The following is a 228153-nucleotide window of genomic DNA, read 5'->3' on the forward strand; positions in this document are numbered from 1 at the left end:
GCGCGAGCGCACGAGGTTCGCGGTGGCGAGAAAGCACAGGCCGAAGGCCGCGATCCCGCCGAACAGCGTGCCGAGATACGCCATCAGCAGCGTCTCGCCGAGGAGCATGGTCCATTTCGGCAGCCCCCAGTACCAGGCGGCGAGGTCGCCCGGCAGGGTGCCGGGCGACAGGGGCGGCATGATCCGGCCGAGATAGGCCGTGAAGTTCCGGATGTTCTCGAGGAAGGTGAGCGGCCGCACCTCCGCCATCGCGCCCGCCAGGACGATCAGGACGAGGAGGACGGCGAGCACGGCGAGGTTGCGCCGCCGCGCACCGGCGATCGCGGCCGCGTAGGCCGCCGCGAGGGTGCGGGCCCTCTCCGGCGGCAGGTTTGCGATCCGTTGGGTCAACGCGGCCGCCTCGCCCGATGCGTCCTCGGAATGACTACGAGCGCTTCCGCTGCTCGTCGTTGTAGCGGAGCATCTCGATGATCGGCTCGAAGTCCTTCAGCGTCACCGCCGTGAAGTCGAGGTCCTTGCCGTCCGACAGCTTGTCGAAGGCGACCTTGTCCTTCTTCGGCATCGCCACGAAGGCGGCGCGGATGCGCGTCTTCAGGTCGTCCGGCAGGCTCGCCAGCACCGCGAAGGGGCCCTCGGGCAGGAAGTCGGATTTGAAGACGATGCGGAAATCGGCCGGCGTCAGCGGCTTGCCGTCCGCGCTCTTGAGCATGTGCTTGGTCTGCATGCGGGTCAGCGTGCCGTCCGTCTCCGAGTTCCACAGCGTGGCGGAGGCGTCCGAGGTGCCCTGGATCAGGGCCAGCACCGAGTTCTCGTGGCTGCCGGCGAAGAACGTCTTGCCGAAGAACTTGTCGACGTCGTAGCCCGCCTTCTGCATGAAGAAGCGCGGCGCCTGGTTGCCCGAGGTCGAGTTGGGGTCGACCAGCGCGAGGTTCTTGCCCTTCAGGTCGGCGAGCGTCTTGTAGGGGCTGTCCGCCTTGACGTAGATGACCGAGTAGTAGCCGGAGGCGCCGCTATCGTGCTTCTGGTTGACGATCGGCTCGACCTTCACGCCGGTGATGACCGCGCGGGCGAAGGCGGCCGGGCCGTAGAAGCCGATCTGGATGTTGCCGGCGCGCTGGCCCTCGATCACCGCCGCGTAGTCGTTGGCGACGCGCAGCTTCACCGGCACGCCGAGTTCCTTCGAGAGGTAATCGGCGAGCGGCGTGTAGCGGTCGGCGGTGCCCGACGCGTTCTCGATCGGAATCACGCCGAGCGTCAGTTCCGGATACTTGGCCTTCCAGTCCTGCGCGGCGGCCGGGAGGGTGAAGCAGGCAAGCGCCGTCAGGGCGCCGACGAGGGTGCGTCGGGTCAGCATCGTGTCCGTCCTTCCATCATTCTCCACGGGCCGGCGGCCCGCATCGGGTCGCGTCAGGCGCCGACCGGTGCCGGCGGCGCCAGGGCGGGGCCCGGCTCCGGGAGGGGTGTCGCGGGCGGCCGGTCCATCACCTCGCCGGCCTCCAGGCCGTAGAGGTCCTGCGCCACGGCCTCGGTCAGGTCCAAGGCGCGCCCGTCGAAGACGAGGCGCCCCGCCGAGAGGCCGACCAGGCGGTCGCAATAGGCGCGCGCCAGGTCGAGGGAGTGCAGGTTGCACAGGACCGTGATCCCGTACCGCGTATTGGCCTCGGCCAGCGCGTCCATGACCAGGCGCGTGTTGCGCGGGTCGAGGGAGGCGACCGGCTCGTCGGCCAGGATGATCTCGGGCTCCTGGACCAGGGCGCGGGCGATCGCCACGCGCTGCTGCTGCCCGCCCGAGAGGGCGTCGGCGCGGTTCGCCGCGTAGGCGCCCATGTCGAAATTCTCCAGCGCCGCGAGGGCGAGCGCCTTGTCCTCCTCGGGCCACAGCCGCAGGAGGGCGCGGGCGGACGACACGTGGTTGAGCCGGCCCATCAGCACGTTCGTCAGCACGTCGAGCCGGCCGACGAGGTTGAACTGCTGGAAGATCATGGCGCAGCGCCCGCGCCACTGGCGCAGGGCCCGCCCCTTCAGGGCCGTCACGTCGCGCCCGTCGAACAGGATGCGGCCCTCGCTCGGATCGACGAGGCGGTTCAGCATCCGCAGCAGGGTCGACTTGCCCGCGCCGGAGCGACCGATCACGCCCACGAAGCTGCCGCGCTCGATGCGCAGGGAGATCGCATCCACCGCGCGGCGGTCACCGTATTGGCGCGTGAGGTTCTCGACGACGAGCATCAATCCGTCCGCTGTTGCCGTACGCGGGACGTAAACGCCGGTTTGGCGACAGTTGAATGACAGCCGCTGCCGCCGGGGGGCTCTCGCGGATTCTTGCGGCCGCGTCCCGGCGGCGAGGCCCGCCGCGGCGGTTTGATACCCGATCCGATCGGTCGCTTCGGGATCGCGGATGCCGGCCTCGCTCCCGCGCCGCGCGGGCGCGTGATCCGGGATCCGCTTGGATCGGCCGGATCCCGGATCAGCCCCCGTGGCGGGCCAGGAAGTCCTCGACCGGCAGGGCACGGAAATCCGGCAGGGCGGCGCGCAGCCGCTCGTGGTCCCAGTCCCACCACGCCAGGGCCCGCAGGCGCTCGGCGACCGCCTCGGGGAAGCGCCGGCGCAGGAGGCGGGCCGGGTTGCCGACCGCGATCGCGTAGGCGGGCACGTCGCGGGTCACGACCGCGCCCGCCCCCACCACCGCCCCGGTGCCGATCCGGCGGCCCGGCAGGACGATGGCGCCGTGGCCGATCCAGACGTCGTGGCCGATCTCCACCGGCAGCGCCCGGCGCCGGTCGAAGAAGGCGGCCTCGTCCGCCTCCTCCGGCCAGTACTGGCTCGCCCGATAGGTGAAATGCGCCTGGGAGGCGCGCTCCATCGGGTGATTGCCCGGGTTGATCCGCACCATCGCGGCGATCGAGCAGAACTTGCCGATCCGCGTCGCGATCACCTCGCCGTCGTTCACGATGTAGGAATAGTCCCCCATCTCGGTCTCGGTCAGGCGGGTGCGGGCCCCGACCTCGGTGTAGCGGCCGAGGCGGCTCGCCACGATCGCGGCGGTGGGATCGACGAGGGGCTCCGGCCCGAGGCGCTTGGTCATGCGGGGTCTCCGAGGGGAATGCGCCGCAGCACCCGGAACGGGGCATCCCCGTCCTGCCGCAGCACCGTGACGGCGTCGAGGGTCAGCGGCTCGCCCGGCCCGTAGGCCGCCGCGAGCCGCGCGTGCCAGGGCGCGCGGTCCTCCTCCGGCAGGGCGTCCGTCAGCGTCATGTGGAAGCGGAAGCGCTCGAAGACGTGGGGGTAGCCCCAGCGGTCGAGGAGCGCCCGCTCGCGCGCGTCCAGGCGCTCCGGGCGGCGGCGCGCCCGCTCCGCCTCGCTGAGCGGCGCGCGCAGGGGGTCGAGGGCGGCGACGCACTCGGCCGCGAACAGGCCGAGCGCCGGCGGCGCCTCGTCCGGCACCAGGGCCGTGAAGGCGCCGAGCGTCGCGACGACGAGCCGCCCGACGGGAACCGGCGGGTGCCACGCCGCCAGCGCCGCCGCGGCCGCGACCAGATCCGCCTCGGCGACGCCCGGGGCGAGGCGCATCGGCGCCTTCAAGGTCGCGTGGAAGCCGTAGCGGCTCGGCGCGCGGGTCACGTCCTGCGCGTCCGCGAACCCGTCGTGCCGCGGAACCGGCGCGCCGGTCGCGGTGTCATAGCCGAGGACGCCGCAGCCGAACCGGGCCAGCCCGGAGCCGGGCGGGGCCGTGTAGTAGAGCGCGTAGCGGCACGACTCGGTCACGACCATCCCTCCGGCGAGCGTTCCGGACGGGTTCATCACGGTCGGATGACGGTTCCGTGACGAGGTTCCGTGGCGAGGTTGCGGGATGGGGGCGCGGGGGACGCGGGGGCGTGGAGCATGGGCAGGCCCGGGGAGCGGGGGCAGCGCGCGGCGGCCGAGCCGGCCGGGCGGGCGCTGGTCGTCGGGGTGATCGGCCACGTCGATCACGGCAAGACGGCGCTGGTGCGCGCCCTCACCGGCACCGACACGGACCGGCTCAAGGAGGAGCGCGAGCGCGGGGTCTCGATCGTCCCCGGCTTCGCCCTGCTGCGGGTGCCGGGGGGCGAGATCGACCTCGTCGACCTGCCCGGCCACGAGCGGTTCGTGCGGGCGATGATCGCCGGGGCGACCGGCCTGCGCGCGATCCTGCTCGCGGTCGATGCCCGCGAGGGCATCAAGCCGCAGACCCTCGAACACCTCGCCATCGCCCGCCTGATCGGCGTGGGCCGGGGCGTCGTCGCGTTGACGAAGTGCGACCTCGTCACGGACTCGGAGGCGGCGGCCCGGGCCGCGGAGGTGGGCGCGCTCGCCGCCGCGTCCGGCCTCGCGGTGCGCATCGTGCGGACGTCGGTGCTGCGCGAGGAGGGCCTCGCCGACCTCGCGGGGCACCTCGCCGACCTGCTGGGCGAGGTGCCCCCGAGCCCGGATGACGGCTGCCCCGTCCTGCCGATCGACCGCGTCTTCCCCCGTGCGGGCTTCGGCGCGGTCGTCACCGGCACGCTGCGGCGCGGGCGCCTCGCGCTCGGCGACGCGGTCGCGGTCGCGCCGGAGGGCATCGAGGGCGCGGTGCGCGCCCTCCAGAGCCACGGGCGGCCGGTCCAGGCGGCCGAGCCGGGGCGCCGGGTCGCCGTGGCCCTGCGCGGCATCGACCTCGCGCAGCTGCGCCGCGGGCAGGTCCTCGCCCCCCCCGGCTACCTCGTCCCGAGCCGCTGGCTCGACGTGTCGCTCACCTTGCTGCGGGAGGCCCCGGTGCCCCTGGCGGGCGGGGCGCGGCTGCGGCTCCTCGCCGGCACGGCCGACGTCCCGGTGCGCCTGCGCCTCCTCGACCGCGACGCGCTCGATCCCGGGGAGACGGCGCCGGCGCAGCTCCACGCCGAGGAAGCGGTCGCCCTGCCGGCGCGCGAGCCGTTCCTGCTGCGCTCGGACGCCCCTCCCCTCACCCTCGGCGGCGGCGTGGTGCTCGACCCGGCCTCGCGCCGGCGCCGGCGGCGCGACGCGGCCGGCCTCGCGGAGCTGCGCAGGCTCGCGGAGGGGCGGCCGGCCGAGATCCTGCGCGCCCGCCTCGCCGCGGCGGGCCGGGCGGGCGCGACGCTCGCCGACCTGTCGCGCCTCGTCGGCATCGCGCCCGAGCGCGTCCGCCGCCACCTCGTCGGCCTCGGCGCCGAGGCGATCGGCGAGCGCGTCCTCGGCGCGGAGGTCCGGGACGCCCTGCGGAGCGAGGCGCTGGCGGCGCTGGACGCCCATCACCGCGCCCATCCGCTGGAGCACGGGATCAGCCACGCGCGCCTCGCGACCGCGCTGCGCACCGGCGAGGCGGTGGCGGCGGCGATCCTGCGCGACCTCGTGGCGGCGGGGCGGGCGGTGCGCGACCGCGACCTCGTCCGCGCGGCCGCGTTCGACCCGCAGCGCCAGGAGCCGGCGCTGGTGCGCGGTCTCGCCGAGAGCTTCCGGCGGGCCGGCCTGACGCCGCCCGACGAGGCCGAGGCCGCCGGGCGCGATCCCCGCCGCCGGGAGGCACTGAACCACCTCGTCCGCTCCGGCACGCTGATCCGCGCCGCCGACCGGGTCCAGCGCCGCACGATCCTGTTCCACCGGGAGGCGGTCGAGGCGGCCAAGCAGGCCCTCGCCCGGGCCTTCGCCGGTCAGGACGGCTTCCTGGCGCGCGAGGCCGGAGCGCTGCTGGGGATCTCGCGCAAGTTCTCGATCCCGCTGCTGGAGCACCTCGACGCCGTGCGGTTCACCCGCCGCCTGGGCGACCGGCGCGTGCTCCTTCAGGCCGAGGCTGGACCTCGCCCCTCCTCCTCCCCATAACCCCCCTCGGAGGCGATCGGGGTCTGGTGGCCCTCCTGGTCTTCAAAACCAGCGGCACGCGAACAGCGTGCGGTGGGTTCGATTCCCATCCGCCTCCGCCAGGACAGTGTTCATAGGCGTTCGCAGCCGACCGTTAACCCTTCAGATTTCGGTGGTTTTCAGCTTAGCGGCGTTCGCCCCGAACCGCTGGCATTCGCCCCAATTCACGCTTACGATGTGGGTAGCCACGGGAGTAGCGCGAGTTCGGCGGAGACTCGAAAGCTCACGGCGATGACCGTCGCCAAGCTGAAGTCGCCCGGCCACTATGGGGATGGCGGTGGCTTGTGGCTGCAGGTCGGCGACAAGGGAGCCAAAAGCTGGATCTTCCGCTTCACGCTCCGCGGCAAGTCACGCGCGATGGGGCTCGGCTCGGCCAACACGTTCTCGCTCGCTGAGGCCCGCGAGAAGGCGCTCGCCTGCCGCAAGCTCTGCGCTGAGGGCATCGACCCGATCGAGGCCCGCAAGACGCAGCGCCAGGACGCTGCACTGGAGGCCGCCCAGGCGATGACCTTCCGCGAGTGCGCGGTGGCCTACATCGACGCGCACCGCGCCGGGTGGCGCAACGCGAAGCACGCCGCGCAGTGGACCACGACGCTGGAGACCTACGCCTACCCTCACTTCGGCGACCGGCCCGTGGCGGCCGTCGATACCGACCTCGTGGTGCGCGCGATCGGACCGATATGGGCCAGGAAGCCCGAAACGGCGAGCCGGGTGCGCGGCCGCATCGAGTCGATCCTCGACTGGGGCACGACCCGCGGGTTCCGGCGCAGCGAGAACCCCGCGCGCTGGCGAGGGCACCTGGAGAACCTGCTGCCGAAGCGCTCCCGGGTGCAGAAGGTGAAGCACCACGCCGCCCTCCCCTTCGCGGAGGTGCCGTCCTTCCTCAAGGCGCTGGAGTTCCAGCCCGGCGTCGCCTCGCACGCGCTCGCGTTCACGATCCTCACCGCGGCCCGCACCGGCGAGACGCTGGGCGCCACGTGGTCGGAGTTCGACCTTGATGCGCGCATCTGGAACGTGCCCGCCTCCCGCATGAAGGCCGGCGTCGAACACCGGATTCCGCTCACCGAGTCAGCTCTCATGGTCCTGCGGCGCATGGCGGAGATCCGGGAAGGTGACTTCGTGTTCCCGGGCGGCCGGCGGGAACGCCCGCTCTCCAACATGAGCATGCTGGTGCTGCTGCGTCGCATGCAGCGCGGCGATCTCACCGTGCACGGCTTCCGATCTTCGTTCAGGGATTGGGCCGCGGAGCACACCGACTTCCCGCGCGAGGTCGTCGAGGCCGCGCTCGCGCACGCCATCGAGTCGAAGGTCGAGAGGGCCTACCGGCGCAGCGACCTGTTCGCGAAGCGGCGCGAGCTCATGGAGGCGTGGGCGAATTATTGTGCGGTTTTCTGTCATGAGTGATCAGCACGAAGATAATGCCCATAGTAATTCAACCGTTGAGCCCGCCACTGGCAATTTTTTATGAAGTTTATAAAGTGTATACCAACGGATCCATCGAATTTGTTATGAAAATTGCTGCCGAGGCTATAGCGTCCGGCGAATTATGACAGGTCGACCTGCATGGAGTGGAAAACGGCATCGCTCGATTGGGGGGCAATACTGCTGATTTATTTTCATTGCTTGAAAAATTTATCAACAAGAACAATCCAACATTCTTCGATGAAGCTGCTGTTGAGGCAATTTGGTCGCTGCTGGAAGGAATTTTTCTCGTTGCGTTTCACACGAGCACGTCCGACAGAGCCAGACGCTCTGTTCAGCGGCGCACTACCGAAAAAGCACGAGCAGCGCGTGCCGAAAAAAGAAAACAAAGGGACGACCTTCTAGATGAGCATCTAGAGCGTGTTATGAACTTTCTACTATGCGTCCGAGCTTTCTGAGCATGTCACAGACGAAGGCGACCATGTACATTCCAGCCAGTGTGCTCGCATAACGCTCGTAGTCCTTGACCAGCCGGCGGCAGCGCACCGCCCAGGCGAGCGAGCGCTCCACCACCCAACGCCGCGGCAGCAACACGAAGCCGCGCTTGGCCTCCGGGGCCTTGACCACCTCCAACGCGATCCCGTTCGCCTGCGCTGCGGTCGCTGCCTTCTCACCTGTGTAGCCCTGGTCGACGAATGCCTTCTCCACGCCCCCGTCCGTCTCCGCCTGGACCACGCAGGTCAGCGTGCCGACCTGACTGCGATCATCGACATCCGCCGGCGTGACGTGCAGCGCCACCCCGTGACCGGGCGTGTCGACCGCCAGATGCACCTTCGACCCGCGCATGCGCTTGGCCCCGTCGTAGCCGGCCCGCTCGCCGCTCTCGGGCGAGGAGCGCTGGGTCCGGCTGTCCAGGATCACCGCCGAGGGCTCCGGCTCACGCCCGGCCGCCTGCCGCAGCACAGCACGCAGGTCGCCGGCCACATCGGCGAAGCACTCGGCGGCCAACCAGCGCTGGGTCTGCTGGTAGACCGCTGCCCACGGCGGCAGGTCGTGGGGCATGAACCGCCACGGCGCGCCGGTCTTGACGATGTAGCGCAAGCCGTTGAACACCTCGCGCAGATCGTGGTCACGCTGGCCCGAGTCCTCGCGCAGCAGCGCCAGGTAGGGCGCCACCAGCGCCCACTCCTCATCGGACACGTCGGACGGGTAGGCGGCGCGATCGGTGCTCATGCCCTTCAACGCCTACGCTACATCGTAGGTTCATAACACGCTCTAGGCCCACGACAGGGCCGTTGCCGCCAAATCTGAACCAATCCGCGTACGAAGCACTCGGGAAGGTTCAGGCAAATAGGCCGGCAGCTTCAACTCTTGACCGCGCCGGCCGTCAGTCCCCCGACCATGTACCGTCTGAACACATAATAAACCGCCGCCGGCGGCAGGGCGTAGATCAGCCCCGTCGTCATGAGCAGTTCCCAAGGCGAGTCATCGGCTGCTAGAAAGCTTCCGAGCGCGACAGGCAGGGTCACATCTGTGTCGCGGGACAGCAGCAGGAAGGCAAACAGGTACTCGTTCCAGGCGAGCAGGAGCGCGTAGACACCGATCGCGACGAGCGACGGTGTCATCAGGGGCAGATAGACGAAACGGAAGAGCTGGGGCGGTGAGGCCCCGTCCATCACGGCTGCCTCGTCCAGCTCCAGCGGCAGCTTGTCGGAGGCCTGCTTCAGCACCCAGATGGCGTAGGGACTCGCGATTGTCACCATCGCGAGGATGAGCGCCCACTTGCTATTGAGCAGCCCATAGGCGCCCATCGTCTTGTACATCGGCACCGCGAGAAATGCCGCTGGGATGAAGTAGGTGAAGAGCGCAAGATTCATCACGGTCCGGCCGCCCCTCACCCGCAACCGGCTGATCGAGAAAGCGGCCGATGTTGCGATGAAGAGCGTCAGGACTCCGGTTGAGAAGGCGATGAACACCGAATTCCAGAGCTGTTGCCAGAAATGCGACAGAAAGTAATGCTGCTGTCCGAAGACGATCCCGAAGTTTCTGAGGGTCGGGTGTTCCGGAAAGAGCGCCCCCGAGAGCGCGTCCTGCTTCGGCGACATCGCGAATAGAACGAGGTGATAGATCGGTATCAGGGTCCAGAGCAGGACCGGGATGCCGACGAGGAGCAGCTTCGCCTCGGTTCCAGCGGCTCTCAGCCAGCTGGAATTGCGGTGGGACAGACCTGTGGGCGAGCGCCTCGTGTCGCGCGGCGGGCCTGCGATTCCGGTGCTCATTTCGAGAGCCTCCGCATCAGGACGTAGACGAGGGGCAGAACGAAGGGCATCGCGCAGACGACCGCCGCCATCGAGTGGTCGATCTGGTCAAGCCTCAGGTAACGAATACCGAGCGTCGCGAGCACATGCGTCAGGTCTGCGGGCCCGCCACCGGTGAGCAGGTAGATGCTGTTGAAATCACCGAGTGTCCAGATCATCGAGAGGATCGTGCACGTCACGTAGAGCGCCCGCATGGATGGCCACGTGACGTGCAGGAATTTCTGCCAGCTCGTCGCGCCATCGACGGAGGCCGCTTCGTAGAGGTCGGACGAAATGGCGAGGCGTCCGGCGAGGAGGATCAGCGTCCAGAACGGCAGCGATTTCCAGATATGCACCGCGATGGCGAGCGTCAGCCCGAGTCCAGGATCGTTGAGCCAGTTCGGACCGTCCTCTCCGGTGAAGCGGAAGATGGTCTGGTTCACGATCCCCCATTCGGGGTTCAGCATGAACCGGATGGATAGGATGGTCGGAATCGACGGCACCGCCCAGGGCAGGATGAAGAGCACTGAGAGCCAGCGGATCCAGAGCCGCTCGTGAGTGAAGAATCCTGACAAGAAGAGTGCTATGGCCATCTTCACGTTGATCCCGACGATCAGGAAGATCAGGGTGTTGACGACAGCGCGCGCGAAAATCGGATCGGCCGCGAGATGGGCGTAGCTCGCCGGGCTGCGCGCGAGCCAGAGCCCGTAGCCGATCGGGTAGATGACGAAGAGCAGGAACACGAGAAGGTAGGGCGCGATCAGGATCGCGCCCCAAGCCTGCCAAGCACCGAGGCGGACTGGCCTGGGCGCGGTTGCCGGCGCGGCATCATCGGCCGTTATCGCGCGCGCTCCCGACATCCTCGGTCTCCCTGTTGAGTCACTGCCGCGGGTGGGCGGCACCGGCTGAGCAGAACCGCATCGGACTACTCCGCTCAGCCCCTTGTTCCCGCATCATGTCGGCCGCCAAACCGATCACCGCCCCGGCGGACAATGCTCGGCCCCGTTACGGCGCAGCGACCTGCCTGATGCGGGCGAGCATCTCGTCGGCGGCCTTCTCGACCGGGACCTTCTCGCTCACGACCCGGTTCATCGCCTTGGCGAAGACATTCTCGTTGTTGATCAGCGTGAATTTGTAGTTTTTAACATAATCGAACGGCTCCGTACCCGACTTAAACTGATTGTAGACGGCCTTGCGATGCTTGTCGGCCTGCCAGAAGGTGCTTTCAATCGAGGCGTTCGTCACGGGGAACCAGCGGCCGAGCGCACCCTCGACGTAAGGGCGGAGGTTGTCTTCCTCCATGATGAACTTCACGAACTCCTTGGCGGCCGCCTTGTTCTTGGCACCGGCGAAGACGACGCCGTGTTTGACGTCCGCGCGGTAGGTCATCGGTTTACCGTCGGGCCTGTTCGGGAACGGCGCGGTGATGATCGTCTCCTCGTAGGCCTTCTTGGCGGCCGCGCGCTGCTCGTCAGTCGCGCTCGGATTGAGGCTGTCCTCATACCATTTCGCCGCGATGGAGATCGTGAAGTTGTGCGTCATCACCGTCGTTCGGTTGTGGAAGGCCACGTTGTTGTCGGGGTCTTTCCAGGTCGTCGCGGATGGAGGGACACATCCCTTAACATAGGGATCGGTATAGTCCTTGAGGGCTTTGATCAGACCGTCACGTGCCTTCGGATCATCGACGAGGAGCTTGCCGTCGCTGTCGACGAGCCTAACGTCATAGGCGTCCATGAAGGCGTAGAAGGACTGGAAACTGTCAGTCGACTCCACACCCATCGGCGCGCCGATCCCGTAGGTGCGGGAACCTGAAGCCTTGCGGTAAGCGGGCTGAACCTTATCACACCAGAAGGACCAGTACTCGGCCCAGCTCGTCGGAATATCGCTCTGCTTGAAACCGGCCTTCTCGATCATGTCTCCCCAGATTTCAGTATGAAGTGTCTGCCGCTTCAGAGGAAAACCGAAGTAAGCCTTCCTGTGGATCTGGTCGTTGTAGAGTAGCACGTGCTCGACCGTCTGCGGCGCGAAGCGCGGCATCATCGGCTGCAAGATGTCAGTGAGATCCTCCAGCTTACCCTCGAAGGCCCACTTGCCAGCAGCTTGATTGTTGTATGTATCGGAATAGCCGACATCCGGCGGCGAACCGGAGTCGAGCGCCGCGACCGTCTTCGGGATCATGTCCTGAATCGCGTACTGCGACAGCTCGACCTTAATTCCGGTCTTTTGCTCGAACTTCTTGATGGTCGCCCAGAGGGAATCGTCTTCAGACCGATAGAAGCCTTTGCTGAACCAGACAGTGAGCGTCTTGTCCTGCGCGACGGCTGGCATCGCGGCCAGCACCCACGCGCCCAACGACAACGCTCCCGCGATGCCTCGCCTCATCGGTTCTCTCCTCCCATCCGCCTCGTTCATCGGGCGGCTGCCCGAGATTTCAGCATGGGACGAAGTCCGAGGCAAACCGGAATAGTCGGCGGCAACAGCGTAGCGATGGCAGCGCCGCGCACTCTCACTGAATATTGTGACCTGCCATCGGGCGCGCGAGCAACGCCGCAAGAGCGAAGCGCGCTGCGCGCCTGATCCTCCCCTGATTTCGCGGACACGGGGAGTTTAGCTCGCGGTCCGTTCGGCTTGCTCGGGCGTGAGATAACCGAGTGCCGAGTGGATGCGCTGCCGATTGTAGTAGCCCTCGATGTAAGCGAACAGGTCGCGGCGCGCCTCATCCCGGGTCGCCCATCGTCGCTGATGGACGAGCTCGACCTTGAGGGTGTGGAAGAAGCTCTCCATCGGGGCATTACCGTAGCAGCAGGCCGTCCGGCTCATGGACGGCCTGGCCGCCATGCCGGCGAGCTGCCTCCGGTAGGCCTCGGCCGCGTAGTGGGTGGATTCAAGTGGTCGTCGCAACGGCTTGGCGGAGGGCGGTTGTGATGGCAGGTCGGCGGCGTTCGGATCGGGCACTTCGCGAGAAGCTGCGGTCACCGGGTCGTCCCGGGGTCGGTCTGCGCGAGACGCGGCGGGGGTTCTGGGCGTTCCTCGCGCAGGGTCTCTCCAGCGAGGTCGCAGCGATGAAGCTCGGGATCTCGCCACCGGTCGGCTCGCGGTGGTTCCGGACAGCAGGCGGAATGGCACCTTCCCACCTGTCACCATCATCCAAGTCGCCTTCTGCGCGCTACCTGTCGTTGGCTGAGCGGGAGGAGATCGCGATCCTACAAGCGCAAGGTCACGGGGTCCGGGACGTCGCTCGGCGTCTGGGACGGGCGGCGTCGACCATCTCGCGGGAATTGCGCCGCAATGCGGCGACCCGCAGTGGCGGCCTGGACTATCGCGCCACGACCGCGCAGTGGCACGCTGAACGCGCGGCACGCCGGCCCAAGCCAGCAAAACTGGCGGGGAACGCAGCGCTGCGGACGTACGTGCAGGAGCGGCTCGCCGGAACTGTCGCGACACCGGGCGGGAGCGCTCTGCCTGGCCCTAGCGTTGCCTGGAAGGGACGGCGGCACGGGCGACGCCAGAGCCGGCGATGGGGTCGATCCTGGAGTCCGCAGCAGATCGCCGAGCGCCTACGGCTCGACTTTCCGGGCGATACACGATGCGCATCAGTCACGAGGCGATCTATCAGGCGCTCTACATCCAGGGCCGGGGCGCGCTGAAGCGTGAGCTGACCGCGTGTCTTCGCACAGGACGGGCTTTGCGTGTGCCGCGGGCCCGCAGCCTGGGCCGAGGCAGGTCGTTCGTCACCCCCGAGGTGCTCATCAGCGAGCGTCCGCCCGAGGTGGAGGACCGCGCGGTGCCGGGGCACTGGGAAGGAGATCTGATCCTGGGTCTGAAGAGTTCGGCGATCGGGACCCTGGTCGAGCGCACGACGCGCTTTACGATGCTGCTGCATCTTCCGCCGATGGACGGCCATGGGGTGACACCGCGTGCGAAGAACGGCCCGGCGCTGGCGGGGCACGGGGCCCAGGCGGTGCGCGAGGCGATCGCCGGCACGATCGCGCGCTTGCCCGAGCAGCTGCGGCGCTCGTTGACCTGGGACCAGGGTACCGAGATGGCCGAGCACGCGCGCTTGCGGATCGACGCGGGTCTGCAGGTCTACTTCTGCGATCCACGCTCACCCTGGCAGCGGGGGACGAACGAGAATACGAACGGGTTACTGCGACAGTACTTCCCGAAAGGAACGGATCTGAGCGCCCACAGCGCGAACGATCTTGCTGCTGTGGCCGCAGCCCTCAACAGCAGACCGCGCAAGACGCTGAACTGGAAGACGCCGGCAGAGGCGCTCGACGCTGTGCTGGCTGCCGTGCAAGATGGTGTTGCGACGACCGCTTGAACCCAAGCTGGCTGCCGTGATCCGAGTGGCAGATAAGCCCGGCGGCCGGTCGCTGCCGCTGGGCGGCCATCATCAGCGCAGCCACGCTCAGCTCGGTGCGCATATGATCGCGCATCGACCAGCCGACGATCTTGCGCGTGGCCAGATCGAGGACGGCAGCCAAGTAGAGCCAGCCCTCGCCGGTCGGCAGGTAGGTGATGTCGGCCAGCCAAACCGTGTTCGGCCGCGCGGCCGAGAAGTCCTGCCTCAGGAGGTTCCGGGCGATGGGGAGATCGTGACGGCTGTCGGTCGTGCAGGGCCGGAACCGACGCCCCGCCAGGGCACGGATGCCGTGCCGGCGCATGAGACGCTCCACCCGCCCGCGGCTGGCTGAACGGCCCTCGGCCCGCAGGGCGGCATGCACGCGTGGGGCACCATAGCGCCGGTGGTGGGCGGCATGGATGCGCCGGACATCGTCCAGGAGCTGGCGGTTGGAGGCCGAGCGGGCGCTCTCAGGCCGTGACCGCCACCCGTAAAAGCCGCTGGGGGAGACGTCGAGCACGCGGCACATGAGACGCACCGGCCAGGTCCGCGCATGCTGCTCGATGAAGGCGTAGGTCACGTGGGCATCTCCGCGAAGATGCCGATGGCTTTTTTTAGGACGTCGCGCTCCATGCGCGTGCGGTCGAGCTCACGCCGCAGACGGGCAATCTCGGCGGCCTGATCGGACGGCGAGGCGATCGGGCTTGATGGCAAGGCCCCGGTCGATCCTGCCGGCCGCGGTCGGGGCGGTGCCCCGTTCAGCGTTGCACGCCACTGCCGCAACATCGAGGGCTGGATCCCGAGCTCGGCCGCGATCTGCATCTGCGGCCGGCCGCTGCTCTCCAGCAGGGCGACCGCTTCGCGTTTGAACTCGGGCGTGAACTCCCGTCTCGTCTTCGCCATCCGACACCTTCCCCGCTCCGCCAGAGCGTATCAGAGGTGTCCGTGAAACCGAGGGAGGATCAAACAGCCTCTCCGACCGCTTCAACGTCTCGAGCAGCCGCTCGTGGACCGGGCGGAGCAGGAAGGCTGCACGCCCGACCCAGTCGGCCAGGGTCGAGCGGTCCAGGTGAACGCCTTGGCGGGTCAGGATCCGCGCCTGCCGATAGAGCGGCAAGTGGTCGGCGTACTTGTAGACGAGGACCTGCACGATCACGTCCTCGCAGGCGCGGCAGGCGTAGCGCGGACGCCGGATCGCGATGACTCGGACCTGGGCCGGCACGACGTCGAGACGCTCGGACACGTCCTCGCCGATCCGACGCAGGCGGCCTGCGCAGCAGGGACAGGCGGTGCTCTCGATGTCGACTACGCGCTCGACGCGCGGCAGGTGGGCGGGCAGAGCGCCACAGTTGGCGCGCCGTGCACTCGGGCCTCACCGCCGGTGCGCTCTCCTCGGCGGCGGGATCAAGGCGTGCCGCCAAAGGGCCGGCCTACGGCTCGACCGCTGACGTCAGGCGGTGTGAGAGGACGCGGCAGCGGTCAAGTCCGCACCCGAGCGCTGCAGTTCGTCTACTTTCGCTGTCTTCATGTATGTACACATGTGGGTAGGCGCTCAAAGCGAAAAGCTAATCATCTGAAGGTAAAGGTGAATTTTCCTCAGAAGGGCGGAATCCGCCTCCGCCAAACACTCTCGCGCCCGCGAGGCGTTCGGCATCTCCCGGGAGGTCGCCCGCGGGCTGCGGGGGGCGGGCGATCCGGGCGATGCTCGACCCCGGCCCGCCTCTCCCGACGGCCGACGGGGGACGACGCCAGCGACGAACCGGGACCGAGCAACGGCTTTCCCGCTCCCGGGCAGGCCCGAGAGCGGGAGGGATGCACCGGCAACCCGGGCCGCCGGTGTCGGTCGACTCTCTCCGCGGTTACGCGGCGCTCGCGACCAGGGTCAGGGTCCGGCCGATGCGGGTCGGCTGGATCGCTTCCCGCGCGGAAGCGGGCGCCTGCCAGCGCGGCAGCGGCGCGCAGGCCAACTCCACCCGCAGGAACACCGTGTCGGTCAGGCCGGCCAGCAGCTCGGCCGGCAGCCGCGCCCGGCCGGAGGTCCAGCGCCAGCGCCGCGCCGCACCGGCCTCCTCCGGAGCGTGGAAGCCCTCGCCCAGGCGCGGATCGTCGAGCGCCACGATGCGCGGCTCGCCCAGGCCGTCGTCCAGCGTCAGGCCGACCACCGACAGACCGAGCACCCGCTCGTCGCCGCTCTCGCCGACGTGACGCGGCACGCTCGTGGGGCTCACCAGCCACACCTCGCGCGCGGAGGCGGGCAGCATGAACCGGGCCGTCAGGTCCCGCACGGCCGGCCGCACGATCTCACCGTCCACCTCCAGGTGAACCTCTGCCCACGCCTCCGAGGCGGCCATCTGCCAGCCGATGGCCTCGGCGTGCCGCTGCATCTGGGCGCGCACGGCCTCAACCACGGGACCGCCGTCGTGGAACGGCCGGCAGTAGCCGTCATGGCTGCGCACGGGCGCGTCGGGCAGGGCGGAGGCGGCCGCGTCGAGGAAGAAGCCGCGGTTGCCCATCTCCAGGTAGCTCTCGGAGGGCTGGCCGTTGGCGATGAGGATATCGTGGCTGTCGAGCTCGACGTGCCAGTAGGTGACCTCCTCGACCTCCTCCTGAGTGACGGTGCTGCCGTTGACGAGGGCGGAGGCGGGGATGAGCACCTCGCCGAGCAGGTCGAGGCAGATGGCGTGAGCGGGCGAGACGAGCAGGTCCTGGGCCGGCTTGCCGGGGCCGAAAGCATCCTTGCGGATGCGGATGGGGCGGGCGGCCGCCGGATTGGCGTGGCTGCGGCAATCCAGGGCGCTGTGGCCGATCCACTTGATGGGGCGGTGCTCGCCCGACGCGGTGACGACGAGGTCCCCGACGCGAAGGTTCTCGACCGCCACGTCGCCGTCGACGGTGCGAAGCAGCGTGCCGGTGCAGTAGCACGGCACTTGGTAGTCACCGAGACTCGTCTCGCCGAACGTGATGTTGTCGCCTACCGTCAGCGGGACGTTCGACGCGAGGAGCCCAAATCCAGTCCCATCCGCGTTCTGGGTGAACACGATATGATTCGGATCATCGAGATTCGTGGCATAGACAGTGATGACCGCAGTCGGATCGGCTTGATTCGTGAAAGTTACTGGATCTCCAGGATTATTCACGGTTCCATTTACAAAATAGTCGGCATCGCCAAGCTGTTGAACGTTGAAGATGGAATTGTTGACTCCGTCATTGTCACCACCAAGATAAGCGGCTAGATAAGAGCTATTATTGAACACAACTGGCGTAGGCATTGGGAACCCGCCCTCCCGATTGCTTGGTTCGGCTCGCGCCGATCGACAAAATTCATGGATATACATACACCAGTACGTTTACAAGTGCTTCTCTGCAACACTGGCGTGCAAACATCGTCGGCTCAAACGGTTCCCTGTTGATGAATGCAGCGCAGGGATTGGCGCGGCGGGCGAGGTCTCACAGGGAAGGAGATCGCGCACGACCAGATCGCGTCCTGCCGATCGCGCGGGGGCGGCGAGGCGACCGGGTGCGACGGACGTGGGCGGCGAGATCTGGAGCCTCACTGTCGCTGACGAAGCCCGCCCCCCAGGGAGGGGCGCAAGCCGCCTCCGTCGCCTTGCCCCGTGACCGAGCTTCGCGCGGGCGGATCGGTCGCCGTCGGTGCTGAAAATGGTGTGGCCGCGCGCACGTCCCGGGCTACAGTGCCGCTTCGGAGCGCGGCGAAGAACGACCGCGCCCCCCCGGGGGGATCACCATCATGGGCATGCGTCTTCGCGCGTTCGCGTTCCTGTCCGCCGCGACACTGGCCGCCACGCCCCTGCGAGCGGAACTCGCCGTGTCGGCCAATGACGGCCACACGGTGCTCACCGACGCGGGCGCCCAGGTCCCGGCGACGCCGCCGGTGCCGGACAGCGTCACGGTGCTCGACCTCTCGGCCTCCCCGCCGAGGATCGTCGGCGAGGTGCAGGCGCCGGCCAGCGTCGTGGGTCCGCCGCAATCGGTGGCCGTCGCCCCGAACGAGACCTTCGCGATCGTCACCAGCGCCACGCGCGTGGACCCGAACGACGCCGCCAGGATCGTGCCGGACGACCGCGTCACCGTGATCGATCTCACCAGCACGCCGCCCAGGGTGAGGGCCTCCCTGACCGCCGGGAAGGGGGCGGCGGGCGTCTCGATCAACCGCGAGGGCACCCTGGCGCTCGTGGCGAACCGGACGGAGGGCACCCTCTCGGTCTTCAAGATCGCGGGTGGCGAGGTCAGCCCCGCCGGGAAGGTCGATCTCGGCAACGACAAGGCCGGGCCGAGCCACGTCGTGTTCTCCCGCGACGGGCGCGAGGCCTATGTCACGCGCGACGGCGACAACAAGGTCTCGGTCCTCGCCGTGGAGGGAAGCCGCGTCACCTACGCGAAGCGGGATTTCACCGCGGGCGTGCGCCCTTACGGAATCGAGATCACCCCGTCCGGGGACGTGGCGCTCGTCGCCAATGTCGGGCAATCGTCCGGGGACCACGACACGGTGAGCGTCATCGACCTGCGGGCCAAGCCGGCGCGCGTCGTCAACACCGTGACGGTCGGGCCGACGCCGGAGGGGATCCGCCTCTCCGCGGACGGGCGCCACGCCGCCCTGGTGATCGAGAACGGCAGCAACCTCGCCAAGGCGTCGCCCTTCTTCAACGACAAGGGCGTGCTGCGGATCTACGCGGTGAGCGGCACGGAGCTCAGGAAGGTGGCCGAGGCCCCGATCGGGCGCTGGTGCCAGGGAGCGGTCTGGACCAGGGACGGCCGGACGGTGCTCGTCCAGTGCATGGTGGATCGGCGCATCGAGGTGTTCCGGTTCGACGGCGAGGCGCTGAGCGCCCAGGCGCCGGTCGCCCTCGGCGCCGGCGGCGCGGGGTTCCGGACCGCCGAGCCCTGAGCCCGGCGCGGGAGCCGCGCGGCTCCCGCGTCACAGCACCGCGAAGGCGAGGCGCAGCACGCTCCAGCCGACGAAGCCCAGCCATGCCAGGCTGAGAGGAATGCCGAGCATCAGCGTCAGCACCATGGCGGCGCGGCGGATCCGATCCGGCATCGGCGATGCGGGCTCGAATCGGGACGGCTCGGTGTCGTTCTGGACCACGGCGGCAGGCTCCTCGATCTGGTCACGCCACGGTCGCAAGAGCGGCACCACGCCGCTCACACCAAATCCGCTCGATCCCTTCGGGATGTCGGATTCGGGCTTCGCTCAAGCGCCGCGCGGGCGCGTGATCCGGGATCCGCCGCGGTCAACCGGATCCCGGATCAGGGGGTGCAGCCGAGGACGGATTCCGTGCGGCGGATCGCCGTCACCGCCTCGCGCTGATTAGCCGAGAGCGGCACCTGGCGCTCGTCGTCGTAGAGGCATCCGGCATTGCCGAAGGCGCGGATCCCGCGGGGCGTGCGGAAGCAGTAGCCCGCTTCCTTGAAGATGCGGTTGCGCTGGTACCAGAGTTCCTCGCAGCCCTGGGCGAAGGCCTGGACGGGCGACAGCGCGGCCGCGCAGGCCAGTCCGGCCAGTGCGAGGGTGGGCAGCATCGAGCGGTGAGCCATGGGGTCGGACCTCCCTGCGCCGCCGAGCGGCGCGGCGGGTCGAGGATGCCCCGCGGCGCTGGCGGCGCTATGCGCGGGCGCACCTCGCGCAGAACAGATGTCGCATCAGACTCCCGGATTCCAGTCGAAACGCAGCCGTCCACAGATATGGAGAGTTTCAACGCGGGACAGATTCGTCTATGCGGTGTTTCCGCGGCCGCGCACGGCGCGGCGGGAGGCCCCTTCACTTGGCGACTCGTCACGTCACGCAGTGCCGGTTCGCCGTGGAGCTGATCTGCGCGGCGGCGATTCTCGCCCTCGCGGGCCCGTCGGCGGCGCGCGCCCAGGCCCGGTGGGTCGATCCGCCGGCGCGCTCGCTGCTGCCCGCCCAGCCGGTCCGCTCCTCGCGGAGGATTCCCCCGCCGCCCGCGGTCGGCCCACCGGCGATCACCCGGGTCGCGGCGGGCCCGACCCGCGCGCGGCGCCCGGCGGCCCGATCCCTCCGGCCGTGGCTGGCCGCCGCGCGGCCGCCGCTGCGACGCGCCGGCCTCGTCCTGCGGACTCTCTACCCGACGGTCGGCAGCGCCGACGCGCCGCGGCGGCCCTGACGGCCGCTCCGGGGAGGCGCCCTCAGCGCAGCCGGCCCGGCCGGGCCGGCTCGAACACGATCCGGCGGTGGAAGGCGCACCAGCTCTTGCCGTCCTGCACCGGGGCCCCGCAGCAGATGGCGCGGTCGTTCGGCTCGCCGATGATGAACTTGCACACGAACGCGCCCGACTGCGCGAACGGAACCCGGAGCTCCGGAGAGGGCTCCTCGACGGTCTCGGCAGGGAAGAGATGCGACATGCGCACGAGTTGGTTCATCGGTGACTGACTCACGGGCCTCCACTCGGTCCAGGTGAGGACGGCGGGCCGGTTCGAGAAGTGAAGCGGCACGCCGCCCGTGGAACCCGTGGCGGCACGGGTCGCAGGGACAGCGCGATTCGCCCAATTTGGAGAGCATGATGCGGGAAAGCAAGTCCCGCCCCCCCTTGAGGCGCCGCGGGGCACGCCTGCGTCGCGCGCGGGGCCGGTCAAGATTTGCTCAGGAGATGCGCCAGCAGCGCGCGCAGCTGACCGGGCTTGATCGGCTTGTGGATCAGCTCGCAGCCTGCCGCACGGACATGGGCCTCGACCTCCGGCGAGTGGTCGGCGGTCGTCACGACGGCCGGGATGTCGCCGCCATGCACGGTGCGAAGCCACGTCACCGTGTCGAGGCCGCAGGCTCCGCCGTCGAGGTGGTAATCCGCGATGATCACGTCCGGGCTCCAGGTGGAGCCGGTGAGCCGGATCAGGCTGAGATGGTCGCGGGCCGCCAGCGCGTGCGCGTCCCAGTTCTGGAACAGCCGGGCGAGCGCCTCCAGCGCCGCCCGGTCGTTCTCGATCACGGCGATGCGCGCCCCCGTGAGGCTCGTCGGCAGGGCGAGGGGCTGGGCCGGCCGGGGCGCCTCGGCCTGGGCGCGCGGCAGGATCAGGGTGAAGCGGGACCCGTGGCCGACCCGGGAGACGAGGCTCAGCCGGTGGCCGAGCGCCTCGGCGGACCGGCGCACGATGGAGAGGCCGAGTCCGAGCGCGATCTCCCCGTCGACGCTCTCGCGCCCGCCCCGGTGGAACTCCTCGAAGATCAGCTCCCGGTCCGCCTCCGGGATGCCCGCGCCCGAATCGATCACGTCGACGCGCACGTCCCCGCCGCGCGGCCGGGCCGCGACCAGGACGCCACCCGTGCGGGTGTAGCGGATCCCGTTCGAGACCAGGTTCTGGATGATCCGCTGCAGCAGCACGAGATCGCTCGACACCCAGAGGTCGCCCGGGCGCACGCTGAGCCGCAGCCCCTTGCGGGCCGCGAGCGGGCCGAAGCTCGCCTCGACGCTCGCGAACACGTCCGCGAGCTTCAGGCTGCGCGGCTGCGGCTGGATCAGCCCGGCATCGAGCTTGGAGATGTCGAGGAGCGTCTTGATCAGGTCCTCGATCGTCTGGAGCCCGCGCTCGACCTGGCCGACGATCGCGAGCGCCTCCGCCCCCACCGGCATGTCGCCGAGGGCCGAGAGCGACAGCCGCGCCGCGTTGAGGGGCTGGAGCAGGTCGTGGCTCGCCGCGGTCAGGAAGCGGGTCTTCGAGCGGTTGGCCCGCTCCGCCTCCTCCTTGGCGGCGATCAGCGCCTGGTTCGAGCGTTCGAGGCTGCGCATCAGCGCCGTCAGCTCCTCGGTCCTGGCGCGCACCTGCCCCTCGAGGGTGATGGCGGTCTGGAACAGCGAGTAGGCGGTGCCCTGCTGGTCCATCGAGCGCTCGACCTGGGACATCAGGGCCGCGTTGATGCGCTCCAGCTTGGCGATGCGGCGGTGCAGCGCGGCCACCTCCTCGGCGGGTGCGGCCTCCATCGTCTCGGTCCTCATCGGGCGATCCCCATGGCGCCTCCCGCGGGGCCGGATGGCACCGCCCGCGGCGCCGGCTGCCGCCCGATCGCGATGCCCGTGAAGGTCTGGTTCAGGTGCATGGAGCGAAACTGCTCGCCGTAGGTTTCGAAACCGACGACATTGTACTGGCGGTACAGGTCCGAGATGCAATGCCGGACCTGATGCAACTCGGCATCGAGGCGGCGCAGGACGCATTCGAATCCGATCACGAGGTCGAGGCCGCCGAGCCGCGCGTCGAGGCGCGCCAGTTCCTCGCGGGTGGCGGCCACGATGTCCTTCTGCCGCGCCAGGGTGAGGACGACCCCCTCGTCGAGCGCGCACAGGAAGCTCAGCGAGCCGTCCGGGTTGAGGTGACGGATCGAGCGGCAGAAATAGTCGCCGCCGATCCGCACCACCAGGGGATTGGCCGCGAAGTCGGTCGCGGTCAGCGATTCCAGCGGCAGGCCGAGGGCCCGCGCGTACTCGGCCGCCGCGGGCTCCGCGTTGAGTTCGCGCACGGCCCGCCGCTCGCGGTCCGTCTCGGTGACCACGAACTTCGCGCCGGTCGGCTCGAAATTGTGGTTCTTGAAGATCTCGATCGGGAAGTCGGTCTCGATCAGGAGCAGGATCGCCGCCCCGCGATGCACCGCGCCGTCGTGGATCAGGGCGGTGTCCCGGAAGGTGAGGTCGTCGCCGGCCGATCCGCCCACCAGCGGCACGCCGTCGAGGCCGGTCGAGACCGCCGAGATCACCGCCTCCTCGGCGTTGGTCAGGCCGTCGATGAGCGAGAGGGCGAAGCGCTGCCCCCCGGTCCCGATCGCGTCGAGCTCCGCCCGCAGCGCGCGCAGGGCCGAGGCCGCGCGCTGCGCGTCGAGGTGGCCGATCTCCGGCAGCAGCACCGAGGCGACCCGGAACCCGGCCCGAGGGAAGGCCACCGCCACGAGCCCGCGGTCGAGGCCGCCCGTCGGGCTGATCTCCCCCGACGAGGTGCAGCCGGAGACGCGCAGGCCCGGGAAGTGTCGCGCCAGGGCGCCGGCCACCGCCCCGGCCCCGTAGGCGGGCGAGAAGAAGGTCACCAAGTGTCCGATCGGTTCGCGCTGCAGGGCGTCAGCGAACGCCGCCACCGCCGCTTCCGCCTCGGATTCATCGGTCCAGGCCGTCTGAATGCCGCAAAGGTGCGAGCAGGCGCGCGTGCCCTGCGCCACGGCGTGTCTCCCAGGCCCGCCGCCGGAACGCCGCGGCGGGGCGGGCTCGATTATGGCGATTGCTGGGAGAAGAGGCAAATGCGGCAGGGTGCGCAGGCGCAGCCGGTGCGGCGACTGCGCCTGCGCTGGGGAACGGGGCGGCGATCGCCCCCGCGATCGGCAGGCGCGCCGGAACGGCGCCCCCGCCATGATGCCCACCCCGGTTCCCGCCTGCTTCGCGGCGACGTTTCCTCCGACCGCTGAAGGTCAGAACGATACGTCCGGCCCCCGCGCGGCCACCATTGGACCAAGGTGCAGGGGTGCAGTCGTCGCCGCGTTGCACCCTAATCGTCATACCAAAGCACAGTGTCGCCAGTTCTCCCAGCGTGATACTGGTTGCGAATACGAATAAGGGTTGTAGTTCACAAGTATTCTTTGCTCACCGGCGGGACTGGCCCGGTGCCGCGCCGAACCGGTGGACGAATGCCCGTCGGCGCGCCCCGGGGCCGGGCCGGCGAGCGGCCGGTCCGGCGCGGCGAGCCGGGGCGGCGTTCTGCGGCGCGGTGATCGAGGGAAGTTGCGGTCCGATGGTGGCATTGACCAGTACGGGCAACCAAGTGTCTCCTGCCGAGGGGAGGCCTCCGGACGCGGTGCCGGCGCCCACGGAGAAGGGGTCGGACATGCACCTGATGATCGTCGATGATCACCCGCTCTTCCGCGAGGCGCTGACGAGCGCGGTGCGGCTGGCCTTCCCGGCCGCCGCCGTGGAGGAGGCGGACGGGATCGAGGCGGCCTGCGCGGCGCTCTCGCGGCTGCGCTCGGTGGACCTGACCCTGCTCGACCTGTCCATGCGCGGCGTCAACGGCTTCGACGGCCTGCTGGCGATCCGCACCCGCTTCCCCCGCATCCCGATCCTGGTCGTGTCCGGCATGGACGATCCGCGCATCGTCCGCGAGGCGCTGAGCCACGGCGCCGCCGGCTTCGTGCCCAAGGCGGCCGGCAAGGCGGTGCTCACCCGGGCGATCACGGACGTGCTGAACGGCGCGATCTTCGTGCCGGACGGCGTGGGCGCGCAGGAGGGCGAGGCGCCCCGCGGCGGCAAGCCGCCCATCGCCCAGCGCATCGCCGAACTCACGCCCCAGCAGGTGCGCGTGCTGCTGATGATCCGCCAGGGCAAGCTCAACAAGCAGATCGCCCACGAACTCGGCGTCGGCGATTCCACCGTGAAGGCCCACGTCTCCGAGATCCTGCGCAAGCTCGGCGTGATCAGCCGCACGCAGATCGTCATCGAGACCGCCAACCTCGACTACGACCACATCATGTCGGAGAGTTCGGCCGGGTGATCGGACGGGCTCCTGCCGCAAGGGAGCCGGCGATCGCCGAGCGGTGCCGTCCGCGGAGGGGCGCGCGGGTGCGCGCGCGGCTCACACCGCGCGCGCCCGGGGCCTATCCGAAAGTCTAAGAGCGGCTATGATCCCGGGTGACTAAACGGCCGGTCGAACCGACCGCCCCCTCGGGAGAAACGCCAGCATGACAGCCATCCAGAAGCACGGGCCATGGGCCCTCGTCGGCGCGCTCGGCGCCGCCGCGCTCGCCCTCGTCGCCACGCAGCGCGGCGAGACCGTCAACGCCCTCTGGATCGTCGTCGCGGCCGTCTCGGTCTACCTGATCGCCTATCGCTACTACTCGCTCTTCATCGCCGAGCGAGTGATGCGGCTCGACCCGACCCGCGAGACCCCGGCCGTGCGCCACAACGACGGTCTCGACTACGTCCCGACCGACAAGTACGTGCTGTTCGGCCATCATTTCGCGGCGATCGCCGGGGCCGGGCCGCTGGTCGGGCCGGTCCTCGCCGCCCAGATGGGCTACCTGCCGGGCCTGCTCTGGATCCTGGCCGGCGTGGTACTGGCCGGCGCCGTGCAGGACTTCATGGTCCTGTTCGTCTCGATGCGCCGCGACGGCCGCTCGCTCGGCGAACTGATCCGCTCGGAACTCGGCACGATCCCGGGCGTCGTGGCGCTGTTCGGCGCCTTCCTGATCATGGTGATCATCCTGGCGGTGCTCGCGCTCATCGTCGTCAAGGCGCTGGCCGAGAGCCCCTGGGGCACCTTCACGGTGATGGCGACGATCCCGATCGCGCTCCTGATGGGCGTTTACTCGCGCTGGATCCGGCCCGGCAAGATCGGCGAGGTCTCGCTGATCGGCTTCGTGCTGCTGATGCTCGCCATCGTGTACGGCCAGACCGTCGCGGCCGACCCGACCCTGTCGCGCCTGTTCACCTTCACCGGCACCCAGCTGTGCTGGATGCTGATCGGCTACGGCTTCGTCGCCTCGATCCTGCCGGTCTGGCTGCTGCTCGCCCCGCGCGACTACCTCTCGACCTTCCTCAAGATCGGCACGATCGCCGCGCTCGCGCTCGGCATCCTCGTCCTCGCCCCGCACCTGCAGATGCCGGCGGTTACGAAGTTCGTGGACGGCACCGGCCCGGTCTGGTCCGGCTCGCTCTTCCCCTTCCTGTTCATCACCATCGCGTGCGGGGCGGTCTCGGGCTTCCACAGCCTGATCTCGTCCGGCACGACGCCGAAGCTGATCGACAACGAGATCAACGCCCGCTTCATCGGCTACGGCGGCATGCTGATGGAGTCCTTCGTGGCCGTGATGGCGCTGGTCTCGGCGAGCGTCATCGATCCGGGCGTCTACTTCACCATGAACTCGCCCGCGGCCGTCGTCGGCACCACGCCGGAGACCGCCGCGGCGGCCGTCACCAAGATGGGCTTCGCGATCACCCCGGAGGCGATCCAGCAGACCGCCGCGGACGTGGGCGAGCACACGGTGATCTCCCGCGCCGGCGGCGCCCCGACGCTGGCGGTGGGCATGGCCCACATCATCTCCAACGTCGTCGGCGGCAAGGCCATGATGGCGTTCTGGTACCACTTCGCCATCCTGTTCGAGGCCCTGTTCATCCTCACCGCGGTCGATGCCGGCACGCGGGCGGGGCGGTTCATGCTGCAGGACCTGATCGGCGTCGCGGTGCCGGCCTTCAAGGACACCGCCTCCTGGGGGCCGAGCATCGTGGCGACCGCCCTCTGCGTCGCCTTCTGGGGCTTCTTCCTCTACCAGGGCGTCACCGACCCGCTCGGGGGCGTGAACACCCTGTGGCCGCTCTTCGGCATCTCGAACCAGATGCTGGCCGCCATCGCGCTCACCCTGTGCACGGTGGTGATCTTCAAGATGAAGCGCGAGCGCTACGCCATCGTGACGATCCTGCCGACCCTCTGGCTCGTCGCCTGCACGCTCACGGCGGGCCTGCAGAAGGTGTTCTCGGCCGATCCGCGGGTCGGCTTCCTGGCCCATGCCGACCGCTACGCCTCGGCCGCGGCGGAGGGGAAGGTCCTGGCACCCGCGAAGTCGCTCGATCAGATGAGCCAGATCGTCTTCAACGACCGCATCGACGCCGTGCTGGCGATGCTGTTCGTGGCCGTGGTGGTGGCGATCGTCGCCTTCGGGGTGAAGTCCTGCGTCGCGGCCTACCGGGCCTCGACCTGGACCGCCCTCGAGAGCGACCCGCGCGCCGTCCCGGCCCCGGCGGAGTGAGGCGGCCATGGCGCTTCCGTCGGAGCCCCTGCGCGAGCGCTGGGCGGCCCTCACCCGCTGCGTCTGCGACGGCGCGCGGCTGATGGTCGGCCAGGGCAATTACGACGCCTACCTGGCCCATATGCGCAGGACGCACCCGGACCAGGAGCCGATGAACCCGACGGAGTTCTTCCGCGACCGCCAGAACGCCCGCTTCGGCGTCGGCGGCCGCGGCGGGTTCCGCTGCTGCTGAGGACTCGGGGGGGGCGGCCCTCGGCCCTCCGCCCGGCCTCGCCCCGCCGCCGGCGCCCGGATCTCCCGCCCGAGGAGGTCCGCGGGCCGGCGGAACCGCAGGATCCGCCGTCGTCCGCCAATGCAGACGCGTCTTCGCCTGCGGGGCGGGCCGCGACCGCCGCCCATGATCAATCCGGCGCCCCCGTCACACCGGTCATCGCCGCGCCCCGCTGTGGTCACGATCGGGTAAATCCGGACTTAACCAGGGCTGAGCGGACAGCATGGCCGTGCCGCGGGATCGGCACGGCTCGATTCGGCCAAGCAATGCTAAGTTGATCGGAGTGTCGCTCCCGCCCGCTGCAGTCCCGTGGCCACGCTCGCCCCTTCCCTCCCCGCCGTTCTCCCGTCGCGCCCCACCCTGCCCCGCATCGGCGAGCAGCCGCTGCGCGGGATCGGGCTCGTCGTCCTGTCCACCATCTTCCTGTCGAGCTCCGACGCGATCGCCAAGTACCTCTCGGGATCGCTGCCGGCGCTGGAGATCGCGTGGCTGCGCTACGTGGGCTTCGTCGGGGTGATGCTGGCGGCGGCGCTGCTCACGCGGCGGCGCGGGCGCTCACCTCTCCGCAGCGCGCGGCCTGGGCTGCAGGTGCTGCGCGGCCTCGCCCTCGTCGGCTCGGCCCTGCTGTTCCTCTCGGGCCTGCGCTACCTGCCGGTGGCGGAGGCGACCGCGATCAGCTTCGTGTCCCCGATCTTCGTCACCGCCCTGTCGATCCCGCTGCTCGGGGAGACGATCGGCGTCCGGCGCTGGATCGCCGCCCTGGTCGGCCTCGTCGGGGTGCTGATCATCCTGCGGCCGGGCACCAGCGCCTTCCAGCTCGCCGCCCTGCTCCCGGTCGCCTCCTCGCTGTTCTGGGCCCTCGCCCTGGTCGCCACCCGCAAGATCAACGGCTACGACGCGCCGCAGACCACGATGACGTGGTCGGCGCTGGTCGGCTTCGCCGTCCTGACCTGCCTCGTGCCCTTCGCCTGGGTGGCGCCGAACCTCGACGAGATCGCGATCGGCGCGGCGGTCGGCCTGATCTCGACCACCGGCCACTGGATCGTGACGACCGCCTACCGGCACGCGCCGGCCTCGACGCTGGTGCCGTTCTCCTACACGCAGATCGTCTGGGCGGCCCTGATCGGCGCCCTCGCCTTCGGGTCGCGGCCCGACGCCTTCGTGGGCGCCGGCGTCCTTGTGATCGCCGCGAGCGGCCTCTACACCGCCCACCGCGAGCGGCTCAGGGGAGCCCGGGGGCCTGATCCCCTGGCGGGGACGCGACGCGGCCCCGCCGCCCCGCCCCCGCTCGCCCGGATCGTGTGAGGACATGGCGAGCATCACCCAGCGCATCGCGGCCGAGCTCGGCGCGCAGGAATGGCAGGTCAAGGCGGCGGTCGACCTCCTCGACGGCGGCGCCACCGTCCCGTTCGTCGCCCGCTACCGCAAGGAGGCGACCGGAACTCTCGACGACGCGCAGTTGCGCACCCTGGAGGAGCGGCTGCGCTACCTGCGCGAGCTGGAGGAGCGCCGCCGGGCGATCCTCGACGGGATCGAGGCCCAGGGCAAACTCGACGAGGCCCTGCGCCGCCAGATCCTGGCGGCCGAGACCAAGGCCCGGCTCGAGGACCTCTACCTTCCCTACAAGCCCAAGCGGCGCACCAGGGCGCAGATCGCCCGCGAGGCCGGGCTCGGCCCGCTGGCGGAGGCGCTCCTCGCCGATCCGCGCCGCGCGCCGCGCGAGGCCGCCGCCCCCTTCGCGGACGCGCAGAAGGGTGTCGCCAGCCCGGAGGCCGCGCTGGAGGGAGCCCGCGCCATCCTGATCGAGCGCTTCGCCGAGGATGCCGAGCTGGTCGGCGCCCTGCGCGAGACCTTCTGGAAGGAGGGGCGCCTCGTCTCCACCCTGCGCGCGGGCAAGGCCGAGGCGGGCGCGAAATTCGCCGATTACTTCGCCTTCTCGGAGCCGCTGACCCGCCTCCCCTCCCACCGGGTGCTGGCGCTGTTCCGCGGCGAGAAGGAGGAGGTGCTCGACCTGCGCCTCGACGAGACGCCCGCCGGGACCGAGCCCGGCGCGCCGAGCCGCTACGAGGGCCGCATCGCCCTGCGCCACGGCATCCGCGACGAGGGCCGCCCCGGCGACCGCTGGCTGGCCGAGACGGTGCGCGCGGCATGGCGCACGAAGCTCAGGCTCTCGATCGAGCTCGACCTGCGGGCGCGCCTGTGGGAGGCGGCCGAGAGCGAGGCCGTGCGGGTCTTCGCCGGCAACCTGCGCGACCTGCTCCTGGCGGCCCCCGCGGGCGCGCGCCCGACGCTCGGGCTCGATCCGGGCTACCGGACGGGGGTCAAGGTCGCGGTGGTGGACGGAACCAGCAAGGTCGTGGCCACGGACACGATCTACCCGCACGAGCCGCGCCGCGACTGGGACCGCGCCGTCGCGACCCTGGCGCGCCTCTGCCGCCAGCACCGGGTCGAGCTCGTGGCGATCGGCAACGGCACCGCCTCGCGCGAGACCGACCGGCTCGCCGGGGAGCTGATCCGCCTGCACCCGGACCTCGGCCTCACCAAGGTGATGGTGTCGGAGGCCGGCGCCTCGGTCTATTCGGCCTCCGCCTATGCGAGCCAGGAATTGCCGGACCTCGACGTGTCGCTGCGCGGGGCGGTCTCGATCGCCCGGCGGCTGCAGGATCCCCTGGCCGAACTGGTGAAGATCGAGCCGCGCTCGATCGGCGTCGGCCAGTACCAGCACGACCTCGCGGAGGGGAAGCTGTCGCGCTCCCTCGACGCGGTGGTGGAGGATTGCGTGAACGGCGTCGGAGTCGACGTCAACACCGCCTCGGCCCCGCTGCTGGCGCGGGTCTCGGGGCTGAGCGAGCGGGTGGCGCAGGCCATCGTCGTGCACCGCGACGCGCACGGGCCCTTCCGCAGCCGCACCGCCCTGAAGAAGGTGGCGGGTCTCGGGCCCAAGGCCTTCGAGCTCTCGGCGGGCTTCCTGCGCATCACCGGCGGCGACGACCCGCTCGACGCCTCGGGCGTGCACCCGGAGGCCTACCCGGTGGTGCGCAAGATCCTGCAGGCGACGAAGAGCGACATCCGGGCGGTGATCGGCAACGGATCGGTGCTGCGGAGCCTCGATCCGCGGGCCTTCACGGACGCGACCTTCGGGCTGCCGACGGTCACCGACATCCTGGCCGAGTTGGAGAAGCCCGGCCGCGACCCGCGCCCGAGCTTCCGCACCGCGAGCTTCCAGGAGGGCGTCGAGACGATCGGCGACCTCAAGCCCGGGATGCTGCTGGAAGGGGTGGTGACCAACGTCGCGGCCTTCGGGGCCTTCGTGGACGTGGGCGTCCACCAGGACGGGCTCGTCCACATCTCGGCCCTGTCGAACAGCTTCGTCAGGGATCCGCGGGCGGTGGTGAAGCCCGGGGACGTCGTGCGGGTGAAGGTTCTCGACGTCGACGTGCCGCGCAAGCGGATCTCGCTGACGATGCGCCTCGACGATGCCCCGCAGGCCCGGCCGGGCCGGGACGGCGCCCGGCGGGAGCCCGCGCCGAACCCTCCGCGCACCGAGACAAAGCCGCCGCGCGGGGAGACCGAGCCGGCCGGTGACGGCGCCCTCGCCGAGGCGCTGCGCCGGGCGGGGCTCGACCGGCCGCGACGGTAGAACGGAATCGGGTGCCGGGCCGCCGGCGGGCCCTCGCGGGCGACCGGGCCGGGACCTGTTCATCGGCGCAGATCGGAGCGAGGGCGTCGCGCCGGGCGGCGGTCCCGACCGGCATGCCGATGTCGCGCGTGCGCCGGGGGCCGTTCTCGTCTTCCCGGGTCGCGACGCCTTCCGCGCCGCGAGCCGGGAACGCGCACCCTCACATGCCACACCCGCCTGATCCCTTCGGGATGGCGGGTCTGCGCTTCGCTCACGGGCCGCGTGATCCGGGATCCGCTGTGATCAACCGAATCCCGGATCAGGCCGGGTCACCCGGTTCGCCGACAGGATCCGAACCGGGGCGATTCTTCAGGGGACGACGCGGCCCGGCGCCGGCGGCTGGGGCGGCGAGAAGGGCGCGATCGGCACGTCGCAGAAGCAGCGCGCGCCGAGCGGGCGGGGACCGGGCATCGGGCAGGAATAGGGCTGCGGACCGGACAGGCCGCGCTGGACCGCGTCGCAATTGTACCCGACGGCGCGTCGGGAGGGCGGCGGGGGCGCATCGTAGCCGTAGGCCGGCTGGGCCGCGGCCGGCGCGGCGAGTCCTGCGGCGAGCAGGGCCGCCGACGCGAGGAGGGCGCGAACGAACCGTCGCATCACTGCGTGTCTCCGTCAGGATAGGCGCGCCCCGCGGCACGGGACGGCAGGGCCGGCATCGGTAGCGGAACCGGGTCGTGGCGGCAACGCGCCGGGACGCGCCGGCGGGCCACGATGCTCGGCGCGAGGGCGATCTGGGGGATCCGACGTCGCGCAGGAATCGGGAGCGACCCCTTCCCCGGGAGCCACCCGCGCCCGATGCGCGCGCGGCCGCGCCCCTCCCGGGACACGGCCGCTCGGCAACGCCTGTTCACACTGGTTCGGGCATCGCTGCCCGTGCGGCGCGCCGGGACGGCGCGACCGCGCCTCCTCAGGAGGCGTTGTGCGTCACGTCGTTGGTGGCGCTCTTCGCGGCGTCGACGCCCTGCTGCATCGCCGCCTTGGCATTCTCGGCGCTCTGCTGCATGGCCGACTGGGTCATGCTGCCGAACTCCTTGGCCTGCGACTGGATCGCCGCGAACTGGCTGCGGAGGAACTCGGCTTGGTGCTGCATCGCCTCCTGCACGTCGCGGGAGCGGACGAGCTTCTGGGCGAGGTCGAAGGCGGCATTCACGTTCTGCTCCGCGAAGGCGAAGCTGCGCGTCGACATGGTCTGCGCATTCGTCCGGGCCACTTCCGCCGAACCCTGGATCGTGTCGGCCGTCTTGCGGGCCGCGCTGATGAACGAGTCGAACGCCTTCCGGGCCTGGTCGACGCTCTTCTCCGCGAAGTCGCGCATCTCGGCCGGAATCTCGTAGTTCGGGGTGGTGTTCATGTTCGTCTCCTCACTGATGCTCTCTCTGGCACAGGCGTTGTGCACTGCACAATAGCACATTCGGCGCGGAATGCCAGTTTCCCGCAGGCCGTTAAGGTTAATGATGGTGTAACGCTCGACCTGCGCATTCCGTGCCCGTGCGCGGTCGTTTCATTTCCGTTAAATCGGTGCCGGACGCATGGTGGCGGAGCGGCGAATCGTTCGATCCGGCGTGAATCGGGCGGATTGGGGAGCGGCAGTGGACGAAGGGGCGCTGTTCGAGGCGAAGATCGCGGCGCTGACGGCTCTTCCGGCCCTGGCGCGGCTGACGGCCGGGCGCCCGATCGCGTGCCTGTTCCTCGATGAATCGGCCGAGCGCGTCCTGCATCATTCCCCTGCGGCAAAGGGTCTCCGCGACGCGATCGCCGATCCGCAGGGCCGGATCGACCGCGACCTCGACGTGCCGCGCCAGCTGCGCGGGCTGCGCCACCTCGCGCCGGACGGGGAGAAGCCCCGCCTGTCGCGGCTGCGGATCGACCCGGGCGGGCTCGCCCCGCCCCTCGTCTGCGCCTGCTTGGTGGTGTCCCTGCCGGGCGACCGCCGCGCCCTCGCCCTGATCCCGACGGATCCGCTGCCGGCCCTGCGGCCGAGGCGGCGCCACGCGGTCCCCGCTCCCGCCCCGCCCTCCCCGCCGGTCTCCGGCACCGGCGCGGCGCCGATGCGCTTCCTCTGGCGCAGCGACGCGGAGGGCCGGATCGTCGAGGCGACCGAGGCGCTGACCGGCCTCGTCGGCCGCACGCCCCTCGGCCGGAGCTGGGCCGAGCTCCTGGCCGACACCGTGCAGGGGACGAGCGACGACCTCGCGGCGGCCCTCGCGGCGCGCCGGACCTTCCGCGCCCTCCCGGTCCTGTGGCGCTTCGACGGGACGGAACGAGGCGTGGCTGTCGACCTGTCCGGGGCGCCGCGCCTGGGCGAGGGCCGCGCCTTCGCGGGATTCAGCGGTTTCGGGGTGATTCGGCCCGACCGCGTCGCGCCGATGCCGCCCGCCCGCGCCGCGGCCCCGGCGAAGCCGAGCCTGCGCGAGCGCGCCGCCGCCGTGATCGCGATCGGGCGCGCAAGCGCCCCCGAGGAGCCGGGCCGGGCGGCGACGTGGGAGCCCCCGCCCGTGCCCGAACTGCCCGCCTTCGCCTCGCTGGCGGGCGCGACGCTGGCGGGCTTCGCCGGGATGATGGCCGCGACGCCGCTCAACGCCTTCGGGCTCGGCTGGCCCTTCTGCCTCGACGAGGAGGGCAGTGCGGAGCCGCCGACACGCAAGGACGCCGAGCCGGTGGCCGCAGCCGCCGCGCCGCGCGCCAGCGCCGAGCCGGTCGCCCAGGCGGCGCCCGAGCCAGTTGTCCAAGCGGCGCCCGAGCCCCCCCTCGCCCCGCCCGAGCCGGATGCGGCGCCCTCGCCCGGCCCGGAGACGAGGCCCGAACCCGCGGCGGGGGACGGCGAAGCGGGCCGGCGCCCCGAGGCGGCGGGCCACGACGAGACCCCGGCGCCCGCCGCCGAACCGGCGCCGGAGGTGCCGCGCCCCCTCGCGCCCGGCCAGCTCTCTCTCAACGAGCACGCGGCGTTCCGCGAGATCGCCCGGATCCTCGGCGCGCGCTTCGCGGGCGACGCGCCGCAGGACGGGCCGTCCCCGGCGCGCGACGCGGAGGAGGCGCCGCGGCGCGCGGGGGCGGTGACGCCCTTCCCCGCCCTGGCCCTCGCCCGCGCGCCCGAGCGCGGCCCCTCCACCGCCGGCGAGGTGGCGCGCGTGCTCGACCGGCTCCCGATCGGCATCCTGGTCCACCAGGGAGAGGAGGTGTTGCTGGCCAACCGCGCCCTCCTGTGCCTCGCGGATTACGAGAGCGCCGAGGCGCTGACGGCGGCGGGGGGCGCGGGCAGCCTGTTCCGGGGCCGCGATCCGGCGAGCCTGGCCGTGGGCGAGGGCGATCCGGCCGGCGGGGCCGATCATCCCGTCGTCCTGGCGACCCGCACCGGTGAGGCGCTGCCGGTGGCGGCCGTCCTCACGCCGGTCGAGTGGGGCGGCGCGCCCGCGAGTCTGCTGGCCCTGCGCCGGCTGCCGGAGGAGGACCCCGCCCGGCATCTCCGGGCGGCCGAGCTGGAGCGCGCCCGCCAGGAGGCGCGCCTGCGCGAGAGCGAGGCCGTCCTCGACGCGGTCACGGACGGGGTCGTCACCCTGGACGAGCGCGGCCGCGTGATCGCCCTCAACAAGGGCGCCGCCGCCCTGTTCGGGCACGAGCCGCGCGAGGTGAGCGGCGAGGACCTGACGGTGCTGTTCGCCCAGGACGGCCGGCCCGCGATCCGCGCCGCCCTCGAACGGGCGCGGGCCGGGGAGCCGGCGAGCACCGAGGTGGCGGCGGAGGGCGGCGAGCCCATCCTGGCCCTCACCCTCGCGCCCCTGGCGCAGGAGGAGCCGCGCCGCTTCTCGGTGCTCCTGCGCGACGTCTCGGCGGCGCGGCGGACGGAGGCGGAGCTCCTGCGCGCCAAGCGCGCCGCCGAGGCGGCGAGCAGCCAGAAATCGGATTTCCTGGCCACCATCAGCCACGAGATCCGCACACCCCTCAACGCGATCCTGGGCTTCACCGAGGTGATGATGGAGGAGCAGTTCGGCCCGATCGGCAACGAGCGCTACCGGGATTACCTGCGGGACATCCGCAGCTCGGGCGAGCACGTGGTCAGCCTCGTCACCGACCTGCTCGACCTCGCCAAGATCGAGGCGGGCCACCTCGACCTCCACTTCACCGGGGTGGTGCTCAACGACCTCGTCGGGGCGAGCGTGTCGCTGATGCAGCCGCAGGCGGCGCGCCAGCGGGTGGTGGTGCGCACGAGCTTCGCGAACGGGCTGAGGCCGGTCCTCGGCGACCAGCGCTCCCTGCGCCAAGCGGCCCTCAACCTGATCGCCAACGCGATCAAGTTCACGGATGCGGGCGGTCAGGTGATCGTCTCGACGGCGATGACCGACCGCGGCGGCGTGGCGCTGCGGGTGCGCGACACCGGCATCGGCATGACGCCGGACGAGGTCGAGACGGCGCTCCAGCCGTTCCGGCAGGTCGCGACCGCGCAGAACCGGCGCGGCCGGGGCACCGGGCTCGGCCTGCCCCTTACCAAGGCCCTGGTCGAGGCGAACCGGGGCACCTTGCGGGTGTCGAGCCGCAAGCACGAGGGCACGCTGGTGGAGGTGCTGTTCCCGCCCGCCCGGGTGCTCGCGATCTGAGCTCTCCGCCCGCCTCGGCCCCTTCCCGTTCGCCGGATCGGCGCTAAACTTGTGCAGTGCGGCAAAGCTCGCCCGCTGCCGCAAGGGACCTGCGTCATGCCGCTCCGCCCGCTGCGCCCCCTCCTCGCCGGCCTCCTTGTCGGCCTCCTCGCCGCCGCGCCGCTCCCGGCCGCCGCCGAGGGCGTGGCGATCGCCCTGCTCACGGAGCGCACCGGGCCCGCTGCGGCCACCGGGATCCCGCTGGCCAACGGCTTCGCCGACTACCTGACGATGCTCAACCAGCGCGACGGGGGCCTCGGCGGGCAGCGGGTGACGGTCACGGAATGCGAGACCGGCGGCAACCTGGAGCGGGGCCTCGCCTGCTACGAGGAGGCCCGGCGGGCCGGCGCCGTCGCGATCAATCCCGGCGGGGTCGACCTCGCCCTCGCCCTGCTCGGCCGGAGCGCCGCCGACCGCATCCCCCTCGTCTCGGTCCCGGCCGGCCCGGCGCTCGCGGCGGCCGGCCAGCGCTTCCCCTACGCCTTCGCGCCCCCGGCCACCGCCTGGGACGGGCTCACGGTCGCCCTCGCCTTCCTGACCAACGCCCCGGAGGGGCTGGAGGGGCGGCGCGTCGCCTACCTGCACCGGGACACGCCGGCCGGCCGCGACCCCGTGCCGGTGATGGAGGGGCTGGCCGGGGAACTGGGTTTCAGCCTGCGCAGCTACGCCCTGCCCGAGCCGCCGGAGGGCGCCGGCATCTGGCGCGGCGTCAAGGCCGCCTCCCCCGACATCCTGATCCTCGACGGCTCGGCCGGGCTCGCGGGCGATCCGGTCGGGGACGCCCGCGCGGCCGGGATCCCGCTCAATCGCGTCATCGCGCTCGGCAGCCCGAGCGCCGAGGCCCTGCGCCAGGCCGGTCCCGCCGCGCGGGGCTTCCGCGAGATCACTTGGCATGCGGCGACCGACAGCTTCCCGGCCTTCGACCAGATCGACCTCCTGGCCATCGATGCCGGCCTCTCGCGCACGGAGAAGGACGAGGCGACGGGCCTGCTCTACAACCGGGGCGTCTACGCGGCCGTGGTCACGGCGGAGGGGATCCGCAACGCGCAGCGCCGCGCCAGGGGCGAGCCCCTCGACGGCGACGCGGTCCGGCGCGGGCTCGAAGCGGTCCAGATCGACGGGGCGCGCTGGAAGGAACTCGGCCTGACCGGCTTCGCGGCGACCCTGCGGCTGTCCTGCGGCGACCATAGCGGGCACCTCGCGGGCCTCGTCCTGGAGTGGAACGGCGCCAAGTGGGTTCAGGTCAGCGACAAGATCGCCCCCCTGCGCCAGCGCCTGCGGCCGCGCCTGGAGGCCGCCGCCCGGGCCTTCGTCGAGGGCGCGGCCGCGGGCGGGCCCTGGCCGGAGCGGCCCGAACCCTGCGAGCGCTCGTGAGGCGCCCGGCGGCGGGGCCGGTCCCGACGCGCCGCCAACGAGGCGGCGGGACGCGGCCGCGCCGCTGATTCGGCCCGGGCGCCGCGCGAGGGCTGCACCGCCGCGCAAAAGCCGCTATGGCTCCGAGCGCCGCGTCCCGGGCGTCTTCCCGCGAGACCGGGCCGCGGCCCAGAATCGGAGGACTCGCCCCCGCGATGACAACCACATTCCGCGCCGCCCCCGACGCCCTCGCGTCGCAGAATCCAACCATCGCCGCCTTCGACACCAGGGCCCGCATCCGCGCCATCATCGGCTCGTCCTCGGGCAACTTGGTCGAGTGGTACGATTTCTACGCCTATGCGTTCACGGCGATCTACTTCAAGGACGCGTTCTTCCCCGGCGCCGACCCGACCGTCCAGCTCATCAACACCGCGGCGGTCTTCGCCATCGGCTTCCTGATGCGGCCGATCGGCGGCTGGCTGTTCGGGCGCATCGCCGACCGGCTGGGGCGCAAGAACTCCATGCTGATCTCCGTGCTGATGATGTGCCTCGGCTCGCTGATCATCGCGGTGCTGCCGACCTACGGGCAGATCGGGCTCCTCGCCCCGGTCCTGCTGCTCCTCGCCCGCATGGCGCAGGGGCTCTCGGTGGGGGGCGAGTACGGCACCAGCGCCACCTACATGAGCGAGGTCGCCCTGAAGGGGCGGCGCGGCTTCTACGGCTCCTTCCAGTACGTCACGCTGATCGGGGGCCAGCTCCTCGCCTCGCTGGTGGTCGTGCTGGTCACCCTCGGACTCTCCGACCGCGAGATGAGCGCCTGGGGCTGGCGCATCCCCTTCCTCATCGGCGCCCTCGCGGCGGTCGTGGCGCTCTACCTGCGGCGCTCCCTGCACGAGACCTCGACCGCCGAGACGCGCGGGGCGCAGGAGGCCGGCAGCGTCCGGGCACTCTGGCAGCACCACCGCCGCGCCTTCCTGACGGTGCTCGGCTACACCGCCGGCGGCTCGCTCATCTTCTACACCTTCACCACCTACATGCAGAAGTATCTCGTCAACACCGCCCACATGGACAAGAAGACCGCGAACTACGTCATGACCGCGGTGCTCTTCACCTACATGGTGGTGCAGCCGCTGTTCGGGATGTTCGCCGACCGGTTCGGGCGCAAGACCGCGATGCTGATCTTCGGCGCGTCCACCACGGCGCTGACGGTGCCGCTGCTGCACGCGATCGGCGGCACCACGGACCCGTTCCTCGCCTACGCGCTGATCACGGCGGCGCTGCTCTGCGTCTCCTTCTACACCTCGATCAGCGGGCTGGTGAAGGCGGAGATGTTCCCGGCCGAGGTGCGGGCGCTCGGCGTCGGCCTGTCCTACGCCATCGCCAACGCGCTGTTCGGCGGCTCGGCGGAATTCGTGGCCCTCTCCTTCAAGGATTGGGGCGTGGAGACGTGGTTCTTCTGGTACGTGACGCTCATGTGCGCGATCGCCTTCCTGACCTCGCTGCAGATGCCCGACAGCCGCCGCTCCGGATACCTTCAGGGCGACGGCACCGCCTGAACCGGGGCCGGGGCAGGGCGTTGACCCGGCGGGATCTCCGCTCACCAGCACAAAGGATCGCGCGATGCGCCTCCCCCGCCTCCTCGCCCTCGGGTTGCTCGCCGCCACCCTCGGCGCCGGGCCGCTCGCCGCTCAGAATGCCGATCCGGGCGCCGCCCCGGCGGAGCCCGGATCGACCGGCACCGTCAACCGCAACGTCATGGCGACCGGGCAGACCAAGCCGCCCGGCCGCGCCGCCGCCCCGCGCGAGGCCAACCAGCCCGACCGGGTGAAGGAGCTCAACCGCAAGGTGGATACCGGCATCTGCATCGGCTGCGACTGATCCGACATCCGACGGATTGCTTCGCCATCTCCCCTTTCGGCCATGCGGATTTCGGCGTCGCTCAAACGCCGCGCGGGCGTGCCAGACGACATCCGACGGATTGCTTCGCAATGCGGATGTCGGCTTCGCTCAAACGCCGCGCGGGCTCGTCATCCGCTGTCCGGACGATCACGTCCGGACGGCGTCTGATACAGGTCAAGGCCGCGGCCGGCGTGGCCGTGCCAGGGAGGGAAGCGACGGTGCGGGAAGGCGCGCTCCCGGGAGCGGTCGGCCCCGCGCCGCGCCAAGCGGCCGGCCCTGCAACGCGGCTCATCCGAAAGGCGTTAGACGGAAGAATCCGTTGCAGGCCGGCCGCTCGCGGGATTAACACCTAAGCACAAGCACCGGACTCCGAAACGAACGGTCCGGCTAAGGTGAAGAGAGGGAGAGCGCCATGACTCAACGGATCGTCGCGGTGCCGGCCGCCGTCAAGGAGCGGGCATATATCGATGAGGCCAAGTATCGCGCTTGGTATGAGGCTTCGATTAACGATCCCGAAGGATTCTGGCGCGAGCACGGCAAGCGGATCGACTGGTTCAAGCCCTACACCAAGGTGAAGGAGACCGATTTCGGTCCGGGCAACGTCTCGATCCGCTGGTTCGCGGACGGCGTCACCAACGTCGCGCACAATTGCATCGACCGCCACCTGGCCACGCGCGGTGATCAGGTCGCGATCATCTGGGAGGGCGACGATCCCTCCGAGTCCCGCAGCATCACCTACCGCGAACTGCACGCGGAGGTCTGCCGGATGGCGAACGTCCTGCGCAACCGCGGCGTCGGCAAGGGCGACCGGGTCACCATCTACTTGCCGATGATTCCCGAGGCGGCCTTCGCCATGCTGGCCTGCGCGCGGCTCGGCGCCATCCACTCGATCGTCTTCGGCGGCTTCTCGCCCGATTCGCTCGCCGGCCGCATCGAGGGCTGCGCCTCCAAGCTGGTGATCACCGCGGACGAGGGCCTGCGCGGCGGCCGCAAGGTGCCGCTCAAGGCCAATGTCGACGCGGCGATCCAGCGCCTGCCGCGGGACAGCGTCGACCACGTCATCGTGGTGCGCCGCACCGGCGGCAGCGTCGCCATGGAGGCGGGGCGCGACGTCTACTACGACGACGCCGCCCGCGAGGTCACCGACGAGTGCCCGGTGGAGCACGTCGAGGCCGAGCACCCGCTCTTCCTGCTCTACACGTCGGGCTCGACCGGCCAGCCGAAGGGCGTCGTCCACACCACCGGCGGCTACCTCGTCTACGCCTCGATGACGCACCAATACGTCTTCGACTATCACGAGGGCGAGGTCTACTGGTGCACGGCCGATGTCGGCTGGGTGACGGGCCATTCCTACATCGTGTACGGGCCGCTCGCGAACGGCGCCACGACCCTGATGTTCGAGGGCATCCCGACCTACCCCTCGGTCTCCCGGTTCTGGGACGTGGTCGACAAGCACAAGGTCAACATCTTCTACACCGCCCCGACCGCCATCCGCTCCCTGATGGGCGCGGGCGAGGAGCCGGTGAAGAAGGCCTCGCGGTCGACGCTGCGCGTCCTCGGCTCGGTCGGCGAGCCGATCAACCCCGAGGCCTGGGAATGGTACTACCGGGTCGTCGGCGACGAGCGCTGCCCGATCGTCGACACGTGGTGGCAGACCGAGACCGGCGGCATCCTGATCTCGCCGCTGCCCGGGGCCACCGCCCTCAAGCCCGGCTCGGCCACCCAGCCCTTCTTCGGCGTCAAGCCGGTGGTGGTGGACGGCGACAACAAGGTGCTGGAGGGCGCCTGCGAGGGCAACCTCTGCCTCGCCGATTCCTGGCCGGGCCAGATGCGCACCGTCTGGGGCGACCACGAGCGCTTCGTGCAGACCTACTTCTCGACCTTCCCGGGCCGCTACTTCTCGGGCGACGGCTGCCGCCGCGACGAGGACGGCTACTACTGGATCACGGGCCGGGTCGACGACGTCATCAACGTCTCGGGCCACCGCATGGGCACGGCCGAGGTGGAATCCTCGCTGGTGGCGCATCCGAAAGTCTCGGAAGCCGCGGTGGTGGGCTATCCCCACAGCCTCAAGGGCCAGGGCATCTACGCCTACGTCACCCTGATGAACGGCGAGGAGCCGACCGAGGCGCTGCGCAAGGAACTGGTCGCCTGGGTGCGCAAGGATATCGGGCCGATCGCCTCGCCGGACCTGATCCAGTTCGCCCCCGGCCTGCCCAAGACCCGCTCGGGCAAGATCATGCGGCGCATCCTGCGCAAGATCGCCGAGGACGACTTCTCCTCGCTGGGTGACACCTCGACCCTCGCCGATCCCGGCGTGGTCGACGACCTGATCGAGAACCGGCAGAACCGCGCCGGCTGAGGTCGCCCCGCCCGCGGCGAGCGCTCGCCGCGGGCAAGGCGCGATCGCAGATCGTCACGTCAAGCTTGGCCACGAGAATCGCTCAATCCGCTACAACCTTCGTCGGATTGAGCGATTTTTCAGACTATCCGCCCTGGTCAACAGGTCTGAATTCAGCCAAACGCGGTGGCGGGCCGCACCCGCCGCGCCGGGTGCGGCTTTCTGTTTGCACGCGACAGCGATCAGTTCATTCTACCGGCAATGACAGCGCCCGACCCGACGGATTCGTCTGGCGGGACCGGTCGCGCCATGCGCGCCGCAACACTCACGGGAGGTCGTCACCATGTCCGGACCGGACACAACGCGTATCCTCAACAATCCGAAGTTCCGCGAGCTGGTGGCCGAGCGGACGCGCTTCGGCTGGCTGCTCTCGGCCATCATGCTGGGGATCTATCTCGGCTTCGTGCTCCTCGTGGCCTTCGCCAAGGGTTTCCTGGCGATGAAGATCGGGGCGGGCGTGACTTCGCTCGGCATCCTGCTCGGCGTGGCCGTGATCGTCTCGGCCTTCGTGCTGACCGGCATCTACGTCCAGCGCGCGAACGGCCGCTTCGACGACCTCACCCGCGACCTCAACCGGGAGCTCGCCCGATGATTCGCCTGCGCCTCCCCGCCCTCGCGGCCCTCGCGCTCCTCGCCGCCGCCACCGCCGCGAGCGCGGCGGGTCCCGACCTCGGCGCGGTCCAGAAGCAGAACCTGAACTGGTCCGCCATCGGCATGTTCCTGCTGTTCGTGCTCGGCACGCTCGGCATCACCTACCGGGCCGCCGCGCAGACCCGCTCGGCCGCCGACTTCTACGCGGCGGGCGGCGGCATCTCGGCCGGCCAGAACGCGCTCGCCATCGCGGGCGACTACATGTCGGCGGCCTCGTTCCTGGGCATCTCGGGCCTGGTGTTCTCGTCGGGCTTCGACGGGCTGATCTACTCGATCGGCTTCCTGGTCGGCTGGCCGATCGTGCTGTTCCTGATCGCCGAGCGGCTGCGCAACCTCGGCAAGTTCACCTTCGCGGACGTGGCCTCGTTCCGCCTCGACCAGACCCAGATCCGGGTCCTGTCGGCCACCGGCACCCTGGTGGTGGTCGCCTTCTACCTGATCGCCCAGATGGTCGGCGCCGGCAAATTGATCCAGCTCCTGTTCGGCCTCGACTACCTCTACGCGGTGGTGCTGGTCGGCATCCTGATGATCGTCTACGTCGCCTTCGGCGGCATGAAGGCGACGACCTGGGTGCAGATCATCAAGGCCTGCCTGCTGCTGGCGGGCGCGACCTTCATGGCCCTGGCGGTGCTGTGGCGCTACGGCTTCAACCCGGAAGCCCTGTTCGCCGCGGCGGTCAAGGAGCATCCCAAGCACGACGCCATCATGGCGCCGGGCGGCCTCGTCAGCGACCCGATCTCGGCCATCTCGCTCGGCATCGGCCTGATGTTCGGCACCGCCGGCCTGCCCCACATCCTGATGCGGTTCTTCACCGTCTCGGACGCGCAGGCGGCCCGCAAGTCGGTGTTCTACGCGACCGGCCTGATCGCCTACTTCTACATCCTGACCTTCATCATCGGGTTCGGGGCGATCACCTTCCTGATGAACGATCCCTCCTACTTCAAGGCGGGGGCGGACGGCGCCTACGACCGCATCGCCGGGCTGATCGGCGGCACCAACATGGCGGCGGTCCACCTCGCCAACGCCACCGGGGGCGCGCTCTTCCTCGGCTTCATCTCGGCGGTGGCCTTCGCGACCATCCTGGCGGTGGTGGCGGGCCTGACCCTGGCGGGCGCCTCGGCGGTGAGCCACGACCTCTACGCGCAGGTCATCGCCCGCGGCCGGACCTCCGAGCAGAAGGAGGTGCGCCTGTCGAAGCTCTCCGCCGTGGTGATCGGCGTCGTGGCGATCGTGCTCGGCTACGTCTTCGAGAACCAGAACGTCGCCTTCATGGTCGGCCTCGCCTTCGCGGTGGCGGCGAGCTGCAACTTTCCGGTCCTGGCGATGTCGATCCTGTGGAAGGGCACGACCACCACCGGCGCCCTGGTCGGGGGCCTCGTCGGCCTGATCACCGCGGTGGCGATGGTGGTGCTGTCGAAGGCGGTCTGGGTCTCGACCCTGGGCTACTCCACGGCCCTGTTCCCCTACGACAACCCGGCCCTGTTCTCGATGCCGATCGCCTTCCTGGTGATCTGGGCGGTGTCGAAGGCCGACGCCAGCGCCCGGGCGCGCCGCGAGCGCGACAGCTTCGAGGCCCAGTACGTGCGCTCGGAGACCGGCATCGGGGCCGCCACCGCCCACGCCCATTGAGGGCCCGGCCCCTCCCCGCCCGGGCGGCGGCGAGGGGCCGCCCGGTGACGCGGATGGCGGGGTCGGCCCGATGAACGGGTCCGCTCCCGCCTCCGTCCCTCGCCCGGGAGCCACGCCCCCGCGCGACACGCCCTCCGCTTCAGTAGGCGTTCTCGGTCTTGAGCAGGGCGAACGGCGTCATCGCCAGGATCTGCAGGTCGAAGAACACCGACCAGTTCTCGATGTAGTAGAGGTCGTGCTCGACGCGGCGCTGGATCTTCTCGCTCGTGTCGGTCTCGCCGCGCCAGCCGTTGATCTGCGCCCAGCCGGTCAGGCCGGGCTTGACCTTGTGGCGGGCGAAGTAGCCGTCGACGACCTGGTCGTAGAGCGTGTTGGCGGCCTTGGCCTGGAGCGCGTGCGGGCGCGGGCCGACCAGCGACAGGTCGCCCTTGAGCACGTTGAACAGCTGCGGCAGCTCGTCGAGGGAGGTCTTGCGGATGAAGCGCCCGACCGGCGTCACCCTGGGATCGCCCCTGGTCACCAGCCGGGCCGCCCCGGCGTCGCTCTGGTCGACGTACATCGAGCGGAACTTGTAGACCTCGATCAGCTCGTTGTTGAAGCCGTAGCGCTTCTGCCGGAACAGCACCGGCCCCTTCGAGGTCAGCTTCACCGCGAGCGCCACCGCCAGCATGATCGGCGCGAAGGCGACCAGCATCAGGCCGCCGACGGTGCGGTCGAACATGGCCTTCACCACCACGTCCCAGTCGGCGATCGGCTTGTCGAACAGGTCGAGCACCGGCACGGAGCCGAGATAGGAGTAGCTGCGCGGGCGCAGGCGCAGCTTGCTGGCATGGGCCGAGAGGCGGATGTCGATCGGCAGCACCCAGAGCTTGGACAGCATCTGCAGGATGCGCGCCTCGGCGGAGATCGGCAGGGTGAAGATGATGAGGTCGAGCCGGGTGTTGCGCGCGTAGGCGACGAGGTCGCTCACCGTGCCGAGCTTGGGGTAGCCGGCGACGACGTCCGAGGAGCGCCCGTCCGAGCGGTCGTCGAACACGCCGACGATCTTGACGCCGGAATCCGGCTGCCACTCCAGCGCCTTGATCAGCGCCTCGGCGGGCTCCCCGCCGCCCACGATCGCGGTGCGGCGGTCGAAGCGGCCCTGCCGCATCTGGTCGCTCACCGCGATCGACAGGGCGAGCCGCCCGCCGAGCAGGAGCACCAGTCCGGCCAGGTAGTACGCGCCGAGCCACAGGCGCGAGTACTGGTCGCCGAGCTTGGCGAAGAACAGCACGGTCGCGGCGAGCAGGAAGACGAGGGACCAGCCGAGGGCCACCCGCAGGCCGAACTGGAAGAAGGCCCGGAAGGCGCGGATCCCGTAGGAGCCGGCGACCTGCTGCACCGCGAGGTTGAGCGCGGCGAGGCCGAATATCGCCGCCAGATAGCCGAGATGCAGCGGCACCAGGCCGTGCAGCACCGCGAGCTGTGCGGCGATGCCGGTCGCGGCGACGAGGCCGAACTCCGCCGCGCGCACGCAGCCCGTCAGCACCACGAGCGAGAGCGGCCCGCCCTTGCGCGGCGGCACGAGATTCTCGGCCGGCGGCATCGCCGCCCGGCTGCCGGCCTCGCCCGGCTGGGCGGCGGCCGACTTGAGAATGTCGCGGACGTCGAACGCAGTCATCTCGCGCCTCACGGATGCGCCTTCCTCGGCGGCACGATCACGGGCCGGGGGCCGATCGCGCGCCCCCGCGCGCATTCTCCGGTGGGGCCGTCACGGAAGCCTTAACGCGCTCCCGCCCGGCGCGGCGCCTCGGCGGTCCCCGGGAGGTCCCGCGCGCGGACGGCGTCCGCCGCGCAGGCGGCGTCCGCCGCGCAGGCGGCATCCGCCGCGCAGGCGGCGTCCGCCGCCCGGTCGGGCGGGGCGGATTCCCCCGCCTCCCGAGCCTCGGCCGCCGGGCCGCGCGCGTCGCGGGCCGCGCGGTAGCCGGCGAGGATCCCCTCGGCCATCCGCTGCATCGAGAAGCGGGTGCGGATGAAGGCGCTGAGGCCCGCCGCCTCGTCGCGCCGCTCCGCGGCCGGCTGGTCCAGCTTGCGCAGCAGCGCCCCGGCCAGCGCCTCGACGTCCCGCGGCGGGACCAGGGCGCCCGAGGCCGGGCCGAAGATCTCCGGGATGCCGCCGACATTGGTCGCCACGAGGGGCTGGGCGGCGGCGGCGGCCTCCAGCACCACGTAGGGCAGCGACTCGGCGAAGGACGGCACGACCATGATCGTCCCGCGGGACAGGGCGGAGCGGATCGGCTGGGGCGGCTCGAAGCGGACGACGTCCTCGAGCCCGAGCGACCGGACCCGCTGGCGCAGGGCGGCCTCGTCGGGGCCGGAGCCGACGACGAGCAGCGTCAGCCGCCGCCCGAGGGCGTGGCGGATGCGCGCGAGGGCATCGAACAGCACGGGCACGCCCTTCGCGTCGCGCAACTCGCCGATGTAGACGAAGTCGCACGGCTCGGCGGCGGGCGCGATCGGGGCGAATTCCGCCGCGTCGATGCCGTTCTGCACGACCCGCACGAGGCGGTCCGTCTCGCCCACGTAGGCGGCGTAGCGGCCCGCGATGTAGGCGCTCTCGAACAGGAAGACGTCGGTGCGGCGCGTCAGCCCCCCCTCGGCCGCCATGTAGAGGCGGTGCAGGACCGTGCCGGGCTTGTAGTTGAAGCTGCCGCCGTGGGGCGTGTAGGCCCGGACCGGGTCCGGCACGCGGCGCGGGGTCACGACGAGGCGGGCGAAGAGGCCTCCCTTCGAGCCGTGGCCGTGCAGCACCGTCGGGGCGAGGCGGCCGACGACGCCGTGCAGGCGGGCGAGGGCGGCGAGGTCGAGCGGGTGCGGGTTGCGCCGCATCGGCACCCGGGTGAGGCCCAGCGCGAGCGCGGGCGCGATCTCGCCGAGCACGGCGGCGGCCCGCTCGCCGCCCGTGCTCGCGTCGCAGAACAGCCCGACCGCGTGGCCGGCCGCGATCTGCAGGCGCGCCACGTCCATCACGTGCCGGAACAGCCCGCCGACCGGGGCGCGGAACACGTGCAGGATGCGCTCGGGCGAGGCGGGCTCGCCCCGCAGCGGGGCCGCGGCCGCGGCCGGATCGGCGGAACGGAGTTGGGGGACGGCCACGAACCTCTCCCGGACGGCGGCGCGGCCGGTCATCCGCCCGGGACGGGCGAGCGGACCCCGCGCCTGCCCGTCTTGGCCGAGTCTTCGTCGCCGGGCCGTTAAGCGCCGGCGGCGGCCCGGGCGACGCCTCGGACCGTGGTTAAGGTCGCGTGTGGAGGATGGCGCCGCGCCCGCCTCAGAACCAGCGCTCCTTGATCAGGATCGTATCCCCCGGGCGGACCGGATAGGTGAGCGGCACGATGCCGGAGACCGGCCCGTCGCGGGTCTGGCGGGTCAGCACTGCGTAGTCGCGCGCCGCCCGCGGCCCGAACCCGGCCGCGATCGCCACGGCCGTCTCGACCGTCATCCCGTTCACGTAGGGGTACTGGCCCGAGGTCGTGACCTCGCCGAGGATGAAGAACGGCCGGTAGAGGTCGATCTCCACGGTCACGTGCGGCTCGCGGACGTAGCCGTCGCGCAGCCGCGCCTCGATCGCCCGCGCCGCCTGCAGCGTGGTCCCGCCCCCGACCGCGACCGGGCCGATCAGCGGCATGATGATCCGCCCCGCCCCGTCCACCATGTAGAGGTTCGACAGGTTGTCCTGCCCGAACACGATCACCCGCAGCCGGTCGCCGGCCGCGAGCGGGTACTGCGTCCCGATCGACCCGGTGGCGGTCGCGTCGAGGTACTCGGTCCGGTACTCGGGATGCATGCAGCCGCCGAGCGCCAGCGTGGCCGCGAGACCGGTCAGAAGAACGCGTCGATTCATTGCTCTCGGCCTGATGCGTCCGATGCGGCAGGTTTATGCGGGCGTGGTTAACGAAAACTCACCTGATCCCGCCGCGCCCGTGATGAGAAATTTACCGACCCGCAACCTTAATCAGTTGTGATGCGGCCAGGGCGGCCCCGGCCGGCCTCGGCTTCTCACACCGCAGACGGCCCGTATGCTCCGCGCGTCTCCCGCCATCCCGTCACCGCCGCCGGGCGCCGTGACCGATCCCCTCCCGCGCCATGCGGAGCGCGCGGCGGGCGAGGGCGTCGCGCTCGGCGACATCGGCCGGCTGCTGCGGCGGCACTGGCTGGCGATCCTGCTCCCGACCCTGGCGGCGCTGGCGGCCGCGATCGCCTTCGTTCAGCTCGTCCCGCCCCGCTACACCGGCGAGGCCAAGCTGCTGCTGGAGAGCCGCGACAGCGCCCTGACGCGGCTGCAGCAGGAGCGCGGCGACGCCGCCCAGCCGATCGACGAGCAGGCGGTGGCGAGCCAGGTCCAGGTGGTGATGTCCCGCGACCTCGCCCGCGAGGCGATCCGGCGCCTGAACCTCGTCGGCAACCGGGAGTTCGACCCGACCGTGGAGGGAATCGGCTCCCTGCAGCGGCTGCTGATCATGCTCGGGCTGGTGCCGAGCCCCCTCGACCGGGACCCCGAGGACCGGGTGCTGGAGCGCTACTTCGACCGGCTGCTGGTCTACTCGGCGGGCAAGTCGCGCATCCTGACGATCGAGTTCCGCTCCCGCGACCCGGACCTCGCCGCCCGCGGCGCCAACACGATCGCGGACCTCTACCTCGCCTCGCTCGCCGCCGCGAAGGTCGACACCGCGCGCTTCGCCTCGACCTGGCTCGGCAGCAACGTCGAGACCCTGCGCAGCCGCGTCGCCGAGGCGGAGGCCAAGGTCGAGGCGTTCCGCGCCCGCAACGGCCTGATCGGCGGCCTCGCCGGCAGCGGCGGGGCGCAGCCGATCGGCGCGCAGCAATTGACCGAGCTCTCCAGCCAGCTCACCCAGGCCCGCGCCGCCCAGGCCGACGCTGCGGCCAAGGCCAAGCTCATCAAGGACATGATTCGCGACGGGCGCGCCTTCGAGATCCCGGACGTCGCCAATAACGAGCTGATCCGCCGCCTCGTCGAGCAGCGCATCACCCTGCGCGCGCAGCTCGCGCTGGAGGGCCGCACCCTGCTGCCGCAGCACCCGCGCATGAAGGAACTGACCGCGCAGGTCACCGACCTGGAGGGGCAGATCCGCGCGGCCGCCGACCGCACGGTGCGCACCCTCGAGAACGACGCCCGCATCGCCGGCAGCCGGGTCGAGAGCCTGCAGGCCGCGGTCGACGCGCAGCGCGAGGTCGTGGCCAAGGGCAACAGCAGCGAGGTGCAGCTGCGCGCCCTCGAGCGCGAGGCGAAGGTCCAGCGCGAGCAGCTCGAATCCTACCTCGCGCGCTACCGTGAGGCCGCCGCGCGGGATGCCGAGAGCGCCGCCCCGGCCGATGCCCGGGTGGTGTCGCGGGCGATCGTGCCCGACACGCCGTCCTTCCCCAAGAAGCTGCCGATCATCGGCTTCACCACCGCCGTCGCCTTCCTGCTCGCGGCCGGCAGCGTGCTCGCGCGCAGCCTCATCGCCGACGATCCCGACGACCTGCGCGGCCGCGGCCGGCCGCGGCCGCGTCGCGCTGCGGTGCTCACCGATGTGAGCGCGCGCCCCGACGCGCCCGCGCCCGCGCCCGCGGCGGGCGGGGCGGCCGCCGCCCTCGCCGAACCGGAGGCCGGGGCCGCCGAGGAGGAGGATCTCGGGTGGGGCGCGCCGCCCGCTTCCGCGCAGGATCCCCTCCCCGCCCCCGCGATGCGGGAGGAGCCTTACGAATTCGACGCACTGGTGGCCCGGCTCGCCTCCGTGGAGAGCGCGGGGGACGGGCGGCGCGTCCTGATCCTCGGATCGGGCGGCGCGGGCGAGCCCGAGGCGCTCGCGCTCGCGCTCGGGCGGTCGCTCGCGCGCTCGGCGCGGGCGGTGCTGCTGCCACTGGACGCGGCGGCGGGCGGCGCGCCGGGCCTGACCGACATCGTGCTCGGCGAGGCGCCGTTCGGGGAGGCGATCCAGCGCGACCCGGGCTCCCGCCTCCACCGGGTCGGCCCCGGCTCGCACGCGCCGGGCGTGCTCCTCGACGAGCGCGAGGGCCTGGGCCTGACCTTCGACGCCCTCGGGCAGGCTTACGACTGGATCCTCTGCGTGCTGCGCGACGACGGCCGCGACCCGGGGACGCGCGCCCTGGCCTCGGCGACCTGCCTCTGGATGGACGCGGTCGTCATCGCCTCGAACGCGCCGGCGGACGATGCCGACCTCGTCGCCCTCTACGCGCTCGCCGAGGGCGCCGGCGTGCCGGAGGTGATCGTGGCGCAGGACCGGCCGCCGCCCCCGGTCGCGGTGCCGGCCTACCCGCTGCGGCGCTCCGCCTGAGGCGCCGGGCCCCGCGCCCCGGCCCGCGGCGTCCCGGCACGGTCACGGAACGCTGACCGAGACGCCGCGGAGTCGCGCTCCCGGCGCCACCGGCCGTTAAGGCTCCGCGCCGTTCCTCCCCGTTCACCCCGGGGCAAGCATCTTCGCCAACCGGAACGACAGAATTCCTCGCGGATTATCGTCCCGCTTCAATGGTCACGCTCGAGGACCACAGGGATGATCAAGCAGAGTGGATGGGCCGCTACCATTGCGGTGGCGGCCACGGTGGCGTGCGGCCCGGCGACGGCGCGCGAGATCGTCGCCTTCGAGGCGGACGTGTCGCCGGGCAGCATCGTCGTGCGGACGAGCGAGCGCCGGCTCTACTTCGTCAACGGCGACGGCACGGCGATCCGCTACCCGATCGCGGTCGGCAAGTCCGGCAAGCAATGGACCGGCCTCGCCCATGTCGAGGGCAAGTACGTGCAGCCGGCCTGGTCGCCGCCCTGGGAGGTCAAGCGCGACAATCCCCGCCTGCCGAACGTGATCGCGGGCGGCTCCCCGCGCAACCCGATGGGAGCGGCCGCGCTCACCCTCGACCGCGGCGAGTACGCGATCCACGGCACGAACCGGCCGAGCTCGATCGGGACCTTCGCGTCCTACGGCTGCATCCGGATGTACAATCAGGACGTCGTGGACCTGTTCGGCCGCGTCGCCGTCGGCACGCCGGTCATCGTGACCCGCTGAGAGGGTGAGGATCGTTCCGTCCGCGCCCCCCGTCGGCGTCCCGGCCAGCGGGTCGAGCCATCCGTCCCCGGCCGCCGAGGCTATCGCGGCAACGGCCCAGGATGCGGACGCACCGGGCCGTTGACCGTCTCGAATTTCCGACACCAAGCAAGGGCTTGGCGAGAAGAATGGTTTGGCGCGAATTCGAGAACCGAACCGGCGGCCACGAGACATGGCCGCGGGTGTCATACCAAATCCGCTTGATCCCTTCGGGAGGGCGGATTTGGGCTTCGCTCAAGCGCCGCGCGGGCGTGTGATCCGGGATCCGCTTTGATCAAGCGGATCCCGGATCAGGCGTCCGGCCCGGCGCCTCGCGCGGGCGGCGCGGTCGCCTCGACCGCCGTGAAGGTCTCCAGGACGCGGTAGGTGTGCTCGGCCCCGGCGGGGACGAGCCAGGAATCGCCCGGCTCCAGCCGGATGGTCCGGCCGGATATCTCCAGCTCCGCGCGGCCCGCGACGACGTAGCCCACGGTCTCGTAGTCCCGGGCCACGACGGGCTTCTTGTCGGTCGGCGGCTCCTTGTCCCAGAGCCGCATCGCGACGCGCTGGCCCGCGGCGAGGACGCGCTCGCCCTGCGGCCCGCGCGGGGCGGTCTCTCCCGAGATCTTCGTGATCGTCGTGCCGGCCATCGGCGCCTCCTCGCTCTCCCGATCCCAACGGAAGCGCGAGGCGCCCGTTCCCTCAGCGCAGGGAGGCCGCGATGGCGCGCTGGATGCCGCGGATGTCGGCGCCGCGCCGCAGCGTGCGCGAGATCGGGTCCGGGCGCCCCGAGACCCAGACCTTCAGCTCGGAATCGAGGTCGAAGCTGCCGGCATTCTCGACCGAGAACGAGGTGATCGCCCGGTAGGGCACGGTCAGGTAGGAGATCTTGCGGCCCGTGACGCCCTGCCGGTCGACGAGGATCAGGCGCCGGTCGGTGAAGACTATCAGGTCGCGCAGGACCCGGAAGGCGACCTCGACCGTCTCGCCCGGCACGAGCATGCCGTCGAGTTCCCGCGCCACGTCCGCGGGCGCCGCGTCGCTGCCGTGACCGAGCAGGCCGTCGAGGAGGCCCATGGCGCATCTCCCTCAGAAATCCGTGGCGAGGCCCTTCACCTCCCAGTCGTCGTAGCGCACCGGCTCCAGGCCGCCGCGCCCGTCGATCTCGCGCGCCCGGCGGATCTCGGCGGCGCGGGCGTCGATGGCGGCGCGGCGGGCCTGCGCCTCCGCGAGGGCGCGCTGCGCCGCGGGGCTGAGGGTCTTGCGCGGCGCCTCGGCCAGCCTCTCGTCGTCCATCATCGTGCTCCCGCTTGCATCCGGGCCGGCGCGGTGCCACGCCCGGCGCCTCGCGCGTCGGATCCTTCCCCGCAGGTGGAGGGGAGCCGGCGCGCCGTCAAGGCGGAGCGGCGACGGGCGCATGGATGACGGGCAGGACGAACGAACGGCCGGGCTCGCCGCGCGGCGCCTCGCCTATGCGAGCGTGGCGGACCTCCTGGGAGCCCGCTCCGGCACCGCGCTCGACGACGTGCTCGACCCGGCCGCTTCGCGCGCCGCCCTCCCGGGGCCGGACCTCGCGCTGGCCCGCGCCATCGCCACGGCGACCTTCCGGCATCTCGGGCTGATCCGCCACGCCCTCGCGGCCCGGCTCGCCGAGGGGCTGCCCGAGGGCCAGCCGAAGCTCCTGGCGCTGCTGGCGACCGGCGCGGCGCAGATCCTCGTCCTCAACGTGCAGGACCACGCGGCCGTGGATCTCGCGGTGCGGCTCGCCAAGGCCGATTCCGGGCTGCGCCACCTGTCCGGGCTGGTGAACGCGGTGCTGCGGCGCATCTCCCGGGAGAAGGCGGCGATCCTCCGGGAGGGGGAGGCCGACCCGCTCGGGATCGAGACCCCCGGCTGGCTCGCCCGGCGCTGGAGCGCCGCCTACGGCGCCGAGACGGCGCGCTCCATCGCGGCGGCGCATCTGCGCGGGGCGCCGCTCGACCTCTCGGTGCGCGGCGACCCGGCGCCCTGGGCGGAGCGCCTCGGCGCGCGCCTCCTCCCGACCGGGAGCCTGCGCCTCGACGAGTCCCGCACCCCCGTGCCGCTCCTGCCGGGCTTCGCCGAGGGGGAATGGTGGGTCCAGGACGCCGCCGCCGCCCTGCCGGCCCGCCTGCTCGCGGTGCGGCCTGGCGAGCGGGTCGCGGATCTCTGCGCCGCGCCGGGGGGCAAGACCGCCCAGCTCGCCGCGGCGGGGGCGAGCGTCCTGGCGGTCGACCGCTCGGAGGCGCGGCTGCGGCGCCTGCGCGAGAACCTCGCCCGCCTCGGCCTCACCGCCGAGGCGCGGGCCGCGGACGCGCTCGCCCTGCCCGAGGACGAGCGCTTCGACGCCATCCTCCTCGACGCGCCCTGCAGCGCCACCGGCACGATCCGGCGCCACCCCGACGTCGCCTGGACGAAGCGGGAGGCGGATCTCGGGCGGCTCACCGCCCTGCAGGCGCGGCTCCTCGACAAGGCGGCGCGGCTGCTGCGGCCGGGCGGGCGGCTCGTCTACTGCACCTGCTCCCTCGAACCCGAGGAGGGCGAGGGGCAGGCCGAGGCGTTCCTCGCCCGTCACCCGGATTTCGCGCGGCGGCCGGTCGACCCGGCGGAGATCGGCGGCGAGGCGGCGCTCCTCGGCCCCGCGGGCGACCTGCGCACCCTCCCCTGCGCCTGGTTGCCGGCCGAGGGCGGACGGGGCGGGCTCGACGGATTCTTCGCCGTGCGCCTCGGCAAGGCGGCCTGAGGCGGGCGATCCTGTTCACAAGCGCGCCCGCGCCGTTTGACGCCGCGATCATCCTTCACCATTGGTTGTCATCATCCCCGCGGGCGCGGGGACCTCGGGGGGTGGCGTGCACTGGGGGCCTGACCGCTGGCGCTTCTACCGGCTCGTCGGGCGCGAGATCGGCCGCGCCGCCCGCTCCGCCATCCTCCACCTCTCCTCGGCGCCCTCGGCCTTCGCGCGGCTGCGGCCGACCGGCCTCGTCATCGCGCCCCAGGACCTGCGCACCAGCGACGCCACCCTGGCGGGCGACATCTACGCGGGCCTGTTCGTGTTCGCCGGCCGGGCCCTCGCCACGGGCGGGCGCTCGCCCTTCGACTTCACCCCGCCCTCGCCCGAATGGGGGGAGGCGCTCTACGGGTTCGGCTGGCTGCGGCACCTGAGCGCCGCCGACAGCGCGCTCGCCCGCTCCAACGCCCGCGCCTTCGTGCAGGACTACCTCGCCGGGCGCGGCGACCGCGACATCGCGGACCGGCCCGCCGTCGCGGCCCGCCGGCTGATCTCGCTGCTCAGCCAGTCGCCCCTCGTCCTCGAAGGGGCGGACCACGCCTTCTACCAAGCCTTCCTGAAGGGGATCGGGCGCTGCGTGCGCCGCCTCGACACGGCCCTGAGGCACGGCATCCCGCCGCGCCAGCGCCTCGCCGCCGCGGTCGCGCTGACCTATGCGGGCCTGTGCTGCGACGGGTTCGAGCCGGTGCTGCGCCGGGGCGTGCGCCTCCTCTCCCGGGAGCTCACCCGGCAGATCCTGGCGGATGGCGGCCATCGCAGCCGCGACCCGGCGGCCGTGCAGGAACTCCTGCTCGACCTGCTGCCCCTGCGCCAGAGCTTCCTCAGCCGCGACATCGCCCCGCCCGATCCGCTGCTCGTCGCGATCGACCGGATGCTGCCCTTCCTGCGGCTGCTGCGCCACGGGGACGCCTCCCTCGGCCACCACAACGGCATGGGGGCGACGGAGGCCGACCAGCTCGCGACCCTGCTGATCTACGACGGGGCGCTGGCCCGCCCGCTGATGCACGCGCCCCACACCGGCTACGCGCGGCTGGAGGCGGGCCGCACGCTCCTCGTCGCGGATATCGGCCCCGCGCCGCCGCTGGTCTACTCGACCGTGGCCGGGGCGGGCTGCCTGTCCTTCGAACTGTCGAGCGGCGCCCAGCGCCTCGTGGTCAATTGCGGCATGCCGGCGAGCGGCGACGAGATGCGCCAGCTCGCCCGCACCACGGCGGCGCACTCGACCGCGGTGCTCGGAACCGCCTCGTCCTGCCGCTTCCTCAACCCGCCCGGGCCCGGCTTCGCGCACCCGATCGCCGCCTGGCTGCGCCACCGGATCGGGCCGGTGATCCTGCGCGGGCCGCTCCGGGTCCCGGTCGAGCGCGGCAGCGCGCCGGACGGCACGGCGGTGCTCGCGGCGAGCCACGACGGCTACCTCGCGGGATTCGGGCTGATCCATGAGCGGCGCTGGCGCCTCGCGCCGGCGGGCGACCTCCTGGAGGGCGAGGACGCCTTCCGGCGGCCGGAGCGGGAGGGGCGCGCCCGCGGCGCCGGCCGCCCGGTCGAGGCGGCGATCCGCTTCCACCTGCATCCCTCCCTGCGGGTGAGCCGGGAGGGCCGGGCGGTGCGCCTGCAGGGCGCGGGCGGCGAGGCGTGGCTGTTCGAGACCGAGGCGACCGATCCGGTGATCGAGGAGAGCGTCTTCTTCGCGGCCTCGAACGGCGCCCGGCGGACCGAGCAGATCGTGCTGCACCTCAAGGTCGCGGACGGCACCCGGCTGGCGTGGCGCTTCCGGCGCGCGTGATCCGCTGTCCGGACGATCACGTCCGGACAGCGGATCACGGGCCCGCGCGGCGCCTGAGCGACGCCGACATCCGCATGGCCGAAATGGGAGATGGCGACGCAATCCGTCGGATGTCGTATGACACTCTGACCCGCGGGGTCCGCCCACCCGGCACCGGTTGCGCCGCGGGGCCGCGGATCCCGCGGCGCATGGGGGCCCAGCGCCGCCTCGTCTGGTCTCCCGGGGCCGTTTCTGCTACCGCGCCCGGACTTTGCAGCCGAAGGCAGGCGCCCGCGCCGGTGCGCCGCCCCGTTATCCGGACGTCGACCCATGGCGAGCGACCTCACCCCCGTCACCCGCGCGCTGCTCTCGGTCTCCGACAAGAGCGGGCTCGTGGACTTCGCGCGCGCCCTCGCCGCCCGGGGAGTCGCCCTCGTCTCGACCGGGGGCACGCACCGGACGCTCACCGAGGCGGGGCTCGCCGTCACCGAGGTGTCCGACCTCACCGGCTACCCCGAGATGATGGACGGGCGGGTCAAGACCCTGCATCCGGGCGTGCACGGCGGGCTGCTGGCCGTGCGCGACAATCCCGAGCACCAGGCCGCCATGCTGGCCCACGGCATCCCGGCGATCGACCTCCTGGTCGTCAACCTCTACCCGTTCGAGGCGACGCTCGCGGCCGGGCGCCCCCCGGCCGAGTGCATCGAGAACATCGACATCGGCGGCCCGGCGATGATCCGGGCGGCGGCCAAGAACCACGACGACGTCGCGGTGGTGGTCGACGTCGCCGATTACGCGGCGATCCTGGCGGATCTCGACGCGCATGCGGGCTCGGTCACACGGGCGACCCGCCGCCGCCTCGCCCAGAAGGCCTTCGCCCGCACCGCCTCCTACGACGCCGCCATCGCGACCTGGCTCGAGGGCGAGTACGCCGCCGATCTGCCCGGGGCGCCGGCCTTCCGGGCCCTCGGCGGCACCCTCGCGCAGGGCCTGCGCTACGGCGAGAACCCGCACCAGAAGGCCGCGTTCTACCGCACGGCCGGCGCCGCGCGCCCGGGCGTGGCGACGGCCCGCCAGCTCCAGGGCAAGGAACTCTCCTACAACAACCTCAACGACACGGACGCCGCCTTCGAGTGCGTCAGCGAGTTCGACCCCGCCCGCACGGCCGCGGTGGTCATCGTCAAGCACGCCAATCCCTGCGGCGTCGCGGAGGGCGGCACATTGCTCGCGGCCTACGAGCGGGCGCTCGCCTGCGACCCGGTCTCGGCCTTCGGGGGCATCGTCGCGCTCAACCGCACGCTCGACGCCGAGGCCGCGCGGCGCATCGTCGAGATCTTCACCGAGGTGATCATCGCCCCGGACGCGACGGGCGAGGCGGTGCGGATCGTCGCCGCCAAGAAGAACCTGCGCCTCCTCGTCACCGGGGGCGTCGGCGATCCGCGCCAGCCGGGCCAGGTCTGGCGCAGCGTGGCGGGCGGCATCCTGGTCCAGGACCGCGACGCGGCCGTCGTCGACGACATGGACCTGCGCGTGGTGACCAAGCGGGCGCCGAGCGAGCGCGAGCGCGCCGACCTGCGCTTCGCCTTCCGGGTCGCCAAGCACGTGAAGTCGAACGCGATCGTCTACGCCCGCGACGGGGCCACGGTCGGCATCGGCGCCGGGCAGATGTCGCGGGTCGATTCCTCCCGCATCGCCGCCTGGAAGGCGGCCGAGGCTGCCAAGGCCGCCGGGGCGCCGGAGGGCCTCGCGCGCGGCGCCGTGGTCGCCTCGGACGCGTTCTTCCCCTTCGCGGACGGGCTGCTCGCCGCCGCCGAGGCCGGGGCCACGGCGGTGATCCAGCCGGGCGGCTCGATGCGCGACGACGAGGTGATCCGCGCCGCCGACGAGGCCGGTCTCGCCATGGTCTTCACGGGAACCCGCCACTTCCGGCACTGACCGCGGGGGCGGCGGGCGACGCCGCGCGGACGCGGTTGCGGCCGTCGCTCTTCGCCGCGTAGAGGGCCGCGTCCGCCCGCTGGAGCGCGGGTTCGATCCCGTGCTCGTCCTCGCGCAGGATCGCGACCCCGATGCTGACCGTGACCCGGATCGGGTCCTGGCCGACCCGGAAGGGGTGGGCCTCGGTGGCGGCCCTGACCCGCTCGGCGAGAGCCTCGGCCATGGCGGGATCCGCACCGTGCAGCACGACCAGGAACTCCTCCCCGCCCCACCGGGCGGCGATGTCCCGCGCGCGCAGGCTGCCGCGCAGGCGCCGGGCGAATTCCACCAGCACGGCGTCGCCGCCCTCGTGGCCATGCCCGTCGTTGATGGCCTTGAAGTGGTCGATGTCGGCGAGGAGGATGGCGGCCGGTCGGGCCCGGCCGTGGGCGAGCTGCGACAGGCCGCGGCGGTTGGCGAGGCCGGTCAGCGGGTCGGTGCCGGCGAGATGGGCGAGGCGCAGGCTCGCCCGCTCGCCCGCCATCGCCAGGAAGCCGAGATAGACCAGCGCGCTGCAGGATTGATCGATCACCAGCGAGAGGTCGGCGCCGCGATTCGCGGCCATGGCCGCCGGCTCGACGGCGAGCAGCGCCATCGAGGCGAGGAAGATCACCAGATAGGTCCCGAAGCCGGCCGCCACGACGGCGGAGGACCACAGGCGGGCGATCGCGCCGTCGCGCAGCAATTCGGCCAGGGTGACGGCGATCTGGACCGCGAGGGCCGCGAAGGCGGCGACCATCGCGGCCCTCTGGCCGAGGCCCAGGGCCGCCCCGTAGGCGAGAGCCGGCAGCAGCGCGAGACCGACGAGCCGGCGCCGGTCGAGGGGCCGTTCGTTGAACAGCCGAAGGCCGCTCCAGCACAGGGCGTTGCTGGCTCCGAACAGGAGATAGGCGGCCAGGTCCGGCTGGGACGTCGCTCCGCCGCCCGTGCCGGCATGGTAGACGAGCCCCGCCGACGATATCCCGATGCTCAGGCACCAGTGCAGCAGGAAGGGCTCGGACCGCTGCCGCCGCCACCAGATTCCCATGACCACGATGTAGGCAAGGCGGGCGCTGATGCTCGCGAACAGCAGCGTGGTGGAATCGAGGGCCATGGCTCAGTCACGCACAGCTCGGCACCCGTCGCGCATCGTCGCCGCGGTGCCCTCGCGGGCCGGATCCCGCCGGCCGGGCCGCTCCGCCTCCGCACCAGTTCAGCGCCGAATCGTTACCGACTGACCCAACGGCATGGATCGGATTCGCCGACGGAGCGGAGCCGCCGCGGTCGCGCGAGTCCGGGGCGGACCGGGCGCCGCGCCAAGCTCCGGATCCCGCGGGGAGAATCGCGTTGACGCCCGCCCCGGCTTGCGCCAAGCGTTGCCGGGACCGCGCGACGGCGGCGCCACGGGACGCTGATGCGGCTGAACGAACATGCCCTGCGGGCGCGGGTGCTGGCGGAGGTGCATGCCCGGCCCTTCATGCCGGTGAAGACCCCGCGGCGCTTCCTGCACTACGCCTTCCTGACGGATGGCGAGGCGGCGGCGGCGGACCGGGCCGCGCTCGACGCCTATTGCGCCGGCCTCGGCCTGCCGGGGCCCCCGGCGGCGGCCAAGCAGCACCGGGTGGTCTTCTCGGGGGCGATCCTGCGCTGGGAGAGCCACAGCGAGTTCACCACCTACACCTGGGAATACGCGGACCAGCAGGGTCTCGCCTTCCAGCCGCAGCCCGACGCGCTCGCCGGGCCGATGGAGGGCCTGCCGCAGCCGGGCGACCTGCTCGTCGCCGTCGACCTCCACCTGCTCGCGGCCGGCGAGGGCGACGTGCCGCCGGAGATCACCGCGACCTTCTCGCCCTCCTCCCTGGCGGTCGCCCAGGCGGAGGGCGGCGCGGCCGTCATCGCCACCGACTTCCAGGCCGACCCGCACGGCTTCGTGCGCGTCGTCGTGGCGGATCGCGGCATGACCCGGGTGGCGGCCGGCGCCCTGGTGCAGCGCGTCCTGGAGATCGAGACCTACCGCACCCTGGCCCTGCTCGGCCTGCCCGAGGCGCAGGCGCTCGGCCCGGCGATCCGCCGGATCGAGACCGCCCTGCCGGTGCTGATGGAGGAGATGCGGGCGAGCGAGGGGTTCGAGGCCAACCACCAGCTCCTCGACCGGCTGATCGCGCTCTCGGCCGAGCTCGAGGCCGGGGCGGCCCGCTCGCTCTTCCGCTTCGGTGCCACCCGGGCCTACGACGAGCTGATCCGCCTGCGCCTCGACGCCATCCGCGAGCAGCCGATCCCCGGCCAGACGAGCTGGTCGGTCTTCCTCGCCCGGCGCTTCAACCCGGCGATCCGCACCTGCATGGCCACGGGCGAGCGGCAGGACACGCTCTCCGAGAAGCTCTCGCGCGCCGCCCAGATGCTGCGCACCCGGGTCGACGTCGAACTGGAGAAGCAGAACCACGCCCAGCTCCAGGCGATGAACGACCGGGTGAGGCTGCAGATCCGGCTGCAGCAGACCGTCGAGGGCCTCTCGGTCGCGGCGATCAGCTACTACGTGGCGAGCCTCGTCCATCACGTGCTGGAGGGCGCGCACGCGGCGGGGCTCCCCGTCGACGCCACGATCGGGACCGCGGCCGCGGTGCCGGCGATCGTGCTCGCGGTCGCCTGGACGGTCCGGCGCATCCGGCGCCGGCACGCCGAGGGCGAGGCCGGCTGACGCCCGGCTCAGCCCGCGAGCGGCGCGAAGAAGCAGAACACGTAGTCGCCCCGGTGGCACCAGTGGAAATTGCCGTCCTTGCTCGGGCGGACCTTGGCCATGGGGATGAAGATGCCGTGGGTGCGATAGCCGCCCGGCACCTCGACCGCGTCGCTGATCGGCTCGCAATCCTGATCGGAGCAGCACTCGTAGGGGTACCACGAATGGGCCGGCTGGATCAGCGACAGGGCGAGGACGAGCGCGGTCTTCATGGGAGGCCACCTTCCGGTTGGTGCCGGCCGGCAGGGCCGGCCGGGGATCTCCCGGCACGGGCCGTGCCAAACTCGCTCCCCTTGGGAGATGGGCGCGGCGCGGCGCGTGCCAAGACGGGTCCGGCGCATGGCGGCAATGAGGGGTTGCGCGCCCGGCCGATCCCCGGCCCAAGCCGCCCTGGAAATTCCGCCGCCCTGGAAATTCCGCCGCCCCGGACATCCCGCCGCCCCGGACATCCCGCCGCGCGCCGCTCGCGGCCGGCCTCAGGGGCGCGGGATCCCCATCCGCAGGTGCCGCGCCGCGGCGCGCAGGCCGACCTGATCGAGCAGGGACGCCAGTTCGGGCTCGCCCCTCTCCCGCGCGCACTCGCTCAGGCCCGCGAAGCGGTGCAGCGCCTCCTGGACCTCGTCGCGGACGGGGAGGTAGGGCGGCGGCGGGGTGACGATCAGCGAGGGCGGCAGCACCCGACGCAGGATGGTCCGGCAGGATGTCTCGACCATCGTGTGCGTCTCCCCGGATCGGCGTGGACCGAACCTGTAGCCCAGGTGGCGCCCGAAGTGGGGAGGCATACGAAATCCGACGGATTGCGTCGCCATGCGGATGCCGGCTTCGCTCAGGCGCCGCGCGGGCTTGTGATCCGGGATCCGCTTTGATCAAGCGGATCCCGTATGACACCGCCGGTTGCAATTGCCGCGCCCGGTCAGTCCGGCCGGGCGGAGGCGGGGCGGGACGCTGGTCACGGCGCTGGCCGCGGGCCTCCTGACGGCGCGCCGTCAGGCCGACTGCATCTCCCGCGCTAGGCCCGGCACCGCCGCAAGCAGCGCGCGCGTGTAGGGATGGCTCGGGGCGCGGAACAGCTCCGCGGCCGGCCGCTCCTCGACGATCTCGCCGCGCTGCATCACGGCGATCCGGTCGCAGATCGTGGCGGCGACGCGCAGGTCGTGGGTGATGAACAGCATGGCGATGCCGAGCCGGCCCTTGAGCTCCTCCAGCAGGGCGAGCACCTGGGCCTGGACCGACACGTCGAGGGCCGAGACCGCCTCGTCGGCGACCAGCACGTCGGGCTCCATGGCGAGGGCCCGGGCGATGCCGATGCGCTGGCGCTGGCCGCCCGAGAAGGCGTTCGGGTAGCGCTCGGCCGCGGCGGGCGGCAGGCCGACGAGCCCGAGCAGGTCGCGCGCCCGCGCCCGCGCCTCCCGGGCCGGGACGCCGTGGGCGATCGGCCCCGCCGTGATGATCTGCTCCACGGTGCGGCGCGGGTTCAGGGAGGCGAAGGGATCCTGGAAGATCATCTGGATCCGCCGCCGCTCGCGCCGCAGCGCCGGGGGCCCCAGGGCCGTGTAGTCGAGCGATCCCAGATGCACGCTGCCGCGATCGGGCTCGATCAGCCGGATCGCGAGCCGGGCCGTGGTCGACTTGCCCGAACCCGACTCGCCGACGAGGCCCAACGTCTCGCCGCGCCGCAGGTCGAAGGCGACCTCCCGCACCGCCGCGACGACCCGCTTGCGGCCGAACAGGCCGGTGCGGGAGGTGTAGGTCTTGCTGATCCCGGCCGCCGCCAGCACCACCGGCTCCCGGTCCCGGGGCGGGCGCGGCGGCGGGGCGAGGCGCGGGACCGCGGCCAGCAGCGCCCGCGTGTAGGGGTGGCGCGGCGTCTCCAGCACCTCGCGGGCGCTGCCGGACTCGACGAGGCGGCCGCGCTGGAGCACCGCCACGTGGTCGGCGATGTCGGCCACGACCCCGAAATCGTGGGTGATGAACAGGACGCTCATGCCGCGGCGCTGCTGCAGGTCGCGGATCAGCCGCAGGATCTGGGCCTGGGTGGTGACGTCGAGCGCCGTCGTCGGCTCGTCCGCCACCAGGATCGAGGGTTCGAGGGCGAGTGCCATGGCGATCATGGCCCGCTGGCGCTGCCCGCCCGAGAGCTGGTGCGGGTAGGCGCGCACGATGGTCTCGGGATCCGGCAGGCCGACCTCGGCGGCGAGCACCAGGACGCGGGCGCGGCGCTGCGCGCGGTCGAGCAGCCCGTGCGCCTCGAACATCTCGGCGATCTGGTCGCCGATGCGCATCACCGGGTTCAGGGCCGTCATCGGCTCCTGGAAGATCATGGCGATGCGCCGCCCGCGCAGGTCGCGCCAGTCGCGCTCGTCGAGGCCGAGCAGGTCGCGCCCCTCGAACTCGATGCGCCCGCCGGTCGGCCGCACGCCCCCGGGCAGCAGCCCGGTGAGCGCGTAGGCGCTCATCGACTTGCCCGAGCCCGACTCGCCGACGACGCAGAGGATGCGCCCCGGCATCAGGTCGAGGGAGAGGTCCTCGACCGCGTGCGCGCGGTCGGCGCCCCGCGGCAGGGCGAGGCTGAGGTTGCGGATGCGCAGGACGGGCTCGGTCACGGCGCTCCCCCCCGGACGCCGCGGCCGCTCGCGCGCCGCGCCAGCACCGCAGGGCCGGTCTCGCCGAGATCCCAGTAGAGGCCGGCCATCAGGACGAGGGCCTCGCGGGTGAGCGGGGCGAGCAGGTGCTCGTCCGGGGCGTGCTGCGAGCAGGCTGGGTAGGAATGCGGCACCCAGAGCGTCGGCAGCCCGAGGATCTCCGAGAAGGCGTCGTTCGGCAGCGAGCCGCCGAGATTGGGCAGCAGGGCCGGCCGCTTGCCCGTGCTCTCGGCGATCGAGGCGAGCGCCCAGGCGACCCAGGGGTCCTCGACCGGCAGGCGGGTCGCCCGGAACACCTCGGTGCGGGCCGGCCGCACCGCCACCATCGGGAAGCCGTGCGCGTCGAGATGCGCGCGGAGCGCCGGGATCAGATTCTCCCAGTCGGTGCCGACCACGAAGCGCAGCTGCAGGGTCGCCTTGGCGGAGGGCGGCACCGCGTTGAGCGGACCGTCCGGGTCGCCGGTCTTGAAGGCGAGGACTTCGAGCGCGTTCCAGCCGTAGACGCGCTCGGCCGGGCTGAGGCCGGGCTCGCCCCACTCCGCGTCGATCGCCGGACCGTCCGGGTCGCCGCCCACCGTGATGTCGGCGAGCGCCTCCCGCACGCCGGGCGGGATCGGCGGCGGGCGCAGGCGCGCGACGCGGATCGCCCCGCGGGAATCGACCAGGCTCGCGATGGCGTTCGCCAGCACGGTGCCGGGATTGCGCAGCAGCCCGCCCCAATTGCCCGAATGGTGGCCGCCCTCGCGCAGGTCGACGGTGAGCTCGAAGTTGAAGGCGCCGCGCGATCCGAGGAAGAGGGTCGGGCGCTCGGCGCTCACCCGCGGCCCGTCCGAGGCGAGGAGGAGGTCGGCCCGCAGCGCCTCGCGCTCCCGCCGGCAGACCTCGCGCAGGCCCGGCGAGCCGGTCTCCTCGCCCGTCTCGATCAGGAGCTTCGCGTTGAAGCCGAGCCGTCCGCCGCGGGCCTCCGCCACGGCCGCCAGGGCCGCGAGGTTGACGAGGTGCTGGCCCTTGTTGTCGGCCGTGCCGCGCCCGTACCAGCGCCCGCCCTCGACGACGATCCGCCACGGGTCGAGGCCCGCGCGCCACTGCTCGGGATAGCCCCGCACCGTGTCGCCATGGCCGTAGATCAGCACGGTCGGCAGGGCGTCGTCCTCGTGGCGCTCGGCGATCAGGAAGGGCCCGTGCACGCCGTCGGGATTGTCGAGGAGGCGGTGGCGGAAGCCGAGCCGCGCGGTCGCCGGGACCAGGAATTCGGTCAGGTAGGCGGCGAGCGCCGGGATCTGGCCGGGCGCCTGGCTCTCGGTGGGCCGCGCCACCGCCTCCCGCAGCGTGGCAAGGAAGCCGCCGTCGTCGAAGTGGCGCGCCGCGCGCGCCAGGGCGTCGTGTCGGGACATCGCAGACCTATCAGACTCTTGGCGGACCTCGAACGGAGGTTCGCGCGGTCAGGAACGCCGCTCGGGGGCGGTAATGTCGCGCAGGCCATCCCCGAGCAGGTTGACGGCGAGCACCAGGACCAGCAGGGCCACGCCCGGGATGGTGATCACCCAGGGCTGGAACAGCATGTACGGCTTGCCCTCGGCGATCATCAGGCCCCAGGAGGGCAGCGGCGGCTGCACGCCGAGGCCGAGGAAGGACAGGGCGGCCTCGAGCAGGATGGCGTGCGCCATCTCCAGCGTCGCCACCACGATGAGCGCGTTGAGGATGTTGGGCAGGATCTCCTGCAGGAGGATCCGGGCGGTCGAGAAGCCCTGCGCCTCGGCGGCGGCGACGAAATCCTGGGCCCGCACCTGCCGGGTCGCCGCCCGCGTCACCACCGCGAAGCGGTCCCAGAGCAGCAGGCCGAGGACCAGCACCACGACCTTGAGCGAGCCGCCGACCAGCGCCGCCATGGCGAGCGCCACCAGCACGACCGGCAGCGCGAGGCGCGTGGTGACGACGTAGCTCACCAGGGCGTCGATCCGGCCGCCGAAATAGCCGGCCAGCAGGCCGAGCGTCGTGCCGATCAGCCCGGAGATCAGCGCCGCCGAGAACCCGATCAGCAGCGAGATCTGGCTGCCGTAGATCAGGCGGCTGAGATAGTCCCGCCCGAGCTTGTCGGTGCCGAGCAGGTGCTCCCAGGAGCCCTTGGCCTGCCAGATGGGCGGGATCAGGCGCCGCGAGACGTCCTGCGCGTAGGGGTCGTGCGGGGCGAGCAGCGGCGCGGCGAGCGCCGTGAGCAGGACGAGCCCGAGGAGCCCGGCCCCGATCAGGAAGCCGGCGTGCGACAGGCCGCGGCGCAGCACGATAGCGGTCGGCGAGCGCACCGGCAGCGGCGCCTCGGCGGCCGGGGGGACGAGGCCGGGCTCGGCCGGCGGGGAGCTCGGGGCGATCATTGGCGCAGTCGCGGATCGAGGAGGGCGTTGAGGAGGTCGGCGGCCAGGGTGAGCGCGATGTAGATCATCGCCAGAACCAGCACGATCGCCTGCACCACCGGGAAGTCGTTGCGGGCGATCGACTCCCAGGCGAGCTGGCCGAGCCCCTGGAGCGAGAACACCGCCTCGACGACGATCGATCCGCCGAGCATGAAGCCGAACTGCACCGCGGCGAGCGCGATCACCGGGATCACCGCGTTGCGCAGGGCGTGGCGGACCAGGATCTTGCGCGGCGGCAGGCCCTTGGCCCGGGCGGTGCGGACGAAGTCGGAGGAGAGCACCTCCAGCATGCCGTTGCGGGTGAGCCGCATCACCGCCGGCATGGCGTAGTAGCCGAGCGCCACCGCGGGCAGCACGAAATGCTTCCAGGTGGCGTTGCCCGAGACCGGCAGCCAGCGCAGGTTGACCGAGAACACGATGATCAGGGCGAGGCCGAACCAGAAGGTCGGCATCGCCTGCCCCAGCACCGAGACGAACAGGGCCGCGCGGTCGATCCAGGTGTCGCGGCGCACCGCCGCCAGCACCCCGAGCGGGATCGCCACGAACAGGGCGACGGCGAGCGCCACGACGCCGAGAATGAGCGTCACCGGCAGGCGGGCGGCGATCAGGTCGGTGACCTGCTCGCGGAAGTAGAAGGACTGGCCGAAATCGAGGTGGAGCGCCTTCCAGGCCCAGGCGGCGAACTGGGCGAGGAGGGGCCGGTCGAGCCCGTACTGGGTCCGGATCGCCTCGATCTGCGCGCCCGTCGCATCGGGCCCGGCGATCGCCGTGGCGAGGTCGCCGGAGAGGTGCAGCAGCAGGAAGCTCGCCACCGAGACGGTGACGGCGACGCTGAGCGCCACGAGCACGCGGCGCAGGGCGAAGCGCAGCATCGCGGCCTCACTTCCAGGAGGCGGCGTAGAAGCGCGGCACCTCGTCGGGCTGCGCCGTGAAGTTCAGGTCCTGGGTGAAGGCGTAGTTCGACGGGTAGGAGAACATCGGCAGCGCGTAGGCCTCGCCGGCGATGCGCGAGAGCGCCTCGGCGTACTTCGCCTTGCGCTCGCCCGGGTCGCTCGCGGTGTCGCCGGCCTGGAGCGCCGCGATCACCGCCGGGTCGCGGGTCAGATCCTCGTCGCCGCCGCGGAAATACACGCCCGTGAAGGCCGAGACGTCGTTGACCGAGAACGAGCCCCAGGTCTGGAAGCCGATCGAGACCTTGCCGCCGCGCAGCGCGTCCCGGAAGGCGGCGTAGCGCAGGTAGTTGAGCCGCGCCCGGATGCCGACCGCCCGCAGGTAGCCGATCACGGCCTCGGCGTAATCGCGCTCGCGATAGGCCGCGAGGTCGATCTCGAACCCGTCCGGGTAGCCCGCCTCCTTGAGCAGCGCCTTGGCCTTGGCGGGATCGTAGGCGTAGCGCGGGGCGCCCTCCTCGACGCAGCCGAACTGCCCGGAGAAGCACAGCACGTTCATCACGCGCGCGCCGCCGCGCACGAGGTTGTCGACCATCGCCTTGCGGTCGATCGCGTAGGAGATCGCCCGGCGCACCCGCACGTCCCTGAGGGGCGACTTCTCCATCGCCCGGCCGCCGACGTCGAATTGCAGGAAGCCGACCCGCATCGTCTCGGCGCTCAGCACCGTGATCCCGGGCGCCGCGCGCAGCTGATCGGCCTGGTCGCTCGGCACGCGCCAGATCCAGTCGATGCCGCCGGTGACGAGCTCGGCCATCCGGCTGTCGGCGTCCGGGATGACCCGGAATTCGAGCTTGCCGATCTTCGGCCGCCCGATCGGGCTGCCGGACCAGTACTTCTCGAAGCGCTCGAGCTTGACGCCGCGCCCGCTCTCGACGCTGACGATCCGGTAGGGCCCCGTGCCGACCGGCGCCTTGGCGAAGCCGTCGAGCCCCACCTTCTTGAAATAGGCCGCCGGGAAGATCGGGGTCGGACCCGCGAGGTATTCGAGCGCGGCCGGGAACGGCGCCTTCAGGTGGATGCGCACCGTGTGCGGGCCCAGCACCTCGGTGGACTTCATCCAGTCGACGTTCTGCTTGGTGACCGTGCGCGCCTCGGGCGTGAGCACGTAGTTGAAGGTGAAGGCGACGTCCTCCGGCGTGAGCGGATCGCCGTTGTGGAAGACCACGCCCTCCCGGATGGTGAGGTCGAGGGTGACGGGATCGGCCCATGTCCAGGCGGTCGCCAGCATCGGCTGGTAGGTGCCGGTGGCGGGATCGCGGTAGAGCAGCGTGTCCCAGGCGTTGCGGGCCAGGATGACCCCCTCGCGGGCGCTGTTGTGATAGGGGCTGACGTTCTCGGGCTCGCTGTCCGAGGCGTAGACCAGGGTGTCGTTGGCCTTGCCGGCGAGGGCCGGGCCCGCCGCCCCGGCCAGGAAGGCCGTTCCGGCCAGGAAGGCCGTCCCGGCAAGGAGCAGGGCCGCCGCTCCGCGACCGCGCGGGGCGGTGCGGGCGAGGCGGGGGGCCGGTCGGGTCCGTCTCAGCATGTCGGATCGCCTCTCAGAGTGAGGCACCGCCCCGGATGGGTCCCGCGGAGCCCCTGCCGCTTTCGTGACCATGCCAGAGTGTTGTGCAGGATGGTTCGCAGCAAGTAGAATTTGGCGAAGCGTCCGTTGCCGATCCGGCAAGGGTCGGCGGGGGCGGGAGCGATGCAGACCAGCAGCCTGCGGTACTTCCTGGCCGTGGCGCGAACGGGATCGATCGCGGCGGCGAGCGCGCAGCTCAACGTCGCCGCCTCGGCGATCAGCCGGCAGATCGCCAACCTGGAGGCCGAGCTCGACTGCGTGCTGTTCGAACGGCGGCCGCGCGGCATGGTGCCGAGCCCGGCCGGCGAGTTGCTGGCCCAGCACGCCCACCAGGTGCTGATGCGCACCGAGCAGGTCGTGACCGAGATCCGCGACCTGCAGGGGCTGGTCCGGGGCCTGATCCGGGTGGCGAGTTCCGAGGGCTTCGCCCTCGACATCCTGCCGAACGCCATCGCGGCCTTCCACGGGAGCCATCCGGGGATCCGCTTCGAGCTGACGATCCTGCCCCCGGCCCAGGTGACGCAGGTGGTCGCCGCGGGCGACGCCGATATCGGGATGACCTTCGCCATGGATGCCGTCCCGCCGGTGCGGGTGGTCTACGACGCGCGGGTGGAGATGATCGTGGTGGCGGCGCCCGGACACCCGCTCGCGGGGGCGCCGCTCCTGCGCCTCGCCGACCTCACCGCCCACCCGGTCGCGCTGCCGACCCGGGACACCACGGCGCGGCGCACCTTCGACGCCGCCTGCGCGGCCGAGGGGGTGGCCATCGAGCCGACCCTGACCGCCAACCATCTCTGGGCGCTGCTTCCCTTCGTGCGGCGCACGCGGGGCGTCGCGGTGATGTCGGCCCTCTCGGTGGAGACGCCCCTGCGGCTCGGGGAACTCGCCGCGGTCCCGATCCGGACGCAGGGCGGGCTGATGCGGGGCATCCAGATGCAGACGATGCGGGATCGCCGGCTGCCGCGGGCCGTCGGGGCCTTCCTGCGCAGCCTGCTCGCCGCCCTGCCGCCGGCGTGAGGGCGGCTGCCGCAGCCCGGCCCGGTCGGGGAGCGCGGCCGCCCCCTCAGCCCCGGTGCTCGCGGATGTCGCCGATCACCGAACCGGTATCCGAGCCCGGCGGCCACCATTGCGCCGGCAGCACGGCCTCGACGCGGTCCTCCGGATAGGTCGCCTGCAGAAACGACAGCGCCTCCGAGCGGGAGGTCGCCCGAATCGTGATCGGCGGTCGGTAGCCGCGCCGCGTGCGGAGGCTGCCGATGAAGAGCTTGGTCATCGCGATCTCCAGCTCTGTCGGGCATGACGGGACGGGGCCTGCGGGGCGCCGCAACCCTGACCGTATTGACGCCGCAAGCGCTCTTTTGTTCCGGCCAGGACCGGATTTTCTCCCCGGTCCCCGCCCATCCGTTCCTGGACGGACCAGTGTTTCGGTGTGATCCTCGCGCGCATGACCCGTCTCTTTCACGCGGCCGACCATTACCCGCCGGTCGGCGCAATCCTGCGGCCCGGACATTACGGCCGCATGATCGGTGTCTCGCTGCATTGTCACTACGATCACGCGCGCGAGAAAATCCTCGAAGAGGTCAGGGCGGCCGGATTCCGGGACAAGCCGTCGCGCCTGCGCAGCATCTTCGCCTGCCTCACGGAGGAGGACGTGCGCGCCTATGTCGAGACGCAGTGCGCCCGGCATGCCGGGCGCGTGCGCGAGCCGCTCTACGAGGTCGAGTCGATCGATGCGGCGGCCCCGACCCATGTCGGCGACTGGACCATCGCCGAGGCGGTCCGCTGCGGCGGCGACGAGGCGGTGCTGCTCGCCGAGCTCTACTGGAAGGGCAGCGAGGGCCCCGAGCGCCCGCCGGTCGGAACCTACCGGGAGCTGGTCACCACCTCCCCGCTCAGGGTGGTCCGGCGGCTCGATGCGGCCTGACCCGCCCCCTCACGGCGCGGGCCAGCAGAACGGCGTCCCGGTCTCCGAGGGCGTGGCGAGCCAGACGACGTGACGGCGGCCGCTGCGGCCGTTCGCGTGCACGCGGACCTCCTCCACGGCGAAGCCCGTGTTGCGCAGGCGGGCCTTGAAGCGCCGGTCGGGCCCGCCGGACCAGACGCCGAGGACGCCGCTCGAGCGCAGGGCGTAGCGCGCCCGCCTCAGGCCCCAGCTGTCGTAGAGGCGGTCGTTCTCCACCCGCGTCAGCGCCTCGGGGCCGTTGTCGACGTCGAGCAGGATCGCGTCGTAATCCGCCTGCCCCTGCTGCATCACGCGCTTGACGTCGTCCTCCCGCAGCTCGACCCGCGGATCGTCGAGGCTCCCGGCGAAGACGTGGGCCAGCGGGCCGCGCGCCCAGGCCACCACGGCCGGCACCAGTTCCGCCACGACGACCCGGGCGTCCGGCCCGAGCGCGTCGAGCGCGGCCCGGAGCGTGAAGCCCATGCCGAGCCCGCCGATCAGCACCCTGGCCCGCGGGCGGTCCCGCAGGCGGGCGCAGGCGAGGGCGGCGAGGGCCGCCTCGGAGGTGCAGGCGCGGTTGCTCATCAGCTCGATCCGGCCGACGCAGATCGTGAACTCGTGGCCTCGCTGCATGAGGCGCATCGGCTCCCGCTCGCCCGGGATGGCGGCGGCATCGAGTTGAACCCATTCTGTCACCGGGAAGGCCTCTGGTTTCGGGACGCGGGCGCGGTCCGTGGAGCGCCGTAGATGGTCATGGCGCGCCTTTCGTGCGATGTCCGTGTGATGAACGACACAAGCCTGTACCCCTTCGCGATCGAAGTTTCACCGCTGGCCCGGCCCAAGGGCCATTACGGCTGGGCGATCCGCCGCCACGGCAAGCTCCTCGAACGGTCGGACCGGCCGCACGAGAGCGAGGCCAAGGCGCGCGCCCAGGCCCTCGCGGCGGTGGAGCGGGCCTTCCGCGCCGGCTCCGACTCGCGGCGGCGCTGACGCGCGGCGGCGCCGGGCCGCCCGCATCCTCGCAGGCGTCGGGCAGCGACGGCGCGCGGGGCCGGGTCTTTTCGCCCGGGCGCCTTGCCATCGGGGTGGAACCGGCCCATATTGCATCTATCGATCTTTGGCCGGACTTCCGGGCCTCTTCGCCCAGCTTTTGCCGGGCGCACGCTCTGACACTCTCTCCAAAACTATCGATCAGGCGAGACTTGGCCGCGCTGAAGCGCGCCGGGTTCACGCGTGCACTCGCGAAAAACATGGATACGATGATGAGCACCGGCACCGTCAAGTGGTTCAACGGCCAGAAGGGCTTTGGTTTCATTCAGCCGGACGACGGCGGCAAGGACGTCTTCGTTCACATCTCGGCCGTCGAGCGCTCGGGCCTGCAGACCCTCTCCGAGGGCCAGAAGGTGTCCTACGAGCTCGAGACCGATCGCCGCAGCGGCAAGCAATCCGCCGGCAGCCTCCGGGCCGCGTAGACCCTCCGGCGATCGATGCGGCCGGGTCCGGCCGCATCCCTCCCCTGTTCCGAGTGGACAGACCTGAACTCCGATAGGTTACTCTGAGTGAATTTTACGTTTATTTCGAATCATCTTCCGGGTTCCGCGGCGGCCGAGCCGCTGACGTTCCAGGTGCGGCAGATCTGGCAGAAGGTCGGCGACGAACGCGTCGACGTCAGCCACCTGCTCGACAGGACCTACGACTATCATTCGACGCGGGAGTTGCGCTGGCATCTGGCCGACAGGTTCTCGAGTCCGGTGCGCACCGTCAGCCTGAGCCGGGCCTAGCCGTGGCGCGATTTCAGGACGCCCCGCTGGGAGATCGGCTGAGATCGGCCGCCGCTTCCCGGCAGGCCATGCTGGCGCGCTTCCGCGACCGGCCGGCCGATGACGATCCGACCCTGGCCGCGCGCCGCGCCGAGCGGCAGGCCCTCGCCGAGGCCCGCGCCCTGCGCGCGGCCGAGCGGGAGGCCGAGCGCGCCGCCGAGGCCGCCCTGGCGGCGGCCGAGCAGGCGCGCCGGCGCGAGGTCGAGGCCGCGGCGCGGGCGCGGGAGGAGGCCGAGGCCTCGGCCCGGGCCCTGTCGCTGCAGGCCGACCGGAAGGCTGCCCGCGACGCCCGCTACGCGGCCCGCAAGGCCCGCCAGCGCGGGTGACGCTCCCCGCCTTCGGCGGCAGCAGCCTCGGTCCCCGCGGCGGCACCCGCGGGGCCTCACCTCCGCGACGCGTCGAGGCCGGCGCGTCGCCCCTCGTCGGGAGAGACTCGACCCATGTCGCACAAATTCAAGCTGCATCAGCAAGTCCGCATGCTCCGCAGCGGCTTCTCCGACTCCCTCGCCAGCAGCGGGGAGGTGTTCGAGGTCGTGCAGCTGATGCCGGAGGACCGGACCGGGGAAGCCACCTACCGGATCCGCTCCCGCATGGGGGAACGGGCCGTGCGCGAGAGCGAGATCGCCGCCGCCGCCCGCTGACCCCTCGGCCCTCGCCGGGGTGCCGTCTCGGGCGCCCCGACATCCCGCCGGCCCGGGCGCGGATCGTCCGCCGCGCAGCCGGGATCGGCACGCGCCCGTTTCCCCGTCACGGGTTCTCGACCGGGCAACCCGAAAGCGAATGAGCATGACCAGGAGCCCCATCACAGGCGCGGCGCGCGGCCCCTCGAACGAGGAGTTCAGGGAGCGGATCGCCCGCCTCGCCCCGGTGCCCGGCACGGAACCGTCGAGCGCTTCGCGCGCGTCCCGCGGCAAGCCGGCCCGGGGGCAGCGGCCCGCGCCGCCGCCGGACGCCCCCGCGCCCGCCGACGCGGCGGACACCGCCGAGAGCTGACGCGGCCCGCGCGGGAGCGCCGGACCAGCGCGCCGTCGGACATCGGGTCGCGCCCCGGCCCGTCGGGCGGGACTCGGCCGGATCCCGTCGCCGAGCAGACGAGCATGGGGCAATTCTGCTCGGCCTCTTGAGGCTGCATCATGTTTCGCTGACGCGGTGCTTCGGTTCGCCGCCGAACCGCTGACCCCTTCGGCACCGGCCGGTCCCGGCCGGCGAAATGCGGCACCGGCCGGTCCCGGCCGGCGGAAGGATGCTTAGAACGAAATCGGACGGACGCACGCGATCCCGGAACGACCATGGCGACGGCGACCACCTACGTGATCCAGACCTTCGAGATGAAGCGCAAGCGCCTCGTGCCGGGCGCGCGCGACGTCGCCCCGACCGAGAGCGGCGCGCTCAAGCGCGCCGAGGCCATCGCGGCCCGCAAGCCCGGCGCGGCCGCCCTGCGGATCCGGGCCGACAGCGAGACGGGCGAACTGGAAGGCGTCGCGATCCTGGGCCGGTTCGGCGAGGTGCCGGACGACTTCGCCGAGATGATCACGGGGTCCTGAGCATCGGTCGCCGAAGCGGTCGCCGGCTCGGCGTCGAGCCGGCGGCGGTGCCGATCGGCGCCGTCCGGCGGGACGGCGGCGGGCGGTCCGGCCGGCGCGCCTCTAGCGATGGGCGTACAGGTAGGCCGCGATGTCCCGGGCCTGCGCCTCGGAAATCCCGGTGACCGGCATCGCCGTCCGGGGATCGAGGGCTCTCGGATCGACGATCCAGCGAACCAGGTTCTCGGGCGTGTTCGTCACGACCCCGCCGATGTAGACGCGCTCGGCCACGCTGCCCAGCGGCGGGCCGACCCGCCCCCGAGGGCCCGCGAGGCCCGGGATCTCGTGGCAGCCGGCGCAGCCGTGGCCGATCATCAGCGCCGGGGCACGGTCGGGGTCTCCCCCAGTCAGGTTCCTGGCAAGCTCGACCCGTTGACGCCGAAGGTCGATCCGGTGAGCGACGAGGCCGCCGGTGGCGAGGGCCGCCGCCGCGGCGAGGAGCGCGATCCATCTAAGCGGCATGGGCCTGCCTCGCGGTGTCCGGTCCTGAGCGACGGATCCAGATCCCGGCCAGCGTCAGGGCGGCCGCGGCGTAGACCAGCCCGGCCGGCACCCACATCACCAGACCGGCGAGCTGCTGATCCTCCAGGGGAGTCAGCCCCCACTCGGCGGCCGCCGCGACCTGGCGCGGGTACCAGAGCCGCGGCGAGACCGTCAGCAGGACTCCGAGCAGGCCCGTGTGGAGGCTCGTCAGGAAGAGGTAGAGGAAGGATGCCCCGTAGCCGCGGCTCCGGACGGGCCCGTGCAGCAGGGCCCACCAGAACAGGAGCGCCGAGAGCAGGAAACTGAGGTGCTGGAGCCAGTGCGCGAGGGCGTTCACCAGCACGAGATCGTAGAGGCCCGGCATGTGCCAGGCCCAGAGCGCCACCCCGTGGAGCAGCGTCGCCGAGAACGGCGTTCGCATGGACCGCCACGCGGGACCGAGGACCGGCAGGCGGACGACCCCGCCGACGCGCGGGCGCCAGGACGCGGGCAGGGCCCACAGCATCGCGCTGCCCGGGCGGGCGAGCACGAGCAGGGGAGCCGCGATCACCATCAGGAGCTCGTGCTCGACCATGTGGGCGGTGAAGAGACGTTCGCCCCACCCGTGCAGCGGGGACAGCAGGGCCAGGGCCAGCACGGTCCAACCGCTCCAGAAGCAGGCGACCTGCCAGCGGCGCACCCCGCGGCCGTGACCGGCCCGCCCCCACAGGCGCACCGTGCCGACCAGGAACAGCACGGCGCTGACGGAGAGCGGAGCGAGCACCCTCGGGTCGCTCGCCCAGGCGGGGCCGCTCGGCCAGAGCGCGCCGGGATCGCCGCCATGGGCCGAGCTGCCCGTCGGCAGGACGAGTGCCGCGGTGACCATCGCGGCGCAAGCTGCCCGGGCGCGGGCCTCCTTCGCCGCGGGCCGCCTCACCGCTCGCACCCGCTGAACACCAGCCCGGCGACGCCGTGAACCCCGATCACGACGGCGAACAGGAGCGAGACCAGCACGCCGATCGCGGCGATCAGCCGGTGAGGACGGCCGCCCTCGGGCGAGTCGAGGGAGGTCGCGCGCGACCCGTCCGGGGCCGGCACCGTGGTCGCGTCGGCCTCCGGCGGCCGCTGACAGGCGCGCCACGAGGCGTAGCTCCCGCCCAGGCTCGCCGCGACCAGAGCCGCCGCGAGGAGGGGGATCACCGGAAAGCGGTGGGCGCAGCTCCAGGGCGCGAGCGCGTAGTTCGCCTGCGTGCTCACCAGCCACGCCGTCGGGCCGGCGAAGATTCCGGCGGAGGGCCATCCTCCGGTCAGCCAGTTGCGCATCGCACCCTCACCAGCGCGGCAGCCAGTACACGGCCAGGTAGATCGGCAGCCAGGACAGCACGACGAAGTACCAGTAGAAGGCGTTGTCGCTCACGTCGCTGAAGCGCTTGCCGGTCGCGTGACGCGTGAACATCAGGGCGGTGAGCACCAGCGTGTCGCCCGCATCGGTGATCAGGTGCGTCAGGTGCAGGCCGAGCAGCACCCAGGTGATCGAGCCGTAGGCGTTCTGGTCCCAGTTCACGCCGAGGCCCGTGAACTCGTAGAGCCGGACGGCGGTCGCCGCGATCGCGACGAGGGACATGATCACGAGGTCGCGCCGCACGCGCCCGAGGTCCAGCGCCTGCGCGTCGCGGTCGGCCACCCGGTTCGGCCAGAGGCTGGCGAGCAGGAGCAGCGTGTTGAGGGTTCCGGCCCAGTGGTCGGGCGGCGCCGGCGCCAGGGGCCATTGCGGGTTCTGCTGCACCAGGTAGAAGCAGGCGCCGAGCGCGAGCGCGAACCCGGTGCCCTCGACGACGAAGAAGCCGAGCGTGCCCCACCACATCGGGCTCGTCGGGCCGAAGCCGTAGGTCGGGAGGGCCGAGACGTCCCGGGTCACGCGCGGCGCGTCGGCCCGGGCGGGTCGCGCCTCGGCGCGCAGGGTGCTCATTCCTCGTCCTCCGCCGCGGTCTTGGGCCAGAACCAGCCGGTGAGCGCCGCCGCGATCGGCAGCGCCCCCCAGAGCACCGCGTAGGGTGTGAAGATCGAGCCGATGAAGGTCACCCCGACGGCGATCGCCGCCGCGAGCGGCCAGATCGACGGAGCGGGCGAGGTCTCGCGCAGCTGGGGCTCGGCCTCGGCCACGCTGCTGACGACCAGTTCGCGATGGCCGACGCTCAGGCCGGTCACGACGGGCAGGCCGCCCCGCTCCGCCCAGAGCGGCTCGCGGTGGGTGACGAGCGGGATGCGGTCGAAGTTCTGGGGAGGCGGGGGGGACGCCGTCGCCCATTCGAGCGTGCCGGAGTTCCAGGGATTCGCGCCGGCGACGTCGCCGCGACGCAGGCTGGCGATCACGTTCCAGGCGAAGACGAGGAAGCCCGCGAACAGGATCAGCGCGCCCGCCGTCGAGAGGAGCTGCAGGTGTCCCCAGCCCATCTCGGGCCCGTAGGTGTAGACGCGGCGCGGCATCCCCATCAGCCCGCTGATGTGCATCGGGAAGAACGCGACGTTGAAGCCGACGAAGGTGAGCCAGAAATTCCAGGCGCCGAGCCGCTCGCTCAGCAGGCGTCCGGTGAATTTCGGGAACCAGTAGTAGATCGCACCGATCAGCGGGAAGACGTTGCCGCCGATCAGCACGTAGTGGAAGTGCGCGACGACGAAGTAGGTGTCGTGGACCTGGGTGTCGATCGGCACCGAGGCGAGCATGATCCCGGACAACCCGCCCGCCACGAAGATGAAGAAGAAGCCGGCCACGAACAGCAGCGGCGTGCGCCAGACCGGCCGCCCGTCCCACAGCGTCGCAATCCAGCAGAAGATCTGCAGCCCGTTCGGGATCGCGATCAGCATGCTCGACGCGGTGAAGAAGGCCGCCCCGAGCTGCGGCAGCCCGGTCACGAACATGTGGTGGACCCAGAGGCCGAAGGACAGGAAGCCGGTGGCGATCAGCGACAGGACGAGGGCGAGGTAGCCGAACGTCTCGCGCCGCGCGAAGGTCGGGATGATCGCCGACACGAAGGCGGTCCCCGGCAGGAAGATGATGTAGACTTCCGGATGGCCGAAGAACCAGAACAGATGCTGGTAGAGCAGCGCGTCGCCGCCCTCGGCCGGGTTGAACAGGTGCGTGCCGACCAGCCGGTCAAGGATCAGGAAGGTCGAGGCGAGCATCACCGCGGGCAGCGCGAACACGATGATGAAGGAGTTGACGAACAGTGCCCAGACGAAGACGGGAATGCGGTCCAGCGTCATGCCGGGCGCGCGTTGCTTGAGCACCGTCACGATGATCTCGATCGCGACCGCGAGGCCCGAGAGCTCCGTGAAGGTGATCATCTGCGCCCAGGTATCGGCGCGCTTGCCCGGCGAGTACTCAGGTCCGGAGAGCGGCACGTAGGCGAACCAGCCGACATCCGGCCCGATGTTGAGCAGGAACGACACCCACAGGAACAGCCCGCCCGAGAGGTAGACCCAGTACGAGAAGGCATTGAGGCGCGGGAAGGCGATGTTGCGGGTGCCGACCATCAGCGGCACGAGGTAGACGGCCATGGCCTCCCCGATCGGCACGCCGAACAGGAACATCATGGTCGAGCCGTGCATCGTGAAGAGCTGGTTGTAGGTGTCGGGACCGACGAGGCCGCTCTCCGGCCGGGCGAGCTGCAGGCGCATCACGAGGGCGGTGAGGCCGCCGAGGAACAGGAACAGGAAGGCCGTCACGATGTAGCGCCGGCCGATGATCTTGTGGTCGACCGTGGCGAGCGCGCCGAGGAGGCCGCGCCGGGTCCCCCAGACGCGGCCGAGCCGCGCGCTGAGCGCCGGCCCGTCGAGGTTCGTGTCGCGCAGGTCGCCGGTCGCGGACGCCACGTCGCTCATTTGAGCCCCTCGAGGTAGGCCGAGACGGTGTTCAGCTGGTCGGGGTCGAGCCTCACCAGGGGCATGTTCACCCCGGGCTTGATGCCGTGCGGGTCGACGATCCAGGCCGCCAGGTTGCCCCGGCTCATCGGCAGGGTGCCGGCGGCCAGGGTGCGGCGCGAGCCCACATGGGTGAGTTCCGGACCGTTGCGGCCGGCCGCGGCGGTGCCCCGCACCTGATGGCAGAGGGAGCAGGGCGCGGCGACGAAGGCCGCCTCGCCCGCCCGGGCCTCGTCGCTCCCGGGCTCCGGACGCGGTGCGGCCTGCCCCCGGCGCCAGCGGTCGAAGCTCTCCTCGTCCTCCGCGATCACCAGGAGGCCCATCTTGGCATGCTGCATCCCGCAGAACTCGGCGCATTGGCCGCGGTAGAGGCCGGGACGCTCGGCGGTGAAGTGGATCGCGTTGGTCCGCCCCGGGATGAGGTCCTGCTTGCCCGTCAGGCTCGGGACCCAGAAGGAGTGGATCACGTCCGTGGAATCGAGCGTCAGCCGCACCGGCACCCCGACCGGCACGTGGATCTCGTTCGCGGTGGTGAAGCCGCGGCTCGGCTCGGGGTCCTCGTACTGCACCTCCCACCACCATTGGTGCCCGATCACGCGGATCGTCACCCGGGCCGCCTCGTCGCCGAACAGCCGGCGCTGCCCGGCGTAGCTCAGACCGGTCAGGACCAGCACGACGAGGCCGGTCGCGACCGTCAGTCCCGCCACGAGCGCGGTCGCGCGCCGCTCGCGCCGCGGGTCGATCGCCAGCGGGTCGGCGGTCTCCGCCCTCCTCGCCCGAAAGCTCGCGAGGAGCGCGAGCATCACGGCCAGCCAGATCGCCGCCAGCACGGCGCTGAACAGCCAGAACAGCCACAGCAGATCCCGCGCCTGCGGGCTGACCGGGTCCAGGGGGGACTGCACGAAGGTGCAGCCCGCGAGCGGGAGGGCGAGGCCGAGGGCCAGGGCGCGCCGAGCACTCCCCCGCGCGCTCATCGGGGCATCTGCCCTGACGGCGGAACAATCCCACCCGAGACCGGCGGGCTCGGGCTGGTCCGGTTCTCGGAGGGATGCGGATGCATGCTGTCGCTGCGGGAGGGCGCCGCGCTCGACGGCACGTTCCCGCTCATCGAGCGGACATAGGCGGCGAGCTCCCAGATCTGGTCGTCGGGGATGCGCCCGCGGAACGAGGGCATGCCGTTCGGCCGGCCCTCGCGGATGGTCTGGACAATGTTCTCGATCGAACCGCCGTAGATCCAGCGGTCGTCGATCAGGGCAGGTCCCATGCCGCCGCCGCCCTGGGCGTGGCAACCGCTGCAGTTGAACCACGTGAAGAGCTTCTTGCCCTGGCTGAGGTGGTAGGCGTTGCCCTCGAACTGCTTGGCCCGGCCGCTGGTGCGGGTGGTCGGCAGCGCCTCGCCCGGCGACAGATCGCTGAGGGCGACCTGCTCCCGGGACTCCGCCCCGACGGGGCTCGGGCGCGCCTCGCGATCCTCCCTCTGGCAGGCCGCGAGGGCGAGCGCGGCGAGCGCCAGCTTGGCCGAAAGCCGGTTCATGGCCCCGCCTCGACCCGGCGCGTGCCGTCCAGGCGGGGCACGTCGTAGCGGAGGAGGATCGCGTCGATCTCGGCCCGGTGGCGCTCCAGCGCCGCGCCCACCTCCAGGCGCAGATCCTCGTCCCCCCGTCGCACCCCCATGGCCACGTCGAAGACCATCGGCCCTTTCGGCCCGTCGATGGCGGGCTCGATCGGTGCCACGCGCAGGGGTGGGTCCGCCCGCGCCGCGAAGTAGCCGGCCATCGGCCCCCACGCGAGGGCGACGTCGATCTCTCCGCTGGCCACCGCGTCGATGATGCGGGCGGGCGGGTTCGGCGCCGCGTAGTCACCCGTGAGGAGGTAGCCGCGCACGTTCCCGGTCATGCCCCGGCGGGCGAGCGCCCGCGCGGGCGGGGTGCCGGCCGCGTCCTTGCCGACGAGCTGCACGCCCACGGTCATGCCGGCCAGGTTCGGGTCATCGAGCGACCGGATCGAGGGGCCCCCGGGACGCGACACGACCACGAAGGACGAGCGGTAATAGGGCCGGGTCGGCCGCAGGGCCTCGAGCCCGACCGGGATTCCGGGAACGAGATCGCACCGGCCAGCCAGGATGGTGTTGCGCAGGAAGCCGCGCCGCTGCGCCCACCACGTGTAGGTCACGGTGGCGCCGAGATCGCGGGCGACGATGTCGACGATCCGGTTCTCGAACCCCTCCCCGCCCCGGTTCGAGAACGGCAGGTTGTTCGGGTCCGCGCAGACCCGCAGCTCGCGGGCGCAGGCCCCCGAACAGGCGAGGGCAGCGGCGCAGCCGCAGGCGAGCCTGAGCAGCCCGGAGCATCGTCCGACGAAGCGGATGCCGGTCCGTCGAGGACGATGCGGCAAGGCCGACGACCCGGAGCAGCGTCCGACGGCGACGCGATCGGGCGCCCCGCTAGGGAAGGGCGAAGTCATAGAGCATCCCTCCCTTCGTCGTGACCTGCTTCAGGTCGCGCATGGCGTTGAGGAAGCCCAGCGCGCCGGTGCCGTCGCGCGGGTCGAGGTCGGCGGAGACGATGACGCCGGGCCAGCCGCCCACGCCCGACAGGATGGCGACGTGCTGGTGCCCGTCCGGGCCGCGATAGGTGGTCGGCTGGCCGATGATCCCGGAGCCGGTCTTGAACTGCCACAGGACCTCGCCCGTGCGCGCGTTCACGGCTTTGAACCAGCCGTCCATGGTGCCGTAGAAGGTGACGTCGCCCGCGGTGACGAGGGTTCCGCTCCAGACCGGGAACTCCTCCCTGATCGACCACGCGGCGCGCTCGCCCGCGACGTCCCAGGCGGTGTAGACGCCGCGGTGGCCTCCGGGACCGGCCTTCATCCGGACTTCCGACCCGAGATAGGGCGTTCCCGCGATGTAATTCGCCTCCATATGCTCCTCATCCATGCAGAGGTTCGTATGGGGCAGGTAGAGGAGACCGGTGCGCGGCGAGTAGGCCGAGGGACTCCAGTCCTTGGCGCCCGAGGCATTCGGGCAGATGTCGCGCATCACCTTGCCGACCTGGGGCTTCTTTTCCGGAATGTACTGCAGCCGCCCGGTCTTGAGGTCGACGCCGGTGGTGGTGGTGATGGCGTGGAAGGGCTTGGCCGACAGCACCTCCCCGCTGGTGCGATCGAGGATGTAGACGTAGCCGTTGCGCTCCGGCCGCACGAGCACCTTCCGGGGCTGCCCCTTCCAGGTCATGTCGAGCAGGATCTGCTCGTTGATGCCGTCCCAGTCGTAGAGGTCGTGAGGGCTCCACTGGTAGAACCAGCGCGCCTGCCCCGTGTCGGCATCCCGCGCGAAGATGCCGGAGGTCCACTTGTTGTCGCCGGGGCGCTGGTCGGCGTTCCACGGACCGGGATTGCCGGTCCCGTGGTAGACGAGGTTGAGGTCGGGATCGTAGGACAGCCAACCCCAGACCGTGCCGCCGCCCTGTTCCCAGGCGTTGGGCGGCCAGGATCTGACACCGAGATCCTGGCCCTTGTCGGACTCGTAGAACGGCTTGAAGTCGGATCCGATCAGCACGTCCTTGTCGGGGCCGGTGTTGAAGGCCTTCCAGGCGACCTTGCCGGATTGCTGGTCGAGGGCCTGGATCCAGCCCCGCACACCCATCTCGCCGCCCGCGTTGCCGACCAGGACCTTGCCGTGGGCGACGAGCGGCGCCATCGTCATGGTCTCGCCCAGGTGGATGTTGCCGACCCTGGTCTTCCAGGCCTCCACGCCGGTTGCGGCGTCCACCGAGACGACGTTGCCGTCGAGCGTGTTGAAGAAGAGGTGCCCGTCCGCGTAGGTCGGCCCGCGGTTCACGACGTCGCAGCAGGCGACCCCCTGCGCGGCGGCCTCGGGCTTGGGATTGTACTGCCACTTGAGCGGCGCGCCGGGCTTCGTCAGGTCGAGCGCGTGGAGGATGTTGGGATAGGGCGAGAGCACGTACATCGTACCGCCCACCACCAGCGGCGAGGATTCCTGCCCGCGGTTCACGCCCACCGAGAAGGTGAACGCCACGCGCAGGCTCTTGGCGTTCTCCGGCGTGATCTCCGCCAGCTCGCTGTAGCGCGTGCTGGCGAAGTTCTTGGCCGGCATCGTCCACTGGCCATCGTCGGCGGGTGCCGCGGCGACCGGAGGGCGGGGATGCTCCTGGGCCCCCGACGTCGGGTCTCGCGCCGCCGTGGAAGGGGCGGGCTCCTGCGCGGCTGCCAGGATCGGAACGGAGAAGCCGACAAGGAAGCAGGTCCTTAGTACGAGCCTCTTCACGAGGGCCTCTCTCGCTGTGCGGGACAGCTCTCCCGCGACCATATCAAAAATCTGATGCTGAAACTAAGTTCCCGGATGGGGCAGTCTCGGCGCGAGACGGCCTCCGGACTTATCTTGTGTTAATCGACGAGAGGCGATGGCCGCTCAATTCCTGAGAATTCGACTGGGCTGAGCTCCGTCGTTTGAGCGGACATTCCCGCATCATGCCCCCTCGCGGGCGCCGCGAAGGATCCGCGCGGGCGGCACGGCCCCGGTCGGGACTGCGCCGGGTGCCGCCTCATGCGACATCCGGTTGATGGCTTCGCCATCTCGCATTTCGGCAAGGCGGATGTCGGCTTCGCTCAGGCGCCGCGCTCAGGCGCGTGATCCGGGATCCGCTTCGATCAAGCCGATCCCGGATCAGGCGTCCGCGCCGGGCTTCGTCCGGGACGCTTCCCCGTCCGGCGGGCCGCCCGCCGCGTCCGAACAAGCCGCCAGGACCTCGTCGCGCAGGGGACCCGGACCGACCCCCCGCGCCACGACGACCGCCCCGACCATCGCGGCGAGACGCCGGATGGCCGCGGCGCGCGCCCGCGCCGGGCCCCGCCCATCGGGTTCCGCGGCCGCGACGCGGGCGACGATGTCCTCGACCCCCCGCGCGAGGGCCGCCGCCACCTCGGCCGAGCCGCGGCCCGCATCGATCCCGAGGGCCGCGACGGGACAGCCCACGCCCGGATGCGCGACGTGGTCCGCCGAGAGGTACTCGGCCAGGTAGGCGGCGAGGGCCGCCGCCGCGCCCTCGCGCGCGCGGCGCCGGTCGAACCGGTCCGCGTGGCCCGCGAAGGCCGCGCCGAGGGCCGCGGCGACGAGGTCATCCTTGGACCGGAAGTGCTTGTAGAAGCCGCCATGCGTCATCCCGGCCGCCTCCATCACGTCGGCGATGCTGGTCGCCTCGATCCCGCGCTCCCGGAGCAGGCGCGAGGCCGCCTCGACGATGCGGACCCGGCTCGCCGCCGCGGCCTCCTTGGAGACGCGCATCCCTTCCTCCCCCCGCTGCCTGCCGGTTGACATTTAGATGATAGGTGACATCCTCGCAATTAGATGTCGATTGACATCCCATCTGCCCGGCGAGGTCGCCCCGATGTTCCCTGCCCTCTCCCGCCCCCTCCCCGCCTGCGCGACCGCTACGGGCCCGCCGCCCTCGTGACCGGAGCCTCGGACGGGATCGGACGCGCCTTCGCGCGTCAGCTGGCCGCGGCGGGGTTCGACCTCGTCCTCACGGCGCGCCGCGAGGCGGTCCTGACCGAGCTCGCGGGCGCGCTGCGGAGCCGCCACGGCGTCGACGTGCAGGTGCTGGCCGCCGATCTCGCCGAGGCCGAGCAGGTGGGGCGGATCGCGGAGGCGACGGCCGGCCGCGACCTCGGCCTCCTCGTCGCCGCCGCAGGCTTCGGCACGTCCGGCCCGTTCATCGAGGGCGACCTCGCGGCCGAGCTCGGCATGATCGACGTCAATTGCCGCTCCCTGGCTGAGGTGACGCACGTCTTCGCGCGCCGCTTCGCCGAGCGGGGGCGCGGCGGCATCGTCCTGCTGAGTTCGCTGGTGGCGTTCCAGGGCGTGCCCCGGGCGGCCAACTACGCGGCGACCAAGGCCTACGTGCAGAGCCTGGCCGAGGGTCTGCACGCGGAGCTGCGCGCGCGCGGCGTCGACGTCCTGGCCGCGGCGCCCGGCCCGGTCGTGAGCGGCTTCGGCGGGCGTGCCGGGATGCGGATCGCGGCGGGCCAGACGCCCGACGAGGTCGCGGCGGGCAGCCTGCGCGCCCTGGGACGGCGGGCCACCGTTCGCCCCGGCTTCCTGGCGAAGGCGCTGGAGACGGCGCTCACCCCGCTGCCCCGTTTCGGCCGGGTGGCGATGATGGGCCGGGTCATGGCCGGGATGACCGCGCGATGATGCCCGCTTCCGAGGGGCCCGCTCCCCTGCGCGCCGTGGCGGGCGGCGACGGCGTCGTCCCGCGGCTTCGCGGCGACGACCTGCTGGCGCTGGCCCGGGCCTGCGGCGCCGACGATTGCGGCCTGGCCTCGATCACGGATCCGGCGCTGCGCGAGGAGGTTCCCTCCGTGACGAGGGCCTTTCCGGCCGCCCGGACCCTCCTCGCCCTGGTCGGGCGCATGCACCGCGAGCCGGTGCGCTCCCCGGCCCGCTCGGTGGCGAACCTGGAATTCCACAGCTCGGGTCACGACCTCGACGGGGTCGCGCGCCGGATCGTGCGCCGGCTGGAGGATTCGGGCATCCGCGCGCTCAATCCGGCCATGGCCTTCCCGATGGAGGTGGACGATTTCCCGGCGCGGGCCTGGGTGGTCTCGCACAAGCGGTTCGCGGAGGCCGCCGGGCTGGGCCGGATGGGCCTGCACCGGAGCCTGATCCATCCCCGCTTCGGCTCCTTCGTCCTGCTGAACACGGTGCTGATCGCGGCCGAGGTCGACGCGCCCGGGACGCCCCTGGACGTCGCCCCGTGCGTGTCGTGCAAGCTCTGCGTGGCGGCCTGCCCGGTCGGGGCCCTGAAGCCGGACGGGGCGTTCGATTTCTCGGCCTGCCTGAACCACAATTACCAGCAGTTCATGGGCGGCTTCGCCAACTTCGTCGAGGACATCGCGGAGAGCCGCTCGGCCGCCGATTACCGCGCCAAGCACGGCTACGCCGAGACGGTGACGCGCTGGCAGAGCCTGTCCTACGGCCCGACCTACAACGCGGCCTACTGCATCGCGGTCTGCCCGGCCGGCGAGGACGTGATCGGCCCCTACCTCGCCGACAAGGCCGGCCACCTCCGCGCCGTCGTGGATCCGCTGAAGGCGCGGACCGAGCCGGTCTACGTCGTGCGCGGCAGCGACGCGGCCGCGCACGCGGCGCGCCGCTTCCCGCACAAGCGCCTCCGCTTCGTGCGCCAGGGCGCCCGGGCCACCACCGTCCAGGGCTTCCTGTTCGGCATGCCGCTGACCTTCCAGCCCGGGCGGGCCGGCGCCCTCTCGGCGGTCTATCACTTCGCCTTCACGGGGCGCGAGGCGGCGAATGCCACGGTGACGATCCGCGACCGGCGCATCACGGTGGCCGAGGGGCACCTCGGCCGACCGGACCTGCGCGTCACCGTCGAGGGGGCGGCCTGGCTGCGGTTCCTGAACCGGGAGGTCAGCCTGCTGCGCCTGCTCGCCACCGGCCGCCTGCGCCTGCGCGGCTCCCCGCGGCTGCTCGCCGCCTTCGGACGCTGCTTCCCGGCCTGAGCGGAGGCGGGATCACCCGACATCCGACGGATCGCGTCGCCATGCGGATTTGGGCTTCGCTCAAGCGCCGCGCGGGCTTGTGACACGCTGTCCGGAACTGATCGTCCGGACAGCGGATCACACCCCCTCGACGATGCGGATGTCGCGCTCGGCGCTGCCCGCCAGGAGGGCCAGCGCCTCTTGGTAGGCCGGGCTGTCATGGGCCGGGCTGTCATGGGCCGGGCTGTCATGGGCCGCGCGGGCCTGCTCCACGCTGTCGGACTCGATGAGCACGGTGCGCTGCGGGAGCCCGGCCTCGCAGACCTGGGCCGGCAACCCGCGGGCCAGGATGCGGCCGCCGGCCGCCGCGATCGCCGGAGCGCTGCGCCTCGCGTAGGAGGGTGCGCGTCGGCGCCGATGCGGCTCCGCGGCCGCGGCGTCAGGACGCGCTCTTGGTCGAGGCGATGGTCCCGTCGCGTCCGGAGCGCGGGTAGCCCCCCCGCACGCGGGCCCGGGCCGCGGCAATCCCCGCCGCGATCCCGTCCTTGCGCTCAGCCACGAAGCGCAGGACCGCCTTCTTCCTCAGCATGACCTTCGATTCGAGCCCGTGCCAGGAGATCGCCGCGAAGACGGAGGTCACGCAGAGGCTGAGCACGAAGTTCAGGTACCAGACGCGGTGGCCCGGCATCAGCTGGGTGACGGCCTGCTGCACGGGAAAGCCGTACAGGTAGAGCCCGTACGAGTAATCGGCCGCCCTCGTCAGCCACTTTCCTCGGAAATCCAAGAGACCAATGTATATAGTCACGTATGAAACGAAAACGGAGGCAAGATCCTCGGCAACGCGGCTCGATTGCAGGACGCAGAAGGCGTAAAGGCCGGTGCAGATCAGGAACAGCAGCGTGGAATGGGCGATGACTTCCTTATTCAGGTAGAGCGCGACGCCGAACATGAAGCACAGGACGAGCATCCTGCCCGGAGGCTGGGCGGCCGATGCCAAGCTGCCGCCGCTGTGATCCCTCATGATCAGCAGGACGAGGAAGGCCGCGAAGGCGCCGAGGAAGAGGCGCGGGCGCTGCGTGAGCCCGATCACGGCGGCGATGCTGATCGCCACGTAGCATTCCAGCTCGTGGGGGATCGTCCATAGCTGGGCGTTGACCAGGTTGGGTACCGGCAGATCATTGAACACCCCCGGCAACGTGAAATGCACGTCGCCGAATACGTTCAGCAAGTAGACATAGAACGTCTTGTCGGTGAAGTATCCGCGCAAGGTCAGAACCGTGAAGAGCGGGCCGAGGATCAGGGCCGAAATCACGACCTCCGCCGTGAGCGCGGGAAAGATGCGGATCACCCGGAGCACGGCGAAGGACAAGAGGTCGTTTCTCACCACGGAGCCGGCCACCAGGAAGCCCGAGAGCGCAAAGAATGCCGGGACCAGGAACCACACCAGGATCTTCAGAGGGCTGTGATACAAACTTTCCTCTACAACCAAGCCATAACTCGTCGCCACCGAATGCCAAAGGATGATACAAATAGACAAAGATGTACGCAATAAATCAAATCCCCGTGGCCGGCAGCTTGCCTGCTGCCATTTCACGTCAAGCGAAGTCATCGGATCGCTCCATTGCGGATCGATGTCAGGTCGCGGCCCGCAGCGGTTATCTAGGCATTCCTTCGAGCGCCGATGTTGACGGTCATCAAATCGGCCCGCCGGCGCGTGCTGCGCGGCATTTGCGCCGATTCGATTCCGCGGGCTAACCTTCGCGGCGTTCACGGGCCGATGCGCGGGAGGATGCGATTGAGCGCCCCATGGCCGCCCGGCGACGGCGAGATGAGCCGGCGCATCCGTGGGTACGACTGGGCCTCGACGCCGCTCGGACCGGTCGAGGGATGGTCGCCGCCGCTGCGGATCATGGTCGAGCAGGTGCTCGCCTGCGCGGCCGTGTCCTCGCTGGTCTGCGGCCCCGCGCGCATCCTGATCTACAACGACGCGGCCGCCCGCCTGTACGGCGACCGACACCCGGCGGCGCTGGGCCGGCCGCTCCCGGAGGTGTTTCCGGAAGGCTGGGCGGTCGTCGCCCCCTTCTACGCGCGCGCCTTCGCCGGCGAGAGCGTCGCCGTCGCGGCGCAGCCCCTCGACACGCGCGGCGAGGGCGATCCGGGCGCGGACGTGTTCGACGCCTTCCTGACGCCGGTGCGCGACGGCCCGACCGTCGCGCAGGTCCACATGGTCGGCATCGAGGTCGGCACCCGCGCGCGGGCCGAGGCGGCTTTGCGCGAGAGCGAGGCCCGCCAGCGGGTCCTGATCGAGGGCATCCCGCAGCTCATCTGGCGCTCGCGGGACGGCGGACACTGGATCTGGTCCAGCCCGCAATGGAGCGCCTTCACCGGCCTCTCGGCCGAGGCGAGCCGCGATCTCGGCTGGCTGGAAGCCCTGCACCCGGACGACCGGCAGGCGGCGGCCGCCGCCTGGGTCGACGCGGATTCCGGCGGCCCGCTGATGATGGAGACCCGCATCTACAACGCCTCCGAGGGGCGCCACGGCTGGTTCGCGACCCGCGCCGCGCCGGTGCGCACCGAGAGCGGCGCGGTGATCGAGTGGCTCGGTACCTCGACGGACATCGATCAGCTGCTGCGGCTGCGGGAGCGCCAGAGAGTGCTGGTGGCGGAACTCCAGCACCGCACCCGCAACCTGCTCGGCGTGGTCCGGGCGATCGCCGACCGCGTGATCCCGGGCGAGGCCGCCCTCGCGGAGGTCCGCACGCGGTTCCACGACCGGCTCGCCGCGCTCGCGCGCGTGAACGGCCTGCTCTCGCGCCTCGAGGACAGCGACCGGATCGCCTTCGACGCGCTCATCCGCACCGAGCTCGCCGGCCACGGCGTCGTGGTCGATGGGCGCGGCGGCCGGGTCGCGCTCGAGGGACCGCGCGGCATCCCCCTGCGCTCGGCGACGGTGCAGACGCTCGCCCTGGGCTTGCACGAACTGGCCACCAACGCGCTCAAATACGGGGCCCTGTCGCGGCCGGAGGGCCGCCTGAGCGTGTCCTGGCAGGTGGTTCGGAGTGCGGGCGGCGCGCGGCTGCGGGTCGCGTGGCGGGAGCGCGGCGTGAGGGTGCCGCTCGGAGCGGACGGAGAGCCCCCGCGCCGCGGCTACGGCCTGGAACTGATCGAGCGGGCGCTGCCCTATCAGCTCAGCGCCGAGGTCGCCTACAGGCTCGGACCCGACGGCGTCGACTGCACGATCATGCTGCCGCTCGCGCCCGGCTGAGCCTTCCGCCGCGGCCGTGACGCGGGACGGGCTCCTGCGGGCGTCGCCCCGGGCGGGCCGGCCGCAAGGGCCCGCGCGGGCCGTCCGAACCTGCCTGCGGCTGGCGGGTTGCTCCCGGGACGACCGCTTCCGGAGCCCGCCATGCGGATCACCGTTGCATCCCTGACGCTCGGCCTCGCGGTCGCGCTGCCGGCACCGGCGCCCGCGCGGGCCGCCGGTTCGGCCGCGCCTCCCGCCGACGCGAGGGACGTGTTCTTCGCCTACATCCCGCCCAGGGCCGAAGGCTCCGCCTTCGTGCCGCGCCGGCCCGAGGCCACCGGCAGCATCCCGGCGCCCGCGGCCCACCGCCCTCCGCGGGATCGGGGGCTCCCGAACCAGGCGCTCTCCGGGATCAAGGGCCAGAAGGTCGTGCGCGACATCTGCATCGGCTGCGACCCGTGACGGGCCCCTCGCCGGACCGGCACCCGCGCGCGTCGGTCTCGCGGACGGGCGGTCCCGCCCCGCCGGGCTCCCGCGAGGGGAGGCGGCCGACCACGCCCACCACCCCGACGGCCATGCTCGGCGAAGCCGCCGCCATCGTCGCGGCGCCGCGCCGGTGCGCCGGGGCGCTCCCGGGTCGCACGCCGTCCGGTGCCCGTCGCGCACGATGCCGGCTCCCCACCGGGATCGGCGTCCGGGTCGCGGCGCGCGGACAGGGCGCCGTCGCGCGGCCCGCGGCCGAGGGCGACGGGCGCGTCGCCCGGCCAAGTCGAGCGGGGACGATCCCTCGATCGAGTCCCGCTGCCCTGGCTTGCAAGCAGACTAGCTTGCAACTCTCGATGCGTGGGACCAGTGAGGGAAGTGAGCCGCAGATCCCAAACTGCTCCTGCACTGGCGCCCCGGGCCCCGTCCATGCAACGCGATGTCTGGAACGATGACAGGTATTTTTCAGAGTCGGATCTTGCCACATTGAGAGATGTTTATCGGAACGCCGCCCCTTTTCCGCATCTCGTATTGAAAGACGTATTTTCAGAGTCACTTCTCGATTTAATTGTTCAGGAATACGGGACAGGCGGACCTGCGCTCTGGACGAGCTACAACACCGAATTGATGAGGAAAAGGATCACGGCACCGAATTCGACCCTCCCTGCCGCAGCTCAGCTCTATTTCGACGTGGTGAGCTCGCCACGCTTCATTCGTTTCCTGTCGAGTTTGACCGGGATCCAGAACCTCCTGCCGGACCCGAGCTTGTTCGGCGGAGGCATGCACGAGGTGTCCGGAAGTGGATTATTCGAGGTCCACGTGGATTTTCAGAGCCAGCCGGAGACGAAGCTCGACAACAGGCTGGCCCTGATCACTTACCTCGATCGCGACGGGACGGACCAGGACGGGGGCGCCCTGGAACTCTGGTACGCGGAGCCGGCGCGGCGCGGGGCCGTGATCGCGCCGGTGTTCGGCACCACGCTGATCATGGGGCAATCGGCGACCGCCGCCCACGGCCATCCGCGCCCGGTTCGGCCCGGCCGCGCGCGCCGGGCCCTGATCGCCTACTACTACACGAACGGTCGCCAGGACGGCGGTCGTTCGGACAGCAGGGCCACCGTCTACGTCCGGCACCCCTCGCTGCGCGCCCTTCAGAGACTGCAGATCATCCTGCGCGGGACGCTTCCCCGGCCGATCCTGGCGGCGCTGAAGGCGCTCTACGCCAGGTTCCGGACCTGACCGCCCCTCGGGCTCGGCGCGCGCCGAACCCTCGAACGGACGACGCGCCGCCGCGGGAGGCCTCGCCCCGCCGCCCCCGCCAGTACAGGCACCCGGCGACCCGAGCACGGTGTTACCTCAACACAACACTCGCTCGAAATTGCTCCGAAACTATAGTCTGTTAATTCCTGCGCGAGCGACCGGGCGCGAGTTGCCCTGTGTGGGTCTACCATGCAGAGTGATGAGGAGGAGCGTGTGGAACTCATCCTGGTGGTCGGGACGGTCGCGATGATTGGCGGCGCTCTTCCCCTTTTCCACGGTTATCGCCTCGTTGCCTCGCGCAGCCGGTACCGGCGGTCGCGCAGGAGCAGGGCGATCGCGTGGGACGCTCCGGCGAATTGATGCTTCGAGGTGGCGGGAGAGCAGGATGGTGTCGCCCGGCCCGGACACGACCATGCGGCCCCTCAGGCCCACGAGCCTGCGCGCCTACCGGGCCCGGGTGACCCGGAGCGCCCTCGTCCGGGTCGCGGTGCGAACCGTCGCGGGCCGGAGACTCGCCCTCTCCGGCGCGCTCGCCGCGGCGCTGCTGCTCACCGCGCCGGGCGTGCTGCCCGGCGAGGACGGCGTGCAGCCGGCCATCGCCCTGGCGGCCCCTCGCCCCGCCCCCGCCCCCGCCGTGCCGCGCATCGCGCGGGAGACCGGCCCGGGCGGCCCCGCCCACGCCTATGTGAGCCGCGCCCACGCGGCGACCGCGGATGCCCCGCCCTCCCCGCTCGCCGTCTCGACCATCGCCGACGCGTGGTCGGCGGCCTTCTTCGGCGACCGCGAGCGCGTGACCGCGTACATCGCGGATGCCGCGCTGGCCCACGATCTGCCGGCGGAGTTCCTGCTGCACCTGTTGAAGCAGGAGAGCGGCCTGAACCACCAGGCGGTCAGCCGGGCGGGCGCCCTCGGCATCGCCCAGTTCATGCCGGCCACGGCCGGCGAGCGCGGCCTCGTCGACCCGTTCGATCCCTTCGAGGCGATCCCGAAATCGGCGGAGCTGCTGCGGGAATTCCGGACGCAGTTCGGCAATCTCGGTCTGGCAGCGGCGGCCTACAACGCCGGACCCCGGCGGGTGCGCGATTGGCTGGCCGGTCGCTCCTCCCTTCCGGCGGAGACGCGCAACTACGTCGTGCGGATCACCGGCCGGACGATCGAGGAATGGAGAGTGCGCGGGGATCTCGTCGGCTTCGCCGACCCGATGCCGCGTCGCGGGTCCTGATCCGCGCGGCGGCGCGGGATTGCGGGCCGCCCCCTCCCGGCCGCGGGAGAGACTACGTAGGCGCGGAACGATGAATATTCCCGCAAGTTGATGATCAGTAACGCGGTCGATCTCTGGACAGATTCGAAGCACATCCAAGCAGGGCGACGTGTCGGCGGCCGCGTCGCCTGCCTGAAAAGACGCTCCCCGGGGCGGCGTCGGGCACGGGCTGGCGGGCCGCCCGGACCGCACGTGCGCGCCGCCGGGCAGGCCGCGCCGGCCGCGCGTCAGGACTCGCCCAGAAACGGCAGCATCGCGAGGATCGCCCCGGCCGCCGACCTGATCACCAATGTCCAGTTGCCGTGCCGGTCGTCCGGGTCGTCGCCCAGCAGCGTCTCGGCGATGACCCGTTCGGCCTGGTCCAGCACTTCTTCGAGCGAGGCCGCCTCGACGCCCTCCTCGTCGCGGATGACGTCCCGGCCGTCGGAGAGATCAACGTAGAAGCGCTGCATCAAGTCAGCCCCCATTGCCCCTCGCCGCGTGCGCACGAACTCCGCCTGCGCCGCGGGCACGTCGTCCGGCATGGGCGAAACACGCCGTCCGGTGAAGCTTCGGGCGCAGCGGTACGCAATTTGACGCGTTACTAGTGATGGTCGCGCGTCGCGGTACCTGCTATATGTCAATAACAAACTAAAAAACATGCGCGGGACGCTTGGAACGAAGTGAACCCATGCTCGTTTCGACCCGACGCTCATCGGGTGCGTGAGCTTGCTTGCAATGAGGCGTGGCGATGCATTCACGGCGCTCTGTTGAACCGAAGAGCACGTCGGTCTCTCAAGCGAAGAGAGTCGAGTCGATTCGCAACCACATCAGGAAAATCCTCTCAAGTCAGATCAAGGCTAGATTGCAAGGCGTCGAGCTCAAAGACTGACAGCCGCGCGGCTCGCTTCCGCGCGCATGACAGGCCCGGTCCGACGGAGCTTGATCTGACCGTCATCCCGGCCGGACGGGGCGAGCCGGTCGCCACGTCCGCCCCGCCGCGGCCGGGAACGCTGGCCTCACGGGGATGACTTGATCGGCCCGTGACTTCGTCGGCGCGTGACTTGGTCAGCGGATGGATCGGCCAGGTCCGGGCCGCGGTGCATCGGACGCCGGACGCGCAGCCGTCACGAGATCTGCCGTCCATCAACTCAGGCGACCGGAATCCCGGTCATGATCGGGCATCGGGGAAAGCCGGCACGCAATCGGGTCGCGTGGCGTGGAACAGGGGCGTTTCGAATGCGTCGCGGGATGGATTGGGACCGGTATGCCGTATGCCACTGGCAGGATCCGTGCGGGGACGGCCGAAGCTTCGGCATCGGCAGCCGCACGCAGGCCTTCGAGACACTCTCGGAGGCCATCCTGTTCGCCGTGACTCAGGATTTCGGCGAAGATCGCACCGTTCGCATCAGCTGCGGCGGCAGCACGTACTGCGCGGCCGACATCAAGCGACTCGTCGAGCGCTTCGATTTTCCCTGGGACGATTAGCGCCTCGCGGCTCGCCCGGGACGTCGGCGGGTCCGGGGCGGCGCGGCAGGCCCGGCGAGCGCGGGCGGGATCCGGGCGCGGCGGGAGCGGGTCCTGCGCGGCGCCTCTCTCCGCAGGACGGACGTCCCGGCCCCGAGCCCCCGCCCCTCGCCCGCCCTGCGGTCGGCCGCGCCCGGCGGCGGGCCCGCGCGACGCGCGGCCGCGCGGTCGACGGCGCGCTCCGAGCGGGCATCCGTGCCGGCAGGGCCTGCCGCGGCTTCGGCCCGGTTCCGCGCGGCCCGGATGCCCGGCGCAAGATCGGAACCCGGGGCTTCTCCCGTTCTCCGACACTCACTCGGACTCGTTCAGGGCTCCCCGCCGAGCACAATAGTGTCCCAAGTGCCCCGCCGCGCCGGTCACGCCGGGCTCCGCGGACGCAAAAACTCGCGACTAGTCTCAAATAGACTCGGGTCGGCCTGCGGGACTCGCACATGTAATTGCGCAGCATAGCGGCGGCATTCGTCGCCATGGGCAGGAACAAGGGAGGGTGCGCAAGGTTGGTCAAGGCCTCACAGGGAGAAACGCCCATGGCGACGCTTAACGGCACTCCGGGACCCGACCAACTCATCGGCACGAACGCGGCCGACGTGATCAACGGGCTGGCAGGCAACGACGTCCTGCTCGGCGCACTCGGCGATGATCAGATCAACGGAGGCGCGGGCTTCGACAGGATCGACGGCCAGGACGGCAACGACACGCTCGACGGCGGAGACGATCCGGACTACGTGGCGGGCGGCCCCGGCAACGACGTCATCTACGGCCGCGGCGGCAGCGATCAGCTGATCGGCGAGGCCGGGGACGACCTGATCTACGGCAACGAGGGCGACGACTACGCGGCCGGCAATCCGGGCAGCGACACCCTGTTCGGCGGCGCCGGGAACGACTTCTTCGTCGGCGAGCAGGGCAACGACTTCGTTTTCGGCGACGAGGGGGACGATTTCGTCTCCGGGGGTGAGGACAACGACATCGTCCGCGGCGGGATCGGCTACGACTACGCCGACGGCGACCTGGGCGACGACACCGTCTACGGCGACGAGGGCAACGACGTCGTGTTCGGCGACGCGGGCAACGACCGCCTGTTCGGGGATACGGGCTTGGGCGGTGGCGGAAACGACACCGTGAACGGCGGCGCCGGCGACGACGTCGTGTTCGGCGAGACCGGCGACGATCAGGTGTTCGGCGGCGACGGCAACGACTTCATCGGTGCCGGGGCGGGCAACGATTACCTCTCGGGCGGCGCCGGCACCGATTCACTGTACGGCGAAGACGGCAACGACCTCCTGTTCGGCAATGCCGGCAACGATGAACTGGTCGGCGGCGCCGGCGCGGACACCTTCGCGTTCGGGCGCGGGGACGGGCAGGATCTGGTGCGCGACTTCGTGTCGGGCACCGACGTGATCGCCTTCAACAACAACGCCTTCGCGAACTTCGCGGCGGTGCAGGCGGCGAGCCGGCAGGTCGGATCGGACGTCCTGATCAGCTACGGCGACGGCGACACCATCACCCTGCAGAACCGGCAGGTCGCCACGCTGACGGCCGCCGACTTCACCTTCGGCTGAGGCCCGCCCGGCGACCGGGCGCCGTCCGAGACGCGCCGCCCGGTCGTGTCGCGCCGAGGCGGTCGCTGAACGAGAGCGAGACGGCTCCCCCGCGCCCTCCACGGCGCCGGCGCGGGCGGCCCCCTCGCGAGGGCAGTCCCCCGCGGTGACGGGGTGAGGAGCGGGTGACCGCACCAGCCCCGAACCCGGCAGGCCCCGCCGGGGCCGAAGCTGGCGGCCCGCGCCGAGCCGACCAGCCTCCGGCAGATCCGGGGCGGTTCAGCCTCGCCGGGTGCTTGCACGGCACCGAGCGGCTCGCCGCGATGCGGAACCGGGCGCCGTGGGGGCTTCCACCATCGATCCTCGTCAGATCGCCGACCTCTCCAGCGCGGCCCTCAGGAGCGACGCCGCCGTCGCGCCCTTTGCGGCCCGACTCCAGATCTCGTTCGCGATATTCTCGTAAAGTTGAACCGGTTGTTTATCTTCCGTTACCATGGCGACGCCAGTCTTGATGTTGGGAAGGTCGCCTCCCAGGCGAAATGGGCTGAGCCCGACCAGCGTCCTGTCAGACACCCTGAAGAGTTGAAAGGCCATGTTCGGCAGGATCTCGTTGATGATGCCGATCTGGATACCCATCGGCTCACGCTCGATGATGCCGAGGAGGTGCTCGACTTCGGCCCGCGCGACCCGTCGACGCCTCACCACCTCGGAAGCGGGCAAGTCGAACCGGCCGACCACGCCGATCTTCAACCACCGCTCGATTTCCGGCAACGCCACGAAGTTGATGACGCTGAGCCGGCGGCGGTCGCGCAAGGCCTTGCGCTCATCGAGGATCGACACGATCTGCTCGATTTCGGAGCAGGCCCTGCACGATTCGGCCTCATACGAGGGCAATGCCTCGATCAAAGTCTTTCTCAGGAACGCCGAGTAGTTTTCTGACGTCAGCAGATATGACATGGGCGGAAAATGAGCAACAACTTGATCGCATTGTTCTTCTAATTGACGCATGCGCTCGAAATAGCTGATCGAGCTGGCGTAGTACTCGACGCCCGCGCCCAGCAGCGAGGCCAAAGTGGTGCTCAGGAGGGCGGCGAGGCGCTCGAGCGTCTCGACCTTGACGACCTCGCCGCCCTCGATCCGGTAGACCGCCGCCCGCGAGACGCCGAGGCGCTCCGCGACCTGCTCCGCGCTCAGGCCCTGCCCGATCCGGTACGCGCGCAGCCGGTTGCCGATCTCATCCGGGCGGATCGCCATGCCTCTGTCCCGTCGCCGCGTCTCATTCTTGAGACAGATAGGCCAGTGCGCGGATCGTGAGAAGTGCCGGTCGGGGCCTCGTCCGGAGGAGGCGCGCAATCCTCTCGATCGGCGCGGCCCGGCCGAGGCTGCCGCCGATCGATGCGTTCGCCGCGTCTCCGCCGGTGTCCCGATCGTCTACGCGTCGGCCAAGTCCGTTTGCGCGATCTCATTGAGGAGCCTGATCTGCTGCTCGGCGCTGGCGTTCCCCAGTTGCACCGCCCTGGTCATGAGGTCCTTCAGCCTGTCGAGCGCGACCGTGCCGACTTCGGGAGACAGCGGCTCTTCCGCATAAGCCCAAATGAACTTGCTGACGAGATCCGACAAGAGCCGCATCAGGGCGGCGTGATCGTGATCATGTTTCCTGATGATTTTGGCGCGTTCCCGGAATTCAATGTACGTATTCACGCCGCCTTGCTGGGCGTTCAGCCAATTCGAAAGGTCCTGCATGGTGTACACTCCTCTCACTCGCTTCGCGGGGATCCGGTATTCCGTCAGGGCGCGGCCCGCGCTCGGTCATCGTGGTGGGTCGACCACGCGACTCTGTCGGTGAGGAAGGCCGCGACCGCCCGCCGCCCATCCGCCGAGGGGGGCGCGACCTGATCGGCGCCCAGGACGTCCCCCGAGGCCAGCGCGTGGAGCCTCGGCCCCTCGGCGAACACCCGCGGCTCGGTGCGCGGGGCGGTCGCGCCGAGGAAGGCTCCGGCGCAGCCTCTCGACGGCGTGGCCCCGTCGCGCGGCGGCGCGGGCCGGTCGTCGGGCCGGCGCAGGGCGATCGCCGCCGCGGGCGGCCCCGCGCGCGACCGCGGCGCGGATCCCGGTTCATCGGGCGGCCTCCTCCAGGGCAGCCCGCATCACGGCGACGCCCGCCGCGAAGTCGTCGAGGTCCATCGCCTCGGCGGGGTTGTGCGAGCCGTGGCGGTTGCGGACGAAGATCATCGCGGTGGGGACGCCCGCATTGGCGAAGACCGCCGCATCGTGTCCGGCCCCGCTCGGGATGGTCTCGTCGGGCAGGCCGAGGCGCCGGGCCGCGGCGCGCAGGCGCCCGACCCAGGTCGGGTCCATGACCGCCGGGGCGGCTTCGAGCCGCCGGTCGAACCGGAACTCGACCCTGCGCGCCTCGGCGACGAGGCGGCACTCGGCCCGGAACAGGTCGTAGAAGGCTTCGAGGGTCTCCCGGCTCTCGCTGCGAACCTCGAAGCTGAAGTGCACGGCACCGGGAATGCGCGCGATCGCGTGCTCCCGCGGGTCGGTGCAGAACATCCCCGACGTCACCACGGCGTCGAGGCCCCGCTCCAGCAGGGTGCGCCAGTGACGATCCAGGTGCGTCACCAGTTCGGCGGCGGCGAACACCGCGTCGCGGCGCAGCCAGCGCGGCACCGCGCCGGAATGCCCGGCCTCGCCGACGCACTCGACGACGCGGTGGCGCAGGTTGCCGCGGATGCCGGTGACGATCCCGACCGGCAGGTCCCGCGCCGCCAGCACCGGGCCCTGCTCGATGTGAAGCTCGATCCAGGCCGCGACGGCGCCCGGGTCGAGCAGGCATTCGCGCCGCGCGACGCGCGCGACGTCGACGCCGACGTCGCGCATGCACTCGGCCAGGGTGCGGCCGGTCTCGGTCTCGCGCGCCGCGAGGTCGTCCGCGCAGAGGAGCCCGAACAGGGCGCTCGACCCCATATAGGCCCTGCCGAATCGCGCGCTCTCCTCGCCGCGCAGGCCGTAGAGCTTCAGGGTTCGACGCGGGCGGACGCCGTCCCGCGCGAAGCCCGCGAGGACGGCGAGCCCGGCGACGACGCCCGCCGCGCCGTCGAAATTGCCGCCCTGCGGCACCGAGTCGAGGTGCGACCCGCAGGCGAGGAAGGGCAGGTCGGGGTCGCGCCCCTCCAGCGTGACCACGAGGTTGGCGCCCGCGTCCCGCTCCGTCGTCAGCCCGAGAGCCCGCGCCCGGGCCTCGACGACGTCGAGGGCGGCGGTCTCGCCCTCCCCGTAGCTGGCGCGGGTGATGCCGATCCCGTCGCCCGTCCTGACCCGCAGGGCCCCGAACACCTCCTCGGCCAGGGCCCGGTCCCGCCGGGCGAGCGCGGCCCGTTCCGCCCCGTCGAGGGCCGTCACGGCGCCGCACTCATCCAGGCGAGGTCGGGCTCGTCGGCCTCCCCGGTCAGCACCCCGCCGATCAGGTCGGCGACGCGGGGAATCCCCCGCTGCGCGCAGAAGGCTTCGAGCCCGTCGATGATCGTGGTCATCGCGGCCGGCTGCAGGAAGGTCGCGGTTCCGACCTGAACCGCGGCGGCCCCCGCCAGCATGTACTCGGCTGCGTCCTCGGCCGTGCCGATCCCGCCGCAACCGATCACCGGGATCGTCACCGCCTTGGCGCAGAGGTAGACGTGCCGCAGCACGATCGGCTTGACGGCCGGGCCCGACAGGCCGCCCATGATGTTGCCGAGGCACGGCTTGAAGGTCCTGAGGTCGATCGCCATCGACGGGATCGTGTTGGCGACGACCACCGCGTCGGCACCCGCCTCCTGCGCCGCGCGGGCGACCTCCGGCATCTCGGCCGTGTTCGGCGTGAGCTTGACCCAGAGCGGCAGGTCGGTGGCCGCGCGCAGCTGCCGCGTGACGGCGGCCGTCGAGTCCGCCCGCATGGCGAATGCCCTGCCGTCCTCCTCGATGTTGGGGCAGGAGATGTTGGCCTCGATGCCCGCGACGCCCGGGATCGTCAGCTCGGCGGCGAGGCGCGCGAAGCCCTCGGGGGTCGGCGCCGAGATGCTGACGATCAGCGGCGCGTCGTAGGCTGCGTCGTGCGGCATCGTCTTCTCGACGAAGTGGGTCACGCCCTTCGACGGGATGCCGATCGCGTTGATCAGGCCGCCCGGCCGCTCCACCACGCGCGGCAGCGGGTTCCCGGTCCGCAACTCGCGGGTGATCGTCTTCGTGACGACAGCGCCGAGGCGGTTGACGTCGATCACCCGATCGAGCCCCTCGGCGAAGGTGCCGGACGCGGGCATGACGGGGTTGCGGAGCGTGAGGCGTCCGATGCGGACCGACAGGTCGGTGCGGGCGGGCCGGGTCACGGGAGCGCCTCCGTCAGGTCGAATACCGGACCGTCCCAGCACACCCGCCGGCTGATGATCTCGCCGTTGACCTCGAAGTCGCGAACGCAGCAATGGCAGAGGCCGACGCCGCAGGCCATCTGCTGCTCCAGCGCGACCTGACCCGGGATGCCGAACTCCTTCGCCAGGCGCTGCTGCACGCGCATCAACCGGGTCGAGCCGCAGGTGAAGAAGGCGTCGCACCGCCCCTCCCGGATCAGGCGGCGCAGGATGCGCTCGACCTGCGCCGGGCCGCTGGTCGAGTCCGAGTCCGTGACGGCGATCACGTCGGCGCCGTGCTCGCGGAAGAGGTCGACGGAGACGAGCAGTTCGGGCCTGCGGGCGCTGAACAGCGCCGTGACCTGGGTGCCGCGCCGCTCGGCCGCCTGAGCCAGGGGCGCGAGCGTCGCCAACCCCGCGCCGCGCCCGACCGCCACGATGGAGCGCCAGCCCGGGTCGAGGGTGAATCCGACGCCGAGGGGCCCCAGGATGTCGAGGCGGTCCCCGGGCCTGAGCGTGTCGAGCCCCCGCGTGCCGGCCCCGGCCACCTTGTAGAGGAACTCGACCTGGCGCCGGATCGGGTCGGCGCCGTAGAGGCTCATCGGGCGGCGCAGGAACGGCTGCTCGCCGGGCGGGTGCGGGCACAGAAGCTGGAAGAACTGGCCGGGCGCCGCGCCGGCGGCCTCGGCGCCGCACCGGACCACGAGGTGGCGGTACTCGGCGTTGACGGTCCGGTTGACGACGACCTCGGCGAGTTCGGCGACGATGCTGGCTTTCCAGGTCGCGCGGGAGGCGGGGCGGGCCGGCGCGCCGGTCGCGGGCGCCTGGGCGAGGAGGTCCGACATGAGCGTCTCCGCCCGGTTACACGAGTTCGGCGCCGCGCCGCTCGGGGATGAGCAGCCACAGGGCAACGATGTCGAGGAGGTAGAGGGCCGCCAGCAGCCCGATGGCGAATGCGAAGCTGGAGGTGGCGGCGAGACCGCCGACGACGACCGGCCCGAACCCGCCGACGGCGCGGCCGATGTTGAACAGGACGTTCTGCGCCGTGGCGCGGGCCGGGGTCGGGTAGAGCTCGCTGATCAGCGCGCCGTAGCCGCCGAGCATGCCGTTGACGAAGAGGCCCATGACCGCCCCCGCCACGAGGAGCTGGACGGGATCCGTCAGGCGCGCGTACAGGACCACCATGACGGCCGCGCCGAGCATGTAGATGAAGAAGGCGGGGCGGCGGCCGATGCGGTCGGCGAGGTGGCCGAAGCAGAGGATCCCGACCGCCATTCCGGCGATGGTCACCGCGGTCCAGGCGGCCGACTGGGTCAGCGCGAAGCCGAACCGGGTCGACAAGTAATTCGGCAGCCAGATCATCACGCCGTAATAGCCGAAGTTCTGAACCGAGCAGAGGATGACCATGCCGAGGCTGAGCTTCGCGGTCTCGACATCCTTGATCAGCAGGCGAAGCGCCGATTCCTTCGGCCTGTTCTGCGTGCCCGCCACGAAGACGTCCGGCTCGTGCAGCGAGTGGCGGATGACATAGGCGACGACCGCCGGGAGGACGCCGAGGGCGAACATCCCGCGCCAGCCGATCACCGGCAGCAGGAGGGGCGTGGCGAGAGCCGCCGCGAGCACGCCGAACTGCCACCCCAGGCCGACATAGGACGACGCCCGGGCCCGCTTGGAGGCGGGCCACGCCTCGGCGACGAGGGCCATGCCGATGCCGAACTCGCCGCCGAGCCCGATCCCCGCGACCGTGCGATAGATCAGGAGGTCCCAGTAGCCCCGCGCCAGGGCGCAGAGGCCGGTGAAGACGGCGAACAGCACGATGGTCCAGGTCAGGACGCGGACGCGGCCGAGCCGGTCCGACAGCATGCCGAAGCCGACGCCGCCGATCACGGCGCCGATCAGCGTCGCGGTCACCAGCGAGGCGCCCTGCGCCGCGCTCAGACCCAGGTCGGCGGATATCGCCTTGAGGGCGAAACCGAGGATCATGAGATCGAACCCGTCCATCGCGTAGCCGATGGCCGACCCCCACAGCGCCTTTCGGGCGGCGCTGCCGACGCCGCCCGCCGCTGCGTGGTCCGCAGGCCCATCCATGGTTGAAACGAGATCTGCCACCTTGCTCCTCCGGGGATCCGCCACCACGATCGTCCGCATGGGCGCGCCGCGCTCGACGCGGTCAGACCGCGCTGACCCATCTGCGAACGGTCCTTGCTACGCAGGAAGCACTGTTCCTCGCGCGCCCGGCCTGGGGCGCGTGCCGTGACCTTCACGTCGCGAGATGCATGCCGCACGCCACCGAGGTGCCCTTGGGGCAGCGCCAGTCCGTTGTGTCACGCGCGATCTCATTCGCAAGAAAAATCTCATTATTGAGACACGCGGAAAGGACGTCTCCCTCCGGAGCCGCGCGCAGGGCCGGAGGGTCGACCGACCGGGCGATCGTCGCGCCCGCCACCATGACCTGGAAAGCACCGCCCCGATCGGCGAAGGTCGCCTGGCCGGCCTGCCCGTCTCGGCAGCCCGACGAAACCGGTCCGGCCGGCCACCCTGGCGGAGATCCCCACGAGCCGCACCACGCCCCGGGACACGACCATGCGACAGATCTCCATCCTGCACATCGGAAGGACCGGCGGCACTGCCCTGCGGGCCGTCGTCGATGCGCACAAGGCGCGCCATCCCTCCGCCGCGATCGAGGTCTTCCCGCATCGCGTGACGCTGGCGCACCTGCGCCGCGATCACCCCGAGAGCGGGATCGTCTTCTTCGTCCGCGAGCCGGTCAGGCGCTTCGTGAGCGGGTTCAACAGCCGCCTTCGGAGAGGTCAGCCGCGCTACAACGTCCCATGGTCGCCCGACGAGGAACTGGCATTCACCCGGTTCTCCGATGCGAGTGCGCTCGGCGAAGCGCTCGGGGCCGACGATCCTGGGAGACGCGACGATGCCGCACACGCGATGCGCAGCATCGCGCATGCGCGGCGTGACCTCACCCATTATCTCGGTTCGGTCGAGGCTCTCGACGCCGCGCGCGATCGCATCCTGCTCATCGGCAGCCAGGACACCTTCGATTGCGATGTTGCCAAGTTGAAAGTTCTGCTTCGGATCGACGATGATATTCATCCGCCGCAGGACGATGTTGCGGCCCGCCGCAATCCCGCTGCTCTGCCGCGCGATCTGACGCCGGCCGCCGAGCACAATCTGAAGATTTGGCATTCCAACGACTATCAAATCTATGAATGGTGCAGGGCGTTCCGCGAAGAGCGCGACGGCAGGAATGCGGGCACCAGGGCGTCGTCCGACGACGTGGCCGCCGGTCCGTCGTAGACCGCATCGTCACCAGCACGACAGCCAGGCGCGAGGGGCGGCGGGCGCGGCCGGACGGACATCGTCAGCCGAGCGTGAGCGGCGACGGCGGCGCCCGTCACGCGGCGACGCCTTCGGGGCGGCGTCGGCTTCTCCGGTCCCGGGGTCGCGGGGCGAGTCCGGCCCGACGATGGATCGGCGGCGGACCGGTTACGGTACCATATTACCGTAGAGGTCGGCGGAATGTCTGCTATCGCTCCGAGATGACATCCTCTGACGCAGGTGCCTCGCCGTCGGTCCGGGAATTCGATCGTGATCTGCAAGCAGCGAAAACTGATATTCATTCACATTCCGAAATGCGGTGGCACGTCGATCTAAAATATCATCTGGACAAATGAGTATGAAAGGAGCGAAGACACACTCTGGAACGGCTTCATCGGACCATTTTCTAATCGGTATCAGACAGACGGCCTGCAGCACCTCACAGCGAGTCTCGTAAAGAGGCACATAGGCGACAGTTTATTCGATGAATGCTTGAAGTTCGCTGTCGTCCGTAACCCGACGGATCGCATCGTATCACAGTTCAAATACATGTCGGTACGCTCGGATCTTCGGGAGTTCATCGGCCTGAAGGATCGTTACGGATTCGAGGCTTGTTTGGAAGCCATTCAAAAAAGGAAACATGTCCAATGAATGCCGCAGGTAGATTTCATTCGTTCCGCGTCCGGAGATACTATCGTGGACAAGATCTACCGGCTGGAGGATCTGTCATCCGATCCCTCGCCTCTCGCCGCCGATATCGGAATTCCCATCGAGACCCTGCCCCGTGAGAACCACACTGACGGCGTGAGAAAACCCGCCTTGAAACCATCCGACTTCAGCATGATCGTTGATATGTTTCGGCAAGATTACGAATTCCTGGGTTACAGCATCCCGACGCTGGATTCGGCTCGATCGCACGATCCGGAGCATGCCGGCAGCGGCCCTGCCATCGCCCCTTGGGCCGAGGGGGAACGGCAGGACCGTCGTGGCGAACGCGACGCAGGCCGCGCCTCCGACATGCGGCGCTGAGAGCCTGTTGCGCGATCCGAGCGGTGAGCCTGCCGGCGCATGAGGGTTGCGCCGCTCGCGGCGCGGATCAGCGCCTGCGCGCCGGACGAGGCGAGGACGTCGGCGGATGTGATCGGGAGCCGCCCGCCGGAATCGACCGCGATTCGACGCTGAGGGGCCCGGCCCTTCCCGACAAGGGCCGCTTCGCCGCGCGGTCCTGGCGGGCAGCGCCCGTCGCGGATCGGCACTGTGACGTACTCATAAGCCTCTGATGCCGGGAAGCCGGTGTCTCCCTTTGCGGCATCGGCGGCGACGCGTGGCGCACGGCGGCGGGAACCACGGCAAAAGGGACAAACCGCGGCGCTAATCCGTTCTCAATACCGGACAAATTAGCGAAATTGGCGGAGAGGGAGGGATTCGAACCCCCGATGGACTTGCGCCCATGCCGCATTTCGAGTGCGGTGCATTCAACCGCTCTGCCACCTCTCCGGCGCCGCGCCTGGCCGCTCGGGCCGGGTTTCGCGTCGCGCCAGCGTCGCTTTCGCGTCGCAGGCGGGCGCCTTTAACACGGCATCGCGACCGGTCACAAGCGCCGATCGCGCGATGCCGCGAGAAAACGCGAGTCAGCCCGCGGAGCCCCGCCCCGAACCGGCGAGGCTCACCCGCCGGGCCGCCGGGAGGCGCGGCTCGGCGGCGCGCAGGCTGCGGCTGCGCGACTGCGCGTGCAGCACCGAGCCGGCGAGCCCCGCCGCCTGGATCAGGTCCGCCTCCTCGCAGGTCGCCGCGATGCGCAGCCCGATCTCGTGGGTGTGGCTCTTCCCGTACAGGTACGCGGCCAGCCGGGCCCGGGTGCGGGGCGGGATGTCCGCCACGATCGCGTCCACCGTCTCGCTGTCGCCCCGGTAGATCTGGCCGAGAACCGGCAGAGGCACGGGACATTCCGCCTCGTCGGTCGACTGGGGTCGGGCGTTCGGCAGCGGCATGGCGCACCTGTGAGCGGGGATGCGGCAAGCCTGTGAGCGTACGATTAACAATCACTTAAACCGGCACCGAGCGAGCGCCGGAACCGCCACGAAGGCAAGTTGATCGGCAGAAAGGACGCAGGCCCGCCGCCCGCGACCCTGCGTCGGTCACGGGTGCCGATGGATCGGATCGACCCAGTAGACCGTCTCGGGCGGCTCCGCCGGCGCCACGTCGGGCAGATTGACCACCACCGCCTCGTTGTCCGAGCGCACCAGCACGCATTCGAGCGGCTCGTCCGGCGAGGCGTTGATCTCCTGATGGGGCACGTAGGGCGGCACGTAGATGAAGTCACCCGGCCCCGCCTCGGCGGTGTATTCCAGGCGGTCGCCCCAGCGCATGCGAGCGCGCCCGCGCACGACGTAGATCACGCTCTCCAGCGCGCCGTGATGGTGCACCCCGGTCTTGGCGTCCGGCTGGATCGCCACGGTGCCGGCCCAGATCTTCTGCGCGCCGACCCGCGCGTGGTTGATCGCGGCCTGCCGGAACATCCCCGGCGTCTGGGCGGTGTTCGGGTCGAGCCGGTCGCCGGTGATCACCCGGACGCCGTCGTGCTTCCAGCGCGGCGACGCCTCGCCGTGATCGGGGTCGTGGGGCTCGTCCGCCATGTCGTCGGCTCCTCTCCGGTCGCCCCGTCATCCTGCGCCAAGCCGCGCCGCGGCGCCAGCGCAAAGCCGCCGTCCATCGTTCGCTTTACCGAACGTCTAGGCCGCCAGGTCCCGGCGAATACCGGTGCGCGACCGCTCAGAAGCAGGGATCTTCTCGCGGAACCGCCTCGGCGCGGAGGCTTCTGCTCCCTCGACTTGTTCTATAGAAAGAACATTCCGGTTGACAGGGCGGAGCCCGCCTGGGATCTTCGCGGAGGACGGAGGGGGCGCCCCGCCGTGCCAGCGCGCCGGGGCCGCCCCGGCCTTCCCGGAGACCTGCGGCGATGCGGCCGATCCCGATGCGACGCGACCGCCTCCGCCACGCCGTGCGGGGCCCGGCCCGCACCCTCCTCGACGGCTGTCGCGGCTGAGCCTCGCCCGCGTCACCCCCGTCACCGCGCGCCGCAGCGCCCGCCCCGCCGGCGCGCGCCGGCGAGAGGAGTCGTGTCACCATGTCGTCAGCCCGCATCGTGGAGGTCGGCGAGACCTCCGCCGGCATCGTCGTGCCCGAGGCCGAGGGATTCCGCTTCTTCGCCGCCCATCCGGATTTCGTCCGCCTCGAGGGCCGGATCTTCCGCAGCCCGCGCCACGCCACGCGCGCCGCGAGCGAGCTGAGGGCGCGTCGGGGCAAGCCCTCCCGCCACTGACCGCGCGCGGGCGGCCCCTCGTCCCGACGCCCGGGATGCCGACGCATCGGGCCGTCTCGACGCGTCGACACCGAGCCGAGGGCTCGGCGACGCGTCGAGAACGGAACCGGCGGTCACGTCCGTGACCGCCGGGATCAGCGGTTGCGCGCGAGGAGCAGGATCCAGCCGATGCCGATCGTCAGGACCAGGATGCCGATCGTCGCGAAGGCCGGGGTGCCGTGCTCCATGAGCTTCGGGGCGAGCTGCGTGGCGAAGGCCGCCACCACCAGCCCCACCGCCACCCGGGCCGCCGCCCGCTCGATCCCCCGGGTGAGCTTGTCCATGCCCTTGAGCTCGATCTCCACCGTGACGCGGCCCTGCTTCAGGCGCACCAGCATCAGGTGGACGAGGGTCGGCAGCTCGGAGGCGGCCCCGTAGAGGCCGGCGGCGAGCCCCTCGAACTTGCTCTTGACCTCCTTGAGCGAGAAGCGCGTGCGCATCGTGCGCTTCACGGTCGGGCCGGCCGCCGCGAAGAGGTCGAATTGCGGGTCGAGCTGGCGCATCACCCCGTCGGCCGTGACGAGGCCCTTGAACAGGATCGCCAGGTCGGTCGGCATGGCGAGGTCGTTCTCGCGCGCCATGGTCATGAAATCCGTGAGCACCACCCCGAGATTCAGGGTCGCCCCGTTGTGGCGCATCACGAAGGCCTGCGAGGCGGCCTCCAGGCGGGTCAGGTCGGGCGCGCTGCCGCCGGTCCAGTCGAGCAGCACCGCCATCAGCCCGTCCGCGTCCTCCTTCAGCATCGCCCCGATCAGGATCAGGAGCTGGGCCCGGCGGCGCTGCGACAGCCGCCCGATGATGCCGAAATCCACGAAGGCGATGCGGTTGCCGGTCAGGCAGAGCAGGTTGCCGGGATGCGGGTCGGCGTGGAAGACGCCCTCGATCAGCGACATCTGCAGGAAGGCGTCGGTGCCGCGCTGCGCCAGCACCACCCGGTCGTAGCCCTCCTCGTCCAGCCGCTTGATGTCGGTCGGGGGAATGCCGTGGATGAACTCCTGCACGAGCACCCGCTCGGAGGTCCATTCCCAGTAGATTTTCGGGAAGACAATGTCGTCCCGGTCCGCGAACAGCCCGGCGAGCAATTCGCAGTTGCGGGCCTCGTTCAGCAGGTCGAGTTCCTCGCGCAGGCCCTGCGCGATGTGGCGCATCTGCTCGTGCGGCCGGTAGCGCGTCATCTCCGGCCACTCGCTCTCGACGATGCGCGAGGCGTGCGAGAGCAGCCGCAGGTCGGCCTCGATGATCTTCTGCACGCCGGGGCGGCGCACCTTGACGATCACCTCCTCGCCGCTCTCCAGCCGCGCCCGGTAGACCTGGGCGATGGAGGCGGAGGCGAGCGGATTGGTGTCGAACTCGGAGAAGATCTCGCTCGGGGGAGCGCCGAGGTCGGCCTCGAGTTGCGGGCGGATCACCTCCCAGGGCACCGGCGCCACCCGGTCGTGGAGCTTGCCGAGTTCCTCCGTCCATTGCGGGGCGAGGAGGTCGGCCCGGCTCGCCAGCACTTGGCCGAGCTTGATGAAGGTCGGGCCCAGCGCCTCGATGGCGCGGCGCATCCGCTCGGGCTGCGACAGGCGCGTGAGGTCGACCGCCGGCGTGCTGCGCCAGGCGAGGCGCGGGATCGCCCGCAGGCCGAGGCGGTCCACGACCTGGTTCACGCCGAACCCGATCAGGATCCCGGCGATCTCCTGAAGGCGCTGCCGGTCGCGCGCCGCAACGAAAGCGGTTTTCAGCATGGATGCATCAGCTCAGCCCGGCTGCCATGGGAGGTAAAGCACAGTGTGGGGCTGCCGCGCTGCGCTCCTTGACGAAACAGGCGCGCCGCCCGGCGCCGGATCGAGTCATGCCCGGGTCGTTCGGGTAGGCCCTCAACTTGGCGGGACTTTGGCGGGCGGCGGACGGGCCGGGCTCCGCGGCAGGGCCGCGGGTACGGGAGCGGCACGGGACAGGCCACGGCGACATTCATTCCGTCCGGCGCGACGACGACGCTCGCGGTAGCGCATGCGCCGGGCCGGCACAACGTGGCGGATCCGCCACGGCCGCCGGCGGGCCGCCGGGCCGGCGGCGGAGACGGCAAAGAAAAGCCCCGCGGTCACCCGACCGCGGGGCCGAGAAGGGGCGGAAGGCCTCCCGCCCCTCGCTCTCGCGAGGCCCCGGACCAACGGTCACGGACGTGACCGTCGGTCCGGTTGCCGAAGTGACGTGAGAAGTGACGTCACATGCGGCCCGCGCCCGAGGCGCCGGCGCCGCCCGCCTTCCCGGCGCCGCCCGAGGCGCCCGCCGCGCCGCCCTGGCCACCGCCCTGGCCGCCGCGCATCGTGCTGCCGGTGGTCTCGGGCGCGCCGCCGCGGCCCTGGCCGCCGGAGCGGTCGCGCAGGCCCTGGGCCTGGTCCTGGCCGCCGCGGCCCATCCGGTCCTGACCGGAGCGGTCCTGGCTCATGCGGTCGCCGCCGCCCTGCCCGCGCTCCTGACCGGCGCGCTGCTCGCTGCGCCCGCGCTCGCTCGTGCCGCGCTCCTCGCGGCGCTCGCCGGTGCGGATCTCGTCGCGCCCGCCGCGCACCGAACTCCGCTCGCTCGAGCGCACGTCGACCCGGTCGTGCCGCTCGCCGCGGATCCCGACGCTGCCGGTCGTGCTCGACCGCTCGGTGACCACGAGCCGGCGATATTCCGGCGAGCCGTAGACCACCCGCCGGCCGTGCACCACGACGTAGCGCGGCCCGCTATGCTCGCGGACGACGAGGCGGCGGTACTCGGGCGAGCCGACCCGCACGCGGCGGCCCTGGATCACCACGAATTCCGACCCGGCATGGCGCACGCCGCGCTTCTGGCGCTGCTCGATCACCACCAGGCGGCGGTACTCGGGCGAGCCGTAGACGACGCGCTGGCCCGCCACCGTCACCGTGCGACGCCCGCCGCCGTGCTCCTCGCGGCTGCTGGTGCGCACGCTGCCGTGCTCCTCGCGGGTCCGCTCGGCATGCACGCCGCGCTCGTGCCGGACGCTGTCGCGGCCGCCCCGCATCTCCTCGCGGGCCTGGCGGCCGTCGCGGTCGCGCCCGTCCATCCCGGCCTCGTGCCGGCCGCGGCCCTCGCCCTTGTCGTCGCGGGCACCCATCTCCTGCCGGGCGCCGCGCTGGCCCGTGTTGCCTTGGCCCGTGTTGCCTTGGCTCATCTTGCCTTGGCCCGTGCCGGCCTGGCCCATGTTGCCCTGGCCCATGTTGCCCTGGCCCATGTTGCCCTGGCTGCCGTTCTCGCTGCGGGCGCCCTGCCCGCCGGCGCGCGTCGCCCCGCCGGACGAGGCATCGCCGGAGGACCGGCCGCCGGAGCCGCTGCCCGACATCGCGGCGCCCTGCCCGCCCGCGGACCCGCCCGGCGACCCGGCGCCGGTCTGGGCGAAGACCGAGGTGCTGATCAGCAGGGCGGCGAGGCCGACGGTCACGCGGCCCATGGACGATTTCGTCATGATGCTCCTCCGAGAGTGCAGAAAAATCTGCCTCAAAACGTCGTCTCATGACTATCGTTCCATTCCGCCGGCATACCTCGCCGCTATTGCCAAGGTGATCGTCATTCCTGTTCTGGTGAGTGGCAGGACAAGACAGATCGGAAGCGCCGCGCCGGGGCTCCGCCGGGGGCCGAACCGTGCGGCGCGCGGGCGCGCCGGCGGGAACCTTGCCGGGTGATTGGCGTTTTCGGGGACCGTGGCCGTGAGCCCGGCCACCCTGAGCCCGGCCACCCGCCGCGAGGGACGCATCGACGACATGCTGGCGGAGACCTCGACAGCGCCCGAGCGTGATTGGCTGGATCTCGGGTCCTCCCCGGCTCCCGCCCCTCCCCCGCCGCAGGCGCCGCCTCCCGGATGGTCCGCCCGGATCGCCGGAGAGGCCGTCCGCGTCGGACAGGCGGTCGCCGCGCGCTGGCAGCCGGCCCTCGCCGCCAGGGTCGCGCCCCTGCGCCTCGCGGCGGGCCGCGCCGGCGCCCGCCTCGCCGCCCATCCCCTGGCGCGGCGCGCCCGCTCCGGCGCCGGAGCCGCGGCCGAGCGCCTCGCCGCCCTGCGCTGGAGCCGGCTCGCCCTCACCCTCGGCCTGCTCCTCCTCGTGGGCTGCGCCGCGCTCCTCGCCGTGAGCGCCGCGACCCTGCCGCGCCTCGACGGGCCGGGCCCGGCCAGCGCGCCGGTCACCGTCAGGGCCGAGGACGGCGAAGTGCTCGCCACGCGGGGCAGCCTGCGGGGCAGGCCCCTGCCCGCCTCGGCCATCGCGCCGGCGATGCGGCGCGCGATCATCGCCGCCCAGGATCCGTGGTTCATGGACCCCCACCGGCTCGACGCCGCCGGCGTCGCGGCGGTGATCCGCGGCGCCTTCCGGGACACGATCAGCCCCGGCCCGCGCGAGGGCAGCGCGCGGCTCACCCAGCGCCTCGTGCGCACCCAGCTCCTCGGCGGCGAGCGCGGCCTCGTGCGCAAGCTGCAGGAAGCGATGCTGGTGCTCTGGCTGCAGGCGCGGGCCAGCCCCGACGAGATCGTGGCGCGCTTCCTGAGCGGTGCCGCCTTCGGCCCCGACCTGATCGGGCTCGACGCCGCGAGCGAGCGGCTGCTCGGCAAGGCCCCGCGCGACCTCACCACCGCGGAGGCCGCCCTCCTGGCCGGGCTCACCCTGCCCCCCGCCGACCTCCGGCCGGACCGCGACGTGGAGGCCTCCCGTGCCAGGGCCCGGGGCGTCCTCGACGCCATGGTGATGACGGGCGCCATCACGCGCCTGGAGGCGGAGGAGGCGGGCCGCGCGCTCGCGGCGATCAAGTCGCCCACCGCGACGGCGGTCACCCGCAGCGGGGTCGTCGACCTCGCCGTGCTGGCGGCCCGCGACCGCCTCGGCGACGAGGTGCGGAACGCCTCGCTGCGCATCTCCCTCGACCGGTCGCTCCAATCCGCCGCCGAGGCAGCCGTGAACAAGCGCCTCGACGTGGCGGCCAGGAACCGGGGCGACCGGGCCGGGCTGGTGGTCCTCGGCCCCGACGGGGCAATCCTCGCGGCGGTGAGCGGCGGCAGCCCGCTCGCGGCCGATCCGGCCGGGCGCGCCGCCGCGGAGGCGAGCCTGCGCCGGGTGACCCGCGACGGGCGCCCGGTCTACGACCGGCCCCAGGCGGCCACGCTCGACCCCGCGACCGTGCGGGCGCGGGCCTTCGCGCTGCTGTCCGGCCTCGCCCGCTTGCCCGAGGGCGTCGCGGCGGCACCCGCCGCCCGGGACGGCCTCGCGGTCGGGCCGGCCGGCGACGTCACCCTGGGCGTCTGGGTGGCGTCGGAGGACGAGGGCGCCGCGAGCGCGGGCCCGTCCGAGATCTTCCAGGACCTCGCCGCGAAGCTCCGGGACCGGAGCGAGCCGCCGCCGCGGGGGGCCGCCGCCCGCCGCACCTGGCAGCCCCCCGAGGAGCCGCGCAATCCCCCGCCGCTGCGCGGCACCGCGCGGGTGGTCGATACCGGCCGCCTCAAGGTCGAGGGCCAGCCGGTGCGGCTGTTCGGGGTCGAGGGCCAGGGCGGCCGCGCGGCCCGCGAGTTCCGCCAGTACCTGCGCCAGCGCGACGTCTCGTGCGAGCCGGCGGGCGAGGCGGAGGTCTATCGCTGCCGGGCGGGATCGCAGGACCTGTCCGAGGTCGTGCTGTTCAACGGGGCGGGGCGGGCCGCGCCCGGGGCCACGCCGGAGCTGCTCGCCGCGGAGGCGAACGCCAGGGCGCGCAAGGCCGGCATCTGGCAGGAGTGATCCGGGATCGGCCTGATCGAAGCGGCTCCCGGATCACGAGCCCGCGCGGCGCCTGAGCGCGGCGCCTGAGCGCGGCGCCTGAGCGAAGCCGACATCCGCATGGCGAAGCAATCCGTCGGATGTCGTATGAACCGGGCGAGGACGCGCCCGGCGCGCCTTCCCGTGCGAAACGCCGTTCCGCAACATTGACAAGTCGCGCGCGGGGCCGAAGCATGCGCCCGGGCTCGCCAGAAGGCCCGGACAGGGATCACCCGCGTGAGGAAAACGCTCCTAGCCGCCGCGTGCGTGGCCGCGTGGCACGGCGCGGCCTGCGCCCAGCAGGCCGCCCCGCCGGGCATCTCGGACGGGGTCGTCCGGATCGGGTTCCTGCTCGACATGTCGAGCGTCTACGCGGACGTCACCGGGCCGGGCAGCGCCGCGGCGGCGCGCATGGCGGTGGAGGATTTCGGCGGCAAGGTGCTGGGCGCGCCGATCGAGGTCCTGGTGGCGGACCACCAGAACAAGGCCGACATCGCCGCCGCGACCGCCCGGGCGTGGTTCGACACCGAGAAGGTCGACGCGATCCTCGACGTCGCCGCCTCCGCGACGGCGCTCGCGGCGGCGGACATCGCCAAGGCCAAGCACAGGATCATCGCCTTCAGCGGGCCGGGGGCCGTGCGGCTCACCAACGAGGCCTGCTCGCCCGTCTCGATCCACTGGGCCTACGACACCTACGCGCTCGCCAACGTGACGGCCCAGGCCACCGTGAAGGCGGGGGGCGATTCCTGGTTCTTCATCACGGCCGACTACGCCTTCGGGCACGACCTGGAGCGGGACGCGGGGGCGGTCGTCCGGGCCCAGGGCGGCACCGTGGCGGGGAGCGTGCGGGCCCCCCTCAACACCCCGGATTTCTCCTCGTTCCTGCTCCAGGCGCAGGCCTCCGGCGCCAAGGTGGTCGGGCTCGCCAATGCGGGCCGCGACACCACCAACGCCATCAAGCAGGCCGCCGAGTTCGGCCTGACCCAGGGCGGCCAGAAGCTCGCCGGGCTCCTCGTCTACATCAACGACGTGCACAGCCTCGGCCTCGCCCCGACCCAGGGCATGCTGCTGACCGAGGGCTTCTACTGGGACCTCGACGAGGGCACGCGCGCCTTCTCGAAACGCTACTTCGCCCGGACCGGCCGGATGCCGAACATGTCCCAGGCGGGGGTCTACTCGACGGTGACGCACTACCTGAAGGCCGTCGCCAAGGCCGGCACCGACGAGACCGACGCGGTGATGCGGGCGATGCGCGAGACGCCGGTGGACGATTTCTACGCCCATGGCGGGCGCATCCGCGAGGACGGGCGCATGGTGCACGACATGTACCTGTTCGAGGTGAAGCGGCCCGGGGAATCGACCGGCGAGTGGGACCTCTACCGGCGCGTGGCGACCATCCCGGGCGATCAGGCCTTCCAGCCGCTCTCGGCCTCCCGCTGCCCGCTGGTGAAGAAGTGACCCCGCGCTGGCGCCGCCGCCCGGAGGGCTCGACCTGGGGCGAGTTCGGGCCCGACGACGAACTCGGCCGCCTCAACCTGCTGACGCCCGAGAAGGTGCGCCAGGGGGTGGCCGAGGTGCGCGAGGGCCTGACCTTCTGCCTGAGCCTGCCCCTCGACTACCCGGGCGGCAACGTGCTGAACCCGCGCCGCCACCCGCCGAAGATCACCCCGACCGTGCGGGCGAGCGGCCGCCCGAACTTCAACTTCCCGGTCTGCGAGGAGGTGCCCGACGCCACCGACGTGATCAGCGACGACCTCGCGGTGCTGCACCTGCAATACTCGACGCAGTGGGACGGCCTCTGCCACGTCGGCTCGCTCTTCGACGCGGACGGCGACGGCGTGCCGGAGCCCGTCTACTACAACGGCTTCCGGGCGGACCGGGACATCGCCGGGCCGAGCCGGGCCGAGGAAGCGGGGGCCCCCTCGCGCGCCCGGGCGCTCGGCATCGAGCGGCTCGCCGAGCGGGGCATGCAGGGCCGCGGCGTGATGATCGACCTGCGCGCCCATCTGGGCGACGCCCGCCAGGCGGTGGGCTACGCCACCCTGCGGCGGATCCTGGAGGCGGACCGCGTCGCGGTCGAGCCCGGCGACATGGTCTGCCTGCACACGGGCTTCGCCGAGCGGCTGCTGGGGATGAACCGGGCGCCCGATCCGGCGGAGGTGCACCGGCTCGGGGCCGGGCTCGACGGGCGCGATCCCGACCTCCTCGCCTGGATCACCGAGTCGGGCCTCTGCGCGCTGATCGCCGACAATTACGCGGTCGAGATCTATCCGGCCGGCCCGATGCGGGGCTGCTGCGCCACGCTGCCCCTCCACGAGCACTGCCTGTTCCGGCTCGGCGTCAATCTCGGCGAATTGTGGCACCTCACCCCGCTGGCGACCTGGCTGCGGGCCAACGGGCGCTCGCGCTTCCTGCTCACCGCGCCGCCCCTGCGGATGCCCGGGGCCGTCGGCTCGCCGACCACGCCGATCGCCACCGTGTAGGAGCGGGAGTGTCGACCCGGCCCGGCGCGGGCTTGAGCGAAGCCGACATCCGCATGGCGACCCCATCCGGCGGATGTCGCATCAGAAGTAGGAGCGCACCAGCCCGCTCACCAGCAGGTTCCAGCCGTCGATCAGGACGAAGAACAGCACCTTGAAGGGCAGCGAGATCACGGTCGGCGGCAGCATCATCATGCCCATCGACATCACCACCGTGGCCACGATCATGTCGATGACGAGGAAGGGCAGCGCGATCAGGAAGCCGATCTCGAAGCCGCGGCGCAGCTCCGAGATCATGAAGGCCGGGATCAGGATGCGCAGGTCGACCTTCTCGCCGGCCTCGGCCTTGGGGAAGTTGCGGCTGGCGAGGTCCGCGAAGGTCTGGAGGTCCTTCTCGCGCACGTGGGACTGCATGAACTCGCGGAACGGGTCGACGACCTTGCCGAAGGCGTCCTCCTCGCTGATGCGGTTCTCGGTGAGGGGCCGCACGCCCTCCTGCCACGCCCGGTCGAAGGTCGGCGCCATCACGTAGAAGGTCATGAACAGCGACAGGCTGACCATGAACAGGTTGGCGGGCGTGCTCTGAAGCCCGAGCCCGGAGCGCAGGAAGGACAGGGCGACCACGAAGCGCGTGAAGCTCGTCACCATCACGAGCAGGCCCGGCGCCACGGACAGGACCGTGAGGAGCGCGACCATCTGGATGATGCGCCCGCTCGCCGCGCCGTTGCCGGGCGGCAGCAGCGCGTCCAGGGACGGGAGGCCGGAGGCGGCCTGGGCGGCGGCGGGTCCCGCGGCGAGGAGCGCCAGGATCCCCGCGAGGGCGAGACAGGCGAGGGCCGGGAGGGCACGCGTCATCGGGAGGATCCGCCGCATCACTGGATGATCAGGGTCTCGACCACGAGCTCGCGCACGGCCCCCTTGGTCCGCAGCATCACGCGTTCGTTGAGGTCCTCGCGCAGGTGCATGAGGCCGCTCGCCCCCTGGAGCTGCGCCAGCGACACGGTCCGCAGATAGGCCAGGATGTCCTGGCGGATCTCCGCCACGGCCACGTCGGGATTGGCCACCGCGCCGGTCCTGTAGATGATCGAGCCCTCCAGGCGCACCCACATCTCGCCGGAATCGACGAGGTTGGTGACCAGGGGACCGACGCTGCGGGTGCTGAGGTCGCCCGTGTAGGTCAGGACCTTCTCGGCCCGGGCCTGCTCCTCGGTCTTCTTCTTGTCGACCGCCTTCTCGACGGTGGTGAGCAGGTAGTAGCCGAGGCCGCCGCCGGTTCCGCCCGCGCCGAGCGTCAGCACGGCGAGGGCGAGGAGCCAGCCCTTGCCCTTCTTCGGCGCGGTCGTGGAATCGGGCGAATCGGCCATCGGGCGTGTCCGGGTCCGGGAGCCCGGGACGGGCCTCCGACGCCGCTCTCTTGCCGCCCGGAGCTTGCGCGAGGCAGGTGCCGGGGCCGGCCCGGGGACCTTCGACGAGGGCCCGGGGCCGTCAGCCGGCCGCCGCGGCCGGGAGCGCCGCCTGATCCTCGCCCATCACGGCGGCGGGCGGCCCGAAGCGGACGATGCGGCCCGCCTCCATCACGGCGACCTGGTCGGCCGCCATGTAGGTCGACGGGCGGTGGGCGACGATGATCGTGGTGCGGCCCGCCATCAGGCGGCGCACCGCCTCCTGCACCCGGGCCTCGGAGGCGGGATCGAGGGCGCTCGTCGCCTCGTCGAGGAGGAGGATCGGCGCGTCCTTCAGGAAGGCCCGCGCCAGCGTGACGCGCTGGCGCTCCCCGCCCGAGAGCCGCGCGCCGCCCGGCCCGACCCGGAAGGCGAGCCCCTCCGGCAGCGCCTCGACGAAATCCGCCGCCGCCGCGCGGGCCGCCTCCCGCACCTCCTCGGCCGTCGCGCCCGGGCGGCCGAAGGCGATGTTCGCCTCGATCGTGTCGTCGAACAGCATCACGTCCTGCGTCACCATGGCGATCGCGTCGCGCAGGGAGCGCAGCGTCACGGCGCGCAGGTCCTGGCCGTCGATGAGCACGCGGCCGGCGGTGACGTCCTGCAGCCGCGGGATCAGGTCGAGGAGCGTCGACTTGCCGGCGCCCGAGCGCCCGACGATGGCCGTCACCGTGCCGGGCCGGCACACGAGGTCGATCCCGCGCAGGACCGGCGCCCCCTCCCGGTGGGCGAAGACGACCCCCTCGAAGCGGATCTCCCCCGGGCCGACGCGGAGCGCGGGCGCCCCGGGATCGTCCCGGATCGCCGGCTCCTCGTCGAAGGCCTCGAAGTAGCGCTGCAGGGCGCCCGCCGCCTGCTGCAGCGTGGCGTTGAGGCCGCCGAGCGTCCGGGCGGGCTGCGAGGCGAGGAGCAGTGCGGTGACGAAGCCGGTGAAGTCGCCGATCGAGCGCTCCCCCGACATCACGCGGTCGCCGATCAGCACCATCACGGCGGCGACGCCGAGCCCGCCGCCGATCTCGAGCAGCGGATCGAGGCGCCCGCGGGCGTTGGCGGCCTTCATCTTCAGGCGCCGCACCTGCTCGAATCCCTCGCGGGCCCGGGCCGAGAGGAGATCCTCCAGCCCGTAGACCTTGGCGACCCGCGAGCCGAGCAGGCTCTCGCCGATCAGCCCCGCCGTCGTCCCCACGGTCTCGTGGATGGCGCGGGCGTAGCGGCGCAGCTTCTGGCCGATCTGGCTCACCGGCCGGGCGACGAGCGGGACCATCACCACCGACACCAGGGTCAGGAGCGGGTCCATCCACAGGAGCGCGGCCCCGAGCGCGATCAGCATGGCGAGGTCGCGCAGGAGCACCGTCGAGAGCCGCGTCAGCGCCTCGGTGACGGGCGCGAAATCGGCGGTGAAGCGCTGGGCGAGGGCCGCGGGGCTCTCCCGCGCGGTGCGCCCGACATCGGCGCGGACCAGCCGGGCGAACAGGTCCGAGAGCATGTCGGCCTCGACCCGCGTGACGATGCGGTTCGTCAGGACGAGCTGCGCCAGAAGCGCGGTGCCCCGGAAGGCGGTGGCGAGCAGGATCGCCGCCGGCACGTAGGAGAGCGAGGTGCGGTCGTTCGCCCCGTAGGCCTCGAAGGCGAAGCGCACGACCACCGGGTAGATGCCGGTCGAGGCGCCGACCACCGCGATGGCGAGGGCGAGCCAGGCGAGCGGCCCCTTCTGGCGCGAGAGCCAGCCGTGCCAGACCCGCAGGACCATCGCGCGCCGGGTCATCGCGCCGCGCCCTGCGCGTCAGTCGCGCCTCCGGCCGGATCGGCCGCCCGCGACGGGGCGCGCTCGCGCATCTTGGCCTCGCGCATCTTGGCCTCACGCATCTTGGCGATGCGCAGGAAGCGCCCGAAGGCGAGGATCGTCGCCATCGCGAAGCCGTCGGCCCCGGCGAGGAAGAGCCGGCGCAGGATGTAGAAGCGCAGGAAGGTCGAGGGAAATTCGACGAGGAGGCGGAGGGTCAGGGAGAGGCGCGAGCGCGGCGCCGAGGTGCGCGCGGCCAGCTCCGCCACGTAATTCGCCTTGGCGACGGCGTGGTTCCAGTCGCGGTAGGTGAAGTGCCATGCCACCGCACGAAGTCGCCGCGGCGCCTCGTCGGTGCGGATCTCCAGGTGATCCCAGTTGGGGTTGTCGATGGTGCGCGCGACGCGGCGGTCGTAGAGGTAGATCTGCTCGGTGCAGAACGCGAAGGGAGGCGGCCGGTCGCGGTGCGGCAGGGCCATGGCCTTGCGCACCTTGGCGAGCGCGGGCGGAGGGCCGGGCCGGAACAGCGCCCGGATCTCGCGCACCAGGGCGGGCGTCAGCACCTCGTCCGCATCCATGCTGAAGACGTGGTCGTGGCGGCACTCCCCCTCCCCGAACCGCCGCTGCGGCCCGAAACCCGCCCAGGGGTTGGTGACGACCCGCGCCCCGAGGGAGCGGGCGATCGTCGCGGTCGCGTCGGTCGAGCCCGAGTCGATCACGAGGATCTCGGCCCGCAGCGGCAGGGCGGAGCGGATCGCCGCCTCGATGCGGTCGGCCTCGTTGAAGGCCCGCATCAGGACCGTCAGCGGGATGGGTTCGTCGTCGGCTCTGGTCAATCGTCTCGGCTCCGGGCGCCCGCTTGAGCGGTGCGAGTGTGGCGGAACTTGGTCGGCGGTCCTCGCCCGGGCCGATCCGCGGGCCCGATCCGGTCCCGCCGCGCCGCGGAACGCCCGTCCCGGTCGGCACCGGCCCGACCGCCCGACGCCCGCGCTGACGCAGGGCGGGCCCCGTGCGCCGCCCCACCGCGCCAGCGCCGGGCAAGTCCCGCACGCGGCCCGTACTGTCGTTCGTGACAATGTGGGCGCCGGCCGATCGGGTGCGCAGGTCCGAGGATTGGGTCTGAACTTGCCATTTGTGAAGGCGTCGGCAGCGTGAATCGGCCATACTGACAAGGTCGGTCCGCGGCCCGTCGGCCACCCGGCCTGTCCGTCCGTCAATGCGGGAGCGCATCTGCGGGCGGGAGGGACGCGTCCGAGGCCCCCAAAGCGACTGCCCTGCCGGCCCCGCCGGCAGGGCACTTTTCGCGAGGGCCCCTGGCCCCTGGTCCTTGACCCCTGGCCCTTGACGCGGCGGCGGGACGCGGCAGATGTCGGGGCCGCGGAGGACCCGCCACACCCGAGAGGGGCCACCCGGTGGAGGATTATCGCGCCGAGCTGCTGCGCCAGGTCCGGGCCGGCGACATCGCCACCGGCGAGGCCGCGAGCGCCTGCCTGCCCGGCCTGCTGCGGCGCCTCGATCGGCACGAGCGCGGCGTCGCGAGGAACATCCCGGTCCTGTCCCTCTACCATCGCTGGCGTCGCCACAGATTGCGCCTTCAGGTTGCGGATGCGCGCTGGCACATCGAGCAGGGACGGGCCGCCCGGATGGGCGAGCTGCTCGGCCGCCGCTGAGGCCGGCCGCGCGCCCTGCCCCAACGAAGGCCGCGCGGCGCGCGGGCGCGCCGGCCGGGTGCGCCGGCTTTGCGCCGCGCCCTCCGGATGTTCTATGCTGAAATCGTGGGGAACCGTTCGGCAAGTTGCAGCTCAGCACAGAGACAATCTCCACTCGCTTGTGGGGCGGGCCGACCGGTGGGGGAGCGGGTGACAATCCGGTGATGCGGGATGTCTTGCGACATTGGGCCGGAACGGTCCGCGGCCGGACGCCGTCCCGGTCGAGGTCGTCGGGCCCGATCGCGAACCGGCTCGCGATCCTGTCGGCGGCCGTGCTGCTGTCCCTCGCGGCGATCATCGGGTTCGTCGCCTGGCGGAGCTACCAGGTCTCCCTGCGCGAGGCGCGGATCGACGCGGCCAACCTCGCCCGCGCCCTCGACCAGCACACGGCGCGCACGATCGAGGCGGTCGGGCTCAATCTCGGGATCGCGCAATTCGCGATGGAGCGCGACGGGCTCGAGACCTTCGCCCGCACCGGCCTGGCACTCCTCACCCGGCTCGCGGCCGCCTCCTCGCCGATCCGGGACATCGCGGTTCTCGGCGCGGACGGGAGCGTCCTCGTCGGTACCCGCGAGCACGCCGAGCCGGCCGGGGACCGGAGCTACTTCACGGTCCACCGGGACGACCCGCTGGCCGGCCTCTTCATCAGCCCGGCCTTCCGCGACCGCGCCGGCGACGACCGGGCCATCGTGGTCAGCCGCCGCCTCGCCCTGCCGGACGGACGGTTCGGGGGCGTGATCGCGGCGACCCTCGACGTCGACTATTTCCGCCGGTTCTACCGGACCATGGAGGTCGGCCCGGGCGGGGTCGTCGCGCTGCTCGGGGCGGACGGGCGCCCCCTCGTGGTCCATCCGTGGCGCGACGACGGCGGCGACCTGCCCCGCCTCGATCTCGCCGCCGCGCTGCCGCCCGGGGCTGAGGCCGGCCTCGTCACGGAGGCGGCCGACGCGCAGGGCGTCCTGCGCCTCGTCGCCTACCGCCGCGTGGAGGCGCTGCCGCTCGTCGCGGTGGTGGGTCTCGCCCGCGAGGACGCGCTCGGGTCCTGGCATCGCCAAGTGCTGGTCCTGACCGGGATCGCCCTGGCGGCGCTCGGCCTGACCTGGCTGATCGGGCTGCGGCTCGGTCGAACCCTGGCGCAGCAGCGGGCGAGCGAGACCCTGTTCCGGGCGATGTTCGAGGCGGCGAGCGAGGCGCAGTTCATCTGCCGGCTGGAGACGGACGGGTCGTTCCGGCTCGAAGCCTGCAACCGGGCCGCGGCGGCGCGGCTCGGCGCGGCGCCCGAGGCGCTGGTCGGGCGGCCCCTCGGCGGGGCGCTGCCGGCCGGGCGGGTCGCGCGGATCGAGGCGGACCTGCGCCGCTGCCTCGCCGCGGGCAATCCGATCCGCCTTCAGGAGAGCGGGGATGGGGCCGGGCGGGTCTTCGAGGAGGTGCTCACCCCCCTGCGGGACGAGGCGGGCCGGCTCGACCGCGTCCTGGCCTCGATCCGCGAGATCACCCACCTCAAGCGCGCAGAGGCGGAGACGCGCGAGGCGGTCCGCCGGCTGCTGATGGCCGAGGAGATCGCGCATGTCGGCCACTGGCGCATCGACCTGCGCGACGACAGCATGACCTGGTCGCGGGAGGTGTTCCGGATCCACGGCCTCGAACCCGGCAGCGTCGCGCCGACGCTCGCGGCCGCGCTCGGCTTCTGCCACCCGGACGACCGGCCCGCCGTGGCGGCCTCGATCGAGGCCCAGATCGCGTCGAAGCAGCCCGCCACCGACGCGTTGCGCATCGTCCGGCCGGACGGCAGCATCCGCCACGTGGTCACCCGCGCCCTGTGCGAGTTCGGCCCGGACGGCGCCGTCGCGGCCCTGTTCGGCACGCTGAGCGACGTCACGGAGCTGCGCCGCGTCGAGCGCGAGGCGGCCGAGGCCGCCTCCCTCCTCGCCACCACGCTCGAGAGCATGGACCAGGGGCTGATCGTGGTCTCCCCCGAGGGCCGGATCGAGATCTGCAACGCGCGGGCGCTGGCGCTCCTCGGCCTGCCGCCCGAGCTGATGGCCGGGAAGCCCACGACCCACGAGGTGCTCGAGCACCAGTGGCGGAGCGGCGAGTTCGCCGGGGCCGAGGAGGAGGTGCGCCGCCTGATGCGCGCGGGCGGGATCGTGCCCGAGCCCCACACCTACACCCGCGTGCGGCCGAACGGGACCGTGCTGGAGATCCGCACCATGCCGATGGCCGGCGGCGGCCTCGTGCGGACCTACACCGACATCACGGCCCGGCGTCAGGCCGAGGAGGCCCTGCGCGAGAGCGAGAGCCGCCACCGGCTGATCGCCGAGAACGTCAGCGACGTCATCACCCTGCGCCGCGCCGGCGGGGACGGCGCCCTGCTCTACGTCTCACCCGCGATCCGGACCGTGCTCGGCTACGCGCCCGAGGACTTCGCCGCGCGGCCCGCCGAGTCCCTGCTCCACCCCGAGGACCGGGACCGGGTCGCGGCGGTCACCGCCGCCATCGACGCCGCGCGGCCCACCGCCACCAGCGTGCACCGGCTGCGTCACCGGGACGGGCACTGGGTCTTCGTCGAGACCGCCCTGACCTGGATGCAGGGGGAGGGCGCGCGGGGCGCGCGCATCCTCGCGGCGATGCGCGACGTCAGCCGGCGCGTCGCCGCCGAGGCGGCGGTGCGCGAGAGCGAGATGCTCTACCGGCTGCTCGCCGAGACCACGAGCGACGTGATCACCCGGCTCGACCTCGGCCTCGCGTGGCAATACGTGTCGCCGGCCTGCCGCGCGGTCCTCGGCTACGAGCCCGAGGACTTGCTGCGCCAGCGCCCCTCCGCGGTGGTCCATCCGGACGACCTGCCGGCCCTGCAGGACCTCGCGCGGCGCCTCGCCGCCGGCGAGATCGCGGGCGAGCATGTGACGACCACCTTCCGCACGCGCCACGGGCGCGGCGGCTTCGTGTGGACCGAGGCCGGCCTGAGCCTGATGCGGGACGAGGGCGGGGCGCCGGTCTCGATCGTCTGCTCCCTGCGCGACGTGACCGCCCGCAAGGCCGCCGAGGCCGCCCTGGAGGCCAGCGAGGCCCGCTACCGGTTCCTCTCGGAGAACGGCAGCGACATGATCGTCCAGGCCGACCGGGACAGCGTGCGCCGCTACGTCTCGCCGGCCTGCCGCGAGATCCTCGGCTACGAGCCGGAGGAGATCGTCGGCACCAAGCCCCTCGACGGCGTCCATCCGGACGACCGCGCCGCCCTCGCGGCGACCCTCGCGGACCTCGCCGCGGGGACGCGCGACGTCGCCACGAGCCGCCAGCGCTACCGGCGGCGGGACGGCAGCTACGTCTGGGTCGAGGCGAAGTTCCGCCTCCTGCGCGACGCGGAGGGACGGGCCGAGGGCTACGTCGCCTCGGTGCGCGACGTCTCCGAGCGCCAGCGCCAGGCCGAGGCGCTGGAACTCGCCCGCGACGCCGCCGAGCAGGCGAGCCGGGCCAAGACCGACTTCCTCGCCTCGATGAGCCACGAGATCCGCACGCCGCTCAACGGCATCCTCGGCTACACCGACCTCCTGCTCGACGATCCGAGCCTCGGCGGCGGGCAGCGCCGGCAGGCCGAGCGCATCCAGTCGGCCGGGGCGGCCCTGCTCACCATCGTCAACGACATCCTCGACTTCTCGAAGATCGAGGCCGGCCAGATCGAACTCGACCCGCAGCCCTTCCTGCTCGACGCCCTCCTCGACAACACGGTCTCGGTGGTGCGCGGCTTCGCCCGCAAGAAGGCGATCGCGGTGGCGGTCCGCCTCGACGGCGCGGCCCCGCGCACGCTGGTCGGCGACCAGGACCGCCTGCGCCAGATCCTGCTCAACCTCCTCAACAACGCGGTGAAGTTCACCCATGCGGGCTCGGTCACGCTGGCTGTGGCCTGCGAGAGCCCGCCGGGGGCGACGGCTTGCCTGCGCTTCGCCGTCAGCGACACCGGGATCGGGATCCCGCGGGACAAGCACGAGCGCCTGTTCCAGCGCTTCAGCCAGGTGGACAATTCGATCCGGAGGGATTTCGGCGGCACCGGCCTCGGGCTGGCGATCTCCAAGAACCTCGTCGAGCTGATGGGCGGCACGATCGGGGTGGAGAGCGTGGTCTCCGAGGGCACGACGTTCTGGTTCACCGTGACGCTGCCGGTGGGGGGCGCCGTCGCGGCGCCCGCCGCGCCGGGCCGCGCCGCCCTCGCCCAACTCCCCGCCCGGATCCTCCTGGTCGAGGACCTGGAGATCAACCAGGACATCGCCCGCGCCGTGCTGGAGGCGGCCGGGCACGAGGTCGACGTCGCCTCGGACGGGCTGGAGGCCATCGTGGCCGTGCAGGCCAAGTCCTTCGACCTCGTGCTGATGGACGTGCAGATGCCCGGCATGGACGGGCTCACCGCCACCCGCCACATCCGGGCGCTGCGCCCGCCGGTCTGCACCGTCCCGATCGTCGCCATGACGGCGAACGTGCTGCCGGCCCAGATCGCCGAGTTCCGCGCCGCGGGCATGGACGACCACGTCGGCAAGCCGTTCAAGCGCGACGACCTCCACCGGGTGGTGGCCCGCTGGAGCCGGGCCCAGGAGCGGGCGCGCCCGCTCCCCCCGGGCGCCCCCGACGGGCCCGTCCTCGACCGCGCCGTCTACGAATCGGCCCGCGGCCTGCTCGGCCCGCAGGGCGTGACGCGCCAGCTCGCCCGCCTCGTGGCCCAGCTCGACGAGCGGCTCGGGGAGGCGCGGCTCTCGCCGGAGGATCGGGACCGGCTCGCCGGCGACGCGCACGCCATCGTGGCGGCTTCGGGCCAGCTCGGCTTCGTCGAGCTCTCCCGCGCCTGCGCCGCGCTCGAGGCGGCCTGCGAGAGCGGGCTCGGCCTCGGTCCGGCGGTGGCGCGGGTGCGCGCGGCGCGGCGCCGCGCGCTCCTGGCGATCGAGGGCCTGCGCGCGGTCGCCTGATCCGGGGGCGCGCGAGCCCCCGGGCGGCGGGGCGCCCCCGGCGCGGGCCCTGCCCGCGGCGACGGCGACACGCCCGGGGAATCCCCATAGGCTTCGCCGCTCCGGGAGAGGGACGGCCGCAGCCATGACCGAGACCAGCCGCGAGGCGATCCGCCGCCATTACGGGGAGCCGAGCCCGCGGGCCGTGAACAAGCAGCTCGCGCGCCTCGACGCCCACGCGCGCGCCTTCATCGCGCTCTCGCCCTTCCTGGTGATCGCCTCCGCGGACGCGGCGGGGCGGGGCGACGCCACCCCGCGCGGCGACGCGCCCGGCTTCGTCGCAGCGCCGGACGACGCCACGCTGGTGATCCCGGACCGGCCCGGCAACCGGCGGGTCGACACGATGCAGAACGTCGCGGAGAACCCGCAGGTCGGGTTGCTCTTCCTGGTGCCGGGCATCGACGAGATGCTGCGCGTGAACGGCCGCGCCCGCCTCACCACCGACCCCGCCCTGCTCGCGCCGCTGGCGGTGGCCGGGCGCGCGCCGGTGGCGGGCCTGATCGTCGCGGTCGAGGAGGTATTCTTCCATTGCGGGAAGGCCGCGATGCGCGCGCAACTCTGGGCGCCGGAGGCGCGGGTCGAGCGCGCGCGCTTCCCGACGCTCGGGCGCATCCTCGCGGACCAGATCGCTGGCGAGGACGCGGCCGAAGCGGAGCGGGCCATCGAGGAGAGCTACCGCACCCGGCTCTACTGATCCGGGATCCGCTTGGTCGAAGCGGCTCCCGGATCAGGATCCTGCGCGGCGCCTGTGCGCGGCGCCTGAGCGAAGCCGACATCCGCATGGCCGAAATGGGAGATGGCAACGCCATCGACCGGATGTCGGATGAGGCGCCGCAGCGCCCCGCCCGCCCCGGATCGGGCCCTGGGCCACAAGCCCAAGGGAATGCAAGCCCAAGGGAACGCAAGCAAAAGGGACCACTGCCCGAGACGAAAAAGCCAAACAAAAAACCCCGCCGCGCGCGCGACGGGGCCGAACCCTTGCGGGCCGCGATCTTACTGCTGGGTCTTCAAGTAGGCGACGAGGTCGTCGATCTTCTTGTCTTCCTTGAGTCCGGCGTAGATCATCTTGGTGCCGGAGACCAGGCCCTTCGGGTTGGCGAGCCACTTGTGCAGGGTGGCCTCGTCCCAGGTCAGGCCCGAATCCTTGAGCGCGGCGGAGTAGCTGTAGCCCTCGTGGGTGCCGGCCTTGCGCCCGACGACGCCCTTCAGGTCGGGGCCGACGCCGTTCTTGCCGAAAGCGTGGCAGGCCTTGCACTGCGAGAACAGCTTCTCGCCGGCGGCGGCGTCCTGCGCCTGCGCCGTCAGGGGGGCGAGCAGCGCGAGGGCGGCACCGAGGATGAACTGACGCATGAGGGTCCCTCCGATAGGCCTCGATCGACGGCCAGATTGCCCGTGGGCGAGCGTGGATATGGCCTAGGTTTCGAGCTGGTAAAGTTAAAAACGCGACCGGGTCGATCCGGGTGCGTGCGGCGAAAAGAAGCTGCGCCGGCGGGCAAATCAATGGGACGAAAGTTCATGGCGCGACAACGCGTTGTGGCGCGTGCCGGTGCGTGCGGCGCGGGAGCGGTCTATACGGTTGCGGGAACGATGCGGGCCTCCGTCCCGCCGACCCCGAGGAGACGCCATGACGATCGCCTTCCCGGCCCCCGATCCCGCCATCCTCGCCCGCCGCGACGCGATCATCGAGGGCCTGCGCCCGCTGGTGGCGCCCGAGGCCCTGGTGACGAGCGAGGACGAGCGGCGCGCCTTCGAGACCGACGGGCTCACCGCCTATCGGCGCATGCCGCTCGCGGTGATCCTGCCCTCCAGCACGGCGGAGGTCGCCGCGGTGATGCGCTACTGCCACGCCGAGGGCGTGCGCGTGGTGCCCCGCGGCGCCGGCACCTCGCTGGCGGGCGGCGCCATCGCCCAGGAGGACGCGGTGATCCTCGGCGTCGCCAAGATGAACCAGGTGCTCTCCCTCGACTACCGCAACCGGACCGCCCGGGTGCAGGCCGGCATCACCAACCTGGCGATCAGCGGCGCGGTCGCGCACGAGGGCTTCTTCTACGCCCCCGACCCGTCGAGCCAGCTCGCCTGCACCATCGCGGGCAACATCGCGATGAATTCGGGCGGGGCCCACTGCCTGAAATACGGCGTCACCACCAACAACCTGCTCGGCGTGACGCTGGTCCTGGTGGACGGCACCGTGGTGGAGATCGGCGGCGAGCACCTCGACGGCGCGGGCTACGACCTCTTGGGCCTGATCTGCGGCTCGGAGGGGCAGCTCGGCGTGGTCACCGAGGCGACGGTGCGGATCCTGCGCGCCGCCGAGGGCGCGCGGCCGGCCCTGATGGGCTTCGGCTCGGTCGAGGCGGCGGGCGCCTGCACGGCCGCGATCATCGGCGCCGGCATCATCCCGGTGGCGATCGAGTACATGGACCGGGAGGCGATCACCATCTGCGAGGCCTTCGCCAAGGCCGGCTACCCCCTGGACGCCGAGGCGATGCTGATCATCGAGGTCGAGGGCTCGCCCGAGGAATGCGACGCGATGCTGGCGCGCATCGTCGAGATCGCCAGACCCTTCAACCCGACGAGCCTGAAAGTCTCGCAATCCGAGGCCGAGAGCGCGGCGATCTGGAAGGGACGCAAATCCGCCTTCGGGGCGACCGGCCGGATCTCGGACTACATCTGCATGGACGGCACCATCCCGACCGGGCAGCTCGCGCCGGTGCTGGAGCGGATCGGCGAGATCACGCGGCATTACGGGCTGCGCTGCGCCAACGTCTTCCACGCGGGCGACGGCAACCTGCACCCGCTGATCCTGTTCGACATCAACACGCCCGGCGAGATGGAGAAGGCCGAGAAGGCCGGCGAGGACATGCTCAAGCTCTGCGTCGAGGTGGGCGGCTGCCTCACGGGCGAGCACGGCGTCGGCATCGAGAAGCGCGACCTGATGAACGTGCAGTACGCGCCCGAGGACCTCGCCCAGCAGATGCGGGTGCGGGCCGTGTTCGACCCGGCCTGGTTGATGAACCCCGCCAAGGTGTTTCCGCTGGAGGGGCGCATCGCCGCCTGACGGGACCGGGGCCCGCCCGGGGGGATCGGCGCCGCCCGGGCGCGGCGCTGCGGCGCCGGCTCGCGCCGAGCGTCACAAAAAACCCGAACTCCCCGGGCATCTCCGGCCGGGTTCCCGCCCGCCGATCGGGTCAGCGCCCGCAAAGACGGCGCCGATCGTCGCGGGCCACATCGCTCTCGGGGCTTGCCAGTGATCATCCGCCACCACGCCGCGACCGACGCCTTCACGCGCCTGCACCGGACCTTCACGGTCCATCTCGGCATCGCCCTGGTCTTCGCCTGGGGCACCGCCCTGGCGGCGGCCTGCTACGCGCCCTGGGTGCGCAACATCCGTCCCCTGCTCGATCCGGGCAGCGGCCGGGTCGAGAGTACGCTGTCCTTCCTGTTCGCGATGCCGGTGGTGCTGACCCTCGCCTGGGCGGCGGCGCAGTTCGGCCGCGAGACCCTGCGGCGCACGCAGCTGCTCGCGAACGCGGCGGCGGAATTCGCCCTCGCCGCCGCGGTCGCCTTCGGCGTGTTCTACGTCGCGATCGACCGGGCCGTGGCGGCCCTCTCCCTCGGGTTCTGAGCGGATGGCGCCGGGAGCGCCGATCCGGCGGGTGCCGCCGATGCCGGCCTCCTGGCGCGACTTCTGGAACCGCGACACTCCGATCTACGTCAACGATCGGCACCGGTCGCGGCACTACGCGGGTCTCGCCGAGGATCTCGTCGGGCTCGTGCCCGGTCCGCGGGCGACCCTGCTCGATTACGGCAGCGGCGAGGCCCTCTCGGCCGATCGGGTCGCCCGCGCCTGCGCCCGGCTCTACCTCTGCGACGCGGCCCCCCGGGTACGCTCCGGGCTCTCCCGCCGCTTCGGGGCGGAGCCCCGCATCGTGGTCCTGGCGCCGGAGGACCTCCCCGCCCTGCCCGATCGCGGCCTCGACCTGATCGTCGCCCATTCGGTGGCGCAGTACCTGACCGCGGAGGAGTTCGCGGGGCTGCTGCGGCTCTGGCACGCCAAGCTGAGGCCCGGCGGCCTGCTGATCGTGGCCGACGTCATCCCGCCCGACCTCGGCCCGCTGGCGGATGCCCTCGCGCTCCTCGGCTTCGGCTGGCGCGAGGGATTCCTCGCGGCGGCCCTCGCCGGGCTCCTGCGCACCGCCCTGTCGGATTACCCGTCCCTGCGCCGCCGCCTCGGCCTCACCCGCTACGCCCGGGACGAGATGCTGGCGCGGCTGCGGGAGGCGGGGTTCGACGCCGAGCCCCGCGCCAATCTCGGACATAACCGGCGCCGCCTCGCCTTCGCGGCCCGCCGCCCTGCGGCGCGGGCGCCCGCTTGAAAGGCGCCGGCCGGCGCCGATCTCCCGTCCTCGACGCGAATCCCATCGAGGCCGAGGCGATGCCGCTCTCCCGCCGCTCCCTCCTCGCCGGCGCGGCCGCCCTGGCCCTGCCGCGCCGCGCCCGCGCCGCCGAGGATGCCGAGGTCGCGGTGATCGGGGCCGGGGCGGCCGGGCTCGCGGCCGCCGCCGCGGTCACGCGGGCGGGGCACAGCGTCGCGGTGCTGGAGGCGCGGGCCAGGATCGGCGGGCGCGCCTTCACGGATGGCAGCCTGGGCCCGGACCGGGCCTTCGACGCCGGCGGGCAGTACATCCACTGGGCCGAGCGCAATCCCTGGAAGGCGGTCGCGCTCGCGGACGGCGTGCGGCTCACCACGGACGAGGCGGGTCCCTGGCCGAGCCTGATCATCGACGGCGCGCCGGCGACCGACGAGACCCGCCGCCGCCGGCGCGCGGGCTTCGTGCAGCTCACCGCCCTGCTCGACCGGGACCATCCCGGCGAGGACCGCTCGATCGGCGAGGCGGCCCGGGCCGTCGACCCGGCCCTCGGGCAGGCGGCGGCCGGGCTGACGCGGCTCTCGCTCGGGGAGGAGCCCGACCGGGTCTCCCTGCACGATTACGACCAGCTCTGGGCCGGCGAGGATCTCTGGGTCGACGGCTACGGGGCCCTCGTCGCCCGCCACCACGCGGGCCTGCCGGTCCGCACCGGCTGCCCCGTGCGGCGGGTGGATTGGAGCGGCCCGGGCGTCGCCCTCGACACGCCGGCGGGCCGGCTGCGCGCGGCCGTGGCGATCGTCACCGTGCCGGTCGGCGTGCTGGCGGCCGGGGCGCTTCGCTTCACCCCCGAGCTTCCCGCCGATCTCGCCGCGGCGATCGACGGCCTGCGCATGGGCGCCTACACCAAGGTCGCCCTCGCCCTCGATCCGGCGCGGGCCGGGGACCCGCGCGACGCGGTGATCCTGCGTTCGGCGCGGGGCGACGCGCCCGACCTCACGGCCTATCTGGAGATGCGCCCCTTCGGCCGCCCGCTGGCGGTGCTGCACCTGGGGGGCGACGCCGCCCGCCTGCTCTGCGAGGCCGGCGAGGCGGCCGCGGTGGCGGCGGCCACGGACGCGTTCGCCAGCGTGTTCGGCGCGACCGCGCGGGCGAGCGTGACCGCCGGGCGCCTCGCCGCGTGGTGGACCGACCCCTTCGCGCGCGGCAGCTACTCGCTCGCCCGGCCGGGCCGGGCCGGTGCCCGGGCGGCCCTGCGACGGCCGGTCGGCGAGCGCCTGTTCTTCGCCGGGGAGGCCGCTTCGGGCGGCGGCGCGATGACGGTGGGGGGCGCGACCTTGGACGGCGAGCGGGCGGCCGCGGCGGCGCTGGCGGCGCTCGGCCACTGAGCCGCCCGGGTGGGCAGGGGCGGCGCGCGCCCTATATGAGGAAGGGAGCGGCCCCGGGGCGACGCGATGGCGCGATCCGTCCCGCGCCGGGCCGCCGGGCAGAAAGGCCGATGGATGTCGGGAGAGAACAGCGCGACCCGCGACCGCGCCGAGACTCGCGCCGCCCGCGCGCAGATGCAGGCGGAGGCGGCCGCGGTCGCCTGGGCGGATCTGGAGAAGGCGAACCGCCAGCGCGACGAGAACATGGCCCGCCTGCGGGCGATGCGCCTCACCAAGGAGGCCGAGGCCGCCGAGGCAGCCCGGGCCGCCCCGCCCCGCAAGGCGCGCAAGCGCTGAGGATCACCCGCCGGAGCGGCCGCCGCTTCGGCGGCGGGAATGATGGGGGGACCGGAATCCGAGCAGAACCGCGCCGGGCCGTTCTGCTCAGGCCCCGGCGCGAGGCGTCAGTGCAAGGCGCGCCGGGGCTCCCCGGTGCGCTGCTCTTCCCAGGCTTCGAGGTTGGAGCGGGTGACGCCGCCGTCGCAGAGGCGGCTGCTGAGGTCGATGAAGGCCCGCTCGCGCGATTCGAGATCCTCCGCGCTGCCGGTCTCGTCGTCCTCCGCGTCCTCGGCGCTCGCGAAGCGATCGAAGGCGGCCGAGAGCTGCGCGAAGGCGAGGGCGACCGGCATGGTGCGGAAGATGGTGACGAAGTCGTCGTCCACGTCCCCGGTACAGAGGTCCCGCATTCGCACCGCGTAGCCATCCGCGTGCTCGGCGATCTCGTATTGCCAGTGACGGCCTTCGCAGGCTGCTAGGATCATCGCGCTCTCCCGCCCGTGCCCCTTGTCGAATGCGGGGCGCGCCAGGGTGGTTCCGCGCGGGGCGCGCTGCCCTTGCCGGAAACGCACCGGATCAGCGCCGCGTGCCGGCCTCGAAGACCGCCCGGCCGCCCACCCGCAGCTGGGTGCCGTTCCCCAGATCGACGAAGCCCGGCGCCGGCCCGGCCCGCAGGGGCTCCGGGCGCGGCGCCTCGCGGCAGCCCGGCCGGTCGGGGAGCCGCACGCCGGGCGGGGCGTCCTGCGGGCAGAGACGCGGGCGCGCCTCCCCGCCCCGCGCGGCCCCCGCCGCGGCGACGAGCCCGAGCAGGACGAGGAGGGCGGCACAGGGTGGGCGCATGGGCCGAGCCTCTGCGGGCGTGAGGAGGGCGCGCGGCGACGCCTCGCGGGGATGCGCGGCGCGCGGGCGCGGCGTCAAGGGACGCGCTGCCCCATATCGGCCGTGGTGATCTGGAGCGTGCGCGGCCGCCCGTCGCGCAGGATGGTCAGTTCCAGGGTCCGGCCGACGCCCGCCTCCTGGATCGCCGCCGTGAGGTCGGCCAGGCGGTGGACCGGGCGGTTGTTGACCCCGACGATGATGTCGCCCAGTTCGCCCGTGGCCGGGTCGACGCCGCGCAGGCCGGCGGCGGCGGCCGGCGATCCGCGCAGCACGCGCACCACCGCGACCCCGTCGATGCCGAGCCGGGCGGCCGCCTCCTCCTGCGCCGCCACGATGCCGATCCCCGGGCTCGGCGCGCGGCCCGTGCGGATCAGGTCCGGCACCACGCGGTTGACGACGTCGATCGGCACCGCGAAGCCGATGCCGGCGCTCGCGCCCGAGGGCGAGAAGATGGCCGTGTTGACCCCGATCACCCGCCCGGCCGAGTCGAGGAGCGGCCCGCCGGAATTGCCCGGGTTGATCGCCGCGTCGGTCTGGATCACGCCCGAGAGCTCCCGCCCCTCCTGGGTCGGCAGGCGCCGCTGCAGGGCGCTGATCACCCCCGAGGTCAGGGTGTGGTCGAGCCCGAACGGGTTGCCGATCGCGTAGACGAACTGCCCGACCTTGAGGTCGGCGGAGCTGCCGATGGCGATGGGCGGCGGCATGGCGCTCACCCGCCCGAGGCGCAGCACCGCGAGGTCGTAGTTGGGCGCCGCGCCGACCAGGGTCGCCGGCACGATCTCGCCGCTCGACAGCCGCACCGAGATCTCCGAGCCGCCCTGGATGACGTGGTTGTTGGTGACCACGTGGCCGCCCGCGTCCCAGACGAAGCCGGTCCCGGTCTGCTCGCTCCCCTGCCCGCCCTGCTCGGTGCCGTCCATGCCCTGGCGCATCAGGTCCTGCACGCTGGGGGCGCGGCGCGCGAAGACGTAGACGACCGAGGGGGCGGCGCGCTCGAACAGCGCCACGGTGGCGGCCTCGGCGGGGGCGAGGTCGCCGCGCGGGGTGACGGCCCGCGGCTGCTCCACCGAGAACAGCAGGGCGGTCAGGTAGGGCTGCGCCACGAACAGGGCGAGCAGCCCCAGCGCGGCGCCGAGGGCGATCCGCACGAAACGATCCGGCACGTTGGCACTCCCCGGCAGCCGATCCGCCCCGCAACTGGGCTTTGCCCCTAACTGGACCAGCCGCGGGGCATCTTCAATGCGCGGGTTTCCCGCCCTCCGCGTCGGCTACGGAAAGGATGCAACCGCCGAACGCATTAAGCCGTCGTCAGCTATCGCGGGCGAGTCGCCGCCGTGGTATCCGTTCGGCGGCCATCACATCGCGCAGCAGAGGCGGCCGTCGTGCAGGGTCATCGGTGACATGAATGCTGCCGCGCCGCGCACCGCCCCTCTGGATTTACATCGTCGGTCTGAACCTGACTTTACTGGTGCCGGCGCTGGCGGTGACGGCCGTTCTGCTGCACCGGTGGGTCGTGGCGGAGCAGGCGCGCCTGGAGAACGCCACCGCCGCCCGCAACGCGCAGGCGCTGGAGAAGGTCGACCGGTTCCTCGCCTCGCAGATCGCGATGTTGCAGGCACTGGCGACCTCCCCGGCCCTGGAGGCCGGTGACCTCGCGCGGTTCAACCGGCAGGCCACCGCCCTCTACGCGCTGCAGGGCACGAACATCATCCTGCGGGACCGGACCGGGCAGGAGCTCGTCAACACCCACGTCCCCTTCGGCACCGCGCTTCCGAGCATCCTGCGCGACGTCGACGCCGCAATCGTGGCGACGGGGGCGCCGGCGGTGTCGGACTTCCTGATCGGCGCCGTGTCGCGGGAGCCGGTGGTGCGCGTGAGCGTGCCGGTGACGCGGGAGCAGGGCGTCGCCTACATCCTCAGCGCGAGCATCCCGGCCGGGCAGATCGGCGCGCTGATCCGCGAGGCCGGCGTCGCCCCGCCCTATTCGGGCTCGGTGAGCGACCGCCGCGGCATCATCATCGGGCGCTCGGCCGCGACCGAGTCCGCGGCCGGCAAGCCCCTGCCGGGCTTCGGCGAGATCGCGGGCGAGCGCGGCAGCTGGAGCGGCCGGAACATCGTCGGCGAGCTGGTCTTCGGGACGTACCAGCGCTCGGCCCTGTCGGGCTGGACCTTCACGGTCGGGATCGAGCGGCAGGCCCTGCAGGCGCCGCTGACCGCGTCGCTGCGGGTGCTGGTGCCGGTCATGGTCGGCCTCGGCCTCCTGGCCGCGGCGATGTCGGTCCTGGTCGGGCGCCGGATCCTGCGCGCCAACGACGTCCTGCTCGCGGGGGCCCGTGCCCTGGCGCGGGGCGAGGTGATCGCCCCGGCCTCGACCAGGGTGGGCGAGGCCGACCAGATCGGCGTCGCCCTCGCCTCCGCCTCCCTGCAGCTGCGGATGCAGGCGGACGCCCTCCAGGCGATCAACCGGGACCTGGAGCGCCGCGTCGCCGTCCGCACGCGCGAGCTTGCCGGCAAGGAGGCGCTGCTGACCATGACCCTGGACGCGATGGACCAGGGGCTCGTCATGGTGGACGGGGCCGGCATCGTCGCGGTGACGAACCGGCGCGCCGCCGACCTCCTCGGCCTCGACCCCGCCTTCCTGGCCTCGCGGCCGAGCTGCGAGGCGATGCGCGAGGCGCTGCAGGCCAGGGGCGAGTTCGCCGCCCTCGACCCGGCGATCCGGGACGGGCTCCGGGACCGGGACCTCGACCGGATCGGCGCCCGCTACGAGCGCGTGCGGCCGAACGGCCAGGTGCTCGAGGTCGCCAACACGGCCACGGCGGATGGCGGGATCCTGCGCATCTACACCGACGTGACCGCCCGCAAGGCGGTCGAGACGGCGCTCGCCGAGGCGCACCGGCTCGCCCAGCAGGCCCGCCGCGCCGCCGAGGCCGCGAGCGCCGCCAAGACCGACTTCCTGGCGACCATGAGCCACGAGATCCGCACGCCCCTGACCGCGGTGCTGGGCTACGCGGATCTGCTGATGGCGCGCAGCGACCTCGAGGCCGAGCAGGCGCGGCTGGTCGGCCGGATCGTGACCGCCGGCGAGGCGCTGCGGACGATCGTGGACGACGTCCTCGACTTCTCCCGGATCGAGGCGGGCCGCGTCGACCTCGCCCCGCGGCCCTTCTCCCTCGCCGACCTGATCGAGGAGGCGCTGGCCCTGGTCCGCCCCGAGGCGGACCGCAAGGGCCTGCCGATCGCCGTCGCGATCGAGCCCGGCCTGCCGCCGCGCCTCGTCGGCGACGTCGACCGGCTGCGGCAGATCCTGCTCAACCTCCTCAACAATGCGGTGAAGTTCACGCCGGCCGGCAGCATCGGGCTCGCGGTGGCGCGGGACCCGACCGGCCCTGCCGAGGGGCGCGGGCTGCTGATCTCCGTCCGCGACACCGGGATCGGCATCCCGGCGGACAAGCACGCGCGCCTGTTCGAGCGCTTCAGCCAGGTGGACGGCTCGATCCAGCGGCAATACGGCGGGACCGGGCTGGGGCTGGCGATCAGCCGCCGCCTCGTCGAGGCGATGCACGGGCGCATCGGCGTCGAGAGCCGCGAGGGCGAGGGCTCGACCTTCTGGTTCCGCCTCGCCCTGCCGGCCGCCGAGCCGGAAGCGGATCCGCGCGGCGGCGGTCCGGCGGAGCGGCCGCGGGTCGGGCCGGGGCGCATCCTCCTGGCCGACGACGTCGCCATCAACCAGGAGATCGTCCGCCGGGTGCTGGAGGCCCGCGGGCACGTCGTCGAGGCCGTCGACGACGGGGCGGCGGCGATCCGGGCCGTGCAGGAGGGCCGCTACGACCTCGTCCTGATGGACGTGCAGATGCCGGGGACGGACGGGCTCACGGCGACCCGCCGGATCCGGCAGCTGCCGGGCGACCGGGGCCGCGTGCCGATCCTGGCGCTCACCGCGAACGTGCTGCCCGCCCAGGTCGCGGCGTTCCGCGCCGCCGGCATGGACGACCACATCGGCAAGCCGTTCCGCCGCGACGACTTCGTCGCGACGGTGGAGCGCTGGCTCTCCGGGCCGCTGCGGGCGCCGCGCCGGGCGGCCGGTTGAGGCTCGCGGCGAGCGCGCGGGCGACGATCATCGGCGGGAACCGGGAGCCGGGCGTGGCGATCGAGACCGGCCGCGCGCCCTCCCCCTTATGCAGCGGAATCCGCCCGGCCGGCGATCCGACGCGGCGGCGCGGCGCCCTCCTCCCACCTTCATCCCATTGGCCCTCCTCGCGGCGGCGCCTATAGTTGAGGGCAGCACCACCGAACGAGGGCCCCAGGCCGATGACCCGCATCCCGGATTTCTCGGACATCGCCTTCTCGGCGCCGGGCGAGGTCGCGCCGGCGGCGGCCCCGGGTGAGCCCTGGATGACGCCCGAGGGCATCCCGGTGAAGGGCCGCTACGGCCCGGAGGATCGTCGGGGCCTCGACTTCCTCGACACGTATCCGGGCGTCGCGCCCTTCCTTCGCGGCCCCTACCCGACCATGTACGTCACCCAGCCCTGGACGATCCGGCAATATGCCGGCTTCTCCACGGCCGAGGACTCGAATGCCTTCTACCGGCGCAACCTCGCGGCGGGCCAGAAGGGGCTCTCGGTCGCCTTCGACCTCGCCACCCACCGCGGCTACGATTCCGACCATCCCCGCGTCTCGGGCGACGTCGGCATGGCCGGGGTCGCGATCGATTCCATCTACGACATGCGCACCCTGTTCGCGGGCATCCCCCTCGACCAGATGACCGTGTCGATGACCATGAACGGCGCCGTGCTGCCGATCATGGCGCTCTACATCGTCGCCGCCGAGGAGCAGGGCGTGCCTCCGGGCAAGCTCGCCGGCACCATCCAGAACGACATCCTCAAGGAGTTCATGGTCCGCAACACCTACATCTACCCGCCGGCCGGCTCGATGCGGATCATCTCGGACATCTTCGCCTACACCTCGGCCCACATGCCGAAGTTCAACTCGATCTCGATCTCCGGCTACCACATGCAGGAGGCGGGGGCGACGCAGGACCTCGAACTCGGCTACACGCTGGCGGACGGGGTCGAGTACATCCGGGCGGGCCTCGCCGCCGGCCTCACCATCGACCAGTTCGCGCCGCGCCTGTCCTTCTTCTGGGCGATCGGCATGAACTTCTTCATGGAGGTCGCCAAGATGCGGGCCGCGCGCCTGCTCTGGGCCAAGCTCGTGAAGGAGTTCGGGCCGAAATCGGACAAGTCCCTGGCCCTGCGCACCCACTCGCAGACGAGCGGCTGGTCGCTCACCGCGCAGGACGTGTTCAACAACGTCACCCGCACCTGCGTCGAGGCGATGGCGGCGACGCAGGGCGGCACGCAGTCGCTGCACACCAACGCCCTCGACGAGGCGCTGGCGCTGCCGACCGACTTCTCGGCCCGGATCGCGCGCAACACTCAGCTCTTCCTGCAGCAGGAGAGCGGCACCACCCGGATCATCGATCCCTGGGGCGGCTCCTACTACGTCGAGCGCCTGACCCGCGACCTCGCGGGGCGCGCCTGGGAGCACATTCGGGAGGTCGAGGGCCTGGGCGGCATGGCCAAGGCGATCGAGGCCGGCATCCCGAAGCTGCGCATCGAGGAGGCCGCGGCCCGCGCCCAGGCCCGGATCGATTCCGGCCAGCAGACCATCGTGGGCGTCAACAAGTTCAAGCCGGACGGCGACCGGCCGCTCGAGCTCCTGCGCGTCGACAACGGCAACGTCCGGGCGATGCAGATCGACAAGCTCAAGCGGCTGCGCGCCGAGCGGGACGAGGCGGCGGTGGCGGCGACGCTCGACGCGCTGACCCGGGCCGCCTCGGGCAAGGAGAACCTGCTGGCGCTCGCCGTGCAGGCGGCGCGGACCAAGGCGACGGTCGGGGAGATCTCGGCGGCGCTGGAGCGGGCCTGGGGCCGGCACCAGGCCGAGATCCGCTCGATCTCGGGCGTCTACAAGCGGGAGATGGGGGGCATGTCGGGGGCGGTCGAGCGGGTGCGCAAGCTGGTCGAGGCCTTCGAGGAGGCGGATGGGCGCCGCCCCCGCATCCTCGTCGCCAAGATGGGCCAGGACGGGCACGACCGGGGCCAGAAGGTGATCGCCTCGGCCTTCGCAGATCTCGGCTTCGACGTCGATATCGGGCCGCTCTTCGCCACGCCCGAGGAGGCGGCGCGGCAGGCGGTGGAGAACGACGTGCACATCGTGGGCGTCTCGTCGCTGGCGGCCGGCCACCTCACGCTCGTCCCCGAGCTGAAGGCGGCGCTGGTCGCGGCCGGCCGGCCCGACGTGATGATCGTGGTCGGCGGCGTGATCCCGCCGGGGGATTTCGAGGCGCTGCGCAAGGCCGGCGCCTCGGCGATCTTCCCGCCCGGCACCGTCATCGCGGAAGCCGCCGCGACCCTGATCGCCGAACTCAACCAGCGCCTCGGCTACGCCGCCCGGGAGGCGGCCGAGTAGGCCGGCCGCAAAACGGTCACGGTTGTCCGGCCTGAGACGGGAGCTCCTCCCGCCTCTCACACCCGGGTTCGCGCGTGCAGGCCGGTGCCTCCGACATCCTCGACGACACCGCCTTCTCGCGTCCGGGCGGCCAGAAGGTCAGCCTGCGCTGGCTCGCCGCCTGCCTGCTCACCGGCATCGCCGGCGCCGCCCTGCTCGGCCTCGCCCTCGACCTCGCCGCCTCGGACGGAATCGTCGCGGTCCCGCCCGACCTCGCCCTGCACCCGCGTGCCGAGGCGGGCGCGCCCGGCGAGGCCGGGACCGCGCCCGCGGAATTCGCCGCGCGCAAGGGCGACCGGCTGGTGCGCGACGAGGTCGTGGTGGCGGCCAAGCGCGAGTTCCGCGCACCGCTGAGCGAGACCGTCGGCGAGCGCGAGGTGATCCGCGTCCACCAAGTGGTGCAGGTGGCCACGGACCTGTCGCTGCGCGCCCCCGAGGCGCCGATCCCGCCCTTCGACCCGATGCGCGGCGCCGGGAGCGAGGCCGTCACCGAGGAGACCGGCAGCGATCCGGCCGAGACCGCCGTGACCCTGGTGCGCTCGCCCCTGGCGGAGGCGCCGGAGACCGAGGCCCCCGCCCTCTCGGACGAGGAGGTCGACGCGCTCGTGGCCGAGACGCAGCGCCTCGCCGGGGGGCCGGGGCCGCTGCCCCCTGCCTTCCCGCCGGAGCGGATGCTCTCGCGGGCCCTGCGCCTCGGGGCGGGCCGCGAGGAGGACGAGGCCCCCGCGGGGGCGATCGACGTGAAGATCCTGCCGGAGAACCTGACCGAGATCGCCGAGACCGCGGCGGCCGCGGCCGGCCCCCTGTTCGAGACCCGCGAGGCGGTGATCGGCAAGGATCAGGCCCTGGCGGCGATCCTGCGCGAGAACGGCGCCGGGCCCGACCGGGTCGCCGCGATCCTGGCGGCGCTGAGCCCGCGCGCGCGGGACGAGCTGCCCGAGGGCCAGCACCTGCGCCTGCTGATCGCGCGCGAGGGCCCGACGCCGGGCATCGCCCGGGTGACGCTCTACGGCGAGGACGGGATCGAGGAGATCGCCGCCGCCAACGACCGCGGCGGCTTCGTGTCGGTGGCGCCGCCGCGGCCGGGGGCGCCGGCGGCCGAGGAGGAGGGCGGCGTCAGCCTCTACGAGAGCCTCTACGGCGCGGCGCTGAAGAACGGGGTCCCGCCCGGCGTCATCGAGGACCTCGTGCGCGTCCTGGCCTCCGGCAGCGACCTGCAGAGCCGCACCGGGCCCGGCGACCACGTCGAACTCCTCTTCACCGCCGACGAGGATTCCAAGCCGGAACTGCTCTTCGCGGCCCTGCGCAGCCGCGGGGAGACGCAGAGCCTCTACCGGTTCCGGGGGCCGGGAACGGGCGAGGTCGAGTACCTCGACGCGGAGGGCCGCTCGACGCGCAAGTTCCTGATCCGGCGGCCGGTGGCCGAGGGGCGGATCAGCTCCCCGTACGGGGCGCGCCTGCACCCGATCCTCGGCTATTACCGGATGCACAACGGCGTCGATTGGGCGGCGACCCGGGGCACGCCGATCATGGCGACGGGCGACGGCGTGGTGATCGCGGCGGGCGCCCGCTCGGGCTACGGCAACCGCGTCGAGATCCAGCACGCCAACAACTACGTCACCGCCTACAACCACATGGCCCGGATCGCGCGCGGCATCGTGCCGGGGGCGCGGGTGCATCTCGGCCAAGTGATCGGGTCGGTCGGCACCACCGGCCTCTCGACGGGGCCGCACGTCCACTACGAGGTCGCGATCAACGGGCGCTTCGTCGACCCGATGAAGATCCGGCTGCCGAGCGCGCACGCGCTCACCGGGCCGGCCCTCGCCGCGTTCCGGGCGGTCGAGGAGCAGGTCGACGGGCTGCGCCACCGCCACGGCACCGCCGCCGCGGCGCGGATGTGATCCGGGATCCGCTTGGTTCAACCGGATCCCGGATCACGCGCCCGCGCGGCGCCTGAGCGAAGCCCACATCCGCCAACCCGAAGGGATTTTTCGGAGGTGGAATGAGCGGCCCGCGCGGCCGGGGAAGAGTCTTCCACGCGGCGGCAGCCCCGGAGCAGGGACTTCTCCGAACCGAGCGAAGTTCGAAAAGCGCGTCCATTGATTGCGCGGGCTCGCGACGCGAGATTCCGCCCCATGAGCGAGCGCCCCGACACCGGCTACGATCCCTACGGCGAGCGGTTGACCGCCGTGCCGGCGAGCCCGACGGAGGCCGGCGACCGGCGCGCGCGCCGAGTGGCGATCGCGGTGTTCTGGAGCCTCGCGCTGCTGCTCGTCGTGGGACGGGTCACGCTCGGCGGCGCGCCGCAGGCCGGGAGCCCGATGCAGGTCACCGCCGCGAGCGGCGCGACCGCGATCCGCTGAGGCGCGAGGCCGTCAGACCAGGTCCGCGAGCGGGACCGTGACGCCGGCGAGGAGGTCGGCCCGCGGCACCAGGACGGAATCGGGTCCGTGGTCGCGGATCTCGGCGTAGCCCGCCTCGCCGCGCGGCCCGCGATGCACCCGCGCCTGCCGCTCCTGGGCAGCGATCACCCAGGACTCGGCAATGCCGGAGCGGGCGTAGAGCCGGGCCTTGCGGCCGAGATCGTAGGCGAGGCTCGAAGCGGCCACCTCGATCACCAGCAGAATCTCGGGCCCGGGTATCGCGCAGAATCCGGACGGGGCCGGGCGGTGAGCCGTTTCGGGCGCGACCAGAAGGTCGGGCTCGACCAGGGTGTCCGGAGCGAGCTGGAGCGTGCTCTCCGTCGCGAGATAGAGCGACTCGGGGAGGATGGAGGAGAAGCGCCGCGCCAAGCGGTTCTTGACGAGGTCGTGCGCGTAGCCCTTCGCCGCCCTCTCGACCAGCTCTCCGTCCAGCAGCTCGACGCGCTCGTCCTCGTCGAGGATGCCGGCCCCGATCATCCGGCGCAGATCCTCGGCGCTGAAGCGGCGCAGCGCCGGATCTCCGCGGCCCGGGGGAACGTGGATGGTCATGGCGGCTCGATGATCTTGGCGGCTCGATGGTCTTGGCGGCTCGCTCGGTCTCCCGCACGGACTAACACCTGCGACCTGCGCGGGACCAGCAACCGGAGATGGCGTCCGGTCGCGCCTGCGCCGATTGACGGCGCTGCCGCGCCGCCTAGTTCCCGTGCGCTTGGACGGTGGACCGGCCCTGGGCAGCGGCACCGCAGCGCGGCACGGCCGCGCCCGAGGGAGGGGCAGGATCGCCATGATGCGTCTCACCGTGAACGGGTCCGTGCGCGAGGTCGACGCGGAGCCCGACACGCCCCTGCTCTGGGTGCTCCGCGAGCAGGTCGGGCTGACCGGAACCAAGTACGGCTGCGGCATCGCGCAATGCGGGGCCTGCACGGTTCACATCGACGGGCAGGCCGTGCGCTCCTGCTCGGTCCCGGTCTCGTCGCTGGGCGAATCCCAGAGGATCGTCACCATCGAGGGGCTGAGCCCCGACCGCTCGCACCCGGTCCAGAAGGCCTGGGCCGCCCTCGACGTGCCGCAATGCGGCTTCTGCCAATCCGGCATGATCATGGCCTCGGCGGCGCTGCTGGCGCAGAACCCGCGGCCCTCCGACGAGGAGATCCGCCGGGAGATCACCAATATCTGCCGCTGCGGCACCTACAACCGCGTGCTCGCCGGGATCCGCCTCGCCGCCGAGGGCGGCGAGAGCGGGCGCGGCTAGGGAGGCCGGGATGACGCAGGACCTGAACCGAGCCCCGTCCCGCCGCGGCGTCCTGGCCGCCGCCGCCGCCGTCGCCGGCGGCTTCAGCCTCGGCTTCCACGTTCCCGGCGCGGGCGCCGAGGAGGCCGCGCCGGGCGCCGCCGCGGCCTCCGCGCCCGAGATCAATGCCTGGGTGGTGGTGAGGCCCGACGAGACCGTGGTGATCCGCATCGCCCGCTCCGAGATGGGCCAGGGCACCCTGACGGGCCTCGCCCAGCTCGTGGCCGAGGAGCTCGGCTGCGACTGGGACCGGGTCACGACCGAGTACCCGACGCCGGGCCAGAACCTCGCCCGCCGCCGCGTCTGGGGCGATTTCTCGACCGGCGGCAGCCGCGGCATCCGCGAATCCTACGTCGCGGTCCGCCAGGGCGGCGCCGCCGCCCGCCTGATGCTGGTCTCCGCGGCGGCGGCCGGATGGGGCGTGCCGGCCGGAGAGTGCCGGGTCGAGAAGGGCGTGATCGCGCATCCGGGCTCGGGCCGCACCACGACCTTCGGAGCGGTCGCCTCCCGCGCCGCCGCCATGCCGCCGCCCAAGGACGTTCCCCTCAAGGATCCGAAGGACTGGACCATCGCCGGCAAGCCGCTGAAGCGGCTCGACACCGCCGCCAAGCTCGACGGCAGCCAGGTCTACGGCATGGACCTGCGGCTCGACGGCATGCTCAACGCCGCGATCCGCGACTGCCCGGTGGTGGGCGGCCGGGTCAGGAGCTTCGACGCCGCCGCGGTGGAGCGGATGCCCGGCGTCAGGAAGGTGGTGCCGGTCGGGGAGACCGCCGTCGCGGTGGTGGCCGACACCTTCTGGCGGGCCAGGACCGCCGTCGAGGCGCTGCCGATCGTCTGGGACGAGGGCCCGAACGCCGCCGCGTCGAGCGCGACCATCGCCGCCATGCTGCGGGAGGGCCTCGACGCCGAGGAGGCCTTCGTCGGCAACAAGACCGGCGACGCCAAGGCGGCCCTGCGGGACGCCGCCAGGGTGGTCGAGGCGACCTACGCGGTCCCGTTCCAGAACCACGCCACCATGGAGCCGATGAACGCCACCGCCCGCTGGACGCCGGAGCGGTGCGAGGTCTGGACGCCGACCCAGAACGGCGAGGCGGCGCTGGCCGCGGCGGCCGAGGCGGCCGGCCTCTCCCCGCGGCAATGCGAGGTCTACAAGATCCACCTCGGCGGCGGCTTCGGGCGGCGCGGCGCGACGCAGGACTGGGTGCGGCAGGCGGTGCTGATCGCCCGGGAGATGCCCGGGACGCCGATCAAGCTGATCTGGACCCGCGAGGAGGACATGACGCACGGCCGCTACCACCCGGTCACGCAGTGCCGGATGCGCGCCGCCCTCGACCGGGACGGACAGCTCACGGGCCTGCACATGCGCATCTCCGGCCAGTCGATCCTGGCGGCGATCGTGCCGGGCCGGCTCGGGCCGGACGGCAAGGATCCGGTGACCTTCCAGGGCCTCAATCCCGGCGGGGCCGAGGCAGCGATCGGCTACACGATCCCCAACCTCCTGATCGACCACGCGATGCGCAACCCGCACATCCTGCCGGGCTTCTGGCGGGGCGTGAACACCAACCCGAACGCCATCTACCTCGAGTGCTTCATGGACGAGGTGGCGCACGCGGCCGGGCAGGATCCCCTCGCCTTCCGCCGCAAGCTGATGGCGAACCATCCCAAGCACCTCGCGGTGCTGAACGCGGTCGCGGAGCGGATCGGCTGGGATCGCCCGCCGCCCGCGGGCGTGCATCGCGGCCTCGCCCAGATCATGGGCTTCGGCAGCTACGTGGCGGGCGCCGCCGAGGTGTCGCTGCGCGACGACGGCGGCGTCCGGATCCACCGGATCGTCGCGGCGACGGATCCGGGCGTGGCGGTCAACCCGCAGCAGATCGCCGCCCAGGTCGAGGGCTCCTTCGTGTACGGGCTCTCGGCGGCCCTCCACGGCGAGTGCACGGTCAAGGACGGGCGCATCGAGCAGACCAACTTCGACACCTACCCGGTGATGCGGATGGACGAGATGCCGGCGGTCGAGGCGATCCTGATGCCCTCGGGCGGCTTCATCGGCGGCGTCGGCGAGCCGACCATCGCGGTCGCGGCGCCGGCGGTCCTCAACGCCGTCTTCGCGGCCACGGGCAAGCGGGTGCGCCAGCTCCCGCTGCGCAACACGGACCTGCGGCGCGCGTGAAGGGTCTCGGCGCGCTCCTCCTCGGCGGGGCGGCGCTCGCCGTCCCGCCCGCGGCCCGGGCGGCGCCGCTGCGGGCGCCGCCGGGCGCCTCCTCCTGCTCGGGCTGCCACGCGGCCCACGGCGAGGGCGCCTTCGGGCCGATCGCCGGCCGTCCGGCGGCGGAGATCGAGGAGGCCCTCGCGGCCTACCGGGCGGGCGCGCGCCCGGCCAGCGTGATGACCCGGATCGCCAAGGGCTTCACGCCCGAGGAGAGCCGGGCCATCGCCGTCTATCTCTCGCAGCAGGGGGCGCCGTGACGCGGACCACGCGACGGATCGTGCTCGGCGGGCTCGCCGGCCTCGCGCTCGGCCGGCCGGCCCTGGCCGAGGGCGCGGGGGGCCGCGTCGTCATCGTCGGGGGCGGCTTCGGCGGCGCCTCGGCGGCCCGGGCCCTGCGCGACGCGGGCGCCGCGGTCACCCTGGTTGAGGCCGAGCCCGGCTACACGGCCTGCCCCTTCAGCAACGAGGTCATCGTCGGCCTGCAGCCGATGGCGGCGCAGCGTTTCGGCTACGAGGGCCTCAGGGCCGCCGGCATCGCGGTGGTGCAGGACCGTGCGACCGGCATCGACGGGGCGAGGCGGAGCGTCGCCCTGGCGGGGGGCGGCAGCCTCGCCTACGACCGGCTGATCCTCTCGCCCGGGATCGCCCTGCGCTTCGACGCGATCCCTGGCTACGACGAGGCCGCCGCCGAGGCGATGCCCCATGCCTGGAAGGCCGGGGCGCAGACCGACCTCCTCGCCCGGCAGCTCGCCGCGATGCCGGATGGCGGCACGGTGGTGATGGCGGTGCCGGGCAACCCGTATCGCTGCCCGCCCGGCCCCTACGAGCGCGCCAGCCTGATCGCCTGGCTGCTCAAGGCCCGCAAGCCCCGCTCCAAGCTGATCGTGCTCGACGCCAAGGACACGTTCTCGAAGCAGAAGCTGTTCCAGGCGGCCTGGACGGCGCTCTATCCCGACCACCTGGAATACGTGCCGCTCGCGGAGGGCGGGCAGGTCACGGCGGTGGATCCGGCCGGGATGACCGTCAGGACCGACTTCCAGGACTACCGGGCGGACGTCGCCTGCATCATCCCCCCGCAGCGGGCGGCGCCGATCGCCGCGGCGGCGGGCGTGGCCGACCGGTCGGGCTGGTGCCCGATCGACCCGGTCACCTTCGAGTCCCGCCTCGTGCCCGGCATCCACGTCATCGGCGACGCCGCGATCGCCGGGGCGATGCCGAAATCCGCCTTCTCGGCCAATGCCCAGGCGAAGGTCTGCGCGCAGGCCGTCGCCGACCTCCTGGCCGGGCGCGCGCCCGCCGCCCCGAAGCTGATCAACACCTGCTACAGCCTCGTCGCCCCCGGCTACGGCATCTCCGTCGCGGGGGTGTACCACCCGGCGAACGGCGTGCTGGCCGATGTCGAGGGCGCGGGCGGGACCAGCCCGCTCGACGCGCCCGCGGCGGTCCGGGCCGAGGAGGCCGCCGAGGCGGCGGCGTGGTACCGGACCATCACGGGCGAGGTCTTCGGGTGAGGCGCTGCGCTAGAGCATTTTCCGACGAAGTGGATGCCGGTTCGTCGCGGACAATGCGGCAAGATCAAAGATCGAGAGCGGCACCCGATTGCAACGTGATCGGGTTGCCGCTCTAGAACAGGTGGATGGCGTGGGGCGCGAGCAGGCCGACCCCGAGCATGCCGATCCCGGCCACGCCGAGCAGGCCGCCCGCCACCGCGAGCGCCACGATCCCGGTGATGACCTGGGCGGAGGCGAGCACGATGCCGATCTGGAAGGCCGCCGAGGCGACCTCGTAATGGTGGTAGCGCGCGAGCGCGAGGTCGCGCCTCTCCTCGGCCTCCTTGGCGCGCGCGGCGAGTTCCTTGCGCCCCTCCCCGGTGGAGGGCTCGGATTCCCAGCGCGCGATCGTCTTCTGCCAATCCTCGACCTGCTTCCTGACCGCGTCCGGCGCCGCGCCGGCCTCGAGCGCCGCCTGCTCCGAGGCCGTCCGCACCATCGTGGCGCGAATCGTCTTGGCCTGGAAGAACGACCACAGATTGCTCGCCTGGACGTTCGCCCCGAGCGCGTCCGTCTGCGCGCTCTTGGCGAAGGTCTCGCCCAGCGCCAGGAACAGCGCCAGAACCGAGATCAGCAGCGCCACCTTCTTGTTCGACCCCTCGACCGACCCGTGACCGCCCGACATCGTCGTCTCCCTGCGTCAGCGCGGCTCCCTCATACGCGACCGGGCGGCGAGCGCCAGGGGCCTCATTGCCACTTCCCTCGGCGCGGGCGGTGAGGCAGGCGGTGCGGGACGACCCGCCACCGTTCCCGAGGACGCCCCGATGGTTCCGATCCGCCCGCTGCTCCCCGTCATCGCCCTCGCCGCCCTGCCCGCGCAGGCCGCCTCCCCGGCCGCGCCCAGCCCCTGGCCCGACACCTACCTGAGCCGCGTCGAGGCGACGGCGGTGGTTCAGACGCTGAACGCCCAGCTCCTCGCGGCGCGCAGCGCCACCGCGACCCTCGAAGCGTGGTGCGGGGCCCATCGCCTCGCCCCGGAGCCCCGCCTCGTCGCCCGCCTCGTGCGCGAGATCGACCGCCCCGCCAGCCCCGAGACCCGCCAGCGCCTGCAGGTCGGCCCCGACGAGCCGGTGCACTACCGCCGGGTGCGCCTCGCCTGCGGCGAGCACGTCCTGTCGGAAGCGGACAATTGGTACGTTCCGGCGCGCCTCACGCCGGAGATGAACCGGGTGCTTGAGACCACCGACACGCCGTTCGGCCGCGCCGTGCAGGAGCTGAAGCCGACCCGCCAGACGGTGGAGAGCCGCCTCCTGTGGCAGCCCCTTCCCGAGGGCTGGGATCAGGCCGCGCCGGCGGGCGGCGCCTGCGGGCCGCTCCCGATCCCGGAGGCCCTGTTCAGCCACCGGGCCGTGCTGTTCACGGCCGCCCGCCAGCCCTTCTCGGAGGTGGTGGAGACCTACGCGCGGGCCGTCCTCGACTTCCCGCGGGCGCCGCGTCCCGCGGATCCCGCCTGCCCCAAACCCTGACGAGGCCACCCGATGCCCCGCTACTTCTTCGCGACCCGCGTCGGCGAGGACCTTCTCCCCGACCGGGACGGCCGGGTCCTGCGCGACGCGGACGAGGCCTGGGAGGTCGCCCGCGCGCTGATCCGGGAGGTGCTGCGCGAGAGCGCCGCCTCCTCCCGCCTGCTCTCGGCGAGCCTCGAAGTCACCGACGAGACTGGGCTCGTCCTGTTCGAGTTCCCCTTCGCCGAGGCGCTCGATCCCGGTGCCGGGCCGGACGGGACGCTGCATTAGGCCCCGCCCGGTGGTCATCCCACATCCGATCGATCCCTTCGGGATGTCGGATGTGGGCTTCGCTCAGGCGCCGCGCGGGCGCGTGATCCGATCGATCCCTTCGCGATGTCGGATCTGGGCCTCGCTCAGGCGCCGCGCGGGCTCGTGATCCGCTCGATCCCTTCGGGATGTCGGATCTGGGCCTCGCTCAGGCGCCGCGCGGGCGCGTGATCCGGGATCCGCTTGGATCAACCGGATCCCGGATCAGCGGTCGCATCGCCCCGGCGGCCGGCCGCCCTCAATCGCCATCGACGGACCGGCGATGGGCGGCGTCGGTCTCGAACGCGATGTTCGTCCGAAGGTACTCGACCAACTTGGCGTCCGCGCGCAGGGCCGCGAGGCGGTCGCGCAACACCGCGAGGCCCGGCGGCGCCCCGAACGGGCCCGCGGGGGCGAGCAGCCGCCCGAGCACGGCGCTGACCAGCAGCGACCGGTCGCAGCCGCGATGCGCCGCGAGACGCGCCAGCGCGGGGAGGAGCTCGTCGGCCGCGCGCTCGTTCCGGGCGGACGCGACGGCGGTGAAGCGGCGGATCATGGAGCCCTCCGGTCTCGGCCGCGCGGGGCGAGGCAGCACAACCGGAAGGGAGTGTAATCGAAGATCTCGCGCCCCGCGCTACTGCTCGGCGACCTCCTCCGCGGCTCCCGCGGGCGCGAGGCGGATCCAGGCGTCGAGGGCGATGCGGATGCCCTGGCCGGCGGCGGCGACGAGCGTCATCGAGGCGGCGAGTTTCAGGAGAAGCGACGCATCCGACATTGGGGAACTCTTCATCCGTGACCCAGCGGGCGCCCACCCCGACCGCGCCTCCAACCCGGAGGCGCGGCCGACGATCGGGGCCGCGGGCGACACGTTCGTCCAGCATTTCGGCGGAACCATGGAGAGTGTACTTCCGGCAGGACGTGAAGTCCCCCCGTCGATTTCGGGAGAGGCGTGCGCTTAAATTCGTCTTAAACGAATGAGGATTTCAGATTAACCTGCCGGGACGCGAAGGACCGGGACGGCCGTGATCTCGCGTGCGGGCCTGGTTGCCGGGCAATGTCGCGCGAGGGGCCGCGACGATCCTGGACGAGACCGCTCCGACGCGACGCCGACGGCGCGCACGCCTCCGCGGAGGAGGCGCCGCGCTCAACCTACGCACGAGGTCCAGCCAGTCTCTCGCGCCCCCGTCGAGGGCGGCAGGGCGGTCGAAGCCGCGCCGCGAGGCACGCGGTGTCCGGCACCGGTCCGGCGCCGGACCTCCGGCACCGCTCCGCGCGGACGAGCGCGCGCCGGTCGCTCAGGCCGCCAGGGCGAGGGCGTCGGAGGGCGCCTCGGCCGCCATGAACTGGGCGCGGGCGAGCTCCGCGAAGCGCCCGCCCAGGGCCACCAGCTCGTCGAAGCTGCCCGCCTCGACGATGCGCCCGGCCTCGAAGACCAGGATGCGGTCGACGTTGCGGATCGTGGCGAGGCGGTGGGCGATCACGAAGGTGGTGCGGCCCCGCATGACGGCGTCCAGCGCGCCCTGCAGCTTGCGCTCGGTGGCGGCGTCGAGGGCGCTCGTCGCCTCGTCCAGGATCAGGACCGGCGGGTCCTTGAGCAGGGCGCGGGCGATCGACAGCCGCTGGCGCTCGCCGCCGGAGAGCGAGCGGCCGCGCTCGCCGATCACCGTGTCGAGGCCGTCCGGCTGGCGGGCCAGGAAATCGCTCGCCTGCGCCCGCTCCAGCGCCTCCAGCATCTCGGCGTCGGTGGCGTCCGGGCGGCCGACCTGCAGGTTCTCGCGGATCGAGCGGGCGAACAGCATCGGCTCCTGGAACACGACGCCGATATTGTGGCGCAGGGAGGCCACCGAGAGGTCGCGGATGTCCTCGCCGTCGATGCGGATCGTGCCCGTCGCGGGATCGAAGGCGCGGTGGAGCAGGCTCAGGGTCGTCGACTTGCCGGAGCCGGTCGTGCCCACGAGGGCGACGGTTTCGCCGGGCGCGACCGCGAAGCTGATCCCGTCGAGGGCGCGGCGGCGGCCGTCATACGAGAAGGTGACGTCCTCGAACGCGACCGCGCCGGCGATGCGCCCGGCGGCGCGGGCGCCCGGGCGGTCGTGGACGGCCGGCACCGTGTCGAGGATGTCGAAGAATTCCTGCATCTTGGGCGCCTGCATGAACAGCCCGTTGACGAAGGAGACGACCTGGTCGAGGCGCCCGACCAGGAGCGTGGCGAGGCTCATGAAGGAGACGACGTCCCCGACGCTGGCCTGGCCGCGGAAGTGCAGGGCGAGGCCGGTGACGAAGATCGCCGTCATGGTCAGGGTGGCCGAGGCGCGGGTCGCCACCGAGGCGAGCGCCCACCAGGACAGGACCGGGGTCTGCGCGTCGAGGAGGTTGCGGATGATCCCGCGCATCGCGTCCTTCTCGGCCTTGGCGCGGGTGAAGGACTGGATCACCGCGACGTTGCCGAGGGCGTCGGAGGCGTGCTCGGCGAGGCCGGAATGGTACTGCTCCACCCTCCCCTGCAGGGTCTCGGTCCGGCGCAGCACGAAGGCGGTGAGGGCCGTGAAGGCCGCGACGAGGACGAGCAGGATCGCGCCGAGCTGCCAGTTCAGGAACAGCGTCATCGGCAGCAGCACGGTCAGCGAGAGGAGCGCGGCGCAATGGTCGCGGAAGAAGCCGAGCCAGAGCCAGGCCATGCCGTTCGTCCCCTCGAGCATGGCCTTGAGCACCCGGCCCGAATGGTTCGCGGAGTGGAAGGCGAGCGGCAGGTCGAGGACGTGCTCGAAGTAGCCGGCCATCGCGCCGAGACGGCGGCGATGCGCGAGGCGGTCGGCGTGGAGCGCGATCAGCACCCCGGCCGCGATGGTGAAGAAGCCGAAGCCCACCCAGGCGCCGACGAGCAGCGTCAGCTCGCCGAAGCCCGGCGCGCCCTCGGCCCCCGCCGGCAACCGGGTGACCCGGTCGATGATGCGGCCGAACAGCACCGGCTCGGCGAAGGCCGCCGCGGCGAGCGCGACGTTGGCCACGGTGAGCAGGACGCCGAGGCGCAGGTCGGGTCCGAGCAGGCGCATCACCCGCGCGTAGAGACGCATCAGACGCATGTGGTCGAGACTCCGAAACCCCCTGGCGCGGATCCTCTCGGGAACCCGGCGCGCCGCCGCTCCGTCGGCCGATCCTGGTATGGCGCATCGCGCCTGAACGCCGCATGACGGTCGGGCCGCCGCGCCGCGCCTTTACGCTTCGTTGAGCCGGCCCGCCTTAACCTTAAAGGCAGCCCCGGCGTCCCGCGGGGCCTCGGGGACCCGTCGGCGCCATGGATCTCGCAACCGGCCTCGGCCTGATCGGCGGCTTCGCCGTGGTCATCGTGCTGATCCTCGTCGACGGCGGCCACTTCGCGTCCTACGTCGACAAGCACGCCCTGATCGTGATCTTCGGCGGCGCCACCGCCGCCACGATGCTGCGCTTCCCCTTCTCGGTCATCGTGCACGGCGTGCCGATGGGCCTGCGCTACGCCTTCAGCATGCGGGCCGTCCGGCCGCGCGACCTGATCGAGGAGATCACCCGGATCGCCGAGGTGGTGCGCAAGTCGGGCCCGATGGCGCTGGAGAACATGGAGATCTCCGACCCGTTCCTGGCCCAGGGCGTGCGCTACATCGCGGACGGCTACGACCGCGACTTCATCCGCGACACGATGGAGCGCGACCGCGACAACTTCCTCATGCACCTGGAGGAAGGCTCCAAGGTCTACCGCGCCTTCGGCGATTGCGCCCCGGCCTGGGGCATGATCGGCACCATCCTGGGCATGGTGTCGATGTTCGCCAACATGTCGGATCCCTCCAAGCTCGGCCCGGCCATGGCGACGGCGCTGCTCGCCACGCTCTACGGCGCGCTCATCGCCAACATGATCACGCTGCCGATCGCCGACAAGCTGCACGTCAAGCTGGAAGAGGAGGACGTGTCGCGCTCGCTGATCATCGACGGGGTCCTGCTGATCCGCGACGCCAAGAGCGCCTCCCTGGTGCGCGAGATGCTGATCGCCTACCTGCCCCACAACCACCGCGAGGAGCTCGCCGCCGAAGCGGCGTGAGCCTCTCCCGAGCCGGAGGGTGGATCGGTGGCCAGACGCAAGCGGGGCGGCGCCCACGGGGGCCACGGCTGGTTCGTGACCTTCGCCGACCTGATGGCGCTCCTGATGAGCTTCTTCGTGATGGTCTGCGCCTACTCGACGCAGGACCAGCGCAAGCTCCAGGCGGTCGCGGGCTCGTTCCGGGACGCGTTCGGCGTCAACAAGGAGAGCCGCTTCAACGGCATCATCGAGAAGGACGGGCTGCCGAGCGCCACGCGCCTGCGCGACCTGCGCCCGGTGACGCCCGACAAGGCCTCCGACCGCACGACGCCGCCGCTGCCCGACGAGGTCTTCGACAACGGCGTGCCGCAGAACGGCTTCCGGGACGGGTTCGGGCTCGCGATGGCGAGCCTGCGCCAGGCCCTGCAGGACCTGCCCGACATCGCCGAACTCTCGAAGAACGTGCTGATCCACGAGACGGCGCGGGGCCTCGACGTCTCGCTGGTGGACCAGGACGGCCGCTCGATGTTCCCGGACGGCTCGACCCGGCCGAACGACCGCACCCGCCAGGTGCTGGAGCGGCTCGCCCCGGCGATCCGGCGGATGTCGAACAAGATCGCGATCTCGGGCTACACCGCGGCGACCCGCCCGGGGCTGCGCGCCCCGGCCCCGCCCTGGGAGCTCTCGGCGGGCCGGGCGATCAGCGTGCGCGAGATCCTGGCGAGCAACGGCGTGCCGGACGAGCGCTTCACGGTGGTGTCGGGCAAGGCCGACACCGAGCCGCTCTTCCCGGACAACCCCTACATCGCGGCCAACCGCCGGGTGACGATCACGCTCCTGCGCGACACCCCGCCCCTGCCGCCGGGCCAGGGCTTTCCGTGAGCCGCCGGGCGCGTGCGCCGAGAGGGCGGCGTTCCCGGGCTTCCCAACAGGATCGGGTGCCTCAAGACGTCCGACGAGGTCGCGGACCCGGCAATTCTGGATCAACCTCGAAGAACGGACGAAGGCCGGACGGTCAAGGCACCCATTCCCTTCGTCGCGCTGAGGCGCCGACGATCGACGATCGGCCGTGAAGCCAGCCTCGAAGCACGACGCAGGTCTGTCCGATCCGATCAGGTGAACTTCGAGGATGCCGCCCTTGGCGTGCCGAGGTCCTCTGCGCCCCGAGCACCGGTGACCGGCGCGACACGCTCCGCTCGGCCCCCTTCTACTTCGCCACGAGCAGCGTCCAGTAGACCTTGTACTTCGAGCCGGGCGCGTAGGCGGTGGCGATGCCCATGCGGGTCGCCTCGGGCGAGAGCAGCACCGCGTTGTGCGCCGGGCTGTCGCGCCAGCCGGAGAAGGCCTCGGCCAGCGTGTGGTAGCCCGCCGAGAGATTCGCCTGCGGGGCCGCGAAGCCCATCCGGGCCGCCACCGTGCGGACGATGTCGGTCTGGCTCGGGCGGTCCGCCGCCGCCATCGCGGCGCTCTCGGTCTCGGCGAGGCGCTGCAGCCCCGGATCCAGCGCCAGGGCCGGCAGACCCTTGTTGCGCCGGTAGGCACCGATCATGTCGCGGGCCGTGTCGAGGTCGAGCTGCGCGCTCGCGCTCGTCATCGGCCAGTACAGGCTCGGTCCGGGCGGCGTCTGGCGAGCGACCTCGTTCCCCGCGCAGGAGGCGAGCGCCAGCGCGAGCCCGGCCAGGGCGGCGAAACGGAGGGGCGGCAGGGCAGGTCTCACGGCACGGTCTCGGGGCTCCGGCGGCGCTCGCCCGCGGCCGGGGCGCGCGGCGCCGGTTCGTCCGCCGGGATGATCGCCGGCACCAGGCCCTGCGCGATCTGCCCGAGGGCGTCCCGGACCGGCTCCAGCCCCTGCACGGTGACGATGCTCGATCCGGGCCCGAGATTGGGGATCAATCCCTCGTCCGACAAGGTCTTGAACACCGCGAAATTGAGGTCGCTCTGCACCTTCAGCTGCAGGCCGACGTCGTTGATCATCGCGATCAGCTCGAATTCGAGGTAGGGATCGCCGATCTTGCGGAAGACCACGCGGGGCGGAGGCTCCTTCAGCACGTCCGCATGGGCCTTGGCGCAGCCCGCGATCAGCTCGGCCGCCCGCACCGGGTCCTGGTTGCGCAGCACGCTCACCGTGACGGTCACCCGGCCGGTCCGGTCGCCCCGCACCCGGTTCTTCACCACGCCGGAGATCAGGTTCGAGTTCGGCACGATCACGGAGGAGCGGTCGAAGGTCTGGATCTCCGTCGAGCGCACGCTGATGCGCCGGACGTAGCCCTCGTTGTCGCCGATCACCACCAGGTCCCCGACCCGGATCGGCCGCTCCCAGAGCAGGAGCAGGCCCGAGACGAAGTTGTTGACGATCGATTGCAGGCCGAAACCGATACCGACCGACAGGGCGCCGGCCACGATCGTGATCTTCTCCAGGCTGAGCCCGAGATATGAGAAGGCGATGGCGAGGGAGACCAGGAAGCCGACGTAGCCGGTGACCGTGGCGATCGAGTTGCGCAGGCCCGGGTCCAGGTCGGTGGCGGGCAGGTAGGTGTTCTCCAGCCAGCTCTTGACCACCCGGGAGATGGCCAGCCCGAGCATGAACAGGCCGAGCGCGAACACGATCGTCGAGAGCGAGATCGTCACGTCGCCGACCTTGAAGCCGAAGAAGGCGGCCCGGAACGAGGCGTAGATGTCGGTCGAATCCACGCCCCAGGTCGCCAGCAGCAGCACGGCCGCCGCCGTGATCAGCGCGACCCGGACGAGGCCGCCCATCAGCACCGCGATCTGGTTGAGGGACTTCTTGCGCAGGCCGGTATTGGCCTGGAGCACGGTGGCGATGTGGGAGTCGTTCTGCAGCGTGCTGCCGATGAAGGCGTCCGCGCTGGTGATGGCGAGGTAGAGCAGGGCGACCGCGATCGCGGTCCACATCAGCTGGTCGATCAGGAAGGACGAGAGCGCGATGTAGCCGGTCAGCGCGCAGGCCCCCACCGACGCGGCGATGATCCAGCCGAGGATGCGCAGGGGGCCGCCGATCCCGGAGCTCGATTCGGCCGCGATGTAGGGGCCGAGGCAGGCCTCCTCGGTCTCCGCCCGGGCCGCGAAGCGGCGCAGGCCCTCGGCCAGCACCACCGCGACGACGGCCGCGAAGACGCCCCGGGTGACGATGCTGATCGGCAGGCCGACCGCGATCGTCTCGTTGAACTCCTCGATGGTGCGCCCGATCGTGATCACGAAGGCGATGCCGACGACGAGGCGGACCAGGCGTTCGGCGGTCGCGTCCTCCATGGCGACGAGGCGCCAGTCGGGCTTGTCCGGCGAGAGCAGCCCGTCCGTCACCGCCTCGACCAGGGCCACGAAGGCGAGCGCGGCCAGGATGCCGTGCACCACGTCGGTCAGGCGCTCCGGCACGAGTTCCGTCGCCTCGATCGCGATGCCCACCACGAAGCTGCCGACGACGGCCGGGACCGCCCCGGCCAGCACGACGCGCCAGGCAGCCAGGACCTTGGCGCGGCGGGAGGGCGCCTTGGCCGCGTCGGCGCGCGCGTCGCGCCGCCCCAGGCGCGGGGCGATGTGGCGCCGCCCGACATACAGCGCCACCGAGATCCCGATGGCGAGCGCCACCACGACGAGGCGCAAAGGCGTGGCGTTGCGGCGCAGCTGCGCGATGGTGTCGTCGAGCGCCGCCTGCGCGGTCTTGAGGTCGCGCGGCAGGGTGGAGGCGGCCCGGGTCCACAGGTGCGGACTCAGGAGCCCGTCCGTGCGCTCGAACAGGGCGCGCGTGAAGGCGGCGCGGCGGCGGTTGCTGATCTGGTCGATGATCTGGTCGCTCTGCACGAGGAGCGAGCGGGCGAGCCGCATCGTCTCGTCGACCTCGGCCACGCCGGCCTCGCGCTGGGCGCGCTCCTGGGCCACGTCGGCGGCCTCGGCGCCCTCCTTCGGCTTGGGGCCGAGCTGGTTCAGCCGCTCCTTGGCGGCGTCGAGGCGCGGGGTCAGGGTCTCGATGACGTGGCGCAGCCGCTCGGCGACCGGGTCGATGCCCTCGCGCAGGAGCGCGAGGTCGTCCTTGTTGAGGTCGTGGTGGGTGAGGGCCTGCTCGCGCTGGTCGAGATCCGCCTTCTCCGAATCGAGCTGGGCGCGGATCTGCTTGATCTGCTCGGAGATCGGCGTCGGCGGCGGCTTCGGCGCGTCGGCGGGTTTGGGGGCGGCATCCGGCGCGGCCGCCGCGCCGGCCGGCGCCGCGGGAGCCTGCGCGGCGGCCGGCGCCTTGGCGTCCGGCTTCGCCGCGGGTCCCGGCTGGGCGGCCGCGAGGCCCGGTGCCAGCACGGCGAGGGCCAGCAGGGCGGCGATCCAACGGCGCAACGGTGTCATGGCGATCCTTCTCGGCTGACGGGCGAGCACGGGGCGGACCCGCCCCGCGCCCCCGCCCCCGCCGCGGCGGCCCGGAGCCGCGACGGCCCCGGGCCACAGGACCCTAACGCAGCGGAGGCGGGAGGGGCGCCCGGACATCGCCTCGCAATGGGGCGAAAAATCGCCGGCCCCCGACCGCGCGGGCACCGATACAAGTTGGGGGCGCGACACCGCGGGCGAGGCCCCGAACCTTCACAACCCTGTCATGGTGCTTCTAGAATGAGTGCGCAATGGACTCGGCCCTTCCGGTCTGCTGTGAGCCGATGGCGTCGCTCATCTCGGTCCAGCAGCACAGAGGCCCGGCACGATCCCGGGCTCCGACGATCCGCGGCAACCGCCCGCCGGGCGGCCGTGCCGGCCTTCCGCCGTGTCCCCTCACTCCCCCCGGACAGAGCGTGAGGTAGGCGATGCGCCCCATCTCCTCCCTCCGCGAGCGTCGCGAGACCCGGCTCCCCGCCGGGCCCCCTCGCCGCTTCCGGCCAGTTGCCAGGGAAGGATGATGCTGGATCTTCAAACCCTCGTGCTGAACGCGGATTACCGGCCGCTCTCCTACAACCCGCTCTCGCTGTGGTCGTGGAAGGACGCGTTCACCGCCCTGTTCCTCGATCGCGTCACCCTGGTGGCGAGCTACGACGTCGAGGCCCGCTCTCCGAGTCGCTCGCTCAAGGTGCCGAGCGTGGTGGCGCTGAAGAACTACGTGGCGATGGCCCGCTCGCCCGCCTTCACGCGCTACAACATCTACCTGCGCGACACGTTCAGCTGCCAGTATTGCGGGATCCGGCTCCCGGCCGGCGGGCTGACCTTCGACCACGTGGTGCCGCGCTCGCGCGGCGGGCAGTCGAGCTGGGAGAACGTCGTGGCGGCCTGCAGCCCCTGCAACCTGCGCAAGGCGAACCGCACGCCGGAGGAGGCGGAGATGCCCCTCCTCAACCCGCCGCGCCGGCCGAGCCGCTACGAACTGCACCGCCGCCAGCCCGAATTCGACCACCGGCAGTACCACCACACGTGGCTCGACTACCTCTACTGGGACAGCGAGCTGGAGACCTGATCCCGACGGTCATGTCCCGTGACCGCTGGGTCGGATCTCGAATTGTCGTCGAGCCAGCGGCCGGCGCCGGCCATTCGAGAGGGTCGACGGCCCGCTGCGTCAGCATCCTGGGCCGGTGGGACGGGGCCGTCGCGGCGTGCCGCCTCACTCCTCGGGGAAGACGGGCGGCGGCTCGTTGTAGATCGGCAGGCGGTCGTTGCGGGGCATCCAGGCGTGGTAGACCGCGCCGTCCGTCTCGCCGTAGCCGACCGGCTGCACCCGGATCGGGCCGCGCCAGGACCGGGCGGGGGCGGGCCGAAGCCGTCGCGCACGGGGCGGGGATAGGCCGCGGCGGAGGCGGGCACTCGGGCCGGGTGCGGCCGGGCGCCGGCCGGATGGCGGGGGAACGGCACCTCCGGCATCCCGTCCGCCGAAGCGGGAGCGGCGAGCGCGGCGAGGAGGCCGGCGATCAGGAGCGGGCGACGCATTGGCGAGGTCTCACGGGCCAGGTCTCACGGGCCAGGTCTCACGGGCCAGGTCTCACGGGCGAGATCTCACGGGCGAGGTCTCACGGGCGGGGTCCCGCGGGCGGAGTCTCCGGGACCGCCCGGAGCATCGCCGGCCCGGGCCAGCGGAGCGTTAAGCGGCGCCCGCGATCGCCCGTTATGGTTTCCGGCTCACTGCGCGGTGACGCCCCCGTCGATGACGAGCTCGGCGCCGGTGACGAAGCCGGATTCGTCCGCCGCCAGGTAGGCGGCGAGCGCGGCGATCTCGTCGGCCCGGGCGTTGCGGCCGAGGGGAACCGAGGCGCGCAGGCGCTCGCGCAGGACCTCCGGGTCCCGCCCGCCCGCCGCGAGGTCGTGCAGCATGTCGGTCTCGGTGAAGCCCGGATGGATCGAGTTGCAGCGGATCCCGTAGCCCTGCCGGGCGCAGTGCAGGGCCACCGACTTGGTCAGTAGCCGCACCGCCCCCTTGGAGGCGTTGTAGGCGGCGAGGTTGTGGCCGCCGATGATGCCGGAGACCGAGGACAGGTTGATGATCGCCCCGCCGCGGCCCGCGGGCGGCTTCATCACCCGGACCGCGTGGCGGCAGCCCAGGAACGTGCCGTCGACGTTGACGGCCTGCACCCGGCGCCACTGCTCCAGCGTCACGGATTCGATCGTCGCCACGACCGCGATGCCGGCGCAGTTGACGACGACGTCGAGCCCGCCCTCGCGCGCGACCGCCTCGTCGGTGGCGTCCTGCCACGCCGCGTCCTGCGTCACGTCGAGGGGCGCGAAGCGGAAGACCGGGTTCGTCGCGGCGGCCCGGGCGCCGGCCTCGGCGTCGATGTCGGCGAGGATCACCGCGGCGGCGCCCTCCTCGGCGAAGCGCCGCGCGGTCGCGAGCCCGATCCCGCGGGCGCCGCCGGTGACGAGCGCGACCTTGCCGGAGAGACGCCGCATGGCCCGAACCCCGTGCCTCGCCCCCTCGGGCGGGGCGCGAGACTGGGACGGTTCGGGCCCGCCCGCAAGGCGGGACTCAGAATTTCAGCGCCGCGCCGCCGCGCACGGTGTTGATGTTCGCCTTGTGCCCGTCGAAGTCGTTGAACTGGACGAACTGGTACTCCGCGCGGAGCAGGATGTTCGCCGTCATGGCGAATTCCATGCCGGCGCCGGCCGCGATGCCGCCCACGATCTTCTCCCGCGAGCGGACCAGCAGGTGGGGCGCGCTCGGAGTGCTCGCGCCGGGATTCGTCTGATCGAAATTGCTGTAGCCGGAATAGTTGACGTAAGCAGGCCTCGCCGCACTCTGATTGCTCTTGTAGGTCGCCTGATCGTACTCGATCGGCTGAACGCCGATCGTCTCGCTGATCTGGGCCCGCCCGATCGCGAAACCGCCGGTGACGAAGGGCATGAAATTGCCCGCATCGTAGCCGAAGCGGGCGCGCAGCGTGGCGTAATCGTCGATGCGGGTGCTCGCATTGCCGGTCAGGTAGACGGCGCGCCACCAGCCGTCGCTGCCGACGATCGCGCGCCCGATCTCGTCCGAGGTCCAGCCGCGCGCGCTCAGGTGGGTGTAGTCGAGCTCGGCGCCCGCCACGAACTCGTCGAGCTGGAAGTTGATGCCCACGTAGGCGCCGAAGGTCGTGCTGTCGCGCCGCATCGATCCCGGATGCAGGAGCGTCGAGGCGTTGAGATCGGACTCGAACTTCGTCTGACGCAGGTAATTGGCGACCGGGGCCTGGAACACGCTGCCGAAGCCGAAGCTGGTGCTGGTCCAGCCGCCATGGCCGCCGAAGTAGAACCCGTCCCAGTTCCCCGCCGGCGCGGGCGCGTCGTAGCTCGTGCCGCGCAGCGTGGCGAAATCGAGATCGGCCGCGCGCGCCGGTGTGAGGCCGCAGACGCACAATCCCGCGAGCAAAGTTGAGGTCACGATACGCATGAGGGCGGTCCCCCGACGGGTGCGTCGGCTTCGGTAGTGGATCTCGATGCCGCATAATCCGCTGGTAACCTTAAGATAGTCTTGCGCCGCTACCTCCTCGCGGCCGCAATCTCGAAAGCGAGAGGCCCGGAGCGGGGGCTCCGGGCCTCTGCGGTGAACGGATTGATCTCCTGAGCCATGCCCGATCCGCTCGGTCGCTTCGGGATGGCGGATGTCGGCTTGGCTCGGGCGCCGCGCGGGCTTGCGGAGACAGGATCCGCTTCGATCGAGCGGATCCCGTCTCATACGACATCCGGTTGATTGCTTCGCAATGCGGATGTCGGCTTCGCTCAGGCGCCGCGCGGGCTCGTGATCCGGGATCCGCTTCGATCAAGCTGATCCCGTCTCAGTAGGCGCCGGGCGGGCCCATGAGATCCCCGAAGGGCTTCGCGCCGAAGGCCCAGCGCAGGCCGACCCGGACCTCGTTCGCCGTGATGTCCTTCAGGCGCGTGTTGCCGCTATAGGCGTCGAAGCCGGTCCGCGCCTTGCCGATGTCGAGGTAGCGGTAGCTGGCGTCGAGGCTCAGGCCGTTGCCGAAATCGTAGGACAGGCCGGCCATCGCCGCCCAGGCGAAGGTCGTGATCGTCCGGCTCGCGCGGGCGTCCCGCGTCTGCGGCCCGATCACGTAGGTGGGCTGCGTGTCGCCGCAGGTGACCGTGAGGCAGGTGGTCTGGGTCCAGCCGTCGTGGAAGCGCTTCTCGGCGAAGCCCACCCCGGCGCCGACATAGGGGGTGAAGCCCCACCACGTGCCGAGGTCGGCGTAGACGTTGAACAGGCCGGTCAGCACGTCGAGCTTGCCGCCCTCCTCGTTGAAGCCCTCGACGTAGCGGGTGCGGGAGCTGGTGTCGTGGAAGCGGGTGCCCCCGCGCGCGTCCAGGGTGAAGTCCGCCCGCAGGAAGCTGTTGACCCGGTAGCCGATGCCGCCGCCGCCGCCCTGGCTGCTGCCCAGGCGCAGATTCTCCAGCTTGGCGCCCGGCGTGCCCGGCAGGGTGTCGTCGCCCGGCCGGTTGAAGTCGCTCGCCGTGAAGTCGCCGCGCAGGTACCAGCTGCCGCCGATCTCGACCGGCGCCGGCGGGGAGGCGCGGGCGGCAGGGCGGGCGGGAGCAGGTCGGCGGCCTGGGCGGCGGCCGCGCCCAGCAGCACGAAGCCCAGCGCCATCGCCGGCCGGCAATCAGGCCATCCACGCATGCGATCACCCTCTTCCTCTGGCGGCCCGCGGCAGGGCGGTCAGGACCACAGCGGAATGTCGTAAACTACAAAGGTTAGAGAGGGATTAACCCTAATCCGACCTCGTCCGGGCCGGCCGTGACGGCGGTTTCCGCACGAGCACGCGCGGCGCCGCCCTCCGACGGCGCCGCGCGATCGCGATGATCCGGCCCGGATCCTCGCTCAGTACTTGCGGACGATCGGCCCGGGAGGCGGCGCCGGCTCGAAGCTGGCGACCGGGACCGGTACCGGCGCCACGACCGGCCCGCCGAGCATCCAGCGCATGCCGATCTTGATGTCGTGGGACTCGATGTCCTTGAGCGTGTAGACCGTGCTGAGCGGCGGATTCACGCAGCCGGGGAAGCAGTCGAGCCGGCCGGAGCGCGCCTCGCCCATGTTCAGGTAGCGGTAGGCCAGTTCGAGCTTCAGGTTCGGCGAGACCGCGTAGCCGAGACCGGCGTGGACGGCCCAGGCGAGGTTGGTCTTGGCGTTCGACGGGCCGTAGCCGAACCCGCCCGCCGCGTCGCCCAGCCCCTCGTCCGTGACGCTGCCGAACATGTGGTGCGCGACGCCGACGCCCGCGCCGATGAAGGGCGTCACGCCGTACCACGTGCCGAGATCGGCGTAGACGTTGGCGAGGGACACCACCGTCGAGAGCTTGCCGGTGTCGCGGTTGTACAGGTTCTGGCCCGGGCCCACGCCCGGCGACACGTCCTTGGACACGAACCGCCAATCCGCCTGCGAGCGGTACTCGCCGGTGATGTCGGCGCGGAGCCAGGGATTGAACTGGTAGCCGACGCCGGCTCCGATGAAGAACTGGTCGGAGAGGTGATCCTGGATCGTCTTGTACTTGTAGGGCTTGGCCGGAACGGTGACGTCCTCGGCGATGGTCTGCCGCAGGTCGGTGATGCCGACGCCGACATCGCCGCGCAGGTACCAGCCCCCGCCGACCTCGACGGGCGGCGGAGGGGGCGGCGGGGGCGGGAGCAGGTCGGCGGCGTGGACGAAGCCCGGCACGCCGATGCCCGCCGCGAGCGTGACGATGCGCGCCAGCGCGCGTGGCTTGGAGCGGCCCATGACGAATCCTTGATCTCAGGGCCGTGCTGCACCTCAGGCGGCCCCTCCGGGATAGCGTCATGACTTTCGACGCAAGAAGTAAACTTACGTTTAACGTTAAACCTTAGGCTTACTGCAGGGGTGCACTCCACGCGGCGCGTGTCCGCGCCGCCGGGCGGCGCTCAGGCCGCCGCCTGCCGCAGGGCTTCCACCACCTCGTCGACGACTTCGACCACGAGGTCGCGGTTGTCGCCCTCGGCCATCACGCGGATCACCGGCTCGGTCCCGGAGGGGCGGATCACCAGCCGCCCGGCATTGCCCAGGCGCTGGCGCGCGCCCTCGATGGCGGTGACGACGGAATCCTGGCGCAGCGGCTCGCCCGCCCGGTAGCGCACGTTCTTGAGCACCTGCGGCAGCGGGTCGAAGCAGTGGCAGACCTCGCTCACCGGCCGCTGCTGGCGCTGCACCACGGTGAGGAGCTGCAGGGCCGCCACGAGCCCGTCCCCGGTCGTGGCGTAATCGGACATGATGATGTGGCCGGACTGCTCGCCGCCGAGATTGTAACCGTGCTCGCGCATGTATTCGAGCACGTAGCGGTCGCCGACGGCGGTGCGCACCAGGCCGAGGCCGAGCTCGCCGAGATAGCGCTCGAGGCCGAGATTGGACATGATCGTGGCGACGATGCCGGGCTGGGTGAGGCGCTGGTCCTCCTTCCAGGAGCGGGCGACCACGGCCATCAGCTGGTCGCCGTCGACCCGCTGGCCCTTCTCGTCCACGACGAGCACCCGGTCGGCGTCCCCGTCGAGGGCGATGCCGATGTCGGCGCGCAGCTCGCGCACCTTGCGCACCAGGGCGTCGGGGGCCGTCGAGCCGACGTCGCGGTTGATGTTGAACCCGTCCGGCTCGGTGCCGATGGCGATCACCTCCGCGCCCAGCTCCCACAGGGTCTCGGGGGCGACCCGGTAGGCGGCGCCGTTGGCGCAGTCGACGACGACCCGCAGCCCCTCCAGGGTGATGCTGCGCGGCAGGGTGCGCTTGGCGAACTCGATGTAGCGCGCGTGCACGCTCTCGATCCGCTTGGCGCGCCCGAGATCGGCGGAGCCCGACAGGCGCTTCTGCAGGTCGGCGTCGAGCAGGCGCTCGATCTCGTGCTCGACCTCGTCGCTGAGCTTGAACCCGTCCGGCCCGAACAGCTTGATGCCGTTATCCTCGTAGGGATTGTGGGAGGCCGAGATCATCACCCCGATATCGGCGCGCATCGAGCGGGTGAGCATCGCCACGGCGGGGGTCGGCATCGGCCCGAGCAGCAGCACGTCCATGCCCACGGAGGTGAAGCCCGCGACGAGCGCGGTCTCGATCATGTAGCCGGAGAGGCGGGTGTCCTTGCCGATCACCACGCGGTGGCGATGGTCGCCGCGCTGGAAGAGCAACCCGGCGGCCTGCCCGACCTTGAGCGCCAGTTCCGGGGTGATGACGCCGTTCGCGCGGCCCCGGATGCCGTCGGTTCCGAAGTATTTGCGCAACGTCGTCCCTCCTGTGCCGTGCTGGGCCCGGTTCGCGCCCCGCAAGGCCGGTGCCGGACGAGAGTCTTAGCCGAGCCATGGCCGCGTCCACAATCGGCACGGGAATTCACCGCGGCGCGGCGGCCGCCTTCACCGGGAGGCCTGGGCGGAGCGGGATCCGCGCTCGGGCGTCCAGTCGAGTTCGACGACGGCCTGCCCCTCCTCGCGATTGAAGCGGAGCGCGGCCTGCCGCATGGCCCGCAGGGCCAGGGCCCCGTCGGCCCGCGGGCATTGCACCGGGTCGTGGACGCGCCGCTCCTCGTCGAGGGCGTGCGCGAAGGCCGCGCCCACCCGGTCGATCGCGTCGACGGTCGTGAACGGCAGCGACACATACACGACCTGCTGCGGCCCCCGGGCGAGGCAGTAGCGCCAGTCGGCGAGGGCCGGACCCGTCAGCAGCAGGAGACCGAGGGCGAGGAGGGATCGTCTCATCGGGAAGGGTCCGGCGCGCCTGGCAGCGCTCGCTCCCCGCACTCGCCGTCCCATTGCGGCGCCAGGAAGGCGCTGCGGCGCCAGAAAGGCGCTGCGGCGCCAGAAAGGCGCTGCGGCGCAGGATTGGCGCCGGGGCGCTCGCACGGTCACGCCTCGGCCCGCTCCGCCTCCTCGATCGGGAGGGTCCAGACGAGGTTTCCGGCATCGTCCGTGAGCCAGGCGAGGTTGGCCTCGTCGCAGAAGAACTCGTCGGCCCGGCCGAGCGCGCGGGCCGAGGCCTCGCGGACGCTCGCCGCCTCGATGGACACGTCGCGCAAGGCGCGCCCGACCGTGCCGTGCCGGCCGCGTGCGGCGACGCGAAGACGGAAGGTTGGCATGCCGTCTGAAGCTCCCGTAAGGTCAGGTGGCCTGCATCTATGGCCTTGTTCGCAGGGAATGCGCAAGCATCCCGCCCGGGTGGGAGCCCACGCGGGCAACGCCGCGCAGCGTTGACAAGCCCGCGAGGCGGCTTAGGCCTCGCCGGGCGGGACCGGAGGACGTCGGATGAGGGTTGCCTGCCTGGGCGAGTGCATGGTGGAGCTGGCGGAGCGCCCCGACGGTGCGCTCAGCCGCGGCTTCGGGGGCGACACGCTCAACACCGCCCTGTACCTCGCCCGGCTCGGCGTGACGGTGGACTATGTCACGGCGCTCGGCGACGATCCCTGGAGCGACGAGATGACGCAAGCCTGGGCGCGCGAGGGGATCGGCCTCGGCCGCGTGCGCCGCCTGCCCGGGCGGATGCCGGGCCTCTACATCATCCGGACCGACGCGGCGGGCGAGCGCAGCTTCCACTACTGGCGCGACAGCGCCGCGGCCCGCGACCTGTTCACCGAGCCGCTCGCCGGGGCGACCCGGGAGGCGCTCGCCGGCTACGACCTCGTCTACCTGTCCGGGATCAGCCTGTCGCTCTACGGGCCCGCCGGGCGCGCGGCCCTGGACGAGACCCTGGCGGCGCTGCAGGGCCGGGGCGGCCGGGTCGCCTTCGACACCAATTACCGCCCCCGCGGCTGGCCCGACCGGGAGGAGGCGCGCGCCGTCTTCCGGGCCGCGCTGGCCCGCGCCGACCTGATCTTCGCCTCGGTCGAGGATCTCGACTGGCTCTACGGCGAGACCGGCGAGGCGGAGGTGCTGCGCCACCGCGGCCGGGCCGAGATCGTGCTCAAGGAATCGAGCGCCCGCGTTCCGGCGGCGCGGCTCCTGCACGGGGATCGCGAGGAGACCGTGCCGGCGAGCCCCGTCGAGACCGTCGTCGACACCACGGCCGCGGGCGACAGCTTCGCGGCCGGCTACATCGCCGCCCGGCTCGCCGGCCTGCCGCCCTCCGACGCCGCGGCCTGCGGCCACCGCCTCGCGGGCGCGGTGATCGGGCATCGCGGCGCCGTCATCCCGCCCGCCGCGATGCCCGCCCTGCCCTTCCGATCCCCCGGAGAGACCCCCGCATGACGAGTCCCGCCGCATCCCGCGAAGATCAGGCCCGCCAAGATCAGTCACGCCAAGAGCCGACCCGCCAAGAGCCGACCCGCCAAGATCAGGCCCGCCAAGAGCCGACCCGCCAAGCCCGCCTCGAAGCCCTGCTGGCCGAGTCGCCCGTGATCCCGGTGATCACGGTGCCGGAGCTCGCCCACGCCGTCCCCCTCGCCCGGGCCCTGGTGGCGGGGGGCATCCGGACCCTGGAGATCACCCTGCGCACCCCGGTCGCCCGCGACGCCGCGCGGGCGATCATGGCGGAGGTGCCGGACGCCGTGGTCGGGATCGGCACGGTGCTGACGCCCGACGACCTGGAGGCGGCCCGGGCGCTCGGCGCCCGCTTCGCCCTTAGCCCGGGCGCCACGCCGGACCTGCTGCGGGCCGCCGCGGAGAGCGACCTCGCCTTCATGCCGGGCGTCGCCACCCCCTCCGAGCTGATGCAGGTGCTGGCGGCGGGGTTCCGAATCGCCAAGTTCTTCCCCGCCGTGCCGGCGGGCGGGCAGGCGGCCCTGAAGGCCCTCGCCGGTCCCTTCCCGCAGGCGCGCTTCTGCCCCACCGGCGGCATCGCCGAGGCGGACGCGAAATCCTGGCTGGCGCTGCCGAACGTGGTCGCGGTCGGCGGCTCCTGGCTCGCCCCCGAGGCGGAGATCCGCGAAGGCCGCTTCGAGGCGATCACCGCGCGTGCAAGGCGCACGCTCGCCGGGCTGGCATGAGCGGGACGCCCGCCCGCCATCTCGCCCCTGGCGCCGGCTGCCCGCCGGCGCTACATGAGGGGGGCGGGGCTGCGGGGTGCGTCAGGAGACACATATCCCCGGGGCCTTATCGACTCCCTCGGGAGCTGTCCCCGCCCTGGTCCGTGGACCGGGGCACACGGCGCCCACCTACGCTGTAGGTTTCCCGGGATCGATCCTCCAACGGCTTTCGTGGCTCCGCGCTCCTCCATGACAGACGACATCCTGGTCCCGACCGACAAGGCCAGCCTCCGCCGGGAGGCCCTGGCGCGGCGGGACGGGCTCGACGCGGCCTATCGGGCCGAGGCGTCCCGGCGCATCGCCGAGGCGGTGCTCGCTTTGCCCGCCCTGGCCGGCGCCGGCCTCGTCAGCGCCTATTGGCCGATCCGCAGCGAGGTCGACGTGCGCCCGCTGATCGCCGCCCTGCGCGACCGCGGCCAGGCCGTCGCCCTGCCGCAGGTCACGCCGGCCGGCCTGGTCTTCCGCCAGGTGGCCGAGGACGACGCGCTCAGCGCCGGCGGCTTCGGGCTGAGCGAGCCGGGGCCGGAGGCGGCCGAGGTGCGGCCCCGGGCCCTGCTGGTGCCGCTCGCCGCCTTCGACCGCCGCCTGCACCGCATCGGCTACGGGAAAGGCTACTACGACCGGGCGCTCGCGGATCTGTCCCGGGACGGGCCGATCCTCACCGTCGGCGTCGCCTTCGCGGTGCAGGAGATCGCGCAGGTGCCGGAGGGCCCGCACGATCACAGCCTCGACCACATCGTCACCGAGGCGGGCGTGATCGGGCCCGCCACGAGCCCCAGCCTGCCCGCCGGAGTCTGAGCCATGCGCCTCCTCTTCCTCGGCGACGTGGTGGGGCGGCCCGGCCGCCAGGTGGTGGCGGAGCGGCTGCCGGGCCTGCGGGAGCGCTGGAAGCTCGACTGCGTCGTCATCAACGGCGAGAACGCGGCCGGGGGCTTCGGCATCACCGAGGCGATCTGCGACGAACTCATCGACGCGGGCGCCGACGCCGTCACCCTCGGCAACCATTCCTTCGACCAGCGCGAGGCCCTGGTCTTCATCGCGCGCCAGCCGCGGCTGGTGCGCCCGGCCAATTACCCGCCGGGCACGCCCGGGCGCGGCGCCACCGTGATCGAGACCCGGGCGGGGGGGCGCGTCCTCGTCGTCAACGTGATGGGCCGGATCTTCCTCGATCCCCTCGACGATCCCTTCGCGGCGGCGGACCGGGAGGTCTCGGCCTGCCCCCTCGGCAGCGCCGCCGACGCGGTGATCGTGGACGTCCACGCGGAGGCCACCAGCGAGAAGGAGGCCTTCGGCCACTTCCTCGACGGGCGCGCCTCGCTGGTGGTCGGCACCCACACCCACGTCCCCACCGCCGACCACCGCATCCTGCCGGGCGGCACCGCCTACCAATCCGACGCGGGCATGTGCGGCGATTTCGATTCGGTGCTCGGCATGCAGAAGGACGAGCCCCTGCGGCGCTTCCTGCAGAAGACGCCGGGATCGCGGCTGGAGGCGGCGACCGGCGAGGGCACGCTCTGCGGACTCGCCGTCGAGACCGACGACGAGACCGGACTCGCCCGCCGCGTCCACGCCGTGCGGCTCGGGCCGCACCTGGAGGAGGCCTGGCCCCGGGACTGGGACTGAGAGGTCGAGGATCTCCCGGTCTCCGGGACGACCATGCCGCCGGGATTCGAGGACCTGGACGAGGCCGCGGAGCTGTCCGGCCGGGATCGCCTCCGCAGAGCGGGCCATGAGCCCGCAGCTTCATGGCATCCGCACCGCTCCTCGGCATGAGGGAGGGGCGCGGGGTCCGGCGGTCGCGTGCGGTGGCGCCTCGGCAATCGGGTCGGCACGCCGCTCGAACGCCATCGGCCGCACTGGCGCGATCGCCATCCATCCTCTTTCCCCTGACCGTCGGAGCCGGACGATCCCCTGTCAGCCTCCGAGATCCCGCACCGGCCGATCTCCTACGTGGTCCGGCCGAAGCCGCGCCGGCTTGATCCCGGGCCGGCCAATCGGCACAGTGCCGCCGGTTTCCCCCGGGATCGGTCGGGGCCGGAGACCGATCCGCGCGGCGAGTCCCGCCGCGGCCCACGCGAGCTGAGACGAACCACGCGATGGCGGCGAGTGCTGCGTCCCCTCCCCTGACATCGCCCCGGATCTTCCTCGTCCGCATGGCGGTGTTCCTGATCCTGGTCGGTTTCCTCGCCTTCGTGCTCTACCGCCAGATCGTGCCGGCCTTCCTGGCCAATCCCGGGCTCAATGGCCTGATCCTGGGCGTCCTGTTCATCGCGATCCTGCTCGCCTTCGGGCAGGTGCGGCGCCTGTTCCGCGAGATCCGCTTCGTCAACCGCACGGCGATGCGGGAGACGAATCCGGGCGAGCCGCGGGTGATCGCCCCGCTCGCCCCCGTGATCCGCGACGCCGCCGCGGGCGAGTCCGTGCCCGCCGCGGGGTTCCGCCCGCTCCTCGACACCGTGGCCTCGCGCCTCGACGAGGGCCGCGAGGCTCTGCGCTACATCGCCGGCATCCTGATCCTGCTCGGCCTGCTCGGCACCTTCTGGGGCCTCATCGACACGCTCTCGGCGGTCGGCAACGTGATCCGCTCGATGCGCGCCGGCGGGGGCGACGCCGCCGTGATGTTCGACGAGCTGAAGAGCGGGCTCGCGGTGCCGCTCTCCGGCATCGGGCTCGCCTTCTCGGCCTCCCTGTTCGGCCTCGCCGGCTCGCTCACCATCGGGTTCCTCGACCTCCAGGCGGGCCAGGCGCATACGCGCTTCTACAACGAGCTGGAGGATTGGCTGGTCGCCCGCGCCGGCCCGGAGGCGGCCGGCGCGCCGCAGGCGCCGAACCGCAGCTCCGAGGCGTCCCTGCGCGACCTCGCCGAGGCGGTGACCCGCCTCTCCGCCCTGGTCGGCGACAGCACGGGCAACAGCCGCGCCAGCACCCAGGCGATGGCGAACCTCGCCGAGGGCATCCAGGGCCTCGTCCAGCACATGCGCGCCGAGCAGCAGATGATCCGCGACTGGGTCGAGGCCCAGGCGAGCCGCGAGCGCGAACTCAAGCAGGTGCTCGACCGCCTGGGCCGGGAGCGCGTGGGATGACGCGCCGGGACGGGATCTGATGGCCGGCCGCCTCCTGCGCCGCGAGCGCGCCCTCAACGTCTGGCCGGGCTACGTCGACGCGCTGACGACCCTGCTGCTCTCGGTGGTGTTCCTGCTGACGATCTTCGTCACCGGGCAGTTCTTCCTGTCGCAGGAAATCTCCGGGCGCGACACGGTGCTGGGCCGGCTCAACCGGCAGATCGCCGAACTGACCGACCTCCTCGCCCTCGAACGCTCCGGGCGGCGCACCCTGGAGGAGACGGCCGCCTCGCTCCGGGCCAACCTGCAAGAATCGGAGACGGAGCGGCGGCGCCTGCAGGACGCGCTGTCGGCCGACCAGGGCGCGCAGGGCAAGGCGAGCGATCTCGGGCGCCAGCTCGAGGCCGAGAAGGGCGCGACCAACCGGGCCCTGTCCCAGGTCGAGCTCCTGAACCAGCAGATCGCGGCGATGCGCCAGCAGCTCGCGGCGCTGGAGGACGCGCTCGCCGCCTCGGAGACCCGGGACCGGGAGAGCCAGGCCCGGATCGCCGATCTCGGCAGCCGCCTGAACGTGGCCCTGGCCCAGCGGGTGCAGGAACTGGCCCGCTACCGCTCGGACTTTTTCGGGCGCCTGCGGCAGATCCTCGGCAACCGCTCCGACATCCGCATCGTGGGCGACCGCTTCGTGCTGCAATCGGAGGTGCTGTTCGCGGCCGGTCAGGCCACGCTGCGGCCCGAGGCCGGGGCGGAGCTCGACCGCATCGCCGTGGCGATCATCGAACTCGGCCGGCAGATCCCGCCCGACATCCCGTGGGTGCTGCGGGTGGACGGCCACACCGATGCGCGGCCGATCAGCTCGGCGACCTTCCCGTCGAACTGGGCGCTGTCGGCGGCCCGGTCGATCGCGGTGGTGCAGTACATGGTGGGACGGGGGATCCCGCCCCAGCGCCTGCTCGCGGGCGCCTTCGGCGAGTTCCAGCCCCTCGACACCGGCACGACCGAGGAGGCCTACGCCCGCAACCGGCGCATCGAGCTGAAGCTCACCGAGCGCTGAGCGGCGGGCAGGACATCGCCGGGTGAGGCCGGGGCACGCCCCGTCGGGTTCTCCGGCCGGATCCTCGGCGGAGTTGCGCCGGGCAACTCTGCTTCACTGTCCTTCGTGCATCGTTTTCGCTGACGCGGTGCTTCGGTTCGCCGCCGAACCGGTGGCCGCTTCGACGCACGATGCTTAGCCGACCCGCACCCGCCAGATGTCCTCGGCGTATTCCCGCATGGTGCGGTCCGAGGAGAACCACGCCGTTCGGGCGGTGTTGAGGATCGCCGCCCGCCACCAGCCGCGCGGATCGCGCCACGCGGCGTCGACCGCGCGCTGGACCCGCCAGTAATCGTCGAAATCGGCGGTCAGCAGGTAGCGGTCCGGGCCGGCGAGTTCGTCCACGAGCGGCCTGAACCGGCCCGGCTCCTCGGGCGAGAAGCCCCCGGAGGCGACGAGGTCGAGGGCGGCCGCCAGCCGCGGCGAGGCCGCGATCGCCCGCTCCGCGTGGCCGCCCTGCGCCTTGGTGGCCCGCACCCCGGCCGCGTCGAGGCCGAAGATGAAGATGTTCTCGGCCCCGACATGCTCCCTGATCTCGATGTTGGCGCCGTCGAGGGTGCCGATCGTCAGCGCGCCGTTGAGCGCGAGCTTCATGTTGCCGGTGCCGGAGGCTTCGAGCCCCGCCGTCGAGATCTGCTCGGAGAGGTCGGCCGCCGGGATGATCGCCTCGGCGAGGCTGACCGAGTAGTTCGGCAGGAAGGCGACCTGCAGCCGGCCCGCCACCGCCGGATCGGCGTTGACGCGCTTGGCCACGTCGCAGGCAAGCCGGATGATCAGCTTGGCTTGGCTGTAGCTCGGCGCCGCCTTGCCGCCGAAGAGCTTCACCCGGGCCGGCCAGTCGCGCCCCGGCTCGGCGAGGATCGCCTGGTAGAGCGCCACCGTCTCTAGGATGTTGAGGAGCTGGCGCTTGTACTCGTGGATGCGCTTGATCTGGACGTCGAACAGGGCGGCCGGATCGAGGGCGATGCCGGTGCGCTCCCTCACGACCCGGGCCAGGGCCTCCTTGCGCTCGCGCCGCACGGCGGCGTAGCGCGCCTGGAAACCGGCATCGTCGGCGACCGCGGCGAGCCCGGCGAGGGCGGTCGGATCGTCGAGGAGCGCCTCGCCCACCACCTCCGCGGCGAGCGCGGTCAGGCCCGGATTGGCGTTGTGGAGCCAGCGCCGGAAGGTGATGCCGTTCGTCTTGTTGACGATCTTGTCGGTGTCGAGGGCGTGGAGGGGCGCGAAGACCGTCCTGCGCATCAGCTCCGTGTGCAGGGCGGAGACGCCGTTCACCCGGCGCGCGCCCAGGAAGGCGAGGTGGCCCATGCGCACGCGCTTGCCGTGCGTCTCCTCGATCAGCGAGACCTCGGCGAGCTGGCCCGCATCGACCCGGCCGTGCTTGGAGAGCTCCTCCAGGTGCATCCAGTTGATCAGGTAGATGATCTGCATGTGGCGCGGCAGCAGCCGCTCCATCAGCTCGACCGGCCAGGTCTCCAGCGCCTCGGGCAGGAGCGTGTGGTTCGTGTAGCCGAGGGTGTGCGTGGTGACGTGCCACGCATCCTCCCAGGACAGGCCGTGCTCGTCCACGAGGAGCCGCATCAGCTCCGGCACCGCGATGGCCGGATGGGTGTCGTTGAGCTGGATCGCCGCGTGGTCGGGCAGCGTGCGCAGGTCGCCGCGCTCGACGACGTGGCGGCGCACGAGGTCCTGCAGCGAGGCCGAGGTGAAGAAGAATTCCTGGCGCAGGCGCAGCTCCTGCCCGGCCGGCGTGCCGTCGCTCGGGTAGAGCACCCGGGAGATCGCCTCGACCCGGTCGCGCTCGGCCATCGCCCCGACATGGTCGCCGCCGTTGAAGCGGGCGAGGTCGACGGGCTCGGCGGCCCGCGCCTGCCACAGGCGCAGCACGTTGACGTGCCTGCCCCGGAATCCGACCACCGGCGTGTCGAAGGGCACGGCCCGCACGATCTCGGCCGGGCGCCAGACGCGGCGGATCGCGCCGTCCGGCAGCACCGTCATGGCGACATCGCCGCCGAACCCGACCTGGCAGGCCGCGTCGGGCCGCTCGAACTCCCAGGGATTGCCCTCGGCGAGCCAGGTCTCGGGCACCTCGCGCTGGACGCCGTCCTCGATCAGCTGCCGGAACAGGCCGTGGTCGTAGCGGATGCCGTAGCCGTAGGCCGGAATCGCGAGGCTCGCCATGCTCTCCATGAAGCAGGCGGCGAGCCGGCCCAGGCCCCCGTTGCCGAGCGCCGCGTCGGGCTCGGCGCCCGCCACCGCGTCGAGATCGACGCCGAGCGAGGCCAGGGCCGCCCGCGCCGTCCCGGTCAGGCCGAGATTGCCCATCACGTCGGAGAGGAGCCGCCCGATCAGGAACTCGAGCGACAGGTAGTGCACGCGCTTGGGCGGCACCGCCGGGCTGTCCGAGGCCAGGCAGGCATCCACGACCCGGTCGCGCAGGGCGAGCGCGGTCGCGACGAACCAGTCGCGGTCGCGGGCGGTCGCGGGCGACCTGCCGAGCGCGTAGGCGAGCTTGCCCAGAATTGCATCGCGCAGGAGCGAGACATCGTCCGCGCTGGACGGAGGGCTCGCGGCCGGCGGCCGCCAGAACAGCTGCGGCTCGGCCGCAGGGGCGGTCTCTGGTCGCCGATCACCGGCCAGTAGAGCTTCGTTCAGCACCTCGGAACCCCCTTCAGCGCCGACGATCCTCTTCTCTGCCCCGCGCTCTTGGTCGCGTTGCGGGCAGCAGATCATCGGCCGAACTGCTTCATCGTGTGACGTCTTTTTCATCATGTCGAGACGGCCGGAGCGCTTGACGACAAGTCTCCCGGCGTGTGGCCGTCGCGACACGTGGCACCGAAACCCGACGCGACTGTGGCCGAGGCGGGCTGAAGGCGTCATGAACGGTCGCGACGCCCCGGAAGCCGTGCCGTTCGGACGGGTTTCCCGCAGAGTCAGGGCGGATCATCGCCCACGAACGCCGTGGCCGCGGTGCGGTTCCTCACGCCCCGGGGTCGCGGGGAGCGTCGGCGAACCGTCACGGGGGGCGGCTAGCCTGCCGCGGCGCGGGAACCGCCGCCGCCCTTTCGGTTTGCATGGTTTCGATTTGCTTGACCGGGCGCCGCGCGCAAGCCCGCCCGCGCGCCGCGCCCGGACGCGGCCCCGCCCCTGAACCCGCGACGCGCACGGAGGCGAGCGATGCCCGGTGAACTCTGGTGGAAGGCCGGGACGGTCTACCAAATCTATCCCCGCTCCTTCCAGGACGCGAACGGCGACGGGGTCGGCGACCTCAAGGGCATCACCGCCCGGCTCGACTACCTCGCCTGGCTCGGGGTCGACGCGCTCTGGCTCTCGCCGGTCTGCCGCTCGCCGATGGCCGATTACGGCTACGACGTCTCCGATTACTGCGACATCGACCCGCTCTTCGGCACGCTCGCGGATTTCGACGCGCTCGTCGCCGAGGCGCACCGGCGCCGCCTGCGGGTGATCATGGATTTCGTGCCCAACCACACCTCGATCGCGCATCCGTGGTTCCGCGAGAGCCGCGCCTCCCGCGACAACGCGCGGCGCGACTGGTACATCTGGCGCGACCCGAAGCCCGACGGCGCGCCCCCCAACAACTGGGTGGGCAATTTCGGCGGGCCGGCCTGGACCCTCGACCCGGCCACCGGTCAGTCCTACTACCACGCCTTCCTGAAGGAGCAGCCCGACCTCAACTGGCGCAACCCGGAGGTGCGCCGGGCCATGCTGGACGTGCTGCGCTTCTGGCTCGACCGCGGCGTCGACGGGTTCCGGGTCGACGTGATCTGGCACCTGATCAAGGACGCCGCGCTGCGGGACAACCCGCCGAACCCCGACTACGTCCCGGGCGACGCCGAGATCAACAGCCTCACGCCCCTCTACTCCGCCGACCAGCCGGAGGTGATGGAGGTCGTCGCCGAGATGCGCGCGGTGCTCGACGGCTACGACGAGCGGGTGCTGATCGGCGAGATCTATCTGCCGCTGGAGCGGCTGATGGCCTATTACGGCGTCGACCTGTCCGGCGCGCACCTGCCGTTCAACTTTCAGTTGATCCAGGCCCGCTGGCACGCCGAGACGATCGCCGCGCTCGTCGCCGAGTACGAGGCGGCCCTGCCGGAGGGCGGCTGGCCGAACTGGGTGCTCGGCAACCACGACCAGCCGCGCATCGCCGCCCGCGTCGGGGCCGCGCAGGCCCGGGTCGCCGCGGTGCTGCTCCTCACCCTGCGGGGCACGCCGACGCTCTATTACGGCGACGAGATCGGGCTCGCCCGCGTGCCGATCCCGCCCGGGCGGGCGCGCGACCCCTGGGAGCGCAACGAGCCCGGCCGCGGCCGCGACCCGGCGCGCACGCCGATGCAGTGGGACCGCACGCCCCGGGCGGGGTTCTCCAGCGCCGAGCCGTGGCTGCCGCTCGATCCCGGGGCCGCGACCTGCAACGTCGAGGTGCTGCGCGACGATCCCGGCTCGATCCTCACCCTCTACCGCCGCCTCCTGGCCCTGCGGCGCGAGCACGCCGCCCTGAGCCTCGGCCTCTACCGGGCGGTCTTTGTCGCGCGGGACGTCCTCGTCTACGAGCGCGCGCACGGGGACGAGGTCCTGCGCATCCTCCTGAATTTCGGGCACGCCCCTTGCACCGTGCCGCTGCCGCCGGATCACGCCTGGCGCGTCCTGCTGTCGAGTTCGGGCAGCCGCATCGCCGAGAGGCCGGCCGACGGCCATCTCGCACTCGCGGGAGACGAGGCCCTCGTCCTCCTGAGGGAGCCGCTTTCACCCGAAAATGTCTAGCTTCACTTAAGTGAAACTTCGCGGAAATTCCGTCGAAGCTCTGCCACGCGGGTCAGAAACTCTCGGTTTCGCACGATATCGCGCGATTTACGCTTGAATCCCTGCTGCGATGCGATATTGTGCAACGCGGCGGAACCGGACGCGCAAGCGCGCGTTGCCGGCCAAACACAGGCGCCGTGGCGACGTCCGCCAGCATCCTTGCGGCCCGCGGCGTGGGGGCATTCTCGATGATCGGCTCGGCGTGCGCGCGCTCCGTTTCCCCTGCGCCGGTCCCGTCGTCACCATCCCCCTTCCTCCGCAGCCCCGGCTCGCTGCGCCAGCGCATCCTCTTCGCCACGCCCGAGATGGCGGATTTCCTGAAGACCGGCGGCCTCGGCGAGGTGGCGGCGGCGCTGCCGCGGGCGCTGCGCCAGCACTACGACGTGCGCATCCTGATCCCGGGCTACCGCCAGGTCGTCGACCGCTACGCCGACATCCCGGTCGTCGCCCAGCTGCCGGGCCGGGACGGGCTCGCGCCCTCGGCGCTCGGCCTCGTCGAGACCGGGGACGGCATGCCGGTCTACGTGCTGCTCAACGCCGAGCTCTACGACCGGGCGGGCTCGCCCTACGGCGACCAGGGCGGCGACTTCGCCGACAACGACCTGCGCTTCGCGCGCCTCAGCCTCGCCGCCGTGGAACTCGCGAAGGGTGCCGATCCGGACTGGCAGGCCGACCTCCTCCACCTCAACGACTGGCAGACGGCGCTCGCCCCCGCCTACCTGGCCTGGCAGGGCCTGCGGGTGCCGAGCATCCTCACCGTGCACAACCTCGCCTATCAGGGTCTGTTCCCGCGGGAGAATCTCGCCCGGCTCGGCGTGCCAGAGGGCGCCTTCCAGATCGACGGCGTCGAGTTCTACGGCAAGCTCTCCTTCCTGAAAGCGGGGCTGTTCTACGCCTCGCACGTGACGACGGTGAGCGAGACCTACGCGCAGGAGATCACCTCGCCGGAATTCGGCTGCGGCCTCGACGGGCTGCTGCGCACCCGGGCCGGCCAGGGCCGCCTCACCGGAATCCTCAACGGGATCGACGAGATCTGGGATCCGCGGACGGACCCCCATCTCGCCACCGCCTTCGAGGCGGATGACTGGAAGGGCAAGCGCGCGAACGCCGACGCGGTGCGCGAGCGCTTCGGGCTCGGCGTCTCGCGCGGCCCGCTCTTCGCGATCGTGTCGCGGCTCGTCCACCAGAAGGGTGTCGACCTCACGCTCGCGGCGGCGGAAGCGATCGTGGCGGAGGGCGGCCAGCTCGTCGTCACCGGCCAGGGCGAGCCGCGCTTCGAGAGCGCCTTCATGGACCTCGCGCGCCGTCACCCGGGGGCGGTGGGCGTGCGGATCGGCTTCGACGAGACCGACGCGCACCGGATGTTCGCGGGCAGCGACTTCCTGCTGATGCCGTCGCGCTTCGAGCCCTGCGGGCTGGCCCAGATGTACGCGCAGCGCTTCGGCTCGCTGCCGATCGCGCGCCGGGTCGGCGGCCTCGCCGACACGGTGGAGGACGGGGTCACGGGCTTCCTGTTCGGCGAGGCGACGCTGAAGGGCCTCACCGGCGCGATCCGCCGCGCCCTCGACACCTTCGCGTCGAAGCGCCACCTCAACACGATGCGGCGCACCGCGATGGCCCGCACCTTCGGCTGGGACAAGGCGGCGCTGAGCTACAGCGGCCTCTACGCCCGCACCATGGGCAACGGCGTCGAGATGCTGCGCCCGCGGGCGGCGTGAGGGCCGGATCCTCCAGGCCCGTCCTCGCGCCGAGAGATCGAACGCCTCCCGATGTCCGGCCCTCACACGCGCGCGATGACGCGATGATCCGGGATCCGCTTGATCAAGCGGATCCCGGATTATCCTCCGCCTCCGGGCCTCAGCCCCGCTCGCGCAGGTAATCCTCGGTCGTCCGCGGCGGCGGGGCGGCGTGGGGGTCGAAGCCCTCGGCGAGCACGTGGGAGACCCGGCAGGTCTCGCACATCATCAGCGCGCGCAGGCGGTCCTGGCCGGCCGTCCCGGCGAACATCCAGTGCTTGTCCTGCAGCCGCCCGATGATCCGCTCGACCGTGCTGCGGGTGCCGAACGGCTTGGCGCAGGCCACGCAGGCGAACGGCTCCTCCTCCTTGAGGACGCGGCGCGGCGCCGCCCAGGCCGCGAAGTCGAGCCGCGGCTCCAGGGTGATGACGTCTTCCGGGCAGGTCGCGGCGCAGAGGCCGCACTGCACGCAGAGGCTCTCCGAGAAGCTCAGGAGCGGACGGTCCGGATCGTCGCTGAGCGCGCCGGTCGGGCAGGCGCCCACGCAGGCGTGGCAGAGCGTGCAGGCCTCGGTGCGGAAGTCGAGCCCGCCGAAGGGCGCCCCGGGATCGAGGGGGATCCGGTCGACCGGGCGCGGCGCCGCGTGGTGCAATTCGCGAAGGGTGAGCCGCAGCACCTCGCGCGCCTCCCCCTCCGGCACGAAGCCCGCCGGCGCGGCCGTCGCGGTGCCGCGGGGGCCCGCCGCCAGCGCCGCCCCGAGCGCGTCCGGGTCGTCGGTCTCGATCAGCGACACGACCGGGGCGCCGTCCGGGGGGCCGTAGCCCAGCGCCTGCAGGATCGCGTCGGCCCGCGCCAGGACGCCCCGGAGCGGGGTTAGGTCGTGCTTCGGCCGCGCCCGCGCCAGGAGCCGCACCCCGGTCGCCCCGAAGGCGAAGGCGCCGGTGAGCAGGTCGAGCCCGGCCTGAGTCACCTCGTTGACCCTGATCGGCAGGACGTGGGCCGGCAGGCCGGCGCCGAAGCGGGCGAGCGCGTCGATCAGCGCCTCGCCGTGATCGCCGTCGTGGAGGAGCACCACGGCGCCCTCCCCGCCCGCTGCCGCGTAGGCGCGCAGGAGGCGGCGAAGGCGCCGCAGCAGCGCGTCGGCGGGCGGGAGCGTGGCGGCGGCCGCGCCGGTCGGGCAGACCGAGGCGCAGGATCCGCAGCCCGCGCACACGAAGGGATCGACCGCCACGTGGTCGCCGGCCGGCGCGATCGCCCCGGTCGGGCAGACGTCGAGGCAGCGGCTGCAGCCGGTGATGCGCGAGCGCGCATGCGCGCAGAGCCCGTCCTTGAAGGCGATGAAGCGGGTCTTGTCGAAGGTGCCGACGAGGTGCGAGGCCTCGAACAAGACCGCGGCCACGGCCGCCGGGTCGCGGGGATCCGCCCGCAGGTAGCCGCTGCGCAGGGCGTGGGCCGGGAAGAGCGGCGCCTCCCCCGAGACGTCGATCACGATGTCGCAGGTCGAGGTCGCGCCGTCGTGGCCTTCCCCGAACAGGAGGCGCTCCCGCGAGGAGGGGCGCGGCAGGGCGTAGGCGTCGATGCCGAGCGTGAAAGCGCCGAGATGCCCGCCGGCCCGGCGGATCGTGCCCTTGAGGACCGGGAACTCCGCCCCGCGCGGGGGCACCACGTCGCCGGGCCGGGTCAGCAGCACCGTGACGTCGAGGTGGTCGGCGAGGCGGCGCCCGACCTCGATCGCGGTCTCGTCCCGCCCGTAGACGAGCGCCACGCCCCGGCTCTCGAAGCTCACCACGGGCGCGGGCGGCATCGGCTCCGCGGCGGCGGCGAGGAGCGCCGCCATCTTGGGGCCGGCCGCGGCGCCCTCGGCGGACCAGCCCGCCGCCTCGCGGATGTTGGCGTAGGCGACGCGGTCCTGCGCCCCGACCTCCTCGGCCAGTTCGTCGAAGAGCGGGGCCTGCAGGGTGCAGGCCAGGGTCACCGGATCGCCGGAGGCGAGGAGCCGGCGCGCGCGGTCGAGCTCGCGGGTGCAGAGCGCCTCGCCGGTCTCGACCCGGCCGCCGCAGCCGCGGCCGATCGCCTCCGCGTCGAGCGGGATGGTCCCCTCGCAGGAACAGGCAATCACGACGCGATCCGGCACGGTGTTGTCCTCGGCCTCGACTGGAATTCGGGCCTCTTGCAGGCCGTCCCGCCCCTATATAGGAGGCGTTGAAAAGTGCGACCCGACACGTGCGCGCAGGGTTGTTCCGGCGCGCGGGGGTTCTCCGCCGCGGGGGTTCTCCGCCATGTCCGCCGCCCATTCCGCCACGCCGCAGATCCTCGCGACCGGCCTGATGCTGCCGCCGCCCTTCACCCTGGTCACGCTCGATCCGCCCGGATCGGCGCAGGCCGAGGCCTGCCGCCGGGCCGCGGACGCGGACGCGGCCGGCACCCTCGTCCTCTCGGCCGGGGAGCGCGTGATCGAGGCGGCGGTCGTGCTCGCCCCCGAGGAGCCCCTCCGCCTCGCCCGCCGCGCGGCGCTGATCGGGATGGGCGCGCTCGCCGACGCGCTCGGCAGCCACGCCCCGCCCGACAAGCCGGTCGCGGTCGAGTGGCCGCTGACCCTGCGCTTCGACGGGGCGCGCCTCGGCGGCGGGCGCCTCGCCTGGCCGGAGGGCTGCGGCGAGGACGAGGTGCCGGACTGGCTCGTCTTCTCCTGCATGCTGATCGCCTCGAAGCGTCACGCCGGCGATCCCGGCCTCACGCCGGACTCGACCTCGCTGGAGGAGGAGGGGTTCGCGCCCGAGACCGCCGGGCCGATCGTCGAGAGCTTCGCCCAGTACCTGATGAAGGGCCTCTCCGACCTGGAGGAGGACGGCTTCGCCTTCGCCCTCGCGCGCTACCGCGCCGTCCTGGCCGAGCCGCCGGGCGAGCGCCTCACCATCGACGGGCACGGCGACGCCCTGGCGGTCGGCCCGGAGGGGACGCGCCCGCGGCCGCTCGGGGAGGCGCTGCGCGCGCCCGCCTGGCTCGATCCGGCGACCGGAGCACCGCGCCTGTGACCCGCCTGAAGCTGCCCCGCACGCTGCGCCTCGACGCCTCCGACACGCTCGTCTTCGCGCGGGCCGCCGAGCCCGGCGAATGGGCGGTGACCGGCTCCTTCCTGTTCCTCGACGCCGATCCGGCCGCCCTGGCGCCCAAGGCGCGGATCGCCTTCCGCTCCGGCTTCCTCGGCATCGCCTCGTTCGGCTTCTCGACCCTCGTGGTGGTCAGCGAGGCGAGCGAGGCCGAGCGGGAGGCCGCCACCGAGGCGCTCGCGGCCCAGATCCACGCGCGGCTCGGCGCCCCGAGCCTCGCCGCCGCGCGGGAGGCCGCGGCCGAGGAGATCGCCGCCGCCGCCGCCCTCTGCCAGCCTCCGGTGAATTCCGTTCTGGCGCTCCACCGCGCCGTCGAGGCCGGGGAGATCCGCGAGCAGTACCGGGTGCTGCGCCCCCGCGAGGGGGCCGTGCCGGGCGCCGACCGCCGCCACGCCTACGCGCGCGCCTTCGACTTCGCCGAGACCGACGACGAGCCCGAGGAGGCGGTCGACCTCGTCGGCCTGATGGGGAGCCGGGCGCCGTGACGGAATTCTGGGTCTCGAGCGGCCACCACCTCGCCCGGCGCCAGGAGGGCGGCGGGCTCGCGGTGACGGACGAGCTGCTCCTCGCCTACCTGGCGCGGCCGGAACTCGTGCCCCCGCCGGAGGCCTGCGCGGCCGAGCGGGCGCTGCACGCGCGCCTGCGGGCCGCGCCGCGCCGCGTCGTGGCGCCGGAGGAGGTCGCCGCCGTCGCGGATGCCGACGCGCGCGAGAATTGGCAGGTCGTGCTCGCCTTCCGCGACCGGCTGCTGGCGGCCCGTTCGGTTGAGGACGCGTATCTCGACCTCGTGCGCCGGGGCGGCGGGGGGACGCCGCCGCTCTTCCTCAACCAGCTCGTCCACCTCATCCTGCGCAACGCCCTCGACGGCTGCCAGGACCCCTACGTGCTGCGGGCGGGCGAGCTGTTCTTCCGTCCGCAGGCGGTCTCGGTGCAGGCGGTCTCGGCGACGGAAGGCGCGCTGCTCCTGGCGGATGCCGAGCTGGTCGACCTGGAGGAGGGCCGCGCCCGGCCCTCGCCCCTCGTCGCCATGCTGGGCCGCGAGCCGATCGGCGACCTCGACGTGCTGACGCCCGAGACGGCCTGGACCTACTGGAGCCGCTCGGACGCCTTCACGATGGCGCTCAATCTCGGCTCCGATCCGCGCAGCCGCGAGGGGCTCGCCCGGGTGATCGAGGCCTGGATCCGCCACCTCCTGCACCGCCGGGTGAGCGTGGCGCCGGTCGCCCGGATCGAGGACCGGGACTGGCGCTGGTTCGTCGGCCTCGACGCGGAGGCGACCCGGATCGGCAACGCGCTCTGGCGCGGCGAGGCCCTGCCCGAGGAGACCCGCGCCCGGGTGCTCGCCCTGTTCACGCTCGCCTTCGCGGAGACGGCCGGCCTCGACCCACGGCTGGGAGACCAGCCGGTCTACCTCCTGCTCGCCATGAATCCGGATCGCCGCGTCACCGTGAAGCCCCAGAACCTGATCGCCGGCCTCCCGCTCGTCGGAGAACCCCTGTGAGCGAGGCGGATCCGCGCCGCGCGGGCGTCGCGCCCCGCTACGAGGTCGGGGTGATCGTCGCCAAGCGCCGCCTCAAGGGGCCCTGGGCGAGCCATGCCTGGCTCCCCGTCGCCGCCCTCCCGGGCCGGCCGGAGACGCCGCCCTGGACCCGCCTCGGCGCGAGCGAGGCGGAGGAGACCTTCTACGCCGGCAGCGTCACGGTCGCGCTGCACCCGGCCGAGACCGCCCATTACGGCGACAACCTCGCCTCCGCGCAGCCCTCGCTGTGGATCGCGCTGCGCCCGGTCGGCCCGGAGACCTACGAGATCGCCACGGTGACGGCGGATCCCTACGAGGGCGAGGCGCTGGCGGAGGGGATCGGCGAGATCGTCGAGGCGGTGCCGATGCCGCCCGAGATGCAGGCCTGGCTCGCGGCCTACTACGCGGCCCACCACGTCGAGCGCCCGTTCGAGAAGCGCAAGCGCGACCGCGCCGACCCGGAGGCGCTCGCCCGCCAGGGGCGGCGCCGGGACGACGAGCGGTGAGCGGGGATTTCCTGTCGCGGTGGTCGCGCCTCAAGCGCGACGGCGCGCGCCCGGTGCGGGAGACCCCGGACCGCGCGGGCGAGACCGCGCCCCCGCCAGGGCCGGACGCGGCCGAGCCGGAGCTGCCGCCCGAGGAGCTGGCGAGGCTGCCCTCCCTCGACGCGCTGACCCCGCAGACCGACCTCGCGCAGTTCCTGCGGGCGGGCGTGCCGAGGGCGCTGCGCAACGCGGCGCTGCGGCGGATGTGGTCCCTCGACCCCGCCATCCGCGACTTCGTGAGCGAGGCCCGCGAATACGCCTGGGACTGGAACGTCCCGGGCGACGTCCCGGGCGCCGGGCCGCTCCTGCCGACCGACGACGTCGCCGCGATGGTCGAGCGCGTGATCGCGGGGGAGCCCGCCCGAGCCGCGCCCGGGCACGACCCCGCGGACGGGCCATCCGGGCGCGAGAGCGTCGTCACCCCGGCGCTCCCCGGCCCCCAAGCCCCGCCCGCTCTCGAGCTCGCGCGGGAGGAGGCCGCGCGGGAGGAGGCCGGGCGGGACGAGGCCGGGCGGGAGGAGGCCCCGGATGCGGCCGGGACCGGCCCGGACGCCCCGCCCCGCCACGCGGCGGAGCCGGCGCAGATCCGCCCGGAAGCCCCGGAAAACGCCGCGAAGCGGCGCCGCGCCCGCCGCCACGGCGGCGCGATGCCGCTTTGAGGCATTAAAAAGTAGGATTGCGGCGCGGCCGCCACGGTATATGGTGCAAATTGCAAAACGCGGCGGATCGACCGCGAGGCGAGGGTGGAGATGCGAGGGGTCGGGCACGTCGAAGTGGACCGAGCCCTCGGTGTGGACGCGTTGGTGGCGGATCAGGACCCGAATGTCGACGAGATCGACGTGCTGCGCGCGCGCCACTACGGCGGGCTCGCGGCGATCCTGGGCCAGGCGCCGGATGCGGGCCTCATCGAGGCGCTGCGCGGGGTGAGCGGCAACGATACGCCGCTCGGGCAGGCGCACGCCGCCCTGGCGGACGCGGCCGCCGAGGCCGACCTTCGCGCCGTGGAACGCGACTATTTCGAGCTCTTCATCGGCGTCGGGCGCGGCAAGATCCTGCCCTACGCGTCCTACTACCTCACCGGCTTCCTCAACGAGCGCCCGCTGGCCCGGCTGCGCGAGGATCTGGCGCGGCTCGGCATCGAGCGCGACCCGCGGGTGAGCGAACCCGAGGACCACATCGCGATCCTCCTCGAGGTGATGGCCGGGCTGGCGGAGCGGCGCTTCGGGGCGGAGTCGCCGGGCGAGCAGCTCTTCTTCGAGCGCCACCTGAAACCCTGGGCGCGCCGCCTCTTCGAGGACATCGAGACCGAGGCGGCGACGCCCCTCTACCGGGCGGTCGGCGCGCTCGGGCGGACTTTCATCGAGATCGAGACCGCCGCCTTCGCCATCGACGCGTGAGGCCGGTCACCGCAACCGAGGAGCGGGACATGGAACGGGACAGGAAGGACCAGCTTGGCCGCAGGCAATTCTTTCGCGCGCTCGGCGGTGGCACCGCGGCCGCGGCCGCGGCCCTGGTCTCGCCGCTCTCGACCGGGGAGGCCAAGGCCTACGATCCGGGCTCGGAGGAGACACGCGCACGCTACCGGGAGACGGACCACGTGAAGGCCTTCTACCGGACCAACGGCTACGAGACCCTGAAGAAGTGAGGGCGCGATGCTGAAGAAGCGCAGAGGCGGCGCCGCGGGCCGCGCGACCCCCTCCCCGGCCGCCGGCACCCACCATTCCCTGACCGCAGGCGCTCTGCCAGAGACCCTGGATCGCCGCAGCTTCCTGCGCCGCTCCGGCCTCGCCGCGGGCGGGCTCGCGGCCGCCGGGGGCCTCCAGCTCGGCGCCGTGCGTCCCGCCCGGGCCGCCGGCTCGGCGGTGAGCGGGCCCGAGGTGACGATCCGCAAGAACATCTGCACGCATTGCTCGGTCGGCTGCACGGTGACGGCCGAGGTGGTGAACGGGGTCTGGGTCGGCCAGGAACCCTCCTGGGCGAGCCCGATCAACCGCGGCACCCACTGCGCCAAGGGTGCGGCGATCCGCGAACTGGTGCACGGCGAGCGCCGCCTGAAATACCCGATCAAGCTCGAGAACGGCGAGTGGAAGCGGATCTCCTGGGAGCAGGCGATCGACGAGATCGGCGCCAAGCTCCTCGCCATCCGCGAGAAGAGCGGCGCGGATTCGGTCTACTGGCTCGGCTCTGCCAAGTTCACCAACGAAGCGGCCTACCTGTTCCGCAAGTTCGGGGCGTTCTGGGGCACCAACAACGTCGACCATCAGGCCCGGATCTGCCACTCGACCACCGTGGCGGGCGTCGCCAACACCTGGGGCTACGGCGCCCAGACCAATTCCTACAACGATATCCGCAACGCCAAGACCATGATCATCATGGGCGGCAACCCGGCCGAGGCGCATCCGATCTCGATGCAGCACGTGCTCTCGGGCAAGGAGATCAACCGGGCGAACCTGATCGTCATCGACCCGCGCTTCACCCGCACGGCCGCCCACGCCACCGAGTACGTCCGCCTGCGCTCGGGCACCGACATCCCGGTGATCTGGGGCATGCTCTGGCACATCTTCCAGAACGGCTGGGAGGACAAGGAGTTCATCCGCAGCCGCGTCTACGCCATGGAGGATGTCCGCAAGGAGGTCGCCAAGTGGACCCCCGAGGAGGTCGAGCGGGTCTCCGGCGTGCCGGGCGAGCAGCTGCGGCGCGTGGCCGAACTCTTCGCCAAGGAGAAGCCCGCGACCCTGATCTGGTGCATGGGCGCGACCCAGCACACGGTCGGCACCGCCAACGTGCGGGCCTTCTGCATCCTGTGCCTCGCGACCGGCAACGTCGGCAAGCCCGGCACGGGCGCCAACATCTTCCGCGGGCACACCAACGTCCAGGGCGCGACCGATCTCGGCCTCGATGTGACGACGCTGCCGCTCTATTACGGGCTGGTCGAGGGCGGCTGGCGGCACTGGGCCCGGGTCTGGGACGTCGAGTACGAGTGGCTGCAATCGCGCTTCGACGAGGTGCCGACGCTGGCCGGGCGCAAGGCGCGCTCGCGCAAGGAGAACATGGAGGCGCCCGGGATCACCTCGACGCGCTGGTTCGACGCCGTCACCTTGCCGGCCGACCAGGTCGACCAGCGGGCGCCCCTGCGGGCCATGATGGTGTTCGGCCACGGCGGCAACACCGTGACGCGGCTGCCCGAGGCCGTGAAGGGCATGAGCGCCCTCGACCTCCTGGTCGTGGCCGACCCGCACCCGACCACCTTCGCGGCGCTCGACGCGCGGCGGGACAACACCTACCTCTTGCCGATCTGCACCTCGCTGGAGATGGACGGGTCGCGCACGGCCTCGAACCGCTCGCTGCAATGGGGCGAGCAGATCGTGAAGCCCGCCTTCGAATCGAAGAACGACTACGAGGTGATCTACCGGCTCGCCGCCAAGCTCGGCTTCGCCGACCGGATGTTCAAGAACATCAAGGTAACGGACGGCGTGCCGGAGGCGGAGGACCTGCTGCGGGAGATCAACCGCGGCGGCTGGTCGACGGGCTATTGCGGGCAGAGCCCGGAGCGCCTGAAGGCGCACATGCGCAACCAGCACAAGTTCGATCTCGTGACGCTGCGCGCGCCCAAGGACGATCCGGAGGTCGGCGGCGACTATTACGGCCTGCCCTGGCCGTGCTGGGGCAAGCCGGAGATCCGCCATCCCGGCACGCACATCCTCTACAACACGGCCCTGCACGTGAAGGACGGCGGCGGCACCTTCCGGGCGCGGTTCGGCACCGAGCGCAACGGCCAGACCCTGCTGGCCGAGGATTCCTTCTCCGTCGGCTCCGACCTGACAGACGGCTACCCCGAATTCACCATGGGTGTCTTCAAGAAGCTCGGCTGGGACAGGGACCTGACGCCCGAGGAGATGGCCGTCATCACCCGGATCGGCGGCAATAACATCGACGCGGTGAGCTGGGCCACCGACCTGTCGGGCGGCATCCAGCGGGTCTGCCTGGAGCACGGCGTCACGCCCTTCGGCAATGGCAAGGCGAGGGCGAATGCCTGGAACCTGCCCGACCCGGTGCCGGTGCACCGGGAGCCGATCTACTCGCCCCGGCCCGACCTCGTCGCCAAGTACCCGACCCGGCCCGACGAGCGCCAGTTCCGCATGCCGAACCTCGGCTTCTCGGTCCAGAAGGCGGCGGTGGACCGCGCCGTCGCCAGGGACTTCCCGATCATCCTGTCGTCGGGCCGCCTCGTCGAGTACGAGGGCGGCGGCGAGGAGACGCGCTCGAATCCCTGGCTCGCCGAGTTGCAGCAGGACATGTTCGTGGAGGTGAACACGCAGGACGCGGCCGAGCGCGGCATCAGGGACGGGCAGTTCGTCTGGGTCTACGGGCCGGAGAACGGCGCCAAGACCAAGGTGAAGGCGCTGGTGACCGACCGGGTGGCGAAGGGCGTGGCCTGGATGCCGTTCCACTTCTCGGGCTGGTACCAGGGCAAGGACATGCGCGCCTTCTACCCGAAGGGCACCGACCCCGTGGTGCTGGGCGAGAGCGTCAACACGGTCACGACCTACGGCTTCGACCCCGTCACGGGGATGCAGGAGACCAAGGTCACCCTCTGCCAGATCCAGGCCGCGTAAGGATGTGAGGCCAAGACCATGGCGCGAATGAAGTTCCTCTGCGACGCCGACCGCTGCATCGAGTGCAACGCCTGCGTCACCGCCTGCAAGAACGAGCACGAGGTGCCCTGGGGCATCAACCGGCGCCGGGTGATCACGCTCAACGACGGCAAGCCGGGCGAGCGCTCGGTGTCGATGGCCTGCATGCACTGCACGGACGCGCCCTGCGCGGCCGTCTGCCCGGTCAACTGCTTCTACACGACGGCGGACGCGGTCGTGCTGCACTCCAAGGACCTCTGCATCGGCTGCGGCTACTGCTTCTACGCCTGCCCGTTCGGGGCGCCGCAATATCCGCGCGTCGGGAACTTCGGCTCCCGCGGCAAGATGGACAAGTGCACCTACTGCTCGGGCGGCCCGGAGCCCGACCTCTCGACGGTCGAGTACGAGAAGTACGGTTCGAACCGCCTGGCCGAGGGCAAGCTGCCGCTCTGCGCCGAGATGTGCTCGACCAAGGCCCTGCTCGCCGGCGACGGCGAGATGATCGCCCAGATCTACAAGGAGCGGGTGATCAAGCGGGGCTACGGCTCGGGGGCCTGGGGCTGGAAGACGGCCTACCGCGAGACCGTCGCGATCTGATGCCTGAACGGAAGGAAGGCGCCATGCGGCGAGGTCTGACGCATCTCGGGATCCTGGTGATGGCCGCCCTGATCTGGGCGGTCGTCGGTCTGGCCGGCCCGGCCCGCGCGGTCGACGCCCCGGACGGCGCCCCGAACCCCACCACCTCCTCGGTCAACGAGGACCTGCTGTTCCGGCAGGCCCCCAAGATCGGCGGGCGCATCTCGATTCCCGACCAGAAGGCCGCGAACCTGATCCAGCCGCAAGGGCGCGAGTGGCGGAGGTTCCACGAATCCTGGATGCCCTGGGTCGGGGGATTGGTCATCCTCGGCATCGTGGCGGCGCTCGCCCTGTTCTACTTCACCCGCGGGCGCATCCGACTCGACCACACCGAGGAATCCGGCCGCAAGCTGCTGCGCTTCAACGTGTTCGAGCGCTTCTCGCACTGGATGACGGCGTTCTGCTTCATCCTGCTGGGGCTGTCGGGGTTGAACTACATCTTCGGCAAGCGCCTGCTGATGCCGCTGATCGGGCCCGACGCCTTCGCGGCCCTGTCGCAATGGGCGAAGTACGCGCACGTCTTCCTGGCCTGGCCGTTCATGCTCGGCGTGCTGTTCATGGCCGTGCTGTGGGTGCGCGACAACATCCCCAACCGCATCGACATCGAGTGGCTGAAGAAGGGCGGCGGCTTCCTGAGCGACGCGCATCCCCACGCCGAGCGCTTCAATGCCGGCCAGAAGCTGGTCTTCTGGATGGTGGTCGGCTTCGGCACCGCCATGGGCGCCACCGGGCTGATGATGCTGTTTCCCTTCGCGCTCACCGACATCAACGGGATGCAGGTGATGCAGGTGGTGCACTCGCTGATCGGCGTCGTCTTCGTCGCCGGCATCCTGGCCCACATCTACATCGGCTCGCTCGGGATGGAGGGCGCCTACGACGCCATGGGCAGCGGCGAGGTCGATATCGCCTGGGCGCGGGTGCACCACGACCTCTGGGTCAAGGAGCAGCTCGCCAAGAACGCGGACGGGCCTCAGCTCGGCCGCGGGCAGGTGCCGGCGGAATAGCGCCCGCGCGCCGGAGCGCCGCCTCCGGCGCCCGGGTGCGCGAGGGATCGGACGGCGGGGGCCGCGGCCGCGCGAACCGATGCGGCCACGGCGCTCGCGAGGCGAGACGCGGGAGAGAGGTGCGATGAAAGCCTTCGTGGTGGCCGTGATCGTGGCCGTTGCGCTGGCGGCGGGGGCGGCCTTCGTGCTGACCGCGAACCAGGAATACGCCTACCAGGCCTTCGCGACCTCGGGGGCGCGGGTCTCGAACCCGGGAACCAACCTCGTCGGCCCGAACTGGACCGGCGACCCCAAGGATTCGGCGCCGGGCCACAAGCACCTGGAGGCGGGATCGTGACGCGAGGCGCAGACCACCCCATGGCGCATTCCCTGCTGCGCGCGGCGCTCGCCGCGTCCTGCCTGCTGCTGCCGGCGGCGTCCCTCGCCCAGAGCGATGGGGCCTCCGCGCGCGGGCCGAAGGACCTCTGCCAGGAACTCGTCGCCTTCGTGCATCCGCCCGCCCCGCCCCCGCCGCCGGCGGGCCAGCCGCAGGCGGGGCAGGCGCCGCAGGCAGGGCAGACGGGACAGGCGCCGCAGGCGGGACAGGCACCGCAGGCCGCGGGCCAGCCGCAGCCCGCCGGGCAGTCCCAGCCGTCGAACGTGGCCGTCCAGGCGCCCAACCAGGGCGGACAGGCGCCCCTGCCCTCGAACGCGGCCGGCGAGACGCAGCAGAAATCGGGCCTCAGCGGCCCGGTCCCGAATAGCGGGCCGGGCGCCGCAGGCCCGCAGGGTCAGACCCAGAACGCCGCCGCGCCGACGAGCAACCAGGCGCCGCCGCCGGCCGGCAAACCGACGCCCGCGATGATCGAGCAGGTCGACGCCGCGGCGGCGAGCAGGGACGTGGGCGCCTGCCGCTCCGCCGCGCAGGCGATGCGCCGTGCCGGGGTGGTGATGCCGGCCCCGCTCCTCGCCCTCGCGGCGCTCGACCCGAAGTTCTTCGCCGGCAACCCGTGAGCGCCCGCGCGCGGCCAGTGCGGCGCGCCATCGTCGGCCGCGTCCCGTCCAGGATGGCTGGCGCGGGCTCGCCTCCGACCCGGGTGAGCGGATCCGCTCACGCGCCCAGCCAGTCGCGCGCCCTCGCGAGGTCCGCCTGCATCAGGCCGTGGCCGCCCGGGAGCACCTCGTGGGTGACCGCCGCGCCGGCCGCCCGCAGCCGGCGGGCGAGGTCGGCGGCGTTCGCCGCCGGCACGATCGGGTCCATGCGGCCCGAGAGGATCAGCACGGGAGTGCCGCCGAGGTCGCCCGCGGGCGGGTCGGTGAGCGGCACCATGGCGCGCAGCAGGACCGCCCCGGCGAGCAGGCCCGGGTGGCGCAGCAGCAGCGCCGCCGCGATGTTGGCGCCGTTCGAGAAGCCGACCGCCACGGGCGCGGCGAGGCCGTAGACCTCCCGCGCCTCGCCCACGAAGGCGGCGAGGTCGTCGGCGCGGCGGCGCAGATCCGCCTCGTCGAACACGCCCTCGGCGAGGCGCCGGAAGAAGCGCGGCATGCCGCTCTCCAGCACCGGCCCGCGGGGCGAGAGCAGGGCGGCGCCGGGCGAGAGCGCGCGGCCGAGCGGGATCAGGTCGGATTCGTCGCCGCCGGTGCCGTGCAGGAGGAGCAGCGGGGCGCGCTCCGGCGCGGTCGCGGGCTCGTGGCGGTGGATGAATTCGGCGAGGGACATCGGGCACCTCTGCGCGCGGGCGCGGTGGGGCGGCGCGGCGGCGCGGACGCGGCGCCGACCGGCCGTGGGCTTCAGGCGAGGGCTTTCGGGGGATGCGTGCGGGGATCCCCGCACGCGGGTGCGGGGGACCCCACACGCGGGTGCGGGGGACCCCACACGCGGGTGCGGGGGGACCCCACACGCGGGTGCGGGGGGACCCCACACCCGGACGGGCGGGCCTCAGGCCAGCGCCGGCAACACGCGCTCGATCTCGCCGCGATGCGGCTCCAGGAAGCCCGGCAGCTTCAGCGCCTCGCCGAGATGCGCGGCGGCCTCGTCCACGGCGAAGCCGGGGCTGTCCGTCGCGATCTCGAACAGCACCCCGCCCGGCTCGCGGAAATAGACCGAGCGGAAGTAGTTGCGGTCGCGCTGCTCCGTGACCTGGACGCCGTGCGCCTCGGTCAGCCGGCGCACCATCGCGGCCTGCGCCGCGTCGTCCGCCGCCCGGAAGGCGATGTGGTGGACCGAGCCGCCGCCCGGCCGGCCCCGCAGGAACTCGCCCACCGCCCGAAGGGTCACGTGGCCGCCCCGACCGGCATCGCCGCTGAACCGCGCGAGCGCCCCCTCCCGTCCCGTCTCCGTCAGGCCGAACACGTCGGTGAGGATCCGCGCCGTCGGCCCCTCCTCGCGCAGGAGCAGGGTGACGCCGTGGAAGCCGCGGATCGCGTGCTCGGCCGGGACGTCGCCGCCGGTCCAGGCCGGCTCCGCCTCCGCGCCCGGCACCCCGACCAGGGCGAGCGCCATCCCGTCCGGGTCGCGGAAGGGCAGCACCGTCTCGCCGAAGACCCGGGCGGGCGCCTCGTGCGGCACGCCCGCCGCGATGAAGCGGTGGGTCCAGTAGCCGATCGCGCCCTGCGGCACCCGGAACGCCGTCTCCTGCGTCTCGCCGATGCCGACCCGGCCCGGCGCCACGTTGTCCCATGGGAAGAAGGTCAGGATCGTGCCGGGCGCCCCGGCCTCGTCGCCGTAATAGAGGTGGTAGGTGCCCGGATCGTCGAAATTCACCGTCCGCTTCACGAGCCGCAGGCCGAGCACGCGGGTGTAGAAGTCGAGGTTGCGGCGGGCCGGACCGGAGATCGCCGTCACGTGGTGAAGACCGTTTGCCATCTCTGCCTCCTTGGGGATCGCTCTCCTTGGGGATCGCTCCCCCGGGGATCTCCCCCGTGGCGGACCGCCTCGCGCGGTCCCGTTCGGATGAGGCGAATCTAGGATTTGCCCTCGCGGCCCGAAACGGAAACGATGGAAAGGCATCGTTTCGGAAAATGGCGAATGGCACTCCCGGATTTCGAGGCCTGGGCGATCTTCGCCCGGGTCGCCCAGGCGGGCTCCTTCTCGCGGGCCGCGGCGGAGCTCGCGCTCTCCACCGCCACGGTCTCGAAGGCGGTGAGCCGGCTGGAGGCCCGGCTCGGGGCGAGCCTGTTCCACCGCACCTCCCGGCGGCTCGCGCTCACCGAGACCGGCCGGGCGGCCCTGGAGGGCGCGGCCCGGATCGTCGCCGCCGGGGAGGCGGTGGAGGCGGATGTGCAGACCGGCGCGCGGGAGCCGCGCGGGCTCGTCCGGCTGGCGGCCCCGATGTCCTTCGGGCTGGCGCATCTGGCGCCACGCCTGCCGGACTTCCTGGCGGACTTCCCGCAGGTGTCGGTCGATCTCCACCTCAGCGACGCGCAGGTCGACCTGGTCGGCGGCGGCTTCGATCTCGGCCTGCGCATCGCGGCCCTGTCGGATTCCTCGCTGCGGGTGCGCCGCCTGTGCGGCGTGCGCCGCTCGCTGGTGGCGGCGCCCGCCTACCTCGCCCGGGCGGGCCGGCCCGGACACCCGCGCGACCTCGCCCGCCACGCCTGCCTCGGCTACGCCTACCTGCCCAATCCCGAGCGCTGGCACTTCACCGGCCCGGGGGGCGAGGTCGCGGTCGCGCCCGCGGGGCGGCTGCGGGCCAACAACGCCGACGCGCTGACCCCCGCCCTGCTGGCGGGGTTCGGCCTCGCGGTGCAGCCCGACTTCCTGATCTTCGACGACCTCGCCTCGGGCCGCCTGGAGCGGGTGCTGCCGGAATGGTCCCCTCCCCCGATCGCCCTCAACCTCGTGATGCCGCCGGGCGCCCTGCGGCCGGCGCGGGTCGTGGCGCTGATCGCCTTCCTCGAGCGTCAGTTCGCGGCCGCGCCCTGGGCGAGTTGACGGGGGATGTCGGCGCGGGCCCGAGGCTGCTCCTCACCCGGCGAGATAGCCCGCGGCGAGGAGCGCGAAGCCGGCGACGCCCGACAGGGCGAGGCGCAGCCGCCCGAGCCAGCGGGGCACGAGGCCGCGGCGCGGCATGTCCTGGTCGATCGCGCCCCAGATCAGCACCAGGGCGCCGAGCAGGCGCAGGTCCCACGGGGCCGGGGCGGCGAGCGCCGCCCAGGCCAGGAGGGAGGGCGCCACGGCGACGACGTAGTCCGCCTGGCGGCCCCCGCGCGAAGCGGCGCCCCAGCGGATCCCGCCCAGGAAGGAGGCGATCACGGCCGCGTAGGCGGCGAGGGCCGGCCGCACGGCGAGCCCGGCCACCTCGCCCCGGCCGAGGAGCAGCAGCAGGGCGAGGCCGAGGAACGGGATCAGCCCGGCTGCGCCGAGGACGAGGGCCCCGGCCGGGGCGGGTGCGTCGCGGTCCATTCAGTCCCTCCGGAAGATCAGGCTGGCGATCCAGCCGGACAGCAGCGCGAGCGCGCCCGTCCCGATACCGTAGAGCAGGGACCAGTCCCGGGCGATGCCGGCGAGGCTGGCCTCGATGCCGGTCTTCACGAGGTCGAAGCGCAGGCTCTCCTGTGCCAGGGGCACCGTCCCGGAGAGCAGCGTGACCGCGACGTCGTAGGTGCCGACCGGCGCCGCGGCCGGGAGCGCCACGGTGGCGCGGAACACGGAGGGCGACAGGAAGCGCGCGCCGTCCTCGTTCTCCACGAAGAGCCGCGCCCGGCGGCGCAGGCGCAGCAGCGCCTCCCGGAACGGATCGTCGTCCGAGGGGGCCGCGGTCAGGTCGGGCGATTCGACGATGGCCTGCAGCCCGAGCCGCAGGCGGCGGCGGGTGGCAGCGTCCGCCACCTCGGCCAGTGGCCGCGACGCGAGGACGGCCAGGAAGGCGGGCACCTCGGCGAATTTCTGCTGCGCGCGGTTGACCCAGAGCGGGCCGAGGGCCTGCCTCTCGCGCACGGTGAGCGACTGGCGCGGGCCCCGGACCGTGATCACCACGTCGTAGCGCCCCTGCCGGGCCGCCGCCTGCCCGTCCCGCTCGATCGCGCCGAACACCGCGAGCGAGGCGCCCGCGTAGGTCGAGGTGACGGCGAGGCGCGTGAAGGACAGGCTGACGACCAGGCTCTCGGCGGCGGCCGGGGCGGCGAGCGCGGCGAGGCCCGCGGCGAGGCCCAGGCGGACCAGGACCGGGCGGAGTTGGGCCGGGCGCGATCGGGCCGGGCGCGATCGGGCCCGCGCCGCCATCAGCGGCCCTCGACCGCAGCGATCGAGAAGGGCTCGGCCGGATGCAGGGCGAGTTCGAGCACGAAGCGCAGGTCCACCGCCAGGACCAGCACGGCGAGGAGCAGCCGGAACGTATCCGCCCGCAGGTTGCGGCCGAGCCGCGCCCCGAACTGGGCGCCGAACACGCTGCCGGCGATCAGGATCACCGCCAGTACGATGTCGACCGCTTGGTTCTGCACCGCGTGCAGCACCAGTGCCACGAAGGTCGTCCACAGGATCTGGAACTGCGAGGTGCCGACGACGACGCCGGTCGGGACCCGCAGCAGGTAGAGCAGAGCCGGCACCAGGATGAAGCCGCCGCCGATGCCGAGCACCGCGCCCGCGAACCCGACGAAGAGGGCGAGGCCGAGGATGGGCAGCACGCTCGCGTAGAGGCGCGAGCGCGGGAAGCGCATCCGCAGGGGCCAGGCCATGTAGGCGGGATGCTCGCGCCCCGCGCGCGGCGGCGCGGCGCGGCCGCCCCGGCGCGCCCACAGGTCGCGCAGGGATTCCCTCAGCATCAGCCCGCCCACGACCGAGAACAGCGTCACGTAGGCGAGGGTGATGAACAGGTCGAGTTGCCCGGCCCGGCGCATCGCCGCGAAGAACCAGACCCCGAGCGCCGTGCCGAGGAGCCCGCCGCCGACGAGGACCAGGCCGAGCCGGATGTCCAGGGCGCCGCGGCGCAGGGCGGCGAGCACGCTCGTGGTGGAGGAGGCGACGATGGGCGCCGTCTGGGTGGCGACCGCGATGGCGGGCGGGATCCCGAGCACGATCAGGATCGGCGTCATCAGGAAGCCGCCGCCGATCCCGAACACTCCCGAGACGAATCCCACGGCCGCGCCGAGCCCGAGGAGCATCAGCACGCTCACGGGCATCTCGGCGATCGGGAGGTAGATCTGCACGGGCGCGACGTCCGGGCGGAGGAATCCCGAGGCTAGGTGGGGCCCGATGAACGGAGCGTGACCGGGGCGGCTGGCCGCGCGAGGCGGTGCCGGCCCGTCCGACTACACTCCGGTCCCGGTGAACTTCCCGGCCGGCTTCGCCTCGGAGCGGCGCGGCGCGCCCAGGCTGGGGGGCGGCGCGCCGATCAGGGAGACCGGGCCGGCGGCCTGGGCGGCCGGTTCGCCCTGCGACGCGGGCGGGTCGTTCACGGCCGGGTCCGCGGGCTTCGGTTTCCACGCCTCCGCGGCGGCCTTCGCGCCGGCGAGGTCCTTGGCCGGGAGCTTGGCCGCGACCTCGTCGCGCTTGCGCCCGGCATCCTCGTCGCCCTGGGCCGCCGCCGCCGCGAACCAGCCGTAGGATTGCGGGAGGTCCTGAGGCACGCCGAGGCCGCGGGCGAGCAGCACCGCCAGGTTGTACTGGCTGTCGCGCACGCCGTGCTCCGCCGCGCGGCGGAACCAGGTCGCGGCCGCGCCGTAATCGGGCTTGCCGCCGGGGGCGCCCGATTCCGCGAGCAGCACCGCGAGATTGTGCATGGCCCGGACATGCCCCTGGTCGGCGGCTTTCCCGTACCATTGCCGGGCCTGGGCGGCGTCGCGGGTGACGCCCATGCCCTTCTCGTACTGGCTGCCGAGCCGGTACTGGGCCGGCGCGTAGCCGCTCGCGCCGAGGCGCTCGAACAGCTTGGCCGCCAGGGTGAGATCCCTCACCATGCCGCGGCCGTCGGCCTCGCGGCTCGCGATCTCGTAGAGGGCGGCGCCGTCCCCCTCCAGGGCCGCCTGGCGCAGGCTGGCGAGCGAGGGGGGCAGGCCGGCGAGGTCCGGGGCCAGGGAGGCGGCGGCCGCCACCTTAGGAACCGGCGCCTTCTCGGGCGCCGGGTCGGGACGGGCGGCCGTCGCCGCGGGCTCGCGCGCCGGGGCCGGCACCTCGCCGAGCGCCTGGGTGGTGGACGGATCGCCGGGCGTCGCCTCGGGCTGCGGCTTGGCGGCGGCGACGGTGGGGACGGGGGCGGCCTGCTCGGGCGCGCCGCCGGAGCCGTTCAGCGCCTGCAGGGCGCCGAGGGCCAGAACCACGGCGGCGAGGCCGAGGAGCAGCGGCCGGCGACGGCGCTCCATGGTCGCGCGCAGCTGGCCCACCAGCCCCGGCCCGGCAGCGATCTCCGGACGGGGGCTCCGCTCGTCCCGGGCGGCCGCCCGCGCCGCGCGGGAACCGGCCTTGCCGCCCGCGGCCTCGACGGCGGCGGCCTGCGCGGCGCGGCGGGCCGCCGCGATGAAGTTCGCCTTGATGTCCGCGGGCGGAAGCTCCGGGACCGGCTCGGCCGTTCCGGGGGCCGGGCGCGGCGGACGCGGCCGGCTGGCCCCGGGCTCCAGCATCTCCTCGCTCGGCGGCACGGCGGCCGGCGCCTGGGCGGCCGCGGGCGCCTGGGGGGCCGCGGGCGCCTGGGGGGCCCGCGCGGCGGACGGCGCCGCGGCGGCCGGGAGCGCGGTGCTCTCCTGCAGCGCCTCGCGCACCGGCGCCTCCCGGCGCCGGGCCGCCGCCCCGAGCGGGCGCTCCGCCTCGATCTGCGACAGGCGCGAGACCAAGCTCTCCAGGGCCGTGTGGACGCCCTCCATGGTCGCCTGCATGCGGCGCTCGGAGGCCTCCTGCTGCGCGCGCAGCTCCGTCAGGGTGGCCTGAAGGGCGCTGAGCTGGTCCGCCGCCGGTCCCGCCGTCCCGGGCAGGCCCGCGCCGATCGTGTCGGCGACCGCGTGGCGGGCGGCCCGCTCGGCGGCGGCCTGGATCGGCGCCTCGTCGCGCAGCTGGGCCACCTGGGCGAGCAGGTCGCTCATGGTGCGCTCCAGCCCGGCCAGGGCCGGATCGCGGCCGCGCGTGTCGAGGCGCGCCGCGAGCGCCAGCACCTGCTTCTCCAGGCCGTCGAGCCCCTCGCCGCCGGAGCCGTCGCCGATCCGGTCGAGCTTGTCGGCGAGGCTGCGCAGCATGCCGTGGATCGAGGCGAGGTCGCCCCCGGCCATGGCGGGCCGGCGCAGGGAGGCGCCGATCTCGTCGAGCCGCTCGATCACGCCGCCGGAGCCGGCGCTCGCGACCCTGTCCACCTTCTCGGACAGGGCCTCGATGCGCCCGATGATGTCGTCCGTGGCGGCCGGCTCCTTGGCGGAGGCGTGCGCGGCGGCCTGCTCGCGCAGGGCGTCGAGCTTGCGGTCGAGATCCGCGAGGCCGCGGGTGATGGCGGGCGGGGCCTCGTCCGGCGCCCGCAGGCCGCTGCGGATCTCCTCCAGGAGCGGCCTGATCTCGGCCACCAGCGGGCGCTGCTCGGCGACGCCGCTCGTGAGCGCGGCGACCCGGGCATTCACCTCCTCGACGGAGCGCGCGAGGCTCTGGATGCGCTCGGGCGCGGCCAGGCTCGCGAGTTGCTGGCGGATCCCGTCGAGTTCGCGGAAGAGGCTGGCGATCGCGTCCCGGTTGGCGAGGCTGCCCGCATCGGCGGAGCCGAGGGCGCCGTCGATCTTGCGCGAGAGGCGCTCGAGATCCTGCGCGAGGCGGCCGTGGACATCGGCGGCCACGTCGTCGGCGAGCCGGCCGACCTGGACCCGCATGAGGTCGATCGGGCCGACCACGGCCGCGAGGTCCTCGGGCTGGCGGGCCCGCTGCACCTCGTCGGCGAGGGTGCGGATCGCCTGCTCCATCGCGCCGAGGTCGCGGCTCGTGGCGAGGCCGGTCACCGCCTCGCGCAGGCGCGTCGTCTCGGCCTGGAGCCCGGCGATGGCCGGGGAGAGCGCGACGGTGGCCGCCGCGGCGGAATCCGCCGCGCGGGTGAGATCGCGGCGCATCGCGTCGACCACGTCGTCGGCTGACTCGCCGGCGTCGAGTTGCTGCTGGCGCTCGCGGATCTCCGCGACGGCGGCCCGCAGCTCCTCCTGCACCGGCACGCCGCGGCGGCCGATCGGCCTCTGGCCGCTCGCCGCGATGCGCTCGCCCAGAGAGGTGATGCGCGCCTCGAACTGCTTCAGCATCTCCTGGAGGGCGGCGGTGTCGGAACTGCCGACGCTCGCCCGCAGCACCGCCTGAAGGCGCCCTTCGAGACCGTCGACGGCGCGGAGCACCGCTTGGTCGACGGCCTCGCGGCTCTCGGCGAGCCGCCGGTCGAGCTCCTCGCGCAGGACGTCGTGCAGGTGCGCCGGATGCGACGCCCCGGGCTGCTCGCGCAGGAGATGGGCCAGCCGGGTCTCGAGTCCCTGGACGGCGCGGGCCACGGTCCGGTCCGCACCGTCGAGGCTCTCGTCGAGGCGGCGGTCGATCTCGTCCAGGCGGCGGGTCATCGCCGCGAAGGCGCCGCTCAAGTCCTGAGTCTGTGGGCGGATGCCGGCGGGCTGCGGCCCCCCTGCCGGGGCATGGCCTGCGGCGGCATGGCCTGCGGGCGCTTGGCCTGCGGGCGCTTGGCCCGCGGCGGATTGGCCCGCGGGGGCCGCGCCGCGCCGCGATTCGGGGCGGGTCGGCCAGTCCCTGGCCTCGGGGCGCCCGTTGCCGCGGGCGGGTGCGCGGCCGTCCCGGGCTCGCGATTTCCCGCCCGCGCGGGCGGTTTCCTGAGACATCGCCGCGGCGAGCCACTCCTCGACCGAGAGGCCGGCACGGCGGGCCGCTTCCCGCGCGGCGTCCCGGACATCGGGGTCGAAGGCGTCGAGGCTGGGGGGAGCGTTCCGTCTCATGAGCGGCTCGGGACCTGTGAGGATCGGCGCGGCGCCGTCGCCGTATGGGCGGAGGGGCAGGTGCCTCGCCCGAAGCAACGATGAAGGCATAGTCAACGGGTTGAGGTACGGGGACCCCGAGCCGGACTTTGTCCCAATCACAGTAAACAAGGTGTTAAGTGGGCCTCCGCGGCCCGGATCGCCGGCCGATCCGGCGAGTCGCACGACCACCCGCACAGCGAATTGAGTGATTTTTGTTCACAACCACAGATCGAGCTGGTGCGTCGCGACGCCCGGCCCGCCAGCGGTGAGGCCGCCTGCGGCACCACGAAACGGTAAGCTGAAATTCTCGGCAACGTGTTGATACATTGGGCATTTTACCGTAAATAACACACGCCCAAGTTGACGTTACCTTTCCCTAAGGTAGGTCAGGTGACCTTCTTTGTGTCATAGTTCCGGCCGGGCGCGGCGTAGGGGCGCCCGGGCCTCGACGCAAAATGCGGGGTTGTTGGATGGCATATGAACGACAGGGGGAAACGATGAGGATGGCCTCCGGACGGACGAACACCCCCGCTTCGCGGTCGGGGCGCAGCGCCTCGAGCCGGCACACCGCCCCCGCGACACTGACGATCGGTGATCTGGCGGAAGAGTTCGGCGTGACGCTCCGGGCCCTGCGGTTCTACGAGGCGAAGGGCCTTCTGCACCCGCAGCGGCGCGGCACCACGCGGCTCTACACCGAGGAGGACCGCAGCCGCCTCGCCACGATCCTGCGGGGGAAGGAACTCGGGTTCACGCTTCGCGAGATCGCCGCCATGGTGGACGGCGAGGAGATCGGCGAGGGCGGCACCACGCCCACCCTGGCCCTGACCCCGGCGCAGGTCGAGGAGCAGATCGCCCATCTGGAGAACCAGAAGGCGGAGATCGAGCGCGCCCTCGAGGCCCTGCGCAGCTACGGCAAGGCCAAGGCGAGCGCCTGACGGGCGCTGGCGGGGGACGCCCGGCGCGGCGCGGCGCGTCCCTCGCGCGATCATGCTCGCCGGCCGCGTGACGGCCCGGCGGGACCCGCGACGCGATCGCGCCGCAGCGAGGCCGCCTCGCTGCGGCCTTCGTCGTTGGCGCAGCCGGGGAGCCCGCGGCGAGGCGCGCGATCCGGCGAGGATGCGGGGAGCTCGGACAGGAGGGGATCTCCGGGCGGCGAGGGCGTCGTCCTATCTACACCGGCGCCTCGCGCAGGTTCCTCTCGCGCGTGATGCGATCGGACCGCGCGGTTGCGGCGGCGCGGCGCTTCCGGTTTGATGGCGGGCCCGCTTCGGCCCGCGATCGCCGTTCCGCATGACCCTGCGAACACTTTTTGTCCTTCTGGTCCTCGTCGCCCTGCCGGCCCGGGCGGAGGCGCCCCTGCGCGGCCATGGCGGCCCGGTGCGGGCGCTCGCGGTATCGCCGGACGGGCGCGTCGCGATCTCGGGGAGCTTCGATCAATCCGCGATCCTCTGGGCCATCGACGAGGGCGCCGCGCTGGCGGTACTGCGCTTCCACGACGGTGCCGTGAACGCGGCCGCGGCGCTGCCCGACGGGCGGATGGCGACCGGGGGCGAGGATGGCCGCGTCGCGCTCTGGCGGCTCGGCAGCGCCGAGCCCGTCGCGGTGTTCGCGGACCATGCGGGGCCGATCGCCGGGCTCGCCGTCTCGCCGGACGGGGCGCGGCTCGCCTCCGCCTCCTGGGACGGGACGGCGCGGATCCGCCCGCTGCCGGGCGCGGACGGGCCGGCCCCTGACCGGCCCGGGCGGGTGGCGAGCGAGCATCGCGGCAACGTGAACGGGGTCGCCTTCCTGCCCGACGGCCGCCTCGTCACGGTGGGGTACGACGCGGCGCTGCGCGTCGTCCCGGAAGACGGGCCCGCCCTGACCGTCACGCTGCCGACGCCGCTCAACGCGGTGGCGACCGCGCCGGACGGCGAGATCGCCGCGGCGGGCGCCGACGGCACCGTGCGCCTCCTCGGCCCGGACGGGCGCGAGCGCGCCGCGGTGGCGATCCCGCCCCGCCCGGTCATCGCGCTCGCGGTCTCGCCCGATGGCGGCCGGATCGCCGCCGCGACGGTCGGGGGCGCGGTGGCGATCATCGATCGGCGCGCCGCCAAGGTCCTGTTCACCCTGGTCGGTCCGGGCCTGCCGGTCTGGTCCCTCGCTTTCCGCTCGGACCAGGAATTGCTCACCGGCGGGAGCGACCGGCTGGTGCGCCGCTGGGACCTGCGCACCGGCGAGCCGATCGGCCCGCTGGCGATGGCGGCCCCGGCGGACGGACTCGCCGCCTTCCGGGGCGAGCGGGGCGCGGAGGTGTTCCGCGCCTGCGCGGCCTGCCACACGCTCGGGCCGGACGGCGGCAACCGCGCCGGGCCGACGCTGCACGGGATCTTCGGCCGCCGGATCGCCACCGCCCCCGGTTACGGTTACTCGGAAGCGTTGCGCCGCCTCGACCTCGTCTGGTCCCCCGAGACGGTGGCGCGGCTCTTCGAGGTCGGGCCGTCGCGCTACACGCCAGGCACCAAGATGCCCGAGCAGACGATCGGGGATCCCCGCGACCGCGAGGCCCTGGTGCGCTTCCTCGAGAGGGCGACGCGCTGAGCGCGCGCCGCGATGCCGCCGCGTTGCCGGGAGAGGCGCGCCCCTTGCGCCTCGGCGAGCGCGCTCAGCGCGCGGCTTGGGCCTGGGCGAGCGCGCTCAGCGCGCGGCTTGCGCCTCAGCGAGGCGGGCGGCGTAGCGGGCGATCAGATCCACTTCCAGGTTGACCCGGTCGCCGGCCCGGCGCTCGCCCCAGGTCGTCGCCGCCAGGGTGTGGGGGATCAGCAGGACCGTGAAGGTGTCGCCCGCGACGCCGTTCACGGTGAGGGAGGTGCCGTCGAGGCTGACCGAGCCCTTCTCGGCGATGAAGCGCGCGAGGTCGGGCGGGGCGCGGAGCACGAAGCGGTCGCTCGCCGCGGAGGCGTCGCCCTCCCCGCCCGTGACCGCCTCCCGCGCCAGGATCTCGGCGAGGCCGTCGACGTGTCCCGTGACGAGGTGGCCGCCGAGCTCGTCGCCCATGCGCAGCGACCGCTCCAGGTTGAGGCGGGTGCCCGGCTGCCACGCGCCGGCCGTGGTGCGGGCGAGCGTCTCGGCCGCGGCGTCGACCGTGAAGCGGCAGCCGCCCTCCTGCGGGACGATCTCCACCGCCGTCAGGCACGGGCCCGAACAGGCGATCGAGGCGCCCACCGCGATCGTGGCGGGATCGTAGCCGCAGGCGATGGTGATGCGCCGCAGGCGGTCGCCGCCCTCGACGGCGATCACCCGTCCGACGTCGGAGACGAGGCCGGTGAACATGAGGAACTCCGCGCGTAGGTGGTGAGGCGGTCCGGGCCGAGGGGCCGCTCGGCGACGCGGCGCAGGCCGCCGGCGAGGCGGGCCGCGAGGGCCGGGCCGATCGCCGGCTTGCCCGGCTGGCCGAGGGGCGCGGCCCCGGTGAGGAGGAGGCAGGAATCGACGAGGTCGGCCGCCGCGAGCGCGTCCGCCAGGGTCGGTCCCCCCTCGCAGAACACCCGGGTGATGCCCCGCGCGCCGAGCGCGCGCAGGGAGGCGGCGAGGTCGGGGCGCCCGTCCGGACCGGCGGGCAGGCGCAGCACCTCGGCGCCCGCCTCCCGCAGGGCCCGCTCGGCCGCGGGCGGGGCCGCGGCGCCGGCCAGGATCAGGGTTTGGGCGCGGCCGCCCGGGCGCAGCAGCCGCGCGCCGGGCGGGAGCTGCAGCTGCGGATCCAGCACGACCGGCAGCGGCGAGCGGTCGCCGAGGCCCGGCAGGCGCACGGTGAGCGCCGGATCGTCCGCGAGCGCCGTCCCGATGCCGACCAGGATCGCGTCGCTGTGGGCGCGCAGCCGGTGAACCTCGGCGTTGGCGAGGGCGCCGGTGATCAGGAGTCGCCCCGCCCCGCCCGCCGCGAAGCCGTCCGCGGTGCGGGCGAGCTTGAGGCAGAGGGCCGGCCGGCCCGTCGTCACCCGCATCACGTGCCCGGCATGGTCGCGGGCGGCCTCCTCGGCGCAGGGACCGACCGTCACGGCGACCCCCCCGGCGCGCAGGCGCCCGTGGCCGCGCCCGGCGACGCGGGGATCCGGGTCGTTCATGGCGCTCACCACCCGGGCGACGCCCGCCGCCAGCACCGCGTCGGCGCAGGGCGAGGTGCGGCCGTGATGCGAGCAGGGCTCCAGGGTGACGTAGAGCGTGGCGCCCCGGGCCGCCTCCCCGGCCTCCGCCAGGGCGACGCGCTCCGCGTGCGGTCGCCCGCCGGGCTGGGTCACGCCCTGCGCCAGGATCCGCTCCGCGCCCGGCGGGCCGGCGACCAGCACGGCGCCGACCGAGGGATTCGGCCAGGTCCGCCCGAGATGGCGACGGCCGAGCGCCAGGGCGAGGCGCATGTAGCGCCGGTCGAGGGAGGCCTGCCGGTCGGGTCCGGGCTCGGCCCGGTCGGGCCCGGGCTCGGCGGACGCGCTCACGCGCGCGACCGGGCGCGCCGTGCCGGCGCCTCGCCGCCCTCCCCCGGCGCAGCCGCCGGCCCGGGCGCGGCCTCGTCCGGCGGCTCCGGCTCGCCCCCGGGGCGCCCCGCCCCGTTGAGGCGCCCGAGCAGCTCCTCGAAGTCGCGGGCCTCGCGGAAATTCTTGTAGACCGAGGCGAAGCGCACGTAGGCGACGTCGTCGAGGGCCTTCAGCCCCTCCATGACGAGTTCGCCGATCGCCTCGCTGCTCACCTCCGCCTCGCCGCCGCTCTCGAGCTGGCGGGCGATGCCGCTCACCAGCCGCTCGACGCGGTCGGCCTCGACCGGGCGCTTGCGCAGGGCGACGTCGATCGAGCGCTGCAGCTTGTCGCGGTCGAACGGGACCCTGCGCCCCGAGCGCTTCACCACGGTGAGGTCCCGCAGCTGCACCCGCTCGAAGGTGGTGAAGCGCCCGCCGCAATCCGGGCAGATCCGGCGGCGCCGGATGGCCGAGGCGTCGTCGCTCGGCCGGGAATCCTTCACCTGCGTGTCGAGGCCGCCGCAATAGGGGCACCGCATCGACCGCCGACCCTCCGTGAGGCGCCCCCGGCCCGGGGCGGCGCGCATGAACGACGAGGGCCGGGCCCGCTGCCACGGGCCCGGCCCCCGAATCGCGTGTTAATCGATCAGGCGTAGATGGGGAAGCGGTCCGTGAGGGCGTGGACCTCCTCCAGCACCTTCTTCTCGGCCGCGCCGTCGCCCGCCTCGCCCGCCCGGGCGAGGCCGTCGAGCACCGTCACGATGAGCTCGCCCACCTTCTTGAACTCGGCGACGCCGAAGCCGCGGGAGGTGGCGGCCGGGGTGCCGAGGCGGATGCCCGAGGTCACGGTCGGCTTCTGCGGGTCGAACGGCACGCCGTTCTTGTTGCAGGTGATGCCGGCGCGCGAGAGGGCCGCCTCGGCCGCCTTGCCGGTCAGGTTCTTGGGCCGCATGTCCACCAGCATCAGGTGGTTGTCGGTGCCGCCGGTGGTGATGTCGAAGCCGCCCGAGATGATCGTGTCGGCCAGCGCCTTGGCGTTCTCCACCACCTGCTTGGCGTAGATCTTGAAGTCGGGCGAGAGCGCCTCGCCGAAGGCCACCGCCTTGCCGGCGATGACGTGCATCAGCGGGCCGCCCTGGAGGCCCGGGAACACGGCCGAGTTGATCTTCTTGGCCAGAGCCTCGTCGTTCGTCAGGACCATGCCGCCGCGCGGGCCGCGCAGCGTCTTGTGCGTGGTCGTGGTGACGACGTGGGCGTGCGGGAACGGCGAGGGATGCACGCCGCCCGCCACGAGACCGGCGAAATGGGCCATGTCGACGAAGAACACGGCGCCGACGCTGTCGGCGATCTCGCGGAACTTGGCGAAGTCCCAGTGGCGGGGATAGCCCGAGCCGCCCGCGATGATCACCTTGGGCTTGTGCTCCTCGGCGAGCTTGGCGACCTGCTCCATGTCGATGCGCTGGTCCTCGCGGCGCACCGTGTAGGAGACCGGCTTGAACCACTTGCCCGAGACGTTCGGGGGCGCACCGTGGGTGAGGTGGCCGCCCGCCGCGAGGTCGAGGCCCAGGAAGGTGTCGCCCGGCTGCATCGTGGCCATGAACACGGCCTGGTTCGCCTGGCTGCCGGAATTCGGCTGCACGTTGGCGAAGTCGCAGCCGAACAGGCGCTTGGCGCGCTCGATGGCGAGGTTCTCGGCAATGTCGACGAACTCGCAGCCGCCGTAGTAGCGGCGGCCCGGATAGCCCTCCGCGTACTTGTTGGTGAGCACCGAGCCCTGCGCCTCCAGCACCGCCCGCGACACGATGTTCTCGGAGGCGATCAGCTCGATCTCGTGCTGCTGCCGGCCGAGCTCCTGTTGCACCGCGCGGGACAGTTCCGGATCGACGTCAGCGAGGGAAGCCGAGAAGAACGAATTCGACAGGGGAGTCTTGGCGGTGCCCGCGCTCATGTTGACCTCGACTGCTGGAGTGTTTCGTCCCGTGGACGGATGGTTGAGCCATGTCGTCCCGTTGGCCGGGTTTTACACGGGGGTGAAACCGCGGCCAAGACCGGCCCCGGGCCGCCGCGGCGGATCAGGGTGCGGCCCGCGCGCGCGGGATCCCGTCCCGTGCAGATCCCGGCGCGGTGCCCGCCCACGGGCGCCGTCCGGGTGCCCGGCATCTCCCCGCCGTGGTAGCCGCTCAAGCCGTTTTAAGTCAAGGAAGACAAAGAACAGAAAAACTTAATGCCCTGACAGAAAAACTTGGCATGCCAGCGGCCGGGCGCGCCGTCGACGCTGTTCGTCAGTAGTGGGGCGGTGGCGGCTCCTCGCCGGGCGCGGTCGGGCGCTCGGCCATCTCGCGCAGGCGCTCCTGGAGCGCGGCGACCTGCCGCGCGAGCTGGTCGAGCTGGGTCCACTGGGCGGCGACCATGCGGCTCAGGTCCTCGAGAGCCCGCTCCTGGTGCGCCACCCGGATCTCCAGGTCGTCGAGGCGGGTCTCCGGCTCGGCCATGCTGCCCTCCGAAAGGGAACGGCCCGGGCGAGGCCCGGGCCGGGTCATCGGCGTCGCGGCCCGGGCCGCGCCCGGACCTCCGCGGGACGCGGCGCGTCAGTTGGTCTGGCCGTCGTCCTCGTCCGCGAAGTTGCGCGGGGCCTGCGCGGCCGCCGTCATCGCGGCGGTCGGGGCGCCGACGCCGTCGCGCTTGTAGATGTCGTCGCGGAACTGCACGAGGCCGTCCGGCGTGGACCAGGCGGTGATGTAGGTCCAGTAGACCGGGATCGGCGCCAGCGGGCGGGCATCGACGCGCTGGCCGCTCTGGATGATCGCCTCGATCGTCTCCGGGTTGCCCTGCGGCGTCCCCTGCAGGATCCAGGCGACGTAGTCGCGCACGTTCTGCACGCGCACGCAGCCCGAGGAGACGAAGCGGAAATCGTCGCCGAAGATGCCCTTGGCGGGCGTGTCGTGCATGTAGACGCCGTGCGGGTTCGGGATGTTGATCCGCACGAAGCCCATCGAGTTGAGGTCGACGCCCGGATCCTGGCGGAAGCGGTAGCGGGTCGCCTCGTCGGAGCGCCAGTTCACCTGCGACGGGGCGATCTCGCGCTCGCCGTCGAAGATCCGAATCTTGTTGTCGGTCAGGTAGTTCGGCTCCTTCTGCATCTTCGGGATCAAGTCCTTCTTGATGATAGAAGCCGGGACGGTCCAGTAGGGGTTGAAGTTCACCTCCTGGATCTTGGCGTTCATGATCGGCGACTGGCGGTCGATCTTGCCGACGCCGGCGGCGTGGCGGGTCGCGACGTGGTCGCCCTCGACCGTCTCGACCAGGGCGGCCGGGATGTTCACGATCACGTAGCGGGCGCCGAGATTGCCCGAATAGGAGCGCAGCCGCACGGCGTTGAGTTCGAGCTGGCGCAGCCGCACGTCCGCCGGCACGTTCATGGCCTGGACGGTGGTGAGGTTCATCGCGCCGGTCTCGTTGAGGCCGTGCCGGGCCTGGAACCGGCGCACCCCCGCCTCGACGTAGGAATCGTAGATCGGCGAGGAGCCCGCCGCCGGATCGAGGTCGCCCGAGACGATGAGGCGCTGGCGCAGGGCCACCACGGCGGGGCTCTTCGTACCGACCCGCAGCCGGTCGGCGCCGGAGACCGGCTGCCAGCCGCCGCGGGCGACGATGTCGCGGTAGCGCTCGATCATCTGCTCGGTCGCGGCGAGCGTCTGCGGCGAGAGGATCGGCGTGTTCGAGCGCTGAACCCGCATCGTGGCGGCGGAATCGTAGTTCTGCGCCCATTCGGCCTGGGCGAGGCCGCGCTCCTCGGCCAGGGCCGGAAGAGCGACGGCGGTCAGCAGCGCCAGGCCAAGCGAACCGCTGAGGGAAGCGCGTGTCAGCATGGGACGAAAGCTCGTGAACCTTTGGGGAGGACGGACCGGGGCGGGCGGCACGTCACCGCTCGACCCGACCGTGGCCGGATGCGGTTAAGACTCCATGGCGACCCGGCCAGATTGTGGCGGAACGGCTCAGGTCACGGGGAGACGCCGCCTTCGGTGTGGACTGCGGCGCTGCGGCAACAGGCGGTGGCACGGTCACGATTCTGCGACCGGGCGCGCGTGGCGGGGGGCGGCCGGATCGGCTAGAGCAGCCCCATGACGACTCCCATGCCGACGGAGCGGCCGGCGCAGCATCCGTCGAGGCGCCGCGGCGCGGCGCAGGACCCATCGAGGCGGCGCGCCGCCGCGCGGGGCGCGTGGCCGCGGCGCCTGCGGGCGCCCCTGGCCGTGCTCGCGCTCTACGGGCTGGTGCTGCAGGCCTTCCTCGCCGGCATGGCCCCGGGTTCGGCCGCGCGCGCCGCGGGGGTGGTCTGCGCGGAGCACGGGCCGGCGGCCGAGCGTCCGGGCCCGCTCGCGGCGCATTCCTGCTGCGCGGCCGCCTGCGCGGCGCAGGCGACGCCCCTGCCTCCCCCGGCCGCGGCCCGGGCCGCCCCGGGGCGGGCGGCGATCCGGCTGGCCTGGCGGCCGGCCGCGCACGCCCTGGCGAGTCGGCCCCCGGCCCGCCCCGCCTCGGCCCGAGGCCCTCCCCTCGCGTGAGCGCGGCCGCCCGGCCGCCCCGGTCCGCGGCCCCGCGGGCCGCCCCGATCCCTCACGCGAACGGATTCCCACGATGTCGTGCCTTCTCCGCGGCGGCCTGACCGCCCTCCTGATCGCCTCCTCCGTCCCCGCCCTCGCCCACGCCGTGCTGGAGCGGCGCCAGGCGGGGCCCAACCAGCCCTACCGGGCCGTGGTGCAGATCGGCCATGGCTGCGACGGCAAGGCCACCACCCGGGTCACCGTCACGGTGCCGGAGGGCGTGGTCGGCGCCAAGCCGATGCCGAAGCCCGGCTGGACGCTCACCACCGTGACCGGTCCCTATTCCCGCGCCTATCCGCACTACCACGGCGAGATCCGCGAGGGGGTCAAGGAGATCACCTGGAGCGGGGGCAACCTGCCCGACGACCAGTTCGACGAGTTCACCTTCCAGGCCCGGATCTCGGACGCGTTCAAGCCCGGCGAGACGGTCTATTTCCCGGTCCGGCAGGAATGCGGCGAGGCGCGCATCGCCTGGACGGAGATCCCGGCCGCGGGCCAGAACGCGCACGACCTGAAGACGCCCGCGCCGGGCGTGCGGATCGTGGCGGCCGCCCCGGTCACGGCCCAACAGGTCGCGGCCCAGGCGGCTCCGGCGATCCAGGCGGGCGACCTGACGATCGAGGGGCCGTGGATCCGCGGGACGCCGGGCGGCGCCAAGGTGGCGGGCGGCTACCTGCGGGTGACCAACCGGGGCAGCGCCCCCGACCGGCTCGTCGGCGCCTCGATCCCCCTCGCGGCCCGCGGCGAGATCCACGAGATGTCGGTGGCGAACGGGGTGATGCGGATGGCGCCGGTCGAGGGCGGCCTGACGATCGAGCCCGGCAAGACCGTGGAGCTGAAGCCCGGCGGCTATCACCTGATGTTCATGGACCTGACGGGGGCCGCCAAGGCGGGCGAGGCGATCGAGGGCACGCTGACCTTCGCGCGGGCCGGCACCGTCAAGGTGACGTTCCAGGTCGGCGCGATCGGCGCGTCCGGGCCGGCCGCGCAGGAGCACCAGCACTGAGGAGCGGGACGGGGCGCCCTCGCGGCGCCCCTCCGGCCACCCACCCGCGGGTCATCCGACATCCGGCTGATTGCTCCGCCATGCGGATGTCGGCGTCGCTCAGGCGCCGCGCGGGCTTGGCATACCCAATCCGCTCGATCCCTTCGGGATGGCGGATTGGGGCTTCGCTCAGGCGCCGCGCGGGCTTGTTACCCGCTCTCCGGACGTGATCGTCCGGACAGCGGATCAGTCCACCCACTCGCCCCGGCGCATCACCGGCTCGGCGCCGCCCTCGGCGGTGAGGCCGTCGACGTCGACCGCGGCCGAACCGATCATCCAGTCGATGTGGATCAGGCTGCGGTTGGCGCCGCGGGCCGCGAGATCCTCCTCGGACAGGCCCTGGCCGCCCTCGCGGAAACACTTGCTGTAGGCTTGGCCGAGCGCGATGTGGCTCGCCGCGTTCTCGTCGTAGAGGGTGTTGAAGAACAGCAGCCCCGAGGCCGAGATCGGCGAGGAGGCCGGCACCAGGGCGACCTCGCCCAGCCGGCGGGCGCCCTCGTCGGTGTCGAGCACGCGGGCGAGCACGTCGGCGCCGCTGCGCGCCGTCGCCTCGACGATCCGCCCGTCCGCGAAGCGCACCGCGATGTCCTCGATCAGGGTACCCTGGTAGGAGAGCGGCTTCGTCGCCGCCACCCGCCCCTCGACCCGCAGCCGGTGGGGGGTGGTGAAGACCTCCTCGGTCGGGATGTTGGCGTTGCAGATGATGCCGCTGCGCGAGGCCGAGGCGCCGCCGCACCATTCGTGGTCGTCGGCGAGCCCGACCGTCAGGTCGGTGCCCGGACCCTGGAAGCGCAGGGCCGCGTAGCGCCGCCCGTTGAGCCGGTCGGTCCGGCGGCGCAGGGCGGCGTTGTGCGCCGCCCAGGCCGCGACCGGATCCTCGCCGTCGACCCGCGAGGCGGCGAAGATCGCGTCCCACAGGCGCGCCACCGCCTCCTCCTCGGGCAGGCCCGGGAAGACGGCGCGGGCCCAGGCCGGCGTGGCCGCCGAGACGATGGTCCAGTTGGTCGCGAAGGTGGCGATCAGCTCCAGCGCCGGCTGGTAGGCCCGCGAGCGGGCGCGGTTGGCGCGCGCCACCTTGTCGGGATCCTGGCCGGACAGGAGCGAGGGATCGTCGCCCACGATGGCGAGCCGGGCGGCGCCGTTCCGGTAGGCGCTGGCCATGCCCTCGTAGAGCCAGCCCGCGGCGCGGTCGAAGGCGTCGTCGGGGGCGTGCGCGAAGCGGGCGAGCGTGGCCGCGTCGTCGCCGTAGAGCGTCGTCACCAGGGACGCGCCCGCCCGGTAGGCCTCGGCGGTGATGCGTCGGGCGAGGCCGAGGGCTTCGAGCGGCGCCGTCATCACCAGTTCCTGGCCGGGCCGCAGCCCGAGCCCGACCCGCACCGCGACCTCGGCGAGGCGGTCGAGGCGGGTTTCGTGCGCGCGGCTCATGGAAACGTGAACATTCATCGGCATTCCCTCGTGAAACGACCCTGTCGCGGTCAGCCTATCCGTCACGCGAGCCGCGTCCAGGCGATCCCGCCGAGATCCTCCCGGAACGCGAAGCGGGCGAGGTGCTCGGCCACCACGGCCTCCAGCCGCGCCAGGGCCTCGGCGTCGGGAGCCCTCACCCGCAGGGTCAGGCCCTCGGAATCGGCCTCGAACACGGCCTCGCGCCCCTCTCCGAAGGGGACGACGCCCCGCTCCGGGGAGAACGCCGTCTCGGGGAAGCGGTGGCTCCAGTGCTTGCAGAGCTGGGTCAGGTAACGGCTGCCCTGGGTCGTGTCGACCCGGGCCTGCGCGGTCAGCAACGACGCCCCGCTCATGCGCCCTCGGCCTCCCGCAGGGCCGCCCAGATCGCCCGGGGCGTGGCCGGCATGTTGATGTGGGCGACGCCCCGGGCCCGCAGGGCGTCGACGAGGGCGTTCATCACCGAGGGCAGCGCGCCGGCGCAGCCGGCCTCGCCGCAGCCCTTGACGCCGAGCGGGTTGGTCTTGGCCGGAACCGGGTGGCTCTCGAAGCTCATCGGGGGCGCGTCGGCGGCGCGCGGCAGGCAGTAATCCATGAACGAGCCGGTCACGAGCTGGCCCTGCTCGTCGTAGGCCGTGCGCTCCATCAGCGCCTGGCCGATGCCCTGGATCACGCCGCCGTGGATCTGGCCCTCGACGAGGAGCGGGTTCACCACCGTGCCGAAATCGTTGACCGTGGTGTAGCGCACCACCGCGGCGACGCCCGTCTCGGGATCGACCTCGACCTCGGCGACGTGGCAGCCGTTCGGGAAGGCCGAGGGGGAGGCCTCGTGCACGTGGGCGACGTCGAGGCTGCGCGGCGCCTGCGGGTCGGGCAGGCCCTCGCGCAGCTTGGCGGCGAGGTCGAGGAGCCCGATGCCGCGATCGGTGCCCGCGACGACGAAGCGGCCGTCCTCGAAGACGATGTCGGCCGGGCCGGCCTCCAGCACGGCAGCGGCGGCCGCCCTGCCCTTCTCGATCACGAGGGCGCTCGCCTCCACGATGGCGGCGCCGCTCGCCATCAGCGACTTCGACCCGCCGGTGCCGCCGCCCGCGATGAGCTGGTCGCTGTCGCCCTGGAGCAGGCGGACCTTGTCGAGGGGGATGCCGAGGCGGTCGTGCAGCACCTGCGCGAAGGGCGTGGCGTGGCCCTGGCCGTAATCGAGGGTGCCGGTGATGATCGTCACGGTGCCGTCCGCCTCGAAGCGCAGGCCGCCCATCTCGTTCATCGGCGGCGCGGTGATCTCCAGGTAGTCGCCGATGCCGATGCCGCGCAGCAGGCCGCGCGCCTCGCTCTCGGCGCGGCGGGCCGGGAAACCGTCCCAATCCGCGGCGGCGAGGGCCCGGTCGAGCACGGCCGGGAAGTCGCCGCTGTCGTAGGTCATGCCCGAGGGGGCCGCGTAGGGCATGTCCTCCGGGCGGATCTGGTTGAGGCGGCGCAGGGCCACCCGGTCGCGGCCGGTCTCGGCGGCGGCGTTCTCGATCAGGCGCTCGATGAAGTAGTTGCCCTCCGGGCGGCCCGCGCCCCGATAGGCCCCGATCGGCGTGGTGTTGGTGTAGAGGCAGGCGACCGCCACGTCGAAGACCGGCGTGCGGTAGACGCCGACCATGTTGCGGGCGATGTTCACGGTCTGGAACAGCGGCGAGAGCGGGTTGAGGTAGGCCCCCATATTGCCCCGGCCGCGCACCCGGAAGGCCAGGAAGCGGCCCTCCGCGTCGAGGGCGAGCTCCGCCGTCACCGCGACGTCGCGGCCGTGATGGTCGGAGAGGAAGCTCTCGGAGCGCAGGTCCGTCCACTTGACGGGCCGCCCCAGCACCTTGGCGGCGTGGAGGAGCGGCAGGTACTCGGGATAGACCGGCGCCTTCATGCCGAAGGAGCCGCCGACATGGCCGGTGACCACCCGGACCTTGTCGCGCCCGGTCTTGAGCACCCCGTCCGCGAGGCTGTTGCGCAGGCCGAAGACGCCCTGGGAGCCCACATGCAGGGTGTAGCGCCCGTCCCCCGGCTCGTAGACGCCGATCGCCGCGCGCGGCTCCATCGGGTTGATGACGAGGCGGTTGTTGACGAGGTCGAGGCAGGTGACGTGCGCCGCGGCCGCGAAGGCGGCGTCGGTGGCGGCGCGGTCGCCGAGGGCGAAGTCGAGGGCGAGGTTGCCGGGCGCCTCGTCGTGGATGAGCGGCGCGTCGGGCGCGGCCGCCTCCTCGGCGGTGGTCACCACCGGCAGGTCCTCGATGTCGAGGATCACGGCCTCGGCGGCGTCGCGGGCCTCCGCCAGGGTCTCGGCGACCACGAGAGCCACCGGCTCGCCCGCGTAGCGCACCCGGTCGGTGGCGAGCGAGGGCTGGGGCGGCTTGCGCATCGGCGAGCCGTCCTGGTTGGTGAAGGCCATGCTGTTGCCGATACGGCCGTAGCCGTCGAGATCCGCCGCCGTGAACACGCCGAGCACGCCCGGCATCGCGCGGGCGGCCTCGGCGTCGATCCCGTTCAGCCGCCCATGCGCCACCGGGCTGCGCACGAAGACCGCGCGGGCCTGCCCCTCAAGGGCGAGGTCGTCCGTGTAGCGCCCCTGCCCCTGCACCAGCACGGGATCCTCGGCCCGCGGCACCGGCTGACCGATGCCGAACTGCTGGGGGGCCGCAAAGTCGCGCGCGTCGGGACGGGCATTCATGCCGAACTCTCCGGAGGGTCGCTTCCCAGCTAGCGATTCGGCGCGATCCTGCAAGGTCGCCGGGAGCGGGGCGGCCCCGCCGTGGGGGCACGGCTCGGCCGCCGCGGGCGCCGATCAGCCCGGCTCCCGCTCCTGCGCGGCCCGCTCCGGCCCTCTCTCGGGCGCGGGCCGCCCGGACGGCGCCGAGCCGCGCGCGCAGGCGCTCCGCGAGCACGCTCCAGGGCCGGCCGGCGGCCCTCGCCATCGCCGCGCGGCTCATCGCCTCCAACCGCTCCGGCGCGGCCGCCAGGGCCCGCAGGTGGTCGAGGAAGCCCGGAACGCAGCGCTCCTGCGGGACGACGACGCCGCTGACGCCCGACTCGACCGCCTCGGCCACCGCCCCGCAGGCGGCCACGATCGGCACCACGCCGTGGACCATGGCCTCCAGCACGGTGAGCGGGAGCCCCTCGTAGCGGGACGGCAGCAGGATATCGGCCCAGCGGTAGATCTCGGAGAGGCCGGCATCGTCGTAGACCGGCGGTTCGACCAGGTGCGCGTGCCGGCTGAGGGTCAGGTGGGCGTCGGTCAACACCGCCTTCCCGACCACCCGGATCTCGAAGAGCGGGTCCGGGTCGAGCGCGTCGATGATCTCGGCCAGCCGGTCGAGCCCCTTCTGGGTATCGAGGCGGCCCAGGTAGAGCAGGCGCAGGGGGCGACCGGCCGGGGCGCGCGGCGCGACGGCGCGGTGCGGATCGGGCTCCAGCGAGGGCGCGTTCGGCAGGGCCAGGATCTTGTCGCGCGGGATGCCGAGGCTCGCCATCTCGCAGGCCATCCCCTCCGAGCAGGTCAGGACGAGGTCGATCGCGTGCTCGTAGGCGAGGGCGAGCATCGGATGGCCGCAGGCGGCGCCGATGCGCGACTTGTCGAACAGGTGCAGGTAGGTCGCCGTGGTGACGCCCCGGCGCCGCAGCCCGCTGAACAATCCCATGATCTCGGCCGAGTGGCAGCTCACCACGAGTTCGAACGTGGTCAGGACATTCGCGAAGTCGCGGGCCCAGGCCTCGTCCAGGATCCTGGGCAGCTGCGTGCCCAGGAAGGAATCGCCCGCCCAGGCGGCGATGCGGCCCCCGGCGTCGACGAGGTAGATGTCGTCGAAGGCCTCGAGCGCGCGGTGCGCCCGGTAGGCGACGTCGCTCCCGAGCAGGATCAGGCTGGTGCGCAGCCCCTGGCGGCGCAACTCGCGGGCGAGGCAGAACGTGACCTTCTCGACGCCGCCGAAATCGCAATGCGGCAGCACGCAGGCGACGCGGCCCTCGCGCGCCTCGGCCACCGGCGGGAGCAGGGCGCCGTCGAACTGGGCGCGGGCGCGCGGCGCCATCGCGTCGAGCGGGCGGGAGCCGAGGAAGACCTCCTCGACCAGGTTGCTCGGACGGCCGCGCAGGCCGTGGCAGCGCAGGTGCAGGCAGAACTGGACGAAGTCCGTCACCGCCACGTCCTTCAGGGTCTCCGCCGCCATCGCCCGAGGCGGGAGGCGGATCTCCAGGGTGGCGACGCGGTAATTGGCGCCGTGGATCGGCAGTTCCGTGATCCAGGCGTCCTTCTCGTCGAGGGCGATCGCCTGCAGGAGCTTCTGCGAGACGGCGAGGAGGTGGCAGTGCGGCGAGAAGCCGTGCCCGCGCCGGACCCGGATGGTGTCGTCGTCCGAGGCCGCGAGGGTCAGCGACACGAAGTTGTGGCCGGCGAGGGCCCGCTCGATCTCCAGGCAGAGCCAGCGCGTCAGGCCCGCCCCGCGCAGCAGGGCGAGCGTCCGGCCGGTCGTCGACAGGAGGTACTGGCCCGCCCAGACGAAGGCCGGCTCGCGGATCGCCTGCCAGATCCGCGTCTCGAAGGCCTGCTGGTCCATGCGCGGGCCGCCGCGCTGCAGGTCGCTCGCCATCTCCACGCTCGCCTCGTCGGACAGGCGCACGGCGAAGCGCGGCAGCTCGTCGTGCTCCCGCGCGACGAAGGCGTTCACCTGGAACAGCGCCTCGTGCTTGCGGCGCAGGTATTCCCGGATCTGCGTGTCCGAGCGGGTCGAGTCGGCGAGCATGCTCTCCGCCCGCTTCCGGTAGGACAGGCCGAGATTCGGCAGGTGGCGGCCGCGGAAGCCGCGCCCCACGGCCGAGAGCCAGAAATCCCAATCCTCGTAGCCGAGCCGCATCCCCTCGTCGAAGCGCAGACCCGCCTCGATCATGCGGCGCCGGATCAGGCTGCCGGCCTCGCACAGGTTGACGACCGAGGCCGCGTAGGCGTTGAAGTCGCCGCTGTAATCGTGGAAGGCCCGGACACCGAACATCCGGATGTCCGGGTAGAACCAATCCGCCTCGGGATGAAGGAGCAGCGCCTCCTGCATCGCCGCGATGCCGTAGGGGGCGAGGAGGTTGTCGGCATCGAGGAAGTAGACGCCCTCCGCCGCCGGGAGCCGGCGGAGCGCGAAGGCGATGCCGCGGTTGCGGGCCGCGCTGAGGCCGCCATTGGCCTGCCTCACGCAGTGGATGTTGGGCCAGCGCGCGCAGAAGGCGGTCAGCGTCGTGAAGGTCTGCGGGTCGGGGCACCCGTCGTCGACCAGGACCACGTCCACGTCCGCGAACCGCGACTGGCGCGTGAGCGAGGCGACCGCCTCGCGCACCAGCCCGCTGTGCTTGAAGACCGGGACGATCACCGCCAGGCGCGGGCGCGCCGGGGAGGACGGCGCATCCGCCGGGGCGCGGGGCACGGGATCGGCGCTCATGCCCGGCGCGTCCCGCGGACCACCGCGAGGTGGAGGAAGTGCGCCAGGGCGTGCCGCGTCCCGGCGCCGGCCCGGCGCGTCCCCAGGTAGATGTCGAAGCAGTCGCCGAGCGGGCCGGGCGCCTCGAACAGGACCTGCCCGGTCTCGCGCGCCCGGAGCCGCAGCCAGGCCGCGCGCCCGTCGAATCCCTCGCGCGCGGCCAGCGCGTCGCCCGGGCGCGGGCTGCCGTGCCGCAGCCAGCGCCGCGGAGCGGCGCCGCGGGGGCCGGCCTCGGGCCTACCGGAAGCCCGGAGGGGGCCGCGAACAGGCCGAACTCCGTCGGGTCGGCCTCGTCGTGGGCGAGCGCGACATCCGCCAGCACGGCCCGCACGCCTTCGATCCGCACGTGGCGGATGACGGCGACGTGCGGCGCCTCGTCGGCCGGGTGCAGGAACAGGCCCGACCCGACGCCCATGTATCGCAGCAGTTCGGGCCGCGGCTCCGGCAGCCCGCCGCCAAAGGCCGCGCGCTCGAGCAGTTCGTCGATCCGCACGTGGCTCGGCGCCTCCGGCGCCGCCTCCCCGTCCGCCGGCCGGCCCCAGCCGCGGGAGGGCAGCCGCAGGCCCGGCACGCCCGCGTAGATGCGCAGCGCCAGGGGGCGCTGCCCCACCGCGCCGTCCGAGGTCACGGCCCGCAGGCGCGGATCCGCCGTCTCCTCGCCCAGGCTGAGGGCGAGGCGGGGCGCGGTGCCGCGCTCCCAGAGGAGCTCGACCTCGACCGGCTCGTCCAGGGGGCGCGCCGTCACGGGGCAGTCGAAGCGGTTCCAGCCGGGATCGAGGGTGGCGGCCGCAACGGTCCAGGTCCCCAGCAGGTCCCGCGAATGCGCGGCGCGCAGGCGGATCGCCACGCTCGCGCGCGTCTGGCGGTCCGCCGCGGCGAGGTGGAGTTCGAAAGCGTGCACGGCGCGGAACTCGCGCTTGGAATTCTGGCTGAGCCCGGTGACCTGCGGCAGCTCGGCCGGGCACAGGACGGCGTCTCCCGGAGGCAGGAACAGGCCGAGGCGGGGCTGCGGCGGCACGGCCTGATCGACGATGCGCTGCGCCGCGTGGAGCGCCTCGACATGCTCCGTGACGATCTGCTGGAGCCGCCCGATCTCCAGCTGCCCGGCGCCGAGATCGGCGAGGAAGCGCTCCGACAGCCCCAGCGCGCGGTCGAGCTGCCACGCCGCCACCCCGTCCGGTCCCGCGGCGGAGAGGTCGAACACCGCGTCCGCGCCGGGGACCTGCGGGGCGATCTGCCTCAGCCGGGCCACGGCCTTCGGAAACCTCTCGACGAAGTCGCGGTCCAGGATCGCGCCGAGGATCGGTCGGGCGAGGAGCGCGTCGTCCGGCCGCCCCGCGGCGTCGGAGATCTCGAAGCCCCTCAGGGCATCGATCTGCTTCTCCGACAAGGCCACGCAATGGGCGGCCGCGGCGGCCGCCGGCAGGTGCTGGCGCAGGCGGTCGAGAACCACGAAGGCGTGGCGGGGCGGCCAAGTCGCGGCCGGGGCGGCATCGCCCGGGTCCGGGACGACGAGGCCCGCTTGTCTATCGCTCGGCATCTGGGGAAGTCCGACCGGCTGGGATCCGATGGGGGGTGATGGGGCCGCGGCCATCTTACCTTGGGTCATCTAGCCCGTGCCGAAGCCTCCGCCAAGGCGTCGGCTCCCGATGACGGCTTCGGCGCACGATCCCGCGGCGGCGGCCGCGCCTTCCCGGCGACCGGGCCGCGACGTGGCGCACGCGCGGGTTTGACCCCATCATTCCCTAGAGTAAGGTGGGGCGGGTCGTTCGGCGCGTTCGGCGGCACGCGCGGGGAGGCGGCCTCGCGCCCACCCCCGCCGGACGAATGCGGGCTCCCGCGCGCTCACCAGCCTGAGAGGGCGTAATGTACAGAAGATACGTCTCTCTTGGTCAGAATTGTGAGGTAGCCTTCCAGTTCCGGAGGATCTTCGGCACCGACAGTTCAAGTTTCTTCTCCTGGAACGTCACGAGTTTCGAAGCCGCAATCCGGCTCATCGACGATGATTTCGAGGGGATCTTGGAGGAGTGCAACCTCGAACGGCACGCCGACGGCCGCATGGTGCGGGACAAGGGCTATGATTACTTGTTCCACTCGCCATTCGCGACCCCGGAGCCGCGCGACGATCCCGATTTCGCGGCGACGTTGACGCGCTGGCGGGAACGCACGCTGCACCTGGTCGCGAAATTTCGCGAGGCGTACCGCGCTCCGTGGCGGACCGCCTACTTCTACGTGACGGACCAGGCGGCGTGCCGCTCCCGGGCGGTCCGGCTGCGCGACGCGCTTCGCGCCAGGCATGAGGCGGACAACTTCGTCCTGGTGCTGCTGCAGGACGAGGGGATGCGGGAGGAGCCGTGGGGCGAACCCTGCCTGGCGAACCATTATCTAAAGCGCCTTGCGCCCTGGCACGATGCCAGCGACGGCCACGTGTCGTCCTATGACCGCGTCTTCCGCGCCCACCCGTTCGACGGCGCCGTCGCCTACGCGGGCTACTGATCCACCGCGACTCGGAAGGGATCGACCCCGGGCGGGCCGCGCTCCCGGGAACCTCGGCCCCGGTGGGCCGCGGCGGCCGGACTGGCCTGGACGAGGCCTTCGTCACACGGTGCTCCGGACCGCGGTCGCGGTTGCGCGCCTTCGGCGCTTCCGCGATCGCCCGCAACAGGCCATCTGTTCACCGCGCGAACGGCATCGTCTCCGCCGCAACAGACATCCCGAGGACCGATCTCATGAGATGCGACATCGTCGTCGTGCTGTACGAAGCAGAGCTCGCCCTGGCCCTCCTGCAGGCAGAATCGATCGCAAAATTCATCGATCCGGCCTCGGTGGACAGGATCATATACTGCATCAACGACGAGGATCCGCGAACCACCAGCGATTTTATTTATAGCAAAATATATCCATTGCTCGAAAAGGTCGGGATACGGACTTGCATGCTTTTCAGAGAGCACTTTACACTTAAGACGGGCAATGGATATTGCCTGCAACAGATTCAGAAGCTTGAAACAGCGTTTAGAGTGCAGACTGATTTTTATGTGGCGATCGACACGAAAAACTTCCTTGTCAAAAATTTCAGCCTGTCGGATTTGTTCGTCGGCTCTTATCCGGCGACATTCCTCGAATCCTACGAGGAAAACGACTTCAGACGATACATGAAAAGCATGTACCTCGCCTACTGGTCTGTCCCGGATCCGCACACCGATATTCATCTGCCGGCCATGGCGACACCGTTCGTTTTCGAAGCGGACCTCGTGCGCGGCATGATCGCCGAGATCGAGAGGCGGGAGCGGACCTCCTTCGGACCGTTCTTTGAGAGGAATTTCGGCGCGAGCGGCGGCTACTCCGAATTTCTCTTGTACTCAGCCTACTTGTACAGCCAGCGGCAGCGCGCGGGCCGATCCCGGAGCTTCTCGCTCACGAGTTGGGGCGACACCCCCGTCGCTCCCGAAGAGATTCACGTCCTCGTCGACACGGCGAGGAACAATCCGGACTGGAAGATGTGCGGCATCCACAAGGCCCGCCTCGGGCCGGATCCGCAGCGGACCCTGGATGAGATCCGAGCAGCGATCGGCCTCTGATCCGGGATCCGCTCGATCAAAGCGGATCCCGGATCACAAGCCTGCGCGGCGCCTGAGCGCGGCGCCTGAGCGAAGCCGACATCCGCATGGCCGATATGGGAGATGGCGAAGCCATCAATCGGATGTCGGATGTCGCGCTGCGCGTCGTGGGCAGGGCGGACGCGGTCGGCCCGCCCGCCGCGGCAGCGCGGCGCGGACGGCCGCAGGCCGGCATCATTGCAACGGCGCCGAGGAGACGAGCCGCCCCTGATCGTTGCACCACATTCTCAGCGATCCGTCGTCCGAGCGTTTCACCATCGCGCAATAGCCGTCCTGGATGTCGCTGGGCGTCGGGGACCTGTCCGACACGAGGGGCCGCTGCCGGACGGGCCCGTCGGAGATGACGCCGCCGACCGCCAGGAGCGAGCCATCCTGCTGCCCCACGACCGAGACCCGCCGAAGGTCGGAGACCACGTTCTCGCCACGGACGCTGCCGGCGGCGAACAGGGTGTCTCGGATCTCGACGAAGAGCGGACCGGGATCCATGAACTTCAGGTTGTAGGAAATCTGGCTCTGTGCATCGAGTTTGTGCGGCTTCGAGGCGAACCTGACATTCTGAAGCGTCAAAGCCGTGCCGCGACCGCTGACTTCGATGTCCGCGTGGAGGCCGCGAGCGGAGCGGGAGTTGCCGCCGAAGGCGGTGCCACCACTCAGGAGCACGCGTCGCCCGAGCGACGTGCTGTCGGCGGTGAACTGCATGCCTCCTTTGGCATTGTAGTCGATGCTCCCACCAACGACTTTGAGATCGGTCGAGTAGGCGACGATGCCGTAGCCCCCGGTCGAGGCGTAGATATTCGGATTGAGGAGGAACATCTGCCCGTCGCCCGAGGACCGCATGTTCCCGGCCGCATTCGTAGCCCAATCGCAATCGAGAAAGCGCCAATCAACCGTCGAATTTGTATCGGTTCCCCATCCTCCATTGTTCGAAAACGTCGAACGACTGGCTTCGAGAAAGCCCTGGAACGGTCCGGAAGCGATGCCCGAACCTGGCAGGTTGTAGAACACCATGTCGTCAAGTCGAAGCCAGGGCGTGAAAACACCGGCCTGACTTCGGACCAGCTCAAGGCCGTGGGCCGAAGCAGGCCCGCTATGGCCATCTTGGCTGGTCAGTCGAAAATGAGACAGGCTCACGTTGCCCTGCGGGAATCCGTACTTGTTGGAGAAATCGACGCCCTTGGCGTCGAATGTGAGGAGCGCCTTGCCGGATTTCGCCTTCAGGTAGAGGGTCGTGGAATGCGATCCCGCGCCTCGGACGTCGATCTGGCCCGATATCGTGAGCGGAGCCGTCAAGCAGTTGCCCGTCGGGAGCAGCAGGCGCTTGCCCGCTCCCTGCGCCGCCGACGTCTGCGCGGCGTCGATCGCCGCCTGCAGGGCCGCGGTATCGTCCGTGCCCGACCGGTTGCCGGCATCGTAGTCGCACTTCGCGCCGTAGTCCTTGGCATTGATCTCGTCGGCGAATCGATCCCTCAGCTGTCGCCGCGCGAGCGCTCCGGCGGGCTGGACGGATTTCTCCGACACGTCATCCGGCCCGCTCGACAGGAGGGGCGGGAGTCCCTGCTGTTCAGCGAGAACCTGGGAGCACGAGAGCAGGAGGGATGCGAGGGTTGCTATTCTCAGCATGTGTGGGGATTCCGCCGGTTCAGCGATGGAAGGGTGGAGCGCGCTCCAGGTCAGCAGGAAAGTTCCGTGACGGAGGCGCGCCGAGTCCCGAGCGCTTCCGCGCCGCGCGGGCGCGGCGCTGACGGCATCCGCGCGCGCCGCCCGTCCGCCACGACTGCGTCGCACCCGTCGGCGACCGGCTCGCGCCGACAGCTCCCCCGCTCGCCGCATCGCCCCCGGCGCGGCCAGGTCGGCGTGCGGCCCCGATGGCGATACGAGCGGCCGCGGGACCGGGCTCCTGCGCGCGGGTGCCGAACCGGCCTCGCGGAGCGAGCCCGACACGACGCGCCCCCCGCCGGGTCGAGAGGCCGAGGCCCCGGCAAATCCCCTCAGGACATCCAGTCCGACAGCCCCCTACAGCGCGCCCAAGCGCGCATAGGCATCATAGACGCGAAAGTAAGTCTCGATGAGCCCTTGCCAATCGTAGTTCCGTGGTGTCGCGGTCTCCCCGATCGTTTCAGGTTCGAGCGAGATCTCGCGGCCGCGGATCGTGTCACTTTCCTGAATCGAGCCGCCATATCTCTGAAAAAAGCCGGACATGACGGGAATTTGAATGCTGTCGAGTGTGTACGGAAACGTACCTACCCGATCGGAGCTTGGATTATTCAGGCCGGCGGCCCGCATCATTCGCCTTAGAAGCTCGAACAGGACCTCGTCACGAGGGTGATTTGGCGTAAAGAACAACTTCTGCTCGCGAAAACGCTCCGCGATGAAGTCGCTCATTTTGATGTCCAGGCCCTCCTCCCGGCTCTCAAGCTCGGCCAGCGAGGCCCCGGCCGGGTCACCCGCGAAGAGCGGGCCATCGGGACTGGTGATATCGGCCACGATGGCCTGCACCGGTCGCCCGTTCTGCCAGCCCTCGCGAATAATCGGCAGATGATAATCGCTGAGCGGACCCGTGATCTTGCCGCGCGACGTGTATATATAGCCAATCGTCGGAAAATAACCTTCAAAATAGACGTTAGGCCAAGAAAAACAGCGCTCGCGCATCACCGCTTTCAATCTGCTGGTCCGCAAGAACGCGACGCCGTAATCTTCGGCAATTCTCTGGCAGAAAAGTATGTCGCAACGATTGGCCTGCGTTAAAACACGGTCTTCATCCTGTTCCGTATATAGCCAAACCGGTGAAAATTCCACAAATTCAAAATCCGCCCCCAAATGTCGCGACAGGGCGTCCAATGTTTGCGCCTGGCAATTTCCAAGAAAACCAATTCGCGCCGCCATAACTCACCCCCGCGTCCACCTTCGTATTAATGATTCCGATAGCAGTTACGACGAAAGCGGCAATTCGCCCACTGTCGTGCGGTCAGACGGCGAGGTGCGCAGGCTCTCGTGCCCGTCGGCCCGGCCCGGGGCGCCCACGGCGGCTCCCCTCGACCCGCGGTTCCGTGGCCGACGACGAACCGCTGAGGGTGCATTCTGTCCAATCTCACCTCGTCCGTGCGGACGGCGATGAGGACGGATCCATAGCTCAGCTTCCGGCACCTTCCAACGCAGGTCTGGCGGCTCCTCGGCCGATGACACGAATGGCACACGCAACCGGATGTCGCAACGCATCGTCCCCGCGGGAGGCGGAGCGCGCAACTCGGTCCGACGACGGCGTTCGAGGATCGAGGACGGGGGCTCGGCCGGGTCGGACGACGCGGCCGGATCAGCCCGCCGGGCCGAGGCACGGCCCCTCCCTGCTCTCGCGCCGGCCTCGACCCGACGCGTCGCCCGGGGCGGGCGCCGTGTCCGAACGCTCCCGCCCCTTGCCGAATGCCGCTCCCGACCCGCGCAACCGCGCGACGGGGCCGGCGCGCACCAACTTCCAGGCGAGTGCCGGCACCCGCACCTCCGCCGCGCGCGACCGCAGGCCCCGGCTGAGGTTGCCAAAGCGGAGTGTTGGACGTATGAAGCTGCCCGATCCGCGGCCGTCCCGAGACTCGGGCCAATGGTTCGAGCGCTTTTGATTGAGCTTCTTTGCAAGCAACGAAGCTAACCGGCCGTTCGGCGAGCCGGGTGGCATCTCGCCACTGCAATTGTTGGATGACCGGATGTCGCGCTACTCCATTCTGATCCTCGGCGGCAGCCACATGTTTCCTATGAAGCATGCAGTTGACCGAGCTGGCCCTGAATCGACGAAGAACGAGTACATCTTCAAGCCGATCGCGGACTTCAGGCCCGACGCGCGGATCGTCGACCCCATCGACGGTGGATGGACCGACTACACGCTCAATGCCGATCTCGACGCGTGGATGGCACAGGGGATCCACGCGGACCGGCTGGCACTGACGATTTCCGGCAGCGATTACCTGTCCCTGTGCATCAGCAACAGGCCCGTGCACTTCGATGTCACCCTGCCCGAACAGCCGGATCTGGAGGAAATCGAGGGCGCGCTGATGATCCCGCATGCGGAGATCATGCGCAAGATGCGGGCCGAAATCAGGCACATCGTGCTCGGTGTGGAGCTGATCCGTGCACGGTGTTCGGTGCCGATCACTTATCTCGAGTCACCGCCGCCGATCGAGGACAACGATCACATCATTGCGCATGCGGGCTGGGCGGCGGGCGGCATCCAGGCCTGGGGCGTCTCGCGTCCCATCTTGCGCTACAAGCTGTGGCGGATCCACTCGCGCGTCGTCGCGGACGCCTGCCTCGCCAACGGCATCGAGTTCCTGCCGTTGCCGCCCGAGGTGCTGAACGAGCGGGGCTATATGTCGGAGAAGGCGATCGCCAACGACGTCATGCACGCCAATGAATGGTTCGGCTCACGCATGGCTGCCCAACTCGACGCGGTGTACGGCTCAGCCCAATGACCCATCCCTACCGGACCGCCCCCGATCACAGTTTCTGGCACCGCGCGGTCGTGGAGGTCGACAACGTCGACCCGGTCGTCGCGCCGAGCTTCACGATCGATCGCTTCTCTCGCGTGGCCACCGCCGGGAGCTGCTTTGCCCAGCATATCGCCCGCTATCTGCAGGACGTCGGCATTCCGCGCTACACGACCGAGGAGTGCCACCCGGAGGTCGGTGCCTATGCAACCGATTTTCACTATCACCAGTACACGGCCCGTTACGGCAACGTCTACACGGCACGACAGCTCTATCAGCTTTTCCTGCGCGCCCATGGGCAATTCGCGCCGCTTGAGAGCGCTTGGCCGACGGAGCGCGGCTTCGCCGATCCATTCCGTCCCGGCATCCCGGAAGGCTTCGCCAGCCGCCGCGAACTCGAGCGCGACGTGGCCAAGCACCTCGCCGCCGTCCGTCGCATGTTCGAGGAACTCGACGTCCTGATATTCACGCTCGGGCTGACGGAATCCTGGGTCTCACTGCTCGACGGGAGCGTGTTCCCGTCCTGCCCCGGAACGATTGCCGGAACGTTCGAGCCAGCCAAGTATCGCTTTCACAATTTCACGATGCGCGAGGTCGTCGACGACCTCACGAGCTTCATCGCCGCGCTCAGGAGCGTGAACAAGCGAGCCAAGGTGTTGCTCACGGTCTCCCCGGTTCCACTCGTCGCGACGGCGAACGGCGGCCACGTGCTGACCGCCACCACCTATTCGAAATCGGTTCTTCGCGTGGCCGCGGAGGAGGTGGCCGCCGCACATGCCGAGGTGGATTACTTCCCGTCATACGAGATCATCATGGGGCCGCAGGCCCGCGGACGCTTCTTCGCTCAAGACCTGCGAACGGTGACGGAGGAGGGCGTGGCGACGGTGATGAACCTCTTCAGGAGGCACTACCTCGGCAGCATGCACAGCTTCCGGTCGCCCGTGCCGGCAGCGGCCCTCTCCCGCCCGCTCCCGAGCCCGTCCGCCGCATCCCCGGCCGGCGCGCCCGGCGACACGGAGGCGGCCCGCCGGCAGCTCGAGCTCATCTGCGAAGAAATGGCGAACGACGACAGGGCGAGGGCATGAGGGAGGCCTGACCGGCCGGCCCGGCCGCGCCGGAGACCCGTGAGCACGAGCGCACAACGCTGACCACGATCGAGGGGGGTCAGCCCGGTCGAGCGGCCCGCGCTAGCGCCCGATGCAGGCCCTGCAGCCCCTCGGCGCAGCCCCTGGGCGACGGGCCGCGGGCGCCGTCGCGGCTCCGGCCGGTTTCTCGGAGCGGTGCCGCCCGGGTCCTGGGGCCGTCCAGGGCGGCGGCCTCGTGCGCCGACCGGATCGCGGCGCGCGAGCCGGGTAGCCGCGAGTGCATCCCGCCGGCCGGCCGCGAACCGCGCGCGGCGGGGCGCACGCCGTGCGGGCCGGTCCCGCGGCCGCGCTCCGAACGTCGATCCCTCGGCGAGCCGTCGCCGGTCCGATGACGGATTCCCCGATCCCTTGACACCTCCTCAGGTCGTCATATAGCCGGTCCGCACTGGTGTGCCTGGGGCGAATGCGGCGGCGACGCGGCAGATGAGTTGCGCACCCGCTCTCTTGACAAGTGCTGTTCCGTTGGAGACTCGCTGATGTTAAGCTTGAATGAAATCGGTCTCAAACATGGAACAGACAAGGCCAGCAATGTTCACGATTATCTGAATTTCTATGAAAAGAGACTTGCACACTTAAGAGAGGAGTCTTTCACCCTGTTCGAGATCGGGGTCTATCAGGGCGCCTCGGTTCGAATGTGGGAGGAGTTTTTCCCGAACGCGACGATCGTTGGCCTCGACATCAATCCGGCGACCCAGGCGGCGGAAGCGGGTCGGATCAAAATGCGCATCGGCGATCAGTCAAGTGTGAAGTTTTTGTTCAGCGTTATCAACGAATTCGGACCTCCTCGCATCGTGATCGACGACGGCTCGCATCGCTGGGATCACCAAATTCAAACATTGAACATCCTGCTGCCTTTCGTCCCGGCCGGCGGACGCTACATCGTCGAGGACATTCACACCAGCTCCGATCATATGAAAAAAGATTATCAAGGTTTTTCGCAGGTAAGCGGATTCGAGTATCTGAGCCGTCTGTCCCATCTGATCTGCACGCACGACGTTGCCGGCCCTTCCGAGATCTTCGACAACTTTTTGTATAGCCATTACCAAGAGATTGAGTCGGTGGAGTTCGCCCGTCGCACCGCAATCATCAACAAGAAGAGCTTCTGAGGCCCCGGAGTGACGCGCCGCCGCCGAGGCGGCGGCGCTTCTGGGCCCGCTGCGGCTCCCGGACGGTCGAAGCAACTCCTCGGGTCCAGAAGAGCAAGAGCGGACGGTAATGGAAGATGTGAACCTTGCCGCGTCTCGACGCGAGTCGCTCGATCAGATCGGACTTCGTCTCGGCACTCTTCGGGCGTCCAACGTTCACGACTATCTGCGGCGCTACGAAGCATTATTGCGCCCGAAACTTTCGCGCCCGATCAAGATTCTCGATCTCTCGTTGTTGGAGATCACCGGCGCGCGCGCGCTGGCGGAGTTCATCGAAACAGGATTGATCGTCGTCAGCGTCGGTCCGGAGCGCGAGATCCCGGACCTCGAGCTCGCCGATCATCCGCGCCTCCTCCTGACGCGCGGCGATTGCCGCGATCCGGCTTACCTCTGCAGCCTTCACGCGTACGGCCCGTTCGACCTCATTCTGGAGAACGACCGGCACGTGGTCGAGGATCAGCTGATCGCACTGGAATACCTGTTCCCCGCGTTGGCGCCGGGCGGATCCTTCGTCTTCGAGAGCGCGTTCGCCTCGACAGCGGAAACGCCGCGCCTGAGCGAGGCGGGGATCACGGGCATCATCGACGTCGCGCGAGACCTCGGGACCAGCTTGACGGCCAGAGAGCCGAGGATCCGGCAGTTCGACGACGAGATCGTCACGAAGGCGCTCGATGCCGTGATCTTCGAGAGGTCGAACATCACCCTGAGGCGCACCGACAAGCCGAAGAACGCGCCGGTGATCCTGCACGCCAAACCGTTCGCGGAGATCGGCGACGGCGTCGTGGAAGCGCTCGAGAGCAAGCCGTACACGCGCACGGACCCGGTTGTCCAAACCCGGCTGGCTTGGATGACCGAGCGGCTGCTGGAGCGCGTCGGAAAGGTCGAGCATCCCCCGGCGGGCCAGATCGGCACCGTGAGCAACGCCATCATCTTCGGCGAAGGCATCATCGTCGATCGCGCCGGCCGCCTGGTGGTCGAGAGCTTGATGAACGAGCGGGACGTTCCGCGTCTTCCCTACATCAAGAAGCTGCACGGCGACCGCTACGCGATGCTGGACCACGATCAGGTCGAGCATCTGAGCGGCGAGAACATCGTTGCCGTCAAGCAGCGCTGGGATACCAATTACGGCCATTGGCTTGTCGAAACCCTGCCCAGGGTCGGCCTGCTGGCGGAGCGCATGCCGCTGGACAGCTGCAAGCTGCTCATCACCGCTTGGTCGGACGCAATGGCGAGCGTGATGCGGCAGTCGCTCGTCCTATGTGGCGCGACGAACGAAAACATCCTCCAGGTGTCTGGCGCCCCCCTGTCGGTCGACAAACTGATCTATGTGACGCCGATCTCCAGCCATCCATTTGTTTTCCACCCTTACTCGGCGAGATTTTTGCGGTCGCTCGCCGTCAAGCACATGGAGCGCATCGGGGTGTCCGGCGCCCAGCCGACCAAGGTGTACGTCTCTCGAAACAAGGGAAATTCGCGCCGCATCGTCAACGAGGACGAGATCGCTGCGATCCTCACGTCGCGTGGATACAGGATCGTTTATCCTGAGAATCACACTTTCTATGAGCAACTCGAGATTTTCGCAAATTGTACGCATATCGTGGGAAACCTCGGTGCCGCGTTGACGAACGTTGCCTTCGCACGCGACGGAGTCGGCCTTCTTGCGCTCGCCTCGGAGTTCATGCCGGACGATTTCTTCTGGGATCTCACCAGTCAGCGCGGGGGGAGGTATTTCTCCATTCACGGCACAGCGGTGGAGAAACACGATGAAGGTCATCGATCGGAAATGAATGCTTGGTTCGTGCTGGATATCCCGAATTTTGTCGAGATGCTCGACCGGTTCGAAGCCGAAGTTGCTTGAAGCGGTTGGAGCGCGCGTCGCGCATTCGGCGGCTCTGCCACGATCGGCGCGGCGGGACCGCGTCGGGGCAGAGAGCTCGCGACCCCGCGGTTGAGTGGCCCGAGCGGGTTGGTTTGGGACAGCCCGGTCCGGCGCGCGGCCGCGAAGCCCGATGAGGCCGGCGCCGCCTGCCTCGCTGAACGGACCGCCGTCGAGAAGGTCTCGGATTCCGAGGGGCCGACGTCGAGCCCGGGACGCCGTCCGATCGTGGCAGGTCACGATGAGAGGCGCCGCAGGGTTTCCCGCTTCTGCTCAACCATAACCGGCAGCAATACGGCCGGGCCAGCCGGCCGTGAGTCGCTCGCCCATGGACCCGCCCCCGCGACGTCGGGGATCGCCTCGTGGCCTTTGTGGCGCGCCTCACCGGAGCTGCCGGTACCCCTTGCCTCCGCCCATGGCCAGGAGGGGCAGGGTCATGGCCTGTTGCCAGCACCAAGCGCTGACCAGCAGGGGCCATGCAAGAGGCACCAGAGAAGCGCCGATCATCACGGTGAAATCGGACGCCAGCTCGTGGCCGGGCGGCTTAGCTTCCACGACCGGCGGTCGCTGATGCTTGATGAGAACGTCATTGAGCGCCTCGCCCATCAGATCTCGAAACGGTACATTGAGATCCTGCGCCAGCTGACTCAACTCCGACCAGCCGGCACGATTCAGATGAATCTGCGCGCCATCCCGTTCCGATGAGAACTTGTCAGGATCCGCTGCGAGACTTTCACAACTCCGGTCGACCACGGGGCCCTGCCGGAGTTCCGTCGCGGAGACCCCCACGATCGGCTGCGGCTTCGAGCCCTTCTCCGGTGAAAGGCCCATCAACGAGGGACGCGTTGGCTTTGCCATGGGGGATGACGCCTCAAGCGTGGCGGGGAAAGGAGCGGGCGAGCTCGGACACGGTCGACCACACCGCGGCGATCTCCGCCGCCGCGCGGCCGTCCGGATCGTACTCGTCGACGGACTGGCCGGAGATGAGGGCATGCGACAGGCTCGCCCGTTGGGAGACCTGCCCCGGGAGAACAGGCGCTCCCATGTTGGTCAGGACGGCGCGCGTCTCCGCCACGGCGCTCGTCTGCCGCTCTCCGCGTCCGGGTGGTGGAGCCGCGTTGATCACGCAGGCCATCGGTGCTTTGAGGCTGCGCGCCATCGCGAGCGTCGCGCCGACCGCGTCGAGATCGAACGGGCCGGGTCGCACCGGGATCAGCGTCAGCGTTGCCCGGCTCATGAGAGCAGAGACCAGGGAAGTATTGTGAGGCGGGCTGTCGATCACGGCCCAGCGAATGCCCTCGCGGCGAGCTGTGCAGAGAACCTCCGGGACGGCCTGTGCACTGGCGCGGGTCAGGCGAAGCGTTCCGGCCGATCGTCGCCCGTGCCACATGGAGAGGGAGCCCTGTGGATCGGTATCGACGAGGAGCGCTCTACCGTCACGCTCAGCGAGGGCGCTCAGATGCACGGCAAGCGTGCTCTTGCCAGCCCCGCCCTTCTGAGCTGCGATTAGGATCACATGCACAGCCGCTCTCCCGAGGAGCTCTCAGCATTCATGAGAACTGCATTGCTGGAAGGCTAAGTTCACGTACAGTCTATTCTGACCCATGGGAACGTATCATGGGGTCGGTGCTAAATGCAGGCGCCGATGTGCCGTTCGCGCTAAACTCGGCTTCATACTGTGCGAGCGCATAGTTAATGGACGGTTAACGTCGGAAACTAACATGGTAGGCTTGCAGGCGTGACAGTAGAGTGCCGTCGAGCGGCCTACCGCAAACTTGGATGCAGATCGCCGAAGGGGCGCAGGGCAGCGGGAATTGCGGCCCGTCACGCGGCAGCGGAGCCGGTGAAGACCCGGGAATACAGATCATCCGACATCCGATCGATTGCTTCGCCATCTCCGATTTCGGCCATGCGGATGTCGGCTTCGCTCAGGCGCCGCGCTCAGGCGCCGCGCAGGCTCGCGATCCGGGACCGGCTTCGATCAGGCGGATCCCGGATCAATCGCGGGCTGCTCCTGTGCCCGCCAGCCGGCTTGACGGGCCATCCCTGGTCAACTACTGGTATGACCAACGTCATATAACGATGCGACGGGATGGAAATTGCTCGCCCCAATGAGGGTCGGTCCGGCTTCGAAGTCGTCTTCGCGTTCCTGCGCGAGCGGCTGCTGGCCGGTGCCCTGCGCCCCGGCGATCGCTTGATCCCGGAGCGCGAACTGGCCGCTCAGCTGGGCGTCAGTCGACCGATCGTCCGCGAGGCGCTGCGCGCACTCACCGCGCTCGGCATCGTGGAAATCCGGGAGCGCATGGGGACCATCGTCCGCAAGCCAGACGTCACCGTCCTCAACGACTTCTTCGCCTTCGCGCTCGCCCAGCAGGACGGGCTCGCGGACGACGTCATGCAGGCGCGCATCGCCGTCGAATGCCAATCGATCCGGCTCGCGTGTCAGAACGCGACCGTCTCGGACCTCGAGCGCCTGCAGCGGGCGCTGCAGCGAATCGTCGAGACCATCGACGACCCCGAGGCAGGCGGCGCGGCCGACTACGCCTTTCATCGCGCGATCGTGGCCGCGGGAGGCTCCAGCACCCTCGGCGTGCTGCACGACTCCATGGCGCATGTCCTGATGCGCTCGCACGTCGACCGGCGCCGCCTCGTGCAGGTCGTCGAACCCATGCGGTCCTACCTCATTGAGGACCACCGCCGGATCTTCGACGCCATCGCCGCCCGAGACCCGGCGCGGGCGGACGCGGTTCTGCGCGAGCACTTCGCGATCG

At 72.1% G+C, this 228153-nt stretch carries 203 protein-coding genes, 2 tRNA genes, 1 other RNA gene and 5 pseudogenes (2 of these 211 only partly in view); 106 read left to right on the plus strand and 105 right to left on the minus strand.

Features of this window, described 5'->3' with window-relative positions; all coding sequences use genetic code 11:
• From phnE to QA634_RS14820, 5 genes are all read right to left on the minus strand, one after another.
• Positions 1-390, minus strand: partial view of a phosphonate ABC transporter, permease protein PhnE gene (phnE, locus tag QA634_RS14800; protein WP_012332734.1) — the 5' end (the start) only. Its footprint begins 495 nt before the window's first position; 390 of the gene's 885 nt are visible here — the first part of the coding sequence; its start codon is at positions 388-390; its stop codon lies off the left edge, out of view.
• Positions 391-424: 34 nt separating this feature from the next.
• The gene (gene phnD, locus QA634_RS14805; protein ID WP_012332735.1) at positions 425-1354 is read right to left on the minus strand and encodes a phosphonate ABC transporter substrate-binding protein; all 930 of its coding nucleotides are present in this window, start codon (positions 1352-1354) and stop codon (positions 425-427) included.
• Between the two features lie 53 nt (positions 1355-1407).
• Complete coding sequence (phnC, locus tag QA634_RS14810; protein WP_012332736.1) at positions 1408-2226, minus strand: phosphonate ABC transporter ATP-binding protein; 819 nt, start codon at positions 2224-2226, stop codon at positions 1408-1410.
• 238 nt (positions 2227-2464) lie between these two features.
• Positions 2465-3082 (minus strand): acetyltransferase, encoded by a 618-nt coding sequence (locus tag QA634_RS14815; protein ID WP_012332737.1) that lies wholly within the window; start codon positions 3080-3082, stop codon positions 2465-2467.
• Positions 3079-3768, minus strand: coding sequence for a DUF1045 domain-containing protein (locus QA634_RS14820; RefSeq protein WP_012332738.1), 690 nt, complete (start codon positions 3766-3768; stop codon positions 3079-3081). The genes QA634_RS14815 and QA634_RS14820 overlap by 4 nt, the downstream gene beginning before the upstream one ends.
• A gap of 111 nt (positions 3769-3879) precedes the next feature.
• On the opposite strand from QA634_RS14820, the gene selB reads away from it, so the two are divergent.
• The 4 genes from selB (at position 3880) to QA634_RS14840 (ending at position 7698) form a co-directional block, all read left to right on the plus strand.
• Entirely contained in the window at positions 3880-5832 is a 1953-nt protein-coding gene (gene selB, locus QA634_RS14825; protein ID WP_012332739.1) for a selenocysteine-specific translation elongation factor, read from the plus strand.
• Positions 5833-5840: 8 nt separating this feature from the next.
• Positions 5841-5933 (plus strand) — tRNA-Sec (locus tag QA634_RS14830).
• Positions 5934-6102: 169 nt separating this feature from the next.
• Positions 6103-7275, plus strand: a complete 1173-nt coding sequence (locus QA634_RS14835) for a tyrosine-type recombinase/integrase (protein WP_012332740.1) — start codon at positions 6103-6105, stop codon at positions 7273-7275.
• Positions 7276-7434: 159 nt separating this feature from the next.
• Positions 7435-7698 (plus strand): hypothetical protein, encoded by a 264-nt coding sequence (locus tag QA634_RS14840; RefSeq protein WP_150108658.1) that lies wholly within the window; start codon positions 7435-7437, stop codon positions 7696-7698.
• 18 nt (positions 7699-7716) lie between these two features.
• Here QA634_RS14840 and QA634_RS14845 read toward each other — a convergent pair whose 3' ends face one another.
• From QA634_RS14845 to QA634_RS14865, 5 genes and pseudogenes are all read right to left on the minus strand, one after another.
• A complete protein-coding gene (locus QA634_RS14845) occupies positions 7717-8526 on the minus strand; it encodes an IS5-like element ISMtsp14 family transposase (RefSeq protein ID WP_012332741.1) in 810 nt (269 codons plus the stop codon).
• 131 nt (positions 8527-8657) lie between these two features.
• Positions 8658-9572, minus strand: a complete 915-nt coding sequence (locus tag QA634_RS14850) for a carbohydrate ABC transporter permease (RefSeq protein ID WP_012332742.1) — start codon at positions 9570-9572, stop codon at positions 8658-8660.
• On the minus strand, positions 9569-10450 hold the full coding sequence (locus QA634_RS14855) for a carbohydrate ABC transporter permease (protein WP_012332743.1): 882 nt from the start codon (positions 10448-10450) through the stop codon (positions 9569-9571). The genes QA634_RS14850 and QA634_RS14855 overlap by 4 nt, the downstream gene beginning before the upstream one ends.
• Before the next feature lie 145 nt (positions 10451-10595).
• Positions 10596-11972, minus strand: coding sequence for an ABC transporter substrate-binding protein (locus QA634_RS14860; RefSeq protein ID WP_012332744.1), 1377 nt, complete (start codon positions 11970-11972; stop codon positions 10596-10598).
• A gap of 225 nt (positions 11973-12197) precedes the next feature.
• A pseudogene (locus QA634_RS14865) lies at positions 12198-12467 on the minus strand (IS3 family transposase); the annotation flags it as partial.
• A 47-nt stretch (positions 12468-12514) separates the two neighbouring features.
• Between QA634_RS14865 and QA634_RS14870 the strand changes: the two are divergent.
• Positions 12515-13914, plus strand: a pseudogene (locus tag QA634_RS14870) (IS30-like element ISMtsp4 family transposase).
• A 7-nt stretch (positions 13915-13921) separates the two neighbouring features.
• On the opposite strand, the pseudogene QA634_RS14875 reads toward QA634_RS14870, so the two are convergent.
• The 3 genes and pseudogenes from QA634_RS14875 to QA634_RS14885 form a co-directional block, all read right to left on the minus strand.
• Positions 13922-14838: pseudogene (locus QA634_RS14875) on the minus strand (IS3 family transposase); the annotation flags it as partial.
• Positions 14834-15295: pseudogene (locus QA634_RS14880) on the minus strand (IS66 family transposase zinc-finger binding domain-containing protein); the annotation flags it as partial. The pseudogenes QA634_RS14875 and QA634_RS14880, both read right to left, overlap by 5 nt.
• A gap of 499 nt (positions 15296-15794) precedes the next feature.
• Complete coding sequence (locus QA634_RS14885; protein WP_150108659.1) at positions 15795-16973, minus strand: Hint domain-containing protein; 1179 nt, start codon at positions 16971-16973, stop codon at positions 15795-15797.
• Between the two features lie 3 nt (positions 16974-16976).
• Here QA634_RS14885 and QA634_RS14890 point away from each other — a divergent pair, with 3 nt between their 5' ends.
• Entirely contained in the window at positions 16977-17168 is a 192-nt protein-coding gene (locus QA634_RS14890; protein ID WP_150108660.1) for a hypothetical protein, read from the plus strand.
• A 515-nt stretch (positions 17169-17683) separates the two neighbouring features.
• Entirely contained in the window at positions 17684-18841 is a 1158-nt protein-coding gene (locus QA634_RS14895; RefSeq protein ID WP_012332746.1) for a YncE family protein, read from the plus strand.
• Positions 18842-18871: 30 nt separating this feature from the next.
• Here QA634_RS14895 and QA634_RS14900 read toward each other — a convergent pair whose 3' ends face one another.
• Together QA634_RS14900 and QA634_RS14905 are read right to left on the minus strand one after the other, a co-directional pair.
• Entirely contained in the window at positions 18872-19102 is a 231-nt protein-coding gene (locus tag QA634_RS14900; protein WP_083784679.1) for a hypothetical protein, read from the minus strand.
• 101 nt (positions 19103-19203) lie between these two features.
• A complete protein-coding gene (locus QA634_RS14905; protein WP_012332748.1) occupies positions 19204-19491 on the minus strand; it encodes a YARHG domain-containing protein in 288 nt (95 codons plus the stop codon).
• 227 nt (positions 19492-19718) lie between these two features.
• Here QA634_RS14905 and QA634_RS14910 point away from each other — a divergent pair, with 227 nt between their 5' ends.
• Positions 19719-20078, plus strand: coding sequence for a hypothetical protein (locus QA634_RS14910; RefSeq protein ID WP_012332749.1), 360 nt, complete (start codon positions 19719-19721; stop codon positions 20076-20078).
• A 22-nt stretch (positions 20079-20100) separates the two neighbouring features.
• Here the strand turns inward: QA634_RS14910 and QA634_RS14915 are convergent, their stop codons facing one another.
• The 3 genes from QA634_RS14915 to QA634_RS14925 all read right to left on the minus strand — a co-directional run bounded on the left by QA634_RS14915 (position 20101) and on the right by QA634_RS14925 (position 23107).
• Positions 20101-20334, minus strand: a complete 234-nt coding sequence (locus tag QA634_RS14915; RefSeq protein ID WP_012332750.1) for a GcrA family cell cycle regulator — start codon at positions 20332-20334, stop codon at positions 20101-20103.
• 209 nt (positions 20335-20543) lie between these two features.
• Positions 20544-21902, minus strand: coding sequence for a hybrid sensor histidine kinase/response regulator (locus tag QA634_RS14920; RefSeq protein ID WP_018260605.1), 1359 nt, complete (start codon positions 21900-21902; stop codon positions 20544-20546).
• Entirely contained in the window at positions 21899-23107 is a 1209-nt protein-coding gene (locus QA634_RS14925) for an FIST N-terminal domain-containing protein (protein WP_012332752.1), read from the minus strand. The genes QA634_RS14920 and QA634_RS14925 overlap by 4 nt, the downstream gene beginning before the upstream one ends.
• Positions 23108-23673: 566 nt before the next feature.
• Here QA634_RS14925 and QA634_RS14930 point away from each other — a divergent pair.
• The 5 genes from QA634_RS14930 to QA634_RS14950 all read left to right on the plus strand — a co-directional run bounded on the left by QA634_RS14930 (position 23674) and on the right by QA634_RS14950 (position 30591).
• Entirely contained in the window at positions 23674-24429 is a 756-nt protein-coding gene (locus QA634_RS14930; protein ID WP_012332753.1) for a response regulator, read from the plus strand.
• Positions 24430-24616: 187 nt separating this feature from the next.
• Positions 24617-26680 carry a carbon starvation CstA family protein gene (locus QA634_RS14935; RefSeq protein ID WP_012332754.1) on the plus strand — a complete coding sequence of 688 codons (2064 nt, stop codon included), beginning with the start codon at positions 24617-24619 and terminating at the stop codon, positions 26678-26680.
• 7 nt (positions 26681-26687) lie between these two features.
• Positions 26688-26912, plus strand: a complete 225-nt coding sequence (locus QA634_RS14940) for a YbdD/YjiX family protein (protein ID WP_012332755.1) — start codon at positions 26688-26690, stop codon at positions 26910-26912.
• A gap of 348 nt (positions 26913-27260) precedes the next feature.
• Positions 27261-28256 (plus strand): DMT family transporter, encoded by a 996-nt coding sequence (locus QA634_RS14945; RefSeq protein ID WP_283027504.1) that lies wholly within the window; start codon positions 27261-27263, stop codon positions 28254-28256.
• Between the two features lie 4 nt (positions 28257-28260).
• Positions 28261-30591 carry a Tex family protein gene (locus QA634_RS14950; protein WP_012332757.1) on the plus strand — a complete coding sequence of 777 codons (2331 nt, stop codon included), beginning with the start codon at positions 28261-28263 and terminating at the stop codon, positions 30589-30591.
• A 348-nt stretch (positions 30592-30939) separates the two neighbouring features.
• Here QA634_RS14950 and QA634_RS14955 read toward each other — a convergent pair whose 3' ends face one another.
• Complete coding sequence (locus QA634_RS14955) at positions 30940-31227, minus strand: hypothetical protein (RefSeq protein ID WP_012332758.1); 288 nt, start codon at positions 31225-31227, stop codon at positions 30940-30942.
• 310 nt (positions 31228-31537) lie between these two features.
• Positions 31538-31981: a phasin gene (locus QA634_RS14960; protein WP_012332759.1), complete on the minus strand. Its 444-nt coding sequence runs from the start codon at positions 31979-31981 to the stop codon at positions 31538-31540.
• Positions 31982-32219: 238 nt separating this feature from the next.
• Here QA634_RS14960 and QA634_RS14965 point away from each other — a divergent pair, with 238 nt between their 5' ends.
• The 7 genes from QA634_RS14965 (at position 32220) to QA634_RS14995 (ending at position 43194) form a co-directional block, all read left to right on the plus strand.
• Entirely contained in the window at positions 32220-35222 is a 3003-nt protein-coding gene (locus QA634_RS14965; protein ID WP_012332760.1) for a sensor histidine kinase, read from the plus strand.
• A gap of 96 nt (positions 35223-35318) precedes the next feature.
• The gene (locus QA634_RS14970) at positions 35319-36635 is read left to right on the plus strand and encodes an ABC transporter substrate-binding protein (RefSeq protein WP_012332761.1); all 1317 of its coding nucleotides are present in this window, start codon (positions 35319-35321) and stop codon (positions 36633-36635) included.
• 194 nt (positions 36636-36829) lie between these two features.
• Positions 36830-38170 carry an MFS family transporter gene (locus QA634_RS14975; protein WP_012332762.1) on the plus strand — a complete coding sequence of 447 codons (1341 nt, stop codon included), beginning with the start codon at positions 36830-36832 and terminating at the stop codon, positions 38168-38170.
• Between the two features lie 64 nt (positions 38171-38234).
• Positions 38235-38492, plus strand: coding sequence for a hypothetical protein (locus QA634_RS14980; protein WP_012332763.1), 258 nt, complete (start codon positions 38235-38237; stop codon positions 38490-38492).
• A gap of 433 nt (positions 38493-38925) precedes the next feature.
• Positions 38926-40875: an acetate--CoA ligase gene (gene acs, locus QA634_RS14985; RefSeq protein ID WP_012332764.1), complete on the plus strand. Its 1950-nt coding sequence runs from the start codon at positions 38926-38928 to the stop codon at positions 40873-40875.
• Positions 40876-41197: 322 nt separating this feature from the next.
• Positions 41198-41506, plus strand: a complete 309-nt coding sequence (locus tag QA634_RS14990) for a DUF485 domain-containing protein (RefSeq protein ID WP_012332765.1) — start codon at positions 41198-41200, stop codon at positions 41504-41506.
• The gene (locus QA634_RS14995) at positions 41503-43194 is read left to right on the plus strand and encodes a cation acetate symporter (protein WP_012332766.1); all 1692 of its coding nucleotides are present in this window, start codon (positions 41503-41505) and stop codon (positions 43192-43194) included. The genes QA634_RS14990 and QA634_RS14995 overlap by 4 nt, the downstream gene beginning before the upstream one ends.
• 139 nt (positions 43195-43333) lie before the next feature.
• On the opposite strand, the gene QA634_RS15000 is transcribed toward QA634_RS14995, so the two are convergent.
• The 3 genes from QA634_RS15000 to QA634_RS15010 form a co-directional block, all read right to left on the minus strand.
• The gene (locus tag QA634_RS15000) at positions 43334-44854 is read right to left on the minus strand and encodes an undecaprenyl-phosphate glucose phosphotransferase (protein WP_012332767.1); all 1521 of its coding nucleotides are present in this window, start codon (positions 44852-44854) and stop codon (positions 43334-43336) included.
• A 101-nt stretch (positions 44855-44955) separates the two neighbouring features.
• On the minus strand, positions 44956-46362 hold the full coding sequence (locus QA634_RS15005) for a glycosyltransferase family 4 protein (RefSeq protein WP_012332768.1): 1407 nt from the start codon (positions 46360-46362) through the stop codon (positions 44956-44958).
• 142 nt (positions 46363-46504) lie between these two features.
• A complete protein-coding gene (locus tag QA634_RS15010) occupies positions 46505-47077 on the minus strand; it encodes a polysaccharide biosynthesis/export family protein (protein ID WP_012332769.1) in 573 nt (190 codons plus the stop codon).
• A 175-nt stretch (positions 47078-47252) separates the two neighbouring features.
• Here QA634_RS15010 and QA634_RS15015 point away from each other — a divergent pair, with 175 nt between their 5' ends.
• Entirely contained in the window at positions 47253-49532 is a 2280-nt protein-coding gene (locus tag QA634_RS15015; protein ID WP_012332770.1) for a GumC family protein, read from the plus strand.
• A 216-nt stretch (positions 49533-49748) separates the two neighbouring features.
• Positions 49749-50255, plus strand: coding sequence for a L,D-transpeptidase (locus QA634_RS15020; protein ID WP_012332771.1), 507 nt, complete (start codon positions 49749-49751; stop codon positions 50253-50255).
• Positions 50256-50584: 329 nt separating this feature from the next.
• Here QA634_RS15020 and QA634_RS15025 read toward each other — a convergent pair whose 3' ends face one another.
• The 3 genes from QA634_RS15025 to QA634_RS15035 are packed head-to-tail and all read right to left on the minus strand — an operon-like array spanning position 50585 to position 51569.
• On the minus strand, positions 50585-50923 hold the full coding sequence (locus QA634_RS15025) for a cupin domain-containing protein (protein WP_012332772.1): 339 nt from the start codon (positions 50921-50923) through the stop codon (positions 50585-50587).
• 52 nt (positions 50924-50975) lie between these two features.
• On the minus strand, positions 50976-51350 hold the full coding sequence (locus tag QA634_RS15030) for a PH domain-containing protein (protein WP_012332773.1): 375 nt from the start codon (positions 51348-51350) through the stop codon (positions 50976-50978).
• 12 nt (positions 51351-51362) lie between these two features.
• The gene (locus tag QA634_RS15035; protein ID WP_012332774.1) at positions 51363-51569 is read right to left on the minus strand and encodes a DUF1674 domain-containing protein; all 207 of its coding nucleotides are present in this window, start codon (positions 51567-51569) and stop codon (positions 51363-51365) included.
• 121 nt (positions 51570-51690) lie between these two features.
• Here QA634_RS15035 and QA634_RS15040 point away from each other — a divergent pair, with 121 nt between their 5' ends.
• The 3 genes from QA634_RS15040 to purH all read left to right on the plus strand — a co-directional run bounded on the left by QA634_RS15040 (position 51691) and on the right by purH (position 56776).
• On the plus strand, positions 51691-53034 hold the full coding sequence (locus QA634_RS15040) for an RsmB/NOP family class I SAM-dependent RNA methyltransferase (RefSeq protein ID WP_012332775.1): 1344 nt from the start codon (positions 51691-51693) through the stop codon (positions 53032-53034).
• 106 nt (positions 53035-53140) lie between these two features.
• Positions 53141-54862, plus strand: coding sequence for a heparinase II/III family protein (locus tag QA634_RS15045; protein ID WP_012332776.1), 1722 nt, complete (start codon positions 53141-53143; stop codon positions 54860-54862).
• Positions 54863-55171: 309 nt separating this feature from the next.
• Positions 55172-56776, plus strand: coding sequence for a bifunctional phosphoribosylaminoimidazolecarboxamide formyltransferase/IMP cyclohydrolase (gene purH / locus QA634_RS15050; RefSeq protein ID WP_012332777.1), 1605 nt, complete (start codon positions 55172-55174; stop codon positions 56774-56776).
• On the opposite strand, the gene QA634_RS15055 is transcribed toward purH, so the two are convergent.
• Positions 56748-57908: a GGDEF domain-containing protein gene (locus QA634_RS15055; protein ID WP_012332778.1), complete on the minus strand. Its 1161-nt coding sequence runs from the start codon at positions 57906-57908 to the stop codon at positions 56748-56750. The two genes, purH and QA634_RS15055, sit on opposite strands and share 29 nt — an antisense overlap.
• A gap of 300 nt (positions 57909-58208) precedes the next feature.
• Here QA634_RS15055 and QA634_RS15060 point away from each other — a divergent pair, with 300 nt between their 5' ends.
• Entirely contained in the window at positions 58209-59492 is a 1284-nt protein-coding gene (locus tag QA634_RS15060; RefSeq protein WP_012332779.1) for a DUF3422 family protein, read from the plus strand.
• Between the two features lie 8 nt (positions 59493-59500).
• On the opposite strand, the gene QA634_RS15065 is transcribed toward QA634_RS15060, so the two are convergent.
• The 7 genes from QA634_RS15065 to QA634_RS15095 all read right to left on the minus strand — a co-directional run bounded on the left by QA634_RS15065 (position 59501) and on the right by QA634_RS15095 (position 67056).
• On the minus strand, positions 59501-59743 hold the full coding sequence (locus QA634_RS15065; RefSeq protein ID WP_012332780.1) for a hypothetical protein: 243 nt from the start codon (positions 59741-59743) through the stop codon (positions 59501-59503).
• A gap of 264 nt (positions 59744-60007) precedes the next feature.
• Complete coding sequence (locus QA634_RS15070) at positions 60008-60244, minus strand: hypothetical protein (protein WP_012332781.1); 237 nt, start codon at positions 60242-60244, stop codon at positions 60008-60010.
• 273 nt (positions 60245-60517) lie between these two features.
• Positions 60518-62134 carry an ABC transporter ATP-binding protein gene (locus tag QA634_RS15075; RefSeq protein WP_012332782.1) on the minus strand — a complete coding sequence of 539 codons (1617 nt, stop codon included), beginning with the start codon at positions 62132-62134 and terminating at the stop codon, positions 60518-60520.
• Positions 62131-63567, minus strand: coding sequence for a M20 family metallopeptidase (locus QA634_RS15080; protein WP_012332783.1), 1437 nt, complete (start codon positions 63565-63567; stop codon positions 62131-62133). The genes QA634_RS15075 and QA634_RS15080 overlap by 4 nt, the downstream gene beginning before the upstream one ends.
• Before the next feature lie 48 nt (positions 63568-63615).
• A complete protein-coding gene (locus QA634_RS15085) occupies positions 63616-64545 on the minus strand; it encodes an ABC transporter permease (protein WP_012332784.1) in 930 nt (309 codons plus the stop codon).
• Positions 64542-65456, minus strand: a complete 915-nt coding sequence (locus QA634_RS15090) for an ABC transporter permease (protein WP_012332785.1) — start codon at positions 65454-65456, stop codon at positions 64542-64544. Before QA634_RS15090 ends, QA634_RS15085 begins: the two co-directional genes overlap by 4 nt.
• 7 nt (positions 65457-65463) lie before the next feature.
• Complete coding sequence (locus QA634_RS15095) at positions 65464-67056, minus strand: ABC transporter substrate-binding protein (RefSeq protein WP_012332786.1); 1593 nt, start codon at positions 67054-67056, stop codon at positions 65464-65466.
• A gap of 162 nt (positions 67057-67218) precedes the next feature.
• Between QA634_RS15095 and QA634_RS15100 the strand changes: the two genes are divergently transcribed.
• Positions 67219-68112 carry a LysR family transcriptional regulator gene (locus QA634_RS15100; RefSeq protein ID WP_012332787.1) on the plus strand — a complete coding sequence of 298 codons (894 nt, stop codon included), beginning with the start codon at positions 67219-67221 and terminating at the stop codon, positions 68110-68112.
• Positions 68113-68158: 46 nt separating this feature from the next.
• Here QA634_RS15100 and QA634_RS15105 read toward each other — a convergent pair whose 3' ends face one another.
• On the minus strand, positions 68159-68368 hold the full coding sequence (locus QA634_RS15105) for a hypothetical protein (RefSeq protein WP_012332788.1): 210 nt from the start codon (positions 68366-68368) through the stop codon (positions 68159-68161).
• A gap of 171 nt (positions 68369-68539) precedes the next feature.
• On the opposite strand from QA634_RS15105, the gene QA634_RS15110 reads away from it, so the two are divergent.
• Entirely contained in the window at positions 68540-69019 is a 480-nt protein-coding gene (locus tag QA634_RS15110) for a hypothetical protein (RefSeq protein WP_012332789.1), read from the plus strand.
• Between the two features lie 9 nt (positions 69020-69028).
• Here the strand turns inward: QA634_RS15110 and QA634_RS15115 are convergent, their stop codons facing one another.
• Complete coding sequence (locus QA634_RS15115; RefSeq protein WP_012332790.1) at positions 69029-69733, minus strand: spermidine synthase; 705 nt, start codon at positions 69731-69733, stop codon at positions 69029-69031.
• Positions 69734-69820: 87 nt separating this feature from the next.
• Here QA634_RS15115 and QA634_RS15120 point away from each other — a divergent pair, with 87 nt between their 5' ends.
• From QA634_RS15120 to QA634_RS15150, 7 genes are all read left to right on the plus strand, one after another.
• Positions 69821-70027, plus strand: coding sequence for a hypothetical protein (locus QA634_RS15120; RefSeq protein WP_012332791.1), 207 nt, complete (start codon positions 69821-69823; stop codon positions 70025-70027).
• A gap of 272 nt (positions 70028-70299) precedes the next feature.
• Positions 70300-70509: a cold-shock protein gene (locus QA634_RS15125; protein WP_018260584.1), complete on the plus strand. Its 210-nt coding sequence runs from the start codon at positions 70300-70302 to the stop codon at positions 70507-70509.
• Positions 70510-70596: 87 nt separating this feature from the next.
• Entirely contained in the window at positions 70597-70818 is a 222-nt protein-coding gene (locus QA634_RS15130; RefSeq protein ID WP_150108662.1) for a hypothetical protein, read from the plus strand.
• Between the two features lie 26 nt (positions 70819-70844).
• Positions 70845-71183, plus strand: a complete 339-nt coding sequence (locus QA634_RS15135; RefSeq protein ID WP_043702415.1) for a DUF6481 family protein — start codon at positions 70845-70847, stop codon at positions 71181-71183.
• 114 nt (positions 71184-71297) lie between these two features.
• Positions 71298-71498, plus strand: coding sequence for a hypothetical protein (locus tag QA634_RS15140; RefSeq protein WP_012332795.1), 201 nt, complete (start codon positions 71298-71300; stop codon positions 71496-71498).
• 145 nt (positions 71499-71643) lie between these two features.
• Positions 71644-71850 (plus strand): hypothetical protein, encoded by a 207-nt coding sequence (locus tag QA634_RS15145; RefSeq protein WP_236728695.1) that lies wholly within the window; start codon positions 71644-71646, stop codon positions 71848-71850.
• A 296-nt stretch (positions 71851-72146) separates the two neighbouring features.
• Positions 72147-72401: a hypothetical protein gene (locus tag QA634_RS15150; RefSeq protein ID WP_012332797.1), complete on the plus strand. Its 255-nt coding sequence runs from the start codon at positions 72147-72149 to the stop codon at positions 72399-72401.
• Between the two features lie 102 nt (positions 72402-72503).
• On the opposite strand, the gene QA634_RS15155 is transcribed toward QA634_RS15150, so the two are convergent.
• The 10 genes from QA634_RS15155 to QA634_RS15200 all read right to left on the minus strand — a co-directional run bounded on the left by QA634_RS15155 (position 72504) and on the right by QA634_RS15200 (position 82125).
• Entirely contained in the window at positions 72504-72902 is a 399-nt protein-coding gene (locus QA634_RS15155) for a c-type cytochrome (protein WP_012332798.1), read from the minus strand.
• Positions 72892-73788, minus strand: coding sequence for a cytochrome c oxidase assembly protein (locus tag QA634_RS15160; protein ID WP_012332799.1), 897 nt, complete (start codon positions 73786-73788; stop codon positions 72892-72894). The genes QA634_RS15155 and QA634_RS15160 overlap by 11 nt, the downstream gene beginning before the upstream one ends.
• A 47-nt stretch (positions 73789-73835) precedes the next feature.
• Positions 73836-74225, minus strand: a complete 390-nt coding sequence (locus QA634_RS15165) for a hypothetical protein (RefSeq protein WP_012332800.1) — start codon at positions 74223-74225, stop codon at positions 73836-73838.
• Positions 74226-74232: 7 nt separating this feature from the next.
• Complete coding sequence (locus QA634_RS15170) at positions 74233-74871, minus strand: cytochrome c oxidase subunit 3 (RefSeq protein WP_012332801.1); 639 nt, start codon at positions 74869-74871, stop codon at positions 74233-74235.
• Positions 74868-76784: a cytochrome c oxidase subunit I gene (gene ctaD, locus QA634_RS15175; protein WP_012332802.1), complete on the minus strand. Its 1917-nt coding sequence runs from the start codon at positions 76782-76784 to the stop codon at positions 74868-74870. Before ctaD ends, QA634_RS15170 begins: the two co-directional genes overlap by 4 nt.
• Entirely contained in the window at positions 76781-77797 is a 1017-nt protein-coding gene (gene coxB, locus QA634_RS15180; RefSeq protein WP_012332803.1) for a cytochrome c oxidase subunit II, read from the minus strand. Before coxB ends, ctaD begins: the two co-directional genes overlap by 4 nt.
• Complete coding sequence (locus QA634_RS15185; protein ID WP_012332804.1) at positions 77794-78357, minus strand: c-type cytochrome; 564 nt, start codon at positions 78355-78357, stop codon at positions 77794-77796. The genes coxB and QA634_RS15185 overlap by 4 nt, the downstream gene beginning before the upstream one ends.
• The gene (locus tag QA634_RS15190; RefSeq protein WP_012332805.1) at positions 78354-79217 is read right to left on the minus strand and encodes a substrate-binding domain-containing protein; all 864 of its coding nucleotides are present in this window, start codon (positions 79215-79217) and stop codon (positions 78354-78356) included. The genes QA634_RS15185 and QA634_RS15190 overlap by 4 nt, the downstream gene beginning before the upstream one ends.
• Positions 79218-79266: 49 nt before the next feature.
• Complete coding sequence (locus QA634_RS15195) at positions 79267-81108, minus strand: methanol/ethanol family PQQ-dependent dehydrogenase (RefSeq protein ID WP_012332806.1); 1842 nt, start codon at positions 81106-81108, stop codon at positions 79267-79269.
• Positions 81109-81507: 399 nt separating this feature from the next.
• Positions 81508-82125: a TetR family transcriptional regulator gene (locus tag QA634_RS15200; protein ID WP_012332807.1), complete on the minus strand. Its 618-nt coding sequence runs from the start codon at positions 82123-82125 to the stop codon at positions 81508-81510.
• A 165-nt stretch (positions 82126-82290) separates the two neighbouring features.
• Between QA634_RS15200 and QA634_RS15205 the strand changes: the two genes are divergently transcribed.
• Both QA634_RS15205 and QA634_RS15210 read left to right on the plus strand, forming a co-directional pair.
• Positions 82291-83034 (plus strand): SDR family NAD(P)-dependent oxidoreductase, encoded by a 744-nt coding sequence (locus tag QA634_RS15205; RefSeq protein WP_283027505.1) that lies wholly within the window; start codon positions 82291-82293, stop codon positions 83032-83034.
• On the plus strand, positions 83031-84359 hold the full coding sequence (locus QA634_RS15210) for an SCP2 sterol-binding domain-containing protein (protein ID WP_012332809.1): 1329 nt from the start codon (positions 83031-83033) through the stop codon (positions 84357-84359). Before QA634_RS15205 ends, QA634_RS15210 begins: the two co-directional genes overlap by 4 nt.
• 117 nt (positions 84360-84476) lie before the next feature.
• On the opposite strand, the gene QA634_RS15215 is transcribed toward QA634_RS15210, so the two are convergent.
• Together QA634_RS15215 and QA634_RS15220 are read right to left on the minus strand one after the other, a co-directional pair.
• Positions 84477-84863, minus strand: a complete 387-nt coding sequence (locus QA634_RS15215) for a DUF1330 domain-containing protein (protein WP_265576614.1) — start codon at positions 84861-84863, stop codon at positions 84477-84479.
• Entirely contained in the window at positions 84778-86109 is a 1332-nt protein-coding gene (locus QA634_RS15220) for an acyltransferase family protein (protein ID WP_265576615.1), read from the minus strand. The genes QA634_RS15215 and QA634_RS15220 overlap by 86 nt, the downstream gene beginning before the upstream one ends.
• An 18-nt stretch (positions 86110-86127) precedes the next feature.
• Here QA634_RS15220 and QA634_RS15225 point away from each other — a divergent pair, with 18 nt between their 5' ends.
• The 4 genes from QA634_RS15225 (at position 86128) to QA634_RS15240 (ending at position 90547) form a co-directional block, all read left to right on the plus strand.
• Complete coding sequence (locus QA634_RS15225) at positions 86128-87603, plus strand: sensor histidine kinase (RefSeq protein WP_415926909.1); 1476 nt, start codon at positions 86128-86130, stop codon at positions 87601-87603.
• A 141-nt stretch (positions 87604-87744) separates the two neighbouring features.
• Positions 87745-88044 (plus strand): hypothetical protein, encoded by a 300-nt coding sequence (locus QA634_RS15230; RefSeq protein WP_012332813.1) that lies wholly within the window; start codon positions 87745-87747, stop codon positions 88042-88044.
• A 450-nt stretch (positions 88045-88494) separates the two neighbouring features.
• On the plus strand, positions 88495-89304 hold the full coding sequence (locus tag QA634_RS15235; RefSeq protein WP_265576616.1) for a 2OG-Fe(II) oxygenase: 810 nt from the start codon (positions 88495-88497) through the stop codon (positions 89302-89304).
• Between the two features lie 406 nt (positions 89305-89710).
• Positions 89711-90547, plus strand: a complete 837-nt coding sequence (locus QA634_RS15240; protein ID WP_012332816.1) for a lytic transglycosylase domain-containing protein — start codon at positions 89711-89713, stop codon at positions 90545-90547.
• Positions 90548-90813: 266 nt separating this feature from the next.
• Here the strand turns inward: QA634_RS15240 and QA634_RS15245 are convergent, their stop codons facing one another.
• A complete protein-coding gene (locus QA634_RS15245) occupies positions 90814-91110 on the minus strand; it encodes a DUF6894 family protein (RefSeq protein WP_012332817.1) in 297 nt (98 codons plus the stop codon).
• A gap of 706 nt (positions 91111-91816) precedes the next feature.
• Here QA634_RS15245 and QA634_RS15250 point away from each other — a divergent pair.
• Entirely contained in the window at positions 91817-92053 is a 237-nt protein-coding gene (locus QA634_RS15250; RefSeq protein WP_018260568.1) for a hypothetical protein, read from the plus strand.
• A gap of 476 nt (positions 92054-92529) precedes the next feature.
• A complete protein-coding gene (locus QA634_RS15255; protein ID WP_265576617.1) occupies positions 92530-93651 on the plus strand; it encodes a calcium-binding protein in 1122 nt (373 codons plus the stop codon).
• A gap of 345 nt (positions 93652-93996) precedes the next feature.
• Here QA634_RS15255 and QA634_RS15260 read toward each other — a convergent pair whose 3' ends face one another.
• From QA634_RS15260 to QA634_RS15285, 6 genes are all read right to left on the minus strand, one after another.
• Positions 93997-94884 carry a helix-turn-helix domain-containing protein gene (locus tag QA634_RS15260; protein WP_012332820.1) on the minus strand — a complete coding sequence of 296 codons (888 nt, stop codon included), beginning with the start codon at positions 94882-94884 and terminating at the stop codon, positions 93997-93999.
• Positions 94885-95061: 177 nt separating this feature from the next.
• Positions 95062-95373 carry a hypothetical protein gene (locus QA634_RS15265; RefSeq protein ID WP_012332821.1) on the minus strand — a complete coding sequence of 104 codons (312 nt, stop codon included), beginning with the start codon at positions 95371-95373 and terminating at the stop codon, positions 95062-95064.
• A gap of 372 nt (positions 95374-95745) precedes the next feature.
• Positions 95746-97035: a Zn-dependent hydrolase gene (locus tag QA634_RS15270; protein ID WP_012332822.1), complete on the minus strand. Its 1290-nt coding sequence runs from the start codon at positions 97033-97035 to the stop codon at positions 95746-95748.
• A complete protein-coding gene (locus tag QA634_RS15275) occupies positions 97032-97994 on the minus strand; it encodes a dihydroorotate dehydrogenase (RefSeq protein WP_012332823.1) in 963 nt (320 codons plus the stop codon). The genes QA634_RS15270 and QA634_RS15275 overlap by 4 nt, the downstream gene beginning before the upstream one ends.
• Positions 97991-98857, minus strand: coding sequence for a dihydroorotate dehydrogenase electron transfer subunit (locus QA634_RS15280; protein WP_012332824.1), 867 nt, complete (start codon positions 98855-98857; stop codon positions 97991-97993). The genes QA634_RS15275 and QA634_RS15280 overlap by 4 nt, the downstream gene beginning before the upstream one ends.
• A gap of 16 nt (positions 98858-98873) precedes the next feature.
• Positions 98874-100100, minus strand: a complete 1227-nt coding sequence (locus QA634_RS15285; protein ID WP_012332825.1) for an MFS transporter — start codon at positions 100098-100100, stop codon at positions 98874-98876.
• Between the two features lie 495 nt (positions 100101-100595).
• Between QA634_RS15285 and QA634_RS15290 the strand changes: the two genes are divergently transcribed.
• The 3 genes from QA634_RS15290 to QA634_RS15295 all read left to right on the plus strand — a co-directional run bounded on the left by QA634_RS15290 (position 100596) and on the right by QA634_RS15295 (position 102371).
• Positions 100596-101321, plus strand: coding sequence for a sulfotransferase family 2 domain-containing protein (locus QA634_RS15290; RefSeq protein WP_012332826.1), 726 nt, complete (start codon positions 100596-100598; stop codon positions 101319-101321).
• A 450-nt stretch (positions 101322-101771) separates the two neighbouring features.
• Positions 101772-101993, plus strand: coding sequence for a sulfotransferase family 2 domain-containing protein (locus QA634_RS35875; RefSeq protein WP_415926916.1), 222 nt, complete (start codon positions 101772-101774; stop codon positions 101991-101993).
• Positions 101994-102038: 45 nt separating this feature from the next.
• The gene (locus QA634_RS15295) at positions 102039-102371 is read left to right on the plus strand and encodes a hypothetical protein (RefSeq protein WP_265576618.1); all 333 of its coding nucleotides are present in this window, start codon (positions 102039-102041) and stop codon (positions 102369-102371) included.
• A gap of 378 nt (positions 102372-102749) precedes the next feature.
• On the opposite strand, the gene QA634_RS15300 is transcribed toward QA634_RS15295, so the two are convergent.
• The 3 genes from QA634_RS15300 to QA634_RS15310 form a co-directional block, all read right to left on the minus strand.
• Positions 102750-102839 (minus strand) — tRNA-Ser (locus QA634_RS15300).
• 134 nt (positions 102840-102973) lie between these two features.
• Positions 102974-103282: a hypothetical protein gene (locus tag QA634_RS15305; protein ID WP_150108664.1), complete on the minus strand. Its 309-nt coding sequence runs from the start codon at positions 103280-103282 to the stop codon at positions 102974-102976.
• A gap of 198 nt (positions 103283-103480) precedes the next feature.
• A complete protein-coding gene (locus QA634_RS15310) occupies positions 103481-103978 on the minus strand; it encodes a cupin domain-containing protein (protein ID WP_012332829.1) in 498 nt (165 codons plus the stop codon).
• Between the two features lie 491 nt (positions 103979-104469).
• Between QA634_RS15310 and QA634_RS15315 the strand changes: the two genes are divergently transcribed.
• On the plus strand, positions 104470-104664 hold the full coding sequence (locus QA634_RS15315; RefSeq protein WP_012332830.1) for a hypothetical protein: 195 nt from the start codon (positions 104470-104472) through the stop codon (positions 104662-104664).
• Positions 104665-104798: 134 nt separating this feature from the next.
• On the opposite strand, the gene QA634_RS15320 is transcribed toward QA634_RS15315, so the two are convergent.
• Both QA634_RS15320 and QA634_RS15325 read right to left on the minus strand, forming a co-directional pair.
• A complete protein-coding gene (locus tag QA634_RS15320; RefSeq protein WP_012332831.1) occupies positions 104799-106433 on the minus strand; it encodes an ABC1 kinase family protein in 1635 nt (544 codons plus the stop codon).
• A 479-nt stretch (positions 106434-106912) separates the two neighbouring features.
• The gene (locus QA634_RS15325) at positions 106913-108157 is read right to left on the minus strand and encodes a hypothetical protein (protein WP_265576619.1); all 1245 of its coding nucleotides are present in this window, start codon (positions 108155-108157) and stop codon (positions 106913-106915) included.
• Here QA634_RS15325 and QA634_RS15330 point away from each other — a divergent pair.
• The 4 genes from QA634_RS15330 (at position 108141) to QA634_RS15345 (ending at position 112945) form a co-directional block, all read left to right on the plus strand.
• Complete coding sequence (locus QA634_RS15330; protein ID WP_150108665.1) at positions 108141-108374, plus strand: hypothetical protein; 234 nt, start codon at positions 108141-108143, stop codon at positions 108372-108374. The two genes, QA634_RS15325 and QA634_RS15330, sit on opposite strands and share 17 nt — an antisense overlap.
• A gap of 24 nt (positions 108375-108398) precedes the next feature.
• Complete coding sequence (locus tag QA634_RS15335; RefSeq protein WP_012332833.1) at positions 108399-110444, plus strand: transglycosylase domain-containing protein; 2046 nt, start codon at positions 108399-108401, stop codon at positions 110442-110444.
• A gap of 255 nt (positions 110445-110699) precedes the next feature.
• Positions 110700-111920, plus strand: coding sequence for an ABC transporter substrate-binding protein (locus tag QA634_RS15340; protein ID WP_012332834.1), 1221 nt, complete (start codon positions 110700-110702; stop codon positions 111918-111920).
• Positions 111917-112945 carry a cyclase family protein gene (locus QA634_RS15345; RefSeq protein ID WP_012332835.1) on the plus strand — a complete coding sequence of 343 codons (1029 nt, stop codon included), beginning with the start codon at positions 111917-111919 and terminating at the stop codon, positions 112943-112945. The genes QA634_RS15340 and QA634_RS15345 overlap by 4 nt, the downstream gene beginning before the upstream one ends.
• A gap of 81 nt (positions 112946-113026) precedes the next feature.
• Here the strand turns inward: QA634_RS15345 and fliP are convergent, their stop codons facing one another.
• From fliP to QA634_RS15365, 4 genes are all read right to left on the minus strand, one after another.
• A complete protein-coding gene (gene fliP / locus QA634_RS15350) occupies positions 113027-113797 on the minus strand; it encodes a flagellar type III secretion system pore protein FliP (RefSeq protein ID WP_026190598.1) in 771 nt (256 codons plus the stop codon).
• 17 nt (positions 113798-113814) lie between these two features.
• A complete protein-coding gene (locus QA634_RS15355) occupies positions 113815-114306 on the minus strand; it encodes a flagellar basal body-associated FliL family protein (protein WP_012332837.1) in 492 nt (163 codons plus the stop codon).
• 121 nt (positions 114307-114427) lie between these two features.
• Positions 114428-116146 carry an ABC transporter ATP-binding protein gene (locus QA634_RS15360; RefSeq protein ID WP_012332838.1) on the minus strand — a complete coding sequence of 573 codons (1719 nt, stop codon included), beginning with the start codon at positions 116144-116146 and terminating at the stop codon, positions 114428-114430.
• Entirely contained in the window at positions 116143-117000 is an 858-nt protein-coding gene (locus tag QA634_RS15365) for a glycosyltransferase family 2 protein (protein WP_012332839.1), read from the minus strand. Before QA634_RS15365 ends, QA634_RS15360 begins: the two co-directional genes overlap by 4 nt.
• A gap of 576 nt (positions 117001-117576) precedes the next feature.
• Here QA634_RS15365 and QA634_RS15370 point away from each other — a divergent pair.
• The 3 genes from QA634_RS15370 to QA634_RS15380 all read left to right on the plus strand — a co-directional run bounded on the left by QA634_RS15370 (position 117577) and on the right by QA634_RS15380 (position 123561).
• Positions 117577-117834, plus strand: coding sequence for a hypothetical protein (locus QA634_RS15370; RefSeq protein ID WP_012332840.1), 258 nt, complete (start codon positions 117577-117579; stop codon positions 117832-117834).
• A 311-nt stretch (positions 117835-118145) separates the two neighbouring features.
• Positions 118146-122828 (plus strand): PAS domain S-box protein, encoded by a 4683-nt coding sequence (locus QA634_RS15375; protein WP_265576622.1) that lies wholly within the window; start codon positions 118146-118148, stop codon positions 122826-122828.
• A 124-nt stretch (positions 122829-122952) separates the two neighbouring features.
• Positions 122953-123561, plus strand: coding sequence for a pyridoxamine 5'-phosphate oxidase family protein (locus QA634_RS15380; protein WP_012332842.1), 609 nt, complete (start codon positions 122953-122955; stop codon positions 123559-123561).
• A gap of 299 nt (positions 123562-123860) precedes the next feature.
• Here the strand turns inward: QA634_RS15380 and QA634_RS15385 are convergent, their stop codons facing one another.
• The gene (locus tag QA634_RS15385; RefSeq protein ID WP_012332843.1) at positions 123861-124217 is read right to left on the minus strand and encodes a c-type cytochrome; all 357 of its coding nucleotides are present in this window, start codon (positions 124215-124217) and stop codon (positions 123861-123863) included.
• Positions 124218-124491: 274 nt separating this feature from the next.
• Here QA634_RS15385 and QA634_RS15390 point away from each other — a divergent pair, with 274 nt between their 5' ends.
• The 5 genes from QA634_RS15390 (at position 124492) to QA634_RS15410 (ending at position 128958) form a co-directional block, all read left to right on the plus strand.
• Positions 124492-125925: an FAD-linked oxidase C-terminal domain-containing protein gene (locus QA634_RS15390; protein WP_012332844.1), complete on the plus strand. Its 1434-nt coding sequence runs from the start codon at positions 124492-124494 to the stop codon at positions 125923-125925.
• A 189-nt stretch (positions 125926-126114) separates the two neighbouring features.
• Positions 126115-126492: a hypothetical protein gene (locus QA634_RS15395; RefSeq protein WP_012332845.1), complete on the plus strand. Its 378-nt coding sequence runs from the start codon at positions 126115-126117 to the stop codon at positions 126490-126492.
• Between the two features lie 40 nt (positions 126493-126532).
• Positions 126533-127243, plus strand: coding sequence for a class I SAM-dependent methyltransferase (locus tag QA634_RS15400; RefSeq protein ID WP_012332846.1), 711 nt, complete (start codon positions 126533-126535; stop codon positions 127241-127243).
• A gap of 59 nt (positions 127244-127302) precedes the next feature.
• Positions 127303-128622 carry a flavin monoamine oxidase family protein gene (locus QA634_RS15405; RefSeq protein ID WP_012332847.1) on the plus strand — a complete coding sequence of 440 codons (1320 nt, stop codon included), beginning with the start codon at positions 127303-127305 and terminating at the stop codon, positions 128620-128622.
• A 114-nt stretch (positions 128623-128736) separates the two neighbouring features.
• Complete coding sequence (locus QA634_RS15410) at positions 128737-128958, plus strand: hypothetical protein (RefSeq protein WP_012332848.1); 222 nt, start codon at positions 128737-128739, stop codon at positions 128956-128958.
• Between the two features lie 107 nt (positions 128959-129065).
• Here QA634_RS15410 and QA634_RS15415 read toward each other — a convergent pair whose 3' ends face one another.
• The 3 genes from QA634_RS15415 to QA634_RS15425 form a co-directional block, all read right to left on the minus strand.
• A complete protein-coding gene (locus tag QA634_RS15415; RefSeq protein ID WP_012332849.1) occupies positions 129066-129422 on the minus strand; it encodes a hypothetical protein in 357 nt (118 codons plus the stop codon).
• A 91-nt stretch (positions 129423-129513) separates the two neighbouring features.
• On the minus strand, positions 129514-129777 hold the full coding sequence (locus tag QA634_RS15420; RefSeq protein WP_012332850.1) for a hypothetical protein: 264 nt from the start codon (positions 129775-129777) through the stop codon (positions 129514-129516).
• Between the two features lie 74 nt (positions 129778-129851).
• Positions 129852-130979 carry a S1C family serine protease gene (locus tag QA634_RS15425; RefSeq protein WP_012332851.1) on the minus strand — a complete coding sequence of 376 codons (1128 nt, stop codon included), beginning with the start codon at positions 130977-130979 and terminating at the stop codon, positions 129852-129854.
• Between the two features lie 242 nt (positions 130980-131221).
• Here QA634_RS15425 and QA634_RS15430 point away from each other — a divergent pair, with 242 nt between their 5' ends.
• The 4 genes from QA634_RS15430 (at position 131222) to QA634_RS15445 (ending at position 138692) form a co-directional block, all read left to right on the plus strand.
• Entirely contained in the window at positions 131222-133906 is a 2685-nt protein-coding gene (locus QA634_RS15430; protein WP_043701252.1) for an ATP-binding protein, read from the plus strand.
• Between the two features lie 221 nt (positions 133907-134127).
• Complete coding sequence (scpA, locus tag QA634_RS15435; RefSeq protein WP_012332853.1) at positions 134128-136290, plus strand: methylmalonyl-CoA mutase; 2163 nt, start codon at positions 134128-134130, stop codon at positions 136288-136290.
• Positions 136291-136364: 74 nt separating this feature from the next.
• Positions 136365-138230: a M23 family metallopeptidase gene (locus QA634_RS15440; RefSeq protein WP_012332854.1), complete on the plus strand. Its 1866-nt coding sequence runs from the start codon at positions 136365-136367 to the stop codon at positions 138228-138230.
• Between the two features lie 234 nt (positions 138231-138464).
• Complete coding sequence (locus QA634_RS15445; protein WP_012332855.1) at positions 138465-138692, plus strand: hypothetical protein; 228 nt, start codon at positions 138465-138467, stop codon at positions 138690-138692.
• A 12-nt stretch (positions 138693-138704) separates the two neighbouring features.
• On the opposite strand, the gene QA634_RS15450 is transcribed toward QA634_RS15445, so the two are convergent.
• Complete coding sequence (locus tag QA634_RS15450) at positions 138705-139301, minus strand: Uma2 family endonuclease (protein ID WP_012332856.1); 597 nt, start codon at positions 139299-139301, stop codon at positions 138705-138707.
• Positions 139302-139536: 235 nt separating this feature from the next.
• Between QA634_RS15450 and QA634_RS15455 the strand changes: the two genes are divergently transcribed.
• From QA634_RS15455 to QA634_RS15470, 4 genes are read left to right on the plus strand one after another with little or no spacing between them, the layout of a single operon-like run.
• Positions 139537-140004, plus strand: a complete 468-nt coding sequence (locus tag QA634_RS15455) for a (2Fe-2S)-binding protein (RefSeq protein WP_012332857.1) — start codon at positions 139537-139539, stop codon at positions 140002-140004.
• Between the two features lie 10 nt (positions 140005-140014).
• Complete coding sequence (locus tag QA634_RS15460) at positions 140015-142216, plus strand: xanthine dehydrogenase family protein molybdopterin-binding subunit (protein ID WP_012332858.1); 2202 nt, start codon at positions 140015-140017, stop codon at positions 142214-142216.
• Positions 142213-142512 carry a c-type cytochrome gene (locus QA634_RS15465; protein WP_012332859.1) on the plus strand — a complete coding sequence of 100 codons (300 nt, stop codon included), beginning with the start codon at positions 142213-142215 and terminating at the stop codon, positions 142510-142512. Before QA634_RS15460 ends, QA634_RS15465 begins: the two co-directional genes overlap by 4 nt.
• Complete coding sequence (locus QA634_RS15470; protein WP_012332860.1) at positions 142509-143765, plus strand: NAD(P)/FAD-dependent oxidoreductase; 1257 nt, start codon at positions 142509-142511, stop codon at positions 143763-143765. The genes QA634_RS15465 and QA634_RS15470 overlap by 4 nt, the downstream gene beginning before the upstream one ends.
• Positions 143766-143877: 112 nt before the next feature.
• Here the strand turns inward: QA634_RS15470 and QA634_RS15475 are convergent, their stop codons facing one another.
• Positions 143878-144429 carry a DUF4337 domain-containing protein gene (locus QA634_RS15475; protein ID WP_012332861.1) on the minus strand — a complete coding sequence of 184 codons (552 nt, stop codon included), beginning with the start codon at positions 144427-144429 and terminating at the stop codon, positions 143878-143880.
• Positions 144430-144568: 139 nt separating this feature from the next.
• Here QA634_RS15475 and QA634_RS15480 point away from each other — a divergent pair, with 139 nt between their 5' ends.
• Positions 144569-145270: a hypothetical protein gene (locus QA634_RS15480; protein WP_012332862.1), complete on the plus strand. Its 702-nt coding sequence runs from the start codon at positions 144569-144571 to the stop codon at positions 145268-145270.
• 12 nt (positions 145271-145282) lie between these two features.
• Entirely contained in the window at positions 145283-145540 is a 258-nt protein-coding gene (locus QA634_RS15485; RefSeq protein ID WP_012332863.1) for a DUF6894 family protein, read from the plus strand.
• A 277-nt stretch (positions 145541-145817) separates the two neighbouring features.
• Here the strand turns inward: QA634_RS15485 and QA634_RS15490 are convergent, their stop codons facing one another.
• The 3 genes from QA634_RS15490 to QA634_RS15500 form a co-directional block, all read right to left on the minus strand.
• Positions 145818-146114: a hypothetical protein gene (locus QA634_RS15490; protein ID WP_012332864.1), complete on the minus strand. Its 297-nt coding sequence runs from the start codon at positions 146112-146114 to the stop codon at positions 145818-145820.
• A gap of 78 nt (positions 146115-146192) precedes the next feature.
• Complete coding sequence (locus QA634_RS15495; protein WP_168169156.1) at positions 146193-146333, minus strand: hypothetical protein; 141 nt, start codon at positions 146331-146333, stop codon at positions 146193-146195.
• Between the two features lie 520 nt (positions 146334-146853).
• Complete coding sequence (locus QA634_RS15500; RefSeq protein ID WP_012332866.1) at positions 146854-148641, minus strand: glucan ABC transporter ATP-binding protein/ permease; 1788 nt, start codon at positions 148639-148641, stop codon at positions 146854-146856.
• Positions 148642-148853: 212 nt separating this feature from the next.
• Here QA634_RS15500 and QA634_RS15505 point away from each other — a divergent pair, with 212 nt between their 5' ends.
• The gene (locus QA634_RS15505; protein WP_012332867.1) at positions 148854-149627 is read left to right on the plus strand and encodes a motility protein A; all 774 of its coding nucleotides are present in this window, start codon (positions 148854-148856) and stop codon (positions 149625-149627) included.
• A 27-nt stretch (positions 149628-149654) separates the two neighbouring features.
• Entirely contained in the window at positions 149655-150488 is an 834-nt protein-coding gene (locus QA634_RS15510; protein WP_012332868.1) for an OmpA/MotB family protein, read from the plus strand.
• 325 nt (positions 150489-150813) lie between these two features.
• On the opposite strand, the gene QA634_RS15515 is transcribed toward QA634_RS15510, so the two are convergent.
• The gene (locus QA634_RS15515) at positions 150814-151323 is read right to left on the minus strand and encodes a CAP domain-containing protein (RefSeq protein WP_012332869.1); all 510 of its coding nucleotides are present in this window, start codon (positions 151321-151323) and stop codon (positions 150814-150816) included.
• Positions 151320-153959 carry a DUF3772 domain-containing protein gene (locus QA634_RS15520; protein ID WP_012332870.1) on the minus strand — a complete coding sequence of 880 codons (2640 nt, stop codon included), beginning with the start codon at positions 153957-153959 and terminating at the stop codon, positions 151320-151322. Before QA634_RS15520 ends, QA634_RS15515 begins: the two co-directional genes overlap by 4 nt.
• 538 nt (positions 153960-154497) lie before the next feature.
• Between QA634_RS15520 and QA634_RS15525 the strand changes: the two genes are divergently transcribed.
• Complete coding sequence (locus QA634_RS15525; protein ID WP_018260512.1) at positions 154498-155046, plus strand: HNH endonuclease; 549 nt, start codon at positions 154498-154500, stop codon at positions 155044-155046.
• Between the two features lie 656 nt (positions 155047-155702).
• On the opposite strand, the gene QA634_RS15530 is transcribed toward QA634_RS15525, so the two are convergent.
• The 7 genes from QA634_RS15530 to QA634_RS15560 all read right to left on the minus strand — a co-directional run bounded on the left by QA634_RS15530 (position 155703) and on the right by QA634_RS15560 (position 162121).
• Entirely contained in the window at positions 155703-156470 is a 768-nt protein-coding gene (locus QA634_RS15530; protein WP_012332873.1) for a glucose 1-dehydrogenase, read from the minus strand.
• Between the two features lie 76 nt (positions 156471-156546).
• On the minus strand, positions 156547-157449 hold the full coding sequence (locus QA634_RS15535; protein ID WP_012332874.1) for an outer membrane protein: 903 nt from the start codon (positions 157447-157449) through the stop codon (positions 156547-156549).
• Positions 157450-157834: 385 nt separating this feature from the next.
• The gene (locus tag QA634_RS15540; RefSeq protein WP_283027506.1) at positions 157835-158659 is read right to left on the minus strand and encodes an outer membrane protein; all 825 of its coding nucleotides are present in this window, start codon (positions 158657-158659) and stop codon (positions 157835-157837) included.
• A gap of 218 nt (positions 158660-158877) precedes the next feature.
• Positions 158878-159771: an outer membrane protein gene (locus QA634_RS15545; protein WP_012332876.1), complete on the minus strand. Its 894-nt coding sequence runs from the start codon at positions 159769-159771 to the stop codon at positions 158878-158880.
• A gap of 161 nt (positions 159772-159932) precedes the next feature.
• Positions 159933-161273: a phosphoglucosamine mutase gene (glmM, locus tag QA634_RS15550; RefSeq protein ID WP_012332877.1), complete on the minus strand. Its 1341-nt coding sequence runs from the start codon at positions 161271-161273 to the stop codon at positions 159933-159935.
• A 129-nt stretch (positions 161274-161402) separates the two neighbouring features.
• The gene (locus QA634_RS15555) at positions 161403-161744 is read right to left on the minus strand and encodes a hypothetical protein (RefSeq protein WP_012332878.1); all 342 of its coding nucleotides are present in this window, start codon (positions 161742-161744) and stop codon (positions 161403-161405) included.
• A gap of 146 nt (positions 161745-161890) precedes the next feature.
• Positions 161891-162121, minus strand: coding sequence for a hypothetical protein (locus tag QA634_RS15560; RefSeq protein WP_012332879.1), 231 nt, complete (start codon positions 162119-162121; stop codon positions 161891-161893).
• Between the two features lie 166 nt (positions 162122-162287).
• On the opposite strand from QA634_RS15560, the gene QA634_RS15565 reads away from it, so the two are divergent.
• From QA634_RS15565 to QA634_RS15595, 7 genes are all read left to right on the plus strand, one after another.
• A complete protein-coding gene (locus QA634_RS15565; RefSeq protein ID WP_012332880.1) occupies positions 162288-163226 on the plus strand; it encodes a sugar kinase in 939 nt (312 codons plus the stop codon).
• Positions 163223-163963 (plus strand): bifunctional 4-hydroxy-2-oxoglutarate aldolase/2-dehydro-3-deoxy-phosphogluconate aldolase, encoded by a 741-nt coding sequence (eda, locus tag QA634_RS15570; protein ID WP_012332881.1) that lies wholly within the window; start codon positions 163223-163225, stop codon positions 163961-163963. The genes QA634_RS15565 and eda overlap by 4 nt, the downstream gene beginning before the upstream one ends.
• A 63-nt stretch (positions 163964-164026) precedes the next feature.
• Positions 164027-164184: non-coding RNA, 6S RNA (ssrS, locus tag QA634_RS15575), on the plus strand.
• Positions 164185-164191: 7 nt separating this feature from the next.
• Positions 164192-164800 (plus strand): 5-formyltetrahydrofolate cyclo-ligase, encoded by a 609-nt coding sequence (locus QA634_RS15580; RefSeq protein ID WP_012332882.1) that lies wholly within the window; start codon positions 164192-164194, stop codon positions 164798-164800.
• Between the two features lie 3 nt (positions 164801-164803).
• Positions 164804-165625 (plus strand): TIGR00282 family metallophosphoesterase, encoded by an 822-nt coding sequence (locus QA634_RS15585; RefSeq protein WP_012332883.1) that lies wholly within the window; start codon positions 164804-164806, stop codon positions 165623-165625.
• A 473-nt stretch (positions 165626-166098) separates the two neighbouring features.
• Positions 166099-167085, plus strand: a complete 987-nt coding sequence (locus QA634_RS15590; protein ID WP_012332884.1) for a MotA/TolQ/ExbB proton channel family protein — start codon at positions 166099-166101, stop codon at positions 167083-167085.
• Between the two features lie 19 nt (positions 167086-167104).
• Positions 167105-168118, plus strand: a complete 1014-nt coding sequence (locus tag QA634_RS15595; protein ID WP_012332885.1) for a peptidoglycan -binding protein — start codon at positions 167105-167107, stop codon at positions 168116-168118.
• Positions 168119-168292: 174 nt separating this feature from the next.
• Here the strand turns inward: QA634_RS15595 and QA634_RS15600 are convergent, their stop codons facing one another.
• Positions 168293-170815: a glycogen/starch/alpha-glucan phosphorylase gene (locus QA634_RS15600; RefSeq protein WP_012332886.1), complete on the minus strand. Its 2523-nt coding sequence runs from the start codon at positions 170813-170815 to the stop codon at positions 168293-168295.
• A gap of 519 nt (positions 170816-171334) precedes the next feature.
• Here QA634_RS15600 and QA634_RS15605 point away from each other — a divergent pair.
• Positions 171335-172942, plus strand: coding sequence for an alpha-amylase family glycosyl hydrolase (locus QA634_RS15605; protein WP_012332887.1), 1608 nt, complete (start codon positions 171335-171337; stop codon positions 172940-172942).
• A gap of 227 nt (positions 172943-173169) precedes the next feature.
• The gene (glgA, locus tag QA634_RS15610; protein WP_012332888.1) at positions 173170-174699 is read left to right on the plus strand and encodes a glycogen synthase GlgA; all 1530 of its coding nucleotides are present in this window, start codon (positions 173170-173172) and stop codon (positions 174697-174699) included.
• A 139-nt stretch (positions 174700-174838) separates the two neighbouring features.
• On the opposite strand, the gene QA634_RS15615 is transcribed toward glgA, so the two are convergent.
• Complete coding sequence (locus QA634_RS15615) at positions 174839-176851, minus strand: 4Fe-4S binding protein (protein ID WP_012332889.1); 2013 nt, start codon at positions 176849-176851, stop codon at positions 174839-174841.
• A gap of 145 nt (positions 176852-176996) precedes the next feature.
• Here QA634_RS15615 and QA634_RS15620 point away from each other — a divergent pair, with 145 nt between their 5' ends.
• From QA634_RS15620 to QA634_RS15675, 12 genes are all read left to right on the plus strand, one after another.
• Complete coding sequence (locus tag QA634_RS15620; RefSeq protein WP_012332890.1) at positions 176997-177752, plus strand: biotin/lipoate--protein ligase family protein; 756 nt, start codon at positions 176997-176999, stop codon at positions 177750-177752.
• Entirely contained in the window at positions 177749-178312 is a 564-nt protein-coding gene (locus QA634_RS15625) for a DUF6505 family protein (protein WP_012332891.1), read from the plus strand. Before QA634_RS15620 ends, QA634_RS15625 begins: the two co-directional genes overlap by 4 nt.
• Positions 178309-179328, plus strand: a complete 1020-nt coding sequence (locus QA634_RS15630; RefSeq protein ID WP_012332892.1) for a DUF6352 family protein — start codon at positions 178309-178311, stop codon at positions 179326-179328. Before QA634_RS15625 ends, QA634_RS15630 begins: the two co-directional genes overlap by 4 nt.
• Positions 179325-179852 carry a DUF3305 domain-containing protein gene (locus QA634_RS15635; RefSeq protein WP_012332893.1) on the plus strand — a complete coding sequence of 176 codons (528 nt, stop codon included), beginning with the start codon at positions 179325-179327 and terminating at the stop codon, positions 179850-179852. The genes QA634_RS15630 and QA634_RS15635 overlap by 4 nt, the downstream gene beginning before the upstream one ends.
• Positions 179849-180550 carry a DUF3306 domain-containing protein gene (locus QA634_RS15640; RefSeq protein WP_012332894.1) on the plus strand — a complete coding sequence of 234 codons (702 nt, stop codon included), beginning with the start codon at positions 179849-179851 and terminating at the stop codon, positions 180548-180550. Before QA634_RS15635 ends, QA634_RS15640 begins: the two co-directional genes overlap by 4 nt.
• Positions 180551-180682: 132 nt before the next feature.
• Positions 180683-181288 (plus strand): TorD/DmsD family molecular chaperone, encoded by a 606-nt coding sequence (locus QA634_RS15645; protein WP_012332895.1) that lies wholly within the window; start codon positions 180683-180685, stop codon positions 181286-181288.
• Positions 181289-181317: 29 nt separating this feature from the next.
• Entirely contained in the window at positions 181318-181536 is a 219-nt protein-coding gene (locus QA634_RS15650; RefSeq protein ID WP_012332896.1) for a formate dehydrogenase, read from the plus strand.
• A gap of 7 nt (positions 181537-181543) precedes the next feature.
• Entirely contained in the window at positions 181544-184507 is a 2964-nt protein-coding gene (locus QA634_RS15655) for a formate dehydrogenase subunit alpha (RefSeq protein ID WP_012332897.1), read from the plus strand.
• A gap of 18 nt (positions 184508-184525) precedes the next feature.
• Complete coding sequence (gene fdh3B / locus QA634_RS15660; RefSeq protein WP_012332898.1) at positions 184526-185122, plus strand: formate dehydrogenase FDH3 subunit beta; 597 nt, start codon at positions 184526-184528, stop codon at positions 185120-185122.
• A 23-nt stretch (positions 185123-185145) separates the two neighbouring features.
• Positions 185146-186165 carry a formate dehydrogenase subunit gamma gene (locus QA634_RS15665; RefSeq protein ID WP_012332899.1) on the plus strand — a complete coding sequence of 340 codons (1020 nt, stop codon included), beginning with the start codon at positions 185146-185148 and terminating at the stop codon, positions 186163-186165.
• Between the two features lie 124 nt (positions 186166-186289).
• The gene (locus QA634_RS15670) at positions 186290-186502 is read left to right on the plus strand and encodes a hypothetical protein (RefSeq protein ID WP_012332900.1); all 213 of its coding nucleotides are present in this window, start codon (positions 186290-186292) and stop codon (positions 186500-186502) included.
• A gap of 20 nt (positions 186503-186522) precedes the next feature.
• The gene (locus QA634_RS15675; RefSeq protein WP_012332901.1) at positions 186523-187158 is read left to right on the plus strand and encodes a hypothetical protein; all 636 of its coding nucleotides are present in this window, start codon (positions 186523-186525) and stop codon (positions 187156-187158) included.
• 97 nt (positions 187159-187255) lie between these two features.
• On the opposite strand, the gene QA634_RS15680 is transcribed toward QA634_RS15675, so the two are convergent.
• Together QA634_RS15680 and QA634_RS15685 are read right to left on the minus strand one after the other, a co-directional pair.
• Positions 187256-187864 carry an alpha/beta hydrolase gene (locus tag QA634_RS15680; protein ID WP_012332902.1) on the minus strand — a complete coding sequence of 203 codons (609 nt, stop codon included), beginning with the start codon at positions 187862-187864 and terminating at the stop codon, positions 187256-187258.
• A 219-nt stretch (positions 187865-188083) separates the two neighbouring features.
• On the minus strand, positions 188084-189010 hold the full coding sequence (locus QA634_RS15685) for a ring-cleaving dioxygenase (protein WP_012332903.1): 927 nt from the start codon (positions 189008-189010) through the stop codon (positions 188084-188086).
• A 162-nt stretch (positions 189011-189172) separates the two neighbouring features.
• Between QA634_RS15685 and QA634_RS15690 the strand changes: the two genes are divergently transcribed.
• Complete coding sequence (locus QA634_RS15690; RefSeq protein WP_012332904.1) at positions 189173-190078, plus strand: LysR family transcriptional regulator; 906 nt, start codon at positions 189173-189175, stop codon at positions 190076-190078.
• Between the two features lie 33 nt (positions 190079-190111).
• Here QA634_RS15690 and QA634_RS15695 read toward each other — a convergent pair whose 3' ends face one another.
• From QA634_RS15695 to QA634_RS15710, 4 genes are all read right to left on the minus strand, one after another.
• Positions 190112-190549 (minus strand): DUF3429 domain-containing protein, encoded by a 438-nt coding sequence (locus tag QA634_RS15695; RefSeq protein WP_012332905.1) that lies wholly within the window; start codon positions 190547-190549, stop codon positions 190112-190114.
• Complete coding sequence (locus QA634_RS15700; protein ID WP_012332906.1) at positions 190550-191368, minus strand: TIGR02186 family protein; 819 nt, start codon at positions 191366-191368, stop codon at positions 190550-190552. It abuts the gene before it with no gap.
• Positions 191368-192291, minus strand: coding sequence for a sulfite exporter TauE/SafE family protein (locus tag QA634_RS15705; RefSeq protein WP_012332907.1), 924 nt, complete (start codon positions 192289-192291; stop codon positions 191368-191370). The genes QA634_RS15700 and QA634_RS15705 overlap by 1 nt, the downstream gene beginning before the upstream one ends.
• Positions 192292-192393: 102 nt before the next feature.
• The gene (locus tag QA634_RS15710) at positions 192394-196122 is read right to left on the minus strand and encodes an SEL1-like repeat protein (RefSeq protein ID WP_012332908.1); all 3729 of its coding nucleotides are present in this window, start codon (positions 196120-196122) and stop codon (positions 192394-192396) included.
• 512 nt (positions 196123-196634) lie between these two features.
• Between QA634_RS15710 and QA634_RS15715 the strand changes: the two genes are divergently transcribed.
• Together QA634_RS15715 and QA634_RS15720 are read left to right on the plus strand one after the other, a co-directional pair.
• Positions 196635-196988, plus strand: coding sequence for a MerR family transcriptional regulator (locus QA634_RS15715; RefSeq protein WP_265576649.1), 354 nt, complete (start codon positions 196635-196637; stop codon positions 196986-196988).
• Between the two features lie 355 nt (positions 196989-197343).
• Entirely contained in the window at positions 197344-198633 is a 1290-nt protein-coding gene (locus QA634_RS15720; RefSeq protein WP_012332910.1) for a c-type cytochrome, read from the plus strand.
• A 96-nt stretch (positions 198634-198729) separates the two neighbouring features.
• Here QA634_RS15720 and QA634_RS15725 read toward each other — a convergent pair whose 3' ends face one another.
• From QA634_RS15725 to QA634_RS15750, 6 genes are all read right to left on the minus strand, one after another.
• Positions 198730-199365 carry a riboflavin synthase gene (locus QA634_RS15725; protein ID WP_012332911.1) on the minus strand — a complete coding sequence of 212 codons (636 nt, stop codon included), beginning with the start codon at positions 199363-199365 and terminating at the stop codon, positions 198730-198732.
• Positions 199329-200525, minus strand: a complete 1197-nt coding sequence (gene ribD / locus QA634_RS15730) for a bifunctional diaminohydroxyphosphoribosylaminopyrimidine deaminase/5-amino-6-(5-phosphoribosylamino)uracil reductase RibD (protein ID WP_012332912.1) — start codon at positions 200523-200525, stop codon at positions 199329-199331. The genes QA634_RS15725 and ribD overlap by 37 nt, the downstream gene beginning before the upstream one ends.
• Positions 200522-201082, minus strand: a complete 561-nt coding sequence (nrdR, locus tag QA634_RS15735) for a transcriptional regulator NrdR (RefSeq protein ID WP_012332913.1) — start codon at positions 201080-201082, stop codon at positions 200522-200524. The genes ribD and nrdR overlap by 4 nt, the downstream gene beginning before the upstream one ends.
• 107 nt (positions 201083-201189) lie before the next feature.
• On the minus strand, positions 201190-202491 hold the full coding sequence (gene glyA / locus QA634_RS15740) for a serine hydroxymethyltransferase (RefSeq protein ID WP_012332914.1): 1302 nt from the start codon (positions 202489-202491) through the stop codon (positions 201190-201192).
• A gap of 334 nt (positions 202492-202825) precedes the next feature.
• Positions 202826-203035 (minus strand): SlyX family protein, encoded by a 210-nt coding sequence (locus tag QA634_RS15745; RefSeq protein ID WP_012332915.1) that lies wholly within the window; start codon positions 203033-203035, stop codon positions 202826-202828.
• A gap of 96 nt (positions 203036-203131) precedes the next feature.
• Positions 203132-204412 carry a L,D-transpeptidase family protein gene (locus QA634_RS15750; RefSeq protein ID WP_012332916.1) on the minus strand — a complete coding sequence of 427 codons (1281 nt, stop codon included), beginning with the start codon at positions 204410-204412 and terminating at the stop codon, positions 203132-203134.
• Between the two features lie 252 nt (positions 204413-204664).
• On the opposite strand from QA634_RS15750, the gene QA634_RS15755 reads away from it, so the two are divergent.
• Together QA634_RS15755 and QA634_RS15760 are read left to right on the plus strand one after the other, a co-directional pair.
• A complete protein-coding gene (locus QA634_RS15755) occupies positions 204665-205105 on the plus strand; it encodes a hypothetical protein (protein WP_012332917.1) in 441 nt (146 codons plus the stop codon).
• 73 nt (positions 205106-205178) lie between these two features.
• Positions 205179-206150 (plus strand): DUF1775 domain-containing protein, encoded by a 972-nt coding sequence (locus QA634_RS15760; protein ID WP_012332918.1) that lies wholly within the window; start codon positions 205179-205181, stop codon positions 206148-206150.
• Between the two features lie 225 nt (positions 206151-206375).
• On the opposite strand, the gene QA634_RS15765 is transcribed toward QA634_RS15760, so the two are convergent.
• The 5 genes and pseudogenes from QA634_RS15765 to QA634_RS15785 form a co-directional block, all read right to left on the minus strand.
• On the minus strand, positions 206376-207632 hold the full coding sequence (locus QA634_RS15765; protein ID WP_085984494.1) for an aminopeptidase: 1257 nt from the start codon (positions 207630-207632) through the stop codon (positions 206376-206378).
• Between the two features lie 44 nt (positions 207633-207676).
• On the minus strand, positions 207677-207973 hold the full coding sequence (locus tag QA634_RS15770) for a DUF2218 domain-containing protein (RefSeq protein WP_012332920.1): 297 nt from the start codon (positions 207971-207973) through the stop codon (positions 207677-207679).
• An 11-nt stretch (positions 207974-207984) separates the two neighbouring features.
• Positions 207985-210255, minus strand: a complete 2271-nt coding sequence (locus QA634_RS15775) for a xanthine dehydrogenase family protein molybdopterin-binding subunit (protein ID WP_012332921.1) — start codon at positions 210253-210255, stop codon at positions 207985-207987.
• A complete protein-coding gene (locus QA634_RS15780) occupies positions 210209-213088 on the minus strand; it encodes a glycosyltransferase (protein WP_012332922.1) in 2880 nt (959 codons plus the stop codon). Before QA634_RS15780 ends, QA634_RS15775 begins: the two co-directional genes overlap by 47 nt.
• A 349-nt stretch (positions 213089-213437) precedes the next feature.
• Positions 213438-214736, minus strand: a pseudogene (locus tag QA634_RS15785) (DUF6212 domain-containing protein); the annotation flags it as partial.
• Between the two features lie 257 nt (positions 214737-214993).
• On the opposite strand from QA634_RS15785, the gene QA634_RS15790 reads away from it, so the two are divergent.
• Positions 214994-215623 (plus strand): DUF1796 family putative cysteine peptidase, encoded by a 630-nt coding sequence (locus QA634_RS15790; protein WP_012332924.1) that lies wholly within the window; start codon positions 214994-214996, stop codon positions 215621-215623.
• Between the two features lie 131 nt (positions 215624-215754).
• Positions 215755-216705 (plus strand): DUF6492 family protein, encoded by a 951-nt coding sequence (locus QA634_RS15795; protein WP_150108667.1) that lies wholly within the window; start codon positions 215755-215757, stop codon positions 216703-216705.
• Positions 216706-216918: 213 nt separating this feature from the next.
• Here the strand turns inward: QA634_RS15795 and QA634_RS15800 are convergent, their stop codons facing one another.
• Positions 216919-218262 (minus strand): glycosyl hydrolase family 28-related protein, encoded by a 1344-nt coding sequence (locus QA634_RS15800; RefSeq protein WP_236728683.1) that lies wholly within the window; start codon positions 218260-218262, stop codon positions 216919-216921.
• A 495-nt stretch (positions 218263-218757) separates the two neighbouring features.
• On the minus strand, positions 218758-219627 hold the full coding sequence (locus QA634_RS15805; RefSeq protein ID WP_168169157.1) for a WcbI family polysaccharide biosynthesis putative acetyltransferase: 870 nt from the start codon (positions 219625-219627) through the stop codon (positions 218758-218760).
• A gap of 728 nt (positions 219628-220355) precedes the next feature.
• On the opposite strand from QA634_RS15805, the gene QA634_RS15810 reads away from it, so the two are divergent.
• The 4 genes from QA634_RS15810 (at position 220356) to QA634_RS15825 (ending at position 225364) form a co-directional block, all read left to right on the plus strand.
• Positions 220356-221201: a hypothetical protein gene (locus tag QA634_RS15810; protein ID WP_236728682.1), complete on the plus strand. Its 846-nt coding sequence runs from the start codon at positions 220356-220358 to the stop codon at positions 221199-221201.
• Complete coding sequence (locus QA634_RS15815; protein WP_012332929.1) at positions 221198-222301, plus strand: GSCFA domain-containing protein; 1104 nt, start codon at positions 221198-221200, stop codon at positions 222299-222301. The genes QA634_RS15810 and QA634_RS15815 overlap by 4 nt, the downstream gene beginning before the upstream one ends.
• 536 nt (positions 222302-222837) lie before the next feature.
• Positions 222838-223467 (plus strand): class I SAM-dependent methyltransferase, encoded by a 630-nt coding sequence (locus QA634_RS15820; RefSeq protein ID WP_012332930.1) that lies wholly within the window; start codon positions 222838-222840, stop codon positions 223465-223467.
• A gap of 109 nt (positions 223468-223576) precedes the next feature.
• Positions 223577-225364, plus strand: coding sequence for a glycosyltransferase family 61 protein (locus tag QA634_RS15825; RefSeq protein ID WP_012332931.1), 1788 nt, complete (start codon positions 223577-223579; stop codon positions 225362-225364).
• A gap of 399 nt (positions 225365-225763) precedes the next feature.
• On the opposite strand, the gene QA634_RS15830 is transcribed toward QA634_RS15825, so the two are convergent.
• Both QA634_RS15830 and QA634_RS15835 read right to left on the minus strand, forming a co-directional pair.
• A complete protein-coding gene (locus QA634_RS15830) occupies positions 225764-226240 on the minus strand; it encodes a hypothetical protein (protein ID WP_236728681.1) in 477 nt (158 codons plus the stop codon).
• A gap of 13 nt (positions 226241-226253) precedes the next feature.
• Positions 226254-226904: a ParA family protein gene (locus QA634_RS15835; RefSeq protein WP_012332933.1), complete on the minus strand. Its 651-nt coding sequence runs from the start codon at positions 226902-226904 to the stop codon at positions 226254-226256.
• Between the two features lie 257 nt (positions 226905-227161).
• Between QA634_RS15835 and QA634_RS15840 the strand changes: the two genes are divergently transcribed.
• On the plus strand, positions 227162-227497 hold the full coding sequence (locus QA634_RS15840; protein ID WP_150108668.1) for a hypothetical protein: 336 nt from the start codon (positions 227162-227164) through the stop codon (positions 227495-227497).
• Positions 227475-228153, plus strand: the 5' portion of a protein-coding gene (locus tag QA634_RS15845) for a FadR/GntR family transcriptional regulator (RefSeq protein ID WP_012332934.1). It continues 68 nt past the right edge of the window; only the first 679 of its 747 coding nucleotides appear in the window; it begins with the start codon at positions 227475-227477; the stop codon falls past the right edge of the window. Before QA634_RS15840 ends, QA634_RS15845 begins: the two co-directional genes overlap by 23 nt.

Source organism: Methylobacterium sp. CB376 (genome assembly GCF_029714205.1).
In the GTDB taxonomy this organism is placed as follows: domain Bacteria; phylum Pseudomonadota; class Alphaproteobacteria; order Rhizobiales; family Beijerinckiaceae; genus Methylobacterium.

Coding starts and splice junctions, on each gene's coding strand:
- QA634_RS14950 (WP_012332757.1), top strand. CDS start 28,261: ATGGCGAGCATCACCCAGCGCATCGCGGCCGAGCTCGGCGCGCAGGAA.
- QA634_RS15170 (WP_012332801.1), bottom strand. CDS start 74,871: ATGAGCACCCTGCGCGCCGAGGCGCGACCCGCCCGGGCCGACGCGCCG.
- QA634_RS15790 (WP_012332924.1), top strand. CDS start 214,994: ATGTACAGAAGATACGTCTCTCTTGGTCAGAATTGTGAGGTAGCCTTC.
- QA634_RS14890 (WP_150108660.1), top strand. CDS start 16,977: ATGATTCGGATCATCGAGATTCGTGGCATAGACAGTGATGACCGCAGT.
- QA634_RS15755 (WP_012332917.1), top strand. CDS start 204,665: ATGACGACTCCCATGCCGACGGAGCGGCCGGCGCAGCATCCGTCGAGG.
- QA634_RS15805 (WP_168169157.1), bottom strand. CDS start 219,627: ATGGCGGCGCGAATTGGTTTTCTTGGAAATTGCCAGGCGCAAACATTG.
- QA634_RS15825 (WP_012332931.1), top strand. CDS start 223,577: ATGGAAGATGTGAACCTTGCCGCGTCTCGACGCGAGTCGCTCGATCAG.
- scpA (WP_012332853.1), top strand. CDS start 134,128: ATGACCCGCATCCCGGATTTCTCGGACATCGCCTTCTCGGCGCCGGGC.
- QA634_RS15525 (WP_018260512.1), top strand. CDS start 154,498: ATGCTGGATCTTCAAACCCTCGTGCTGAACGCGGATTACCGGCCGCTC.
- ctaD (WP_012332802.1), bottom strand. CDS start 76,784: ATGAGCGACGTGGCGTCCGCGACCGGCGACCTGCGCGACACGAACCTC.
- QA634_RS15155 (WP_012332798.1), bottom strand. CDS start 72,902: ATGCCGCTTAGATGGATCGCGCTCCTCGCCGCGGCGGCGGCCCTCGCC.
- QA634_RS14935 (WP_012332754.1), top strand. CDS start 24,617: ATGACAGCCATCCAGAAGCACGGGCCATGGGCCCTCGTCGGCGCGCTC.
- QA634_RS15200 (WP_012332807.1), bottom strand. CDS start 82,125: ATGCGCGTCTCCAAGGAGGCCGCGGCGGCGAGCCGGGTCCGCATCGTC.
- QA634_RS15535 (WP_012332874.1), bottom strand. CDS start 157,449: ATGCGTATCGTGACCTCAACTTTGCTCGCGGGATTGTGCGTCTGCGGC.
- fliP (WP_026190598.1), bottom strand. CDS start 113,797: ATGACGCGTGCCCTCCCGGCCCTCGCCTGTCTCGCCCTCGCGGGGATC.
- purH (WP_012332777.1), top strand. CDS start 55,172: ATGGCGAGCGACCTCACCCCCGTCACCCGCGCGCTGCTCTCGGTCTCC.
- QA634_RS15290 (WP_012332826.1), top strand. CDS start 100,596: ATGCGACAGATCTCCATCCTGCACATCGGAAGGACCGGCGGCACTGCC.
- QA634_RS15095 (WP_012332786.1), bottom strand. CDS start 67,056: ATGCTGAGACGGACCCGACCGGCCCCCCGCCTCGCCCGCACCGCCCCG.
- QA634_RS15015 (WP_012332770.1), top strand. CDS start 47,253: ATGCTCCGCGCGTCTCCCGCCATCCCGTCACCGCCGCCGGGCGCCGTG.
- QA634_RS15100 (WP_012332787.1), top strand. CDS start 67,219: ATGCAGACCAGCAGCCTGCGGTACTTCCTGGCCGTGGCGCGAACGGGA.
- QA634_RS15485 (WP_012332863.1), top strand. CDS start 145,283: ATGCCCCGCTACTTCTTCGCGACCCGCGTCGGCGAGGACCTTCTCCCC.
- QA634_RS15710 (WP_012332908.1), bottom strand. CDS start 196,122: ATGCCTTCATCGTTGCTTCGGGCGAGGCACCTGCCCCTCCGCCCATAC.
- QA634_RS15765 (WP_085984494.1), bottom strand. CDS start 207,632: ATGAATGTTCACGTTTCCATGAGCCGCGCGCACGAAACCCGCCTCGAC.
- QA634_RS15420 (WP_012332850.1), bottom strand. CDS start 129,777: ATGCGCCCACCCTGTGCCGCCCTCCTCGTCCTGCTCGGGCTCGTCGCC.
- QA634_RS14955 (WP_012332758.1), bottom strand. CDS start 31,227: ATGCGACGGTTCGTTCGCGCCCTCCTCGCGTCGGCGGCCCTGCTCGCC.
- QA634_RS15105 (WP_012332788.1), bottom strand. CDS start 68,368: ATGACCAAGCTCTTCATCGGCAGCCTCCGCACGCGGCGCGGCTACCGA.
- QA634_RS15140 (WP_012332795.1), top strand. CDS start 71,298: ATGTCGCACAAATTCAAGCTGCATCAGCAAGTCCGCATGCTCCGCAGC.
- QA634_RS15010 (WP_012332769.1), bottom strand. CDS start 47,077: ATGAATCGACGCGTTCTTCTGACCGGTCTCGCGGCCACGCTGGCGCTC.
- QA634_RS15695 (WP_012332905.1), bottom strand. CDS start 190,549: ATGGACCGCGACGCACCCGCCCCGGCCGGGGCCCTCGTCCTCGGCGCA.
- QA634_RS15475 (WP_012332861.1), bottom strand. CDS start 144,429: ATGTCGGGCGGTCACGGGTCGGTCGAGGGGTCGAACAAGAAGGTGGCG.
- QA634_RS14815 (WP_012332737.1), bottom strand. CDS start 3,082: ATGACCAAGCGCCTCGGGCCGGAGCCCCTCGTCGATCCCACCGCCGCG.
- QA634_RS14990 (WP_012332765.1), top strand. CDS start 41,198: ATGTCCGGACCGGACACAACGCGTATCCTCAACAATCCGAAGTTCCGC.
- QA634_RS15780 (WP_012332922.1), bottom strand. CDS start 213,088: ATGAGCGCCGATCCCGTGCCCCGCGCCCCGGCGGATGCGCCGTCCTCC.
- QA634_RS15320 (WP_012332831.1), bottom strand. CDS start 106,433: ATGCTGAAAACCGCTTTCGTTGCGGCGCGCGACCGGCAGCGCCTTCAG.
- QA634_RS15720 (WP_012332910.1), top strand. CDS start 197,344: ATGACCCTGCGAACACTTTTTGTCCTTCTGGTCCTCGTCGCCCTGCCG.
- QA634_RS14860 (WP_012332744.1), bottom strand. CDS start 11,972: ATGAGGCGAGGCATCGCGGGAGCGTTGTCGTTGGGCGCGTGGGTGCTG.
- QA634_RS14895 (WP_012332746.1), top strand. CDS start 17,684: ATGGGCATGCGTCTTCGCGCGTTCGCGTTCCTGTCCGCCGCGACACTG.
- QA634_RS14840 (WP_150108658.1), top strand. CDS start 7,435: ATGGAGTGGAAAACGGCATCGCTCGATTGGGGGGCAATACTGCTGATT.
- QA634_RS15490 (WP_012332864.1), bottom strand. CDS start 146,114: ATGATCCGCCGCTTCACCGCCGTCGCGTCCGCCCGGAACGAGCGCGCG.
- QA634_RS14820 (WP_012332738.1), bottom strand. CDS start 3,768: ATGGTCGTGACCGAGTCGTGCCGCTACGCGCTCTACTACACGGCCCCG.
- QA634_RS15250 (WP_018260568.1), top strand. CDS start 91,817: ATGGATTGGGACCGGTATGCCGTATGCCACTGGCAGGATCCGTGCGGG.
- QA634_RS15840 (WP_150108668.1), top strand. CDS start 227,162: ATGCAGATCGCCGAAGGGGCGCAGGGCAGCGGGAATTGCGGCCCGTCA.
- QA634_RS15390 (WP_012332844.1), top strand. CDS start 124,492: ATGACGATCGCCTTCCCGGCCCCCGATCCCGCCATCCTCGCCCGCCGC.
- QA634_RS15110 (WP_012332789.1), top strand. CDS start 68,540: ATGACCCGTCTCTTTCACGCGGCCGACCATTACCCGCCGGTCGGCGCA.
- QA634_RS15090 (WP_012332785.1), bottom strand. CDS start 65,456: ATGCTGCGCTTCGCCCTGCGCCGCGTGCTCGTGGCGCTCAGCGTCGCC.
- QA634_RS15585 (WP_012332883.1), top strand. CDS start 164,804: ATGCGCCTCCTCTTCCTCGGCGACGTGGTGGGGCGGCCCGGCCGCCAG.
- QA634_RS14920 (WP_018260605.1), bottom strand. CDS start 21,902: ATGAGGACCGAGACGATGGAGGCCGCACCCGCCGAGGAGGTGGCCGCG.
- QA634_RS15495 (WP_168169156.1), bottom strand. CDS start 146,333: ATGTCGGATGCGTCGCTTCTCCTGAAACTCGCCGCCTCGATGACGCTC.
- QA634_RS15725 (WP_012332911.1), bottom strand. CDS start 199,365: ATGTTCACCGGCCTCGTCTCCGACGTCGGACGGGTGATCGCCGTCGAG.
- QA634_RS15125 (WP_018260584.1), top strand. CDS start 70,300: ATGAGCACCGGCACCGTCAAGTGGTTCAACGGCCAGAAGGGCTTTGGT.
- QA634_RS14980 (WP_012332763.1), top strand. CDS start 38,235: ATGCGCCTCCCCCGCCTCCTCGCCCTCGGGTTGCTCGCCGCCACCCTC.
- QA634_RS15450 (WP_012332856.1), bottom strand. CDS start 139,301: ATGACCATCCACGTTCCCCCGGGCCGCGGAGATCCGGCGCTGCGCCGC.
- QA634_RS15675 (WP_012332901.1), top strand. CDS start 186,523: ATGGCGCATTCCCTGCTGCGCGCGGCGCTCGCCGCGTCCTGCCTGCTG.
- QA634_RS15665 (WP_012332899.1), top strand. CDS start 185,146: ATGCGGCGAGGTCTGACGCATCTCGGGATCCTGGTGATGGCCGCCCTG.
- QA634_RS15685 (WP_012332903.1), bottom strand. CDS start 189,010: ATGGCAAACGGTCTTCACCACGTGACGGCGATCTCCGGTCCGGCCCGC.
- QA634_RS15820 (WP_012332930.1), top strand. CDS start 222,838: ATGTTAAGCTTGAATGAAATCGGTCTCAAACATGGAACAGACAAGGCC.
- acs (WP_012332764.1), top strand. CDS start 38,926: ATGACTCAACGGATCGTCGCGGTGCCGGCCGCCGTCAAGGAGCGGGCA.
- QA634_RS15225 (WP_415926909.1), top strand. CDS start 86,128: ATGCGATTGAGCGCCCCATGGCCGCCCGGCGACGGCGAGATGAGCCGG.
- QA634_RS15085 (WP_012332784.1), bottom strand. CDS start 64,545: ATGATCGCCCCGAGCTCCCCGCCGGCCGAGCCCGGCCTCGTCCCCCCG.
- QA634_RS15415 (WP_012332849.1), bottom strand. CDS start 129,422: ATGATCCTAGCAGCCTGCGAAGGCCGTCACTGGCAATACGAGATCGCC.
- QA634_RS15165 (WP_012332800.1), bottom strand. CDS start 74,225: ATGCGCAACTGGCTGACCGGAGGATGGCCCTCCGCCGGAATCTTCGCC.
- QA634_RS15480 (WP_012332862.1), top strand. CDS start 144,569: ATGGTTCCGATCCGCCCGCTGCTCCCCGTCATCGCCCTCGCCGCCCTG.
- QA634_RS15455 (WP_012332857.1), top strand. CDS start 139,537: ATGATGCGTCTCACCGTGAACGGGTCCGTGCGCGAGGTCGACGCGGAG.
- QA634_RS15235 (WP_265576616.1), top strand. CDS start 88,495: ATGCAACGCGATGTCTGGAACGATGACAGGTATTTTTCAGAGTCGGAT.
- QA634_RS14930 (WP_012332753.1), top strand. CDS start 23,674: ATGGTGGCATTGACCAGTACGGGCAACCAAGTGTCTCCTGCCGAGGGG.
- QA634_RS15745 (WP_012332915.1), bottom strand. CDS start 203,035: ATGGCCGAGCCGGAGACCCGCCTCGACGACCTGGAGATCCGGGTGGCG.
- QA634_RS15150 (WP_012332797.1), top strand. CDS start 72,147: ATGGCGACGGCGACCACCTACGTGATCCAGACCTTCGAGATGAAGCGC.
- QA634_RS15245 (WP_012332817.1), bottom strand. CDS start 91,110: ATGCCGGACGACGTGCCCGCGGCGCAGGCGGAGTTCGTGCGCACGCGG.
- QA634_RS14835 (WP_012332740.1), top strand. CDS start 6,103: ATGACCGTCGCCAAGCTGAAGTCGCCCGGCCACTATGGGGATGGCGGT.
- QA634_RS15355 (WP_012332837.1), bottom strand. CDS start 114,306: ATGGCCGATTCGCCCGATTCCACGACCGCGCCGAAGAAGGGCAAGGGC.
- QA634_RS15460 (WP_012332858.1), top strand. CDS start 140,015: ATGACGCAGGACCTGAACCGAGCCCCGTCCCGCCGCGGCGTCCTGGCC.
- QA634_RS15070 (WP_012332781.1), bottom strand. CDS start 60,244: ATGGTCGAGACATCCTGCCGGACCATCCTGCGTCGGGTGCTGCCGCCC.
- QA634_RS15580 (WP_012332882.1), top strand. CDS start 164,192: ATGACAGACGACATCCTGGTCCCGACCGACAAGGCCAGCCTCCGCCGG.
- QA634_RS15530 (WP_012332873.1), bottom strand. CDS start 156,470: ATGCGGCGTCTCTCCGGCAAGGTCGCGCTCGTCACCGGCGGCGCCCGC.
- QA634_RS15690 (WP_012332904.1), top strand. CDS start 189,173: ATGGCACTCCCGGATTTCGAGGCCTGGGCGATCTTCGCCCGGGTCGCC.
- QA634_RS14960 (WP_012332759.1), bottom strand. CDS start 31,981: ATGAACACCACCCCGAACTACGAGATTCCGGCCGAGATGCGCGACTTC.
- QA634_RS15120 (WP_012332791.1), top strand. CDS start 69,821: ATGAACGACACAAGCCTGTACCCCTTCGCGATCGAAGTTTCACCGCTG.
- QA634_RS15285 (WP_012332825.1), bottom strand. CDS start 100,100: ATGGATGGGCCTGCGGACCACGCAGCGGCGGGCGGCGTCGGCAGCGCC.
- QA634_RS15385 (WP_012332843.1), bottom strand. CDS start 124,217: ATGCGTCAGTTCATCCTCGGTGCCGCCCTCGCGCTGCTCGCCCCCCTG.
- QA634_RS15555 (WP_012332878.1), bottom strand. CDS start 161,744: ATGAGACGATCCCTCCTCGCCCTCGGTCTCCTGCTGCTGACGGGTCCG.
- QA634_RS15655 (WP_012332897.1), top strand. CDS start 181,544: ATGCTGAAGAAGCGCAGAGGCGGCGCCGCGGGCCGCGCGACCCCCTCC.
- nrdR (WP_012332913.1), bottom strand. CDS start 201,082: ATGCGGTGCCCCTATTGCGGCGGCCTCGACACGCAGGTGAAGGATTCC.
- QA634_RS15185 (WP_012332804.1), bottom strand. CDS start 78,357: ATGAACCGGCTTTCGGCCAAGCTGGCGCTCGCCGCGCTCGCCCTCGCG.
- glgA (WP_012332888.1), top strand. CDS start 173,170: ATGATCGGCTCGGCGTGCGCGCGCTCCGTTTCCCCTGCGCCGGTCCCG.
- QA634_RS15650 (WP_012332896.1), top strand. CDS start 181,318: ATGGAACGGGACAGGAAGGACCAGCTTGGCCGCAGGCAATTCTTTCGC.
- phnD (WP_012332735.1), bottom strand. CDS start 1,354: ATGCTGACCCGACGCACCCTCGTCGGCGCCCTGACGGCGCTTGCCTGC.
- QA634_RS15145 (WP_236728695.1), top strand. CDS start 71,644: ATGACCAGGAGCCCCATCACAGGCGCGGCGCGCGGCCCCTCGAACGAG.
- QA634_RS15265 (WP_012332821.1), bottom strand. CDS start 95,373: ATGCAGGACCTTTCGAATTGGCTGAACGCCCAGCAAGGCGGCGTGAAT.
- QA634_RS15035 (WP_012332774.1), bottom strand. CDS start 51,569: ATGGACGACGAGAGGCTGGCCGAGGCGCCGCGCAAGACCCTCAGCCCC.
- QA634_RS15080 (WP_012332783.1), bottom strand. CDS start 63,567: ATGTCCCGACACGACGCCCTGGCGCGCGCGGCGCGCCACTTCGACGAC.
- QA634_RS15315 (WP_012332830.1), top strand. CDS start 104,470: ATGTCGTCAGCCCGCATCGTGGAGGTCGGCGAGACCTCCGCCGGCATC.
- QA634_RS14845 (WP_012332741.1), bottom strand. CDS start 8,526: ATGAGCACCGATCGCGCCGCCTACCCGTCCGACGTGTCCGATGAGGAG.
- QA634_RS15030 (WP_012332773.1), bottom strand. CDS start 51,350: ATGGGCCTCCTCGACGGCCTGCTCGGTCACGGCAGCGACGCGGCGCCC.
- QA634_RS15325 (WP_265576619.1), bottom strand. CDS start 108,157: ATGACGAAATCGTCCATGGGCCGCGTGACCGTCGGCCTCGCCGCCCTG.
- QA634_RS14850 (WP_012332742.1), bottom strand. CDS start 9,572: ATGAGCACCGGAATCGCAGGCCCGCCGCGCGACACGAGGCGCTCGCCC.
- QA634_RS15040 (WP_012332775.1), top strand. CDS start 51,691: ATGGATGACGGGCAGGACGAACGAACGGCCGGGCTCGCCGCGCGGCGC.
- phnC (WP_012332736.1), bottom strand. CDS start 2,226: ATGCTCGTCGTCGAGAACCTCACGCGCCAATACGGTGACCGCCGCGCG.
- QA634_RS15210 (WP_012332809.1), top strand. CDS start 83,031: ATGATGCCCGCTTCCGAGGGGCCCGCTCCCCTGCGCGCCGTGGCGGGC.
- QA634_RS15065 (WP_012332780.1), bottom strand. CDS start 59,743: ATGAAGACCGCGCTCGTCCTCGCCCTGTCGCTGATCCAGCCGGCCCAT.
- QA634_RS15055 (WP_012332778.1), bottom strand. CDS start 57,908: ATGGCCCTCGATTCCACCACGCTGCTGTTCGCGAGCATCAGCGCCCGC.
- QA634_RS15505 (WP_012332867.1), top strand. CDS start 148,854: ATGGATCTCGCAACCGGCCTCGGCCTGATCGGCGGCTTCGCCGTGGTC.
- QA634_RS15380 (WP_012332842.1), top strand. CDS start 122,953: ATGACCGAGACCAGCCGCGAGGCGATCCGCCGCCATTACGGGGAGCCG.
- QA634_RS15005 (WP_012332768.1), bottom strand. CDS start 46,362: ATGACCGGCCGCGCCGCCGTCCGGGAGAGGTTCGTGGCCGTCCCCCAA.
- QA634_RS15760 (WP_012332918.1), top strand. CDS start 205,179: ATGTCGTGCCTTCTCCGCGGCGGCCTGACCGCCCTCCTGATCGCCTCC.
- fdh3B (WP_012332898.1), top strand. CDS start 184,526: ATGGCGCGAATGAAGTTCCTCTGCGACGCCGACCGCTGCATCGAGTGC.
- QA634_RS15680 (WP_012332902.1), bottom strand. CDS start 187,864: ATGTCCCTCGCCGAATTCATCCACCGCCACGAGCCCGCGACCGCGCCG.
- QA634_RS15815 (WP_012332929.1), top strand. CDS start 221,198: ATGACCCATCCCTACCGGACCGCCCCCGATCACAGTTTCTGGCACCGC.
- QA634_RS15160 (WP_012332799.1), bottom strand. CDS start 73,788: ATGGTCACCGCGGCACTCGTCCTGCCGACGGGCAGCTCGGCCCATGGC.
- eda (WP_012332881.1), top strand. CDS start 163,223: ATGACGAGTCCCGCCGCATCCCGCGAAGATCAGGCCCGCCAAGATCAG.
- QA634_RS15500 (WP_012332866.1), bottom strand. CDS start 148,641: ATGCGTCTGATGCGTCTCTACGCGCGGGTGATGCGCCTGCTCGGACCC.
- QA634_RS15590 (WP_012332884.1), top strand. CDS start 166,099: ATGGCGGCGAGTGCTGCGTCCCCTCCCCTGACATCGCCCCGGATCTTC.
- QA634_RS15545 (WP_012332876.1), bottom strand. CDS start 159,771: ATGGGCCGCTCCAAGCCACGCGCGCTGGCGCGCATCGTCACGCTCGCG.
- QA634_RS15830 (WP_236728681.1), bottom strand. CDS start 226,240: ATGGCAAAGCCAACGCGTCCCTCGTTGATGGGCCTTTCACCGGAGAAG.
- QA634_RS15445 (WP_012332855.1), top strand. CDS start 138,465: ATGAGCGAGCGCCCCGACACCGGCTACGATCCCTACGGCGAGCGGTTG.
- QA634_RS15230 (WP_012332813.1), top strand. CDS start 87,745: ATGCGGATCACCGTTGCATCCCTGACGCTCGGCCTCGCGGTCGCGCTG.
- QA634_RS15060 (WP_012332779.1), top strand. CDS start 58,209: ATGCGGCTGAACGAACATGCCCTGCGGGCGCGGGTGCTGGCGGAGGTG.
- QA634_RS15595 (WP_012332885.1), top strand. CDS start 167,105: ATGGCCGGCCGCCTCCTGCGCCGCGAGCGCGCCCTCAACGTCTGGCCG.
- QA634_RS14995 (WP_012332766.1), top strand. CDS start 41,503: ATGATTCGCCTGCGCCTCCCCGCCCTCGCGGCCCTCGCGCTCCTCGCC.
- coxB (WP_012332803.1), bottom strand. CDS start 77,797: ATGAGCGCGCGGGGGAGTGCTCGGCGCGCCCTGGCCCTCGGCCTCGCC.
- QA634_RS14940 (WP_012332755.1), top strand. CDS start 26,688: ATGGCGCTTCCGTCGGAGCCCCTGCGCGAGCGCTGGGCGGCCCTCACC.
- QA634_RS14915 (WP_012332750.1), bottom strand. CDS start 20,334: ATGAACCAACTCGTGCGCATGTCGCATCTCTTCCCTGCCGAGACCGTC.
- QA634_RS15310 (WP_012332829.1), bottom strand. CDS start 103,978: ATGGCGGACGAGCCCCACGACCCCGATCACGGCGAGGCGTCGCCGCGC.
- QA634_RS15400 (WP_012332846.1), top strand. CDS start 126,533: ATGCCGGCCTCCTGGCGCGACTTCTGGAACCGCGACACTCCGATCTAC.
- QA634_RS14975 (WP_012332762.1), top strand. CDS start 36,830: ATGACAACCACATTCCGCGCCGCCCCCGACGCCCTCGCGTCGCAGAAT.
- QA634_RS15520 (WP_012332870.1), bottom strand. CDS start 153,959: ATGACACCGTTGCGCCGTTGGATCGCCGCCCTGCTGGCCCTCGCCGTG.
- QA634_RS15260 (WP_012332820.1), bottom strand. CDS start 94,884: ATGGCGATCCGCCCGGATGAGATCGGCAACCGGCTGCGCGCGTACCGG.
- QA634_RS15025 (WP_012332772.1), bottom strand. CDS start 50,923: ATGGCCGGCACGACGATCACGAAGATCTCGGGAGAGACCGCCCCGCGC.
- QA634_RS15240 (WP_012332816.1), top strand. CDS start 89,711: ATGGTGTCGCCCGGCCCGGACACGACCATGCGGCCCCTCAGGCCCACG.
- QA634_RS15605 (WP_012332887.1), top strand. CDS start 171,335: ATGCCCGGTGAACTCTGGTGGAAGGCCGGGACGGTCTACCAAATCTAT.
- QA634_RS15360 (WP_012332838.1), bottom strand. CDS start 116,146: ATGACCCGGCGCGCGATGGTCCTGCGGGTCTGGCACGGCTGGCTCTCG.
- QA634_RS15430 (WP_043701252.1), top strand. CDS start 131,222: ATGCTGCCGCGCCGCGCACCGCCCCTCTGGATTTACATCGTCGGTCTG.
- QA634_RS15405 (WP_012332847.1), top strand. CDS start 127,303: ATGCCGCTCTCCCGCCGCTCCCTCCTCGCCGGCGCGGCCGCCCTGGCC.
- QA634_RS14970 (WP_012332761.1), top strand. CDS start 35,319: ATGCCGCTCCGCCCGCTGCGCCCCCTCCTCGCCGGCCTCCTTGTCGGC.
- QA634_RS15020 (WP_012332771.1), top strand. CDS start 49,749: ATGATCAAGCAGAGTGGATGGGCCGCTACCATTGCGGTGGCGGCCACG.
- QA634_RS15700 (WP_012332906.1), bottom strand. CDS start 191,368: ATGGCGGCGCGGGCCCGATCGCGCCCGGCCCGATCGCGCCCGGCCCAA.
- QA634_RS15560 (WP_012332879.1), bottom strand. CDS start 162,121: ATGCCAACCTTCCGTCTTCGCGTCGCCGCACGCGGCCGGCACGGCACG.
- QA634_RS14905 (WP_012332748.1), bottom strand. CDS start 19,491: ATGGCTCACCGCTCGATGCTGCCCACCCTCGCACTGGCCGGACTGGCC.
- QA634_RS15750 (WP_012332916.1), bottom strand. CDS start 204,412: ATGCTGACACGCGCTTCCCTCAGCGGTTCGCTTGGCCTGGCGCTGCTG.
- selB (WP_012332739.1), top strand. CDS start 3,880: ATGGGCAGGCCCGGGGAGCGGGGGCAGCGCGCGGCGGCCGAGCCGGCC.
- QA634_RS15620 (WP_012332890.1), top strand. CDS start 176,997: ATGTCCGCCGCCCATTCCGCCACGCCGCAGATCCTCGCGACCGGCCTG.
- QA634_RS15410 (WP_012332848.1), top strand. CDS start 128,737: ATGTCGGGAGAGAACAGCGCGACCCGCGACCGCGCCGAGACTCGCGCC.
- glyA (WP_012332914.1), bottom strand. CDS start 202,491: ATGAGCGCGGGCACCGCCAAGACTCCCCTGTCGAATTCGTTCTTCTCG.
- QA634_RS15565 (WP_012332880.1), top strand. CDS start 162,288: ATGAGGGTTGCCTGCCTGGGCGAGTGCATGGTGGAGCTGGCGGAGCGC.
- QA634_RS15330 (WP_150108665.1), top strand. CDS start 108,141: ATGGACGATTTCGTCATGATGCTCCTCCGAGAGTGCAGAAAAATCTGC.
- QA634_RS15670 (WP_012332900.1), top strand. CDS start 186,290: ATGAAAGCCTTCGTGGTGGCCGTGATCGTGGCCGTTGCGCTGGCGGCG.
- QA634_RS15280 (WP_012332824.1), bottom strand. CDS start 98,857: ATGTCGGACCTCCTCGCCCAGGCGCCCGCGACCGGCGCGCCGGCCCGC.
- QA634_RS15000 (WP_012332767.1), bottom strand. CDS start 44,854: ATGACTGCGTTCGACGTCCGCGACATTCTCAAGTCGGCCGCCGCCCAG.
- QA634_RS14855 (WP_012332743.1), bottom strand. CDS start 10,450: ATGTCGGGAGCGCGCGCGATAACGGCCGATGATGCCGCGCCGGCAACC.